The 230,686-nt window shown below is 40.6% G+C and carries 150 protein-coding genes, 1 tRNA gene and 43 pseudogenes (2 of these 194 cut by a window edge); 123 read left to right on the top strand and 71 right to left on the bottom strand.

Features of this window, described 5'->3' with window-relative positions; all coding sequences use genetic code 11:
- The 4 genes in view from IPO27_06625 to IPO27_06640 are tightly spaced (at most 27 nt apart) and all read right to left on the bottom strand, a layout consistent with a single transcriptional unit that may run on beyond the window.
- Positions 1-846, bottom strand: the 5' portion of a protein-coding gene (locus IPO27_06625) for an MBOAT family protein (GenBank protein ID MBK8846248.1). 636 nt of this gene lie to the left of the window's left edge; the window shows 846 of its 1,482 coding nt (coding positions 1-846); its start codon is at positions 844-846; its stop codon lies beyond the left edge, outside the window.
- Entirely contained in the window at positions 843-2,081 is a 1,239-nt protein-coding gene (locus IPO27_06630) for a hypothetical protein (protein MBK8846249.1), read from the bottom strand. Before IPO27_06630 ends, IPO27_06625 begins: the two co-directional genes overlap by 4 nt.
- Before the next feature lie 27 nt (positions 2,082-2,108).
- Positions 2,109-3,443, bottom strand: coding sequence for a hypothetical protein (locus IPO27_06635; GenBank protein ID MBK8846250.1), 1,335 nt, complete (start codon positions 3,441-3,443; stop codon positions 2,109-2,111).
- Between the two features lies 1 nt (position 3,444).
- Complete coding sequence (locus tag IPO27_06640) at positions 3,445-3,858, bottom strand: glucosaminidase domain-containing protein (protein MBK8846251.1); 414 nt, start codon at positions 3,856-3,858, stop codon at positions 3,445-3,447.
- A gap of 336 nt (positions 3,859-4,194) precedes the next feature.
- Between IPO27_06640 and IPO27_06645 the strand changes: the two genes are divergently transcribed.
- The 3 genes from IPO27_06645 (at position 4,195) to IPO27_06655 (ending at position 6,208) form a co-directional block, all read left to right on the top strand.
- The gene (locus tag IPO27_06645; GenBank protein ID MBK8846252.1) at positions 4,195-4,791 is read left to right on the top strand and encodes a ribonuclease III; all 597 of its coding nucleotides are present in this window, start codon (positions 4,195-4,197) and stop codon (positions 4,789-4,791) included.
- A gap of 67 nt (positions 4,792-4,858) precedes the next feature.
- Complete coding sequence (locus tag IPO27_06650) at positions 4,859-5,602, top strand: GIY-YIG nuclease family protein (protein ID MBK8846253.1); 744 nt, start codon at positions 4,859-4,861, stop codon at positions 5,600-5,602.
- A 24-nt stretch (positions 5,603-5,626) separates the two neighbouring features.
- Complete coding sequence (locus tag IPO27_06655; protein MBK8846254.1) at positions 5,627-6,208, top strand: hypothetical protein; 582 nt, start codon at positions 5,627-5,629, stop codon at positions 6,206-6,208.
- Between the two features lie 52 nt (positions 6,209-6,260).
- On the opposite strand, the gene IPO27_06660 is transcribed toward IPO27_06655, so the two are convergent.
- On the bottom strand, positions 6,261-7,598 hold the full coding sequence (locus IPO27_06660) for a T9SS type A sorting domain-containing protein (GenBank protein MBK8846255.1): 1,338 nt from the start codon (positions 7,596-7,598) through the stop codon (positions 6,261-6,263).
- Between the two features lie 332 nt (positions 7,599-7,930).
- Between IPO27_06660 and lepA the strand changes: the two genes are divergently transcribed.
- The 7 genes from lepA (at position 7,931) to IPO27_06695 (ending at position 17,475) form a co-directional block, all read left to right on the top strand.
- Entirely contained in the window at positions 7,931-9,718 is a 1,788-nt protein-coding gene (gene lepA, locus IPO27_06665) for an elongation factor 4 (GenBank protein MBK8846256.1), read from the top strand.
- Positions 9,719-9,826: 108 nt separating this feature from the next.
- Complete coding sequence (locus IPO27_06670) at positions 9,827-10,438, top strand: DUF1684 domain-containing protein (protein MBK8846257.1); 612 nt, start codon at positions 9,827-9,829, stop codon at positions 10,436-10,438.
- A 578-nt stretch (positions 10,439-11,016) separates the two neighbouring features.
- Positions 11,017-12,438, top strand: coding sequence for a hypothetical protein (locus IPO27_06675; protein MBK8846258.1), 1,422 nt, complete (start codon positions 11,017-11,019; stop codon positions 12,436-12,438).
- A 9-nt stretch (positions 12,439-12,447) separates the two neighbouring features.
- On the top strand, positions 12,448-12,861 hold the full coding sequence (locus tag IPO27_06680) for a VOC family protein (GenBank protein MBK8846259.1): 414 nt from the start codon (positions 12,448-12,450) through the stop codon (positions 12,859-12,861).
- Positions 12,862-13,013: 152 nt separating this feature from the next.
- Positions 13,014-14,015 carry a chorismate synthase gene (locus IPO27_06685; protein MBK8846260.1) on the top strand — a complete coding sequence of 334 codons (1,002 nt, stop codon included), beginning with the start codon at positions 13,014-13,016 and terminating at the stop codon, positions 14,013-14,015.
- A 347-nt stretch (positions 14,016-14,362) separates the two neighbouring features.
- A complete protein-coding gene (locus tag IPO27_06690; protein ID MBK8846261.1) occupies positions 14,363-16,531 on the top strand; it encodes a T9SS type A sorting domain-containing protein in 2,169 nt (722 codons plus the stop codon).
- 293 nt (positions 16,532-16,824) lie between these two features.
- A complete protein-coding gene (locus IPO27_06695) occupies positions 16,825-17,475 on the top strand; it encodes an MBL fold metallo-hydrolase (protein MBK8846262.1) in 651 nt (216 codons plus the stop codon).
- Between the two features lie 9 nt (positions 17,476-17,484).
- Here IPO27_06695 and IPO27_06700 read toward each other — a convergent pair whose 3' ends face one another.
- Complete coding sequence (locus IPO27_06700; protein ID MBK8846263.1) at positions 17,485-17,661, bottom strand: hypothetical protein; 177 nt, start codon at positions 17,659-17,661, stop codon at positions 17,485-17,487.
- Between the two features lie 101 nt (positions 17,662-17,762).
- Between IPO27_06700 and IPO27_06705 the strand changes: the two genes are divergently transcribed.
- Together IPO27_06705 and IPO27_06710 are read left to right on the top strand one after the other, a co-directional pair.
- Positions 17,763-20,135 (top strand): T9SS type A sorting domain-containing protein, encoded by a 2,373-nt coding sequence (locus IPO27_06705; GenBank protein MBK8846264.1) that lies wholly within the window; start codon positions 17,763-17,765, stop codon positions 20,133-20,135.
- A 127-nt stretch (positions 20,136-20,262) separates the two neighbouring features.
- Positions 20,263-22,722, top strand: a complete 2,460-nt coding sequence (locus tag IPO27_06710) for a T9SS type A sorting domain-containing protein (protein ID MBK8846265.1) — start codon at positions 20,263-20,265, stop codon at positions 22,720-22,722.
- 475 nt (positions 22,723-23,197) lie between these two features.
- On the opposite strand, the gene IPO27_06715 is transcribed toward IPO27_06710, so the two are convergent.
- On the bottom strand, positions 23,198-23,875 hold the full coding sequence (locus tag IPO27_06715; protein ID MBK8846266.1) for a peptidylprolyl isomerase: 678 nt from the start codon (positions 23,873-23,875) through the stop codon (positions 23,198-23,200).
- Between the two features lie 307 nt (positions 23,876-24,182).
- Between IPO27_06715 and IPO27_06720 the strand changes: the two genes are divergently transcribed.
- Positions 24,183-25,121 carry a hypothetical protein gene (locus IPO27_06720; protein ID MBK8846267.1) on the top strand — a complete coding sequence of 313 codons (939 nt, stop codon included), beginning with the start codon at positions 24,183-24,185 and terminating at the stop codon, positions 25,119-25,121.
- A gap of 134 nt (positions 25,122-25,255) precedes the next feature.
- On the opposite strand, the gene rnhA is transcribed toward IPO27_06720, so the two are convergent.
- The 7 genes from rnhA to IPO27_06755 all read right to left on the bottom strand — a co-directional run bounded on the left by rnhA (position 25,256) and on the right by IPO27_06755 (position 33,431).
- Positions 25,256-25,738: a ribonuclease HI gene (gene rnhA, locus IPO27_06725; GenBank protein ID MBK8846268.1), complete on the bottom strand. Its 483-nt coding sequence runs from the start codon at positions 25,736-25,738 to the stop codon at positions 25,256-25,258.
- Complete coding sequence (locus IPO27_06730) at positions 25,735-26,295, bottom strand: MarC family protein (GenBank protein MBK8846269.1); 561 nt, start codon at positions 26,293-26,295, stop codon at positions 25,735-25,737. Before IPO27_06730 ends, rnhA begins: the two co-directional genes overlap by 4 nt.
- Before the next feature lie 156 nt (positions 26,296-26,451).
- Complete coding sequence (gene deoC, locus IPO27_06735) at positions 26,452-27,351, bottom strand: deoxyribose-phosphate aldolase (GenBank protein MBK8846270.1); 900 nt, start codon at positions 27,349-27,351, stop codon at positions 26,452-26,454.
- Positions 27,352-27,476: 125 nt separating this feature from the next.
- Positions 27,477-29,939: a DEAD/DEAH box helicase gene (locus IPO27_06740; protein ID MBK8846271.1), complete on the bottom strand. Its 2,463-nt coding sequence runs from the start codon at positions 29,937-29,939 to the stop codon at positions 27,477-27,479.
- 147 nt (positions 29,940-30,086) lie between these two features.
- Entirely contained in the window at positions 30,087-31,529 is a 1,443-nt protein-coding gene (locus tag IPO27_06745; GenBank protein ID MBK8846272.1) for a hypothetical protein, read from the bottom strand.
- Between the two features lie 46 nt (positions 31,530-31,575).
- Complete coding sequence (locus IPO27_06750; GenBank protein ID MBK8846273.1) at positions 31,576-32,784, bottom strand: outer membrane protein transport protein; 1,209 nt, start codon at positions 32,782-32,784, stop codon at positions 31,576-31,578.
- Between the two features lie 266 nt (positions 32,785-33,050).
- Positions 33,051-33,431: a DUF3127 domain-containing protein gene (locus IPO27_06755; protein ID MBK8846274.1), complete on the bottom strand. Its 381-nt coding sequence runs from the start codon at positions 33,429-33,431 to the stop codon at positions 33,051-33,053.
- Between the two features lie 285 nt (positions 33,432-33,716).
- Between IPO27_06755 and dut the strand changes: the two genes are divergently transcribed.
- From dut to IPO27_06805, 10 genes and pseudogenes are all read left to right on the top strand, one after another.
- Complete coding sequence (dut, locus tag IPO27_06760; GenBank protein MBK8846275.1) at positions 33,717-34,151, top strand: dUTP diphosphatase; 435 nt, start codon at positions 33,717-33,719, stop codon at positions 34,149-34,151.
- 31 nt (positions 34,152-34,182) lie between these two features.
- The gene (locus IPO27_06765) at positions 34,183-35,184 is read left to right on the top strand and encodes an NTP transferase domain-containing protein (protein MBK8846276.1); all 1,002 of its coding nucleotides are present in this window, start codon (positions 34,183-34,185) and stop codon (positions 35,182-35,184) included.
- Positions 35,185-35,397: 213 nt separating this feature from the next.
- Positions 35,398-35,793: a hypothetical protein gene (locus tag IPO27_06770; protein MBK8846277.1), complete on the top strand. Its 396-nt coding sequence runs from the start codon at positions 35,398-35,400 to the stop codon at positions 35,791-35,793.
- Positions 35,794-36,001: 208 nt separating this feature from the next.
- Positions 36,002-36,949 (top strand): hypothetical protein, encoded by a 948-nt coding sequence (locus tag IPO27_06775; protein MBK8846278.1) that lies wholly within the window; start codon positions 36,002-36,004, stop codon positions 36,947-36,949.
- A gap of 47 nt (positions 36,950-36,996) precedes the next feature.
- The gene (locus IPO27_06780; GenBank protein ID MBK8846279.1) at positions 36,997-37,464 is read left to right on the top strand and encodes a DUF4231 domain-containing protein; all 468 of its coding nucleotides are present in this window, start codon (positions 36,997-36,999) and stop codon (positions 37,462-37,464) included.
- Between the two features lie 272 nt (positions 37,465-37,736).
- Positions 37,737-38,429 (top strand): SDR family oxidoreductase, encoded by a 693-nt coding sequence (locus tag IPO27_06785; protein MBK8846280.1) that lies wholly within the window; start codon positions 37,737-37,739, stop codon positions 38,427-38,429.
- Between the two features lie 6 nt (positions 38,430-38,435).
- Positions 38,436-38,897: an SRPBCC family protein gene (locus IPO27_06790; GenBank protein MBK8846281.1), complete on the top strand. Its 462-nt coding sequence runs from the start codon at positions 38,436-38,438 to the stop codon at positions 38,895-38,897.
- A 2,082-nt stretch (positions 38,898-40,979) separates the two neighbouring features.
- A pseudogene (locus IPO27_06795) lies at positions 40,980-41,165 on the top strand (hypothetical protein).
- Between the two features lie 236 nt (positions 41,166-41,401).
- Positions 41,402-42,139, top strand: coding sequence for a helix-turn-helix transcriptional regulator (locus tag IPO27_06800; protein MBK8846282.1), 738 nt, complete (start codon positions 41,402-41,404; stop codon positions 42,137-42,139).
- An 80-nt stretch (positions 42,140-42,219) separates the two neighbouring features.
- The gene (locus IPO27_06805) at positions 42,220-44,457 is read left to right on the top strand and encodes a TonB-dependent receptor (GenBank protein ID MBK8846283.1); all 2,238 of its coding nucleotides are present in this window, start codon (positions 42,220-42,222) and stop codon (positions 44,455-44,457) included.
- 134 nt (positions 44,458-44,591) lie between these two features.
- On the opposite strand, the gene IPO27_06810 is transcribed toward IPO27_06805, so the two are convergent.
- The 8 genes from IPO27_06810 to IPO27_06845 form a co-directional block, all read right to left on the bottom strand.
- Positions 44,592-45,359, bottom strand: coding sequence for an ABC transporter permease (locus IPO27_06810; GenBank protein ID MBK8846284.1), 768 nt, complete (start codon positions 45,357-45,359; stop codon positions 44,592-44,594).
- A gap of 2 nt (positions 45,360-45,361) precedes the next feature.
- Complete coding sequence (locus IPO27_06815; protein ID MBK8846285.1) at positions 45,362-46,069, bottom strand: ABC transporter ATP-binding protein; 708 nt, start codon at positions 46,067-46,069, stop codon at positions 45,362-45,364.
- On the bottom strand, positions 46,066-47,295 hold the full coding sequence (gene nosD, locus IPO27_06820; protein MBK8846286.1) for a nitrous oxide reductase family maturation protein NosD: 1,230 nt from the start codon (positions 47,293-47,295) through the stop codon (positions 46,066-46,068). The genes IPO27_06815 and nosD overlap by 4 nt, the downstream gene beginning before the upstream one ends.
- A gap of 3 nt (positions 47,296-47,298) precedes the next feature.
- Positions 47,299-47,733: a nitrous oxide reductase accessory protein NosL gene (locus IPO27_06825; GenBank protein ID MBK8846287.1), complete on the bottom strand. Its 435-nt coding sequence runs from the start codon at positions 47,731-47,733 to the stop codon at positions 47,299-47,301.
- Positions 47,730-48,302 (bottom strand): hypothetical protein, encoded by a 573-nt coding sequence (locus IPO27_06830; protein MBK8846288.1) that lies wholly within the window; start codon positions 48,300-48,302, stop codon positions 47,730-47,732. The genes IPO27_06825 and IPO27_06830 overlap by 4 nt, the downstream gene beginning before the upstream one ends.
- A gap of 15 nt (positions 48,303-48,317) precedes the next feature.
- A complete protein-coding gene (locus IPO27_06835; GenBank protein MBK8846289.1) occupies positions 48,318-48,890 on the bottom strand; it encodes a fasciclin domain-containing protein in 573 nt (190 codons plus the stop codon).
- 108 nt (positions 48,891-48,998) lie between these two features.
- Complete coding sequence (nosZ, locus tag IPO27_06840) at positions 48,999-50,987, bottom strand: Sec-dependent nitrous-oxide reductase (GenBank protein MBK8846290.1); 1,989 nt, start codon at positions 50,985-50,987, stop codon at positions 48,999-49,001.
- A gap of 44 nt (positions 50,988-51,031) precedes the next feature.
- A complete protein-coding gene (locus IPO27_06845; GenBank protein MBK8846291.1) occupies positions 51,032-51,538 on the bottom strand; it encodes a cytochrome c in 507 nt (168 codons plus the stop codon).
- Between the two features lie 187 nt (positions 51,539-51,725).
- On the opposite strand from IPO27_06845, the gene IPO27_06850 reads away from it, so the two are divergent.
- Together IPO27_06850 and IPO27_06855 are read left to right on the top strand one after the other, a co-directional pair.
- Positions 51,726-52,100, top strand: a complete 375-nt coding sequence (locus IPO27_06850) for an Rrf2 family transcriptional regulator (protein ID MBK8846292.1) — start codon at positions 51,726-51,728, stop codon at positions 52,098-52,100.
- A 45-nt stretch (positions 52,101-52,145) separates the two neighbouring features.
- Positions 52,146-52,616, top strand: coding sequence for a DUF1801 domain-containing protein (locus tag IPO27_06855; protein MBK8846293.1), 471 nt, complete (start codon positions 52,146-52,148; stop codon positions 52,614-52,616).
- A 345-nt stretch (positions 52,617-52,961) separates the two neighbouring features.
- On the opposite strand, the gene IPO27_06860 is transcribed toward IPO27_06855, so the two are convergent.
- The 5 genes from IPO27_06860 to IPO27_06880 form a co-directional block, all read right to left on the bottom strand.
- The gene (locus IPO27_06860) at positions 52,962-54,236 is read right to left on the bottom strand and encodes a hypothetical protein (protein ID MBK8846294.1); all 1,275 of its coding nucleotides are present in this window, start codon (positions 54,234-54,236) and stop codon (positions 52,962-52,964) included.
- Positions 54,237-54,791: 555 nt separating this feature from the next.
- On the bottom strand, positions 54,792-56,366 hold the full coding sequence (locus IPO27_06865; protein ID MBK8846295.1) for a T9SS type A sorting domain-containing protein: 1,575 nt from the start codon (positions 56,364-56,366) through the stop codon (positions 54,792-54,794).
- Entirely contained in the window at positions 56,318-57,184 is an 867-nt protein-coding gene (locus IPO27_06870; GenBank protein MBK8846296.1) for an SBBP repeat-containing protein, read from the bottom strand. Before IPO27_06870 ends, IPO27_06865 begins: the two co-directional genes overlap by 49 nt.
- A gap of 95 nt (positions 57,185-57,279) precedes the next feature.
- Complete coding sequence (locus IPO27_06875) at positions 57,280-57,981, bottom strand: T9SS type A sorting domain-containing protein (GenBank protein ID MBK8846297.1); 702 nt, start codon at positions 57,979-57,981, stop codon at positions 57,280-57,282.
- Positions 57,982-58,161: 180 nt separating this feature from the next.
- On the bottom strand, positions 58,162-59,577 hold the full coding sequence (locus tag IPO27_06880) for an SBBP repeat-containing protein (protein ID MBK8846298.1): 1,416 nt from the start codon (positions 59,575-59,577) through the stop codon (positions 58,162-58,164).
- A gap of 572 nt (positions 59,578-60,149) precedes the next feature.
- On the opposite strand from IPO27_06880, the gene IPO27_06885 reads away from it, so the two are divergent.
- Both IPO27_06885 and IPO27_06890 read left to right on the top strand, forming a co-directional pair.
- Positions 60,150-60,443, top strand: a complete 294-nt coding sequence (locus tag IPO27_06885; protein MBK8846299.1) for a rhodanese-like domain-containing protein — start codon at positions 60,150-60,152, stop codon at positions 60,441-60,443.
- Positions 60,444-60,865: 422 nt separating this feature from the next.
- Positions 60,866-61,345, top strand: a complete 480-nt coding sequence (locus IPO27_06890) for a hypothetical protein (GenBank protein ID MBK8846300.1) — start codon at positions 60,866-60,868, stop codon at positions 61,343-61,345.
- Between the two features lie 60 nt (positions 61,346-61,405).
- On the opposite strand, the gene IPO27_06895 is transcribed toward IPO27_06890, so the two are convergent.
- Positions 61,406-63,301 (bottom strand): ATP-binding cassette domain-containing protein, encoded by a 1,896-nt coding sequence (locus IPO27_06895; protein ID MBK8846301.1) that lies wholly within the window; start codon positions 63,299-63,301, stop codon positions 61,406-61,408.
- A gap of 411 nt (positions 63,302-63,712) precedes the next feature.
- Here IPO27_06895 and IPO27_06900 point away from each other — a divergent pair, with 411 nt between their 5' ends.
- The 6 genes from IPO27_06900 to IPO27_06925 all read left to right on the top strand — a co-directional run bounded on the left by IPO27_06900 (position 63,713) and on the right by IPO27_06925 (position 70,576).
- The gene (locus IPO27_06900; protein MBK8846302.1) at positions 63,713-65,392 is read left to right on the top strand and encodes a hypothetical protein; all 1,680 of its coding nucleotides are present in this window, start codon (positions 63,713-63,715) and stop codon (positions 65,390-65,392) included.
- Positions 65,393-65,525: 133 nt separating this feature from the next.
- Entirely contained in the window at positions 65,526-67,547 is a 2,022-nt protein-coding gene (locus tag IPO27_06905; protein ID MBK8846303.1) for an ATP-binding protein, read from the top strand.
- Positions 67,548-67,641: 94 nt separating this feature from the next.
- Positions 67,642-67,875: a hypothetical protein gene (locus IPO27_06910; protein ID MBK8846304.1), complete on the top strand. Its 234-nt coding sequence runs from the start codon at positions 67,642-67,644 to the stop codon at positions 67,873-67,875.
- Between the two features lie 35 nt (positions 67,876-67,910).
- Positions 67,911-68,423 carry a hypothetical protein gene (locus IPO27_06915; GenBank protein ID MBK8846305.1) on the top strand — a complete coding sequence of 171 codons (513 nt, stop codon included), beginning with the start codon at positions 67,911-67,913 and terminating at the stop codon, positions 68,421-68,423.
- A gap of 172 nt (positions 68,424-68,595) precedes the next feature.
- Positions 68,596-68,683: transfer RNA gene (locus IPO27_06920), tRNA-Ser, on the top strand.
- A 21-nt stretch (positions 68,684-68,704) separates the two neighbouring features.
- Positions 68,705-70,576, top strand: a complete 1,872-nt coding sequence (locus IPO27_06925; GenBank protein MBK8846306.1) for a hypothetical protein — start codon at positions 68,705-68,707, stop codon at positions 70,574-70,576.
- Positions 70,577-70,628: 52 nt separating this feature from the next.
- Here the strand turns inward: IPO27_06925 and IPO27_06930 are convergent, their stop codons facing one another.
- The gene (locus IPO27_06930) at positions 70,629-70,997 is read right to left on the bottom strand and encodes a T9SS type A sorting domain-containing protein (protein MBK8846307.1); all 369 of its coding nucleotides are present in this window, start codon (positions 70,995-70,997) and stop codon (positions 70,629-70,631) included.
- A gap of 184 nt (positions 70,998-71,181) precedes the next feature.
- A complete protein-coding gene (locus IPO27_06935) occupies positions 71,182-71,484 on the bottom strand; it encodes a helix-turn-helix transcriptional regulator (protein MBK8846308.1) in 303 nt (100 codons plus the stop codon).
- A 228-nt stretch (positions 71,485-71,712) separates the two neighbouring features.
- On the opposite strand from IPO27_06935, the gene IPO27_06940 reads away from it, so the two are divergent.
- Positions 71,713-72,345 (top strand): hypothetical protein, encoded by a 633-nt coding sequence (locus IPO27_06940; protein MBK8846309.1) that lies wholly within the window; start codon positions 71,713-71,715, stop codon positions 72,343-72,345.
- A 76-nt stretch (positions 72,346-72,421) separates the two neighbouring features.
- Positions 72,422-73,072, top strand: a complete 651-nt coding sequence (locus IPO27_06945) for a hypothetical protein (GenBank protein MBK8846310.1) — start codon at positions 72,422-72,424, stop codon at positions 73,070-73,072.
- Between the two features lie 279 nt (positions 73,073-73,351).
- On the opposite strand, the gene IPO27_06950 is transcribed toward IPO27_06945, so the two are convergent.
- The 3 genes and pseudogenes from IPO27_06950 to lysS form a co-directional block, all read right to left on the bottom strand.
- Complete coding sequence (locus tag IPO27_06950; protein ID MBK8846311.1) at positions 73,352-74,683, bottom strand: DUF937 domain-containing protein; 1,332 nt, start codon at positions 74,681-74,683, stop codon at positions 73,352-73,354.
- Between the two features lie 177 nt (positions 74,684-74,860).
- Positions 74,861-76,414, bottom strand: coding sequence for a bifunctional response regulator/alkaline phosphatase family protein (locus tag IPO27_06955; protein ID MBK8846312.1), 1,554 nt, complete (start codon positions 76,412-76,414; stop codon positions 74,861-74,863).
- A gap of 184 nt (positions 76,415-76,598) precedes the next feature.
- Positions 76,599-78,109 (bottom strand): annotated as a pseudogene (lysS, locus tag IPO27_06960) (lysine--tRNA ligase).
- A gap of 142 nt (positions 78,110-78,251) precedes the next feature.
- Here lysS and IPO27_06965 point away from each other — a divergent pair.
- Positions 78,252-78,854, top strand: a complete 603-nt coding sequence (locus IPO27_06965; protein MBK8846313.1) for a superoxide dismutase — start codon at positions 78,252-78,254, stop codon at positions 78,852-78,854.
- 141 nt (positions 78,855-78,995) lie between these two features.
- The gene (locus IPO27_06970) at positions 78,996-79,817 is read left to right on the top strand and encodes a hypothetical protein (GenBank protein ID MBK8846314.1); all 822 of its coding nucleotides are present in this window, start codon (positions 78,996-78,998) and stop codon (positions 79,815-79,817) included.
- A 288-nt stretch (positions 79,818-80,105) separates the two neighbouring features.
- Here the strand turns inward: IPO27_06970 and IPO27_06975 are convergent, their stop codons facing one another.
- A complete protein-coding gene (locus tag IPO27_06975; protein ID MBK8846315.1) occupies positions 80,106-81,359 on the bottom strand; it encodes an aminotransferase class V-fold PLP-dependent enzyme in 1,254 nt (417 codons plus the stop codon).
- A gap of 210 nt (positions 81,360-81,569) precedes the next feature.
- Between IPO27_06975 and IPO27_06980 the strand changes: the two genes are divergently transcribed.
- The 3 genes from IPO27_06980 to IPO27_06990 are packed head-to-tail and all read left to right on the top strand — an operon-like array spanning position 81,570 to position 84,240.
- Positions 81,570-81,953, top strand: a complete 384-nt coding sequence (locus IPO27_06980; GenBank protein MBK8846316.1) for a hypothetical protein — start codon at positions 81,570-81,572, stop codon at positions 81,951-81,953.
- Between the two features lie 60 nt (positions 81,954-82,013).
- The gene (locus IPO27_06985) at positions 82,014-83,057 is read left to right on the top strand and encodes a carboxypeptidase-like regulatory domain-containing protein (protein MBK8846317.1); all 1,044 of its coding nucleotides are present in this window, start codon (positions 82,014-82,016) and stop codon (positions 83,055-83,057) included.
- Entirely contained in the window at positions 83,020-84,240 is a 1,221-nt protein-coding gene (locus IPO27_06990) for a TonB-dependent receptor (protein MBK8846318.1), read from the top strand. Before IPO27_06985 ends, IPO27_06990 begins: the two co-directional genes overlap by 38 nt.
- Positions 84,241-84,342: 102 nt before the next feature.
- On the opposite strand, the gene IPO27_06995 is transcribed toward IPO27_06990, so the two are convergent.
- Entirely contained in the window at positions 84,343-84,843 is a 501-nt protein-coding gene (locus IPO27_06995) for a redoxin family protein (GenBank protein MBK8846319.1), read from the bottom strand.
- Between the two features lie 88 nt (positions 84,844-84,931).
- Positions 84,932-85,231 carry a heavy-metal-associated domain-containing protein gene (locus IPO27_07000; protein MBK8846320.1) on the bottom strand — a complete coding sequence of 100 codons (300 nt, stop codon included), beginning with the start codon at positions 85,229-85,231 and terminating at the stop codon, positions 84,932-84,934.
- Positions 85,232-85,368: 137 nt separating this feature from the next.
- On the opposite strand from IPO27_07000, the gene IPO27_07005 reads away from it, so the two are divergent.
- The gene (locus IPO27_07005; GenBank protein ID MBK8846321.1) at positions 85,369-86,304 is read left to right on the top strand and encodes an LD-carboxypeptidase; all 936 of its coding nucleotides are present in this window, start codon (positions 85,369-85,371) and stop codon (positions 86,302-86,304) included.
- On the opposite strand, the gene IPO27_07010 is transcribed toward IPO27_07005, so the two are convergent.
- From IPO27_07010 to IPO27_07040, 7 genes are all read right to left on the bottom strand, one after another.
- A complete protein-coding gene (locus tag IPO27_07010) occupies positions 86,301-87,731 on the bottom strand; it encodes an MBL fold metallo-hydrolase (protein ID MBK8846322.1) in 1,431 nt (476 codons plus the stop codon). The two genes, IPO27_07005 and IPO27_07010, sit on opposite strands and share 4 nt — an antisense overlap.
- 327 nt (positions 87,732-88,058) lie before the next feature.
- The gene (gene fdhF / locus IPO27_07015) at positions 88,059-90,791 is read right to left on the bottom strand and encodes a formate dehydrogenase subunit alpha (GenBank protein MBK8846323.1); all 2,733 of its coding nucleotides are present in this window, start codon (positions 90,789-90,791) and stop codon (positions 88,059-88,061) included.
- Between the two features lie 5 nt (positions 90,792-90,796).
- Positions 90,797-92,449 (bottom strand): NAD(P)H-dependent oxidoreductase subunit E, encoded by a 1,653-nt coding sequence (locus IPO27_07020; protein MBK8846324.1) that lies wholly within the window; start codon positions 92,447-92,449, stop codon positions 90,797-90,799.
- Positions 92,450-92,656: 207 nt separating this feature from the next.
- Complete coding sequence (locus IPO27_07025) at positions 92,657-93,319, bottom strand: DUF2490 domain-containing protein (protein ID MBK8846325.1); 663 nt, start codon at positions 93,317-93,319, stop codon at positions 92,657-92,659.
- Positions 93,319-93,879 carry a hypothetical protein gene (locus IPO27_07030; GenBank protein MBK8846326.1) on the bottom strand — a complete coding sequence of 187 codons (561 nt, stop codon included), beginning with the start codon at positions 93,877-93,879 and terminating at the stop codon, positions 93,319-93,321. Before IPO27_07030 ends, IPO27_07025 begins: the two co-directional genes overlap by 1 nt.
- Before the next feature lie 7 nt (positions 93,880-93,886).
- On the bottom strand, positions 93,887-94,294 hold the full coding sequence (locus tag IPO27_07035) for a hypothetical protein (protein MBK8846327.1): 408 nt from the start codon (positions 94,292-94,294) through the stop codon (positions 93,887-93,889).
- 6 nt (positions 94,295-94,300) lie between these two features.
- A complete protein-coding gene (locus tag IPO27_07040) occupies positions 94,301-97,198 on the bottom strand; it encodes an SBBP repeat-containing protein (GenBank protein ID MBK8846328.1) in 2,898 nt (965 codons plus the stop codon).
- A 138-nt stretch (positions 97,199-97,336) separates the two neighbouring features.
- Between IPO27_07040 and purQ the strand changes: the two genes are divergently transcribed.
- Together purQ and IPO27_07050 are read left to right on the top strand one after the other, a co-directional pair.
- Complete coding sequence (gene purQ, locus IPO27_07045) at positions 97,337-98,041, top strand: phosphoribosylformylglycinamidine synthase subunit PurQ (GenBank protein MBK8846329.1); 705 nt, start codon at positions 97,337-97,339, stop codon at positions 98,039-98,041.
- Between the two features lie 93 nt (positions 98,042-98,134).
- A complete protein-coding gene (locus tag IPO27_07050; GenBank protein MBK8846330.1) occupies positions 98,135-99,757 on the top strand; it encodes an Ig-like domain-containing protein in 1,623 nt (540 codons plus the stop codon).
- A gap of 121 nt (positions 99,758-99,878) precedes the next feature.
- Here IPO27_07050 and IPO27_07055 read toward each other — a convergent pair whose 3' ends face one another.
- From IPO27_07055 to eno, 3 genes are read right to left on the bottom strand one after another with little or no spacing between them, the layout of a single operon-like run.
- Positions 99,879-101,201: a citrate (Si)-synthase, eukaryotic gene (locus IPO27_07055; GenBank protein ID MBK8846331.1), complete on the bottom strand. Its 1,323-nt coding sequence runs from the start codon at positions 101,199-101,201 to the stop codon at positions 99,879-99,881.
- Between the two features lie 23 nt (positions 101,202-101,224).
- Complete coding sequence (locus IPO27_07060; protein ID MBK8846332.1) at positions 101,225-101,635, bottom strand: hypothetical protein; 411 nt, start codon at positions 101,633-101,635, stop codon at positions 101,225-101,227.
- A gap of 29 nt (positions 101,636-101,664) precedes the next feature.
- Entirely contained in the window at positions 101,665-102,954 is a 1,290-nt protein-coding gene (gene eno / locus IPO27_07065; GenBank protein ID MBK8846333.1) for a phosphopyruvate hydratase, read from the bottom strand.
- A 422-nt stretch (positions 102,955-103,376) separates the two neighbouring features.
- On the opposite strand from eno, the gene rnr reads away from it, so the two are divergent.
- On the top strand, positions 103,377-105,665 hold the full coding sequence (rnr, locus tag IPO27_07070; GenBank protein ID MBK8846334.1) for a ribonuclease R: 2,289 nt from the start codon (positions 103,377-103,379) through the stop codon (positions 105,663-105,665).
- A 140-nt stretch (positions 105,666-105,805) separates the two neighbouring features.
- Here rnr and IPO27_07075 read toward each other — a convergent pair whose 3' ends face one another.
- Positions 105,806-106,207 (bottom strand): hypothetical protein, encoded by a 402-nt coding sequence (locus IPO27_07075; GenBank protein MBK8846335.1) that lies wholly within the window; start codon positions 106,205-106,207, stop codon positions 105,806-105,808.
- 330 nt (positions 106,208-106,537) lie between these two features.
- A complete protein-coding gene (locus IPO27_07080; protein MBK8846336.1) occupies positions 106,538-107,584 on the bottom strand; it encodes a hypothetical protein in 1,047 nt (348 codons plus the stop codon).
- Positions 107,585-108,151: 567 nt separating this feature from the next.
- Between IPO27_07080 and mnmG the strand changes: the two genes are divergently transcribed.
- The 4 genes from mnmG to IPO27_07100 all read left to right on the top strand — a co-directional run bounded on the left by mnmG (position 108,152) and on the right by IPO27_07100 (position 113,248).
- Positions 108,152-110,038, top strand: a complete 1,887-nt coding sequence (mnmG, locus tag IPO27_07085) for a tRNA uridine-5-carboxymethylaminomethyl(34) synthesis enzyme MnmG (protein MBK8846337.1) — start codon at positions 108,152-108,154, stop codon at positions 110,036-110,038.
- On the top strand, positions 110,028-110,945 hold the full coding sequence (locus IPO27_07090; protein MBK8846338.1) for a class I SAM-dependent methyltransferase: 918 nt from the start codon (positions 110,028-110,030) through the stop codon (positions 110,943-110,945). The genes mnmG and IPO27_07090 overlap by 11 nt, the downstream gene beginning before the upstream one ends.
- A 112-nt stretch (positions 110,946-111,057) precedes the next feature.
- Positions 111,058-112,764 carry a hypothetical protein gene (locus tag IPO27_07095; GenBank protein ID MBK8846339.1) on the top strand — a complete coding sequence of 569 codons (1,707 nt, stop codon included), beginning with the start codon at positions 111,058-111,060 and terminating at the stop codon, positions 112,762-112,764.
- Positions 112,727-113,248, top strand: a complete 522-nt coding sequence (locus tag IPO27_07100) for a T9SS type A sorting domain-containing protein (protein ID MBK8846340.1) — start codon at positions 112,727-112,729, stop codon at positions 113,246-113,248. The genes IPO27_07095 and IPO27_07100 overlap by 38 nt, the downstream gene beginning before the upstream one ends.
- Before the next feature lie 73 nt (positions 113,249-113,321).
- Here IPO27_07100 and nadA read toward each other — a convergent pair whose 3' ends face one another.
- Together nadA and IPO27_07110 are read right to left on the bottom strand one after the other, a co-directional pair.
- Positions 113,322-114,287: a quinolinate synthase NadA gene (nadA, locus tag IPO27_07105; protein ID MBK8846341.1), complete on the bottom strand. Its 966-nt coding sequence runs from the start codon at positions 114,285-114,287 to the stop codon at positions 113,322-113,324.
- 580 nt (positions 114,288-114,867) lie between these two features.
- Positions 114,868-115,314 carry a nucleoside deaminase gene (locus tag IPO27_07110; GenBank protein ID MBK8846342.1) on the bottom strand — a complete coding sequence of 149 codons (447 nt, stop codon included), beginning with the start codon at positions 115,312-115,314 and terminating at the stop codon, positions 114,868-114,870.
- A 111-nt stretch (positions 115,315-115,425) separates the two neighbouring features.
- Between IPO27_07110 and IPO27_07115 the strand changes: the two genes are divergently transcribed.
- The 8 genes from IPO27_07115 to IPO27_07150 all read left to right on the top strand — a co-directional run bounded on the left by IPO27_07115 (position 115,426) and on the right by IPO27_07150 (position 126,078).
- Entirely contained in the window at positions 115,426-117,447 is a 2,022-nt protein-coding gene (locus IPO27_07115; protein ID MBK8846343.1) for an RNA-binding S4 domain-containing protein, read from the top strand.
- A gap of 100 nt (positions 117,448-117,547) precedes the next feature.
- Complete coding sequence (locus IPO27_07120) at positions 117,548-119,824, top strand: T9SS type A sorting domain-containing protein (GenBank protein ID MBK8846344.1); 2,277 nt, start codon at positions 117,548-117,550, stop codon at positions 119,822-119,824.
- 333 nt (positions 119,825-120,157) lie between these two features.
- Complete coding sequence (locus IPO27_07125; GenBank protein ID MBK8846345.1) at positions 120,158-120,742, top strand: sigma-70 family RNA polymerase sigma factor; 585 nt, start codon at positions 120,158-120,160, stop codon at positions 120,740-120,742.
- Positions 120,739-122,259: a PorT family protein gene (locus tag IPO27_07130; GenBank protein ID MBK8846346.1), complete on the top strand. Its 1,521-nt coding sequence runs from the start codon at positions 120,739-120,741 to the stop codon at positions 122,257-122,259. The genes IPO27_07125 and IPO27_07130 overlap by 4 nt, the downstream gene beginning before the upstream one ends.
- A 6-nt stretch (positions 122,260-122,265) precedes the next feature.
- The gene (locus IPO27_07135) at positions 122,266-123,384 is read left to right on the top strand and encodes a hypothetical protein (protein ID MBK8846347.1); all 1,119 of its coding nucleotides are present in this window, start codon (positions 122,266-122,268) and stop codon (positions 123,382-123,384) included.
- A gap of 21 nt (positions 123,385-123,405) precedes the next feature.
- Positions 123,406-123,657 (top strand): PKD domain-containing protein, encoded by a 252-nt coding sequence (locus tag IPO27_07140; protein MBK8846348.1) that lies wholly within the window; start codon positions 123,406-123,408, stop codon positions 123,655-123,657.
- The gene (locus IPO27_07145) at positions 123,654-124,967 is read left to right on the top strand and encodes a PKD domain-containing protein (protein ID MBK8846349.1); all 1,314 of its coding nucleotides are present in this window, start codon (positions 123,654-123,656) and stop codon (positions 124,965-124,967) included. Before IPO27_07140 ends, IPO27_07145 begins: the two co-directional genes overlap by 4 nt.
- A 181-nt stretch (positions 124,968-125,148) precedes the next feature.
- The gene (locus IPO27_07150) at positions 125,149-126,078 is read left to right on the top strand and encodes a glycosyltransferase family 2 protein (GenBank protein MBK8846350.1); all 930 of its coding nucleotides are present in this window, start codon (positions 125,149-125,151) and stop codon (positions 126,076-126,078) included.
- A 70-nt stretch (positions 126,079-126,148) separates the two neighbouring features.
- On the opposite strand, the gene IPO27_07155 is transcribed toward IPO27_07150, so the two are convergent.
- Positions 126,149-126,571 (bottom strand): hypothetical protein, encoded by a 423-nt coding sequence (locus IPO27_07155; protein ID MBK8846351.1) that lies wholly within the window; start codon positions 126,569-126,571, stop codon positions 126,149-126,151.
- Positions 126,572-126,797: 226 nt separating this feature from the next.
- On the opposite strand from IPO27_07155, the gene IPO27_07160 reads away from it, so the two are divergent.
- Positions 126,798-127,451, top strand: coding sequence for a T9SS type A sorting domain-containing protein (locus tag IPO27_07160; protein ID MBK8846352.1), 654 nt, complete (start codon positions 126,798-126,800; stop codon positions 127,449-127,451).
- On the opposite strand, the gene IPO27_07165 is transcribed toward IPO27_07160, so the two are convergent.
- The 3 genes from IPO27_07165 to IPO27_07175 form a co-directional block, all read right to left on the bottom strand.
- Entirely contained in the window at positions 127,448-128,572 is a 1,125-nt protein-coding gene (locus IPO27_07165) for a glycosyltransferase family 4 protein (GenBank protein ID MBK8846353.1), read from the bottom strand. The two genes, IPO27_07160 and IPO27_07165, sit on opposite strands and share 4 nt — an antisense overlap.
- A gap of 67 nt (positions 128,573-128,639) precedes the next feature.
- Positions 128,640-129,881, bottom strand: coding sequence for a hypothetical protein (locus IPO27_07170; protein MBK8846354.1), 1,242 nt, complete (start codon positions 129,879-129,881; stop codon positions 128,640-128,642).
- Positions 129,882-129,919: 38 nt separating this feature from the next.
- Positions 129,920-132,856, bottom strand: coding sequence for a glycosyl hydrolase (locus IPO27_07175; protein MBK8846355.1), 2,937 nt, complete (start codon positions 132,854-132,856; stop codon positions 129,920-129,922).
- A gap of 216 nt (positions 132,857-133,072) precedes the next feature.
- On the opposite strand from IPO27_07175, the gene IPO27_07180 reads away from it, so the two are divergent.
- Positions 133,073-133,900 (top strand): redoxin domain-containing protein, encoded by an 828-nt coding sequence (locus IPO27_07180; GenBank protein MBK8846356.1) that lies wholly within the window; start codon positions 133,073-133,075, stop codon positions 133,898-133,900.
- A 167-nt stretch (positions 133,901-134,067) separates the two neighbouring features.
- Here IPO27_07180 and IPO27_07185 read toward each other — a convergent pair whose 3' ends face one another.
- The 4 genes from IPO27_07185 to IPO27_07200 form a co-directional block, all read right to left on the bottom strand.
- On the bottom strand, positions 134,068-134,277 hold the full coding sequence (locus IPO27_07185) for an AtpZ/AtpI family protein (GenBank protein MBK8846357.1): 210 nt from the start codon (positions 134,275-134,277) through the stop codon (positions 134,068-134,070).
- Entirely contained in the window at positions 134,258-134,683 is a 426-nt protein-coding gene (locus IPO27_07190; protein ID MBK8846358.1) for a polymer-forming cytoskeletal protein, read from the bottom strand. The genes IPO27_07185 and IPO27_07190 overlap by 20 nt, the downstream gene beginning before the upstream one ends.
- Positions 134,684-134,808: 125 nt before the next feature.
- Positions 134,809-137,535, bottom strand: a complete 2,727-nt coding sequence (locus IPO27_07195) for a tetratricopeptide repeat protein (protein MBK8846359.1) — start codon at positions 137,533-137,535, stop codon at positions 134,809-134,811.
- A gap of 207 nt (positions 137,536-137,742) precedes the next feature.
- On the bottom strand, positions 137,743-139,752 hold the full coding sequence (locus IPO27_07200; protein MBK8846360.1) for a T9SS type A sorting domain-containing protein: 2,010 nt from the start codon (positions 139,750-139,752) through the stop codon (positions 137,743-137,745).
- 262 nt (positions 139,753-140,014) lie between these two features.
- Here IPO27_07200 and IPO27_07205 point away from each other — a divergent pair, with 262 nt between their 5' ends.
- The 5 genes and pseudogenes from IPO27_07205 to IPO27_07225 all read left to right on the top strand — a co-directional run bounded on the left by IPO27_07205 (position 140,015) and on the right by IPO27_07225 (position 148,797).
- Positions 140,015-143,830 carry a T9SS type A sorting domain-containing protein gene (locus tag IPO27_07205; protein ID MBK8846361.1) on the top strand — a complete coding sequence of 1,272 codons (3,816 nt, stop codon included), beginning with the start codon at positions 140,015-140,017 and terminating at the stop codon, positions 143,828-143,830.
- A 241-nt stretch (positions 143,831-144,071) separates the two neighbouring features.
- A complete protein-coding gene (locus tag IPO27_07210) occupies positions 144,072-145,256 on the top strand; it encodes a hypothetical protein (GenBank protein MBK8846362.1) in 1,185 nt (394 codons plus the stop codon).
- Positions 145,257-145,301: 45 nt separating this feature from the next.
- On the top strand, positions 145,302-146,294 hold the full coding sequence (locus IPO27_07215) for an SPASM domain-containing protein (GenBank protein ID MBK8846363.1): 993 nt from the start codon (positions 145,302-145,304) through the stop codon (positions 146,292-146,294).
- Between the two features lie 66 nt (positions 146,295-146,360).
- Positions 146,361-146,919, top strand: a pseudogene (frr, locus tag IPO27_07220) (ribosome recycling factor).
- 483 nt (positions 146,920-147,402) lie between these two features.
- Positions 147,403-148,797 carry a DUF2807 domain-containing protein gene (locus IPO27_07225; protein MBK8846364.1) on the top strand — a complete coding sequence of 465 codons (1,395 nt, stop codon included), beginning with the start codon at positions 147,403-147,405 and terminating at the stop codon, positions 148,795-148,797.
- Positions 148,798-149,402: 605 nt separating this feature from the next.
- On the opposite strand, the gene IPO27_07230 is transcribed toward IPO27_07225, so the two are convergent.
- The 4 genes from IPO27_07230 to pepT all read right to left on the bottom strand — a co-directional run bounded on the left by IPO27_07230 (position 149,403) and on the right by pepT (position 154,117).
- A complete protein-coding gene (locus IPO27_07230) occupies positions 149,403-150,968 on the bottom strand; it encodes an aldehyde dehydrogenase family protein (protein ID MBK8846365.1) in 1,566 nt (521 codons plus the stop codon).
- 355 nt (positions 150,969-151,323) lie between these two features.
- On the bottom strand, positions 151,324-152,142 hold the full coding sequence (locus tag IPO27_07235) for a universal stress protein (protein MBK8846366.1): 819 nt from the start codon (positions 152,140-152,142) through the stop codon (positions 151,324-151,326).
- 35 nt (positions 152,143-152,177) lie between these two features.
- Positions 152,178-152,804, bottom strand: coding sequence for an HD domain-containing protein (locus IPO27_07240; protein ID MBK8846367.1), 627 nt, complete (start codon positions 152,802-152,804; stop codon positions 152,178-152,180).
- A gap of 65 nt (positions 152,805-152,869) precedes the next feature.
- On the bottom strand, positions 152,870-154,117 hold the full coding sequence (gene pepT / locus IPO27_07245; GenBank protein ID MBK8846368.1) for a peptidase T: 1,248 nt from the start codon (positions 154,115-154,117) through the stop codon (positions 152,870-152,872).
- Positions 154,118-155,332: 1,215 nt separating this feature from the next.
- Between pepT and IPO27_07250 the strand changes: the two genes are divergently transcribed.
- The gene (locus tag IPO27_07250; protein ID MBK8846369.1) at positions 155,333-164,752 is read left to right on the top strand and encodes a DUF11 domain-containing protein; all 9,420 of its coding nucleotides are present in this window, start codon (positions 155,333-155,335) and stop codon (positions 164,750-164,752) included.
- Here IPO27_07250 and IPO27_07255 read toward each other — a convergent pair.
- Complete coding sequence (locus tag IPO27_07255; protein ID MBK8846370.1) at positions 164,723-164,917, bottom strand: hypothetical protein; 195 nt, start codon at positions 164,915-164,917, stop codon at positions 164,723-164,725. The two genes, IPO27_07250 and IPO27_07255, sit on opposite strands and share 30 nt — an antisense overlap.
- Here IPO27_07255 and IPO27_07260 point away from each other — a divergent pair.
- The 41 genes and pseudogenes from IPO27_07260 (at position 164,910) to metG (ending at position 192,030) form a co-directional block, all read left to right on the top strand.
- Positions 164,910-165,452 carry a DUF11 domain-containing protein gene (locus IPO27_07260; GenBank protein ID MBK8846371.1) on the top strand — a complete coding sequence of 181 codons (543 nt, stop codon included), beginning with the start codon at positions 164,910-164,912 and terminating at the stop codon, positions 165,450-165,452. The genes IPO27_07255 and IPO27_07260 overlap by 8 nt on opposite strands.
- Before the next feature lie 85 nt (positions 165,453-165,537).
- Positions 165,538-168,873, top strand: coding sequence for a DUF11 domain-containing protein (locus IPO27_07265; protein ID MBK8846372.1), 3,336 nt, complete (start codon positions 165,538-165,540; stop codon positions 168,871-168,873).
- A gap of 88 nt (positions 168,874-168,961) precedes the next feature.
- Complete coding sequence (locus IPO27_07270; protein MBK8846373.1) at positions 168,962-175,159, top strand: SprB repeat-containing protein; 6,198 nt, start codon at positions 168,962-168,964, stop codon at positions 175,157-175,159.
- Positions 175,160-175,175: 16 nt separating this feature from the next.
- Positions 175,176-176,321: a SprB repeat-containing protein gene (locus IPO27_07275; protein MBK8846374.1), complete on the top strand. Its 1,146-nt coding sequence runs from the start codon at positions 175,176-175,178 to the stop codon at positions 176,319-176,321.
- A 302-nt stretch (positions 176,322-176,623) separates the two neighbouring features.
- Positions 176,624-176,728, top strand: a pseudogene (locus tag IPO27_07280) (SprB repeat-containing protein).
- Between the two features lie 120 nt (positions 176,729-176,848).
- Positions 176,849-176,953 (top strand): annotated as a pseudogene (locus IPO27_07285) (SprB repeat-containing protein).
- Positions 176,954-177,073: 120 nt separating this feature from the next.
- Positions 177,074-177,178 (top strand): annotated as a pseudogene (locus IPO27_07290) (SprB repeat-containing protein).
- A gap of 120 nt (positions 177,179-177,298) precedes the next feature.
- Positions 177,299-177,403: pseudogene (locus tag IPO27_07295) on the top strand (SprB repeat-containing protein).
- Positions 177,404-177,520: 117 nt separating this feature from the next.
- Positions 177,521-177,625: pseudogene (locus IPO27_07300) on the top strand (SprB repeat-containing protein).
- 120 nt (positions 177,626-177,745) lie between these two features.
- A pseudogene (locus IPO27_07305) lies at positions 177,746-177,850 on the top strand (SprB repeat-containing protein).
- A 120-nt stretch (positions 177,851-177,970) separates the two neighbouring features.
- A pseudogene (locus IPO27_07310) lies at positions 177,971-178,075 on the top strand (SprB repeat-containing protein).
- A gap of 120 nt (positions 178,076-178,195) precedes the next feature.
- Positions 178,196-178,300: pseudogene (locus IPO27_07315) on the top strand (SprB repeat-containing protein).
- 120 nt (positions 178,301-178,420) lie between these two features.
- Positions 178,421-178,525: pseudogene (locus IPO27_07320) on the top strand (SprB repeat-containing protein).
- 120 nt (positions 178,526-178,645) lie between these two features.
- Positions 178,646-178,750, top strand: a pseudogene (locus tag IPO27_07325) (SprB repeat-containing protein).
- 120 nt (positions 178,751-178,870) lie between these two features.
- Positions 178,871-178,975 (top strand): annotated as a pseudogene (locus IPO27_07330) (hypothetical protein).
- A 120-nt stretch (positions 178,976-179,095) separates the two neighbouring features.
- A pseudogene (locus IPO27_07335) lies at positions 179,096-179,200 on the top strand (SprB repeat-containing protein).
- A gap of 120 nt (positions 179,201-179,320) precedes the next feature.
- A pseudogene (locus tag IPO27_07340) lies at positions 179,321-179,425 on the top strand (SprB repeat-containing protein).
- A gap of 120 nt (positions 179,426-179,545) precedes the next feature.
- Positions 179,546-179,650, top strand: a pseudogene (locus IPO27_07345) (SprB repeat-containing protein).
- 120 nt (positions 179,651-179,770) lie between these two features.
- Positions 179,771-179,875: pseudogene (locus IPO27_07350) on the top strand (SprB repeat-containing protein).
- Between the two features lie 120 nt (positions 179,876-179,995).
- Positions 179,996-180,100: pseudogene (locus tag IPO27_07355) on the top strand (SprB repeat-containing protein).
- A 120-nt stretch (positions 180,101-180,220) separates the two neighbouring features.
- Positions 180,221-180,325 (top strand): annotated as a pseudogene (locus tag IPO27_07360) (SprB repeat-containing protein).
- A gap of 120 nt (positions 180,326-180,445) precedes the next feature.
- Positions 180,446-180,550, top strand: a pseudogene (locus tag IPO27_07365) (SprB repeat-containing protein).
- A gap of 120 nt (positions 180,551-180,670) precedes the next feature.
- Positions 180,671-180,775, top strand: a pseudogene (locus IPO27_07370) (SprB repeat-containing protein).
- A 120-nt stretch (positions 180,776-180,895) separates the two neighbouring features.
- A pseudogene (locus IPO27_07375) lies at positions 180,896-181,000 on the top strand (SprB repeat-containing protein).
- A 129-nt stretch (positions 181,001-181,129) separates the two neighbouring features.
- Positions 181,130-181,723, top strand: a complete 594-nt coding sequence (locus IPO27_07380; protein ID MBK8846375.1) for a SprB repeat-containing protein — start codon at positions 181,130-181,132, stop codon at positions 181,721-181,723.
- Positions 181,719-181,895 (top strand): annotated as a pseudogene (locus IPO27_07385) (SprB repeat-containing protein). Before IPO27_07380 ends, IPO27_07385 begins: the two are co-directional and overlap by 5 nt.
- 120 nt (positions 181,896-182,015) lie before the next feature.
- A pseudogene (locus tag IPO27_07390) lies at positions 182,016-182,114 on the top strand (hypothetical protein).
- Positions 182,115-182,240: 126 nt separating this feature from the next.
- Positions 182,241-182,345 (top strand): annotated as a pseudogene (locus IPO27_07395) (SprB repeat-containing protein).
- Positions 182,346-182,465: 120 nt separating this feature from the next.
- A pseudogene (locus IPO27_07400) lies at positions 182,466-182,570 on the top strand (SprB repeat-containing protein).
- A gap of 120 nt (positions 182,571-182,690) precedes the next feature.
- Positions 182,691-182,795: pseudogene (locus IPO27_07405) on the top strand (SprB repeat-containing protein).
- A gap of 120 nt (positions 182,796-182,915) precedes the next feature.
- A pseudogene (locus IPO27_07410) lies at positions 182,916-183,020 on the top strand (SprB repeat-containing protein).
- Positions 183,021-183,140: 120 nt separating this feature from the next.
- Positions 183,141-183,245 (top strand): annotated as a pseudogene (locus IPO27_07415) (SprB repeat-containing protein).
- Between the two features lie 120 nt (positions 183,246-183,365).
- Positions 183,366-183,470, top strand: a pseudogene (locus IPO27_07420) (SprB repeat-containing protein).
- Positions 183,471-183,591: 121 nt separating this feature from the next.
- A pseudogene (locus IPO27_07425) lies at positions 183,592-183,696 on the top strand (SprB repeat-containing protein).
- 120 nt (positions 183,697-183,816) lie between these two features.
- Positions 183,817-183,921 (top strand): annotated as a pseudogene (locus IPO27_07430) (SprB repeat-containing protein).
- A gap of 120 nt (positions 183,922-184,041) precedes the next feature.
- A pseudogene (locus IPO27_07435) lies at positions 184,042-184,146 on the top strand (SprB repeat-containing protein).
- Between the two features lie 120 nt (positions 184,147-184,266).
- Positions 184,267-184,371 (top strand): annotated as a pseudogene (locus tag IPO27_07440) (SprB repeat-containing protein).
- 62 nt (positions 184,372-184,433) lie between these two features.
- Positions 184,434-188,357 (top strand): T9SS type A sorting domain-containing protein, encoded by a 3,924-nt coding sequence (locus tag IPO27_07445; protein MBK8846376.1) that lies wholly within the window; start codon positions 184,434-184,436, stop codon positions 188,355-188,357.
- A 157-nt stretch (positions 188,358-188,514) separates the two neighbouring features.
- Entirely contained in the window at positions 188,515-189,483 is a 969-nt protein-coding gene (locus tag IPO27_07450) for a helix-hairpin-helix domain-containing protein (GenBank protein ID MBK8846377.1), read from the top strand.
- A gap of 68 nt (positions 189,484-189,551) precedes the next feature.
- Complete coding sequence (locus tag IPO27_07455; GenBank protein MBK8846378.1) at positions 189,552-189,938, top strand: ACT domain-containing protein; 387 nt, start codon at positions 189,552-189,554, stop codon at positions 189,936-189,938.
- A 58-nt stretch (positions 189,939-189,996) separates the two neighbouring features.
- The gene (gene metG / locus IPO27_07460) at positions 189,997-192,030 is read left to right on the top strand and encodes a methionine--tRNA ligase (GenBank protein ID MBK8846379.1); all 2,034 of its coding nucleotides are present in this window, start codon (positions 189,997-189,999) and stop codon (positions 192,028-192,030) included.
- Between the two features lie 5 nt (positions 192,031-192,035).
- Here the strand turns inward: metG and IPO27_07465 are convergent, their stop codons facing one another.
- Positions 192,036-192,833 (bottom strand): nitrilase family protein, encoded by a 798-nt coding sequence (locus IPO27_07465; protein MBK8846380.1) that lies wholly within the window; start codon positions 192,831-192,833, stop codon positions 192,036-192,038.
- Between the two features lie 10 nt (positions 192,834-192,843).
- Positions 192,844-193,982, bottom strand: a pseudogene (locus tag IPO27_07470) (aminotransferase class I/II-fold pyridoxal phosphate-dependent enzyme).
- A gap of 101 nt (positions 193,983-194,083) precedes the next feature.
- Between IPO27_07470 and IPO27_07475 the strand changes: the two are divergent.
- Both IPO27_07475 and IPO27_07480 read left to right on the top strand, forming a co-directional pair.
- Positions 194,084-196,441 (top strand): TonB-dependent receptor, encoded by a 2,358-nt coding sequence (locus tag IPO27_07475; GenBank protein MBK8846381.1) that lies wholly within the window; start codon positions 194,084-194,086, stop codon positions 196,439-196,441.
- Between the two features lie 12 nt (positions 196,442-196,453).
- Positions 196,454-197,305 carry a DUF4249 domain-containing protein gene (locus tag IPO27_07480; GenBank protein MBK8846382.1) on the top strand — a complete coding sequence of 284 codons (852 nt, stop codon included), beginning with the start codon at positions 196,454-196,456 and terminating at the stop codon, positions 197,303-197,305.
- Here IPO27_07480 and IPO27_07485 read toward each other — a convergent pair whose 3' ends face one another.
- The 3 genes and pseudogenes from IPO27_07485 to trpS form a co-directional block, all read right to left on the bottom strand.
- Positions 197,306-198,637, bottom strand: coding sequence for a hypothetical protein (locus IPO27_07485; protein MBK8846383.1), 1,332 nt, complete (start codon positions 198,635-198,637; stop codon positions 197,306-197,308).
- Positions 198,618-200,452 (bottom strand): annotated as a pseudogene (locus tag IPO27_07490) (excinuclease ABC subunit C). Before IPO27_07490 ends, IPO27_07485 begins: the two are co-directional and overlap by 20 nt.
- 140 nt (positions 200,453-200,592) lie before the next feature.
- Complete coding sequence (trpS, locus tag IPO27_07495) at positions 200,593-201,588, bottom strand: tryptophan--tRNA ligase (protein ID MBK8846384.1); 996 nt, start codon at positions 201,586-201,588, stop codon at positions 200,593-200,595.
- Positions 201,589-201,791: 203 nt separating this feature from the next.
- On the opposite strand from trpS, the gene IPO27_07500 reads away from it, so the two are divergent.
- Together IPO27_07500 and IPO27_07505 are read left to right on the top strand one after the other, a co-directional pair.
- A complete protein-coding gene (locus IPO27_07500; protein ID MBK8846385.1) occupies positions 201,792-203,264 on the top strand; it encodes an aldehyde dehydrogenase family protein in 1,473 nt (490 codons plus the stop codon).
- 989 nt (positions 203,265-204,253) lie between these two features.
- Positions 204,254-210,214, top strand: coding sequence for a M36 family metallopeptidase (locus IPO27_07505; GenBank protein MBK8846386.1), 5,961 nt, complete (start codon positions 204,254-204,256; stop codon positions 210,212-210,214).
- Here the strand turns inward: IPO27_07505 and IPO27_07510 are convergent.
- Positions 210,169-210,408 carry a hypothetical protein gene (locus IPO27_07510; GenBank protein ID MBK8846387.1) on the bottom strand — a complete coding sequence of 80 codons (240 nt, stop codon included), beginning with the start codon at positions 210,406-210,408 and terminating at the stop codon, positions 210,169-210,171. The genes IPO27_07505 and IPO27_07510 overlap by 46 nt on opposite strands.
- Before the next feature lie 171 nt (positions 210,409-210,579).
- Between IPO27_07510 and IPO27_07515 the strand changes: the two genes are divergently transcribed.
- From IPO27_07515 to IPO27_07530, 4 genes are all read left to right on the top strand, one after another.
- Complete coding sequence (locus IPO27_07515) at positions 210,580-211,080, top strand: hypothetical protein (GenBank protein ID MBK8846388.1); 501 nt, start codon at positions 210,580-210,582, stop codon at positions 211,078-211,080.
- Entirely contained in the window at positions 211,043-211,414 is a 372-nt protein-coding gene (locus IPO27_07520) for a hypothetical protein (GenBank protein ID MBK8846389.1), read from the top strand. The genes IPO27_07515 and IPO27_07520 overlap by 38 nt, the downstream gene beginning before the upstream one ends.
- 100 nt (positions 211,415-211,514) lie before the next feature.
- On the top strand, positions 211,515-213,026 hold the full coding sequence (locus IPO27_07525; GenBank protein ID MBK8846390.1) for a T9SS type A sorting domain-containing protein: 1,512 nt from the start codon (positions 211,515-211,517) through the stop codon (positions 213,024-213,026).
- 97 nt (positions 213,027-213,123) lie between these two features.
- A complete protein-coding gene (locus IPO27_07530) occupies positions 213,124-213,342 on the top strand; it encodes a hypothetical protein (GenBank protein ID MBK8846391.1) in 219 nt (72 codons plus the stop codon).
- Between the two features lie 402 nt (positions 213,343-213,744).
- On the opposite strand, the gene IPO27_07535 is transcribed toward IPO27_07530, so the two are convergent.
- Together IPO27_07535 and IPO27_07540 are read right to left on the bottom strand one after the other, a co-directional pair.
- Positions 213,745-214,026: a PKD domain-containing protein gene (locus IPO27_07535; protein MBK8846392.1), complete on the bottom strand. Its 282-nt coding sequence runs from the start codon at positions 214,024-214,026 to the stop codon at positions 213,745-213,747.
- 2 nt (positions 214,027-214,028) lie between these two features.
- Entirely contained in the window at positions 214,029-214,226 is a 198-nt protein-coding gene (locus tag IPO27_07540) for a hypothetical protein (GenBank protein ID MBK8846393.1), read from the bottom strand.
- A 402-nt stretch (positions 214,227-214,628) separates the two neighbouring features.
- On the opposite strand from IPO27_07540, the gene IPO27_07545 reads away from it, so the two are divergent.
- The 10 genes and pseudogenes from IPO27_07545 to IPO27_07590 form a co-directional block, all read left to right on the top strand.
- Complete coding sequence (locus IPO27_07545) at positions 214,629-219,821, top strand: hypothetical protein (protein MBK8846394.1); 5,193 nt, start codon at positions 214,629-214,631, stop codon at positions 219,819-219,821.
- A gap of 63 nt (positions 219,822-219,884) precedes the next feature.
- Positions 219,885-221,624: a SprB repeat-containing protein gene (locus IPO27_07550; GenBank protein ID MBK8846395.1), complete on the top strand. Its 1,740-nt coding sequence runs from the start codon at positions 219,885-219,887 to the stop codon at positions 221,622-221,624.
- Positions 221,625-221,717: 93 nt separating this feature from the next.
- Positions 221,718-221,921, top strand: a pseudogene (locus tag IPO27_07555) (SprB repeat-containing protein).
- Between the two features lie 21 nt (positions 221,922-221,942).
- Positions 221,943-222,146 (top strand): annotated as a pseudogene (locus IPO27_07560) (SprB repeat-containing protein).
- 21 nt (positions 222,147-222,167) lie between these two features.
- Positions 222,168-222,371 (top strand): annotated as a pseudogene (locus IPO27_07565) (SprB repeat-containing protein).
- Between the two features lie 105 nt (positions 222,372-222,476).
- On the top strand, positions 222,477-226,898 hold the full coding sequence (locus tag IPO27_07570) for a SprB repeat-containing protein (GenBank protein MBK8846396.1): 4,422 nt from the start codon (positions 222,477-222,479) through the stop codon (positions 226,896-226,898).
- Positions 226,831-228,945 (top strand): hypothetical protein, encoded by a 2,115-nt coding sequence (locus IPO27_07575; protein MBK8846397.1) that lies wholly within the window; start codon positions 226,831-226,833, stop codon positions 228,943-228,945. The genes IPO27_07570 and IPO27_07575 overlap by 68 nt, the downstream gene beginning before the upstream one ends.
- 225 nt (positions 228,946-229,170) lie before the next feature.
- Positions 229,171-229,287, top strand: a pseudogene (locus tag IPO27_07580) (SprB repeat-containing protein).
- 135 nt (positions 229,288-229,422) lie between these two features.
- A pseudogene (locus tag IPO27_07585) lies at positions 229,423-229,965 on the top strand (SprB repeat-containing protein).
- Positions 229,966-230,127: 162 nt separating this feature from the next.
- Positions 230,128-230,686 (top strand): annotated as a pseudogene (locus tag IPO27_07590) (SprB repeat-containing protein) (it continues 200 nt past the right edge of the window).

Raw genomic sequence — 230,686 nt, forward strand, 5'->3', positions numbered from 1 at the left:
AATATTAATATCAAACCCCAGCCATTTGGCTATGCCAATGGCCATATCACTGTAGCCACTAAAGTCGCAATATATAATCAGAGCATAACCATAAACAGCAAACAAGCATTCCATTCCGGTATGCCGAAGTGGATCATCAAATACATAATTTACCAAATTGAGTAGGATGTAATCGCTGATTACAATTTTTTTAAATACACCTGTGCAAATCAAAAACAATCCTTTTGCTATATCATGTTGCGACAGGTTTATCTCTTTTCGCAATTGCGGTATAAAATCGCTTGCCCTTACAATGGGCCCCATCATCAGCTTAGGAAAATAACTGAGAAAAAAGAGGTAATCCATGAAGCGCTTAACAGGAGTAAATTTTTTGCGATAAACGTCAATGGTATAACTTAAGTTTTCGAATGTGTAAAACGATATTCCAACTGGGATACCTATATCGGGCACGGTGAGTGTGCCATTTAAAAAGTTATTATAAAAAGCAATAAAAGGTACGGTAAATTTAAACGCACACAACAAGCCAAGGTTAAGGATAATGCTTAATACTAACAGGAGTTTTCGCCTGGCATGATGCACACTTGCATGAATGGCATTACTCAGATAGAAATCAACAACGGCTGCTATGAGAATAAACACAACATAATGCCCGCATGCTTTATAAAAAAAATAAATCGAAAACAAGCATACAGTGATAATGCGAACTGTTCCAGTTTTAATTACCAACCTGTAGGCAACAAGAAATAAAAACAAAAAGCATAAAAAGAAAGTGCTGTTAAATAACAGGCGATCACTTTCATTGTAAACAAGTTGTTGTGCTATTTTATCCCAATCAAAAAAACTCACGGAGTATTTTCTATTAAATTTAAAATTTGATTGGCCAGCATAAATCCTTGAATTTCGTAGGCTTTTCGGGTGAAGTGTATACGCTTACTATCCATCATACCCACTAAGTACCAATTTGCATAACTACCGGCAGCAGTATACAAGTCGTAGCATGCAACATGTTTATCGCAAGCAGTATGTTTAATCACTTTAGCTACCTGTGCCACGTTGGTATGCGATTTATATTTCTTTCTGCGAACTTTTATCCCTGCATCGGGCGGAGTTGTAAGCAAGATAGCAGTATTTGGAAAAATGCTTCTGATTGAATCCACCATGCTGATTATTGCAGCCCGTAAAGCAGCGGTATCCAGTCGATATACATTGAATGCTTCGTTTGTGCCTAGAGAGATAATCACTAGTTGTGCATCGAGTTTACTCAGGTGATTAAAGAATAATGATTGCGAAGCAAAACTTTTGAAGGTAGCACCATTAACTCCCACACTGTGACAAAGCGACCCTCTGCTATCACTACAAACATTTACTCCTGAAATATTTATACGCTTTAGTGAATCCGCATCAATAATTATTTTAAAACTACTTACTTCGGTATCAAAATCAAACTGATGTATATATGGGCTTTGGTTGGTTCTCTTTGCAAGCATTAGTCCAGCACTATCTGTAACGGTCACCTTACACGAAGCGCAACTATCTGTAAACAATTGTAATCTTTTAAAAGCATATTGAAGGCCTTCGTTACTTCGCAATACAATACCAAACTGAACACTATCGCTAATAGAGCGCAGCGCAAAACCCATTATTCCGGTAGTGAAGGTGCTGTCGGCAAAAACATTTCTGCGATAATCCCACTCATCGGCACTAAACGAAACATAGTCATAAGGCCCGTTTGATTTAGCAAGTCGGTAAGGAAAAACGAGTCCCCTTCCGGCATTTCCAAACTTACGTTGCAGCTTTCTGCGCACCACACCAATGTTATATCCTGCCTGTAAATGCGAGTCGCCTATGTAAATAATGTTTAGTTGCTCATTGGTATCCTTACAACATTTTTTAGCCGCCATACAAAAAGAGTTCATTGCCTGTTTGTTAAGCATCAAGCTATCGTGCGTATTCAGAAAAGTATATTTCTTCATTTCGGCAACAAGAGCACTGTCTTCATTAGGCGCTATTGTCTGACCATAAGTTAATATACAACCATGTATCAGCAGAAAAAATATTGCAACTAATTTACTTCCCGGCATGTATCACACTATTTTTATTTGGCTCTATCAACTTATTATACTTGGCATATTCTGCTTCGAGGTAGGAATTAAATAATTCGGCAATTTTTTTGCACCATCAAAATTTGGGTGCGTATAATCATAATTGGCAAGTCGAGGCTTATCTTCTACCCAATGTTTCATGCTGTTGTAGCCGCCCATGGCTTCGTACAAATTCCAAAATCCAATACCCGCTTCTTTTGCCATCTTTTTTTGCAGTTCAACAAATATTGGGATGTCTGGCTCTGTTTCATACTCCCCTTGCTTGCGGTGGCTTTTATCACTTACGCTCATGAGCAAAATGGATGCTTCGGGAAATGCTTTTCGAATATGGGCAAGCGTTTTTATAAAACCACGTTCGTACCAATCATATTTTTTTATGTTATGCCCAACCACGTTCAAGCCATAGCTCATTATAATCAATTTGTAATTGAGTTGCTGCCCCGCTTGGTAAAGCAACGATTGGTCAATATCGCTTAAGGTGATTCCGCTATTGCCACGAAACGAGAAATTGTCAACATAAATGCCCGGGCCTCTATCTAACAATACCCCGTATAGAGGCACTTGTTTGTCTGCATCAAAAATAGAAATACTGCTGGCGTTACCTTGTCCAAAAGTAGTGGCGGTGCCAAACACATCGGTGCTATCTAAATATAGCGTTTGCTTATTGGTGTCGGCTTGTATGGTTATGGTTCCTCCATCTGTTTTTCCATATAGCAGGGTGGCATCGCCAAACAAATCATATTCTTTGCTGACTTTATACCGTGCAACTGCTGTTTTGTCGCCCAAAAAAGTATATCCTGCTATACCCAAGTGAACCGCTTTGGGTGGCTTGTCTCTAAAATGATACGTAGTCCATCCGCTATATGTATGATTAACTGACCCTCTGAATTTGGCAGTGGGCGAGGTTATACCAACAAAGCCTACGCCATTGCCGCCATATTTTTTTTGCAACAGTTTGCGAAAATCATTGGTAACCAAATCGCCTTCAATCATACTATCCCCCATCCAGGCAATACGAATTTTTCTTTTCTGTTTGGGTAGTTGATTCAATGCAGAAAAATAGTTGAACAAAGAGGTGTCGACATCTGCAGCTAATACCTTATTCATTGAATCGCGTTGATGCTTTTTTATGCCTGCGTTTTTTTTAAAAAATGCAATGCTGTCTTCCAGGGAATGATCCTGATAGCGAATGTCGGCAAATAGGTCGATGGGTTTGCCTACCTGAAAGGTGAGTCCGGTAAATGACAAATAGCTAAGTGCCGCCAATGCTGCACCAATTATGAGCAGGGGTTCGTTTTCACGTTGTGTAATAATTCTTTTAACCGAATCAAGGAGTCGCACTCTAAACCTTCACTTTTTTGAGGTGCGCAATATACACAGGGGAGCGTGCATATTTTATTCTCTCTAAAAATTTATAATAATCTTCGGTCGAATCAAGATAGTTTTTGTCTTGCCACTTTTTGTAATAATCTACACAGGCACGCCAACTCTTAAAGCGCATGTAAGATTTCGAATGTCTGAATCCAAAAATATTATTCTTCTGCATGCCCGCCTTATGTTTAAAGTAGCCTGTTTCGTATAATGCTTGCCGCAAGACAATATCGCTGTTTCTTATCCCAATGCTATCCATATATTGCTTAACCAGTACTTTATCTAACTGCGAAGTTTTATAAAAGGCCGATTGCGCTTTTTTTGTGGTTGTTTTTTTCTTTGGTGGCTGAGCGTAAACACCGGTGCACAAAAGAAAGAAACTCAAAATGATTACGATTGCTTTCAACTTTGATAGTGTTAGTATTTGATTGGTAAAAATAGACATGTTGTATTTAATATTCTTGAACGAATAGTGAATATGACCTGCATATTATGCACATTAAATTGTTTTTAACAATTGTTTTGAATAGATGTTTAATTATTCATGGGTAAATAAATTTTACTCAATAAAAAATTATTTACAATTGCAGGTAAAATTTTTCATCGGTGAATTGGTTACGACTACTTGGATTACGCAGTACAATAGATAATGAGTTTGCTACACAACTTAGTAATATACTCGGCTTTACCCCGGAAATATTTCGGTATATAAGCTTGCTTTTTGCATCGCTCTGTTTCGATTGAAAATCAGCAGGGTTTTAGAATGAATAACGAACGGCTCGAGTTTCTTGGCGATGCCATACTTGGAGCAGTAATTGCCGAATTACTTTTCAAAAAATTTCCTTACCGCGAAGAAGGGTTCCTTACCGAAATGCGCTCACGCATTGTAAGCCGCGAAAGCCTTAAGAAACTTGCCATACGCATGGGCATTGACCAGTTTATGGAAGAAAACGAGGGCACCTCCAAATCCATGTATGGAGATGCATTGGAAGCAGTAATAGGAGCCATATATATAGATAAGGGCTATCCAAAGGCACGTACTTTTGTGCTTAACAAACTGGTTGGCGTTTATCTCGACCTTGAAAAAGTTGAGCAAACCGACAACAACTACAAGAGCCGCATTTTAAATTTCATTCAAAAAGAAAAACATCATCTGGAGTTTGAAACTGTGAAAGAAGATCCGGTGACCAAAAAATTTACCATTCGGCTTATGTTTAATCATAAGGAAATTGCAAGGGCCAGCGACTTCAGTAAGAAGCGAGCCGAACAAAGTGCTGCTGAAATTGCATGTAACAAGTTGGGGTTAATAGAATCCTGAAATATTCTCTTGCATTGCTTGCCTGCTATTCTTAAGACCTATATTTTCGTATCTATTTTGTAACTGAGTGTACGCTATTGTAGATATCGAAACCACAGGTGGTCATGCTGCCGCAAACAGCATAACCGAAATTGCCATACGCCTACACGATGGTATTCGCATCCTCTCATCATATCAAACGCTCATAAATCCGTTACAACCTATTCCGCCTTTTATTCAAAGTTATACCGGCATTACAGATGAGATGGTGCATAATGCACCAACCTTTGATGAAGTAGCCGATGAGATTTTTGAAATGCTTAGTGGAAATATTTTTGTAGCCCATAGCGTAAATTTTGATTACAGTTTTATTAAGCAGAGTTTACTGCAAAGTGGATACACGCTTAATTGCAAAAAACTTTGTACGGTTCGCTTAAGTCGTAAAATATTTCCGGGTTATCCAAGCTATAGCTTGGGTAATTTATGTCAGCAATTAAATATTCCTATAGAAAACCGGCACCGTGCCGGTGGCGATGCTGATGCTACGTGCACGCTGTTCAGCATGCTCCATGCACATGATGCCAACAACGAAATAAGCAAGACTATAAAAAGCGTGGCCGAATTATACCTGCCTCCCAATATAGATAAGAAGGACTTTGAAGCGTTGCCACTATGCCCTGGAGTATATTATTTTCACAATCAGGCAGGGAAAATAATTTATGTAGGCAAAGCCAAAAATTTACGAAAACGGGTTGCCAGTCATTTTAGTAATAACTCTCCGGGCCTGCGAAAACAAGAATACATTAAAAAAATATTCCATATAAGTTTCTAAGCATTGCCTGACGAGATAACGGCCATGCTATTGGAAAGTGTTGAAATAAAAAAGTGGTGGCCGGAGTTAAACCGATCGCAAAAAAATCTGCAACGCATTTATGGTGCCTATGATTACACCGATCATAAGGGACGCTTACGAATTGGCATTGATATCGAGAAAAAAAATATTAAACCTATTTTAAAGGGATATAGTGTAAATGGGCTGCTGCAACAGCTAAACGACTGGCAACGAAAATATGAATTGTGTCCAAAGCTTGCCGGAATACTTGAAGGAGAAAGTTTGCAAACTCATACATGCGTTTATTGCACTGACGATATTGAGTTTCATAACCAAAAAATAAATGAGGCCATGGAGGCCATGATGAAAAAATGCGATTCGTTTGTTTTAGTTCGCAAGCATTATGATAAAGATGTACATAGCTGCATTATGGTTGATAACAATGTGTTCTATGGCATGGCTGTAGTTGACGAGTTGCCGACTTTCAACTCCAAAGAAGAAATAAAAAGCCTGCTAACGCATTATAAGAACAACTCCTTTGCCGATAGCCTGGTTTACCGGCTGCGCGATTCGGGCCACTACCAATGCATTGACTTGTCGACATAAAAAGAGCCGCATTAACTAATGCGGCTCTTTATTAACTGATAACTCGGGTGAATTATAACTTTACAATTCGGTGCGAAGTTTCAGCATTATTAGTTTTAACCTTTACCATATACGTTCCTTGTGCTAGTGTCGAAGCATTTATTTGGTAAGCAAAGTTATTCGTAACCGGAGTATAACTGGTACTGTATACTAAGTTACCTAACATATCAACAATTTCAATAGCAACTTCTTCGTTTTCGCTCTTTTGGATCATTACATTAATAACATCTAAAGCCGGATTAGGGAAAACTGCAGCATTAGTTGCGTTATCAATTTCGTTAAACCCAATAAGACCTGCCCACGAAGCAGCACCATTAGATTGAATATTCTGATCGATAACTCCACTCCATCCATTATCTTTAGAAATAAAGTTAACGTAAGTGCGTGCCATCAAATCAATATTAGTCCAACTTACACCTTCATCATTGGTATAAGCACTACCCATATCGCCATTGGATGCGGCAGTAACTACGTAAGAACCCGTAGTGCCGGGAACATAAGAAATAGATAAAGGTTGGAAAATTCCACCAATATCCGTTTGGCCATCAGAAACCATAGTCCAGGTAGCTCCGCCATCATTGGTTTTGTAAATACCCAGATAATTTCCCTGTGCATCATTGGCTAGATACATTCCATTTAAAGAATCACGAAATGCCAAACGAGAAATATAATCGGTATTCCCTTGCATGGTAGTCATCACACCCCAATTTAATCCTTTATCGTGTGAGTATAAGATACGGCCACCAGTAGTACCTGCCCAAATGCTATTACCAGAGGCGCAATAAGAATCGGTAAGGCCATATTCTCCAGACAATGGATCGGCAATGTTAGCACCTGGCACTAAGGTCCAAGTGGTACCACCATCCATGGTTGAAAAAATTTCATATTCATTATTTTTAGGGTCGCCTGAAGTGATTCCCTCATTAGCATTCCAGAAATAAGAGAAGTTAGCGAAGCTAGTAGAGGTGTAACCAACAGTTTGCTGCGTCCAGGTAAGTCCACCATCGGAAGTCTTGTAAACACGGCCATTGCTGCCGCTGCCGCTGTTATAAAAGGTAGCCCATGCGGTTAGTTCATCTAAACCAACAAGCGAAGACCAACCCCAGCCAGCTCCGGTTGATACATTGGATACGGTCCAGGTAAGGCCCATATCCTGGGTGTGCATAAACTCATTGCCGCTATTTGCACAAATCCAAACTGAGCTAGCACTGGTAGCAGAACAATACCATGGAACCCCTTGTGCGGTTGTCATTGTAAACGGATAGGTGGCGCTCCACGTACCATTTAACTGAGCATGCGAAAACTTAACGATAGCAACTGCCATCAAACATAAGAGTAACTTTTTCATCATTGATTTATTTGTTTAAAATTTTTAGGAGCGCGAATGTAGCAGATAATATTTGGTTGAACAAGCTAAATAATGTTAATTCCTAGTTCATTGACAATGGAATTAGAAATATGACAAGTCAATAGACCCCGCCTCCAATTATTTGCATCTTTATCGTATAGCAATAGGTCAGTATTTCAGAGCAATCTGGCAACTTACCCTGCACTGTTTTTTAATAACTAGAGCGAACAACAAGAAATTCATGTTGCAGTTGAGTTTAAGCCCGGAGGGCAACTAAACTTATGTACTATAACATCGCCCATTCTTTGGCTTATAATATTATCTTCGCGCCCTCAATGGAACAAATTCGAAATTTTTGCATCATAGCGCATATTGATCATGGTAAGAGTACCCTTGCCGACCGTCTACTTGAATATACTAAAACGATTGACAAGCGACAGTTACAGGCTCAGGTATTAGACGATATGGACCTGGAACGAGAACGTGGCATTACCATTAAAAGTCACGCTATTCAAATGGACTATACCTTTGAAGGCACCAAATATGTTTTAAACCTGATAGACACGCCCGGTCACGTAGATTTTAGCTACGAAGTATCGCGAAGCATTGCTGCCTGCGAAGGCGCCTTGCTCATTGTAGATGCGGCTCAAGGAATTCAGGCTCAAACCATTTCTAATTTATACTTAGCACTGGAGCACGATTTGGAAATAATTCCCATTCTTAATAAAATCGACTTAGAGAGTGCCAACCCAGAAGAAGTTAAGGACCAAATAGTAGATTTATTAGGTTGCAAGCGCGAAGAAATTATTCCTGCCAGTGGAAAAACAGGACTTGGCGTATTCGAAATTCTGGAAGCAATCATTAAACGAATTTCAGCACCAAAAGGCAATCCCACAGCACCTTTAAAAGCCTTAATCTTCGATTCGGTATTTAACTCATTTCGAGGAATAATTGCCTATTACCGTGTGATGGATGGACAGATAAAAAAGGGTGACCGGGTAAAATTCTTTGCAACCCGCAAAGAGTATATTGCCGATGAAATAGGTATTTTACGTTTAGAAAAAGAACCCCGTGATGTTGTTAGGGCAGGTGATGTGGGGTATATAATCAGCGGAATTAAAGAAGCCAAAGAAGTAAAAGTGGGCGATACCCTGACAACGATAGAGAACCCGTGCAAGGAAGCAATCAGCGGATTTGAGGATGTTAAACCTATGGTATTTGCGGGTATATATCCGGTTGATACCGATGATTACGAAGAGTTGCGCAATTCGATGGAAAAACTCCAATTGAACGATGCATCGCTCGTATTTGAACCTGAGTCAAGTGCGGCCTTGGGATTTGGGTTTCGTTGCGGATTTTTGGGTATGTTGCACATGGAGATTATTCAGGAGCGACTCGAGCGCGAGTTTAATATGACTGTAATAACTACAGTGCCAAACGTGTCATACAATGCGTTTCTTACCAATGGCGAATCGTTTGTAGTAAATAATCCTTCGGATATGCCCGACCCAGCCAAACTTGATCACATTGAAGAACCGTTTATTAAGGCTACAATCATTACCAAATCAGAATTTACTGGTTCAATTATGAGCCTATGCATCAATAAGCGTGGTCAGATTATTAATCAAACCTACCTCACCACCGACCGTGTGGAGTTAATATTCAATATGCCATTAGCTGAAATTGTATTTGATTTTTATGATAAATTAAAAACCATTTCAAAAGGATATGCCTCTTTCGACTATCATCCTATTGGATATCAAACATCCGAATTAGTGCGATTAGACATACGCTTAAATGGCGAGCCGGTAGATGCCTTGTCAGCACTTATACATCGTGACAATGCTTTCAACTTTGGCAAAAAAATATGCGAAAAACTTAAAGAGTTAATCACACGCCAGCAATTTGAAATTGCCATACAAGCCTCTATTGGTGCCAAAATTATTGCTCGCGAAACCGTAAAAGCTTTGCGCAAGGATGTTACTGCAAAGTGTTATGGTGGAGATATTTCGCGTAAACGCAAGTTACTCGAAAAGCAAAAAGAGGGTAAGAAACGGATGCGTCAGGTAGGTAGTGTCGAAATTCCTCAGCAAGCATTTCTTGCGGTACTAAAACTTGACTAAACCACTGCAACGTTACTAGGTTCAATTATGCTTAACTAAAGTTACAACTATTTAATTATAGCAATCATATCCACATAATAATATTAACTTTGAATCTTCTTCTAACTTATGAATAAGTTAATTATATTATTTCTTGTTGGCACATTGATGAGTAAGGCAATGTGTGCTCAGTCGGCCTATGAAGAGGAAGTAGAATTGTTTCGCAAAAAATATCTGAACGACTTACTTACCGAACCTCGACAACCGATAAAACCTGAACAGGCCGCAGCTTTGCGATTTTTTCTTCCAGATGAAAATTTTAAGATTTATGCTGAGATTTTGCTACTTGACAATACAGATACCATCTACTTTACTACTGTTACGGGAGTTTTAAAAACGTATACCAAATATGCCCTTGCTGAATTTTTTATTGATACCATAGCCTGTCAGTTGACCATTTACCAAAGTCCGGCTCTTAAAATAAAACAGGGACTTGAGAATTATTTATTTCTACCATTTAATGATTTGACCAATGGAAATGAAACCTATGAAGTAGGTCGCTATATTGATTTTACTATTGAAGAGTTGGCCGAGGAAATGCTGATTATTGATTTTAATAAAGCTTACAATCCCTATTGTGCTTATAGCGATGGATTTGCATGTCCCATTCCTCCAAAAGAAAATATGTTGAATGCAAGTATTAATGCAGGAGAAAAAAAACCCAACCTGAAGCGGCACTAACAGTTTCTATTTCAGAAAAAATTTCTTTCTCAAATTTGGTGATTCAAAAATGATGAACGCTTAAACCGATAGTCATAAAGCAATAGAGCCACAGGTTGTCTGTAACCGCAACTTATCTCAAAAAGGCAAAAAAAAATTGGGCGCAAGAAGATCACAAATGGTAAATCGCTGAAGGAGCGTTACTGTTTTCATTGAAAATCTGCATGGGGAAAAAATAAATCTAAGATCTCTTTTAATCTCATTTTACTATTGAGTGCTAATGTTAGCTGACTATGTATAAAGATGAGATTAACAGCAAAGCGAAAATAGTTTAACCGCAAAGAGCGCTGAGTTTTTCGCAAAATACACAAAGTTAATACGGAAGAAATCAAGACTATGCACTTTGTGTTCTTTGCATGTAACTGCTTTGAGGTAAAAAAGCAATCGTCATTTATCATCATTATGTTTTATGCCGTTGTGTGCTGCTATTGTCTGCAAAACATGACTTGCTAATCGCAATATTCGCTCCTAGTAAATTCAACTTATAATTCTTAAACAGGCTCTAAATATTAGTGTGTATATTAGCTGCATTACTTACTATGTTTGGTTACGAAATAAAAAATAAAAATTGGCAATGGCTTACCCTTTTGGTGTTTGGTTTGATAGCCATGTTTGCCGCCAGGGAGATAATTGCAATGGTTAACTCGTTGTTTGCGTGCAGCATTAGCGAAAACTTTTGGCAACACAGCATCATATACTGTGGTAGTTTTCTTATTGCCGGTGCTATATTTCTATTCGGATATAGACTCAGCAAAAACTTGTGGTGGGCAATTGCAGTTGTTATTGGCCACCATCTTATTTGGGTCATGGTGAATGCAGTAGATTTTCCACTTACCGATGATTATGGAATGTTGTTAAGTTTTGCCGTTGATTTTATTAGAAATGCAACTACCGAGAATCGCTTAAACCTGCTATCAGGAACATATAACGAAACCCGCCCGGTATTAAATCGTTTCCTGTTTTTAAGTTATTATCATCTAAGCAGTAGTCTCAATTTTGCAACATATACTATCCTGGTTAATGTTCTATTCATGGCTATTATTCCGGTTATGTATTTTTTGGTTGATCGCAGTTTGGCATGGTTGGCAATTTTTGCAATTTTAGTTTTTACTATTTCGAGTTACGATACCTACCTGTGGGCATCCACAGCCAATTACTTGTTTTGTGTCTTGTTTGCAACGATGGCCATCTTGTTCGCAACAAAAAATAAAACCATTCACTTTGTATTATCATTAGTTGCTGGTGCGGCATGTTTGTTATCATTTGGTAATGGTATTCTCCTGTTTCCATTATTAATTTTATTTTTTTTATTAAATAAAAAATATGTGCGTGCGGCAACAACTTTTCTTTTATGCGCAGTCCTTGTTGTTGCTTATTTATTCCAATATTCATACTGGCCTACACAAAATTTTTCGTTACCTACACTTTCGGGCTTCTTTTCGTATGCGGTTGTTTTTGCTGGATCTTCCTTTCAGTTTATGTATCAGTATTGGCTGCCGGCTATTGCCGGCAGCATTCTTTTAGCTGCATGCATTCATTTACTATATAAAAAAGCGTGGCTATATACGCCATTGTTTTACTTGCTTCTGTTTTTATGGGGCAGTGCATTTATTGCTGCCTTGTTCCGATCGAACATGGGATTGGCCCAGGCTTTTTCTAACAGATATATGTTTTATTCTGCCCTAATTATAGCAACTACATTGATGTGCTATCAGCATTTGTATCCATTATTATTTAAAAGGAATTTTAAAATTATTCTTATAGGCTGCATTGGCATACGCATGTTGGGTGGAATTTTTTTTTATCCCGAAGCAGCTCTACGTAAACAGCGCCTGATGGAATTGCAACGGCAATACTGCAACGGGCAACAACTACAACCCGATCAAATGATTGTACCTGGCGAAGCAACAATGATTTTAGATAAAGCGCGACAAAATAATATGTATGATTGCTGTAAATAAAAAAATAATATGAAACGAGTAACCGGCATAGGAGGCATCTTTTTTAAATGTGACGACCCTGAAAAAATTAAAGAATGGTATTCGAATCACCTTGGCATTAATTGCGATGCTTATGGTACATCGTTTGAATGGCGGCATAGTGATCAGCCTGAAACCAAAGGCTATACAGCCTGGAGCCCATTTAATAAATACAGCACGTACATGGAGCCTTCGAAAAAAGAATTTATGATTAACTACCGGGTTGAAAATCTGGAAGCGCTGGTGCAAGCATTGCGCAATGAAGGTGTAACCATTTGTGATGAAATTAAAAGTTTTGAATATGGAAAGTTTGTGCATATTCTTGATCCTGAAAACAATAAAATTGAACTTTGGGAGCCCGTTGATGAATCGTATGAAAAAATATTAAACGTAGTAACCAAGTAATTTTCGCTCCTCAGAGCGTTTGGTTGAAACGGTGTCTCTATACTTTCTAAATGCCTATCTTTTTAGAAATAAAAAAAGTTTCAGAAAACAACCTGATTCTGGTGTAAAATATTTATTAGATTTCTACCATTAAAATAATTTACTTTTGTTGCATGAATACATTCGGGCAACTGTTTAGAGTTTCGGTATTTGGCGAATCGCACGGTGCATGCGCAGGCATCACAGTTGATGGTGTGCCGGCCGGAATTCCCTTTACAACCGAGGATATGATAGCTGACCTGCAACGCAGGCAGGGCGGCAATATGCAGGGAACCACTCCACGAAAGGAAAGTGATATTCCAAAAATTATTTCCGGTGTATTCAACGACAAAACAACCGGAGCTCCGCTCACCATTATTTTTGAAAACAATAACATTGATAGCAGCGTTTATGAAAAGCAACGTGCCATTCCACGGCCTGGCCATGCCGATTTTGTAGCAGAGCAAAAATTTGGTGGACATCAAGATTACCGCGGAAGTGGACATTTTTCGGCACGATTAACCGTAGGCATAGTAGCGGCCGGAGTTTTAGCAAAAAAAATAATAGCCCCTGTAACGGTGTCTGTACACGTTACCGAAGTGGATGGCGAAAATGATATTGAAACGGGAATTAAAAAAGCTGTTGCTGAAAATGATTCGGTAGGCGCACTTGTTGAATGCAACGTGACCAATGTACCTGTTGGACTAGGCGAGCCCTTTTTTGATTCGATTGAAAGCGTATTGTCACATGCCATGTTTAGCATACCTGCTGTAAAAGGAGTTGAATTTGGTGCAGGCTTTGCTGCCGCGCGTATGCGCGGCAGCAAACATAATGATGCCATCATTTCGTCAGATGGGAAAACAAAAACCAATCATGCCGGTGGTATTACCGGTGGTATTACCAATGGTAACGATATTGTATTTCGTCTTGCTTTTAAGCCTGCCTCATCTACTCCCAAAGAACAAACGAGCATGAACATGCAAACACAACAGTTAGAAAGTTTTAGCCTTGATGGCCGCCATGATTTATGTGTGGCCCTGCGTGCTCCAGCTATTGTAGAGGCACTTACGGCTATCGTATTGACCGATGCCATGTTATTAGCACAGTTTAGCAAAAGAGTTGCAACTGATTTTTAATCCCCTGTTTTCTAACGTTGATAACAGCAATTATTTTTCGTCTTGCTTAAAAATAATATTTGCCTTTTACATGATTCATCATCTGCAATGACTTGCAGTATGCTTTAACAAAATTACGATCCAACCAATTCTAAATTTACAGTGCTTCGAAAATCATGTAGTAGTCTAAAAACAATAATGTGTGTTTAGCTTTGAATTACGCATCTAAAATATTTTTCAGTGCATCATTAACTGAGTTGTACCCGCTTCAATAAGAATGATTATTTTTTAAAATAAGTTGCGAAAGTATATATGCAAAAAGTCTAATTTAGCGCTGACAAAAAATGAACAATTTAATAAAAACGTTTATGAAAAGATTGAAGTTACTATTGCTGCAACTAATGGTATTAGTGAGCAGTTACACATTTGCACAGCCAAATGTAGCATTTATGAAAAACCTTGGTGGTACCAAAGATGATGTATGTACTGACATGGTAGAACTCAGCAATGGCGCAATACTGGCATGTGGCTACACGACATCGAATGATGTTATGGTTACCGGAAATCATGGAAGTAACGATGCTTGGATAGTAAAACTTTCATCGACCGGCACCGTGGTATGGAAAAAAATATTTGGCGGTACCCTTGACGATCGTTTTTATAGTGTATCAATAAATCCTGCAAACGGAAATATATTTTTAACAGGTTACACAAGCTCTAATGATGGTGATGTAACCGGCAATCATGGCAGCAATGATTTGTGGGTTGTAAAGCTAAGTTCGAGCGGAGTATTTTTACAACAGAAATGTTTTGGTGGCACGCTGTCTGACCGAGGCAATAGCATCGATTTCGAAAACACTGCTACTATTATGATAGCTGGCTATTGTGCCTCATCAAATGGTGATGTGACTGTAAATAATGGAGGTCGCGATTTTTGGATTTTGAAAATAGATCAGAACCTAAATCTAAATTGGCAAAAATCGTATGGGGGCTCGTTCGATGACGAAGCGCAGGAAGTAAGTTTTAAATTAACTGATTCAAATGAAAAAATAATTGTTGTAGCAGGTTGGACCAGTTCCAATGATGGTAATGTAACCGGCAATCATGGCAGCAAAGATGCATGGGTAATACGTGTAGACGATACCGGAAATTTATTATGGCAAAAAGCTATAGGAGGCACCTCAACAGATGAGGCCTTTGGTGTTGTAACCAGTTATAATGATATTTATTTAATAGGTGGCACCTTTTCTAATGATGGAGATTTTACCGGCAATCACGGTGGTCGCGATGGTTTTATTTCTCTAATAAGAATTGGCAACAGTACACCAACTTATTCAAAATTATTCGGTGGTACAGGGAACGAAACTTTATATGATTTAGAATATGCCGGCTATAATGCTAATAACGGTGATAATTTTATTATGAGTGGATCAACTACCAGCAACAATGGTGATGTATCGGGCAACCACTCTACACTTTCCAATGATATGTGGTTACTAAAAACCGATACAATGGGTGCTATTGCCTGGAATAAATGTATAGGCGGAGCTAATAATGATGATGGATACACCTGTTTGTATGCTAACAACTTTGGATACTTTGTAGGAGGGCGCTCATCATCTATCGATGGTGATATTACTGCACCGTTGGGCCTATCTGATTTTGCTATTGCAAAAACAACACCCGATCCTCCACCTGTTGTAATATATGCAAGCATTAATTTTACCGGAACGGTGTGCCCCAGCTTGAACATAGATGTGATTTGCAATGTAAACGGGACAGTAACCAATGGAAATATTTACCGTGCTTATTTATCTGATTCGTCAGGGAGTTTTACCACAGAAACTTTAATAGGTTCTTTAACAAGTAATTTATTGGCAACAACTATTCCTTGCGTAATACCTAAAACAGCCAAAGGCACAAATTATAAAATACGAATAAAAAGCAGCAACACCCCTTATACTGCAATTGCTACTAATACTCCATTTGCAGTTGCGTGCAAAGCGCCAAGTAATCTCGTTGCAGTGAATGTAACCGCAACCGATGCTTACCTTGAGTGGAATGATGCCACCTTGTGTACTACCCAATATCAAATTTACTATAGAGTTTTTGGTACAACTGTTTGGGGTTTTGCTAATATTCCTTTTAGCGATGTTGTGCTCTCCGGTTTAAGTAGTTCAACAAAATATCAATGGAAAGTACGGTCGAAGTGTGCCAGCGGCCCAAATGTTTTTTCTCCATTCACTACCATAAAAACTTTTACTACGTTAACACCTCGTCAGTCAAATGATGAGCTTATTGAAAGTGAAAACACAGAAATACTAAATGTATCGCACAATGTTTTTATGATAAATATTTTGAATAACTCCGAAACTGTAACTATTGATATTATAGATATGAATGGTCGAATTGCAATGCAAAAAACCACGAACGAAAATTCAACCGTATTGGATTTGAATAGTCTTACCAATGGTATGTACATTGTTCGCTGCTATTCGAATAATTATTCTTTCAATGGAAAAATATTAGTCAACTAATTTACCTTTGAATTAACGCCATCAAATGAGCCCTGCAAAATATTTTGCAGGGTTTTCTATTTACAGGGAACATTGGTCGCCTTTCGAAAAATGTTTTCTACCAAAATCATGAATACTTTCTGTTTCGAAACATTTGTAGATAAGGTATTACTGAACTTACTTTATATTTTCTAAAAAAATATAGTTGCTCAAGCTTAACGTTTGACACGACCAAACAACCAGAAACAAAACTTTTTGTAGGTCATGAATAATTGGTTGTACCTTTGACAAAAAATTATCAAGTAAAGACCAGTATGCTCACCATCAAAAAATTCACCTTCAATCTTTTTTCTCAAAACACATACATCGCTTATGACCAAACTAAACAATGTGCGCTGATAGATGCCGGGTGCCATTCAAAAGAAGAATGCATGGAGTTGAGTAAATATATTGAAGATAATAAGTTAACGGTTAGTAACATTCTGCTAACGCATTGCCATATTGATCATGTATTGGGATTAAACTATTTGCAGGAAAAATATAAACTACAAGGATTTATGCACCGTGATGAACTTGAACAACTAAATGCGGTGCCATTATATGCACCTATGTGGGGTGTTCATGATTTTCATATTGCAACATCTCCTACCGTTTTTATTCAAGATTACGAAACTGTGAAAGTGGGCGACACCACTTACCAATGTATACTGGCACCGGGACACAGCCCTGCCAGCATTTGTTTTTACAGCGAGCAGCATAAAATTTTGTTTGGTGGCGATGTATTGTTTCGCGAAAGTATAGGCCGCACCGATTTGCCAGGAGGAAATTATGCGCAATTAGAACATTCTATTAAAACAAGAATATACTCCTTGCCCGAGGATGTAACTGTATATGCCGGCCACATGGAAGAAACTACCATTGGTTATGAGAAAATGAATAACCCATTTGTGCAGGGAAACAGATAAACTTATTTTCTAAAAAATAATTTCGTCTTCACTGTGTAACTTTCCAAGTGCTTCTTTAGCATAAGGGAACTCTGCATCAAGAAAAATATTTCGCAAAGGCTGTTTCGCTTGTCCAAGGCCATATTTATTCACATAAAGTGCTTGCAAAATATTTATGATGTGCAGTTTAATACTTAAAATAAGCAAGAATTTTATTTTACCTTAGCCACTTGATTTTTTAGGTATATTTCGATACTGAAAATAAGATGGCAATTTTTAGAAGATTAATTTTTATTTCATTTCTTCTGTTGAGTGGAAACGTTTCTGCTCAGTATAATACTGCTATCATTAATTCAACTATTGATGCTAACGAGTATGGTACAGGCAATGTAAATGCCTACCCTAGCGGATTAGCATGGTGGTATGTAACCTGGGATGCCAACTACCTGTACATCAGCATTCAAAATGCCAACGAAGCCGAAGCAGGAATTGTATCTATCGATCTTAATCCCATTGTGCCTGTTAATGGTGGTACTAATGCAAATGGCAATCTCAACGGGCTTCCCGGCTATGATAACCTTACTCCAAATTTACCCTTCCGGGCCGATGCAGTAATTTACTTTAAAAACAATTGGCGAGCATTACATCGCGCCAATGGCACTGGTGCGTGGACATTGATAAGCGCAGGTAATGGTGGCCTCAGTGGCACAGCCGATGATTATGCCGATGGCAGCTATTCATCGAACGATAACGGCAATGGTGCAGGAAGCGATGATAGGCGAGAACTGCGGGTATCCTGGGCAAACCTTACCGGAGGTGGTGGCATACCACCAGCCTTCAACATGAATGGTTACCTTGCTTACACATGCGGTGGTGCATGTGGCGGCATGTACGCACAAATGCCACAAGAAAATCCTTCGGGCAGTTATGCTCCGGGTTCAACTCCTAACCTTGTGCGTTACTTTAATGTTGGCAGCACTACCAATGGTGCTTCGGTTCCTCCTTTTTCGCGCAATAGCTATACCTACATTAAAGGCGCTTCTTCTGCTATTACTAATTTTGGTTTTATTAACGTGTGGGATTTTACTATGAACACGCTAGGGGATACTATTGTGCGTAGCAACACTACCGGTGGCGATTGGTTCATTGCAGGGACCATTGTAGTAAATGCCGGGGCGGTTTATTATGGTCCTATTGCCGGCACCAACTATGGCAACACAAGCATGAACAATATTTTGGTAATGCGCCAAGGCCGATTGGATATGGACTATACCAACAAGCCCATGATTGTTTATGGCAATATTGATTTGTTTGATTATGGCCCAACTGATTCGTGCCTGCTCGAGATGAGTTCGGTTGCAGGTGGTGATATACAATTATATGGAAATTTTAAAGACAGCAGCAACGTGCTTGGCTTCAATGGAAAAACTTATCGGGGATTTGGACCCCGACAACGGCAAGTATGGTTTCGCGGAAGTGTACAACAGCAACTATACTCGTATAACAACGATCTCACTTTTGACTATGCACGCATCGAAAATTTTTGGGGTGTAAATCTTGTTACCGGAAAAATATCGCAGTACAATACTCTTGACCTTGCGCTTGGACATATCTATCTAAACAATAATAATTGGGTTACTGAAAATGCTGCAGCATTTATCAGCTATACTAATTTGAATTCTTACTTTGTTACGAATGGCACGGGATATCTGGTGCAAAAGGATTTGGGTCCCGGAGGTAAAACCGGAAACGTGATGTTTCCTATTGGCCACAGCAATACAAGTTTTCGTCCGGCATGGATAAATGCAAGCACAAGCGACAGCGTCAAAGTAAGGGTAATAGGAGCAGCATATACTAACGGCACAAGCGGCCCTGCCATTACTACAGATTATGTAAACCGCACCTGGTTGATAGAAAAAAGTACCAATGCATCAGTATCGCTAACATTGCAATATGAATCTACGGATGAACTTCCAGGATTTAACCGCCTTTTTTGTTCCATGATGAATCAGCAAAACGGCATGTATACTAACCTAGGCCCTTATGGTGCCAATGCCTTAGGAAGTAATCCTTATACCGTTACACAAACCGGAATTACTGTAACTGATACCTTCTCTATTGCGAGTACTACACCCCTGCCGGTACAGTGGCTTGACTTTACTGCAAAAAAAATAAATAAGGATGCCATTCTCAAATGGAGCGTAACTAATCAGGAAAATTGTCTGTATTACACCATTGAGCGAAGTGCCGATGGAAAAGCCTTTATTGTCATAGGAAATGTGATTGCACAAAACGGAATAGGAATAATTAATTATCAATATTATGACTTCGGTGTCTTCTACAATTCCAACCAAACTTTGTACTACCGAATAAAACAAGTGGATGTTAATGGCAATTCTTCTTACAGTGCCATTCGCTCATTGCAAGATAATGAGTTTGATGAAACCCCATTTTATTTCAATAATGTAAATGACAACCTGGTTATTAAATGGAACAAAAGTGAGCTTGTAACCCTAACCATATACGATGACAGAGGAAGAGCGCTTTTTGTTACTAGCCAAAAGTTGATTGAAGGAGATAATTCAATTAACATAACGGGATTATCCACTGGCATATACTTTATACAACTCAACAGCTATGCGAAAAATGTTACAAGCAGGGTGTTTATTTTGAATGATTAAGTAGCTAAATTATTTTGCTCTAATTGGTTTAGTGATAAAATAAAATCTGGAAACTTGGCTAACAATTCCCTCATCACAAACGTATTATGGTTAAAAGGTATTTAATACAAACCAAAAATATAAAACAATGAAAACGAAAAAATTCTTAGCACTTTTGTGCCTTACGCTTTTGACATTAATAAAAAACACGAATGCTCAGTCGCCCTGCGCTGCTGCATTTCAGTACATCACGCAACAAGGGACTTTTGTTGCGTTTAGCGATTCATCCTTTATTTCACAAAACGATTCTATTATATCCAGTTTTTGGAATTTTGGCGACCCCGGCTCAACTACCGATACAAGCACGCAGCCCAATCCCTTTTACAATTATTCAACACAGGGTACTTACACCGTATGTTATTCTATAATTACAGGAAGTGGATGCACCGATTCCATATGCTTAACCATTCAGGTTCCACAATGTCAATTAAATATTATTATTCAAGAGGATACCCTACAAAATGGTTTGATAGCTAATGTTACAGGCGGCTCTGCTCCCTACATGTATATTTGGACTAATGCGGGTACGAGTAATCCCATAACTAATCTTTCACCGGGTGTATATACCGTAACGGTTACAGATGCAAATGGATGCTCAGGATCTATTTCAGCTGCTTATCCTTTAAACGGTTGCGCAATATTTTTTTCGCATTACCCAAAGCCTAACTCAAATGACATTCAGATTTATGCATCAACAGGTGCCGATAGTGTTTATTGGGATATGGGAGATGGCACTTATTATAGTGACTCGCTAAACTTTTCGCATCCCTATGCCGCAAGTGGCACGTATACTATATGTTGTAACTCCTACGATAATGGTATCTTGTGTGATACAAAATGTGAAACCATTAATTTTGTGCTTAAAACATCCATTATCTGTGGTTATATTTTTATCGATACCAATGGAAACGGAATTATGGATAATAATGAACAAGGGTTGGCCAATCAAAGTGTTTCTTTATACGGTAATGGAGGCCAAGGATTTGTATATACAAATGTAAACGGATACTATTCCTTTTTAGTAAATGCAGGCACTTATTATTCCTACACATGGATTGATTCTATGTATACAGTAACATTCCCAGCTGGTCCTAACAGCATTTCTGATACCATAACCATTAACGATGGCGATACGCTTTGTGGATTTAACATTGCTTTGATGGTAAACTGCGTGCATATAATTGGGCAAGTATTTGGGGATATAAATGCTGATGGGGTGTATAATGGAGGTGACTTTTTGATTCCTTCCAATCCGGTGAATATCAATAACAAAACTTATTACACAAACGCTGCAGGAACATATGATGCTTTTGTGCCTTTTGGAAACTACAATGTAAGTTATGTAACGCTACCACAATACAACGGCTATGCATTAACAACACCCGCTACTTATGCGGTATCCGCTCTTGTTGCGGGCAGTTATGGTAATAATGATTTTGGCTTTGCCCCTCCTGCAGGCACAATTGATTTACAAGTGGATTTATCTTCTGGCCCGCTGCCACGTCCAGGCTTTCATTATTATCAATATGTAACAGTTACAAATATTAATTTTACTCCAGTAAGTTACGACCTTACCTTTAATTACGATAGCAAAATAAATTTTATAAGCGCCACACCTACACAATCAGCTCACAATGGCGTATTAAAAGAAATCACATGGAACGCAGGCACGCTGAACCCCATGCAATCAGAATCCTTTACAATTATCTTTTATGTCCCTACCAATGTTTCAGCAGGAAACGTTCTGGTAAACAGCGTGCATGTTGTACCCGTTAGTGGTACTGATGTTGACCTCAGCAATAATGATGATTCGCTTTCGCAAACAGTAGTTAACTCGTACGACCCTAATAATAAGTTAGTATTAAAAACAAATGCAAGTGACCCGTCATTTCAACTGGTATCAAGTTGGAATGCTGATCAGCAAATAAAATATTGTATCAATTTTCAGAATACAGGCACAGCCGAAGCAATCAATATTGTTGTTATAGATTCATTGGATAGTGATTTAGATGCTGCCACGTATCAGTTTGTTTCGTCATCGCATACATGTACCGTTACACGCAATGGCCACGAGGTTATTTACCAGTTTCCAAATATTTGGTTGCCCGATAGTACTTCCAATGAGCCCCTTAGTCATGGAAACATATTATTCAAAGTGGCGGCCTTGCCAAACTTAGCTGCCGGCACTTTGCTGCAAGACAATGCTGATATTTATTTTGATTTTAATGCGCCTATTATTACGAATAATACAAACATACTATTGGTGGTTCCACTCGGGCTTAACCAATTTGAAACTACACAGGATGGAATAGCAATACTGCCAAATCCAACCACAGAGGTAGCACACATTCAATTTACCAATAACAAAATAGAAGATGCTAGGCTTACCATAATTGATGCTGCAGGAAAAACCATTTATTCAACATCCATACAATTGACAAATGGAATAAATAGTTACACGCTGCCCTCTATAGCTATTAGCGGCACATACACCATTCAATTGAAAAACGCAGATGGCAGCCGCCATGGAAGGTTTGTAGTGAAGTAATAAAATTTAAGATAATTATTAAGCGATTACACGGAGCACCGGAACTTTGGTTTCGGTGTTTTTTTTATGAGAGATGCCTCTGCTGATTGGTAAGTAAATTAATAGGAATTAATAGTGGTTAATCCGATCATGCTTTTGTTAGAAATAAGCACAACAACAAACAACCTATTTTTTTACAATTAATTCATCTTTAAACTTACTGTTCATATGAATCCTCACTATTATCAATTATAGTGAATGAAAAATGTTTAGCTGTAAAAACATATCAAAACATATATAGTAATCGTTATCTGACTTTTTCGTTTGTCTGTGATTTTAAAAATAAAATATTACTATTTGCAAACGACTACCTACTCGTTTGTTTCTTTACAAACGCTGGCTTTTTATTTTATCTTGGTAAGTGCGCTTACAGAAGTTGAGGTTCAGGAATTATCTTACACGGAATAAATTGCAAACACGAACTTAAGAATGCTAATTACTTAATCACCCATACCCGCATTGGAACATCTTGTAATGGACGATCGTTTAATGCCTTGGTTGTTTTTTGGGAGCATATACTATCAATTATTTCAATGCCTTTAATTACTTCTCCATACACCGTATAATTTCCATCCAGATGCGGAGTACCTCCAACGGTGGTATATATTTTACGCTGGGCATCATTCAAAGTGAACTTTCTTCTTTTGGCATAGGCTTCGAGCGAATCGGGGAGAAAAATTTTTCCCTGCACGATATAAAACTCACCACCATGCGATCGTTTTTCGGGGTTGTCTTCGCGGGCTTGCGCCAACACCCCTTTCTTGTGATACAGGCCGGGTATTAGCTCGGCTGCTATGGTATAGGTTAACGTATCGTGCTCGCCACAGGCGCTATCGGGATGGGCATTGCGACTATCGCTGCTGCCTCCTTGCATCATAAATTGATTAATTACCCTGAAAAATGTGGTGCTATCATAATAGCCCTGACTTGCAAGTTTTAGAAAATTGTCGCGATGGATGGGTGTAGCATCATATAAACGAACTTCCATAACCCCAAAACGGGTTTCTATTCCTATAATATGCTTGCCCGAAGTAAGCCCCTTTTTTGAGACAGCGCACCTGTTAATAACTATTATGGCAAGTACAAAAATTGGTATCCAATAGTGTTTTTTCATAAGCGAATTGATATTTTCAAAAGACCGACAAGTTATTCACCCATTGTTAATAACTCTATACTTCGTTTAATTTTACCTCAGCCATATTTTGCAAAAAGGTAAAAATATTATTTCTATCGTTGCATGTGTTTGTATCTGATTCTTCTTAAAGAATCCATTTGCTAAGGACTATTCTAAATAATAAAACGGTAATTACGGGGAAAGAAATAAACAGCAAATGCAAGATTACTTAAAAAAAAGTAGGCTCTTGCACAAAATTTGATATTATTCATTCTGTATCCCTTTACTAAACTACCAACAATTAACTATGGCAGTAAAAGACGATGATTTTGATGACCAGGAGTACGAAAGCAGGGGCAATCCCAAGCGTACGGCATTCATCATAATTCTTACCATATTATTGGCTTGCAACGGATTGTTGCTATGGCAATTTTTTGATAAGAAAAAAGACCTGGAGATTGTACAGCAAAATCTGGACGAAACCATTGGTCAGAAAGATCAGCTGGGAGCAGAACTAACGCGCCTAAAAATAGAATATGAGAAAATAAGTCAGGATAATACCAACCTGCAAGCACAACTGCAGCAAAAAGAAGAGGTCATAAATGAAAAAATCAGTGAAATACAGCGATTAATAAACAGTGGTGACGCCACACAACTAAAGCGTGCCAAGCAGGAACTTGAGAATTTGCGCATGCTCAACCAAAACTATGTGGCAAAAATAGATTCGCTTAATACTGAAAACATTCAGCTTAGCGAACAGAATAAAAATCTGAACACGACCCTTACCATAGCCCAGGAAGAAGTAAAAACATTAGCCGAACAGAATAAAGGTTTGAGCGATCGTATTGCAAAAACCAATTTATTAAAAGCCAAGGAAATTCTGATAACGGGTGTAAAGTTTAAGAAAAGCGGAAAAGAACTTGATGTTGACGTTGCTGATGAAACCGAAAAACTCCGTATTGCATTTACCATCATGGAAAACGCCACTGCTGAGGCCGGCAAACGAGAGATATTTATTAGGGTTATAAGTCCCGATGGCGCTGTAATGGCTACCTCATCTAATACCTTTACATATAGGGGAGAAAACACACTTTATACATTGAAAGAAACTACAAACTATCAAAATCATGATACACCTCTTACTTACTATTGGACACGCAATACCTCCTATTCGAAAGGCAAATATGAAATAGAAATATTCTGCACCGACCATCTGATTGGTCGTGGTAGTGTAACACTGAAATAAGCTCGCATCAACCCAAGAGCAAGTGCCTGTGCTTCAATAAATATTTCTTGATACTTTATTTTCACAACCAATATTACACAACCTCTTATTATTAGCATTCGCTACAATCAAAAAAAATACGCATCACATTGGAATTAAAATAATCCCTCTTTAGCGCTTACCGTACTTTCGTATCCTTTATCTATGTGTAAGCGATGACCTTTGGCAGCTTCTACGGCAAGTTCATCGCAGCGGTTGTTATATGGATTTTGCGCATGGCCTTTTATCCATTTAAACTTTACCTGGTGCTGCCTGAATATTATTAAAAAACGTTTCCACAAGTCAGGATTTTTTGCCTTGGCAAATCTTTTTTGTTCCCAGCCAAATACCCATCCTTTTTCTACAGCATCTACTACATACTTCGAATCGCTGACTACAAGTACCAATGTGCCGGGCTTACGCAATTTTTCGAGGGCGGTAATAACGCCAAGCAACTCCATGCGGTTGTTGGTAGTATACCTATACCCTTCTGAAAATTCTTTGGCATAATTGCCGGCCAACATTACGATACCAAAGCCACCCGGACCGGGATTTCCACGTGCACTTCCATCTGTGTAAATTGTAACCTCGTTCACTATACGTTTATATTACTACGAAATAAATTTACTGCTATGGCAAGCAATATAAATCCAAACACTTTGCGGATGATGGCAATGCCGGTTTTACCAAGAAAATTTTCAAGAAAGCCAAGGTTTTTAAGGCACAGGTATACCAGAAGTAAATTAAGGGTTATGCCAATGAGTATGGTAGGAACATCGTATTTACTGCGCAACGAAAGTAAGGTGGTCATTGTACCCGCACCGGCAATTAACGGAAAAGCGATAGGAACGATGGAGGCCGTAGCAGAATTTTCATCTTTGTAAATCTTAACTCCCAATATCATTTCGAGTGCAATAAAAAAGAGTACCAAACCACCTGCTATGGCAAAGGAAGGGATATCGATGCCCATAAAACTAAGCAACGTTTCGCCCAGAAATAAAAATGCTACCATTATGATGAGTGATACGATGGTAACCTTTTCGGGATGAATGGTGCCAACCTTGCTTCGAATATCAAGAATTACGGGAACCGAACCAATAATGTCAATCACTGCAAACAGGATCATGGTAACAGTAATTATTTCTTTTAAATTCATGCTGCAAAGTATTTAGGCTGCAAAGGTAACAGAATAGAATTGGATTTTTTTTCGAATCACCAACATACTATAGAGAGAAACTCTCGTGCGTAATAATTGAATGAGGTACACCTTGATAACGATAACTATATACGTTTTATAGTTACAAGACCGATATTAGTCCTTCGAAAAGTAATCGGAGCCTTCGTAAATTCCTGTTTTTTGTTTAGAGAGTTGCATCAATAAGTCATTTACTAGGGCGCTGGCCCCAAAGCGAAACATATCGGGATTCATCCACGCCATACCAAGCGTTTCGCGCAGTACCACAAGGTAATTAATGGCAAGCTTGGCAGTAGCAATGCCACCCGCTGGCTTCATGCCTATCATCTTTTTTTCTTTATCATAAAAATCGCGGATAGCCTCAAGCATAACAAGAGTAACAGGCAAGGTTGCCGCAGGTTGTACCTTTCCGGTAGATGTTTTAATAAAATCGGCACCTGCATACATGGCAAGGTCGCTGGCTTTGCGCACATTATCGAGAGTGCTTAGCTCCCCTGTTTCTAATATCACTTTCAGATGTGCGTGGCCACAGGCCGCTTTAACAGCTGCAATTTCATCAAACACATAATTGTATTCGCCTTCAAAAAATTTTCCCCGACTAATAACCATGTCTATCTCATCAGCTCCTTCATTTACCGCATACTTGGTTTCGTCAATTTTAAATTTGCGATTGCTCATTCCGCTAGGGAATGCTGTTGCAACAGCGGCTACTTTCACGCTGCTGTTTTTAAGTCTTTGCTTGGCTACTGCCACCATATTAGGATAAACACAAACCGCAGCTACAGATGGAATATCATCCTCTTCGCTGGGGCGAATAGCTTTGTTACACAGCTGTATTACTTTACCCGGAGTATCGCGTGCCTCTAAAGTGGTAAGATCGCACATACTTAGTGCAAGTTTTAGGGCATCCACTTTGCTGGTGGTTTTTATGCTTCGTTTTCCAAAACGTGCAATGCGCTCTTCTACTCCCACCTGATCGATGGATGGCGATAAGGATATGATTTCTCTTGGTGACATTTTTTTTATTTCTTTTTCTTTTGTTGAAAGGCCTGACATCAAATTCGTTCTTGCGTGATTATTGGATACCGGCAAACAGTTAATATATCCCTCAATATTTTTTCTTTTGTAAAAGTATCAAATTTTTATTTGTTCATCATGGCAGCCAACATTTTTAAAAATCCGGCTACCGATTCCTCACTCTGCACAGGCAGGTTAAGGTAGGTTTGGCCTGTGGTTTCATCTCTTTTGGTTATAGATTTAACAAGCATTTGGAGCCCATTTTCTTTGTGTATTACCAGTTGCAACTTTTCAAAAAACGCAGCTCCTGCCTTTACAATTTCCTCAGGTTGAAAATCCGGAACCGAAACATCAGCAGGCGGATTGCCTTCGGCCGATTCAAACGGCAGCGCCATTTGTCTGTTTGTTGGGTTGTCAACTTTACTACTGGTAAACGTTTCTCTCTCGGTGGCAATTTCCTGAGCTACATCAGACTGTGTAACGGTAGCTGTATTAGTTGAGTCTTCAGACGATGGTGGAGGCATCGTACTTTCTACCAACTGCATAAATTTCGTAAACGAGCTTTCGTCCATAAATATTACATCCTGCCCTTTGTCAAGAATACCTTTGGCCATGGCTTGTTTAAACTCAAGTTTGGCAATCATCTGGCTCTCGATGGTATCCATCGATACCATGTTTATAATTTGCACTTTGCGTTGTTGCCCCATGCGATGCACACGTGCAATTCGCTGTTCAAGCACAGCAGGATTCCAGGGCAAATCAAGATTAACCAGCAACGAAGCCGATTGGAGATTTAATCCTACACCACCGGCATCGGTACTCAAAAAGATTTTACTCGATCTTTTATTTCTGAAATGTTCAAGTAAATCCTTTCTGTTTTTGCTGGCAATACCACCATGCAAGTATTCATACTCGATACCACGCGCATCCAGTTCTTGTGCTACTAACCGCGTCATTCGCTCCCACTGACTAAAGACTACAGCCTTTTGGTCGGTTTCGAAAATGGCTTCTTCTAGAATATTCATCAGCTCTTCCACCTTTGTATCATGGCGTGTTTCCTGATCGATAATATACGTACTATCACACACCATACGCATTTGCCCCATTAGTATCATTAGCTTTTGACGTTCCTCTTCGGTAAGAAAACCTTTCCGCTTCCACCTGTTAACGATTTGCGACACATCGGCCTGAAAAGAATTGTGTAAGTCTCTTTGTGCCTGTGTCATTGGAACAAAAAGTGTTTTAACCATGCGTTCAGGTAATTGATTACTTACAACACTTTTGTTTCTGCGTATGGTAAATTCACTTAGCAAGGTGCCAAGTTTATGGAGGTCTTTATACCCAACCACTTTATTGGTAGATTCGTCAATGTGCTGATGATTGTGTAACAAACGGTACAAGGGCCCAAGCCTAAATTGATCAATTACCTGTACAACACTGTACAACTCCTCAATGCGATTTTCGAGAGGAGTGCCGGTTAACACGATGATATGTTTGGATTGCAATTGTTTTATGCTGTAAGAAATTTTGGTGCGCCAGTTTTTTATTCGTTGCGCTTCGTCAAGAATAATTAAATCGAAACGTTCGTGATTAATCAATTTATGGTCATTGCCGGCAGCGTTGTAACTTGCAATTTTATAAAACGATTGATTGCGGTATTGGCCTGCACGCACATGCATTGGCCCTTCAATTACAGAGGCTTGGCTTTTTGTAAATTTTTCGATCTCCGAAAGCCACTGATATTTGAGCGAAGTTGGACATATAATCAAAACGGAATTTATTCCGTTTATGTGCCTTAGCAATTCGGCTGCTGCTAACGCCTGTATGGTTTTGCCAAGGCCCATTTCATCAGCTATTAAGGACCTGCCTGCACGGGCTGCAAACAAGGCGCCTTCCAACTGATAAGGGAACAGTGACACTTTGATTAATTTTTTAAAAATAGAATTCTGTGGTAAGGCTTCTATTTTCTTTTTTCGAAGCACATCATCTCTTTGCTGTAAAATAAATGCAAGGGCATCATCGTTGCATCTGAAGTTTTCATCTATCGTTTGTGCTTCTTTTATAATTGAATCAATGTTTTCAAAATGTTGCTCATCCAGTATCTGGTTGCGGTCGAAATATTTATTTTTCCATTGTATTAATTTTTCAGTATTGGTACTACCAATGCGCAACATAACTTGACGCGTGGCACCATACTTTATGTATAGGCTCGAATGTATTGGTACCGGCACATTTGCAATTTGCTTTACAGGAATTTTCTTTTCTTTTAAATAAACCCATACATATTCTATGTGCTTGCATGTGCCTAACTGATTAGTTTTAAAATCAAGGCAAGTGCAAAAGTTTAAGCCCGGGTTAGGATGGCGCAATGCAACACGGTGCCATTGTTTGCTTCCCTGTTGTTGCACATTATAATCGGCATATACCTGCTCGGGCGAAAGCTTGCGTATTTCGAATTTTTGGGTTTCGGCATATTGCTTTCGTAATAAAATTTGGTATTCGTCAATGCCCATATCCTTTGGCTTGCGGTAGTAACTTACCTTCGGAATGGTATCATTTACTTTACGCTTTGGCGATTTGCTTTTCATTGTTTTTGTATTGTTAGTCATTTAAAAAACGAACTGAAATTAATGGCAACTAATGTATGATATTGCTACACGTTAGAAGATGTTAATGAAAATAAAAACGCCTTAAGAAATCTTAAGGCGCATATTATTTATTGAAATAGCAGGTTACTATGGGAATCGTATTCCCGGATATTTATTGGCATCTATCTCGGGCAACGATGCGCCAAACTTTGCATTGATAGCGCGTATCCACTGATTAGCTATGTTTCCATAACCGCGCATGTTTGGATGCACACCATCGAGAGAGAAAGCACCGCCTTGTACAAATTCGGTTGTATAGGTTACCCCATTAAACAACAAACCATCTTTTACAAAGGTTTTGAAAAACGAATTCATATCCACAAAGGCAAGGCCGTTGTCATTTGCTGCTTTTACAATTGTAGCATTATACGCTGTGGTAGCTTGTTTAATATTGTTTAGCTCCGTAAAATCTAAAACATAGTTTCCGGGAATAGGTTTTTGACTACCCCAGTTAGCGCACCTTATCGAATCTTGCGGAACCGACAGGCAAATAAACTCACCTGCCTTAATCTGACGGATATTGCCCAGTTGCGGCAACGATAGGTCGGTAATTACAAAGGCATTGGCACCTTCTTTAAAAACCATTTGAGGTAAGCCAAGCGCTTGTGCTCCTTGATTGTAAGAGGTGTAAGCAAAATTGAGCGAGTCGGCTTGACCTTTAGATAAACTTAAAGCATTGTAAGGCACCGTATTAAAATATGGTATATCGGCAACATCCGGAATATTTGCAATGGCTCCCTTTACCTTACCGTTGTCGCTCATTTTAGCTACAATGGTATTAATGGCATTAGTAAAAGTATCTACCGGTGTAATATCATTCATGCTCATACCTCCATTGGAACCCACACCACCACTGGTAGCATATAACAATACATCATTGTTTCCTATCCACAATGTAAAGAAAGTTGGCTTGGCACGTAAGGCATCATCCACAACAGTTATTACACCCGGGTTTGAGCAGAAGCGGGCATAAAAAGGATTTCCTCCAAAAAATACGTTACCATATTTATTGTCTAATAATTGAAATGATTTGGCTCCGGGAACACCCAGGTTATTATATTTTTTTTGTCCGGAAGAATCTGCACGGCCCAGATAAAATTCAATATTATTATCTATAGGAGCTGCAGTAAGTGCAGGCCCAAGCGATTTAACACCAAGGCAATTAGCTATATCATTACGCAAAATTAATTTTGGCAGGGTACGAAATGGAAACTGCACCCCAAGTGGCGAAGGAGAAACCCCATTGGTAGCATTTACTCCGGTAAGGTATGGCACTTCGAAAATAGCTCCACCACCCGCTTTAACCATTACTTCGTGTAACATTGATGGATAAGCATTCTCTTGCCCTTGTTTGTATAAGGCATTGTCCTGAAAACCGGCCGTAAGCGAATTGCCCAAGGCAACATACGTGCCGAAGTTGGCAGTGCCTGATGTATATTGAGGTTGATCAAACTCGGTTTTACATGCCCCAAAAAATGTAACGGTAACTATATATGCTGCAAGCAGCTTATGGAAATTATTTTTTTTCATCCGGATGTGATTTTTAGTTATTAATAACATTGATAATGGTTGCATTTTATTTAAGCGAATAATTGATGCCAATTGCAAATGCATTGATAATGGTTTTGTAACTGCCACTAAAGTTGGCATCTTTATATGTACCCTGACGCTCCTTTAAGCTTTCGTATACATAAGCTAAATCCACACTAAGCTTGTCATTAATGCGGTATCCTGCTCCAAGCGAAATAGCACTTTTATCGGCATCAGGCAATTCGGGACTTACAAACCCATCCTGAACAGGTGATTTATCAGTACTGAATCCTGCACGGATATCAATTTTTTCTTTAAGTGTATACTGCGCCCCAATACGAATAGCTCCGGTACTTTTATAATTGCGTTCGTTACGCGAGTCAAGTTCCGGATGGTCAGGAAAAAGAAAGTTTAGCGAATCATATGAGTTCCATCCGGTAAAGTCATATCCTGCCGTTACCATGATGTTGCTTTTAATTTTATATGAAACACCAAAACTAATTACGGATGGCAAATCGAGTTCGCTGGTAAAGGTTGTTGAAGCAGGCAATGTGCTGCTTAATGAGGTTGGTATGCCAGTAAGTGTGGCATCGCCATCCTTTAGTTTTACATTAACCCCTGAGCGATAACAAAGGCCTACACTTATCTTATCATTTGGCTTTACAAATACACCAATGTTATAACCAACTCCGTTTCCACCACCTTCGAGCTTCACATTGATATCGTCATTAATTGGCTGAGCAGCCCTGCGCACGGTTGCATGGCCTGTGGCAAATACAAAGCCTGCACCTATCCCAATTTTGTCATTAAATTGATAACCTACAGAAGGCTGAATATAAAAAGTAGCAAGAGCTACTTCCTGCGAAACATAACGACCTTCCCAATCATCTGCCCATTTACTGCCAAGTCCATATGGATTATTAACGCTTAAACCAACCGATAGGTTGTTCAGTTTATAAACGCCATAAAGCTGAATGGGAGTGAAGGTCTGTTTCTCCATATCAATATTACCACTATAGGGGCTCAGATATGATGCCTTGGGCATAATGAAGGTAGTACCTGCAGTAAACATGCTTTTGCTTAGCAAACTCATGCCTCCTGGGTTGAAAAATACGGTAGAAGCATCATTGCCAACACCAACAAAGGTGCTACCCATTGCTAATGATTTTACTCCCTGAGTGTTGATTTGAAAACCACCTGCCGAGGCACTGATGGGAATCATGGCCATCAAGGCAAATTTTTTAAAATTAATCATCGTTACTTATTTAATATTAATCGTTTAGAATTTTTAGAATGAGAAGCGTGAGGAATCAAAAGGGCTTCAAATATAATAATCGGATTAATTATATCAACAAAAACTTAGGCAAATATTTCTAATACATTGGCAAAAAGGACATATTATATACAACGCCAACAAAATCGCGTTACAAAAAATCTAACTGGCTTATCATATAAATAGGGCGCAAAGGCTTTGCCTTTGCGTCCTATATGCGAAAACTAAATTAATTACCAGCGAATCTATTAAAAAGGTAAATCATCATCAGCACCTGAAGCAGGAAGCGGTGCGTTTATCGGTTGTGGTTGGCTATTATTTTCTTCAGGTGCCACATTGCTTGCACTTTCGCTGCTACCGGCTTGCACACGCCATGCGCGTAACTCGGTAAAATAACGACCATTGTATTCACGGCTTTCTGCATTGAATGATACAGTAACCTGATCTCCCGGATTTAATCGTTGTATGATGTCCGATTTGTCGCCCCATAGTGTGAATGCTACTTGTTTGGGATATTGCCCATCAATGTATTCGATAAGAAATTCTGCCTTTTTCCAGGGGCCGTTTTTGCCTTCGCCTGTAACTGTGCCAACATGTTTAATGTACTTGCCACTAACGTCTAATGCCATTGTTTTATTTATTTTAATTTTTTTCAAAAATATAAAATGAACCTGTTTGTTTATCATGTTTTTATAATTTGTTAAAAAAATTTCCGACTCACCTAAATGGTAGTATGTGCTGCTTAATAAATTCTAACAAACCACATAGTTTGGGGGTATATGAGGTATTATTTATATCAAATGGCTACGACTGTATAATAGAACTACAAATTAATATGAACATGACTCCCTTCAATATGATTGAAAGGCTTGTGTGTTAGAGTAAAAAACCTACTTTCGCGCGCTGAAAAAAAAATGACAGTAACTGTAGTAAATAAAAGCATGCATTCTTTACCGGGCTACGAGACAGCTCAATCGGCCGGTATGGATTTGCGGGCAAGCATAAGTGCTACTATCGTGCTGGCACCACTGCAACGGATACTGGTAGGTACAGGGTTATACATCCAATTGCCGGCAGGTACCGAAGCGCAGGTAAGACCGCGTAGCGGCCTGGCTTACAAAAACGGAATAACGGTGCTTAACGCGCCCGGCACCATAGATGCCGACTACCGTGGCGAAATTAAAGTGATGCTTATAAACCTTAGCACCGAGCCCTTCGAAATAAATAATGGTGACCGTATTGCACAACTGGTGGTTGCAAAGCACGAGCGTGTGCAATGGAATCTGACCGAATCGCTCGAAGAATCGGAACGTGGGGCTGGTGGTTTTGGAAGCACCGGTAAGAATTGAATTTTATCATAACTAATAATAGAGGATAGCAATGAAGATTATTGTACCAATGGCAGGCATGGGCAAGCGTATGCGCCCACACACGTTAACAGTTCCTAAACCCTTAATACCGGTGGCAGGCAAGCCCATAGTGCAACACCTGATGGAAGATATTGTAAAGGTATGCCCCGAAAAGGTGGATGAGATAGCCTATGTAATAGGACGCTTTGGCGATGAGGCAGAAAAAAATCTGGTGGCCATAGCCGAATCGTTGGATGCTAAGGGGACCATACATTATCAGGATACTCCTTTGGGAACCGCTCATGCGATATTGTGTGCCGAAAGCGCTCTTACCGGAAAGGTAATAATCGCCTTTGCCGATACCCTGTTTGCTACCGATGCCAATATAGATGCCAATAGCGATGGTACCATTTGGGTAAAACAAATAGAAGACCCTCGTCAGTTTGGTGTAGTAAAATTGAATAGTGAAGGAGTAATTACCGACTTTGTTGAGAAACCACCGACCTTTGTATCTGACCTAGCCATCATTGGTATATATTATTTTAAAGATGGAGACAATCTGAAAGCCGAATTAAAATACCTGATAGATAACGACATCAAAGACAAAGGCGAGTACCAAATAACCAATGCCATGGAAAACATGAAAAACAAAGGGCTTAAACTGGTTCCGGGTAAAGTAACCGAGTGGCTCGACTGTGGCAACAAAGATGCTACTGTATATACCAACAAGCGGGTGCTCGAAATAAAATATCCCAAAAATAATATTGCAGCAACGGTGCAAAGCGTAAACTCGGTAATCATACCACCATGCTTTATTGGCGAAAATGTTATACTTGAAAATTCTATCATAGGGCCACATGCCAGTTTAGGCGCAGGCTGCAAAATTTTCAATACCCAATTACGCAACAGCATCATTCAAACTAACACCAACCTTATAGATGCCCAAATAGACAATTCGATGGTAGGCAACTATTGTGAGTATAAAGGCAAATTGCAAGAGCTAAGCATGGGTGATTACAGCACAAAAGCGTAATTGCTTTTTATTTCACTGCCATTTTTCGAATTCGATATTAGTGATGGTATAAGGTGATAGTTAACAAACACCTTCATCAGGGCATTTTATTTTTATGCCCTTTACACTCGCCCCATATAATGGTATATAACTGATTTTTTTTGTGAAGTTCTGATTGAACTCATTTACAGGAATTTAAAATTGAGCTACATTTGTATAAAAACTCGAAGTAGCATGACAAAGAAAATAGTTATAAGAAATATTTCACTTGGTTTAATCTCCTGGCTAATTCCTTATTGCGCCTCGTTTCTATTTTTTAAGCCCGGTGGCGACTTGCTTGTGCCCTACAGCACTTTTAAAGCAAGCATTATGGTGATTGGTGTTGTATCAGGATGTTTTCTTTTATTTCAGTTTTTTAAAGTTGTATCTCATGATTATGTTCGAAATGGAATAATTGTAGGGATATCATGGTTTGTTATAAATATTCTGCTCGATGTTCTGTTTCTCCTACCAATAACCAAGACTACTTTTGGAGAGTACTTTATGTCTATTGGTCTGGGTTATTTCTCTATTCCTCCTATCAGCATGGTAATTGGATTTTTATTAAACAAGAAACTAACAGCCTCATAAGGATGATTGTTGTTGCCTTATAAGGTAATGGTTATTAGTAATTCTTAGGATAAAGCAACCACTATTCACTTATTAAACTGGTTACGAAACAAGATTTTTTTAAGCGAATGGTGTTTTTTTTTAGCAATGTGATTTCCAAAATTGCACTTACATTTGTGTAGCAAACTGCCCTCCTATACCTTTATATAAAACAAACCTCTTCAATTGAATGAATGATCAGCAAATAATAGCATGGCTACTCGAAGGTGATGTAGCAATTCAATATCAGGTGTGGCGCGACTTATTGGGTAAAGACAAAAAAAATCTACAATCACGAATAGAAACAGAAGGTTGGGGAAAAAAAATATTAGCACAGCGAAAACCCGAAGGTCATTGGGGCGACAGATTTTATCAGCCTAAATGGATAAGCACACATTATACATTGCTCGACTTGCGCAACTTAAATCTCCCCCCTGACAATGCAATGGTTAAAGATTCGATTGCCAATGTTTTACAAAACGATATAGCTTATGATGGAGGAATCAGACTAGGGCCATCAACCGATGAGCATAGTGATGTATGTGTAAATGCTATGTTCCTTAATTATGCCTCTTATTTTGAAACACCCGAAAAAAAACTGCACTCCATTGTTAACAGCATATTAAATGAGCTAATGCCGGACGGAGGTTTTAACTGCCGCACTGCACGATCAGGCTCAAAACACAGTTCGCTACATAGCACCATTTCGGTTCTTGAGGGATTTGCTGAATTTCAAAAAGCCGGTTATACTTACCGTAAAGAAAACATTAAAAGCGCAATCAGAAGTTCGATAGAATTCCTTTTATTGCATCAATTATTTATTTCAGATCATACGGGCGAAGTTATTAAAAAAGACTTTTTACGGTTTACTTATCCCTGCCGGTGGAAATATGACATCATGCGTGCACTTGATTTCTTTCAATACGCAGGTATTATTTGGGATAGCCGGATGGAAGCAAGTATGCAGGTGATTAAGGAAAAAAGAAACCGTGATAATACCTGGAATAATTCTGCTGCGCATGCCGGGCAAGTTCATGTTACTATGGAAAAAGCAGGTAACCCCGGTAGATGGAATACCTTGCGTGCCTTGCGAATACTAATAAAATATAACGGCAATGATATGCGAATACGCACCTAGTTGCTAAATAATAATTCCTAACCTAAAACATTATAGACTTTAAATCAATGAGCGAAGAAGAGTATTTTGAAAAACGCGTTAAAGACCAAATTGATTGGTATGGCAAAAAAAGTGCATGGAATAAGACATGGTTTATGCGCTTAAAAATTTCTGAAACTGTACTTGCCTTGCTTATTCCACTTTTAACGGGGTATATAGGCATAACTGAAAATCCTATTTCTATTAAATTTATTGTTGGTGCCATTGGAGTGGCCGTTGCTGCTATGGCCAATTTAATAACGTTATTTAAGTTTCAGGAAAACTGGATTGAATACCGCACAACAGTAGAATCATTGATACATGAAAAATTCCTTTATGTAACCAAAGCCGGTCCATATAAGGACGATTCAACTTTTCCAATGTTTGTGGAGCGCTTCGAAAGTTTTCTGGCAAAAGAAAATGCCAAGTGGGCCTCCTATATTAAAACCCAAAAAGAAGAAAAGCCTAAAACAGTTGCTGGTGCAGATAAAAAGTAATGGTGCGGGCCATTACCCTATTCGAAAGATTAACAACAGCGAGAATTACACTAGGTGTAAGTAGCAATTGTTGTATCGGGTCTGCAATTTCGAGAGTAGCTCTTAAGGGTATATATTACTTTCAAACGCGAAACATAAAGGCGTTTTTAACATCGTAATCATCCCTCCGAAACAGGCATTATCCCTGATACTTATCACTCAACATTGTTGCTCATGTTCCTATTATTCGCATAATTGTTTAAACTATTGGCAACAAAACTTGTTGTAGGAGTATGAAAAATTATTTGATTATAGGCCACAGCAGTGGCATAGGCGCTTCGCTTTCCGGCATGCTTGCAACACAACATCAAGTTTATGGCACCTATTTTTCTCATCCTGTTTCGAATAACAATAACCATATATCTTCTCATTACCTTACTGTACTTGATAAAGAACCTGATCTTTCATTTTTGCCTGATTGTCTGGATGGACTTGCCTATTGTGTAGGAGCCATTAACCTAAAGCCGTTTGCACGCATAAAGGAAGAAGACTTTATTAATGATTACAAGTTACAGGTTACAGGTGCAATTAAAGTTATTCAATCGTGTTTGCCAGCTCTTAAGAAAAGCGATACTGCATCCATCGTATTGTTTAGTACTGTGGCAGTAACCATGGGTTTTAATTTTCATAGCATGGTGAGCGCAAGTAAGGGCGCTGTAGAGGGGCTAACCAAAGCATTATCAGCAGAGTTGGCGCCATCCATACGAGTTAACTGCATAGCACCATCCATCACACAAACTCCGCTTGCCGCCAGTTTATTAAGCACACCTGAAAAAATAGAAGCCAATGCCCAACGACATCCGTTAAAGAAAATTGGAGCCCCTGCAGATATTGCAGGCATGGCCGCATTCTTACTAACTGAGGCAAGCAGCTGGATAACGGGTCAGGTGATTCATATTGATGGAGGAATAAGCAGCATTAAATAATATAGTATGTATTATCAAAAAATTCAAACGCAAAAAGTACCTGCAAGCATTGACACAGTATGGGAATTTATCAGCAATCCAAATAACCTCAAAGAAATAACACCTGATTATATGAGCTTTAAAGTGACAAGCAATACGGGCGGGGCTCACATGTATGCAGGAATGATTATCACCTACATTGTAAAGCCCCTGCTTGGCATACCTATGAAATGGATGACCGAAATTACCCACGTACACGACAAAGAATATTTTGTTGATGAACAACGAGTAGGCCCTTACAAAATGTGGCACCATCAACATAAGATTGAAGCAATAGAAAATGGAGTGCTTATGACCGACATTATTACGTACATACCCCCATTTGGTATTATTGGCAGAATTGCCAATAGCTTGTTCATTAAAAATCAGCTTGAACAAATTTTTAAATACAGGACAATTGCCGTTGAAAAAAAATTTGGCAAGTATTAGAGACCATTAACACCTCGTATTATGAATCTTTTAGGTTCGACTTTTTAGATAACCAGAGAGATTTTTGCAAATCCAATACAAGCACTGTTGTAAAAACCGAAGGATGATAATTTGAAAAGTCACCCTAAGAAAACAATTAGATAAATCTTAAACAGCACTTTCATCAATACCAACATGCAAAAACCATGGAACCTGATTAACTTACCTGTATATAGTTTAGCTACATCAACTAACGATAAAGCCAATTTTAATATCTGCACGTATGTTTCGGCAATAAGCATGACCCAAAAATTGTATGCGGTTGCTATATATTTAAATACACAAACACTTGCCAACGCTGACGCCTGCCCGGGTTTTTTTCTAAAAGGCCCGCGGAAAGGGTTTGTCAGCCGGGGGTTTTGGGGAAAGTTCTTTGGGGGGGGGGGCCCCCCCCCCGAAAAAAAGGGGGGGGGGGGTTTTTTTACCCGCCGGGGGGGGGGGCCCCCCCCCTTTTTTTTTTTGGGGGGCGCCCCCCCCCCCCCGTTTTGCCCCCCCCCCTTTTGGGCGATAAGGGAAAGGAAAAAAGGGGGGGGGGGGGGGCCGCGGTGGGGCCCCCCTTTTTTTTTTTTTTTTCTTTTAGGTTTGGTGTGGGTGGGGTTTAGGGGGGGGGTTTCGGGCGGGGGGGGGAGGGGGGGGTTTCCCCTCGTTTTCATTCCGCAATTTTTCATTTACATCTCCCAAATGTTTTTGGCCCCCGGCCCCGTGCGCCTTCGCTCGGGGGGTTTTTTCCTTCCCTTGGGGGGACGGGCCGGGGCGGGGGCCGGGGGGGGCTTGGGGGGGGGGGGGTTTTTTTCGTGCCCCCCTGTTTTGCGCGGGGGGGGGGGCGGCCCCGGGCCGCCCGGGCAACCCCCCGGGCGGGCGGGGGGATTTCTCCGGGGGGGGCGGCCCCTTTTTTGCGCGGCCCCCTTTTAGTGCGGCCCCGGGGGGGGGGGGGGGGGGGGGGGGGGGGGGGGGGTGGGAGGGGGATGGGGGGGCCCCCCCCCCCCCGGGCTTTTTTTTTTTCCGCGGGGTTTTTCGCTTTTTCCGCCGTTCTCTTCCCCCCCTGGCCCTTTTTTTTTATTTCCCGCCTTTGGGTTTGGGGGGCGGGGGGGTTTTTTGGTGGGGGGGGGGCCCGCCCGGTCCCTCCCCGCGGGGGGGGGGGCGGTCCCCAAAGGGGGCCCGGGGTGGCTTTGGCGGGCCGGGGGCCGGGGCTGTTGGAGGGGCCGGCCGCGCGCGGCGCCCCCCCCCGGCGGGGGGGGGGGGGGGGGGGGGGGGGGGCGGGGGGGGGGGGGGGGGGGAAGGTTAGGGGGGCCCCCCCCCCCCGGCCCCCCCCCCCCCCCTTTCCTCTCATTTTTTTGGGTCTTCCGGGATTTTTTTTTTGTTTTTTTAGGGGGTCTTTTTTTACGGTCCCGCGCGGGGCGGGGCGCTTTTGGGGGGGTTTTTGGCCGGGGGGAAAAGCGGGTATTATCGGGAATAAGGCGGTGTATTTTGGGGGGGGGGAAAGGGGGGGAGGGGCCGGCGACCACAGGGTTTCGTCCGTTTTTTCGCCCGGCGGGTGCCCTCCCTGTGCCCCCGGGGAAGGGCTGTGGCGGGGCGGGGCGGGCCGGGGGGAGGGGCCCGCCCCCCGGCCCCGCCCCGGCCCGCCCAAATTTTTTTTGTGAGATTTTTGGGATGGTTTTTTTGGTTTTTGCGGATTTCCCTTTTTTTTTCCGTTCGTTTTTTAAAAGTTTAAAGGGGGGGGGGGTTTTTTTGGTCGCGGGCCCGCGGGCTTCAGCCCCCCGCCCCCCCCCGGGCCCCCCGCCCCCCGGGGGGCCGCCCCGCCCCGGGGTTTTGCTGTCCCCCCCGGCGGGCTGCAAATTTTTGGTGGCCCCCGCGGGGGGTTTTTTGGGGTTTTTGGGGGGGGGGGGTTAAAGGGGGGGGTTTTGGTTTTGGGGGGTGGCCCGGCGCCCGGCCCCCCCCCCGCCCGGGCCCCATCGCGGGCTTGGCTCGGCGGGCGGGTTTGCCCAGGGCGGCGCGGGGTTCCCCTTTGGGCGGCCCGGGGTTCGGGGGTGTGGGGGCGCCCCGGGGGGGGGTGGGGGGCCTGGGGGGGGGGGGGGTGTGGGGTGGGGGGGGGATTTGGGGTGTGGGGGGGGGGGGGCGCGGGGGGGGGGGGGCGGGGCGGGCCCCCCCGGGGGGGGGGGGGGGGGGGGGGGGAGTGGGGGGAGGAAAGGGTTGGGGGGGGGGGGGGGGACAGGGGAGGGGCTTGGGACCCGCCTTTTGGGGCCCCCCCCCCGGGGGGTTTCCGGGATTTCTGGGGGGAGCCCTTTTTTTTTGGGGGGGGGGGGTTTTTTTTGCCCCCTGGGCCCGGGGGGGCGGGGGGGTTTTTTTTTTCCCCCCCCCCTTTATGACTCAATTTTCATACATTTGCCACCCCTAAAAAACAAAAATTGTTATATCAATTACCTATATGGTTTTTGCAATAATTTTTTTTGTTTGAGCAGCGCACTATGGAGCAGATTAATGAATACATGCATATATCGTTGAATCCGAATGCGGATATCAAAAGCTCATTTTGTAACACCACACAAAATGAGGCTTATGTTAATTTGGTTTTTGGCTTATTTGCAAACGATTGTTTATTTGATATTGCTAATAATAACTATGAGTTTCGAATACGAATAGCTAAAGGATACTTTGAAAAATACAACGAGTCCTTGGATATCAACATACATCATCAGAGTATATGTTGTAATACACAGTCAAAACTTTTAGACCTTGTAAATTGCTCCCTTACAGGATTGCCCCGCAAGATTTTTATCGAAAGTGCGATCTTGTTTTTGCTTTATCAGGCACACAAAAATAATCTACTCTTTCAATTCAATTGCGATAGTTGTGCGATGATGAATAAAGCAACTGATGTAGAAAAAATTCAGCTTGCAAAAAAGTATATTCTCGATAATCTTTCGAGTAATCTGACCATTCCAAAAATTGCATCAAACGTGGGCACCAATCAGTGTTATTTAAAAAAGGGGTTTAAAGATATTTACAATCAAACCATTTTCGATTTTGTTCAGGAGAACAGGATGCAAAAAGCTAAACATTTATTACAGGGGGTTAATCCAAATATTACTTCTATAGCCATGGATGTAGGTTATTCATCACTTAGTAGTTTTAGTCAGGCGTATAAAAATTATTTTGGCATTTCGCCTACCGACCATTTCCGTGTGATTATTTCCAAAAACTAAAACTCTTTTTCGTCTTACTAAAACTTGTCAATTCTATTTAGTTGACTTTTGCCTGCTCAATTATAATTTGAAGGCACAATATGAAAAATACAATAGCAACACTGCTGATATTACTAAGTCTTACCACGTATGCTCAATTATCGATAACAGATACCACCAAAAGCAAAGCCATAGAACCTATTACTATTGTTGGCGACAAAGCTCGCTCCATGCCGGGATCAGGAGAATATATCAAAACGCAGAAGCTTGAAAAACTAAATCAAACCAACATAAATAATGTATTGCGCATAATACCCGGAGTAAACATCAGGGATGAAGAAGGATTTGGCCTAAGGCCAAATATTGGATTACGAGGTACCCCTGTTAATCGTAGTGCCAAGATTACAGTAATGGAAGATGGCATACTGATAGCACCGGCCCCATACGCTGACCCATCAGCCTATTACTTCCCAACCTTTGCGCGCATGCAAGGAGTAGAGGTATTAAAAGGAAGTAGTCAAATTAAGTATGGCCCATACACTATTGGAGGGGCGCTGAATTTAATTTCGACTGCAATACCTGAAACATTTAGAGGACATGCACAGGTATCGCATGGAAGTTTTGGCACCAATCAACAGCGAGTATGGATTGGCGACAGTCACAAAAATTTTGATTATGTATTTGAAATAAACAGGCTGGCAAGCAACGGATTTAAAGAAATTGATAACGGAGGCAACACGGGATTTGACAGACGCGACTTTATGGGAAAGTTACGCTGGCACACCGCAAGTAATGCCAAAACACCTCAATTAGTAACGCTTAAATTTATCAACTCAAACGAAGCCGGTAATGAAACCTATTTAGGACTAACCTACCAGGATTATCGGGCTAACCCCTTACGAAGATATGCAGCCACACAAAAAGATAAACTTGATTTAAACCATAGTCATGTTTCGATTATGCATACCATTTTACCATGCCGTGGAATGACCATAAGCACCTCCGCATATTATGCTAATACCTTCAGAGACTGGGCAAGAGTAAACTCAGTAGAAGGACAAGGGTTAAATAACATAGTAAGCGATCCGAATGCATATCAAACTGCATACATGGTTATGACCGGCAATGCAAATGGAAACATAGAATTCCAAAGTGCTGCACGAACTTATTTTTCGCAAGGGGTGCAAACCAATGCGCAGTACCTTATCAACAAGAAAAACGTAACACACAAATTGCAGTTGGGGGCACGCTACCATATAGATAATGCCGACCGATATGCAACACGTTCCACCTATGCCATGAATAATGGAACTATGATTTTAACATCAGCAGGTATAAGAGGAAATGCCGAAAATCAAATTCGCAAGGCGCAAAGCGTAGCATCCTATTTTAACTATGATTTTTACTATAGAGGTTTGCGTGTTAGCCCGGGTGTGAGGCATGAGCGTATCAATTTTGCATTTGATAATTATGGTAATAACGATTATGCACGCCTGGGCACCACTTTAAAATCGGCAACTAATACCATGAATATTCTCTTACCCGGTGTTGGTGTTAATTATGATATCAATAAGCGGATGAATGTTTTTGGAGGAGCGCATAAAGGATTTTCGCCACCAGGTATGCCTTCGGTAACAACAAATACCGAACAGGCAAAAGTTGAAACCTCTATAAATTACGAACTTGGCTACCGCTTTGAAAATAAAGGACTGAATGCACAGGTAGTAGGATTTTACAACGACTACGATAATATACTTGGTTCAGATAATGTATCGGGTGGAGGTGCCGGTACGGGCAATATGTTTAATGCAGGTAAGGCAATTATTGAAGGCATGGAGGTTAACTTAACTTATAATGTGTTGCTAAAGAAAAAAGCAGCTTCTGAACTTAGACTACCTATTTGTATTGCATATACGTATACAGATGCAAAGTTTGGCGAGACGTATAAGAATGCCGGTGGCGACTGGGGTGCAGGTACTATCACCAAAGGAGACCTCATACCGTTTATCACTCCGCAATTACTAACTGCATCGGTGGGCATTGATCACCATAAATTTAATGTTACCCTAATTGGGCGCTATACAGGAACTACACGAATTAAACCGGGACAAAGCGAAGAAATTATTCCGGGGGAATTCATAAAATATAATGAGGTAACTGCAATTGCTGAATTTTTAATAATTGATGTGTCTGCCAATTTCACGTTGAGCGAATATTTTTCAGCATTTACAACAGTAAATAATATAACAAACAGTAATGCTATTGTTGCCAATTTACCTCAAGGCTACCGACCCAATATTCCTCTTAGTTATATACTGGGATTGAAAGCTAATTTCTAATTACCTTAATCCCTTCCGTGTTGTTAACTAACACCCTATACTACCTGAAACTCGGTTAGAAACTTTAAGCAACATCCCTAGATATATTCGTAAACTGAAAATTTGTGCAGGCAGGGTATATACTAACCGGATGGCTACAAATCTTTGCTATTGAATTTGCGCTTGGCAATAATCATAGGAACTATTACCCAGCATATTAAAATGACAAACGAAATAATCATTCCATAGGTGCTGCCAAAAAAGTCAACGAACAACGCTCCCGTTACACCCATTAGTGCAGCAATATCTAGTTGCATCAGAATAACTACCCGGGTCATATCAATGGGATTGATTGAGCAAAAAACAATCAACGCTTTTTCAATAGGATAATCACTAACCTGCAACATAAGCAACAACAATATAGCATCATACATCAGGGTGAAGTATAGCCATAGTATAATTGCAGCACCAATGCCTTTGGTTTTATCGCGCGTATAAACAGTAGCAAGCATAGCAAACGAAACAAATATTGCTGTGAGTATCATACCTGCTAATGAAAACACAACGGTTGTAGCCGAAGGATCAGAAATAATAACAGGAACAGCAACACCTGCCACAAAAGCAATTAATAAAGCGAAGGTAATTCCCAGATATAAGCTGGTAAAAAGTTTTTTGCGTTCAATGGGTTGGCTAAGCAAGAGTTCAATAAATTCTGAGGAGTTGTACATGTAAATAGTGCTATATACTAAGCTCATTAAAGGCACCAGGATAAGGGTAATATTAAGCAGGCTTAATATTCCTTTCGAGGTATTCTCATCAAAACTCAACATGCTGATGCTTACAATAAGCAACAGCAGCGTATAGGCCAGCGCAACCCTGCTACGCAAAATATCTACCAATACATATTTAATTATCTTTAACATGATTAATTCTGCCGTATGTAAGATGTTAGAGCCTTTGCAACTTTTTCTTCACCAGTAGCACTCATAATTTCGAGTAGCGTTTTATGGAAAACTATTTTCCCATCTTTAAAATAAACAATTCCTCCAACCAAATCATCCAGTTCACTCAACAGGTGCGAGGTAATCATGATTAACTTGCCTTTATTTTTTTCGTGAATAATTTTCTCTTTCAGGATTTCAGATGATACCGGGTCGAGGCCTGCAGTAGGTTCATCTAAAATGATAATAGATGGAGAAAATAAAAAGCATATACACGCACTTAATTTTTGGCGCGTACCTCCCGAAAGGGTTCCGGTGCGCTTATTATAAATCTCTTTAAGATTATACGCATTAACCAAATCGTTGTCAATGTTGCTTGCATTGCATTGCCTCAAATCCATAATCATTTCAACGACTTGCTGTATGGTCATGTTTTCGGGGTAGCGTCCAATTTGCGGCATGTAGCCTATTTGGCTGCGGTATTGCCACGAGTGCAGAATGCTTTGGTTGTTAATATGAATGGTGCCACGCTCAGGCTTTACCAGGCCTAGCAACGATTTTATAAAGGTTGTTTTACCTGAAGCATTAGGACCTATAATAGCTACCGCATCATGCGATTGTAAGGTAATCGAAACATCATCAAGTACTTTAAGTTTCCCAAATGTTTTACAAATATTCTTTGCTTCTATCATAAAGGATTGGGTTTCATTAATGGTGTATCGTCTTTAAAATTTTCAGGAATTAAAACCGGAATAGCTTTTTCGGTTTTATCCAAAATAGTGGTCATAAAGCTACGCATAAAGATAGATGCTACCGGGGCATTTTCAATTATTAGTGCATATACACTTACCGGTCTGTAGGGGATATCTCCTTTACCATCTTTATTCAAATCATACCCTTCGTATTTATCCCAAAAGTTTTCTTTCAGTGTATTAAGCATAAGCGAACCATTGGTGGCTACATCAAAAGTATTTGCAACAAAATTATTTCGTTCAACAACATTCTCGTTGCAGCTTGCCTGCATGCGCATGGCATAGCCATTTCTTATAAACTTGTTTTCTTTAATCACGAGCCTGTTGGCACCTTCCACAAACATACCAATGGTGTTACCCGAAAAATTATTTTTATAAATAGTTCCATCAGAAATTTCTTTTAGCAGCAATCCGTAAGCTGAGGCGCCAATATTTTTTACAAAATCATTGTGCGACATGGTTATGTTGCGTGAAAACATAACTGCTACCCCCGCACCATTATCCGAGAAATAATTATTGCTGTACACATCATCATTACTGAACATAAAATGCAGACCATAACGTATATTTCGTTGACTACTATTTTTAATGATGTGCGAATTTTTTACAAACTCAAAATAGATTCCATCTCGATGCCCTTGTATATCATTACCGGTAATGTTGGCCTTTTCACACTTCCACAAATGAATACCGTTACCAGTATTTTGCTCATCGCCCGGAACCCCTTTAATAATATTTTGTCTAATGATAAATGTATTTGAATTAGAAATGTGAATAGCAAAGTAGGAGTTAAGAATGGTGTTGTTTTCGATTATAAATCCCAACGCATCTATCACCTTGATTGAAGCAAAATCATTCATGGTAGATGCGCCCGAGTTGCGAAAAGTAAAACCCTTTATGCGCACTCCATTTGCCGATACTGTAAGAATTTCGAATTTTTTTTCTCCATCAAGTATGGCCTCTTCTCCAATAAGCGTTATGCGTTTGGTAATGACAATATTGCCTTCCTTATAAATTCCTTTTTTTACAAGTATGGTATCTTTGCTTTGAGCAGCGCTTACTGCTTTGATAATGGAAGTATAAGAAAAATCTTTTCCCACAACAAGCACCCGTGCACAGGCTATGTGGCATAGGCAGGAAGCAAAAACAGCAAGCAGTAGTTTCACGTATTACTCAATGGTCTTTATAACATCGCTCCACGTTAGTACAGATGTTTCGTTTGGAAATGTGCGCTTGAGGTCTTCGCTATTTTTAAAACAGGCAACCCTACTATTCATAGGCGAGCGAATTTTTTCGCTTAGGGCATAGCTGGCATTTTCTGCATCAATCAGATTTTTGCTATCAAGATAGTCAACTACAAGTTTGCGGCTTAGCTGAATCGATTTGTTATCAGCTTCATTCATCCAATTAATCATACAATTGATATCATCATAGGTATAGATGCGACCTTTTTCGGTTATTACTTCCGCTCCGAATTTAATATCGGCAATGGGCATTTTACAAAACATACATACATCCTTACCTGCTACCAATGGTACAGGTTTCGTATTGCACGACCCTAATATTAATGCGATCAGTATTAAAAACAAATTGGACTTATTCATTTTTTTTGAATTTTTTCTATTACCCATACCACCCCTATTATAAACACCACACTTATTATTATATATCCTCCTACATCAGGCATAGAGTATGCATCAAAATTAAGTAATTGCTTATGACCAAGTATAGGCGGTTGGTATATCAACCCCGGAATTTTAATTGGCGCCTCCGGATTAAGATTATGTCCATATTCATAGCCCCATTGATAGAAATCGTAAATAGCTAATACACCACCAATAGCCGATACGATTAAATAACTAAAATGCAGTTTGCGGTTACCGGTTATGGCAATAAGCAATCCATAAACTATAAATACGGCAAGAACGTATACAAGGTATGTAAACTCCGGAAACATTTCGGCACTTATTTTATTCATGCCTATGTAATGATTCAAGCCATTAATAATATCCACATCACCTGTAAGTTTGTTGAGCCATATTTTCATGACCAATCCCTCGGGATATTGTGGGGCAAATAAATCAATGCGCCACACCGCAAAGAAATAAGCAGGAATAAGGCAAAGCGATACTACTGCGATAATTACTCGCGAATGCATTTTTAGTTTAGTCATTTTTTTAAAATCTTTTTACTTTGCGGCAGGAGGTAACAAAACAGCATCGATAACATGAATGATGCCGTTGGATGCAGGTACCGAAGCAATGATGTTTGCAGAATTATTCACCATTACCTTACCGTCTTTTACTGATAGGGTGATGTCGTTTAGGTTTGCCTGATTAATGGTTTGTCCATCCTGCATCATTTCTGTTTTAAACACACCAACCGAAACATGGTATTCAAGAATATTTTGCAGCTGCGATTTATTCTCTGGTTTCATAAGGTTATCAAGTGTCTCCTTAGGTATCTTGGCAAAAGCTTCATTGGTTGGAGCAAAAACGGTAAATGGCCCTGCGTTACTCAGGTCATTTACATATTCCGCTTGCTGCAAAGCAGCAACCAGGGTAGTATGATCTTTGGAGCCTACAGCAATTTTTACGATATCTTTTTGTGATACATCATCAACTACAGCTTCCTGCCCTCCGGCTGTGGTTGCTTGACTTTCGGCAGCAGGAGCCGATGATGTGGAATCTGCTGCTTGCTCATTACAGGATATAAAGCCACCAAGTAATGTGGCAATTACTATTACTTTTATTGATTTCATTTTAATGTTGATTTTTTTTGCTGGCTGCCATCAGATTAAAATAATACCTGATGACAGCATTGCATTTAGTTTAACTTATAATAAGACTTGAATATTTTTATTACTTGATTATTTAGCTGCTTCGGGAGCTGGTGCAGCTTTTTTACCTGTGCTGAATGTGAGTGGTATGTTGGCTCCTGCCGGACTTACCCTTATGTAACCTTGCATTTCCTGATGCAAGGCCGAGCAGAAGTCGGTACAATACATTGGGAAAACACCTATTCTGTCAGGTCTCCAAGCTAATGTTTGTGTTTCGCCAGGCATAATTAGCAACTCTGCATTGTTAGCACCTTTAACTGCAAAACCATGCGGCACATCCCAATCTTGTTCAAGGTTGGTAACATGGAAGTAAACCACATCGCCCATTTTTACTCCTTCTATATTATCAGGTACAAAGTGCGAGCGGATTGATGTCATATAAACATGAACTTCGTTTCCTTTGCGCTCAACCTTTGCTTCTTTTTCGCCTTTAGCAACATATGGATGAGCATTTTCTTCAATCCTATAAATCTTGGTTGAGTTTTTTGATAACAGCTCAGCAGGAATTGCTTCGGCATAGTGTGGTTCACCTATGGTTGGAAAATCTAAAATGAGTTTCATTTTTTCTCCGCTAATATCGTATAACTGTGCACTTTGTGCTAACTCGGGACCTGTAGGCAAGTAGCGGTCTTTAGTTATTTTGTTATACGCTATCATATATTTGCCCCATGGCTTTTTGGTTGGTCCACCAGGAACACACAAGTGACCAACGGAGTAATATGTTGGAACACGATCAACCACAGACAAGTCACTCAACTTCCATTTTACAACCTCTGACGAAACAAAGAAAGACGTATAGGCATTTCCATCCGCATCGAATTCAGTATGAAGAGGTCCCAAACCTGGTTTCTTCACTTCGCCATGTAACACGGCATCGTATTTTAATACTGGAATTCCTTCATAGTCGCCATCAAAGTTTTTTGCAGCTATAGCAGCTTGAATTTTGGTAAAAGAAAATACCGGAATTATGGCGGCAAGTTTTCCGCTTCCAACTATGTATTCACCTGTTGGGTCAGTATCGCATCCATGTGGCGATTTTGGACATGGCATAAAGTAAACCATATCAGGGCAATCTTTGGGGTCAAGCATAATTACTTCCTTCTCCATAGTAGATGTTGCAGAATGTGTTTTTTCATCATACACATTATGAGCATAGGATACATCTTTCTTTACTCCTTTACCAGATTTTACATATTCCTCTGCTTTTTTCCAGTTTACAGCCATTACAAAGTCTTTGTCTTTTTGTGTAGAGTTAACCTCAAGTAAGGTATTAGCCCTTTCTGAATTGTAACAACTAAAGAAGAACCAGCCATGCGATTTTCCTTTACCCGCACGAGCTAAATCGAAATTTACACCGGGTAAAAGAATTTGAAAGGCAATACCCATGCGTCCACTTTCCTTATCTACATTTATGAAACTAACGGTACCTCTGAAGTTTTCTTTATACGTATCTATTGCTACATCTCTGTTATTATCCATAGGAACGCTAAAACGGGTGCCTGCAACCACATACTCTGTGTTTTCGGTAATAAATGGCGAAGAGTGATTTCCTCCGCTATTAGGTATTTCGATAATCTCAACTGTGCGAAACGTTTTTAAATCTATGCGCGCTACACGTGGTGTATTGTTGGCATTGCCAAATGCCCATTTGCCATCATGTATACCATCGGTAGTAGAAAGTGCCGGGTGATGCAAATCGTCCCAAGGCACAAAACCATGCGAGGTATTTAACATGGGCTTGGTTTCTTCGGTATAACCATACCCTTTTTCGGGGTCAACAGAAAATACAGGAATGGCTCTGAACAAGCGTCCCGATGGTATCCCATACACGGTCATTTGTCCGCTGAAACCGCCAGAAACAAAATTGTAAAACTCATCGTATTTGCCGGGGGCAACAAACGACTTTATAGCTGCATCGCCCGATGTTGCAGACGATACATTTTTTGGTTTGCACGAAGGCAAATAAATTGATGCCATCAACAAGACTATTGCCGACATCATTAATTTTGATTTAATCATCATTTTACAAGAACTTTTTTGTTATTAATTATTGAATTTAGAATTTACTTAACGCCATCATTTTCTCGCATATATTCATAAACGCTACGAGCATCATCATCTGTTAAGCTCTGATTAGGCATACGCACCAAGCACTCTTCAAGCATGCCTTTGGCTATCGCATCTTTATCGAGCATCTCATCAGGATTAGTGCTAAAGTTCATTACCCATTCGGCTGTTCTTCGTTGGGTAACATCTTTCCATCCGGGGCCTACCAACTTTTCATCGTTAAGCCTATGGCACGATGCGCATTTTACATCATATACTTCTTTTCCTATAGTAGCCATCTTAACATCAAGTGTTGGCGACAACTCAACTTTGGTAAACTTACCAATGCCCTTAGCATCTTTTGATTCGGTCGAAACCTCAGCCGGGGCGGCATTCTCTGTTGATGCTGTACCGGATGCCTCTTCATTTTTTTGCCTTATTGGTGTAGAACAACTGTAAATGGCAATACCAAGTACAATAAGCAAACTGGCCTTAGTGATTTTGTTTTTGATTTTGCGGGACATAGCTTTATTATTTTAGAGTTTAAGTGTTGGCAAAGTAACAGCGTTTTTCAATTCGGACATATATGTCCGATATGAGATTTATCAGTTCTTACTATGACATTTATTGTGTGTTTATTGCGAATACAACTCGGCCCTTATATACTTTTGCAGCATGTTTTCGAAGTCGTGTGAATATGCATTAAGAATAATGGTCTTTCTTATTAATGAAAGCAATAGTGCTAAGCAGTTGCCGGTAAGTGTTATTGCAAGGGCGGTAAAATCGCCTGCTGCTTATACTTCTAAAATATTACAGAAACTGAACCATGCCAAATTAATTTTGAGTACCAAAGGGCACTTAGGTGGTTACTACATATTGGATGAGCGTAAGAATGAAATATTCCTTCGCGATGTAATTAAAGTAATTGATGGTGAACAGATATTCAGTGTTTGTGTGCTGGGATTTCCGAAATGCTCCGATTCAAAACCTTGTGCATTGCATCATACATTTAAACACCTGCGCGATGATTTGAGAAACAAAATTGCTGTTACAAAAATTATTGATCTTATGTTAGAGAATCCTTAAAACAAACTCTTTAAAATCATACATTTGTTTTTAAAAAGTACTCGTATGAAACAAGAAGGCAAAACAGTAAATGAAATCTTATTAAACGTACCTCCCGATCGTATTGAGCCATTTAATATGCTGCACAAGGTAATTGTAAAAAATCTTCCTAAGGGATTTGAGCCAGGCATTAGCTATGGTGGACTCGGCTATGTTATCCCACACAAACTATATCCTGCTGGTTACCATTGTAAACCTGCAGAGCCATTGCCTTTTGCAGGTATAGCATCTCAAAAAGGATCTATCAATTTTTATCACATGGGGATATATGTCAATCGTGAATTACTAAATTGGTTTGTAAAAGAATTTCCAAAACACACCAGGCAAAAACTGGACATGGGCAAGAGCTGCATACGATTTAAAAAGTTGGACGATATACCATACAAACTGATTGGCGAATTAATGAAAAAGATGAGTGCCACAGAGTGGATTGATCTTTATGAAAAAAATCTTTTGCCCCAACCAAAGAAGAAGTAAGGGTTGCTTAAAATTTAATTTAAGTATCGTTGCAAAAAAAAATGTTGGTATTGACTTACAATAATTGCCACGAATACACGGATGGGCACGGATAATTTTTATTGCTATTTTTCTCATTCGTGTATATTAGTGCATCCGTGGCAACAAATACAATTGCCACTAATACACGAATGGGCACGGATAATTTTTGTTGCTCTTTTCCTCATTCGTGTTTAATGGTGCATCCGTGGCAAAAAATACTGTTGCCACTAATACACGAATGGGCACGAATAATTTTTGTTGCTCTTTTCCTCATTCGTGTTTATTAGTGCATCCGTGGCTGAAGAATAAAATGGAAATTCTAATTTACCCTACTCCAAGATTAGATAAAATGCTATCAATTTTTCCTTTTTGTTCTTCGTACGAACTTTCGGCAAAGGCATCACCAGTAGCTGTTGCAAATTCTTTGGCTTTTGCTTCATATGCATCTTGCTTTTGCTTATCACCTTTATAATTATATGCTTCGGCAATGGTGTATAAAATCCATACTGCATCATTACGTTCTTTAAAATTTTCTGAAGCTTCAAGCGCGAGCGATACTTTTAAAACTTTATTACGCATAGAGTCAGCATCTGTTTTAGCATCTTCCCATTCGTCATTGCCTTTACCCTTTAATACCGATGCTTTATTGTAGAGCATAAATGCAGCATTTATTCCATTATAATAATCCTGTACAAGACTAAACCCCCGGTCGTAATACCAGACAGATTCTTCAAGATATTTTAAGTCATTATTGATTTCAAAAATTCGTTTGTTGATGGCACCACTTAATCCAAGAATCTCGGCATCGGTAGTATCCTTAGGTCCAAGCGGATCAAGTATGGCCATGGCCTTAGCTAAGACAAACAGGTCGTTCGATTTAGATTTATAGGTACACAGGGCACGCCTGCATTCAATAAATGGAAGGTCGCTTTTGGGGGCAAGGTTTTTTTCGGTGTACTCTTTGGCTTTATCATATAGTGAAATGGCAAGCGCCCAATCCTTCTTTTTCTTAGCTTCTTCAGCTCTATTCATAATCGATGAAAAAGGTTCAAGAGGTGGCTCATTACTTTTTTTATCAAATAAATTTCCTGTCTCGGGAAACAGAATATCCTGCACGGGACTATCAGATGATAGCAAGTTATTTTCAAGATTCTCAACAAGTTTCTTAAGCTCTGCCTTGAAACGATCGGCTTCGGCATCCGTGATGCCTTCGGGGTTGTGTTCATATCCCAATATAACATGATGGCTTACATCAAATGGTGGGCTTGGCCTTAAGTGTGCCCAATCAGAAATTAGGATCGTGTGATTTTTGCGAAGGGCATGACGCACACCTAATTCCCACAACGCATTTGCGTTGAGGCATGTAATGTCACATATCACAATATCCGATTCATTTATTGCCTTTATCATAACCTGGTCTATACTCCCTGTTACATTCATATCGCAGGCACGCTGGCATTTAATTCCAAGCTCATCAAACACAGGCTTAATGAGTTTGGTATAGGTTTGATTTAAATCGAGCGATCGCACTACGCCCGTTGCATAACTTGGCTTTACTCCAAAACCAATTACAACAAAACAAAAATTATAGTCCTTCATTACTAAGAATTATTAATGGTGATGATTAAAATAATTATTCAAGGTTAGCATGAATCCATGATGGATTCAACTTTAAACGGTTCATTTTTTTTCAAATGTAATTTTTAATTTGAAAACAAACCGGATGCATCAAATATTTTGCTTAAGGCCCTTTTTTGCTGATAATGTCTTCGCATGATAATTCATGTCATTTTTGGTTTAAGACAAATGAAAATTAAAAGAGCGCATTTCAATGGAGGTAGATATGTTGCTCATCGCACAACAACTTATTGTGACTATTAAAAAAAGCTCAAACAAAAAAACATTCGATTTTGACTAATTAAATTATTGAACTGCTTGAACAAAATGATTGAGCCAAGGTATGCTTTTAGTTAGCTTGACAATAACAATCAAAACAGGGTAGTTAGCTTAGTCAAATAAATTAACCCTTCTTCTTTTTATGATATGATTTCTATCATCCTAATTAGTGATTCGACTGATTAGTTAAAAACCATCCTGCTGAAACTATCTTCAACAGGATGGTGTGTATTAATGCTTGCGTTAACATTGCACAGCTTACTCTTTTACAAAATTTTTGCGGCTTATACTATTAGCAGTTTCTACTAACAACAGATACATGCCATTGCTAAAGTTGGATACATCAAGTTGCTCTTCGTAAATTCCATCGGTAGCACTCAGCTGTTTTTGATATACAACTTGTCCCACTGTATTTACCACTTTCAAATTGGCCATTTCGTCTTCGGCTTCGAAGTTAACGGTGAGTGTATATGTTGCTGGGTTTGGAAATAGATTTAATGCAACTGCTTCATTCGTAAAGTTTGTTTCGGTAATAATTTCGCCAACTCGCAATGCCGTTGTTTTGAATGATGATTTGGGGGAGTAAGCAATGGTGTTTTGTGTGGTTGGCCAACCAGGACATTTAGTGCCCACTCTCCATTCGTAGGTAGTATTTGGTAGCAAACCGGTTATGCTTATGGTACCGGTGTTACCATTTGTATTCCTTGCATACCAGAAGGTTGTGCCCACCGGACGGAACTGAACACGATACCCTTCGGCACAATTAACTACATTCCATGTTAAATCTACACTTTGGGCAGCAACGTTTGATGCCTGAAAACCTGACGAGGGCGCACGGCATTTTATGTTTCTGAAGAAGGTAATTTGACAGCATAAACCATCAGATACTTTTACAGTATACTTGCCGGGTATAAGGTTAGAGAAAGTATATTCTAAAGTGCCGGGGCTCAAATCAATAAACGTTACAAGATTAGCATCTTTATATAATTCAATGTGTGGATAGAAGTTATAAACGCCATTGCCACGTTTTACTTTTATGGTTCCATTATTACAGCCAGCATTTGAAACATTGGTTGCAAATGCCCCCGGGTTGATGTTGCAGGTGATGTTGGCGCATGGATCAGTAATTGTGTCATTACTAAGCTTTGCAATGAATATGTCCGATGGACCTTTATTTGTAATGATTGTAGCACCAAATGTAATTGAAGCAGCCGAATATGGACTTATGAGATAAGCGTTCTTATTATCATCAACAGTAATGCCGCTGCCATAAAATCCGTAAGGCCCCGAGTTTCCATTTTTAATAGACTTCGCCCAAACAAAATTTCCTGAACTGTTTAACTTGGAAACAAAAATATCGTATCCGGAACTTACAGTTAGATTGAATACTCCAACACCGGGATCAAAATCAGCAGTGCCTTGAAAAACCCCACTAGTGTAAGCGTTTCCTGATGAATCAACATCAATGGAAAGTCCAATGTCTTGTCCCGAACTCCCTATTGATTTTGCCCAAACAAAATTTCCTAAAGCATCTAACTTTAAAACATAAATATCATCTGAACCTTTTGAAGTTAAATGGAACACACCTGTACCAGGATCAAAATCAAAAGTACCCCCAAATTGGCCGGTTGAGTAAACGTTTCCAGATTTATCAACAGCTATACCTATTCCATTTCCAGGAGATGGAGAACGTCCAATTGATTTAGCCCAAACCAAATTGCCGGAGCTATCAATTTTTAGTATAAAACAATCATAACTATACGCAGCTGTTAGATTAAATACTCCTACATTAGGATCAAAATCAACGGTGCCGTAAAACCACCTGTAATACAAATATTACCTGATCCATCGGATCTCATATCCAATGCCTGTTCATAATTTGTACTGCCAATATGTTTTGCCCAAACGAAATTGCCGGCATTATCTAATTTGGAAATAAAAATATCAAACCACACCCCTGACTGAGTTAAATTGTAAAGCCCAGGGCCGGGATCAAAATCTGATGTGCCAGCAAATCGCCCGCTTGTATAAACATTATTATTTGCATCCAAAGCAATTGAATTGGCTAGGTCCTGAGCAGTGCCACCCATTTTTCTTGCCCAAATAAAATTGCCTTGATTGCCAACCTTTGCAACATAAATATCTATACTTCCTGCTGATGTTAAATTATATACAGAAGGTGATGGGTCAAAGTCGGCTGTGCCACTAAAATAGCCTGTTGTGTAAATATTTCCTGATGCATCAAGGACAATACATCTCCCTGCAACCCAATCTGTACCATCATCTCCGGTTCCGCCCATTCTTATTGCCCAAACGAAATTGCCTAAACTGTCGAACTTTGAAATAAATATATCATAGCTTCCGGCTGATGTTAAATTGAACACCCCTACTCCCGGATCAAAATCAACGGTTCCGTTAAAATTACCTGTCGTATATATATTTCCAGAATCGTCAACAGCAATTGACCCGCCTCTGTCATCTCCTGTTCCTCCTATTCCTTTTGCCCATTGCCAATCGGGCGCTTGTGCATTTACTTTATCAGAAACAAAAAAGACTAATGAAATAAGTATAGCCAAGAAGCAAAGTATTGATTTTCCCAAATGCGTGGAAACTTTGCTTTTTGAATCTGCATCTGTAATTACGTTTAACATTTTTGTTTTGATTTAAATGTTTTGATTTAATATGATTTAATAAAGGGGCAGTTCTAAAAACTCATTTTAAGAACTGCCCTATTTTTATTTTGATTTTATTCCTTTACAAACTTCCCTCTGCTAACTCCATTCTCAGTTTCAACAACCAAAAAATAAATACCGTTGATGAATCTGCTTACATCAAGTTGCTCTTCGTAAATTCCGTCATCACCTATCAATTGTTTTTCAAAAACAGTTTGTCCCATTGTATTAATCACTTTCAAAACAGCAGTTGAATTTCCTGTTTCAAAGTTTACGGTGATTATTTTTGATGCCGGATTGGGTTTGATAATAATGTCAAACAATTCAGTAAAATAAGCATCCTGAAGTTGACCGGATTTTAAAGCTGCAGTTGCAAATAGTTGATTGACAGAAGGGCCATACACAGGGAATGATAAAGCACCAATGCACTTGGTGGCCACGTGCCACTCATAAGTGGTATTTGGCTGTAGTAGGTAGAGATTTTTTTTGCCAATGTTTGAATTTATGCTCGTAGTGGTCCAAGTAGTATCTCCCAGTTTGCGGTATTGCACCCGATAACCAATGGCACAATTTACTATATCCCAGTTAAGCCTTGCGCTTGTTGTTGTGATATTGGTGGTTACAAAGCCAGATGATGGAGGCGCGCATTTTACGTAAGCAACAAAAACCTTTTCACAGCAGTTATTATCAAACACCTTTACCGTATAGCTACCAGGCTTCAGATTAGAGAATGTGTGTTTTTTTGCATTTACGCCTAAGTCTACTGAACTTATCATAGAATTAGTTGAGTCGTATAATTCAAGATGAGGAAATGCCTGAAAAGTGCCATTAAAATCACTTTAATTGAACCGTCATTGCAATCAAAATTTGATACTCGGGTTGTAACAAGTACTGGGTTGAAATTACAAACAAAAGTACTGCAAGACTGCTCACTTAGCTTGGCAATAAAAACATCATTATTGCCCTGATTGGTTAAAGTAGTAGTTCCAAAAAATCAAATTGGGTGAACTAAAATAGCCAGTTATAAATACATCCCCACTTGTATTTGTACAAACACTATGACCTACATCAGAATCAATACCGCCAACACCTTTTGCCCAAAGCACATTTCCACTTGCACTGTATTTTGTAATAAATATATCATTACTTCCTGCATTAGATAAAGTAGTTGTTCCAAAGGTGATGGTTGGACTAGCAAAATAGCCGCTAACAAATGCATTCCCACTTGTATCAGTTGCAACACTATAGCCAATTTCGCCAGCTGTGCCCCCAGCACCCTTTGCCCAAAGCACATTTCCATTTGGATTATATTTTGTTATAAAAATATCAAGGCTATTTACGCCTGTCTTCGTTAAAGTCGTAGTTCCAAATTTGATTGTAGGACTACCGAAATACCCTGTCATAAAGACATTTCCGCTTGCATCGGTAGCAACACTGATGCCAATATCGTATTTAGTGCCGCCTGCGCGCTTAGCCCAAAGCACATTTCCGCTTGAATCATATTTAGCTATAAAAATATCAGTGATGCCTCCCTTTGTTAATGTCGTAGCGCCAAAGGTGATGGTAGGGCTATCAAAGGGGCCTGTAATAAATATATTCCCATTCGCATCGGTAGCAACACAATAACCTCGATCATCACCAGTGCCGCCTTCACTCTTGGCCCAAAGCACATTTCCGCTTGAATCATATTTTACAATAAAGATATCTAGATCTCCTGCACCAGTCAGAGGCGTAGTTCCAAAAGTGATTTGGTAAGAAAATAATCCAGTAATAAATACATTTCCACTTATATCTGTGCTAACACTTAAGCTCTGATCAGACCAATTACCTCCAGCGCTCTTAGCCCAAATCACATTTCCATTTGAATCATATTTTGTTAAAAAAATATCAAAACCGCTTGTGCCTACATTTGTTAAAGTAGTTGTACCAAACGTTATAGTAGGTCCCACAAATACGCCTGTAATAAATATATTTCCGCTAAAATCGGTTGCAACACTATTACTGTAGCTGTAACTGGAAGAAGTGCCGCCTGCGCTCTTAGCCCAAATGAAATTGCCTGAATTGTCGTACTTGGAAATAAAAATATCAGAACTCCCTGTTGACGTTAAATTAAATACACCAACACCCGGATCGAAATCAACGGTTCCGCTAAAAGTACCAGTCGTATATATATTTCCTGTTTTATCAACGGCAATGGAGTAGCTCAAGTCACCTCCTGTTCCTCCTATTCCCTTTGCCCATTGCCAGTCAGGCGCTTGTGCATTTGCACCTGCAAATGCTAATAGCACTAAGGCTATCGTAAATACGTAGCAGTATTTTACCACTCCCGGTAAAAAACGTGCCTCTCTGGTGTTTGACAGATTTAAATTCATTTGGTTAAGTTTTAAAATTATGCCGCAAAGGTCACTATACGCTGGTCCTTACACAATGATGCAACAGGCTTAACAATATGATTCATTTCATAGGAATTGTCCTTTTTATGTAGTACCTCTATAAGTTTATTACATGGGTAATTTGGTTGTTTTTATCTCCATGCAAGCAACTGTTTCAACCCTTGCAATTCATTTACTAATACTCGCAACTGGCTTTAAGTAAACTACTACCAACAAGTTGCTTTAGTCTTAATACTTTTTAAAAGTGTATGAATACTTGAGCGCCAAAAAGCTTCTCAACAAAATACTTTTTCCACCTGTTTCATCTTGACCTTTCCTTCATGTTTTAAAAAAAAGATTTGACTGACTGGACCTCGTTTTTTATGTAAAACATTTGTTGGTAATATGACCGCTATACTTAAACTAATAATTTACTTGCCTTCATAAAAACGATTTCTTGAAAGTAGCATCTTGAAAAAACTAAATGATATCTATCATATTTTGAAATTATTTCCATTAGCTTTACGGTTTCATTGGCCTTTTACTTTTGAAAAAATTAAAAAAAATATTTTATGCATATAGATGATATATTAAAAAGCGAAACGCATACTATACTAGATGTTCGCTCTAAGGAAGAGTTTGAACAAGGGCATGTTGAAGGAGCAATAAATATTCCGGTAGAAGAGGTAGTAAATGAAATAGAACGCATAAGCCAAATGCCTCACCCGATAGTGCTTTGCTGCGAATCGGGCAGGCGAAGCCGGCAAGCACATATCTATCTTTCGCAACACGGTATTGTCAATACATTTAATGGCCCCACCTGGCTCGAGATACACGATATAAAAATAAAAAATAATAAGGCGTAATACTTTTATACCCTTATGTAATAATGGTGGTAAGGGCTACTGCAGCTACATCTGTTTGCATCGGGCAACCACTTATGTATATCATGCGCAATCATTTTCTTTTTCTGTTAATAGGTTTAAGAAAAATATGGCTTTGCAGAGCCGGGCATTGTGAGTGGTTAAACTTGTGTGTTTCTTATACCATCTGCTTAAGATAAGAGGCGCGTTGAAATCAATATCTTTTTTATTTCATTAATGACATGGCTTTGCACATTAACTTTGCTACGATTAGTTTGCACTGATTATTTTTTATTATAAAGTAGAAAGTAATTTTAACGAACGTTAGAAAACCGTTACTCCCTAACTAATCATATTGCTCCAGATAAAAACCGAGCGCAATTTTACCACGGCCCAAAAAAATTTTTATGTAAACCGATAAAAGCATGTTACGCGATTTGCCCCCCGATCAGAAATTAAAATTTAAGTATAAACTAAAACAACATGGTATAGCCATGCTTGTGCAGCGGCTTGAAACGGCCTTGCTCGCCATGCAGAATGCGCAGGACTCTGCTAACAACGATACTAAGAGTACGGTTGGCGACAAGCATGAAACCACAAGGGCCATGGGCCATTTAGACAACGAGATGAACGCAAGGCAAATGGAAGAAGCCCAGCACGAATTGGCTTTTTTAAACTCGATTAATGTTTCGGAAATTTATAAGCAGGCAACAATTGGTGCAGTAGTGGTATGCCGGCATGCCATGTTCTTTATAGCCTCAGGTATAGGAACCCAACAAGTAGCTGAGGAAAAAATAATTTTCATTTCGCCTAAAGCACCCTTGTCAATGCAACTATTAAATAAAAGAAAAGGAGAAAGGTTTACATTCAACGGGGTTGACTTTATAATTGAAGAAGTGTTTTGAAAAAAAAGTATTTGCGAAAAAAAATGGAACCGATTTCTTTTTAAAAAATGTACGGTTATGCTATGCTCCATTCGGAGCATATTCAAACTGCATCTCGCTTAACTTACGATATAGACCTTTGGTATTGGCAAGCAACTCATCGTGCGTTCCTGTTTCAACAACAATGCCTCTGTCGAGCACCACAATTTTATTGGCATTGCGAATGGTAGATAATCGATGTGCTATAACAAACGAAGTGCGGTTTTTCATCAGTCGCTCAAGGGCATCTTGCACCAGTGCTTCGCTTTCACTGTCGAGCGAACTTGTGGCTTCGTCAAGAATTAGAATGGCCGGATTTTTTAAAATAGCTCTTGCAATAGCAATGCGTTGCCTTTGCCCTCCCGAAAGTTTTATTCCGCGTTCGCCAACAATGGTATCGTAACCTTCGGGAAAACGATTGATAAATTCATCGGCATTTGCTTTAGATGCTGCATCCATAATTTCTGCATCGGTAGCATCGGGTTTACCATAGGCGATGTTTTCCTTTATGCTTCCACCAAAAAGAATTACATCCTGTGGTACAAAGGCCGTCTGCTTTCGCAATTGCGAAAGCGGAAAGGTGGTGGCATTGCGCTCATCAAAAAATATGCTGCCGCTTTGTGGTTCGTAAAAGCGTAACAACAAAGAAGCAATGGTGCTTTTGCCTGCACCGCTTGGCCCTACCACAGCAATTTGTTCACCAGCACGTACGGTAAGGGTTACATCACGCAACACGGTTACATCGGGCCTCGAGGGATAACTGAAAGCGGCATGTTGAAAACGCACTTGGCCCTTTAATTTATATTCGGGCATTACCGGATCATTGTTCATGTCTACCTCTTCGCCTTGCATGCGCAGTATTTCGCGCACACTTTGTGTTGCGCCCAATGTTTTTTGCAACTGGCTAAACATGTCGGCAAAGCCGGCAAACGTTCCACCCACAAAAACAGAAAAAATAACAAACATGGTTAGCAAGCCCGGGGTAAGCTCTCCGGCTTTTATCATATTGGCACCGCACCACATTACAAAAGCAATGGTGCCAAACACGCTGAATATCATGAACGAAATAAAGGCACCACGGTAACGTGCATTACGTATGGCTGTTTCAACCACCGATAAAACACTTTTGCTGTAACGTGCAGTTTCAAAAAACTCGCTCGTAAATGCTTTTACTATGCTGATGCCCTGAAATGTTTCCTGCACAATGGTGCCACTTTCGGCAAGTTGATCCTGCGCCTTCTTACTCATCTTGCGTATGTACTTGCCAATAACCACAGCCAGTATGGCAATTACAGGAACTACCGATAGCATAATAAGCGCTAACTTAGCACTTATCCAGAAAATAAATGCCAGCCCTATGATCAAGGTAAATATGCCTCGCAAAAATTCGGCAAGTGTAAACGATATTGCATCCTGAATTTGCGAAAGGTCGGAGGATATGCGGCTACTTAATTCGCCTACTCTTTTTTCGGTGAAAAAACTCATCGGCATGCTTAGCAGTTTGCGGTACACATCTTTGCGCATATCGGCAAGTGCTTTTTCGCCAACCTCGGTAAGCAAATAAACGCGCATAAATGAAAAAAGCATTTGTATAGTGAGTTGTACAAATATTAAAATGACAAGCGTGTTTAAGCTCCATGAAATATGGCGAAGCCCGCTTGCCCCTGCAGGGGCAGCAATAGCAGTAAGCGATGGATTATTAATTACTGTAGCAGCACCCGGCACAGCAGCATCTATCATCTTGCCCAATAAAAAAGGGAATGCACTAGTGCTGAAGGCTGATAGTGCGATGCATATAAGCGCCCAAATAAATTTGGTGCGGTATGGTTTTAAATAAGTGAAAAGAAAAAGCGATTGCCTTAGGTTCTCCTGATTTATTTTTGCTTTTGTTGGTTCATCGGTTGATGCACCGTTACTATTATAGTTTGGACGAGCCATGTTTTGTTTTCGAAAATAAGATTGCTAAAGTAGAAGAATGTATTGAGAGGACGAATGAGAATGGAAAAGATTTTAATTAAGTGCCTTAACACAGAATACCTATCTGCTAATTCCTTATGTACATTCCATCTAATTAAGTGATTTAGGTTAAAATTTATTTTAAGAGGAACTAAACAAATATGTACTATTGTTGTGCGAATTTTAATTCATTAGCCAAAGCTATGATTTACGATTGCGCTGCTTGCCCTTAGTTAATGCATTACGATTAGACCACCTTGCTTCTATTCTGAATTTGTCCTGTTGCTTGTATGAGGCTGCTTGGGTAGTGTGTTACACAATAATTATAAACCTGTGAACGCGCATTTTGTTTTATGAGAAGATAATGACCATGTAAAAACCTATTGTTAATTTATGAATACCATAAAAATATTTGTTGCTTCCTCGTCCGAACTTAAGGATGACCGTAACCTGTTTCGCGATTTTATCAGTAAGGAAAATGATCGCCTGCATAAGCAGGGTATTTATCTCGAACTTGTTCAATGGGAAAATTTTCTGGATACCATTTCGGACACGCGTTTGCAGGATGAATATAATAATGCCATCAGGGAGTGTGATATAGTAGTATGTTTGTTTTTTACTAAAGTTGGAAAATATTCGGCCGAAGAGTTTGATACTGCTTACCAGATTTTTAAGGATAAAGGCAAACCAAAAATATGGACCTATTTTAAAAATGCCCAAATTAATACGGGTGCCATTACCGATGAAATTAATACGTTGCTGGCGTTTAAGAAAAAACTTGGAGAACTAAATCATTTCTATACCGAATATACAAACATTGATAACCTTATAAACAAATACAGAAGTCAGCTTGATTTGTTTCTGCCAAAATTTGTAAGTCAGCCAATTCTGAAAACACCAATTGAAGAGACGCCTGTAAAAAACACGTTCAATGAGATTTTTCCGGGGCGATTAATTGAAGCCATTAGACCATACAATAAAAAAGCAAACGAATTTTTAAACGCTAATAGCAACTGGCAAAATAATGCCGATTTGGTTACTCAGGTAAAACGAATTGTGATTTCGGGTTTTGTTGGTGCTATCGGAATCCAATTAAGAAAGTTAGGCGCAATAGGTGAAGAAAAATATTCGGAAAGCAAGATGAAACGATATCTTGAAAATTGTCTGCTTACTGCCAAAAGAGGAATGCAACTTATTTGTTTTTCGCTTATTTCAACATTGTGGGATAAGCAAAAGCAAAACCATTACAAATTATCGCAGGCACAAATTGGCACGCTAAATAAATTATTTAAAACGGCTGTTGAAGAATCGATTACTGATTATGCTGAACTACTAAGAACACTTACCGAAATTTTTTCGACAAATAATTTAGTGTTCCCTATTCCTCAACTAAGCGAACTGCAAACTAAACTCAATACAGACAGTTCCTTAATAAATGCATGTGTCAATCTAAATGCAATTACAGACCTTATAAAACAAGGAACCTACACCGTTGATGATTGCACTGCTGCTGAAAGTAATTTGGTAATTGTATTAGAAAATCTGAGTTTTTTGGCTGAGTATAAAATCATCTCTATTAAAGATATTGATTATGCCATACAAAGAAATGACAAGGAAGGTCTTTATTTACATAATTACACATTGCTAGATGGTGAAAGCCAGGCAAACAATAACAGTCAGGCCCGCGTAAAAAGAGAAAGCACACCGGTCATCTCCTATTCGGTTTTGTTATGTAAAGAAAACCTCCGTCAAAATATAAACCTTGATCCTTTTGTTATTGATTTCAATTCGCTTGGCTTAACCGGAGGTTCTAAGATTTGCTTCTTTTCTTTTTGTGATACGTATGGCGACCAAAGTTTAAATTACAGTTTTATTGAGGATACCAGTAAAATAACTATCAGGAAATCAAAAAATCAAAAACCTGATGAAAAAGATACAATAGCGCTTAATAAATGGTTAGCCAATAACGATAACAAAAAAGATATGAATTTTGATAATGTGATAAACTTGTTTGACGATGCAAAAAGAACGTTAACCGGGGCAGAAGAAACAATAACTGATGACGAATTATAACAACAGCTAAATACTATTTTAAAAAGCAATAATCATGACGGCTACGTATCCCTTTAAGTTTTTGAACTCCTACGACAAAGATGACAGCAACATCTTTTTTGGTCGCGATGAAGAAATAAATGAACTGTATGAAATGGTTTTTCAATCATCGGTTATTTTGGTTTACGGTGCTTCGGGTACAGGAAAAACAAGTCTTATAAACTGCGGATTAGCAAGCAAATTTCAACCCCACGATTGGCTGGCATTAATGATACGCAGAGGTGCCAATATAAATGACTCTTTAGAAAAAATACTTCATAGCGAAGGCGGGCAACTTTCAAGCATTGCAAGCGATGCTTCGTACCATGATGAATGGTCTGACGATTCGCCAAACTCTGCAAAAGAGTTAAGCAAAATATCGCAATCAATAAAAGCTGTATACCAAAAAACCTTCAGACCTATTTACTTAATATTTGATCAATTTGAAGAGCTTTTTATTCTTGGTACTGACAGTGAGATGCAAACGTTCATAAAAACGATTCAAGAAATATTAGCATCAGACCAGCCTGTAAAAATAATTTTTGCTATCCGTGAGGAATATCTTGGTTACCTGTTTGAATTTGAACGGGCGGTACCACAACTCATGAGAAAAAAGTTGCGTATCGAACCCATGAATTTTGAAAAAGTAAAACAAGTAATCTTAGGCGCCTCTACTTACGAAAATTCAAATGTAAGGCTCAAGCCGGGCGAAGAAGATCAGCTTGCAAGAGGAATATTTGAGAAGATAAAAGGTAAAGGAAAATCACTAACAATACAGTTACCATTTCTTCAGGTTTTTTTAGATAAATTTTATCTAAAAATAACGGGGGATGAAAGCCGCACTGCACAAGCAGTTTTTACCATGCAGGTATTAAATGAAATGGGAGAGATTGGCGATATCCTTATCAATTTTCTTGATGAGCAGGTAACTAGTATTTCTAAAAATCTCAAATCGCACTATCCTGATTTAACACAGGATATGATTTGGAGAATGTTGTCACCTTTTTCAACCATTGAGGGAACCAAAGAGCCCATTGGCAAACAAGGTTTATATGAAAGGCTTACAGGGGTAAACCCAAAACTTATAGATGAACTAATTACAGCCTTTACCAACAGCCGTATACTTCGTTACAATGATGCTACTGATATGTATGAGATTGCACATGATGCGCTGGCAAAGCCCATTTCAGAAAAGCGAAGCGTTGAAGAAAAAATGTTGCTTGAAGTGAAGCGATTGATAAAAAGCCAGGTGGCGGTTAAGGCAGAAGGAAGGGAGTATTTTACCGAAAGACAATTAATCTTTATAGAATCTTATTTGGACAAGATAAAAATCAGTAACGAGGAAACAGATTGGATTAGCAAGAGCAAAAATTATAATTTGGAGCAGAAAGAAGAACAGTTAAAAAAGCAGCAAGATGATTTGGCAAAACGAAAAATGCAACGTGTTTTAAGTTTAAGTTTAGTGTTTTTATTGCTTGTGATAGCTGGAACAATTACTGTGGCAATAAAAATTTCCAATCAAAGTGATGAAATTAGCAAACAAAAAACAGAAATAGAAGAGGCTCTTAATAAAGCCAAACAAGCGCTTGCATTAGAACGTCAAAATAAAATACTTACAGCTAAAGCTGCTAATGATTCTTTGGAGATTCAAAAAAAATCATTAGCGAGTTATGGAATTTCACAAAATAAAATAAACACGCTTACTGAATCTGAATTAGATATAATATCAGATCTTAATCAACAAATTTATTTGTTGACCAGTAAAATAGATAAATCCTTCACTATTCAGTATTTTCCAAAATTAGATGATGAGGACAAAGCCTTTCTGATTTTAAAAGAGCTTGGTTATAAATTGGAAATTAAAGAAGTAAAAGATAACATGAAAAATATTGCAACAAATTGTATTTGGATAGGTTCTAATGTAAACGATAACGTGGATAATGTAAAGTTAGTTGCCTTTTGCTTAATGAGAGCCGGTATTAAGTTAAAAGCTATTAAACTATTTGAAAGCCCTGATGGGCCCAAAGCAAATTTAATACAGGTAGGTGCAAGCGCTGGGAGTTTAGCAAATCCTGATATGTCTATAGAAATAATTAATAGTGCAAAAAAGTTTGATAGCAATGGCATAGCTAAGTAATTGAGTTTAATCAAAAAAATATAAGGCTTATAGAAACCCGCCCAAGCCGAAAAGCGGATTATAAACAGAGTAGGCAATTTAAAAAACAATATGAATGGCTACAGAAAGAATATTTAATTGTGTTGCTTCTCAAGATGTGCATCATGACTGGAATTTAGCAAAGGCACAAGCACTAGGTTATTTGCCAAAAAAAATTGCTCTTCCTAAAAATGTTGATTTGCGCAGGCCATGGTGGAATATAGGTAATCAGGGTGCCACCGGAAGTTGCGTTGGATGGGCAACTGCCAGCGCATTGCTTCGTTATCACTTTACTAAAGCGAAAAAATAAAAACCACAGATAAAATTTCGGTACGCTTTATTTGGATGGCCAGTAAAGAAATGGATGAGTACATATCCTATCCTACCACCTTTATTGAAGATGCCGGCACAAGTTTAAAAACTGCACTGAAAACTGCACGTAAATTTGGCGCATTAAAAGCCGACCTGCTTCCGTTTAAAGGAAAAATGGTTACCCTTCAAGAGTCAAAGTATTTGAAAACAGCAGGAAAATTAAAAGTGAAGGCATATTTTAATCTTGCAAAAACTAAAAAAAACAAACTGGAAATGTTTAAAGCATGGATCCACTATCGTGGCCCTATCTTGACGTTTCTCAATTGCGATGAATCTTGGTTTCAGATAAAAAAAGATGGGAAGCTGGAAAAATATATCAAGAATAATTATCAGCAAGGGCACGCTGTATCTATTGTAGGTTATACCCCCACCCATTTTATAATACGCAATAGTTGGGGAGAACGCTGGGGCGACAAAGGTTTTGCTTATGCTACCTATGCCTACACCGAAAAAGCATTTAACGAAGCTTATGGCATTGTTGTTTAATTCATGATTTTGCTCTTGCTTTTTTAAAATATAGAGAAGTTAATTTTACGGTTTACATAGTCCCATTTTTTTCGCGTCAGTCACTCTGCAAAAAAAAAGTATCGAATTCATGATGCTAAAAAAGATACCTTTTTTAGAAGTAAAAAACAATATACTTGCATCATTAAAAAAAGGAGACTTGTCCGAGTGGTTGAAGGAGCACGCCTGGAAAGTGTGTATACCCCAAAAGGGTATCGAGGGTTCGAATCCCTCAGTCTCCGCAAAGTTGCGCGTTACCGAGTATGAAGGCTAACCACAAAAAACATCTTGCCCAAGTAGCACCATCATTGCAAGCAAACCAATCAGCACATTTGCCCTGGTATTTGCAATCGCGTTTTCAATATATCATAATCGCTTTGGTTTGTTTTGCTATTTATGGTATTACGATTATGCACGAGTATGCATTGGATGATTTTATTGTAATCGGCAAAAATGCTTTTACGCAAAAAGGGTTTGCCGGAATAAAAGACATACTGCGCCTCGACACTTTTGCCGGAATGACCGAAGGCAATATACAGGTGCTAGCAGGCGGGCGCTACAGGCCGCTTTCGGTAGTTACCTTTGCTATGGAACATAGTCTGTTTGCCGGTAACCCTCACATTGCTCACTTTATAAATATCTTGTTGTATGCACTTACCTGTATCCTATTGCTTCAATTGCTTAAGCAATTGATTTTTCCGCAGCATCAACTTGTTGCTTTTGCCTCTGCTTTACTTTTTGCTGTGCATCCACTTCATACCGAATCAGTAGCCAACGTTAAAGGTCGCGATGATATACTGTGTTTGTTACTTTTTCTCGCCTCTGCCAATTTTCTCTTTAGCCATTTTGAAACTAGAAAAATCCTTCCTCTTATCTTTTCCGTTTTATTCTATTTCCTCTCCTGCATGAGCAAGGAGTTTGGAGTGGTGTTGCTTTTTGCCTTTCCGTTATTGTTTGGAATGTTCTATTTCAAGAATAATTTTTTTCATCCCGTGTATATCATTCACCTGTTGGCTATGCTTTGTTTTATTGTGATGCGGCAAGCAGCTATAGCAGGCAATGGAGGCACAGTAAGCAACGATGTTTTTAATAATCCGTTTTATGGTTTGTCTTTTTCTGAAAAATATGGAACACTTTTTTATACCTGGTTGTTATATTTCAAAAATCTCTTCCTTCCTCTTAACCTTAGCTACGATTATAATTATGCGCAAATACCTTATGTATCACTTACTAATTTGTTTAGCATTGTTTCCATACTTGCGCATATCTTGCTGGTAATAGCGGCTATCTATTTTTACAAAAAACAGAATGCATTTACTGCTGGCGTCATTTTCTATTTCCTCACTTTCGGAATTGTTTCCAATTTAGTATTCAATATTGGAGCGCCTTATGCTGATAGGTTTATGTTTATTCCCTCGGTTGGTTTTGTAATTGTTGTTGCTGCACTTTATCTGTTCTTAAAAGAGAAATTGCCCACCAGATTTTCACTAAGCAAGTATGCAATCGTTTTTGCCTTTTTAATAATGTTAACAGCTACTGTATATGCTGCTAACCGCTGCCGGGTATGGAAAGATAATGACACCTTGTTTTTGGCCGATTATCACAACGCGCCTAATAGCGTAAAGGTAGTATTGAACGCTGGTCTAGCTACCTTAAACAAACTAAACTCAACCACCGATAGCGCTGCGGTGCTCGAACAGGCAAAGTATTATTTTCAACAAGGGGCGGCCATGAAACCTGATTTTGCCGATGGAAATTTTAATATGGGCGTAATTTATAATTGGCAAAATAAAACCGATAGTGCCATTTACTGGTGGAAAAAAGTATTGCAACACCATCCCACGCATGCAAAATGCAACGAGTATTTGAATGCTTATGCATTGCCCATACTTAACAAAGGGTTGCAATTTGGCATTACTCAACAATATGATTCTTCCATTTATTATATCAACAAGAGCATTGATATTTATGATCGCAATGCAAATGCCTGGGCTAACTTAGGGGGAGCTTATTACACTATAAAAAATTACAAGGCGGCAGGAGATGCTTGGTCAAGAGCTATTCAACTTGATGCAAATAATAAAGATGCAAACGATGGGATAAGGTTTTTGAGAGCTAATAAATTGTTGGAGTAGTTGCATTATTATTTTTTGTAAAGCTTAAGTGAATTAATATAGAAAACAAACACTAATCAATTTTACAAAATTTTTCGTACGTAATTTGATTTTTATTGTTGAGTAACTTGAGTATATAAATTCCATTTTTTAGTTGTGCAGTATTCACCTTAATATGTTTATCACCTATTATCATGTTAGGTTTAAATTTTTCTCCAACCAAATTTGTAATTTCAATTGACACTAATTTATCTTTCGTATTTATATGCAACTCATCATTACAAGGATTGGGATAAATTATGTTCTTATCAACTGTAAACTCAGTGATGCCAATATTTGCATCGTAACTCAGGATAAAACTTAATGGAAAATGAGTTTGAGGTGACCACCAAAACCACGGAGCGTATGCTGATGTATCTATTAATACATTAAAAGCTTGCAATTGAAGCTCCCTGCCTCGTGCAAAACAGCATGTTTTATAGTTGGGATTAAACCATGCTTAACAACATTGTACTATGCCCCTATGCCAAGGTGTGGGGCTGGGGCGTGCTCGATGGTAATCATGATACCGTATGCCCAGCCGAGGGCTACATATTGGAAAACGAATGTAAATTGCGCAAGCCAAATTATCCTTTGCCTTCCATAGCCTTTACACGCATTTCTATTGACTCTATGCGGTGTTGATTGGCCACTAACATTTGCTTTATAAACTCAATATCATTTATTACACCACCGTAGTTAACTCCATTATTGCCTGATGTATTTGAATTATTAATATTGATTTGGGTATGCTCATCATAGTGCAGCAACTGCTCTAATGTAATGGAAAGAGCTTCGGCTATTTTGGTAAGCATGGATAGGTTTGGTTCTACATGTCCATGCTCAATTTTGCTTAATGTGGACGACTCCACATGAATTTTTTCCGCCAACTAATGTTGCTGTAATCCCTTGATGGTGCGCAAGCGTTGAATTTTTTGTCCTATTTGCATACGTTGAATTTTTTGTGTATTTAAGTTTTCAAGTTTCTTTCTTGTATGGCAAAAATCCTGCTTAATTTTCAATTTTATTGCAAAATATTCATTTTTATTTCCATATAGGAAATTTTTATGTCAGATTTTTTTTTGTTTTACAAAAGCAAATTCTTATAGCAAACTACAATGAATAACAAATTTTCTTTTATATACTTCTTACCTATAGTTTTACTATTTGGGGGTTGTAAAAAATTTCAACGCAATTGCATTGATGCCCACATAATTGTACGCGAAAAGGTGAAAGGCTTACCGGTTGCCAATGCCATGGTTATAATTAAAAAAGGGGCGCCATCTTCATTTACAGGCAACTTACCTGTGGATACTGTATATACTGATAATAATGGTTTTGCACATTACGAATTAAAGCAACGCGAAGAAGGATATATGTATTATGCATTTGCCTATCACGATGATTTTATACCGGAATATACACCCTACGGATTAAATGCATTGGAACACCAAAATGTCATTATGGAATACTACCAAAAGGGCTATGTAAAATTGCATGTTAAGAATGTGAATCCGTTTGGTGTTGGGGATCAATTTCATATTGCTGGGAATTGTGGAAGTTGGAATTTTATAGGTGCCACTATTGATACAACAATTTTGTTTTGTGATTATGGTATCAACAACTCTTTTTTTAGTTACATAGAATATAGATCAGGTGGTAAAAGCACTAAAAACAACATAGATTATGATGTGCCATTTAAATTTACTCCAATACCTCATGATACTATTACTATTGATGTAAATTACTAATATATCAAGATGATTTCCAATATTTAATTTATTGGCCTTTATTTAAGAATATTTTCATTCTATAAAAATTAATTCTATGAAAAAAGCAATTTTATCATGCTTAATGCTATTGGCATGTCAAAAAATTATAGCACAAGCAGACAGTACATTTTATATGCTTGACAAAAGCAGCATGCAAACCAATGTGCTTTATCCTTATATGGATAAAGAGGTTTACTGGGGCGCACATAGGGGCGTTGCCATTGATACGCCCGATTTTCAGTTTATACCTGCCATTGTTCGAGATATAGAAAAATTTGTGGTTGACACCATTAACCCTGAGTGGCGTTATGATAGTTTATTTTACGGTGCACGTCAGTTGATGGAAATGCCGTCTCATGTTATTCCCATAGCTATAATTAACATAAAGTACGATAGAGTAAAAGAATATGCGGTAGATAGTAACTTAATACTGTTTGATTCAATAACTCAACTTTTTGTTGATGTTAATCCTCGTACTAGCAGTCCTTTTGAAGAGGATTCGCTTTTTATTTTTAGTCCAATGAAAGAAAAATTTTTTACAGGTACCTTTCATTTTAAGCTAAGTCAACAATTTTTAGTTACCAATAGGCCGTTGCCGTCAAGTGTAGAAATTGACTTTGATGATGGGCTTGGATACAGACCTATGCAATGGGAAGAAATAGTGGCAGTAAATTATGTTAATGGTGAAAGTAAAAATTTTCGATAATATGCTGGTATACCGAAGCGGCATCTGTAATAGTCCAATATGCACGCTGCGCAATTGGCCTAAACAGCTATTCTATCGGCCTAATAGTATTTAGCAATAGACTCTTGTCTATATGCTAAGGGTATTACAATACTAAGTTCAAAATATCTTAGGGCTATTTTGAGCCACCTATAGGTATAAAAAACGCAAAGCGTTTTCACGTTTTTCAAAACTGAAGTTGAAATACCAAAAAAAAGCGAACCAAATGGTTCGCCTTTCATTTAGTTACGTGTATCAAAATTACTTTTTAGTTACCCTGCATGCAATCCTACGATTTTGTGCACGGCCTTCTTCTGTATCATTAGTAGCAACAGGGAATTGCTCTCCGTATCCTTCGGCAGCAAGACGAGATGCATCAACTCCAAGCTTTATCAATTCTGCCATCACCGTATTAGCTCGGTCAGTAGACAATTTCATGTTTGAATTATCATCACCTACATTATCGGTATAACCTCCAATTTTTAAATTTACATTAGGAAATGCTTTTAATATTTCGGCCATGTTTTTTAATTGCTCTTGCGACTCAGGCTTTAGTGTTGCCTTGCCTGTTTCAAATAATAAACGATCGAAATTAAACCAGGTAGTTTTGTCAACCGGCTTTGATGCATCTTCAATAAAGGTGATTAATTTATTTTCGATTCCATTTTCGGGAATGTTTAATTCAAAACCTGTGCTTAACTTACGTTTAAAAATATTTCCTAGGTCAGCCCACAGTCCCGATGCTTTTTCGGTCAAACTATCAGCAGCAGCTGTAATTGTTTCGGTGGCATTATCTACAGCTTGCTCTGCATGATTAACCGCATCATGCGTAGCTTCGGTTGCTGCATGCTCTGCATCATGTCCGGCTTTGCCACATCCTTTCCAAAAATATAATGCTGCAAGCCCAATAAATGCTGCCAACAACCAGGGCAAATATTTGCCTAAGCCACTCGATTTTTCTTCGGCTTGCTTATACATATTGGTTGCACTATGCGCTGCACTACCAGCCATTGATGCTGTTCCAGAAAATAATTTTCCACCTAAATCAGCAATGCTTCCTAATCCTAATAGTGAAGTAATTCCAGATGGAAGTATCGAACTTATTATTCCTTTTTGACTTCCTAATAAAGAGGTAAATGCTGAAAGGTCAAGACCCTTAGATGCCACTTCTTTGCCAAACAAATTCATGATAAAAGGAGCAAGCATTCCTAGTAATGAAGAGGAAGAGTTTTTTGATATACCGCTTGCAGAGGCAACTACATCAGCAATGCCATCTGACTTGCTTCCAAATAAACTTGACAATAGATTACTTCCGGTAGCTATCATGTTAGTTGTAGAATCGCCTCCGCTGAAGATACCCGACAGGTTTGATAACATGCTTCCATTATTATCACTACTCTTGAGTAAGTTAAACAAGGTGCTGACCCCATTGTTGTCATTTGCCTTGTTAAGCATACCTGCTACCAGTGTGGGTAGTGCTGTTGTTACTGCCTTGGCAGTATTGCTTTCGCTTTCGCCAAGGAAACTACTTGCCTTGCTTATTACCTCTTGTGTAAGGTAACCCTTTGCTACATCAATAATGTTAAATGCCATTTTTTCTTTGATTTTTTTAGAGTTAAGAATGCTTTTTTTTACGCAGCGGGCAGGGCTAAAAACATGCCAAACATTAACCACACGCATGATTAGTTGCATTTTTTTTCTAACATATACTAGAAAAAAATGTATCGTAAAAAAATACTCCCTTACACTAAAATAAAAACGACTGCAAGTTTACTTGCTGCTTAAGGCTATTACAGGCACTATCATCTCTTCGAGCGATACACCTCCATGCTGAAAAGTGTTTCTATAGTAAGTAGCATAATGATTATAATTATTGGGATATGCAAAGAAATCATCCTTACGTGCAAACACATAGGCACTGCTTACATGTTGCTTTGGCAACATGGCATCTATCGGGTTTCTTATTTCGAATACATCCCTTTTATCGTAAGACAACGTCTTTCCGTTTTTATAACGCAGGTTGGTATTCGTGTTTTTATCTCCCACAATTTTAACTGCCTGCTTCACGCGTATTGTTCCATGGTCGGTGCTGATTATTACTTTACACGGTTTCTCCGATATTTTTCGCATGGCTTCAAACAAGGGTGAATTCTCAAACCAGCTAAGGGTAATACTACGATATGCTTTTTCATCATCAGCTAACTCGCGTATCATTTCCATTTCGGTGCGGGCATGCGATAGCATGTCAACAAAGTTGTATACGATAACATTCAACTTGTTGCCTTGCATTTTATGTATATTATCTACCAGCTCTTTTCCGCTATTATAGTTTGTAACTTTGGTGTAGCTGAACTTGTAGTTTTTACGCAAGCGTTGCAGATGATCGGCAAGAAAATCACTTTCGTGTAAATTTTTACCTTCGTCTTCTTCGTCATTAAACCACATTTTGGGAAAACGTTTTTCAATATCGCTTGGCATCATTCCTGCAAAAATTGCATTGCGTGCATATTGTGTTGCTGTAGGTAATATGGCACAATAGGTTTCTTCCTCATTTATGCGAAAGTATTCTTCCAGAGCAGGTTGTATAGTTTTCCATTGGTCGTAACGCAAATTATCAATCAAAATAAAATATACATTCTCTTCGGTGGCATCTGCTATTGGAAACACTTTTTTGCGTAGCAGCTCATGCGAAAGTATGGGAGCCTTATCTGGAGTTTTAAGCCAGTTTACATAATTGTTTTCGATAAACTTGCCCCACAACATATTTGCTTCTTCCTTTTGACTAATAAGTATATCATACATGCTCTGATCAGGATTTTTAGCAAGCTCCAATTCCCAATAGACTAATTTTTTATATACATCAACCCAATCGTTGTAATCGAGGCGGTCGCTCAGGCGCATTCCAATATTGCGAAACTCCTGCATGTAATTAGAATTTGCTTTCTCACTTACCAGGCGTTTGTTGTCAAGATTTTTTTTGAGCGATAGCAAAATCTGATTCGGATTAACAGGCTTAATCAGGTAATCGGCAATTTTGTTACCAATGGCATCTTCCATAATGTATTCTTCTTCGCTTTTGGTAATCATTATTACCGGCAACGTAGATTTCAAGTTTTTAATTCTTGCCAAGGTTTCGAGGCCGCTCAATCCGGGCATATTTTCATCAAGCAATACAATGTCAAAATTCTTTAGTTGCACTTGCTCTAAGGCGTCATCACCATTGTTTACTGTACTTACGGCATATCCTTTATCTTCTAAAAAGAGAATGTGTGGTTTTAGTAAATCAATTTCATCATCGGCCCAAAGCACTTGTGGTTTTTCCATAATATTTTTTTTGTGAAGATAGTTTATTCTGTAATTAGGTAATTACGAAGAAAGCGAGAAAAAGTATTGATACCTTATTCATTAAGGGATTTTTAAGATATCGTTTATAATAAAAATAAACCATAACTCTCCACTAAGTAGATGTTACCCTTACAAAAGGTGCATCAATAAAAAATCTTCAGCTTTACTCTTGTTCCTTACGCATTTGAGGAAAAAACAACACATCCTGTATAGATGGCTGGTTAGTCATAATCATGGCTAAGCGATCAATACCTATGCCTAAGCCTGCGGTAGGAGGCATACCATATTCGATGGCGCGCAAAAAATCTTCGTCTAATTGCATGGCTTCGTCATCGCCACGTTTGCCTAATTCCAATTGCTCTTCAAAACGCATGCGCTGATCGATGGGATCATTTAACTCACTAAACGAATTGCAAATTTCTTTGCCATTGCATACTGCCTCAAACCGTTCGACCAGGCCGGGTTTGCTTCGGTGTTTTTTGGCAAGCGGGCTCATCTCTACCGGATAGTCGGTAATAAATGTTGGTTGTATTAATTTATGTTCTGCTACTTCTCCAAATATTTCGTCTATCAACTTTCCATAACCAAATTTGGGGTCAGCATGTATTTTTAATTTCATGCAAACTTCGCGCAATGCGGCTTCGTCCATTTTGCTTATATCAATGCCGGTAAAATGTTCAATGGCTTCAAACATAGTATATCGTTTCCATGGCCTTTTAAAGTCGATAAGATTTTCGCCCACCTGCACTTGGGTGGTTCCGTGCAAGTCAAGCGCAATTTTTCAACCATTTCTTCTACCAACTCCATCATCCAGTAATAATCTTTGTAGGCCACGTACAATTCTATTTGGGTAAATTCAGGATTGTGAAACCTGCTCATGCCCTCGTTTCTAAAATCTTTGCTAAACTCATATACCCCATCATAACCACCTACAATAAGTCGCTTCAAGTAAAGCTCATTGGCAATTCGTAAATACAAAGTCATGTCCAGGGTATTGTGATGTGTTTTAAACGGGCGTGCAGCAGCACCGCCATACAAAGGTTGCAGTATTGGCGTTTCTACCTCTAGGTATCCCAACGCATTTAGGTAATTGCGCATGACATTCATCAGTTGGGTACGCTTGCGAAACACTTCGCGCACCTGAGGATTAATAATTAAATCAACATAGCGCTGACGGTAACGCATTTCGCTGTCGGTTACCTCATCGTATTTTTCTCCATCTTTTTCTTTAACTATTGGCAAAGGCTTTAGCGATTTGCATAATAATTTCAAGGCGGTAACATGCACCGATATTTCGCCCATCTTGGTGCGGAAAACATATCCCTTTACTCCAATTATATCCCCAATATCAAGATGTTTTTTAAACAGATTATCGTACAAGGTCTTATCCTCGCCAGGACATAAATCATCGCGCTTAACATAAAGTTGAATGCGGCCGGCACGGTCTTGCAGCACCGCAAATGATGCTTTACCCATATCGCGTACACCCATGATGCGACCGGCAATACTCACCTCCGAAAATATTTCGGGAGTCGAATCAAATTCGTTTTTAATAATTTCGGAGCTGGTAGTTACTTCATAACTCTCGGCCGGGTATGGATTATACCCTTCTTGTATAATTGCTTCAAGCTTTTGCCTTCGCTGTATTTCGAGTTCGTTTAATTCGTGAGACATACTTATAGAATAAGATTTTTTTGGAGTGGCGAAGATATAAATTTGCTAAAGGGAATTGATAATTAACCAGTCTATAATTTTTCTTACCATTTATCTTTGTACTATTGCAATTGAAATTTTTAAAATTAAAAACAAACATATCATGGCATTTGAACTTCCCGCTCTTGGATATGCATTTAATGCATTAGAGCCACACATTGATGCACGTACCATGGAGATCCATCATGGCAAACATCACCAAGCATACGTAACTAACCTGAACAAGGCTACTGCCGGCACCGATGCCGAAAACATGGACATAGAAAGTATTTGCAAAAGTATTAGCAAATATCCTATGCCTGTTAGAAATAACGGAGGTGGACATTATAACCACTCCCTTTTTTGGCAATTGATGCAACCTGGCGGCAGCAACAAACCTGAAGGGGCTTTGGAACAAGCCATAATGAAGGCTTTTGGCAGTATGGACGAAATGAAAAGCAAATTTGAACAGGCTGCCACCACACGTTTCGGTAGTGGTTGGGCATGGTTGTTAAAGGATGATAGTGGCAACCTTGCTATTAGCAGCACTCCTAATCAGGACAATCCACTAATGGATGTAGCCGAAGTTAAAGGAACTCCGCTTCTTGGTATTGATGTGTGGGAACATGCATATTACCTGCATTACCAAAACCGCAGGCCCGATTATATTGCCGCCTGGTGGAACGTGGTTAACTGGGATGTAGTTGCTAAGCGATTTGGCGACTAACAGAATTTAATATTCGGAAATAGAATTTATAGAGTTGCATAGAAAACTGTGCAACTTTTTTTATGTGTATTGCAACCACGAAAACAATTTTATTTATCAAACACTTTTTTTGTGATGCATTCGTACTTACATTTACGCTTGATGAGTTTTGTAAAAGTTATAGTACGTATGGTTTTTATGTCATTGCTGATTTTATCAGCAATGTCTTCTAACCTGCATTCTCAAACCCCTTTGCTGGAGATTAAAGCCGGTTTTGATTTTTTTACTACTGATAGGCTCGGAAATATTTACTTAATTGATGGCAGCAAGATTTCGAAATACTCTGCCGAAGGCAAAGAACTTTATGTGTACGATGATTATCGCTATGGAAATATTACACAGGCTGATATGTATGATCCATTTAAGATTGCATTATTCTATAAATCGTTTATGCAACTACGTATTTTAAATGAACAACTTGCCCTTATTACAGAAACTGATCTGAGTACGCTTCCACACCTGGGTATAGTAAGTGCAATAGCGCGTACCAACGAGAATAATTATTGGATATTTGATGAGCGCAACCGGCAATTAAAAAAAATGGATGCCTCGGGGTTTGTTCTTACCATGGGTCCTGTATTAACTAAAGACAGCACACAAAAAATACTTACTCCGGTGTCGCTTTGCGAAACCGAAAACTATTTATTGTTACAAGATAACAAAAATCACATACTTGCATTTGACAAATTTGGAAATTTTTACCGAAGTATATACACCCCGTTACAACTTGCGCAAGTGCAGGGCTCTGCCGACCGGGTAGTTTACCATAACCGCGAAGGGAATCTGGTTTTTGAAAGTATACGTGATGCAGAGCTATCAAACAAGCCGCTCGAAGGATTGAATGACGCAACCCAAATTCGTGTTGAGAAAAACAAATTATTTATTGGCACACAAAATTCGTTGCGCGTTTATGCAATTGAATAGGGGGAATAAAGCTTGTTATTCTTAAATGCAATGGCGCACGGAGAAATTCTTTTTTTTGTGATCCAATGCAACGGGTGCAAGTCTCATTATCCTAATTTTTTGAAATTATTTTTTGAAATCACCACTTTATCTTCACACTGCAATTCGAATTAAACTTTCTCGTGCGACTCGTATTAAACATCCTCCGCATTACACGTATTTATATTCTCCGTGCCCTCCGTGGCTCCGTGCGATTCGTATTCATTCCACTGCGCGCGCCTCCCTTTCATTCCTCTCAATAAAAAAAATCTACTTATACGAATTTACCGCCTCCACCAATACATCAAGTTCGGAAAGCGATGTATAAACATGCGGAGTAACACGACAACCTTTAATACCTGCTATGTCGATTGGCGAAGTATGAATTTTGTACTTATTAAATAGATAATCAGCCAGCTCATTAACAGTTAATCCTTCTATTCCAAAATTACAGATAGCATTATTAATAGTGGGATTTTTTTCGGACAAAAAATACACACGTGGGTTGGTGATTTTTTCCATCCAATAATTTTTCAAATAACATAGCCTGTTGTATTTACGATTCAAACCCATTTCTAAATTGAAGTCTATAGCAGCGGAAATAGCATGTTCGGCAGCCATATTGCGAGTGCCCAGAATTTCAAATTTCCGAATATCATCAACCAGTGGTTTATTGTTTGGATGCAGCGGCCATATACCCCCTGCGTTGCCTTTTTTAACATACAAAATACCTGTGCCCAAAGGAGCGCAAGTCCACTTATGCAGGCTTGATGCAAAAAAATCGCAATTTAAATCGCTGATTTTAATCTCAAGGTGTGAAACTGTGTGAGCCCCATCAACCACCGTTTTTATTCCCTGTTCAGCAGCAGCCTTGCAAATTTTTTGTACCGGCATTACTTGACCCGTCCAATTAATAATATGCGTAATGCATATTAGCTTTGTTCGTGGTGTAATTTGCGAAATGTACTTTTTCGCTATAACATCTTCATTCTTTTCGGGTAAGTCAAGATGCACCCACTTAAGTACTATTTTATCACGAAGTTCACGTTGTTTCCATACCTGCACCACATTAGGATAGTCCTGCTCAGATAATATTACTTCGTCACCAGCTTGTAGCGGAAAACCGAGCGCAAGGGTATTTAACCCTTCGGTTGTATTTCGGTTTATTGCTAACTCTTCGGTATCACAGCCAACATAGTTTGCAAGTTTGGCCCTCAATACTTCTCGGTTAGCATCTATTTGCCTCCACATATAATAGCTGGGTCCCATGTTGGCTTGATCGTAGTATTTCTTAAAGGTATTCTGCACAATTTTGGGCTGTGGGCTTACACCTCCATTATTAAAATTAATAATGTCCTTCCCGGGAGTAAATTGCTGCCTTATGCTTTGCCAATAAGTGTCTTCGTCAGGATACTTATCCATTGAAATACTTCGTGATGAAGCTGCCAATAGTTCCGGAACAAATGCGCTTGCCCCGGCAAGTGCAGATAGAGCTGAAATAAATCTTCGCCTTGAATTTGCCATAATTGTGGTATTACTAATGCGCAAGATAAAGCATTATCTTCATTACATTTAATAAGGCAACAGCAACATTTTGATTAGTTTTCAAAATCCATTTTTTTTTACCCAATCGCATTTATGAATGTTGATTAATCAGATTAATGGCTTTGTTTTTTACCAAATACTAATGAAAAAACCATAATTATTCTACCGCAAAATTTATACTTTCGCGTTGTGAAACAAAAAATTGTACGATTACTTTCCATTTTCATTTGCCTGCTGCTGTTAGTAGCTACTACGGGCATTGTTCATGTTTCACACTTTTGTCAAATGGAAACCACTGCAGATGCTTGTTGCGAAGAGGGCGATAACTCCTGTGAAGATGGCTGTAACGATAATTGTTGCACCACACATATTTGTGTAACACAACTTTCCATAAATGGCTTATTAAGCGTCAAGGCATTTTCTATTTCTGAAAAAATAAAAATTTTGCCTGCTTCTGTTTTTTCATTTTATCGAATTACAAATACCATTGCCGCGTTGCAGGTATTTACAACCAATACAGTCCCAATTATTCTTACAGGATTTAAACCATTCTTGATTAGTTTAAGAATTTGAAAACAGGTAAACACGTTTTTACATGTTACCTTTTTTAATGTTTCAAATCTTTTGTTAATCATGCAGAAAATAATTGCACTACTATTGTGCTTAGGTGCGCTTACAAAACTTAATGCACAGAATTTTATTGATGGCCATATCTATGGCACAAGTGACGCCAAGTCGGAAATGCTTCCCGGTGCCAACGTTTTTGTGAAAGGAAATAAACTCATATTTCAAACCGATCAAAATGGATACTTTCAGTTAAAGAATATAACCTTGCCCGATACGCTTGTCATTAGCTACACAGGATATACGAGTAAAACGCTGGCTGTTAATGAACAAAGCAAGGGACTAAAAATTTATCTTCAAACGACCAATACATTAAACGCTGTAGAAGTAGAAGCGGTTCAAAGTGGCACACAAATAAGCACCATCAAAACGCGTAATACCGAAACGATAACACAAAAAGAAATTTTGCGTGCAGCGTGTTGTAATTTATCAGAAAGCTTTGAAACCAACCCAACTGTAAATGTAAACTATACCGATGCAGTTACAGGAGCAAAGGAAATTCAATTGCTTGGCTTGTCGGGAATATACTCACAACTCCTTACAGAAAACATTAATTCGTCTATTGGGCTAACACAGCCTTACGGACTTGCATTTATTCCAGGGCCGTGGATGGAGAGTATACAGATAAGCAAGGGCGCTGGTAGCGTAGTTAATGGCTACGAAGGGTTAAGCGGCTCTATTAATGTAGAATTTATTAAGCCCGAAGTTGTTGAAGAAAAGGCTTACATCAATCTCTTTGCTACCAGTATGAAAGAGACCGAAGCAAATTTTTATTCGGTACATCACCTTGATTCTGCACAACGATGGAACATGATCATGATGTTGCACGGTAATTTAATGCAAGATCCGTTTGATCATAACGATGATGGCTTTGCAGATGTTCCTTTGCGACAGCAAATTAATTTTTATAACCGTATTAGATATAGCAGCGGCAAAAAGATAGAAGGGCAATTTGGAATAAAGGCTTTGGCTGATGTGAGAGAATCGGGGCAGTTACAATACCTAAAAGCAAAAGATGCTAAAGCATCTTTTGGATCAGAAAATCAGAAATAACCGGATAGAGTTATATTCGAAAACAGGAATGGTATTTCCCGAAAAGCCGAATAAGTCCATGGGGCTTCAGCAAGACTTTGTTTATCATGAATTCAATTCATTTATTGGAAAAAAATCCTACGATGCAAAGCAGTATAGTTACCTGGCGAATTACATTTTTCAAAATGAAATTTTTAATTGCAGCCATTTATTTAAAACAGGTGCATCATTCCGCTATATGAACATACTTGATTTTTACACCGATCAATTGTCGGCCTTTTCTATTGCAAAGCCTGAAATTATTCCCGGAGCCTTTTTAGAATACCGTTATAATTCGGAAGAAAAATTTGCTGTAATAGCAGGAACACGATTCGATTATCACAATCAATTCAAAGAACTTTTTACAGGACGCTTAAATATAAAGTACAACTTTACCGAAAACCTTATTGTACGAGCTGCTGGTGGCAACAGCTACCGCACAGCAAATATTATTACCGACAACATAGGTTGGATGGCGCAAGGCAAAGCCCTGCGCATAGATGAAACTCCGCGTATAGAACATGGTATTAACTATGGTTTGAATGCCACTTATAAATTTTTGATTGGTCAGCAGGAAGCCACATTTAATCTTGATGCATACCGCTCTGAATTTATTAATCAGGTTATTGCTGATGCCTTTAGTAACAATGACTATATACGTTTTTACAACCTTGATGGAAGGTCGTATGCACAAAGTATTTCGGCCATACTCGATTTTTCCATTGTGCGCAACTTACAATTGCGCATGGCTTACAAATTTGACGATGTACACATCACCTTTAACCGGACCTTATATCAACGACCCTTACTATCGCGGCACAAAGGATTGTTTACTTTGGCTTATGAGACCATAAACAAAAAATGGCGTGCAGATTATACCGTGCAGCTTGATGGACCCAAATTATTACCTCTTGATGTGCATCATGCCGATTCGGAAATTCCTTTTAATCAATCGCCTGCCTATGCAGTTATGAATGCACAAGTCACTAAAGTATTTAAACGCTTTGAACTTTATCTGGGAATGGAAAACATTGGCAACTTTACTCAACATCATTTAATAATTGGAGCCGACAATCCCTTTAATACATCGTTTGATGCTACCCAAATATGGGGACCTATAATGGGCAGAAGGCTGTACGGGGGACTAAGACTAAAGATTTTTTAAGCCCCGGATTAATCCTCCCCAATCGAACTGAAAGCAGCAGCCAATTAAAAAGGGCACCTCAAAATGAGATGCCCTTTTTAACTTTATAGATTAATCTTATGATTACCCGGCTATTTTCCCCGTTTTAAGAAATTCTTCTATCATTTGCTTGTTCAAGTTCATCGGATGTCCACGCCATGCAACTTTGCCATCGGCACCAATGATTACAATATGAGGAATTCCAGAAATGCCATAATTGGAATTAGAAACGCGGTTGAAGTCGGTAACTACAAAACTCTCGAACGCTGTTTTTTGCATAAAGGGCACTACCTTTTCTTTTTCTTCTGCTGTTAGCGACAGAAAGTTCATTTTTGATTTATACTCTTTTGCCAGTTCGTTCATATGCGGAATAGCGGCACGGCAAGGGCCACACCATGTTGCCCAAAAATCAATAAGCAGAGGCTTGCCCTTTAAGTCAATGGCCTTATTCGAATTAAGCCATTCTTTAATTTTTACTTCAGGAGCCTGTTCGCCTACCTGTCCCGGAGGGCCACTACGTAATACCTGGGCTTGTAGTATGGTGGTACTAGCAATCAATAGTAACACTAAAAATATTTTTCGCATGATGTTATTTAATTAAAAATGAATGGCAAATATAACTATTCGGTTAAATGGTAATTATTAAAATTTGGTAAATTCTTTGGCTAACTAGTTACTCATTGTGCGGAGGTTTTTTGCAACAGGAGTGTAGTTTCTCGTACGACTCCTTATTAGCAGGCACGCTGTCGGCATCATAGCCTAGGGTACTTATGGCTATTCGGATTTTATCGGGGTTGGTTTTGGCAGTATTATACACCACTTTAACCGTTGCCGACTTTACTTCCAGAGTTGCTAATGACACCCCTTTTTCGAAACGAAGTGCATCTTCAATCTTTTTTTTGCACATGTCGCACTGGGCAGATGTTTTTATAATCACGGTGTCTTTTTGCCCAACCACCGGATTTATAACCATTAAGCCAAGCACTAACAGCATCAACAATATTCCTTTCATAGCTTTTTTTTAAAGCAAATATAACATCTGCTTCAGTATAAGAAATGATTCGAAGGTTAATTTTATAATTTCGCCCAATTAAAAATAACATAAGAAAAATGATAACACCACCTTATCTGAAACAGGGAGATAAAATTGGAATAATAGCACCAGCAAGAAGGGTAAGCCCTGAGGATATTACAGCCGGAATAGACGTATTACGCAATGCAGGGTTTGAAGTTGTTGAAGGAAAAAATTTGTATAACCAGATGAACATTTATGCTGGTACAGATAACGAACGTGCAGCCGACCTGCAAGATATGATAGACCGAAAGGATATAAGCGCAATTATAGCTGCACGCGGAGGATATGGTTGCGTGCGTGTAGTGGATGATGTTGATTTTGCGCCATTAATAAATAACCCAAAATGGTTAATTGGCTTTAGCGATATTACTGTTTTTCATTCGCACCTGCACCACAACTACGGCATCGAAACCTTGCATTCGCATGTGCTTACATGTTACAAAGATTATGCACCCAACAACCACACTATAGAGAGCCTGCTAGCAGCTTTGAAAGGAGAAACCTTACATTATACATGGCCAACCGATACCGACCATCAACACCTCAACAAGCATGGCGAAATTACAGCAGAAATTATAGGAGGAAATTTATCTATCCTGCATAACTTAACAGGCACAAACAGCGACTTAGATGTTGCCGGAAAAATTTTATTTATAGAAGATATAGACGAGCAACTTTATCATATTGACAGGATGATGGTTCACTTGAAACGCTGCGGAAAAATTGATTTGCTGGCAGGTTTAGTTGTAGGCGCCATGACGGATATGAAGGATAATGAAAAGGTAGCTTACGGTAAAAATGTATTTGAAATAATTCATGAGCACGTACATGAAATTGGATTCCCTGTAGTATTTGATTTTCCTGCGGGGCATCAACCTGAAAATGCTGCTTTAATTCTGGGAAGAGAAGTTACCCTTTCTGTAACTGAAGATGGTAATAGCCTGCTGTTTCACGAAGGCGATTTATCTTAGCTAACAACTTTGCTTTGACAAACAAAATCAGACGTGGGCACCGGAGTCTTTTTTATTGCATTAAAACCGCCCTCAACCTCTGAAAAGTTATGATATCCGCGTGCTTGTAAAATGCTTGCAGCAATAGCGCTGCGATAACCGCCTGCGCAATGCAGGTAAAAATGCTCATTCGGTTTTATATCTTTTATCCAATCGTTAATAGAGGCCAATGGCATATTGTAGGCTTCGTTAATATGCTCAGCAGCATATTCGCTGTTTTTGCGCACATCAATTACTTTGTGTTGTTCATGCTTAAACTCACCGGCAAATTGCTCCGGACTAATTCTGTTTACTCTATCTGTTTCTTTACCTGCCTCTATCCAGGCAGTTATTCCATTTTGCAAATAGCCCAACACATTATCAAAACCTACTCGAGATAAACGCATGATGCTCTCCTCTTCTTTACCATGTTCGGTTATGAGTAAAATTCGCTGAGCCACATCGCCAATCATAGCGCCTGCCCACGGTGCAAAATCTCCTCCAATACCAATATTAATTGATTGCGGAATAAATGCCTTACAAAATTCACTGCTGTTGCGTGTATCTAGTATTAATGCTCCGGTTTCCTCTGCTGCAGTTTCAAATTCAGTTGCAGTTAAAGCACGCATGCCTTGTTTTAGTATGCTTTCAAAATTTTGATAGCCGCTTTTGTTCATAGCTACATTTGCACCAAAATAAACCGGGGGCGGTAATAGCCCATCAGTAACCTCTTTAATAAATTCCTGTTCGGTCATGTCAGCACGCAGGGCATAGTTCAGTTGCTTTTGTAGTCCAATGGTACTAACTGTTTCCTTACTCATATTTTTTCCACAGGCACTTCCTGCTCCATGTGCAGGATATACAATTACTTCATCAGGCAAAGTCATTACTTTATTACGCAATGATTGAAACAGGGTAGAGGCCAACTGCTCCTGCGTCATGGATGCTGCCTTTTGTGCGAGGTCCGGCCTGCCAACATCTCCAATAAAAAGTGTATCGCCACTAAACAAGGAGTGCGGTTTTCCATGCTCATCAAGTAACAGGTAGCAAGTGCTTTCCATGGTATGCCCGGGCGTGTGCAATACCTTAATGCTAATGTTTCCCAACTTAAAAACTTGTTCGTCAGTTGCGCCAATGTAGTCAAAGGCTGGTGCAGCATTAGGTCCAAATACAATGGGTGCATTTGTTTGACGGTGTAGGTCAAGATGTCCACTTACAAAGTCTGCATGAAAATGCGTTTCGAAAATATACTTGAGCGTAACATGGTCACGCTTTAGCTTTTCAAGGTAAGGTTGTGTTTCACGCAGGGGATCAATAATAGCAGCTTCGCCATTACTTATAATGTAATATGCGCCTTGCGCGAGGCAGTTGGTGTAGAGTTGTTCAACATGGAAAGATGGATTCGTCATTCTCTGATTTTTTTTGGCAAAAGTATATAAAAACAAGATGTAGTTAGTTTATATAAACAATAGTCGCGGTATTCCGTTTCCATTATCTAGGTGTTTGGGTTCCAATAAAACAAGTAACCCTTTCTTCGGTAAAATTGTATCAGGCTAATTTAGGATGATGATGAATATGATTGATGCACCCTTTCATTATTCTTCATGTCAAAAGAACTTCCTTCTAAAAACGTAGTATGTAAAAAAATTCGTTTGCCTTTTGTAACTACCACCGTATACCATGCCTTAAATTTATTCGTTCTAATTTGGACTCGACACAAATTTAATTGGCTTAGCTTATCCTTTTGCCTCAGCAAGTATTTTATGTTGTCCCTTGCTTTTACGAATGTTTACTGCAACAACTTTATACTCCGGGCACATGGCTTCGCTATCGGCAACGCTGCTGGTAAGGTCATTCATATGTATATCAGGAAAATGAAAAGTACTTGATAATACTCCGGGGCGTACTTCATCACTAATGCGTGCTTTTACATCAATTTTTCCGCGAGCACTTATTACACATACATATTCTCCTTCGGCAATTTGATGTTTGGTTGCATCTTCAGGATGAATAATAAGCACATCATCTTTTAATATTTCAACATTCCCTGTTCTACGTGTCATAGTGCCACAGTTGTAATGCTCAAGCTCGCGATTGGTAGTCAGTATATAAGGAAACTCATCGGCATTTTTTACAATTTCTTCGGATTCGAGCCACGTGGCAGTCTGGAATTTTCCTTTGCCCCGTTTAAATGTATCGGTATGCAATATCTCTGTATCGCTACCATCAGGCAACACTGGCCATTGCTTGCCATTGTCGCCAAGCTCATCCCATTTTACTCCGGCAAAAAATGGTACTATCTGCGCTATTTCTTCGAGCAATGTTTTTGGATCATAATCCGCTTGAGCATAACCCATACGGTTCATCAGGTCTATCACAATTTGTCCATCGGGTTTGGTTCCCGGCAATGGTTTTACCACTTCCTGCACACGTTGTATCCTTCGTTCGCCATTCGTAAAAGTACCACTCTTTTCGAGGAACGATGAGGCAGGTAAAATGACATCGGCCATTTTGCTTGTTTCGGTCATAAATAATTCCTGCACAACCAGTAAGTCTAATTTACTCAGCGCATTTTTCACATGTGTTGTATTGGGATCGGTTTGCACATTATCCTCACCCATTATCCATAGCGCTTTGAGCTTGCCCGCCAATGCTGCATCATACATCTGCGGAATTTTATATCCTACATGTATAGGCAGTTTGGCTTTATAAAATTCTTCATAGCGGTGGTGATATTCGGTATTAGTAACATCCAGATAACCGGCACCCTGATGTGGTTGACAACCCATATCGGCAGCACCTTGCACATTGTTTTGTCCGCGTAATGGATTTACTCCTACACCACGCCTTCCAATATTTCCGGTTATCATAGCAAGGTCGGCAATAAGCATTACAGTATACGTTCCTTGCGAGTGCTCGGTAACACCCAGACCATGAAACGACATGGCATTAGGCGCACTGGCATACGCCATGGCGGCTTTGCGAGCAAGCTCCTTTTTTACACCGGTAATTTTTTCAAGCTCGTCCATATTCTGTTTCAGCATGTGCTGTCGAAATTCTTCGTACCCTTCGGTTCGATTTTCGATAAAGTTTTTGTCTTCGAGACCTTCGGCAACAATGTAATACAACAGCATATTTAGCATGGCCACGTTAGTGCCAGGGCGCAATTGTAAATGATAGGTGGCATACTCTGCAAGTTCAGTTCTGCGAGGGTCTATAACAATGCAGGTTTTTTTCATGGCCAACTGCTTAAGCTTGGCTCCAGTAACCGGATGTCCGCTTGTAGGATTGGCTCCAATTACCATGATGAGGTCAGTGTATTTAAGATCTTCGATGGAGTTAGTAGCTGCACCGGTACCAAAGGTGCGTTGCATTCCCAGTGCTGTTGGCGAGTGGCACACGCGTGCACAACTGTCAATGTTGTTAGTACCTATTACGGCTCTGAAAAATTTTTGCATCAAATAATTTTCCTCATTCGTACACCGTGCCGATGAAATGCCAGCCAACGCATCGGGTCCATGTGTATTCTTTATCTCCGAAAATTTTGTTGCAACAAAATCATACGCTTCGTCCCAGGTGGCGGGTTCAAATTTTCCATTACGCTTTATTAACGGTGTTTGTATACGCTCTGGATGTTTGTAAAATGAAAAAGCAAAACGCCCCTTGAGGCAGGTATGTCCCTGGTTTACTTCGGCATCATACGGTGCCTGTATCGACTTAACCTGTCCGTTATCTACGGCCACATCGAGGTTGCAACCAACACCACAATACGTGCATATGGTGCGTACTTTTTTATCTATGGCAATTGATTTTGATTCAAACACATCCGATATAGCAGAGGTGGGGCATGCCTGTGCGCAGGCGCCACAACTTACACATGCCGATTCGAAAAATGTTTTGTTATCGCCTTTAACAATGTGACTATCAAATCCACGACCGGCCATGCTGAGCACAAATTGGCCCTGCACTTCATCGCAAGCACGCACACAACGAAAACAATTTATGCATTTCGAAAAATCGCTGGTCATATAAGGATGACTCAAGTCCTTTTCGCGGTTGAGGTGATTTTTTCCTTCGGGATAGCGCACCTTGCGTATGCCCACACGCGCAGCTACGGTTTGTAACTCGCAATTATTGTTTACTTCACAGGTAAGGCAATCAAGAGGATGATCGGTAAGTACAAGTTCAATAATATTCTTGCGTAATCGTGTAATACGTTCGCTATCGGTGTAGATATACGAGTTTTCGATAACAGGCGTATGGCACGAGGCCATTGCCTTTGCCGGACCGTTTTGCACAAGTGCCACATCTACGCTACATACTCGGCAAGAACCAAAAGGTTCAAGGTTAGGCGCATCGCACAGTGTAGGAACAAAGTCCTTACCAAAATGCCTGCGTACCAGTTTCAAAATAGTATCGCCCGACTGTATGGGGAATTTTTTATCGTTTATAAAGACAAATTTTTCCATCGTATTTATTTTTTAAAATATGGAGAAAGTTCGTTACTAAAGTAGTTCAATGCATTTTTTACAGGCAATGGCAATCCACCGCCTAAGGCACACAAAGAACCTGTTTCTAATGTTTCGAGCAAGTCGGTAATGAGCTCGTAAGGAATTTTATAATCGCTGGTTTGTGCCTTATGCATAAGTTCGTAACCACGCGTGCTTCCAAGCCTGCACGGAAAACATTTGCCACAACTCTCATGCGCAGTAAACTGAAACAGGTGCTCAATGTATTTTATCAACGGAAAATTTTCGGGAATACAAACCACCGAAGCATGACCGAGCAGGAATCCTTCTTTTGCAAATGTTTCGAAATCGATTGATAAGCTATCTATTTTTGAAATCGGAACAAGTCCTCCTAAAGGTCCTCCAATGTGCATGGCCTTAACAGGAAGTCGAAAGCCTCCTCCCAAATCATTTATAACTATTGATAATGGGGTGCCGCAATCTACTTCGTAAATGCCGGGTCTATTAAAAAACCCATCGAGTGAGACCAACTTGGTTCCGCTCGATTTGGCGCTACCAATTGCTGCATATGCTTTGCCCCCATGCTGCATAATGTATGGCAGGTTGGCCAGGGTTTCTACATTATTGACTACGGTAGGCTTATTAAATAATCCTTGTTGTGTTGGGTACGGTGGGCGCACGCGCACCTCCGGACGTTGCCCTTCGATGGAGGAGAGCAAAGCCGTTTCTTCGCCACAAATATATGCCCCTTGTGCTTTTATTATTTTGAAATCGAAATTGAAGTTGGTGCCACAGATATTATTGCCAAGTAATTTTAATTCACGCAGATGATTGATGGCTTCATCAATAATTGCAATTGACTCCGGATACTCGGCACGAATATAAACCACCCCATATGCCGCACCGGTAATGTATCCGGCTATCATCATTCCCATAAGCAAAGCGTGTGGGCGCTGCTCCATGATGTAACGGTCACTGTATGCTCCGGGGTCGCCTTCATCAGCATTGCAAACGATAAACTTGGTTGGGTCAGTGGTATTTTTACATGACTCCAATTTAAAGGCCATGCTAAATCCTGCACCTCCACGCCCACGAATAGCGGAGTCTTTAAGTTGTGCTAATAACGCATCGGGAGATTGTGCCAGGCATTTTTTAAAAATATCATAATAGTCGCTTACCTCGCCATAAGGTGCAGTTAGTATTGCAGTACCATAGTTGCCTACATGATACTTTTCGGTGGTGCCGGTATCTTTTGTTCGTATAGTATCCAGGTTATCAATATCGCTACCCGAAAAATTATGCCCTGCATAATGAAAGGCTGCGTTTTGATGACAACGCCCCAGGCAGCACATTTCCCCAATTTCATCGGCTTTAAAAGCTGCGCCTAATTTTGTATGTACCTCCTGTTGTGTACCTGCCGTCATACATGCCGATCCATTGCAAACATATACTTTCTTGCCTTTGTTTTCGGGGCGCATAAAATCGTAAAAGGTAACAGTACCATAAACATTCGCCATGCCTACGAGGAATTCTTTGCGGAGTTGTTCCATTTTTTCGGCAGTTGGTGTTCCCTGTTGCGATGCTGCAATACCTAACTCTTCAAACAGATTATAGTTTAATCCTTTCCGTCCCGATAAGTCGCCCAAATTTTTTGACATAGCTATTTCTAATTTAAAGTTGTGGGTACTGTAAGTTGAATTCCTTTACCTTGATAATAGATGCTTCACATTCCGATAACGCATCAAGGTTTTTCAACTCCCCCCCCAATCAACCATTTCCCAAAAATAAAAAAATAAATCTATAGCCTACTAATTATTGCCGGGGGATGGATGAAATTAATAGGTATGTTGAAGAAATAGGACTATTTAAAACGTGAATCCATAACCTACCGAAAAAATAAAATCTGTATCGTTTGCTTTAAGATTAAGCTCTTGATGAACAAAATAGAGCAAATCAAGTTGATGATGTCGGGTTACATTGTAAGAGAAGGCGGCTGAGGTTCGCATACCTTGCAGGTTGTTTAGTTGTCCAAGGCGATAAAAAATTTCTTCGCGTAAAGCAACCGAGTACTTTTTACTTAACTTGTAACGTACTTGCACCCGAGCACGCAACAAATCGCGCGTTTGGTGCTGATATGCTTCGGTTATAGCAATGCCATTGATGGTACTTTGATAACGCATGCGAATGCCAACTTCTACTTTTCCAATTTTTTTTTGTGCCGATAACTCGCCAATAAATCGTTGCCTGTCGTCATAAAAATTATCAAGGTTTCGGTTTTGCATAAAACGATATTGCCCACCTATAGTGAGCCATTTATTTAATTTGTAACCGGCAGCTATGCCTGTAAAGGCGCTGCCACATTCTGTAATATTGTTGTTAAACGTTAGTCGGTTGATCAATGACACTGACAACCGCTTGGTTACCTTTTTTTCAATTTCAAGATTTAGGCGCAATCCGGCATCCTGCTGCTGACTGTAACATTCAGTGGCAACTAATACGGCTAGGGTTACATTTATGAGGAAGCGCATTATTTATACTGATAAACTACTTTTTTGGTTGACACTACATTGCCTTCGGCATTGTAGGTAATTCGCTCGGTTAGCAGGTTCTTGTTATTATAAACATAGGTAGCACGCTTTTTAAGTTCTCCCTTTGTATTATAGGTGCGCGCTTCATCTTTCAAACCAAAACCATTATAATGTAGGGTGGTGCGTTCTTTCAGCTCTCCGTTTTCATCGTATTCAAATTCTTCGGTTAAGTCGCCTAGATTATCAAACTGATAGTAGGTGTGTTTTTTTAACGAATTGTTTTTGCCATACTCCTTGTGTCTGATGATGTCATCCTGTTTGTTATACTCAAATATTTCTTTGCTAACCAAACTACTATCGGAATTATACTGCTCCTGACTTAGGATGTTTCCGTTAGTATCATATTCCGTAATCAAGGTTTTGCTTGTGTTTTTATCTTCCTTTTTTTCATAGGTCAGGGTTATTTCTTTTCGCACTCCGGCCTCGCGAATTACCTTTTTGGTTTGGGCGTACACGCTACCGCAAAACAACAGGCATACCATCCAACTAATTTTTTGCATCCTATTTCTATTTAAAAATTATCATTTCACCGGCATCTACTTCTTGCTTGCGCTCGCTTATGCTAATCTTTTTTACTACGGCAGAGTCTTCAGGCAAAACCTGCTGATTAACAATGGCAGCTGAATCTTTCGAATAAACATAAAGCGTATAATCTCCCTTATATAAATGCGGAAACTCAAACTCGCCATTATAGTTGGTTCGGATGCGTTCGCTATAGGTAAGGTCATCACCAAAAATAATATATACATCAGCATCGGGTACATACCCTTGCGATAGCAAGTTGGTAAATGTTGTATTATACTTGCGCGCATATACTTTACCCTTAATGCTTGCATCGCCTCCTATGCCTGGTTCCTTTTTACAGGATGTGGCCGCAAGGGCGACAATTACCATACACACAATAATTTTCTTCATGCTTATTTATCTTTGAATTAAAAATTTTGATTCCTTTTTTTCTCCGCTTTCGTTTGTAACGGTTATGGTATATGTTCCTTGTGCAAATGCGCTCACATTTATAGAAGGGGAAACATCGCCATCAAAATTTTTTTGAAAAATCAACTTCGCATTCGCATCATGTATGGTTACGGTAACAGCCTGTTGATAGTCGCCAGCAATCATTAACAGCGTAGTGGCAGGATTAGGGAAAATTTTAATGGCCTGCCTGTTGCCGGTTTCATTGTTAATATCAAGTTGTACCACATTAAAACATTGCGTAAGCATATCGCGTTGTGTATTTACGCCTCCGCTACCACCAGTTATATAAACAGCGTTGTTGTGTAACAGCAAGGCATTGGGCGAGTCGGTACTATCAGCCGAACCATTATACACGAGCTTACCTTTAACCTGCCCATTAGCATCGTAGTATATAGTTGCGTAGTCAAGATTGGGTATCGCATTGGTTGTGTTGTCCATGGTAGATGCAATAATAATATTTCCGGCCGCATCCATAGTAATATCACTTGCATCATCATTACCTATAGCGGCTCCATTATTTGCTTGTGCCCATATATAGTTTCCATTGCCATCGTATTTCAACACCACAACATCGTCATTGGAGGTAAGTGTATCATTGTCTATATCTATATTGCCTGCCACATACACATTGCCTGCACCATCGGCAGTAATGGCTTTGCCATTATCATTTGCTCCTCCCGGCCCACTGTAAGTTTTGTTCCATTGCAAGTTACCTGCATTGTCATATTTAAGTGTAACTATATCCTTATAGGTTCCTCCCGATGCAGTTGCAAAACCAGTTACATATACATTTTCATTATTGTCGAGGTACATGCCACGGGCTTCATCATTTCCATTGGCACCATCAAGAGTTTTAAGCCATTGCTGGTTTCCGGCATTATCAAATTTTGCAATTAATAGGTCTGTGTTAGAGCCGTTGTAGGTGTTACCTACGGCATATACATTACCGGCAGTTGTTACCTTGCATGTAATCCATTCATCATCACCATTACCGCTGCCATTTATACGCTTATCCCATTTTTTAGTACCATTGGTTTGATAGCAAATAATGAACGCATCGTTGTTAGATATTGCGTTTGGCGATTGATCGCTGCGCCCTGCCACATACACATTTTCGCTTGCATCAATTCCTACACTAAACGCTTTATCGCTACCATTTACGGCAGCATAATTATAAGAGCGGGTCCATACTGTATCGCCCAATAAATTTAATTTGAGCGTATAATAATCAAACGACTGATTGCTATTTCGTAAGTAACCGGCAACATAAATATGATTTGCACCCATAACCAAAGCATGCGCTTCGTCAGGGTTATAGGATGAGGTTCCGTTATATTGTTTACTCCATGCGGTGTTGCCGTTTGCATCAATTTTGACAATACACATATTGCGATCCTGTTGATACGTAGTGGTGTAACCGGCAAGAAAAACTTCTCCTGCTGTATTGGTCACCATAGCTAGTGCATTATCTAAATTATCGCCAGAGCCATTGTATGAGGCAAGGTGGGTATTATTGCCTGCCATGTCATACCATAATGCCAATGCATCCATATTAGGTGCGGTCTCGGTAAAACCTACCACAACTATATTCCCGTTTGGGTCGCGGGTTGCTGCCCCCACCTGGTCGTTGCTTGTACCGGTATGGTTATACGTTTGCGTCCACATTACATTACCCGCAGCATCATAACGCTGGGTAACCATATCGTTTACAATCGAGGCGGTTGGGTCGGTATCGGTATAGCCAGTTATTACACACTCTGCAAAGCCTGTAGGAACAATACCCATAGGCACTTCATCATTACCTGCAGCACCTGCATATGTTATATTCCATTGAAATACGCCAGTGTTATTATACACAACGGTAGTGATGTTGAAATTGATACCGGCCGATGGGTCGAAATCGCTTTGCCCGGTTACGAAGACATTGCCTTGCCCATCCAAGGCAACGTGGGTAGCGCGATCATCATCCAGGTAATCATGTATGGCCTGCCATTGCTGGGTTCCTAAGGTATTGTATTTTACTGTTCCATAATCAAAATTACTACCATTGTCGCTGCGGCCGGTAACTATTACATCGCCCCAGGTTTTGTCAACCACCATATCTGTAGCACGGTCGTTATCATTACGGTCAAATAACTTCACCCATTGTTCCTGCCCTGCATCGTTATATTTAATGGTCATGTAATCATCGTTTTGCCCATTATTGCTGCGGCCGGTTACGTACACATTATTGCTATTGTCGGTTAGTACTTTTACCGGACGGTCGGTGCCGTTGCCAAAACCATTTTTTCTTTTTTCCCATTGCTGTTGCCCTGCGCTATTATATTTGATGGTAACATAATCTTCATTGCTATTTACCGATGGGTCGATGTCGCTTTGACCTGTTATGTAAACATTGCCATTATTGTCAGTGGTTATAGAATTGCTTTGGTCAGACTCATTGGCTAGATAATTATACGCAACTGTCCACACAATGCTTCCATTCAAGTCATATTTAATGGTAATAAAATCGTTACCGGTACCTGCTCCCTTTTGATAACCGGTTATATAAACATTGCTGGCATCAATGGCTATGGCCAATGCTTCATCGGGGCCATTACCTGCACCATCATACACGTTTTTCCAAATCAGGCTTCCGTTTTGATCATACTTTACCAGCAAAATATCGCGATTGCTTGAAGGTGTAATCGAATATCCGGCAGCATAACTATTATTGCTATTGTCTGTAAGCACTGCATTGAACTTATCGCTAAAGTCGCCTTGCCCGTTGAAGCGGTTGTTGTACTGTGCCTTTAGGTGCAGCGCAGCTAAAATGGTCAGGAAAAGAAGAAATGTTTTTTTCATTTTAATATTCGTAAATTTTGTGCAGCAAGTTAATTGTCAAATTTGAGAACAATGGCCGAATAAAAAATTCAAAAACCATCTATCGAATGAGCACAAAATAAATAATAACTTTGTGTCGCAAAAAAAAAGTTTACCGAAATGAAATTTGGAGTAGTTGTATTCCCCGGCAGCAATTGCGATCAGGACATGATAGATGTACTTGAAAGCATGAAAGCCAAATATAAAAATGAGGTGGTGCGGTTATGGCACAAAGATCACGACCTGCAAGGCTGCGACTTTATTATCTTGCCTGGTGGCTTTAGTTATGGGGATTATCTGCGCTCGGGGGCTATAGCACGCTTTTCGCCTATCATGCAAGAGGTGTGCGAGTTTGCTGATAAGGGTGGCTTTGTGATGGGAGTATGCAATGGGTTCCAGATATTATGCGAAGCACATCTGTTGCCCGGGGCGCTGCTACACAATAATACCAGGAGGTTTGTTTGCAAAAATGTATTTATAAAAGCAATAAGCGATGAGTTTATTATTACCAGCAAACTTAGCACAACCAAAGCATTAAAAATTCCTATTGCTCATGGAGAAGGAAAATTTTATGCGGACGATAATGCCATGCGCGATATCTATCAACATAATCAAATCGTATTTAAGTATTGTGATGCCAATGCTGTGGTTACAAGTGATGCCAATCCCAATGGCAGCATGGATTGCATAGCGGGCATATCCAACCGAACCAAAAATGTTTTTGGTATGATGCCACACCCTGAGCGAGCAGCCGATGCCGCACTGGGCAATACAGATGGGTTGCTCATTTTTCAAAGCATCTTTAATTCGATAGAAGTAGTCTAATCTTGTTAATAGCATCGCTATTCTAAACTGAATTTTTTTATTCCTTTTTTACTCCCGATTTAATTTTTCAACTTGCGCTTTATAAGCAAACTTGTGCGCATACTTAAAAAAATATCATCACTAAGCATTCTAATTTATTTGCTTGCCTTGCTTACAAGCTGCGCCATTCGTGTTGTTCCCAGCGGTGGCACCAAGGATGCTGCACCACCTGCTTATGTCAAATCTTTGCCTGCAAACTATGCTACTAATTTTACCGGAAACGAAATTGAAATTGTATTTGATGAAAACATTGTACTCTCGCAAGCTGACAGGCAAGTAATTGTATCGCCAATCATGCAACCAAAGCCTGAAGTAAGCAGTCGCAGGAATCGTTTAAAATTAAAGTTACCAGAAAGTCTTACTCCCAATACAACGTATACCATTAACTTTGGAAATGCCATTACTGATTTGCATGAAGGCAATGCCTATGGAGGATTTCAGTTTGTTTTCAGCACGGGCAGTATAATTGATTCGTTAAAATTTTCGGGAACTATTTTGCATGCCTCCGACTTGCATGCAGAGAAAAGCGTATTGGCAATGTTGTATAGTGACACAGATGATAGTTGCATTTATAAACACGAGCCCGATTATTACAGCCTCACTGACGAATCTGGAAATTTCACTATAAAAAATATTCGCCCCGGAACTTACAAGCTTTTTGGAATGAAGGATGTTAGCAACAATCTAATGTTTGAAAAAGGGGCAGACATGATTGCTTTTAACACGCAATCATTGCAAATACCGCGTGATAGTATGGCAACGATGCTTATGTTTAATGAGCGCGATTATTTTCCAAAACTAAAATCAGCTAAAAAAGATTTGAAGGGCCGTATAAAAATTATCACCTCTGCAGCAGTGCCAGATTTTGATTTCGATGTCTTAAACAAATCTATCAGCAAAGAAAAATGTACCATCATAAAAAACCTGGGCAACGATACGTTATTCTTGTTTTATAATGATAGCATGGCTGATAGCCTCAACATGGTATTGCGCAACGGCAGCCTATTGCTCGATACCGTTTTTATAGAATTAAAATCGAAGCGCTCCGCTTCAGGTGGCCGTGGTGAAACCGCTTTAGGCGGCTCCATTATTTCTAATCTATCAGGCAATTTTCTCGACCTAGGAAAATTACTGCATTTGAATTTTCAATTTCCTGTTCAAACTATCGACAGCAGTAAAATAACTTTACGCATAGATAGTATTGCTACAAGTCCCATAGTATTAACCTTTGCTAACGAGCATCGTATGCAACTGGTGATGAACCACAACATGCTTCCCGGCAAACGATATGAGCTAAGTTTATTGCCCGGTGCATTTACCGATTTGCTAGGCAATAAAAACGATACCACTATCATTACCTGGAATACCCGCGAACCAAGATACTACGGAACGTTTACAGTAACCGTTAGTAATCTTGACATCAACAATAAAATTATTCAACTGGTAACTGAAAAAGATGAGGTGGTGGCAGCACAAAAATTGAATTCAACAAAAATTGAATTTAATAATCTGGAGCCAATGCTGTATCGTGTAAAATTAATTGATGATAATAATGGCAATGGCATATTTGATTCGGGTATGTATTATACTAAAAGACAACCTGAACGTGTGCATTATTTTCCTAAGACCATCAATATCCGGTCTAATTGGGATGTTAGTGAGGAGTGGAAATTTTAAATAAAATGAAGTGTGTGTTTAATTCCTTATTAATTGATTTCTTTTGTAGGATATGCAAAAAAAATCGCCCCGATTTTGCTTCAGCAAAATCGGGGCGATTACATTTATAACAGTTTATTAGTTAGTCTATCACCGGTACAATATTTTCTTCAATCTTTTTTTGAATCCATTGTGTGGTTACCGAACTTGGCCGTTCGATGGGCGAGCCAAGCGCTCTATCCCAAAGCAACGATGTAAGCACTCCAATAGCCCGCGATACTCCAAACAATACGGTATAAAAGTCATACTCTGTTAATCCATAATGCATAAGTAATATACCTGAATGCGCATCAACGTTAGGCCATGGGTTTTTAATCTTACCTGTTGACTTCAATATTTCGGGAGTAACTTCATATAGTAACTGTACAATTTTAAACAACTCATCATCGGCCATATTTTCTTTTGCAAAATCCTGTTGCGCTGTGTAGCGAGGATCTGTTTTTCGTAAAACGGCATGCCCGTATCCGGGCACAACGCGTCCTTCGGCAAGTGTGCTTTTAATGTATGCAGCAAGTTGTTCTTTACTAGGCATTCCTCTAAACTCTTCGCGCAATTCCAATATCCAACGTGCAACCTCTTGTGCAGCCAAGCCATGCAATGGGCCTGCCAATCCGTTCATTCCTGCTGCAAGCGATAGGTAGGCATCGCTCAAGGCACTACCAACCAGATGTGTAGTATGTGCTGATACATTTCCTCCTTCGTGATCAACATGTATGGTTAAATACAGGCGCATCAATTTGCGCATTCCGCGGCTGTCAAACCCAAGCATGTGGGCAAAGTTGGCAGCCCAATCCAATTTAGGATTTGGTTCAATATGTACTCCTCCTTTATACATGTTGCGATATATATAAGCCGCTATTCTGGGTAGTCGTGCTATCAGGGTAATTACATCTTCAAACATGGGATCCCAATACTCCTTCTTGTTCATTCCCTCGCGGTAGCGTTGTGCAAATTGACTTTCAGTTTGTAATGCCATTATAGCCATACTAAACTGCGTCATAGGATGTGTTTTGGCCGGCAACTTATCAAGCATATCAAATACATGCTTTGGCACGGTAGCGCGCTTCATCCACTCATTATTAATTTCCTTAACGTCCTGCTCGGTTGGCAAATCGCCTGTAAGCAATAGATAAAACATTCCTTCGGGCAAGGGTTCTGGTCCTTCACTGCTATGCGGCAATTTTTCGCGCAATTCCGGAATAGAATAACCACGAAAACGAATCCCCTCTTCGCTATCCAGTTTAGAGGTTTCGGTAATCATACCTATCATCCCTTTCATGCCACTATATACTTGCTCTACCGTATATTCGCCTAGCTTAAAGTTTCCATGCTGCTTAACAATGTCTTTGATTTGCGCTGCAACGGGTGTAGCTTTCTCAATAAATTTTTGCTTTATGCGTTCCATTTTATTTTAAAAAAAACAACTTTTTATATCAGATTTCCTTTATTTAATAACGTTAGTTCCTGAAGGCCTTTTACTTCATAATACGATTTCTTTTTACTCCGATACTTCTCATCCGAAATATCCATTTCTCTTATCATGATAGTAAGGGCAATAATAAACCCAATAATTACTACTATCCAAATTATGCGCTCAGCCAGTTTTTTAGTATTACGATTACTGCTTTTTTTCTTTACTTTAATTTTCCTTTTAACCTTGATGCGCCTTTTTACTCTGCGTCTTCCTGATGGTTCTTTAATTCCCCTTGTCCAATTGGGATACCCTTCGTCTCCTTCTATCGAAGTATCATCGCTAATTTCTCCATCAGTATCGAGTTCTTCGTGATCTTCCGGCAAATCCAGATTTTCAGGCTTAATATGTTCGTTTTCGTTTGGCATGGCTGGTCAAGGCAAAATTTACGTAGCAATTATCTTGCAAATTTAAATTCACGGCCACGATAAATGGCTGCACTTCCAAGTATTTCTTCTATTCGAAGTAGTTGGTTGTACTTTGCCATACGATCGCTACGCGACAGCGACCCTGTTTTTATTTGACCACAGTTTAGCGCTACTGCCAAATCGGCTATGGTACTATCTTCCGTTTCGCCACTACGGTGGCTCATAACGGTGGTATAGTTATTACGCTTGGCCAATTGCACGGCATCTATCGTTTCGGTTAATGAGCCTATTTGGTTTACCTTTATTAAAATCGAATTGGCAATACCCTTATTTATTCCATCCTGTAAACGTAAAGGGTTGGTAACAAACAAATCGTCACCTACCAGCTGTATCTTTTTCCCTAAAGCGTCTGTAAGTTTTTTCCAACCATCCCAATCATCTTCTGCCAATCCATCTTCGATGCTGATAATGGGATACTTCTTACACCAATCGCTCCAATAGTTAACCATCTCAGCACTTGAAAGTTTATCGCCTGTCGATTTTTTGAAAATGTACATTCCGCTAGCCTCGTCATAAAACTCGGTAGCAGCAGCATCCATAGCGATATATACATTTTCGCCCGGCTTATATCCGGCATTTTCTATGGCTTTAAGAACCATTTGTATTGCTTCTTCGTTCGATTTAATGTTAGGTGCAAAGCCACCTTCATCTCCCACATTGGTCGAAAGATTATTGTCTTTAAGTACTTTTTTTAAGCTATGAAAAATTTCGGCACCCATACGCAAAGCATCAGCAAAGGTATCGGCCCCAATAGGCATCACCATGAACTCTTGAAAATCGATAGAGTTGTCGGCATGTGCACCGCCATTCAATATATTCATCATTGGAATAGGCAACTCAGTGGCAGCTACACCGCCCAGGTAGCGAAACAAAGGCAGGCTAAGCTCTTGTGCAGCGGCATGTGCCACCGCAAGCGAAACTCCTAAAATAGCATTGGCACCAAGGTTTGCTTTGTTGGGTGTATTGTCCAACTGTAGCATGATGTTGTCAATATCCGCCTGTGCAAATACCGAAACTCCGTTGAGTTCTTCAGCAATGGCAGTATTGCAATTTTCAACTGCACGTAATACTCCTTTGCCCAGGTATCGGCTACTATCATTATCACGCAACTCTACCGCCTCGTGTTTTCCTGTACTAGCTCCGGAAGGAACCGCAGCGCGCCCCAAAATTCCATTCGTTGTAGTAACTTCTACCTCGATGGTTGGGTTGCCACGTGAATCTAAAATTTCTCTTGCATGTATGCCCAGTATTGTACTCATGATTGCCTGTTTATAACCATTTTTTATAAGCGTGCAAATGTAGTCAAATACCTTGTTAGTTTTTTAGATGGATAAATTTTATACTTTTTTTTTGATGGATAAATTCTGTCTGGGTATGTTTGGTAGCTTCAGCTACGAAATCGGCATGGTTAAAACCTGCCTAGCTTTGCTCGGCAATATGTTAGGGCATCATTGCCCAACTTCCTTGCTTGCGGTTTTCATCCTCCACGTGAATCTGCATTTTTTAAAAAGTAAATCTTACCGGTTTTCTGGCAAAACGTATATAGTTATGGTTACTAATTATTTTAGGTGTAATGGGCCTCCCTTTTGTGTTCACAACAAAGGCCCTTTTGTTTACCTTTTATTAAAATAAAAGATTCAATAATATACGTTACCTTTGCATCGGCTTTTACTATATAAATATGAAACTTAACAAACGTAAACTACCTGCCAACTTTACAACACTACTAAAGGCAGCTTTGCTAAAGGCTTTTAACAAGCACCCTTTCAAGCCTTTCAATTACAAACAATTAGCCAAGCTGATCAATCAGATGGATGAAGAGATGGCGATGATTCTGTTTGACGATCGTCCTGATGAAGATGTATTGCGCAATCATATACAGGCACAGTTAACAGAGCTGGTAAATGAAAAAACGATAGAGGAAGTAATTCGTGGAAAGTACCGCCTTGTGCCTAAAACGATTTACGTAGAAGGCCGCATTGAAATTACCAGCAATGGCAGTGCCTATGTAATGAACGAAGATTATGAAAAAGACATTTACATAGCTCCCCGCTACACGCTCAATGCGTTAAATAATGATACCGTAAAAGTATCCTTGTTTGCCAGAAGAAGTGGCCATCGCTCAGAAGGGGAAGTGATAGAAGTAATTAAGCGTGCCCGCACCGAATTTGCTGGTGTAGTACAAATAGTAAGTAAACATGCTTTCCTTGTTCCGGATGGGAATAAAGCCACGGTAGATATTTTTATTTTGCCTCATAAACTTAATGGTGCCAAACATGGCGACAAAGCGGTAGTGCGAATGACCGAGTGGCGCAAGGATATGCACAACCCTGCAGGAGAAATACTGCAGGTACTTGGCCGCCCTGGAGAAAACAATGCCGAAATGCAAGCCATTCTTGTCGAAAATGGGTTTCCACTTGCTTTTCCAGAAGAGGTAGAAGCGGAGGCAGAAAATATTCCTATTGAAATATCTAAAGAAGAAATTGCCCGCAGGCGCGATTTCCGTAAAATCACAACTTTCACTATTGACCCGGTTGATGCTAAAGATTTTGATGATGCGCTTTCCATTGAAAAGCTTGAAAACGGGAATTATTCTATCGGAATACATATAGCCGATGTTTCACATTATGTCATTAATGACAGTGCGCTCGACAAAGAAGCGTATGATCGTGCTACCTCTATATATTTAGTTGATCGTGTAATACCCATGCTGCCCGAAAAGCTCTCTAACAATGTTTGTTCGCTGCGGCCAAAAGAAGAGAAGCTGTGTTTTAGCGCAGTATTTGAAATGGATATACACGGCAAATTATTGAATGAATGGTTTGGGCGTACTATAATTTTCAGTGACCATCGTTTTACTTATGAGGATGCGCAGGTGATGCTCGAAAATAAAAAAGGACTTTTTGCCGATGAGTTAAAAACGCTTGATACCATTGCCAAGGCAATGCGTAAAGATAGGTTTGCACATGGTAGTATCAACTTTGACAAAACGGAAGTAAAATTTAAATTGGATGAGGTTGGTTATCCTATAGGTGTGTATTTAAAAGAGATGAAAGACAGTAACCACCTTATTGAAGAGTTTATGTTACTTGCCAATAAACGTGTTGCAACTTTTGTAGGGAAATTTGGTGCGAATTATTATTTAAATGATAAATCGGCCGATGCAAAACAACAACATCCACATACTAAAACTTTTGTTTACCGCATACATGATGTACCTGACCCTGATAAGATAAAGCAGTTTGCACAATTTGCTGCACGCTTTGGTTATAAATTAGATTTACAAACAGAAAAAAATCTGAGCAAGAGCATAAATAAACTGATGCAAGAAATTTCAGGAAAGCCGGAACAAAATATGCTCGAAACGCTTGCCATACGAAGTATGGCCAAGGCAAAGTACAGCACCGAAAACATCGGGCACTACGGACTTGGCTTCGAATTTTATTCTCACTTTACATCACCTATAAGGCGTTACCCCGATGTACTTGCACATAGGTTATTGCAGCATTACTTAGATAATGGCAAAAGTGAAAAAGCCAATTGGTATGAGCAGGCATGCAAGCATGCCTCGCTCAAAGAAGTAAATGCTACTGAGGCAGAGCGTACTTCAATTAAATACAAACAGGTACAATTTCTCGAAAACCACATTGGCGATACTTTTGATGGGGTAATATCCGGTGTAAGTGAGTGGGGAATGTTTATAGAACTTACCGAAAGTATGTGCGAAGGATTAATACGACTGCGTGATCTGGCCGATGATTATTACGAACTAGATGAAAAAAGTTATTGCATACGTGGAACACGGAAAGGCAAAAAATATAGACTTGGTGACAGCATAAAGGTGGTGGTTAAGAAAACAGATCTTGAACGAAGGCAAATTGAATTTGGATTGTACGATGAGTTTGAACAATCGGTTAGGATGCCAACATCTGCAAAACCACTTGCCACCAAGAAGTATAAAAAGAGGTGAGGGTTGTGTAACTAACACCATATACGTTTCTTTAGTTATTGCTCACAAATTTTAATTACCACTTTTTTATATTTCCTTATGTTTTACAAAAGATTTGTTTCTATTGTATATTTCAATAAACCTTATTCTCTAAAAAAATTTCAAAAACGATGTCCTATTCCGAAAGTTAAACTGTTATCGTTTGTAGTTGAATAAAATTTCTTGGATAATGAACTCCCATCAAAAAAATATATGGAGTAATTCATATATTGGAATGATGTGGTTTGTAGTCCTGCCACGCCATTAATAAATAAGGAAAGATTCCATTTTTCCTTATTAATAATTAGGTAACTTAAATTCATTTGTAACGAAACTGTGCCTCGTCTGGTATTATCAGTGAACAGGGTATATTTAACCGAATCAACAAAATTAGGATAATATTTAGTACCAGATAAGAATTCACTCGCTCCCAATCCACGTTCCGTCCCGTAAAAATTAAATAAATATCCTAATCCAAAGCTAATATTTATTTCCTTTTTGTGTAGATGTAATTTCTTCTGCATCTTTAATGAAGGATTAATTATGAATCGGTTAAACTGATAAATTGTTTTTTGAGAAATCCGAGGAATTATGCCAGCTTCTGACTTTAGACTATACTGTTGCGCATTATTATAAAAAGCGATTGAAACTATAATTGGATTTTTTTTTGCTATTCAACTCTTTGGAAAAGCCCAAATAAGGAGATTGAAATGAGTAGGTAGCCAAAGATGACCATACGGCATATCTATTTTCGTAAATGTGCAAGTGATAACCTAATTCTATTAATAAGTTCGCCTTTTGACAGAATAATGGATTACCAGACATAATAAAAAAGACAAATAATAACTTTGCCTTCATAAAGGCCAACTTTTTAAACTTATGTAAAAATCCGCACCACTACCCGAAATATAACTAGGGCCGGCAGGCGAATCAGTTAATATTAATGGATACCAGGTGGAGAACAGACCATATTGGTTTCTTCCTGTTTGACTGGTCAAATATGGATTTTGCTTGGAACAATACGTAAAATAAAACGGAAAGCAAGAAGCCCACAAAATTTGTTGTTCAAATTTGCGCCTTCTATCCTTTTCGTAAAACAAGATACAAAGCGTTTCGTCTGGTCTGAAAATGTCATTTTCAGCTGCTTCATTTGCAATTAAAAAATTAGGAAAATATACCATGTTTTGACTTAATTTTGCATCTGATATTCTATCAAAAATATCATCTCCAAATTTTGCCTTTTTAGTTTCATTTACTGAGGATACCGTTGGTTCTCCACAATATCTATATTTAAATGTAATATATGCAATGTCCGCTCTGCCATTTCCCCATCCTTCCTTTTTGTCGTAATAAACTGCACTATCCAAACTTACAATTAAATCCTCACCTGTTGCAGGTACTCCTGCAACATTAGTACCATAAGCGGTTGACTTAATTCCTTGAGTTTCACTTACCGATATTACCCATACATTACTATTAATTGCCATTTGTTCATCCACTTCTATTGGTTGAACAATCCCATTATTATCTATATAAAAACCAGGTAAAATGGAATCGTCATTTAAATTGTAACAAATAATAGGATCGTTATTTAAATTTGTATTCGGATAATTAGGTATATAAATTTGAATATATGCAGAATCATTAAAATATGTAAAGCCATTAATGCTTTCTGTTATTTCAGTTAGTGTAGTATAGACATCTAGGTTCAGGGTGCTTGCATATTTTAAGATAGTTGCATAAAAAGATTGAGGTAAGGCATTTTGAACATCTAAATTTATTGTTTTCAATAATGCATTATCATCGCCATCAAATTGTTTACTTACCTCCTTATTTACAATAGTTTTAAATTGCGTATTTTTAGATAAATCGAGTAAGCCTAATGCGGCAGTCCTAAGCATTTTATCGTATTTATCCTAGTCAGTAATTTTAGATAAGATTTGAAACGAATGTTCGTTATCTTGCTCAATATCTTCCTTTTTTTCCTTGTTACAACTTGACATTGAAACAAATGCAAGTAATATTAATGCGAGTTTTTTCATATTAGATTTTTCTAAAAATATTGTTTTTAAGAAGAATTGATTCTATTTTATTTTAGCAACCAAAAGCAGATATAGGATTTGCGCGAACAAGAAAATAAATTGTTAAAAAAAATAATTAAATTGTCTGAACTATGTACCCATTCAATTAGTGCGATTTTTAATATTTCGCTTTAGATCATAACAAAAACTCATTAAGTATTGAATTTTTTAATCATGCGCTATTGGTTATATTTGCACTTTGTAACCCTTACCATATACGTTCCATGCTTTTTGTATTCAACTTAATCTTTTCAATTTATACATTTTTACTATTACCTTTGTTTCGGTTGATGGGTTAAGTATTTTATATTTAGTTTAAATGAAAAAAATCAAAATAGAACTTAAATCCATGCTTAATCCATACATAATAATTTGATAATCAATTAAATGTATACAAATTACGATGTTATAGTTATAGGAGCAGGGCATGCCGGATGTGAGGCTGCTGCAGCTGCTGCCAATATGGGCAGTAAAGTATTGCTTATTACTATGAACATGCAAACCATTGCTCAGATGAGTTGCAATCCGGCTATGGGCGGTATAGCAAAAGGACAAATAGTGCGCGAAATTGATGCCATGGGAGGATACAGTGGAATTGTAAGTGATAGGAGTATGGTTCAGTTTCGTATGTTGAATAGAAGCAAGGGCCCTGCCATGTGGAGTCCTCGCAGCCAAAATGATAGATTGCTATTTGCTACCGAATGGCGAAGTATGCTCGAAAAAACACCCAATGTTGATTTTTGGCAAGACATGGGCAAAGAATTGATTATTGAAAATAATCGCGTTGCAGGTGTTGTAACAAGTATGGGCGTTAGGTTTCATGCCAAAGCTGTAGTTCTTACCAACGGTACTTTTTTGAATGGAATAATACATATTGGTGAAAAGCAGTTTGGTGGAGGTAGGTCGGGAGAGAAAGCAGCACACGGTTTGACAGAGCAGCTTATCTCACTTGGTTTTGAAGCAGGTAGAATGAAAACCGGAACACCTCCAAGATTGGATGGTCGAAGTTTAGATTATACCAAAATGGATGTTCAGGAAGGTGATTCGAACCCTGGCAAGTTTTCATACCTGAGCAATACATCTCCATTTAAAAGTGCTAACAACCAACAACTTTGTTGTTGGATAACCTATACAAATGATGCAGTTCACGAAACCTTAAGAACGGGCTTTGAACAAAGCCCCATGTTTGCTGGACGCATTCAAGGACTTGGTCCACGATACTGCCCAAGCATAGAAGATAAAATAAATCGGTTTGCTGACCGCGAGCGTCATCAGCTATTTGTGGAGCCCGAAGGTTGGAATACTTGCGAAATATATTTGAATGGATTCAGCACCTCCTTACCTGAAGATGTTCAATTGCATGCTTTGCATCAAATACCCGGATTAGAAAAAGCGAAGGTATTTAGACCGGGATACGCAATAGAATACGATTATTTTCCTCCAATGCAATTGAACCTAACCTTGGAAACCAAGGGAATTAAGAATCTTTATTTTGCAGGGCAAATAAATGGTACAACCGGATATGAAGAAGCCGCTTGTCAAGGTTTAATGGCTGGTATAAATGCACATTTAAAGATTAATGAAAATGAACCGCTAATTTTAAAGAGAAACGAAGCATACATAGGAGTTCTTATTGACGACTTGGTTACAAAAGGCACTGAGGAGCCATATCGAATGTTTACATCAAGGGCAGAGTTCAGGACTTTATTGCGCCAGGATAATGCGGACTTGAGACTAACGCCCTTGGCACATAGTATAGGGCTAGCAAGCAATGAGCGACTTGAGCAAGTTGTGGGTAAGACTGCTAAAACAAAAGAGATTATTGAGTTCTTTAAATCGGAAGGGGTGCAACCTGAAGAAGTTAATGAACTGCTTGTTTCACGTGAAACATCTGAAGCTACTCAAAAGCAAAAATTATTTCAACTATTGATGCGTCCACAAATAAGTATGAGCGATATAGTTGGCCATCTTTCAAAAGTACAAACCAAACTTGAAGAGATTTGTAATGCCGATTTGGAGATTGTAGAAGAAGCCGAAATTCAAATGAAGTATGAAAGCTACCTCGATAAGGAACAAGAAATGGTTGACAAGATGATAAAACTAGAAGGAATAAAGTTAGCAAATAAATTGGACTATTCCAAAATAAACTCTTTAAGCAACGAAGCGCGGCAAAAGTTGCTAAACATAAATCCTCTTACCCTTGGACAAGCTTCGCGTATTAGCGGTGTCAGCCCAGCAGATATTTCTATTTTAATAGCGCACCTTGGCAGATAAATCTACTATGATAACCATTACCACTTGCCCAATATGTAATTCAAATCATTTTAAGGCATTCATAAAGTGCGAAGATTTTACTGTTTCACGTGAAACATTCACAATTCAAGAATGCAGCAACTGCACGTTTAAGTTTACCAATCCACGACCTGCCGACAACGATTTAGGAAAATACTACCAAAGCACGGCCTATATATCACACTCTGGCACCAAAGAGGGTTTTGTAAATAAAGTATATCATCTAGTACGAAACTATACCCTTAAACAAAAAGTAAAATTGATTAATACATATGATCAATATAAAACGAGTAAGTATGTTCTAGATATTGGTTGCGGTAGCGGGCATTTGCTAAATGCTTTACAAAAGAACTCTATAAAGTGCTTTGGCCTTGAACCTGATGAACAAACCAGGCAAACCGCAATCAAAAATTTTCGGTTAGATATACATCCTTCAGAACATCTATTTTCTATAAACGCTGAATCTGTAACAACAGTTACCATGTTTCATGTTTTAGAACATGTTGGTAACCTTAATGAATACCTCAGTGCTATTCATTCTATTCTTAAACCCAACGGAACATTTATTGTTGCTGTACCCAATTATCAATCGAGCGATGCCCTTCACTATGATCAACTTTGGGCTGCATATGATGTGCCTCGACACCTAAACCACTTTAGTGCAGAGACTATTACCCAACTAGCTTCAAACAACAACTTTAAACTATCTAAAATTCTCCCTATGCATTTTGATGGCTTCTACGTTTCTATGCTTTCAGAAAAGTATAAGGGAAATAAAGGTCTGCTTGGTTTATTATTAGGGGCATTGCAAGGCTTGGTTACATTCTTAAAGTCTCTTGGCAGGGTAAAACAATCTTCCAGCTTAATATATATCTTTAAAAATATTTAATATATTGATTATCAATATACTAAGCCATTTTTTAAAAGCTTAGTATCTAATAAAAATATTGGGTTGTTGACCGCATACGATGCATTTCAATCGAAATAGAAAATACATAACGATGAAAAATAGAATTATTTTATTTCTAAGTTCCCTAGTTACCACTGTTGCGTTTTCACAAACCAATATGGTAACTTATGCTGGAAACAATGGTAAAGAAACCTTTTACGATGTAATGCAAATAACTGATGGAACCTTTCTTGTTTGCGGCTATGCTGATAATCTAAACTGGATTAGCGGAGCGGTTACTCAGATTCAACTAACCAACACAAGCGGAATTCCTAATTCACTTGGATCGAACCGTTATGGTTTTATTCTGCATTTGTCTGCAGACCTGCAGACCATTTTGCAATGCGTGCATTTTCCACAAGGTGCTGTAGAAGACATTAGGTTTATAAAAACCAACACGAAACCTTACACCCCTACAGGAGACCTATATATTAGTTGCAATACTGCTGACACTGACCCTAACAATGGAGGTTACGTCATAGCTAAACTTGATAATAATTTTATCAATGGCACTCCATCTTCACTGTTGTGGTTCAATGCCGTTTGGGCTAAATCAGGCCCAAAGGATTATCATCCATGGGATGTCGCGATCGATGGAAAGCTGTTTTATATTTCTGGTGAAGCGTATGGTTATGATTGGAGTGCTATCTATGCACTTAGTCAAAATGGTGAACGCACCATTGTAAACAACTGGAGAACACATTGGCTTAAAAATGGAACTGAGTGGAAAGGAACACCAGCTTCTGCCAATCCGCTTGGTAGCATTGATTCAGTTAATTTTAGTGGTATTGTTTTAAAAATTTGGGGAAGATGTGATTTGCGTTCATGGACAGCCAGTGATTACAATACCTATTTTGCTGATGAGAACGGAGGAACAAAAAAGGGGAAATGGCCTCTTGATATTTTGTTTGATGGGCCTTGCGACCCCCTTAACCCTACAGCTGTTAGCCCTGGCTATAATGGCTACGCTGCCTCGGCAACTCCTGTTTATGGCGGTGAATGCATAGCTATTGATAAACGCAACAATAACCTCTATATAGGAATGAATTTTAAAAGCGTTTTGCCGGGCGGCCTGCCCGATTTTGAACCCGCGGTAATTGCCATGGATTCAACAGGAATGCTGATGTGGTGGAGTCGCTTATATCACGAAATTACCCCGGCAGGCGATACAGTAAATTCTTCGCCCGATCAATATGTAGATGCATTGGCAATTGATTATACAAACGATAAACTAGTGGTAGGTGCAAGATGTCATGGAAATAATGTAGAAAATTTTTGGGAAGGCAACACCATTAATAGCAATACGGCTGCTTTCGGGTTTCAAAATAATTTTACAGGTAGCAGCGGAAATATTCATATCTCCTGGTTAGGAAAATTTCAATTGAATAACGGAACCCTAACTAACTCAACCTACCTGGCTGAATTGGCAGAAGGTACAGGTTTGCTAGGTACTCCACATACCGACCCTAACCTGGATGGATGGCCCGACCCAAATACAGGATGGCCAAATGTAAATACTACAAGGTTGGCTAAGAACAATATGAAAGTTTCGAGCAACGGTGATGTATGTGTGATAGCAAATGGCCGAAGAACTATTACAACTGCAAATGCTTATCAGAAAATGGTAAAACCTAACAATGGTGGTTTAAGTGCATGGAATAGTTTTGTTCGGGTGTACGATAATCAATTACACATCCCAAAGTATTCTTCTCTGGTAGTTGGTGTTTGGGATACCCCTAACACAAGCAGGCGGAGGTAACACTGATTTATATGGAGTTTATAAAACAAGCGAGGGAGTAGTGTGTGTGGGTCGCCAAACAGCCGATACAAACGGAGTTCCTTTTGGAAATAATTTACCAGTAATAAATGTAACACCGTGGGGAAACACATCTCCGCAAAATGAAAGTGCAGTTCTGGTTTATTACAAGGCATTAAACCTTTATAATCCCAACGATAGCACGATTATTTCAGGAACTAGTGAATCAAACTTTAATTTAAAAAACAATGAAATAACTATTTACCCCAACCCAACAAGCGACAAAATATTTATTTCATTCAACAAAAATATTTTAGATCATACTAAATGTAAATATAAACTCACTAATCTTTTCGGACAGACCATACGAGAGGGCACTTTACAAGACACTTTTATTGATTTTACTACAGCGTCAGTTGGAATGTATCAACTGCTATTGTTTGACGAACTAAATTTTTTCACTAAGAAGGTGCATATCTTAAGATAATTGGTTTATCTCTAAACTGAAAAAGTATTTATTGGCTTAGTCGTTCAATTTTCGATACAAGTTGAAAACCTTCCTATAACCCTGCCTTCTTACTAATCTCCAACATTCTTTTCAATGGTTTCAATGCATCATCAAAAATAAGTGGGTCAATATTTACTTCAGGCGTTTCATTTTTCATACAGAGATAAATTTTTTCCATTGTGTTTAATTTCATGTGTGGGCAATCGTTACATGCACAATTATTTTCAGGAGGTCCAGGAATAAATTGTTTGTCGGGCGAAGCCTTTTGCATTTGATGTAAGATACCTGATTCAGTAATTACTATAAACGAATCGTGTCCTGCCCTTTTTGTATAATTCAATAAACCTGTTGTACTACCTATGTAATTTGCATGTGCCAGCACATGCTCTTCGCACTCAGGATGAGCAATTACTTCAGCATGCGGATAGCGCTGCTTCAATTGTATTATTTTTTTTTCTGAAAATATTTCATGCACCATACAACTTCCATTCCATAAGACCATATCACGTCCGGTTTTCTTTATCAGGTATTTTCCTAAATTCTTATCAGGGGCAAAAATAATTTTCCTGTCTGCAGGAACGCTTTCAACAACAAATTGCGCATTACTTGAGGTGCAAATAATATCTGTTTGAGCTTTTATGGCTGCTGTACAATTTATATAGCTAATCACAACATGGTCAGGGTGTTCTTCCTTAAATCTTTTAAATTCATCAGGAGGGCAAGCATCGGCAAGCGAGCAACCGGCTTTCAGGTCTGGTATAACCACCTTCTTGGTTGGGTTTAGCAACTTAGCTGTTTCGGCCATAAAGTGCACTCCTGCAAAAACTATCATATCTGCTGTAGCCTTTTCTGCCTGCTGTGCCAAACCTAGACTATCGCCTATATAATCTGCAATATCCTGTATATCGCTATCCTGATAATAGTGAGCCAGCAGTATGGCATTCTTCTCGCGCTTCAATTTAGCAATCTCTTCAAACAAATCGAGCCCTGCATCAACTATGTTATTATTTGTATTCATTGTATTATATTATATAATAATTTTTTTTAAAAAGAAATGATAATATATATATGCTGTTAGTATGGTGTAAAAGTATTTTTTATTTGAATAGGATATAAAGGAATTAATAATTGAACACCGGTTATGCACAAGCTATTAACAAGCCAACTAAAATCATACAAGTCATATACAACAGGCTCTTTAATAGTAAAAAAGTGCCAAATACAATTACTATTCACATGCAGTGAATAACAATTTTCATGCAAAACTTTTAGTGTAAAACAACCAGTACATTGTTAGCATAGTGGTTAACTACTTGCTGCAACTTTTATACTTAATGAACATGCACGTAAACAAAATTGCTGCTTATTAAAATTGTGATACCGGCTTCAAACTATTTTCCAGTACTTATGCACACAAAAAAATCTTTTCAGCAACTAGACTGTTAAAAGCATGTTTTATTAGAACGTTGATATCACAAGGTTTGAAGTAGTAGAACATAAACTATGTTCATTGATGTTAATAAGCCATTTCGAAAAAGCATAAATAATAAAAACGAGAAAAATCGCTCTCAAAAAAGTTGATAAGTTGTTACTAAGATTTAAATACTTTTATTTCTTTTTTTAGAAAAGAAAGAAGTCAACAAGTTAGAAGACTCGTCCCGCAATAAACCATATTCAATTTTAGTTTTGGGATGTAACATATTGTTAGAAAAAGTAGTAAAACCACGTTTATCATCAGCTGCGGCAACTACGATACGATCAATTTGGGTCCAATAAGCTGCACCGGCACACATGCAGCATGGTTCAAGGGTTACATACAAGGTACAACCAGTAAGATATTTGGCATTCAAATAATTGCAGGCAGCAGTAAATGCCTGCATTTCGGCATGAGCTGTAGGATCGGTGAGTCGTTGTGTAAGATTATAGCCTTTACCAATTATCTTATTGTTGCTTACTACCACTGCACCAACTGGAACTTCATCTTCATCAAAAGCACGCTGTGCAAATAGAAGTGCCTGACGCATAAAATACTCATCATTGTACATATATATATGTATGATTAAGTGAACAAAGCTATAACAGTAAGGGATAATATAAAATTAAAACCCTAACTACCGCCTTTTTTCACCACCTTTGCATAAAATCCAACAGTAGGCATGCCACGTAAAAGAATCATAAAAGACGAAACACCTGAACGAATAAAAAAAGATCCTCAATTAGCAGCAAGTTCGCGCAATTTTGACAAAGGCGAAGGGGTGTATCAACAAGGGCAATTCAGGAAAAAGTTTATGGAAAAAAATGAAGATACTGAATATGAGACCAAGCGCAAATCGAAAGTTGAGAAAGCAGCTGGCCAAAAGATAAACGATGGGTTTGACGAAAAGGATTATACAAGAAAAGAAAGCGAAAGACCCGATAACAGTGGTCCCCAGTACGGGGGGGCAAGACCATATCAAGCGCGTGATACACGAGGTGGTGCAGGATATGGGAACAATGATAGAAGCGACCGTCCTGTAAGGAGAAAATATGATGACGGGACAAAAAGAGACGAAGGCAGCGATTCAAGAGGCAGCCGTGATGGTGGTTCAAGGCCATATCAATCGCGTGATACGCGGGGTGGTGCAGGATACGGGAGCAATGATAGAGGCGACCGTCCGGTAAGACGAAAATATGATGATGGGCCAAGAAGAGATGAAGGCCGTGATTCAAGAGGCAGCCGAGATGGAGGTTCAAGACCATATCAATCGCGTGATACAAGGGGTGGTGCAGGATATGGAAGCAATGATAGAGGCGACCGTCCGGTAAGACGAAAATATAATGATGGGCCAAGAAGAGATGAAGGCCATGATGCAAGAGGTAGCCGAGATGGAGGCTCAAGGCCTTATCAATCGCGAGATATAGGTGGTCGTGCAGGATATGGAAGCAATGATAGAAGCGACCGTCCGGTAAGACGAAAATATGATGATGGGCCAAGAAGCGATGAAGGCAGTGATTCGCGAAATAGCCGCACATGGAGTGGCGGTTACAAAGAAGAAAAATTTTCGAACAGGCGCACCGAGAGACCCAATTCAAGTGACCGGGGAAATAGTGGCAGAGGTAACGATAGACCGATGCATAGAGACCAGCTAAAGCCACCCATGGGCGTGCGAAAAAGCCATGGAACAGAAGGCGGTTTTGATAAGCCAGAAAAAACATTTTCGCGCGACAGAAGCGATTATAAAGGAAGAAGCGAAGGAAATACAGGTACAAGAAGCAGAGGCGAAGGCAGGGATACGGAAGCACCGCGATATAATCGCGATGACAAATATGACAATCGCAAAGGCAATTTTGATAGAGACAAAAAGTTTGGCAGCGATAGAAATTCAAATTACGGAGAACGTAGCAACCGTTATGAAAAAAAACCATTCAGATCAACGAAAGGAAAGGCTGCCGAGCGCCAAACTAATAAAACCGATGGTCCTATCAGGCTCAATAAGTATATTTCCAATGCAGGAATTTGCAGCAGACGCGAAGCTGATGAATACATTACAGCGGGCTTAATTACAGTAAATGGAGAGGTGATTACCGAACTAGGTAGCAAAGTTAATCCGGGTGATAAAGTAAAATACAACGGAGCGGCTGTGCGAAGCGAAGTGTTACGCTATGTGTTACTAAACAAACCGAAAGACTATTTATGTACCATGGATGATCCACAGGAACGCAGAACGGTAATGGAACTTGTACGCTCGGCATGCCGCGAGCGCATATACCCGGTAGGAAGATTAGATAGAAACACCACAGGACTGCTACTGCTAACAAACGATGGGTTGCTGGCCGATAAACTGATGCACCCACGCACCGAAATAAAAAAAATATATCAGGTAGAATTAGATAAGAACTTACGTGCCGAGCATTTAGAGCAATTGCGCAAGGGCATAGATCTCGAAGATGGATTTATAAAGCCCGATGAAATAGGATTTGACGAAGGTAGCGGAAGCAGACGAATTATTGGCATTGCGCTGCATAGCGGACGCAATCGAATAGTACGAAGAATGATGGAGCATTTTGGATATCAGGTTGTGAAACTTGACCGAACCTATTATGCCGGTCTTACAAAAAAAGATTTGCCAAGAGGCAAATGCCGTATGCTTACAGAGATGGAATTGAATATGCTCAAAATGGTGTCAGGGAAGAATTGATCTCCTTTACCAGCACTTAATTTTAATTGCTTGAGCTTCTTCTTATATTGAAAGTACCTGTATATATTTATTTGCTAATATTTTTCAATACCAATTTAGAATGAAAAAAATTATACTCTTCATTGTAATGTTAACCATGACCATATATGTTTGTGGTCAATCGAAAAAAGTAATGCAATGGCAGTTTCCAACCAATTGCGGTTTAGATTTTAATGGAGGTCAAACCGTGGCTATTACCACAGGGCAAATAACCACCACCGAAGGCAGCAGCAGCATGGCCGATGATAATGGAGACCTGCTATTTTATACAGATGGCATAAAGGTTTGGGATAAAAACCATAATACAATGCCAAATGGTACTGGACTACTGGGCAATTCCTCATCGAGCCAAGCGGCACTTATAGTGCAGCAGCCGGGAAGTGCAACCAACTATTATGTTTTTACAACCGATGAACAAGCAGGGCCTGATGGCTTTGCATATAGCATTGTTGATATTACTCTTAACGGAGGTCTTGGCGATGTGACATCCAAAAACAACTTACTTATAAGTCCGATATGCGAAAAAGTAACCGGTTGTCGCCATGCCAATGGAAGCGATTTTTGGATTGTCACCCATGAATATGGTAATGATAAATTTTATTCATATCTGCTTACTGCTGCCGGGTTAGTAACTACACCCGTTATTACTGCTGTAGGTAGTGCAAATGGTGGTACCAATACCAATTCCATCGGCTATATGAAAATATCGCCCAACGGAAAAAAACTTGCAAGTGCAGTTTCGCGTGACGACCTTTTTGAAGTTTTTGATTTTGACAATGCAACAGGAATACCATCAAACCCGCTTTCAATAGTTGTAGGTGACTGGACCTATGGTGTAGAGTTTTCCCCTAACAGCAATGTATTGTACGGTACATTATTTACCGGCCCCATTTATCAGTATGATTTAACCGCAGGTAGTAATGCTGCTATTCTTGCAAGTGAATATTTAGTGGCCATAAGTGCCAGTCCAGAACTAGGCGCAGTGCAACTTGCCCCCAACGGGAAAATATATGCGGCTCGAAAACAATTATCCTGGCTAGGAGTAATTAATGATCCTAATCAACTTGGTGCGGCATGCAATTATGTTGACAATGGACTATCGTTGTTGCCTTACACATGTTATTATGGCCTACCCAACATGCTACCATCGTATTTAAACACCTTTGGTTTTATCCATACCTGCTTTGGCGATACTACCCTTTTCAGTATTAGCGACTCTGCAGCTTATGCGGTATGTTCATGGGATTTTGATGATCCAAACTCAGGGCCTCTCAATTCTTCCAATTATTTTAGCGTAGGCCATGTATTTACAGCACCGGGCAACTATAATGTGCAGATTGTGTTGATTAATCAAGCGCTAAATATCGATACCATTTATCTGCCGATTACCATCGATACGTTGCCAGTAGTAACTTTACCTAATGACACCATCCTTTGCAATGGAAGTAACTACCAATTAAGCGCAGCAGCGCAGGGTGCAACGTCTTTCTTATGGAATAACGGCAGCACTGGCAGTTCATTAAATGTGTCAAGCCCCGGAACATATACATGCACGGTTAGAAATAATAGTTGCGAAGCAACCGATAGTATTGTTATATTATATCAACCATGTGCAATTCCAAATGTAAATTTTTCGTGTAACGATACTTCCTGGTGCGAAAAACAAGCGATAGATTATTTTGATATCTCTACTAATATTCCAACCTCATGGTTATGGACATTTAGCGGTGCCAACCCAGCGACATCTACCGATCAAAATCCAACGGGAATATTTTATCCCAGCTATGGATCATTTGATGTTAAGCTGATAGCATGCAATGCAGCAGGTTGCGATTCGCTCACCCTTACAAATTTTGTAACCGAGCACCAAAACCCTCCAGCCCCCGTTATTACTACAAGCAATGATACGTTATATTGTTCTCCAGCCATATCCTATCAATGGTTTAATACAATCAATTTAACACAGGTATTGTCAACCGACTCGTTTTATTTTCCATTAGTATATGGTAGTTATTTTGTACTCATCTATGATAGTAATGGTTGCAGTTCGCCTTCGCCAACTATCGTATTTAGCAGTATAGAGTCGCATCAGTTTGCCAATTACTTTTTAAATTGTAATTATAGCAGTCAACAATCGGATTTATTAATGATAAACACGAATTTAAAAAATGCAACGGTTACCATATATGATGAGCTTGGAAGAGTTGTAGTAATGGAGGAGAAAATGCAAAATGGTAATTCGGATTTCAATATAGGCTCCCTTAGCAATAGTATATATTTGGTGCAGGTAAGAGCCGAAGAAATTTTTCTTTCAAGGAAAATTGTAATAGCCAGATAGAAGTAAGCGTTTATTTTTATGGTTGCATAGTTAATTGATTTTGCTTTGCGCTGCAATCGCTAAACATTTCAATAGAATGCTTCATATTAATATTTGCAGACCATAGCACCTTTTGTCCAATTAAACTCCCTGCTAAGCATTTTATTCTTGGGATATCAATGGATTAAAAAGCTAGTTACCCAAACAGCAATAAGTCACATCCAGAGTAATTCTTCAAAAAACAGAGGATTCTCGGCCTATAAAGGGCAAATTCATAGGAAAAAAAACATTTTTTAACTTTACCGCTAACGATTAACCCTGATTTCTCGTATTGAAATTATAAACGAAACCCCGTTGGAGCTGATAATAACAAAAGAGATAGTTGAAGGTTGTAAACAAAACAACCGGATACAGCAAAACATGCTGTACAAGCTGACTTTTGGTTACATGATGAGTGTTTGCAGGCGCTACGCCAATAACAAGGAAGATGCATTGAGTCTGCTCAACATTGGGTTTGTAAAAATTGTGCAGAACATAGATAAATACGAACTGAACAAACCGGCTATACCGTGGATAAAAACCGTATTGATAAATACGATAATTGATGAGTTGCGTAAAAGCATGAAGCATAAAATGCACATTGTAACTACGGACCAAATTGAAAATACCACCATCTATGATTGGCACCATATTTTTAACGATGGAGAAGCTCGGCTTATGGCTCGCCATCTGGAACAGGCTATACAGTCCATCCCGGATCAAACAAGGCAGATTTTCAACCTGTTTGTAATGGAAGAATATAGCCACCGCGAGATAAGCGAAATTTTGGGAATAACTGAAGTAGCCAGTCGCTGGCACGTGCATAAGGCAAAAAAAATTCTACATGATAAATTGAAGGACATGTACCATGTTCCATCAAAAATAGCTAACGATCAATGAATACAGAAAACAAATTATTAAAGAAACAGATTGAAGACATATTTGACCATGAGATGGTTGAATATAATGAGGCCTATTGGGAAGCGGCCGAACAACTATTGCCACCTGTTGAAAAGAAAAGGCGACTGGGAGGATTATGGGTTGTTCCGTTGGCCTTAGCCTTGCTGAGTGCCGGTGTTATCACTTACCTGATGAGCAACCGTGACAGTGCTGTTACAAAAACCGACATTGCTGTTGACCAACGTGTTGAAGCCGAACAACAGCCTTTAGAAACAAACACGGCATCAATATCAAGTGCTACCACACCCGCCATAGAAAACGCAAGTACGAATGCAGCAGCAGTTGCATCGGCTGCCATATCTAAGCAAGAAGCCCCAAAGGTGGTTCAACAAGGTAGTATATTGGATGCATCTTTTACCAGCAAGACATCGCAAGTAAAATCAGGACTCGTTTCTCCCAAAACATCCCCGGTTAAGCCATCCAAAGGCAATAGCAATGCTAGTGTAAAAACGATATCACCTAAAGATTTGCAGGCAAGTAATGAACAAGCAAGTATATTTAAAGATAATGCAAAAAATAGCAGCACGCTACAGCGTAAAATAGACAATACTGATATCGGTTCATTAAACTCATCAACCGGAAGTGATAACCCTTCGAATAATAATAACAGCCAGAATACAAATGATGCTGCGAGCAAAAGCAAAAGAAATGCATCTGATGGCACAGATTCCGGTAATGCAAACGAGACAACATTGCAAGACAACATTGCTAATACAAACAGTGGGAATACCGAAACACAAAAGGATAATACAGAAGTGGTTGAAGGAAACACAAATGTAACACAAGAGGTTGCTAAAGAAACGGCAGTTGATAAGAAGGAAGAGGCACCTATTTCCAAAGAAATCAGTAAACCTGCAAAGCAGGTTTACAAAAGTGTATCACTTGGTTTATTGGCAGGCTTTGGCATGACCAACAAAATTTCGAGCAACGGGGTTTCAAAACAATTTGAGAATATTACGTATAAAGGTGGATTAATAATCAATCTGCGCAGAAACAATTTTTCGATTGAAACAGGAGCCTTATATCGTTCGCGCAAGGGATTCGATTATAAAATAATGAACGAAACTAAAACGTATTCTTTTGGTAGCACCAGCGGGCAAGATTATTACGACCCTATGCAAACCAATTATTTGGAGATACCGGTAATGATTAATTATCATTATAAAAAACACACCATAGGAGCAGGATTTAGTAATCAAATATTTATTAGTTCAAGAATAAGCCATCATAACCAAGTTACAGGCGAAACAAAACTTCTGCTGGGCAATTATAATTTATTCAATAGCGACATGGGCGTGTGTGCTCAATATAAGGCAGATATTAGCAGTCGTATTTCAATAGGAATACAAGGGTATATGGGTATAAAGGATATTATCAACAACGATGCGTCAAAAGTCAATTTTAATGACAGGGCAAATTACATTGAACCAATCTTTATTTACTATTTTCAAAAATAACAAAACATGAAACGGATTCTGATTTTTACAATCGTCTTTATTGCTGCATCATGCAAAAAAGAAAAAATTGATGCCACCATCGAAATTGGGGACCCCGTATTTTATATAGAGGGAACCATAAAGGGACAACCTTTTAAATACACAGCCGGTAACGATAATTATTATATGAATACCGGTTTCGTAGCAGACAATAATAATGTACTATGGCTTTCAGGAACATTTGGAAAGGAAGACTGCAATGGCTGTAATAATTCGCTCAAAATAGAACTTTCTGATTATAAGAATCGAAATGGTGGATTAATAGATGATATAGGTACAGTATTGCAAGCAGGCAATCTTCAATACTTCGATATTACGACTCAACCTTTTTTCAGATATAGTTTTGCAGTTGATTCAATATTAAAATTAATACCTAACTACACCTTTATCTGGAAAGAAGGAGGAGTGCAATTAGCATCAGGTAAGCAAACAAATATTGATTTTACGGTTGGATCAACCAAAGACATAACGCTCGAAACAGTAAATAATTTAAATGGTTGTGTTAGCACCGTTTCCAATGTAATAAATAGCGACTCTTTAATGTGCGAGGGTTTGTTTGACTATTCGTTTCTCGATTCAAATAAGGTGAAGTTTAACTTCAAAGGACAAACCAACAATACCCAATACTTTTGGTATATTAATAATTTCACAGCCGGAACCAATGCCTCCATGACAACAACCTTGTCTATGGATTCGCTTTATAATGTTTACCTTGAAACCGTCAATACAAATACTGCTTGCACTACGCAATTTAATAAACAACTTGTAATAGGAAATGGAACTATGTGCTTTGCAGGATACAACTATACACGTCAATATTTTAAAGATGATTTATTTTCAAAAATAAAATTAACATACACTAACGAAACCGGAACAACTTACGTATCATACAATACAAAGCAACCGGCTACCAGTTTTTTCAAATTGATTAAATCGGATGAATACGAAAATAATAAAAAAGGAGAAGCCACGATGAAGATTGAAGCAAATATAAAGTCGTGGTTATATAATATGCAAAACAGTAATGACTCTATAGAAATAGTCAGCAACGAGTGTGTATTCGGAATAGCATATCCTAAACAATAAATAAACAGGAAATTAATAAAAATGAAAATCAGAATTATCATATTGAGTTTACTCTTAGCCTCTGTTAGCATTACCCAAGCGCAGTTTTTTTGCCAGGCAGGCTTTACGTATTCCATAGGACAAAATGGTACTGTGACTTTTACAAATACAAGTTCAAGCAATTTTTTGAATGCGCAATATCTATGGAGTTTTGGCGATGGAGGTACTGATACAACTACGAATCCGATACATATATATAATGGAACTGGCCCTATGTGTGCTGTCTTACCATGATTGCAGGTAACTGTACTTCTTATTATTGTGATACAATTTATTTGGGTCAGGGAGGTTGCTTTGCAGCATTTTCATACACCGGTAATCAGAATACCATCACGTTTACAAACTTATCGAGCAACAATACAACTAACTGGTTGTGGGATTTTGGTGATAGTAACTCAAGCACTCAGTTCAGCCCGCAACACACGTATGCAAATTCAGGCACCTACACGGTATGTCTCATATCATCTGATAGCAACGGCTGTAGCGATACTGTTTGTATGCCAATTCAAGTAGGCAGTATGTTTGGGTGTCAGGCATCATTTACCTATACAGTAGGAATGAATGGTGTGGTTACGTTTACAAACACTTCGCAAACTAATAATCAACTGGTGACTTATCAGTGGAGCTTTGGTGATGGCACAAGTGATACTGCAACCAACCCAATACACCAATACAATAGCTTTGGACCATACATTGTCTGCCTTACCGTTATTGGGCCTAACTGTCAGTCTACTTATTGCGATTCAGTTGTTCTTAATAATGGTGGAGGCTGTTCGGCTAGTTTTTATGCAACTCCCGATACATCAGGAATGGGCTTTCAATTTACAAACACATCGCAAGGTGGTAATGCGCAATACTTATGGACTTTTGGGGATAATACCTCATCTACACTGATGAACCCTTCGCACACCTACGCGCAACCTGGAACTTACAACGTTTGTTTAACCATTGTTACTATTAATGGTTGCACCGATACCTATTGCCAAAATGTAGTAGCACTGCAGGCAGCCCCTTGCACTCCATCATTTACTTATGTGCAGGATAGTATTACGGGTGTCATCACTTTCGTTTTTGATACAACAAATTGCCCGGTCTCTATGATTATATGGTCATTTGGCGATTCTACCTTTTTTAGCGCATCAGGATCCGTTGTTCAATACACGTATGCAGACAGTGGAACGTATATTGTATGTGTTACATATGTAATAGGAAACAATACATATACCTATTGCGACACAATTTATGCAAACAAGCTGGGTGCTATGAGTATTACAGAAGTTACACTACAAGATGTTATTAAACTTTCACCTAACCCAAGCAGTAATGGAATGGTGAAGATAATTTCCTCACAACCCATTTCACAATTGAATATAAAAGTAACAGATATAACAGGAAAATTAATTCTTGAAAACAATAAGCAACTGACAGGTGCCGGCCATGAAAACTTCCTGGACTTGTCAGCCTATGAAAACGGCATGTATTATTTACTTTTCACCGCGGATGGAAAACAAACTTCTCAAACTCTCATCATCATGAAACGCTAAAAATCTGTAAGTAAAGGGGCAGGTTTTAATCCCGGGTAAGTCAACATGAAAGCTTATCCGGAATTTTTTTTTGTAACGGTTATCATATACTTTTTAATATCCTATTGTTGTTGCATAAATACCGGGTGGGTAAGATTGCGTTTATTTAAAATAATTATCTTCGCCACCGCAATTTTTACATATGTATCAATTATCGGTAATCATTCCTATTTATAACGAGGAAAAAAATATCCCCTCGCTTATTGGTCGTTTGCAAAATGTGTTGCAACCTCTCAACCTGGTATGTGAGTATGTTTTTATTAATGATGGTAGCCGCGATCGAAGTATCGAATTAATAAGAGGGCTTGCAACTAATAATACGGATATTAAATACATTGACTTTAGCAGAAACTTTGGACATCAGATAGCTGTAACAGCCGGTCTGGATTATTGCACCGGTGAAGCCGTAGTAATAATTGATGCCGACCTTCAAGACCCCCCTGAGCTAATTGCCGATTTGTATATTAAACTGCAGCAAGGATACGAGGTGGTTTATGCTAAACGCAAGTCGCGTAGTGGCGAAAGCTTTATGAAAAAGTTTACCGCGCGCATTTTTTACCGCATTTTGGCCGGCATGACTTCTATCGATATTCCCCTTGATACAGGCGACTTTCGTATCATACACCGCAAAGTGGTGGATGTGCTTAAGCGTATGCCCGAGCAACAAAAGTATCTGCGAGGGCAAATACCATGGATTGGGTTTAAGCAAACCTATGTAGAGTATAACCGCGAAGCCCGGTTAGCAGGCGAGACAGGATACTCTCTCAAAAAAATGTTTCGACTTGCCATGGATGGCCTTACTTCTTTTTCAAACTTCCCGTTGCGCTTTGCAACCATATCGGGTTTTGTGGTTAGCGCCTTTGGTTTCTTTTGGATATTACAGGCCTTGTATGCAAAATTTTTTACCGATGAAACCGTTCAAGGATGGACATCCATTCTTATTGCCGTTCTTTTTATGGGTGGTATTCAACTTTTATGCATTGGTATTATTGGAGAATACATTAGTCGCATGAGTGCCAACATACGCAACCGACCTTTGTATGTTGTAGGAGAGACAAATTTCCAAAATTGATTTATAATTATTGCACGTCAATAATTCGTAGTATCATATTTTTTCTTGAAAGCAACACCTCCATGAAGAGCTAATTGAAAATTCCCGATATCTTGGACATCATTTTTTTACTCCCTTTGTAAATTGATTTAAGGTTTTCATCCTGAATGGTAAACTGAACATTTTCGCTCAATTTGACAACAACCTCTTCTTCATGCGCAATGTTTTGTTTCGCAGCAGCCTCGGCCTTTACAGAATTTGTAAGTAACTGTTTTATAAATGCCTCATGTGTTGCCAGGTCAGCAGATGAAATAGTTGTTCCATCAATACTATAAAAAGTGGTTTTCGAAAATTGTTGCTCTACCTTATAAAGCTTGTTATTGTAATCGATGGTGTAAACATCAGTCTTTACTCCCTGCCGCATTTCGATTTTATGTATGTACACATTTTCCTGACTGTATGAGTGCAGGAATAACGTACAAAATACTAAAGTGATAAAGATTTTTTTAATCATAATGCAATTGCTGCAAAGATAAATCTTCTGACAATTATTTAATGAATGGTACAATGTAAGACGCCATTTTGTTACAGAATATTTTCAAAAAACTAAATTTTGTATGTACGATAGAAACCATTTCAACAATACTAACTATATTTGATACACACTTAATCAAAAACATGCAGCTATCAGGAAGGTAATAACGTCTTAAAAAATTATTAACCAAATAACAATTTAAAACATGAGAAAAGCATTTTTAACCATTTGTATTGGGTTGCTTAGTGCAGCCATGTATGGGCAAACAATTTTAAATATAAATCTTGTGCCGCCTAATCCGACCACGCAGGATTCGATTACTATAATTGCAGAAATGGCATACCCTTCGGGTGGTTGCGATACACGCGATCCGCTTATTTTTACACTTTCGGGTAATAGCGTTTATGCAATAACACACCATTGTATTGGTATGTTGGCGGTTATTTGTAATGATATAGATACCTTTTCGATAGGTAAGCTGCAAGCTGGTACATATACTTTTAACCTTACCTCCACAGCCGGAGCTTTGCCATGGCCATGCTCACCAGGAATTGTTCCAACACTATCTACTGTTTCGTTTGCGGTATCCAATGCCAACTCAATTAATGAGACTAGTCTAGGTGGAGCCACTATTTTTTATTCGGGCAATATGCTAACTATAGCAAGCCAATTGCCTTTGACAACCGGTTCGGTTATCAATATTTATAACATGACGGGACAAAGAATACACCGCGCCCAGCTCGAAGCAGTAAGTAAACAGCAGATTCCCATTTCGCTGACTAACGGAGCATATATGGTTGAGATTCAAAATGCAGAAGGGAAAAAACATGGTCAGCAAAAAATAGTGGTGGTCAATTAACGCATCGTTTTTTGTATCGACTCCCACAGCAACGTTGCTGTACGTTGCCATGTAAATAATGCTGCACGGGCGGCTCCTGCTTCTATTAATTTATTGCGTACAGTGCTATTGGAAGCCAACGTTTCCATGGCAACTGTAATTTCATTTGTATTGGTTGGGTCTACAAGTAAAGCAGCATCACCTGCTATCTCTGGCATGCTACTCACATTGCTTGTAATTACAGGAATATGGCATTGCATAGCTTCTACAATGGGGATTCCAAATCCTTCGAACAGCGATGCATATACAAGCGCATGTGCACTTGCCATAAGTTTGTAAAGCTCCTCATTGGTAACACGGTTGGTAAAAATCACATCCTGTTTATATTGTAGCGATTCGTATAAATCCTTAGTTTCATTACTCCACCAAATGGCGCGGCCTGCAATAACAAATTTTAGTGGATGTTTACTTTGCTTTTTGAATGCATCAAAAGCAAGTAACATGCGAGCAATATTTTTTCGTTCATACAGGCTGCCAATAAAGAAGAAATAATCTTCGCCCTGGCTATATTGTTGTTTAATTTTGGCTTTATCAGAATCGCTTATGGGAGCAAATCGTATATCGGCACCGTTATATACCACATCAATTTTTTGCAGCGAAATATTGTAAGCGCTTGCAATGTCGCTTTTGCTAAATTCAGAAACCGATGCCACGCGGGTAGCCTGATGGGCATATTCTTTAAACTTCCGATTATACCACGCTCCCCAGCCCCAACGTAGTTTTTGAGGGTAGTGATAAAAATTTATATCATGTATAACGGTTAGCGTTTTGCATATGGACTTGTTGGGTAGCCAACCATCGGGGCTTACAAATAAATCAATTTTATGCTTCGCCAGCCAGCGTCTTACCGAAAAATTTAACCACCATTGCAATAACCATGGATGTCGTGTTACAGGGTCAAGAAAAATGTGTGTCACATTTTTCGATTCAATTTTTTCAATTCCTGATTTGCGGTCGTAAAGAAAATAGAAGTGAACATCGGGATGTTGAGCTACCAATAGCCGGAAACTTTCATAGGTGAATTTACCTATGCCATCCATTTTCCCTGTAAGTAACAACCGGGTATTTACCGCTATTTTCATTATTCAATTAATGGCAAAGCACTTTTTATGCAAAGAAATTCAAAACAACCCAAGCGCAAAATTTGCATCAGTTCAATAAAATAATTTTTCCAGTTTGAACACTCCCAGCATTTTTAATCGCATAAAACAAAAGGACATCTGATGAAGGAATAGCCACCGGGGTGTTTGCACTAATTTGCTTATACAAAATCATTTGACCTAGCCGGTTATAAATTTCGATGGTAGCATTGGCATTAAGGCACGAGGCGTTTTCAAAATATAGTATATCTCCGGCCTGAGTAACTGTAATAGTACACGCAGGAGTTGGAGCCTGAATTACCTCACGAGTATAAACCGAGGGCAAATAGGGCTTAAGAGAATATCCATATAATCGTGGAGGTACATTAAAAATAAATTGGGTAAACCGTTCATTGGTTATATAGCCGGCCCCATTATCATTTATTTGCACTGCTTCTACCTGACCCATTGACAATGCATTGTCCACATTAAATTTGCGTTTATTTCCGTTAAAGAAAAAACCATTGCGAAAGTCGAAACACATCCACATGCTTACGGGTGCTATACCCGTGTTATCATAACCAATAAGCGTAAGCACAGATTTTGCACTTATATCGGCACCGGTAATCAGATAGCCAGCATTTAAAGTTTCGCGAATTTTGGCAACACGGTTACCGGGAATGGCACTAAGCACATAGTGTTTAGTCTGCTTGTCTACCCAGTTTTTCGAAAACAGATGCAGCGAATCGTTATAAAAAACCAAAGCTTCGCAGTCATAATTATTATTATCAGGCTTTGATGTAAAATCTGTTTGGTCTTCATACACATAGTTTATTATTGAAGCAGTAACTACCGTAGTAGTGTCTTTTATTTTGCTTAGAGGTATTTTATAAACCCTAAGGTTTGTTCTGCTTCCGTTATTATTTCCAATATCGCCAATATAAATGTGCTTGGTAGAAACAGCCATATCCTCCCAATCTACATTTGTAGCATTGGTTACAGTGATGGTTTGAACTACAGCCCCTGTAACGGTGTCGAGGCGATAGAGTTTATTGCCACCTCCTGAATCATTAAAAGTCCATATTTTGTTTTTTGCTTTTTCAATACCACTGCTTTCATCCAGCAAGGGCGTAGCAAGCGGAGTTTTGGTATAATAGGGCAGCGTTGTTGCGTTGTAAGTACACGAACCATCGTTGATAGTTGCCGCAGAATTATAATTGTTTGCCTGCGGGTCGGTGCAACCAGGTTGTGCAAGTCCATTAGTTACATGCAATAACCATGTTACAATCAAAACAAGAACTTTTGTATTCATTTTTTTTTTGGATTAAATAATTTCTAAATATAAAGTAGTTACTGGCCACGTTCTCTTTTTTCTTTTGCCTTTATTTCAAAATCCTTAACGTATGTGCTGCCATTGCGGGTGGCAAATTTCAATTTATATTTTCCGGGAAGCAAATATATATTGCCATCATCGGCTGGCTTGATAATAATTTTTTCATCGGTTTCTTTTTTATCTCGATTTAACCAGGTGCTATAGTTAGACTTTTGCGTGGTATCGGTTTGTAAATTAAAGTTTAAAAAATTAATACCGGCCTCAGAAGAATCTTTTAGGGTGCGTAATATTATTTTTTCGTCTTCCGTTAATAATGTAACGGTTACTATATATGTAGAAGAACAATAATAGGGAACCTGAAACGAAGGCACATTTGGTTCATCGTATATACTGAATCGTTTTCCCCAATAGTCGCTATGGCGAGGAGCCATGGCTTCAAACAAGTGAAATTCTTTTTTTAATAAAGAATCGAATAATTGCTGTACCAGGCTAACATCTGCCATATATACGCTGCGGCCATGTGTACCTGCCAGTATCTTTTTGTCGCGTGGATGCACAGCTATATCATGCACAGGCACAGCCGGTATATCTTTACTCCAGCGCATAAACGATTGTCCACCATTTAACGTAATGTACAGTCCATGATCGGTGCCTACGTACAAAATATTTTCGTTTGCAGGGTCTTCACGAATTACATTGATAGGTTCAAGAGGAAGGTCCTTGCCAAGCTGTATCCATGTTTGTCCGCCATCATTGCTTTTATACAGCAGCGCATCAAACTTATCCCATCGGTAACCAGAAAGAGCCAAATAAATGCGCTCCAACTTATGTTTGCTTGTCTGCACACGCGAAACCCACATTTTTTCTGGTAGTCCTCGCGAAATATTCTGCCAGCTTACACCTCCATCTTTGGATAGATGTACCAACCCATCATCGCTTCCGGCAACTAACCAGCCAAAACGCAAAATCGATTCGTCAATACTGGTAAGTGTTCCATAGGGCACATCGCCCGGCCGTGCACCATTGGTGAGGTCGCCACTTATACATTGCCAATCATCACCTTTATTCATGCTACGATATATTTTATTTGCTCCCATATAAATTATATCCTGATTATGTGGAGATATTAATATGGGCGATTGCCAATTCCATCGCAACGGTTTTTCGCCAAGTTCTATCTGAGGGGTAATATATTTTTCGTCCTCTTTATTCATGTCAATACGGTAGTAATTGCCAAATTGATATCCGGTATATACCGTGTTATTATCGCGCTTATCAATTTGCACTTGCATACCATCGCCTCCCATCAGGAATTTAGAAGGAATACCATTGTTATCCCTAATGGCATAGTTTCCTCCCGATTGTTTCCATTGCCAAACGCCATTATCCTGCAACCCTCCATATACATTGAAGGGTTGGGCATAATCAAAATTAACCGAATAGAATTGCCCAACCGCTGGGCTGTTGCAATGAGTAAATGTTTTACCACCATCGTACGAAATATTAATACCACCATCATTACCCAAAATTAAATGTCCACTACGTATAGGGTTACTGTAACAAACATGAAAATCGGCATGTACATTATCTGCAGCAATTCGTGTAAACGTCTTACCCCCGTCAGCAGAGTTAAGCACATTATAACCTGAAAGGTATAAGCTGCTATCATTAGAAGGATCAACAGATATTTGCCCGAAATAATACCCATAAGTGAAATAAAATTGCTCAAGGTCTTTAGTGTTTTGCTTTTTCCAGGTTGCGCCACCATCGGTACTCTTATAAACTTCGCCTCCTATTACCTCTGTATCAAAAAGGTTATTATTAGCATCTTCCAGAAAATCAACCAGGGCAACCGGGGTTATTTTTTTTTGCTCCACCAGTTTCTTTATCCCTGATGCTGAATACTTATTTGGGAAATCGTATTTATCTAAATATCGCGTAATGAGTTTATCATCTGCGGCAATAAATTGTGCATCGCTCATTTTGCGTAAATCGTCTTTGCTCAATATAGGTAGTGTGTCTTTAGCAGCATCTTTAGGTTTTCTGTTTTGATTATCGAGCAATGCATAGAGCAACTTGCTATTTTGCTTGCTAATGGCCAGACCTATTCTGCCAACGCCATCATTTTGTGGAAAGCCACTTGTTGCAGTGCTCAGCAGCGACCATGTATTGCCGCCATCTACCGATTTGTATATGCCCGAACCATTGCCAGATTCGGAAAAGTTCCATGCTTTGCGTGCTCGTTGCCATGCAGCAGCATACAATACCTCCGGGTTTGCAGGGTCTATACATGCATCTATTACACCGGTTTCATTATTTATAAAAAGAGTTTGCCTCCATGTTTTTCCACCATCGGTAGTTTTGTATAAACCACGTTCGTTATTGGAGGTGTATAAATGTCCAATAACGGCTACCCATAGTACTTCTGGATTTGAAGGATGCACTAACACCCTGCCTATATGTTGCGATTCGGCCAGACCCAGGTGTTGCCATGTTTTGCCTTTGTCACGGCTACTGTATACGCCCGTACCGGAATACGAAGAACGGGATGAATTACTTTCGCCCGTGGCTACATAAATTATTTCCTTATGTTTCCAGTCAACTGCAATATCGCCAATGGTCATTACTATTTCATTATCGAACAAAGGGGTGAAGCTATGACCGTTATTTTCGGTTTTCCAAAGTCCTCCGCTTGCATAAGCCACATAAAAAATAGTTGGATCTGAGGGGTTTACATCAATATCTACCACACGCCCACTCATAATGGTTGGTCCTATATTTTTAAATGGAATATTATTTAATAGCGAAGTGCTATCGAGTAACGTGCGCTGCTTGTGCGCTGCCATTCGGTTAGTGGCAGAGGTTGGCTCCGGAAATTTTTCGGGCTTTGTTTTTTGCGCAAAAATATTTTGCACAAATATGAAAAGTAAAAGCACTGGGAATAGTTTATTCATAAAGAAGTAGTTTAAGAAATGTAAATGTAGAAGTTTGATAACAATCAAAAATTTGTTTTGAAAAAATATGTGAATAATTCCCTATACCTGAAGGAAGCAAAAGTGCTCTATTTATAACCTAATTTATTTTTATGCGGTATGAAGAAAGTTAAAATTCAAAAGAGCGACTACCCTTGGCGATATAATTAGTATAATTGCATAAAACTTTAAAGGAATATGAAAAAATTTTTACTTATGATGGTGTGTGCAGGATTCTTGTTTAATGCCAATGCACAAATTCAAAATTTTCAGGTTGGCGATGTAGCGCCTAATTTTACAGCTACCGACAAAGATGGTAATGTACATGATTTGTACACTTACACCTCACAAGGCAAGTATGTAGTAGTTGATTTTTTTGCCTATTGGTGCGGCCCTTGTAAAGCTACTGCGCCTAAGATAGAGCAGTTTTATAAAAAGTACGGATGCAATATGGGCAATGTAACAGTACTAGGTAATGAGTGCGATGCTGCCGGAACATGGGCAACGCTCCTTTCATTTGATTTACAAGCCGGTCTCGATACTTCTAATACATACCCAGCTTGGCCCGGTTCATTAGGAGGTTCAACTATTGCCAACTTGTATAACCCCTCTGCTTATCCTACCATTTGTCTTATCGGTCCTGATACAACATTCCTAAACATTGATATTTGGCCCATCAGTACGATTGCTGATATAGAAAATAAATTTCCTGCTAATGCACTTACTCCTATGACGTGCGTTACTGCAATGGATGAGCAAGGTATAGTTACCTTAAACAATCTATATCCTAATCCGGCTAATACTGAAATTAACCTCAACCTCTCCCTTGCAAAAACCAAGGCATTGAGGTTAGAAATATCAGATGTAATGGGAAGGATTTTATATTCTGAATCACAAGGTAATATTGGAGCAGGCACTTCAGCCTTCACTGTAAATACAAGTTCGTTAGCACAGGGCCATTATTTTGTCCGTGTGATAGCGGATGGAAACGTTGCCCTAATTACTCGTTTCAACATTTTGCGATAAAATAATAGAGTTTAAAAAATGAAAAACCGGCTCAAAGGCCGGTTTTTTTATTTTGATTGTCATATAATTGATGATAAAGCGAACAGTTACCATCTAAGTAAGTTGGCAAAGGGCGTGTTTGATATTATTAGGGATATCATTGCTAACTATTACCATATACTATTCTTTCACTTTTTATCGATAGAACTCAGCTGCTTAATAAGCCAATACATTCCGCCAAAAACAGCAACGATAGAAAAAATTAAGGTAAAGACAGGCGAAGTATTGAGACGCTCATCTAATTTATAACCACCATAGGTAAGCAAAAAAATAGTAGCTGCTAATTGAAGACCAATGGCACTATAGCGAGTATAGTTATTAGCCGACTTTTTCGGCAAGTCGGTTTTGCTCGGTTTTGGTGTCGGCATAGTTTATTTCTTTTACCTGCCCCATATTGCAATTTCCGGTAAAGTTGGCGCCAACTTCTACAACTAATTTGCCGGTTACAATATCTCCGCTAATTCGAGCCGTAGCCTTTAAATAAATTGTATCTGAAACATGGCTTGTCCCCTTTACAATACCGCTAATATCGGCATTCTGACAGTGCACATCACCTTCTACAATTCCGGTAGGCCCTACCACAACTTTCGACTTGCTATAAACGGAGCCTGAAATTTTTCCATCTATACGTAAATCTCCATTACTACGCACTTCACCTTCAATAGAGGTGCCCGCACCAATAATATTAATACTGTTGCTTGGCGTTTCGGCCGGCTTGTTATTAGTTGATTTAGAATTGAACATATTATAAATCTTTAAAAAATTCAACTTAGGGATTAAGGGTGACAAAAGTATACATTAATTTGGGTTTATCAACAGTCAAATGTTAATCAAGTTTTTGCCCAACAAAAATTTCTACTTACCCTATATTATTGATTATAATTCTCATCAAAGAAGTTGATGTAGGCATCAAGCTCTTTGTTTACCACTAGTTTGTTGAAGTTGGCGGGGCTAATTATAAAAAGCTGATACTCATAGTTGCTGTTTTCATCAAATACTTCTTCGCTGCTCATAAGCGTATTCATATAATCCATGGCCTCCTGATTTTTTCCAAATTGACGGATGGTAACATATTGCTTATCGCTGTTAAACATAGCGCTGTTAATCTGAAGACTATTGATGGAATAATATTTACTATTAAAATTGGAAACCTTTATTTTAAACTCGTTGGAATTGAAACCACTGTTTTCAAAAACAAACATGGTATAATGCGTTGTATCTTCATTGAAGGAAAATAGTTTTTTCTTGGCTTCCAATTCTTCTTCCATCTTGCGCTGGGCCTCTTCTTCATTGTCACCTTCCGGAATTTTTCCATCGCTTTCCTTAACCTGTTGGGTGGTATCGGCTTCGGTCTTTTGAGTAGATTGTGACAGGCTGTTTTTGGTAATATAATCGAGAATTTCTTTTGCTTTACCACTAACCGAATCGGCAGGATATCGGGCAATAATATCGCGCAAGCTTAATTCGAAGTCGCGTACCGGGCGCAAGTGCCCAATCGACAGGGTTTTTAGAAAATCAAATTTCGGTGTTAAAGCACTTGGTGGGAACATGCTATCTGCCTCATTCTTACGCTCAATTACAGCTGCATATTGCTTATTTAAATAGGCTCGGTAAGTGTTTTCGTAATAAGTGCGTATGATATCTGCTTTTTGTTGCTTACTATTAAAATATTCCGGGTTTAAAATCATTTGAGCAAATTCAGAATCACCATGTTTGTTGAGCAAAAGATTCTTATAATACTCTGACTTTTCAGGATCGCCCAGTGCGGAATAAAGGCGATACAAATTATAATAGGTTGGTAATTTGTAGTTGCTTTCGGGAAAACGCACTAATAATTTTTCAAAATTATCGCGCGATTCAGGATATTCCTTTAATGACTCACGATAAATAATTCCGATGTTGTAATAAGCCTCATCTATTTTTGCGTCAGAGGCTTTCAATGCTTTTTCACCTTGTGGTATTTTTTTAAGATAGGCTTCTTTTTTAGCTTTATTTAATGAAGCCATATCCACTTTTGCAATAGTGTCGGTTTTTTCATCTTCATCTTCAACCTGAGTAATAGCAACACTCTCTTTATCTTTTCTGCGCCAATTATCCTCAAGCGGCCGGTTACCCCATTTTTTTACAAACTCATTAAATCCAAAAGAAATAGTGCTTTGATTATAAAAGTACCAGCTACCACCGCTTCCCGGCTGAATAAAGCCACTGTTCTGTTTCTGATTTTCTTCCATAAGGGCCATGTTGGCATTATTCTGCTCCTCTAGTTCTTTTACTTTTCTGGCTTCTTCTTCCTGCTTTTTACGCTCAGCTTCTTCGTTTTCTTTTTCGATTAGTTCTTCTACATATTTTTCAAGTTCTTCTTTGCTTAACTTGGCAAGAGCTTGCAAACTATCTTCCTGCTCAATCACCATAATGTTTTCTATCAGGCGCTTCAGCGTAAGTTGTTTGTTGGCTATTTGTTCGTAACCGGGAAAGTCTTTTGTAAGAAACTGTATGGTACTATCATAATAAGCCTGCGCATAACGGTAGTTTTTTTTGCTAAAATAAATCTCTCCTAATTCCAGATAAGAGATTGCCTTTTGGTTCACATTGGCCATGCTGGTCGAAACCGATTTTTTTAACAGGCTGATTTCTTCTTCTTCTTTATTTTCAGTTTTAGCAATACCTGCAAGGGCGTAGTAAATCTGATCAAGATATTCTTTATTCTTGGCATCCTTGGCCATTTTGAGCAATTGCTTTTTTACTTTACCGCTGCCTTCGCTACTGGCATCAAAGGATCGTGCACGATTTATTTTTGCATTAAAAGAAAATTCATAAGATGGGTTCATCTTTATTACTTTACCAAACAAATCATACGCCTTCTTGGTCTCCCCTTGTTTTTGATATAGTTGTGCAAGAATAAAACGATACCTCGCCTTTTCTTGTTTTTTGCGTGTATGTTTTAATGCTTCTTCAAGAAATTTTATAGTATTGGGAATATCATCTTTCTTGTAATTAAAATCAGCCTTAATAAGGTTCAACATCTGCAACTGTGCGCGAGTCATTTTGGTTTGGTTATTCAAAAAGTCTAGCACATATTCTGCATCAAGCATTTTACCCAATTGCATATAGGTAAGGGTAAGCCACATCATAGCCGTAAACCGAGAGTTGCTTTCTTTAAATTCAGAAGAGGTAAACTGAAAAGTTTCTATAGCCGACCAATAATCGTGTTTGTAAAACTGGGCACGGCCAACTTCGAGGTAGTTTTCGTCAATCCATTTGCAATGTTCTTTGCCTTTGATTTTAATAGAGTGTCGTTGAATAACCAGAGAGGTTTTTTTGATAGACTCATCCAAATCAGGAAAATTGGCTTTTGCACCATTGGCATCGCCAAATTTGTATATGTCAAGTACCCTTTCAAATTTATCTGCTTGTCCGTCAAAAACCCGCGTTGCAACTTCGTTGGTCCTTTCACGTGCATTAAAGTACCCGTTGTAATGTGCGGGAAGATTATGATACGTGCGGCTAACAACCGTGCTGCGCTTACGAGAGCAGCCCGCGCTTACTAGCAACAGGACTAAAAAAACAATTACGTAAGGTTTGCTATTGAGTTTCACACAAGATATCGTTTCAATAAGGTAAACAAATAAAACTATCAAAAGGCAAAAATAGTATAATTATGCAATAAAATTAACAAGCGGTTGATAAGCTTAGTATACAAACAAGCTTACTTGAAATCTTGCTAAACCCAACTATTTGGTCAATAATCCACCTTGCTTTAAGCAGAATGGATTTGATGGTTCAATTGCCGAAAAAACACCCAATTACCTTTTTGAAACAAGTTTGCGATAAGTTCCCTGTGCGGTTACCACGACTACAATATAGGTGCCAGTAGCAAGTTGACCGGCTTCAATGGTAGCCGTTGGTTGAAGCGGAATATACTCTTGCGAGAGCGTTTTTCCGGTGGCATCGGTAATTAAAACTTCGGTAATGGGATGCTCCGATTGTACTTTGAGTTCATCATCAATTGGGTTTGGAAATATATTCACATGCACTTCTGCATTGTTTTCATTTATGCTGGCAGCAAGGTTAGAAGCTACTACAGGTATACGTGCACTTTCACAAATGGGGTCAACAGGATCTACCTCCCAGTCGTAAAAGAAATAGTAAAAAACACTTCCATTAGATGAGCCTATAATATCTACCACATCGGCAATGCTGTAAGGGTATTGTACCCCGCTCACACTTCTGAAAAAGTTGGAACTCCCACCTGTGCCTAGCTTATACGAATTGCCTACATCAATTGTCATATTTAGGGTGATTCTGGTTTCTCCGGTATCCACCCAAACAGTAAGTGATTGCTTTATTATTCCTGCTGAATCGCGAAGTTGTATTATTCGGTTTCCGGCCAAGCTTGAATATACTTTTACTGATTTGAGTAATATTTTTTTATGGACATCAAAAATAAGGTAACGTGTTGGGTCTGAAGTAAAGCTTCCCATGCCTATATTTTTGTCATGAGGAGGCATATAGCTTATTGGCAATACAATAGGAGTAGAGTTTGCAACATGATAGGTTGCAGTATTGTTTAAAACAGGTGTTGTATAGCTTGGCCCAGTGTGAAGCAGTGTGCCACCAGTAGGCGCATTATACCAGCGCAAATCACCACTTCCGCTTGCATTTAAGGTAACAGTTGCCGGTGCCACAAACGAAACATTATTTGCGGCAGGCGCAGAAACACTTATCGCATTAATTGTGTATGGATTTGATGTAGATAAACCGCAATAGTTGTCAACGGTTACCATATATGATCCTGCAGAAGAAACGATAATGCTCTGAGTGGTTTCTCCATTGCTCCACAAATAGGTAAAGCCGGGACTTGCTGAAAGCAAGGTGGTTTCGCCATCACAAAGTGTTTGATTCCCCTTGTTAACAATAATGGCTTGTGTGCCTGATGTGGCCTGTTCGGTAAGGGTAATTGGCACTGCCATCACATTGTTGTTTTCGTTTTCTTCCTGAAAATTGTTGTTCGGATCAATTTGTGCCACTATCCAATAATCGCCATTGCAAGTGCCGGGAGGTATGTCAATATACATTCCATCAAGCGATTGATCGTACACATCTACATATCCGGAAGAGATGCCCTGCATACTAGGCGAACAATTATAATTGCCTCCACCAAGTCCAAAATTTGGGAAATCAGCATTAAAAAGGGTATCATTCAAATCACTAACGCAATTGCCATCATAAAAGTCGCAGGTGCCAAGATCCATAAGGCAAAAGGCAATTTTGCTGCCTTGGCCAACAATGGGCCAATTAAGCGGGTTGGGGTCCGGGGTTTGCAATCGAAGTGTAAATATTCCCCAGTCATCTACATGCATATGTAAGTGTGAATTGTGATAAGTCATTGAGCCAGCCATATCATCAGTATAAGTCATTACATTGCCATTTTTATGATAGATGCGCTGATTAATAATGTTTTTTGGATTTGTTCCATCGGGGCAAAATAGCGGAGGCGCACCGTTCCAAATGGTATCTGTACCACAAACATATACACCAGAGGCCATAACGGTTAAAGGCCCGCGTCCAATATTGGGCGTGGCTACTGTAATGCGCAACTGTCCATTATTTGAACCGTTTCCAGTTTGCGAGTATTCGGTATTCCACATAGGGTCGGATAATAGTTTCTCGCTAACTTTAATATCAGGCAACAAATCGCAATTGGATGTTCCATTAAGACAGTTACATGTAGTGGCATTGGTTGTGGTGCATTGGGCTTGTACCTTTAAGTTAAAAATTAAACAAAGTAAAATTACGTTTAGTAGTTTTTTCATTAAGATTAGATTTTGTTAGAATTATAAAAAATAGAACAACGTTACAGTTTTCAAAAACTATTACGAATTAACTCGAATTAATTACAAGTATTCTAAACTTGACCAAATTTTTTTTAAAAAGTTACAAAACCAGAACAAGCCGAAGACTTATTAATGGAATTGAAAGTTGTGAAAATATACATGGAATAATAATTGTACCTTTGAAATAGCCATTTATAATGCGCTTTCAATAAAACGCTATAACAAATATAAATTTCATAAGATGAAAAAAATCTCTTACATCCGATTATACACTTTAATATTAGGAGTGTATATTTCTTGTTGCAATGATATATTAATTGCGCAATCTCAAACTCCACCCGTAAGGCAATGGACAAGCACTTTTGCAAGTGACACAACATCGCTCGGCAATGCAGCCACATGCTTGTATGGAGTTACCCAAGCCAATGATGGGGGATATGTAGGAGTTGGTTATTCTTTTTTTATAAATGGTTCGTTACAACCCTATGCAGCAAAGGTTGATGCACAGGGTAAAAATTTATGGCGAATTGTAATAGATGATAATAACCTTAGTGCAGCAGGAATATTATACGATGTGCAACCAGTACCCGGTAGCAACGATGTGGTAGCTGTAGGGTTTAAAAATGGATTGGTAGTAATCAGAATAAAACAAGATGGAACTATTGCTGCTGGTTATCCCAAGTATTTTAATTCCGCTAATATGACCGGCCTTGGCACGTTTAACCCTATCGGTTTAAGTCTTAGGGTATTCAATTTGAATGATATTCCTGCAGGCTGGATCATTGGTGGCGACCTGTTTTCGTGTGGTACTTACAACGATCAATATCAGTCAGCGGGAGGGTTGGTAATAAAAACAGATTTGAATTTTAATATGGACCTTAATTTTAAAAGCCATTCAAATACAGCTGGCTGGGGCAAATATAATTTTATGAATGCCACCTTTGCTTATAGTGACGATCGTGTTGCTGTGCGTTGTGTGCGGCCCATAAATGATGCAGGAGGCAATATGCTGGGTATTTTGGCCACCGGCCAGGTGTTTGATACCGCATGTATTTGCGGAGCAACATCGTGTTGGCCATACACTCCCAACTTAAATGTTTTTAATGCACGAATTAATTTGACTGGCGGGGTGGTTTGGAAAACCAGTTTGGACGAAGCAGGACTATCAGGATACGTGGATAATGGTCCTGATTCCATTTGCTTATTAGCCGGAGCGCAACCAGAGAACTCTTCGCAAATAGGATTTGAAGCCGAACAAAAAGCCAATGGCAGCAACGAGATGATTATTCTGGCAGGTTTTGACTGGACCCAAACCACACGACCATATTGCAACAACATATCGATACCTTTTTTTGGACAGAATATAGCCGACCTCGCTATTTATTCAATCAATACAAACACGGGAGCCACAATGGCTAATAAAAAAATAAATGCAGGCAACTGCGAAGGGAATGAGTTTAAGCCAGCGTTGGTACTTGAACGTTGTTCAAATTCTGCTTACGTGCTTGGGAGCCAAAAAAATGCCAACCTTGTTATGAATCGTGTTTTTAAAATTGATGTTAGCACACCAACATATACAATAAGGTGGACAAAAGACGCTTTAGCAGACGAATATGGAACCTATGAGTTAAATAATCCCTTCGGAATGGTGCTATCTCATGACGGAGGACTTGTAATAGCAGGATGCAATGAAAGCAATCCGGTAGGAAATTTCATGTTGAAATTAGCTAACGATTGCCAGATGAATACCCTGTATGATATTAATGGACTTACAATTAATAGCGGCACCACAACGTGGAATACATCACGAAAGGTGCGTGGCACCATTCGTGTGAAAAGCGGAGCCAAACTTATTATAAATGCCAATGCTCAAATAGAATTTGCTGACACACGCCAAACTGTTGACTTTGCTGTTTTATCAAGCAATTCCGGTGAACTGCCAACAAAGATAATTGTTGAGCAAGGTGCAAGCCTAACCATAAGCGGCACTGCTGGCTCTCCTAAAACTACTTTAAAGGGCCTTGCCTCCTGTTACTTATGCAATAATGGAGATAATTTTAATAGTGCAATGTGGGAAGGTATAGAAGTATGGGGCAATGCTTCGCTTAAGCAAACCTTTAATAATGCTAATGCCAATCAGGGATACGCATACCTATCCGGTGGCGCAGTATTGCAGGACATGTTTAAAGGTGTTAGTGTTGACAAAACAACCTATGCTCCACATCCCGATTCACGTTTATTTGAAGGGTATCCAGCAAATGATGGCGGATTTGGAGGAGGTGTAATTGTAGTGGCCACAGCTAACGGAGCAAAATTTTTGAATAACTTGTATGGGGTAACCATATCAACGTATATGGGTACCAATACAAATTTTACAGCATTAAGTAATTGTAGCTTTACCAATGCCATTTTTCAAAACAATGCGTTTTTAAAAGATAAAGCTCTTGTGGATTCGGTAGGGGGTAAAATAGTATCGCAAAGACAATTGACCGTACACAATGCCAAGCAGATAAGTCTGGCCGATTGTAAATTTTTTGGCTTTTCGGGAACAAACATAAAAAAACGCGGTATCGGAATTTATACCAACGATGCCTCGTTAAAAATTATCAATTCCGGAACAACAGATAACTTTACAAATCTTACGAATGGAATTTTTATAAATCAAAGCAGCGCAGCCAATCAGGTTATATACATTAAAGGAAACAGGTTTGCCAATTGCTATAAGGCTCTGTTAACACGCGGCTCACGCTTTGATTATGTGGAAGGCAATAATATTAAAGTAAAAAATGATGCAAATTATAATTGTGCCGTGCATACCGTGGGTAGCAGCAACTATCACCTGCGTCAAAACAATTTTGTTGGTACCGGAGCAACCACTTCATCAACACATAGCCTTGGTAATATTGCAGAGAGCACCACTTCGATGCCTACCCAAGTAGAAGGCAATACTTACAGCAACTTGAATATTGGTACACAAGCGCAACGCAATTGTGGCACCACAGGCAACAACCGTGGGCTTCAAATAAATTGTAACACTTATTTATTACAGTTTGAGCATGCATGGAATATAGCACCTTTTAACCCGGGAACGTTGCCCAATCAGGGGCAAGCATGTGGTACTACCAATAGGCAGGCAGGCAATGTGTTTGCCGATTCGCACACGTGCAGTGGAGGTAACGAGCACCATATACGTTCGCAAGTTGCTTTTACTTACTACGATGCTAATTGCACCAATTGCTCACCCGATTGTAAAAGTGCTTTAGTATCAAATGCGGGTTGTGCTGCAAGCAATATTCAATCCTGCAATATTGATGACCTTCCAGCAACACAAGTAGAAGCTGATTCGCTTACCATAAAAATGAATGCAACAAGCAATGCTCAGAATAAGTCGCTCATGCGTAATACCTTAGCACAATACTATTTGTTGATCAATAACATGCTGCAAGCAGAAGTCATATTGCAAGGCGACAGCAGCAGCGATAATGGAAAGAAAATTTTGATAGCCTTCTATATCGGATACCGCAAATGGAGTAACGCCCAGTACTGGCTTAATAAACTTATCGGTGCTCAGGGTAGCGACAACCAAACCTATAAGACCTATTTCCAAGTAATTAAAGATGTATTAAGCTCAGGCCGAAACTTAAAGCAACTCAATGCGAGTGAACTTATTACTGTCCGCAGTGTTGCTATTACAAACACGCTTGCGGCATACAATGCCCAGGCATTGCTTGGTACATGGTACAATGAAAATAATCCCATTTTAATAGAAATAGGCAACGGAGTTATTGAGAGGCATTTGTCGGAAACCAATAATCAATCAGGACTGATTTTGTTTCCCAATCCTTCGGGTATCAATGTAACGGTTAATGCAAAATCACCAATGTTAACCATCACCGTATATGATGTAAGCGGACAACAGGTTGCAAACTACCAATTGCAGGAGTCGCCCAATCAATTCACGATGGATGTTACCCAGCTCAAACAAGGGGTATATATTGCCCGAGTGTTGTGTGAAAACGGAAATAGAATTAATGCACGAATAGTTGTTTTGCGATAACAAAAGAGCTGCAATGTAATAGGATTTGATCCGATACTTTCAATGAGATTGTTATAAGGCTGGCCAATGGCCAGCCTTGATGTTTTGTCACAGACGTGGTTCATAGTAAGCAACCATCTTCCCCATATATTGTCTCATGCAGTGATTTACAGTAAGCATATTTCACATTTTATTCATTGGTTTTTTTTCTGTTGGTTTACAATTTGAAATACCCATAGTGCAAACTCAAAAAAGAATACAAATGAAACAGTTAATTTACCTACTAATATCAACTCTTATCTTTGGTGCCCTTGTGTCGTGTAATGGTGCAAAAAGGGCATTGCGCAATGGCGACTACGAGCGTTCGGTGTACTTATCATGGAAAAAACTTCGCAAGCATCCTCAAAAGGAAAAATATATTTTGTTGCTTGAAGAAGGCTTTAAGAAAGCGCAGGAAAACGATATGCAGGAAATAAGTTTGCTAAAGCAAGAAAACCGAAGCGATAATTGGGATAGAATATATGTGATGTATAATGAAATACGGAGAAGGCAAAATAAAGTAAAGAGCCTTCCTGAGTTAAGAGTTAAATCGCAAGGCAATCGTATTGTAAAATTTCCTACAATAGATGTTGATGCACAGATGCTCGAAGCAAAGCAGGGTGCAGCTTCCGACTATTACAGTCGCGCTGAACGATTATTAAGCAAGGGCGATAAACAAAGTGCGCGCAATGCGTTTTACGAAATAGAGAAGATAAAGAAATATTATAAAGAATATAAAAGTAGCGATAGTCTTCAGCAGATTGCGCGCAACCGAGGTATTAATTACGCCATTATTAATGTAAACAATCAGAGCGGCATGCCTTTGCCTGCCGGTTACGAAGACGAATTGAGAAAGATTAATCTTAGAGATATTGAACGCACCTGGCTACTCTTTGAAACCCGCGAATCACCAAACAGGGCGTATGATTACATTGTAAAAGTTAATGTGAAGCAGATAAATATTGCCCCTGAGCGTTTGGCTTATAATAATTATACCGAAACTAAGCAGATACAGGACGGATGGCAATACGTGCTTGACAATAAGGGAAATGTAAAAAAAGATAGTTTAGGAAACGATATGAAGGAACCTAAATATAAAACCATTTCGTGTGTGATACACGAAACCATTATGCAAAAGGCAGCCATGGTTAATGGGGTAGTTGAATTCATCGATTTGCAAACAAAGCAGCTGGTTAGGTCGGTGCCAATTGCCGGAGAAAATCGATTTGAGCATGGCTATGCAATTGCCAATGGAGACTTGAATGCACTAAGCCAGGTATCTTTAGATAAGTTGAGAATACAGCCTGTACCTTTTCCGCCTACTTCTGGAATGATATCTGCTACTTTACCAATTGTAAAAAATATGGCAATTCAAGCCATTCAAAACAATTCGGGTTTATTGGATTGAGAATAAATTTTGATAATTCATGGTAACATAAGAGATGCTCTTAGTATGGTTGGTAAATATAATACCAGTCGTATGTTGAATTTTATAAAGAGCGAAGCAAGTTTTTATCGGGCACAAATGACAGGCAACATGCATCATCCTGCTATGCCGGTAAGCATTTCCATTGAACCAACTACCGCCTGTAATTTGCGATGTCCTGAGTGTCCAAGTGGCTTGCGCTCATTTACCCGACCAACCGGATTATTAAATATGGAATTGTTTGTTCGCATTATTGAGCAAATACACCGTCAGGTTGGATACCTGACCTTTTATTTTCAGGGGGAACCTTATTTGCATCAACAATTTTTGCAAATGGTGCAGTTTGCTTCACAACATGGCATGTACACGGCCACATCTACCAATGCTCATTTTCTTGACGATGCCTTAGCTGTGAAAACGGTTGAGGCAGGCCTCAACCGGCTTATTATTTCTATTGATGGCACATCGCAGGAAACCTATGAAAAATATCGGGTAGGTGGAAGCATCAACAAAGTGTTCAAAGCCATCGATACCATCTGCCGTATAAAAAAGGAATTGAAAAAGTATACACCCTATGTTATTCTTCAGTTTTTGGTGGTACGTCATAATGAACACCAAATACAGGAAATAATAAGAATAGCCCGAAGTAGCGGAGTAAATGAATTGCGTTTTAAAACAGCACAGGTGTACGACTATAAAAATGGAAACGACCTAATACCTACTATCGAAAAGTATTCCCGCTACCGTATAAACAATGATGGAACGTATTCCATTAAAAATGAAATGAAAAATAATTGCCGCAGGCTATGGAAGAGTTGTGTAATTACCTGGGATGGGAATGTTTTACCTTGTTGCTTTGATAAAGATGGAAAGTATGTAATGGGAAATATTGCGGAAAAAAATTTTTCGGAGATTTGGAACAATAGCAACTATGAATGGTTTCGAAAATCGCTTTTTACCAACCGCAAGGGTATCGACATTTGCACTAACTGTAGCGAGGGCACTTCGGTATGGAGCTAATACATACTATCACTTGTATATCATGCCCAATAGTTGCAAATTCGCACCTCTAAAAATGAAATAACTATGGAAGAGATTAAAAATATCATCAATCAGACAACGGATGGAATGAACAAGGCAATAGACCATCTTGAAAATGAATTGGCAAAAATTCGTGCAGGCAAAGCAAGTCCTCAAATGCTGGATGGAGTGCATGTAGATTACTACGGAACCAGCACACCGCTAAACCAGGTAGGCAACGTAAATACCACAGATGCACGTACACTCGTAGTTCAGCCATGGGAAAAAGCAATGCTTCAACCAATAGAAAAGGCCATTCAAGCAGCAAATTTAGGATTGAACCCGCAAAATGACGGAATAGTAATACGCATATCTGTACCTCCCTTACAGAAGAACGAAGAAAAGATCTTGTAAAAAAGGCAAAGGCCGAAGGAGAACACAGCAAGGTAACTATTCGTAACCTGCGCAGAGATGCAAACGAAACCCTAAAGAAAGCATTAAAAGCAGGTTTGCCCGAAGACATGGAAAAGAAGCTGAAACCAAGGTACAACAAATTACAGATAGCTATATTGTAAAAGTAGATAAGCATCTTGAAGCTAAAGAAAAAGATATTATGACCGTGTAATACTTAGATTGGTATAAAAGAAAAAGTCCCCGAAACCTTACAAACGGGGACAGTATATAAAAAAGCCTTTAGAAATGTCGTTGAATTATATAGTTGTTCACTAGAACAATGCAAATGTAATTGCACCTTGCTAACCAAGCGACACGGTAACCATATATTATCAACAAAATTATAAACAGAAGCGGACGTGTGCATAACGTGTTCATAAGCTATTCAAACATTGATGTATTAACAGTTCCGATTTTAACGTGGCGGAGGCTATTAACAAACGTTAATAATATAAACGTATCATTTTTCTCTCAACTAAGCCAAACAATAATCATATTGAGTGCAAAATGACAACAGCAAAAATATATGACTAAAAAATGATGCGCGAAATATGCAGCTATTAACGCATGACTGCAACAATTGCTGCAACCGCTGTAACTTATTAAATTCTACATTTGTCACAGTATATATCACAGAAAGTAAAAAAAACAGAATATGAAAAGAGGAATCTTAGTATTAATGATATGTGCCGCGGTGCTAAAAATATATGCACAAGGAAAAATTACCGTTGAGCCATTTAAAAAATTGGCGGTTAGTAGCACAGCTAACATTAGGTTGGTAAAATCCACTGACTATGGCGTAAGTATTAATGGCGATTATGGCAGTAATTTTTTTAGTATAAATAATCAACAGTTAACTATTACTGCACCTAAAGATTATCAGGTTACAGTGTACTTACCCACGGTAGAAGAAATTAAAGTTTCGGGTAATGCAGAAATTATTTCTGAAGACACATTAATGCTTGAAAATCTGGAAGTAAATATTTCGGGAAAACTAAAACTAGGTTTAGGAGTAAACGCTAAAACTATAAATATTAATACGAGCGGTATTGGAAGTGGGTCGCTAAGTGGTGTCGCTGAAAATCTCACACTGAATGTATCTGGCACACAAAAACTTGATGCAAGTAAATTGGTAGTAAATAAGGTTAGTGCCAATGTTAGTGGTGTGTGTAAAACTACGGTAGATGTGCGAAACGAATTAAATACATCAATCAGTGGCAGCGGTAGTATTTATTATATAAAGGCGCCACCGGTAATAAACAAAAACAACAGCGGAGCTGTCAAGATAGGAGAAGCAGGCGAGGCCGATACAAAGGATACCACCAAGGTACAGATAGGAGGATTTGATATTTCTATTTCGGAAAAAGATGGTGCTGATATGAATAAGGATACAAAGAAAAAATCCGGGAAATCGAAATCCGATTCGGAGCCGCATTGGGGAGGGCTAGAATTAGGGTTTAATGGATACCTTCCTGACATACAAAAAACAGCTGAGTTAAATGAAGGCCCTGCAGGATATAATTATCTTGACTTGAATTCAGGAAAATCAATAGTAGTAAATTTAAATCTTTGGGAAGTAAAAGCTAATATTGTTAAAAGGCTATTTTGGTTTAATACCGGACTGGGATTCACATGGAATAACTACCGTTTCAACAATAGTCGAGAAATATTGCTTGCCAATACAGACACTATGAAATCAATAATGTATGGTCGCGATTTAGCTAAAAACAAATTATTGGTAACGTATGCAACTGTACCACTTATGTTTGAAGTTAGCACCAATCGCAAAGAAAGTAAAGCCTTTCACATAGGTGCCGGTGTGGTAGCAGGTTATCGTATTGGAACTCATTTAAAACTCAAGACTTCTGACAACACCAATAAGGTGCGCGATGACTATAATGTTAACCCATTGCGCCTTGATGCCCGTGCCGTGATAGGTTATAGAAGCATTAATTTGTTTGCGCAATACGGTCTTACCGATTTATTCAGAGAAAACAGAGCTCCTGCGCTCAGACCATTCAGCATTGGTATTACAGTACTTGGCTGGTAATTAGAATACGATTTAGTATATAAAGATGAATGGCCGGCACCTTGGTGCCGGCTTTATTAATTAATATGCTTTTGCGGCATGCAGTTTTTTATTCATCCCCCTGCTCGTCCGCATTTGCAATGCGAATCCACCATTTTTATTCATCCTCCACCAATAATAATTATGCAACCAATAAATCATGCTCAATTGACAAAAGCAATCCTATTATTAATAAAGAGTAAATATTTTTTTCATTATTCTGTTTTAAACTTATAGTTCAGTAATATGGCTAAAGCCTAAATCGGTTTGCTATCAATTGCCACAGGCTTAAGCCTGTGGCAATTGAATATTATATAGTTGGCTTTAGCCAAATTAATTAACCCCCGTTCGCTCGTCCGCATTTGCAATGCGGATGCTTCATTTTTTATTCAACCTCCAACTATATTAATTAATATGAGTTTGTGGCATGCAGTTTTTTTATTCATCACCATTCAGCCTGCTAAGCTCCCATTAGGTCGAGTTTGCTGGTAAGGGCTAATTCGTGTAATTGTGTTATTTGTAGTTGTATAAAATAAAAAAGAGCGATAACTACGATCGCTCTTTTTAACTATAACTATATATGTTCCTTATATATCAAACTTTATTCCTTGAGCAAGAGGTAGTTCTTTGCCATAGTTGATGGTGTTCGTTTGTCTTCGCATATAATATTTCCATACATCGCTTCCTGATTCGCGACCACCACCGGTTTCCTTTTCGCCACCAAAGGCACCGCCAATTTCTGCTCCACTTGTTCCTATGTTTATGTTGGCTATGCCGCAATCGCTACCTTCGTGCGAAAGGAATTTTTCGGCTTCAAGCAAATCGCGGGTAAATAATGAAGAGCTTAATCCCTGAGGTACATCGTTATTTAAATGAATGGCTTCGTCAATGGTGTCATATTTCATGATATATAAAATAGGGGCAAAAGTTTCTTCCTGCACAATGTGATAATTGTTTTGGGCCTCTATAATAGTTGGGTGCACATAGCAGCCACTATCATAGTTTTCACCTGTGCAAACGGTGCCTCCTGCAAGCACCTTACCACCTTCGGCTTTAGCCTTTTCTATGGCACTAAGAAAATCTTTTACCGCACCTTTATCTATTAATGGACCAACCAGAGTTTTACTATCCAGTGGATGGCCAATAGTTACACTACTAATAGCCTTAACCAATTTCGTTGTAAATGTTTCATATACTGATTGATGTATAATAAGCCTTCGAGTGGTGGTGCATCGCTGTCCGGCAGTTCCAACAGCGCCAAACAATACGGCACGTAGAGCCAGGTCTAAGTCAGCGTTTTCGGTAATGATAATAGCATTGTTTCCTCCAAGTTCGAGTATGGTCTTACCCAATCGCTCTCCTACCAATGTAGCTACACGCTTACCAACACGTGTGCTGCCTGTAGCGCTTATCATGGGTATACGCTTATCAGCAAGCATATTGTCTCCAACATATTTGCTTCCTGCGGCCACAAGACACAAAACCCCTTCTGGAACCTGGTTATCTTTAAGTACTTTTTCAATTATGTTATGTACGGCAATTGCACATAGCATGGTTTTGCTCGATGGCTTCCATATTACTGTATCGCCACAAACCATGGCGAGCATGGCATTCCAACTCCATACGGCTACAGGAAAATTGAAGGCAGAAATAACACCTACAATTCCTAGCGGATGGTATTGTTCATACATTCGGTGACGAGGGCGCTCACTGTGCATGGTAAATCCATGTAACTGTCGTGATAATCCAACTGCAAAATCACATATATCAATCATTTCCTGAACCTCGCCAAGGCCTTCCTGGTAAACTTTACCCATTTCGTAAGAGACTAATTTGCCAAGAGGTTCTTTGTATTCGCGAAGCACATTGCCAATTTGACGAACCACCTCACCACGTTTTGGCGCAGGCCACATTTGCCATTGCTTAAAAGCCAGTTGCGATGTTTGTACAATACGCTCATAATCATTGGCTGTAGCCTGTTTTAGCGATGCTATTAGCTGACCATCGCTGCTCGAATAGGAATCAATTATATCGCCAGTGGTGTTATACCACTCGGTGCCGGTGCATGCTCCGTTATTGATTTTTTTTATCCCTAGTTGCGCTAATGTTTCAGAGATGTTATAATCCTGAAGCGTTAAAGTTTCTGCATTCATACTTTTTCTAATAATTTTTCTGCAAAAGTAGCCGTTATTAATGTGTATGCAATATGTGGCAATAAATTGACAATAAATAGGCAAGTAATATACGTGTCGTATAGAATTTATAGTATATTCGCACTCATCCCTATTCTAATTATTAAAAGTACTGGAAAATGACTGTATTAAAAAAAATAGTTAATTCGATTAATCAAGCATCTGATAGCTTGAATAATTGGTTTTGCCGGAAGTTCGATTGGTTTTTTACAAACGGTATAAAAGCGGAATATGTTAAAGGCTGGTATCAATCTCCTGAATAAAGTTCATTAGGTGTTTGCTTCCATTTAGAAATGGTTATTTAAGCATATTCCTACTAGAAAGTATATTCAAAAACATTTCCCGACTTACTTAAAATATTTTTCAAATTGATACACAGTACGGGTATTTCATACTCGTTGGCAATTATTTTTTGCTCTTCAACCCCCATTACATAATTGGCCATGTTGGTTTCAGGGTCAACAGTAGTTACAATCAAATCTATATTTAGCCTATTAGCTAACTTAGTAATGTCTTTATAAGCCGAAGAAGCGTTGTATTTAACATCAGCTAGCGAGTGTATTATGCCATTATCTTTTAAATAAGACTGCATATACTCAAAGTTGTTCTTAATTCGATTAGCCAAAAACTCATCTTTGGTTTGCTGTAGCATAAAGGTTATTTCAACTTTGAAGGTTTCGCTAAGAGATAAGATAAGAGGAAGCATTTGTTTTGCTTCTCGGGTAAAATCTACCGGCACAAGCATCCTTTTTATTGGAATAAACATTTTATGCTGAACAACTATATAAGGAGTTTGGCTGTGTGTTATAACTTTCATTGCATTGCTGCCTATAAAGTGTTGCATTCCTTTTATACCATGAGTACCCATGATGATAAAAGAAGCCTGTGCATCTGCAGCACATTGACCTATGTGCTCAAAAATATTTCCCACAAAGGTCATAAAATCAACCTTAGCCGAATGATTGTATTTGCCCGATAAAACCTCAAGTTTAGCTTCCGCTTCGGGCCTATCTTTTTCTTTATTCAATATATGGAGTAAGGTGATACTGGCGTTTAATTGTTCGCCTACAGAAACCGCATAACGCAAAGCGTTTTCGGTAACAGGAGTAAAGTCTATAGGAACTATTATTTTCATATGTTTTTCTTTATTTCTAAAATTGCTATGATTGTTTAATCGTTATTCTCTTCGTTTTGCAACATCGAATTCCTTTGGTTGATTAATTCTTCCAAATACTGCATTTTGCGCTCATTGCGCATTTCCTTTGCTGAATTTGTAAAAAATGTATGTGACTTAAAAAAAGTTATTTGAACTCGCAGCCAGTCTGATTCGGTTTTAATAATTCCAAAGTGCGAAAACTCATCTTTTAATTGGGAACTTATCGGATAATAATCTTCCCTACCTAAATAATCTAAATCCGCATCGCAAATTATCCTTTCTTGAATTGTTTGAGGATTTTGAGGTAGTTTGGTTGCAAGTATAAGTTTCGAAATTTCATCAAGATCTTCATTGGTATAGCCAAGTTCTGGCAAGTGCTTGCGAGCTACTGCACAGCCTGCCTCTTCGTGATCTTTGTATCCTCCAATTGTAAATCCAGTATCGTGGTATAGCGCTGCAGTAGCAATAAGCAACTCCAGCCGTGGATTATTTATTTTCTCCATCTTACACAAGCGCAATGAAGCATCAAACACATCTAATGAATGCTCAAGCGAATGGTAACTGAAATGCACATCAAGCTGATTTGACAGCAAATTAATTAGCTTATGCTTAGCGCCTAATATATCGGGAAGTATTTCCATCAGCAATGATTGGGCAAATTTATATTCTTTTGTAAACTAACAAAAAATAATGGAAATAACTTTAATTAATTATTTTCTTCTACTATGCAACAAAGGTGTACAATTGTCTCCACTGCTTTCTGCATATCCTGTATGCTCACCCACTCATGCGCACCATGAAAGGCATGTTCTCCTGCAAAAATATTGGGACACGGCAACCCCATAAATGATAGGCGGCTGCCATCTGTGCCTCCTCGTATACTTGAAAGACGTGGCTTTAATCCTGCTCGCTCAATTGCTTTTATTGCATAGTCTGTTACATGTGGGTGTTTATCAAGCACCTCCTTCATGTTTCTGTATTGCTCTTTAATTATAAATTCAAAAGTGGAATTTGGATAACCTGACATTACTTTCACTGTTAAAGCCCTAAGCGCTTCTTCAAGCTGATGCAACCCATTTACTTCGAAGTCTCTTATTATAAAATCAAGTACAGCGTGCTCCAATGATGAATCCACTTTGGTAGGATGAATAAATCCCTGCATACCATTGGTTGTTTCAGGAGAAATTGAAACTTTTGGCAACGCTGCAATGATTTCGGCAGCAATTTTAATAGCATTCTCCATAAGCCCTTTGGCATACCCGGGGTGTGATGCAACTCCTTTTATTTTAATGGTTACAGCATCGGCACTGAAGGTTTCATTTTCCAAATCTCCAGCAGTTTCTCCATCCATTGTATACCCAAAAGTTGCATTTAGTTTTTGCACATCAACCTTATCAGCACCACGCCCTATCTCTTCGTCCGGGGTAAACAAAATCCGTATGTCGCCATGTTTAACTTCGGGGTGTGTCATTAAGAAATTAGCAGCATCCATAATTTCGGCAACACCACTTTTATTATCAGCCCCTAGCAAGGTGTTACCACTTGCTGTTATAATGTCGTTTCCTATTTGATTTTTCAATTCAGGGTGCTTATCTATGGTTATTGGCTGGTTTGATTTAGGCAAATGTATATGGCTGCCATTATAGTTAGTATGTATAATTGGTTCAACATCAACTCCGCTGCAATCGGGTGAAGTATCAACATGGCTGCAGAAAAAAATTGCAGGGATATTCTCTTTTCTCGTATTCCCTAGAATGGTTGCATATACATAGCCATAATCATCCATTTCGGCATTATTAATTCCCAACTGATTAAGTTCGCTTACTAATATGCGAGATAGGTTTTTTTGTTTTTCAGTAGAAGGAATAGTTGTTGAACCTGGATCACTTTGAGTGTCGATTTTTACATAACGCAAAAATCGTTCGACCACTGTAAATTGATAATTTGTAAACATGTTTTTTAGGCGAAGATGAAACTATTTTTTTAATCAAATAGAAAGGGATCTTACATGCGATTTTTTACTCGAGTCATCAGGTCAATTTATTGCATGTTTGAAGCAAAGCTTTTTAGTTTATTGCCTTGAGTTTGACTTTTATGAACAATTTAGGTTTTGGAGCTTTTCTAGTTAGTGCAACTAATAGTTAATAATTATGTGTAAAACGATTAATAAGCATGGTAAACTGTAAAATAATTAGCGTATAATATACAACAAGTATTTGATTATCAAATATATAAATGGCTTTTTTTTGATGTTTTTCTGTTTTGAATCAGTTTATTCAATTTCCTTAATCACCAAAATGTGGCAGTAAGGCAATAAAAAAATACACTTAACCTAAATAATGTTGCTGTTCACCTAAATTCAAATCACGCTTATCATTATGTGTGGAAATCTTCTTAACATTGGCATTGAATTTGAATCCTCGAAAATCTTTCTAAATTAAGGTTGTAATTAATGGGTTATTAAGGGTGTTTTAGTAGTGCAAAACGTCCTTTGAATAAGTTTGGTAGTGCGAACTTGCCTGTAATATTTATTTCCTTATCATAATAAATTAAAAAAGCGGAGGAAACAGTAGTGCGTATTCCCTCCGGTAACAAAAGTTGGCTATCAATAAAGAAAAGTGTATTTTATTTTTAACATAGAACCTATCAGTATCAGCCTTTTCAGCTGGTTTAGTCAATTCATATTTGATTACATCAATTTACCCATATGCAACTCCATCAATCATTTTAATAACTATTCAACCACTTTAGACTTAAATTATCGTCATTTCATTTTATTATCAACCAATAAGCCAATCCAACTAAGCACTTCATTTCATGCTTTAATCTCACAGGAAGTTTTAATAAAATCGTTTGCACTACTTGATTTTACCTTTTTTGTATCACTTACTAACAAACTTAGCTACAAAGCGCTTCAGATTTCTCTACCTGCTATATTGTTTTTCACATGCAACTATTCAAAAGCTTCAAAATTTTTGTTGTCACTTTTTTTATCTAAAGGAATTCAAAAATTCAAATATAAGCACTTCTTATTAAATGGTAGTCAAGTTTACTGTCAAAATCACCAAATAAAAACATATTGTTCACCCTTGAATTTGGCTTATTACCCAATAGTGGGTGTTTGGCCTCTTCATCAAAATTGAAAAAAAGCATTAAATATTTCTTATATATGAAAAATAACATCTACCAAAACCTTACGAATTCCATTAATAGATTTCAACCAAATCTACGCGTTAATCAATTGCTTGCGTTTAGTCGTACTATTGTCTTCATGGGAATAATAATTGGTCTGGTGCAAACTGACAGTTTAGCACAGTGCACTTGCACAGGCAACCTTGTTACCAATCCAAGCTTTGAGAATGGGACAACCGGATGGAGTTGGCAAGGGGGTAATTTTAGTTCAGGTACAGGAGCCGTTCAATGCGGCACCAAATCAGGTGATTTTGAAATTACCAATGGCGGCTGGAACTGGGTCTCTCAAACAATTGGTCAGGGCACCATTCTTCCGGGCTCTACAATTAATTGTACTGTTTATGCAGGAACGCATAATCCTTCGCTCTACCATCAGGTATCAATCGACTTTTTTGATGCTAATTGGAATTGGATTAGCAACATATACCAAGAAGTAAATAAATTGTTGCCGGGGCCACAGCAATACACTTTAAATGGAGTGGTACCTGCCAATACCTATTATGTTAATGCTGCTTTCAGTGGTTCTGGTTCATGGATCAAAACCGATATGTGGTGTGTAACCGTTACTTCATCTTGTAACAATGTTGCAAGTGCCGGTTCAATAGGGTATGATCAAGCCCAGTGCGGTGGATATGACCCAGCACTAATTCAAAGCATTTCTCTTCCTTCGGGTGGAAGTGGTACATTAGAATATGTTTGGCTTAAATCAACCGATAATTTTGCAACCTATACAGTAATTCCAAATACAAATACCTCTACATACGACCCACCAGCCATTACACAAACAACTTGGTATCGCAGATGTGCACGCAGAAGTGGTTGTACAGATTATGTAGGTGAATCAAATATCATAAAAAAAGAGGTAGTATCATCAATAACCTTATGGCAAATGACCCAAAATGCAACTTGCGGAAATTGTGATGGTGCTGTATGGTTAGATTGGTCAGGTGGAAATGGCACCTATACTATCAATGTAGATGGCACTAATTATACAGGATATTGGTGGGATGGTAGCAATTGGCAAATTGATGTTTATAATTTATGTGCCGGTAATCACACAGCAACAGTAACAGATGGAGCCGGTTGCACAGCAACAATTAACTTCACTATTAGCACACCAGGATGTTGTAATGTTACCAGTGCTGGAAGCATTGGTTATGATCAAACTCAATGCGGAAGTTATGACCCAGCAAATATTGTAAGCATTAGTTTGCCAAGTGGAGGTTCTGGGACTATAGAATATGTTTGGCTCAAGTCAACGGACAATTTTGCAACATATACTGTAATACCAGGAGCTAATGGACCTTCATATGATCCACCTGCCATTACACAAACAACCTGGTATCGCAGATGTGCACGCAGAAGCGGCTGCACCGATTATGTAGGAGAATCTAACATAATTAAGAAGGAAGTTGGCGGAACACTAACCGTTTGGAAATCCACACAAAATGCCACATGCGGTAATTGTGATGGAATAGCCACATTAAATTGGACAGGCGGAAATGGTACCTACACCGTTAATGTTAATGGAACAAATTACACTGGATATTGGTGGAATGGAAGCAGCTGGCAAATCAATATCAGTAATTTATGTGCCGGCAATTTTACAGCGACAATTACCGATGGCGTTGGTTGTGTTGGAGGAATTACATTCACTATTGGAACTCCAGCCTGTTGCAATGTAACCGGTGCTGGAACCATTGGCTATGACCAAAGCAATTGTGGTGGATTTGACCCTTCCAATATTGTTAGTATATCATTGCCCTCAGGCGGCACAGGTACAATAGAATATGTATGGCTCAAGTCAACAGATAATTTTGCTACATATACAGTTATTCCGGGAGCGAATGGCCCATCGTATGACCCGCCTGCTATTACTGTTACAACCTGGTATCGCAGATGCGCTCGCAGAAGCGGATGTACAGATTATGTTGGAGAGTCCAATATAATTAAGAAAGAGGTTGTAGGTAACATTAGTATATCAAGTATGACACAAAATGCAGGCTGTGGACAATGTAATGGTGTAGTTTGGTTAATGTGGACAGGTGGCAATGGCACTTACACGATTAATGTAAATGGCACTAACTATAACGGTTATTGGTGGAATGGTAGCCAATGGCAAATTGATGTTTATAACCTATGTGCGGGTAACTACACGGCAACAATTACAGATGGTGTTGGTTGTGCTGGTACTTATAACTTTACTATTAGTGGACCTACATGTTGCAACATAACTGATGGAGGAACTATTGGTTATAACCAAAGTGTATGTGGAGGCTACGACCCTAATGACATTGTTAGTTTGACATTACCAACAGGAGGAACAGGAACTATTGAATACGTTTGGTTGATTTCATACGATAACTTTGCAACATATAGTACTATTCCGGGAGCCAATGGCCCCACGTATAATCCGGGTCCAATAACACAAACTACATGGTTCCGTAGATGTTCTCGCAGGTCCGGTTGTTCAAATTATGATGGCGAATCTAATATTATTAAAAAAGAGGTTAACCCGGTTCCAATCTGCTACATAAATACGACAGCAGTAAATTGTAATGGGGGAAGCACAGGTTCAGCAACGGTTGTTCCTAGCGGAGGCACCTCGCCATACACTTATGCATGGAGCAATGGGGGCAATACTTCAACTATAAACAATCTAGCTGCAGGAACATATACTGTTACCGTAACCGATTCAAAAGGTTGCACAACTACTTGTACCGGAGCGGTAAATGGATATACCCCAATGACATTAACTTGTAATGGAACCAACATTAATTGTAATGGACAAACTACAGGTACTGCAGTCGTTAATGCAACCGGTGGTCAGCAACCTTATACCTTTTTATGGAGCAATGGTGCACAAACAGCATCAATAACCAGCCTTTCACCCGGAACATATACAGTAACAGTTACCGATGGTAAAGGATGTACCAAGACATGTTCTTATACTGTAACGCAGCCTCCGGTATTTACCATTAACTGCACCAAAACAGATGTTTCTTGTTATGGAGGAAATAATGGAACAGCAACAGTTAATGCTAATGGAGGAACACCTCCTTACACTTACCTGTGGAATAACGGGTCAACCACATCAGCTATTTCTAATTTATTTGCCGGAACCTATTCTGTAACAGTTACAGATAGCAAAGGATGTACGAAACAGTGTATTATCAGTTCCGTCAATCAACCAGCCCAAATAACTGCTTCTTGCTGGGGAATCGATGTTCCTTGTGCTGAAGCATATATTGGTTCAGCTTCGGTTACCACTAGTGGTGGCACACAGCCGTATACTTACTTATGGAGCACGGGCGAAACGGACGATAATATTTACGGTCTTGGAGTAGGAGTATATACCGTTACGGTAACAGATAATAATGGATGTACAACAACTTGCGAGGTTACAATTAACATAAGCGGACCGCCACTTGTTGTAACATGCACTTCAACACAGGTTCCATGTTTTGGAGGAAATAATGGAACAGCTACTGCATCACCATCAGGTGGGCAGGCTCCGTATACATATTGGTGGAGCAACTCAAAAACATTACAAACAATTACCGGATGTACTGCCGGAACTTATACGGTTACTGTTACAGATGCAAATGGTTGCTCTGCAACATGTTCTGTTTTAATTACACAGCAATCACAAATAAACTTAGTTTGCAATGGCACGAATGTTTCTTGTATGGGCGGAAGCAATGGCTCGGCCAATGTAGTTGCTACAGGAGGAACAGGAGTATATACCTATTTGTGGAATACAGGCGCAGCTACTTCTGCCATTTCAAATCTGGTAGCGGGTACATATACTGTTACTGTAAACGATGCAAACAATTGCACAAAACAATGTATTTATGTTGTTACCCAACCAACTGAATTAACTATAACCTGCACTGGAGGCAATGTGGCTTGCTATGGTGGCAATAACGGATTTGCTTCGGTATTTGCTACAGGCGGAACTACCCCCTATGCTTACATGTGGAATAACGGAAGCACCAGTTCATCAGCATTAAACTTAACCGCAGGAACGTATACCGTAACAGTTACAGACGCTAAGGGATGTATCAAAACATGTTCTTACACAGTTTCACAGCCCAATGTACTGAATGTGCAAGGCACTATCACTAATGTAAATTGTTTTGGTGGTAATAATGGTTCGATCGTCTTGACAGTTTCGGGAGGTGTTCAGCCTTATTATTACCTGTGGAATAATGGTTCTACTAACTCAAACAGAAGCGGTTTGATGGCAGGAACATATACAGTTACAGTTACAGATGCAAACAATTGCACTAAAACTACCTCATTTACTGTTACTCAACCAACCGCACTTTCAATAACTTGCAGCCATACCAATGCAACTACTGTTGGCGGTACAGAGGGAACAGCAACTGCTAATCCAGCAGGCGGAACAACACCATATACTTACTTATGGAGCAATGGCCAAACCAGCCAGACAGCTACTGGTTTATCAGTTGGAACCTATACGGTAACGGTTACGGATGCAAATGGCTGCACTATAACTTGTTCACAATTTGTGGAAGAGCCCGTACACAATTATGATTTAGCTTTGAAAAAGGAATTGAGCAGCGCAGGACCATTTGTGCCTGGTAGTAATGTTACATTTACAATGACTATATACAATCAGGGGAATGTAAACGCATCTAATATTCAAATAACAGATTACATTCCAACAGGAATGGTATTAAATGATCCCAACTGGACAGCTAATGGCTTTGGAACAAAGGCAACGTTAAATGTACCTATTCCATTCCTTAGCTATGGAAATTCGACTACCATTAATATTACATTACAAATATCGAGCGATTACCAGGGTGCTACTCTTTTAAACTTTGCCGAGATTTCAGGATCAACAAACGCTTATGGCGATCCAGATGTTGATTCGCAAGCTGATAATACAAATGGTAATGATGCCGGTGGTGCCCCAAATTCTCCTGCCGATAATGCGGTAAATGGAAATGGAACCGGGGTTCCGGGCGGAACAAATGCTGCCACTGATGAAGATGATCACGATCCAGCTCAAATAAATGTTCAGCAGACTTACGATTTAGCCTTAACTAAAGTATTAGCAAGCGCTGGACCTTTTGTTCCTGGAAGTAATGTTGATTTTACAATAACAGTTTATAATCAGGGAACACTTGACGCTTCTAATATTCAAATTAGTGATTATATCCCAACGGGAATGAGCTTAAATGATGCTGACTGGTCAGTGTCAGGAAATATAGCCACACTAAATGTGCCTATAGCTTCTTTAGCTAAAGGAGCTAACACTAACGTAAGCATTACGTTAAGAGTAAACACCACTTATCAGGGAGCAACGTTGACTAATGTTGCCGAAATAAGTTCAAGTAACAATGCGCTTGGATTAAATGATATTGACTCACCACAAGACAACAATCCAAACAACGATGGAGGTGGAGCTCCAAACTCTCCTGCTGATAATGCAATCAATGGAGATGGTACCGGAGCACCGGGAAGTACAAGTGCAAGTACTGATGAAGATAATGCTGATCCGGCACAAATTAATGTTACTCAAACATTCGATCTAGCGTTAAAGAAAGTACTCTCAAGTGCTGGACCATTTGTTCCTGGAAGCAATGTGACATTTGCTATTACTGTTTATAATCAAGGAACACTTGATGCAACTAATATTCAGGTGGTTGATTATATTCCTGCTGGAATGACATTAAATGATGCTAATTGGACAGCAAGCGGAAGTTCGGCTTCATTAAATGGCGGCATAGCCTCTCTTGCAAAAGGGGCCAATACAACAGTAAATATCACTCTACAAATCGATCAAAATTATCAGGGCGCAAGCTTGGTTAATAGAGCCGAAATATCGGGCGCGACCAATGCGTTAGGCTTAAATGATATTGATTCGCCATATGATACTGATCCGAATAATGATGCAGGCGGAGCACCTAATAGTCCGGCTGACGATGCTATTAATGGTGATGGTTCTGGTACTCCTGGTGGCACCAATGCCTCTACAGATGAGGATGATTCAGACCCTGCTCAAATTGCAGTTACACAAACCTATGATCTGGCTCTTAAAAAAGAACTTAGCAGTGCAGGTCCATTTGTTCCTGGCAGTAATGTAAACTTCACCATTACTGTATACAATCAAGGTACACTGGATGCATCGAACATACAAATAAGCGATTATATACCGGCTGGCATGTCATTAAATGACCCTAGCTGGACCGTAACCGGAAATATTGCTACTTTGAACAATCCTATTGCAAGCCTTCTTAAGGGCGCAAATACAACTGTTAGTATTACATTAACTGTCAACAACTCTTTCCAAGGAGCAACATTGACTAATAAAGCAGAGATTAGCTCAAGCACAAATGCTTTGGGTTTATCAGATATCGATTCCCCTGAAGATAATAATCCAACTAACGATGCTGGCGGTGCTCCAAATTCACCAGCTGACAATGCCATCAATGGTGATGGTACCGGCACTCCCGGAGGAACCAATGCTGCTACAGATGAGGATAATGCTGATCCGGCACAGATTAATGTTACGCAAACATTCGATCTAGCGTTAAAGAAAGTACTTTCAAGTGCAGGACCATTTGTTCCGGGAAGTAATGTAACGTTTACACTTACCGTATACAATCAAGGAACTATAGATGCAACAAATATTCAACTTATAGATTATATCCCTACAGGAATGAGTTTGAATGATCCTGATTGGACTTCAGCTGGAAACACTGCAACGTTAAATGGAGGTATTGCATCTTTAGCTAAAGGTGCGAATACTTCAGTTGATATTACTTTGCAAATAAACAATTCCTATCAAGGAGCTTCATTAATAAATAAGGCAGAAATATCTGGAGGTTCTAATGCCTTAGGCTTAACAGATATTGATTCGCCATATGATACTGATCCAAATAATGATGCGGGCGGTGCTCCAAATAGTCCGGCCGATGATGCTATCAATGGAAATGGAACAGGCACTCCAGGAGATAATAATCCTGTAACAGATGAAGATGATGCTGACCCTGCACAAATTGAGGTAACTCAGACGTTTGATCTTGCCTTAAAGAAAGTATTGAGCAGCGCAGGTCCATTCATTCCAGGAAGCAATGTAACCTTTACAATAACAGTTTATAATCAGGGAACACTTGATGCTAGCAATATTCAAGTAACAGATTACATACCAACGGGTATGAGTTTGAACGATCCTAATTGGACACCAAGCGGAACCAATGCAATTCTAAATACTCCAATTGCTTCTTTGGCAAAAGGGGCTAACACGTCTATAAATATTACCTTACAAGTAAATATAGATTTTCAAGGGCCAACCTTAACCAATGTTGCAGAAATAAGTTCGAGTAGTAATGCGTTAGGATTGAACGATATTGATTCACCAGAAGATAATAATCCGAACAACGATGCAGGAGGGGCACCAAACTCACCGGCAGATAATGCGATCAATGGAGATGGTACGGGCACACCAGGTGGTACCAATGCAACAACGGATGAAGACAATGCTGACCCTGCACAGATAAATGTTACCCAAACATTCGACCTTGCTCTGAAGAAAGTTCTTTCATCAACCGGTCCTTTTATGCAAAATAGTAATGTTACTTTTAGCATTACCGTATATAATCAAGGAACACTTGATGCAATAAATATCGAGGTATCTGATTACATCCCAGCAGGGATGTCATTAAATGACCCCAATTGGACAGCTTCTGGAAATATTGCTACTTATAATGTAGGTATCCCCTCACTATTAAAAGGAGCCACTATTTCAATTGACATAACGCTTAGAATAAATCAAAACTACCAAGGCGCTACGTTAGTAAATCGTGCAGAAATTAGTGCAGGTAGCAATGCATTAGGCTTAACGGATATAGATTCACCTTTCGATAACATACCTGGCAATGATGCTGGTGGAGCTCCAAATTCACCTGCAGATGATGCCATCAATGGTGACGGTACCGGTACACCAGGGGGCACAAATGCATTAACTGACGAAGATGATGCAGATCCTGCTCTGATTAATGTTACGCAGATTTTTGATTTAGCATTAAAGAAACAGTTAACTAGTGCTGGCCCATTTGTTCCAGGCAGTAATGTAACCTTTACGTTGTCTGTTTATAATCAAGGAACTATTGATGCAACCAACATTCAACTAATCGACTACATTCCAACAGGCATGTCGTTGAATGATAATGATTGGACAGCTAGTGGTAATACTGCAACGTTTAATAGCGGCATAGGATCATTGTTAAAAGGAGACTCCACATCTGTTGATATCACACTGCGTATTAATTTATCATATCAAGGAGCATCATTAATAAATAGAGCAGAAATTACTGCGGGGTCAAATGCCCTTGGACTTACAGACATAGATAGTCCTTATGATAACGATCCAAACAATGATGCAGGTGGAAATCCGAATTCAGGCTCAGACGATGCAATATTTGGAGATGGAACTGGAAATCCGGGGGATAGCAATCCGGCCACAGATGAAGATGATGCTGACCCGGCACAAATAAATGTAACACAGACATACGACTTGGCCTTGACCAAAGTATTATCAAGTGCAGGCCCATTTGTACCAGGTAGTGATGTAACGTTTACACTCACGGTATACAACCAGGGCACACTAGATGCAAGCAACATTCAGATAACAGATTACATACCAACGGGTATGAGTTTGAATGATGCAGACTGGACCGCAAGCGGCAACACAGCCACCATGAATTCAGTAATTGCAAGTTTACCAAAAGGCGGCACTACTACCGTAGATATCACCCTACGCGTTAACAATTCATATCAAGGCGCCACGTTAACCAACGTAGCAGAAATTAGTTCAAGCACCAATGCGTTAGGATTAAGCGATATCGATTCACCAGAAGATAACGATCCGAACAACGATGCAGGAGGCGCACCAAACTCACCGGCAGATAATGCGATTAATGGAGATGGCACAGGCACACCAGGTGGCACCAATGCAACCACAGATGAAGACAATGCTGACCCGGCACAAATAAATGTAACACAGACATACGACTTGGCCTTGACCAAAGTATTATCAAGTGCAGGCCCATTTGTACCAGGTAGTGATGTAACGTTTACACTTACGGTATACAACCAGGGCACACTAGATGCAAGCAACATTCAGATAACAGATTACATACCAACGGGTATGAGTTTGAATGATGCAGACTGGACCGCAAGCGGCAACACAGCCACCATGAATTCAGTAATTGCAAGTTTACCAAAAGGCGGCACTACTACCGTAGATATCACCCTACGCGTTAACAATTCATATCAAGGCGCCACGTTAACCAACGTAGCAGAAATTAGTTCAAGCACCAATGCGTTAAGATTAAAGCGATATCGATTCACCAGAAGATAACGATCCGAACAACGATGCAGGAGGCGCACCAAACTCACCGGCAGATAATGCGATTAATGGAGATGGCACAGGCACACCAGGTGGCACCAATGCAACCACAGATGAAGACAATGCTGACCCGGCACAAATAAATGTAACACAGACATACGACTTGGCCTTGACCAAAGTATTATCAAGTGCAGGCCCATTTGTACCAGGTAGTGATGTAACGTTTACACTTACGGTATACAACCAGGGCACACTAGATGCAAGCAACATTCAGATAACAGATTACATACCAACGGGTATGAGTTTGAATGATGCAGACTGGACCGCAAGCGGCAACACAGCCACCATGAATTCAGTAATTGCAAGTTTACCAAAAGGCGGCACTACTACCGTAGATATCACCCTACGCGTTAACAATTCATATCAAGGCGCCACGTTAACCAACGTAGCAGAAATTAGTTCAAGCACCAATGCGTTAGGATTAAGCGATATCGATTCACCAGAAGATAACGATCCGAACAACGATGCAGGAGGCGCACCAAACTCACCGGCAGATAATGCGATTAATGGAGATGGCACAGGCACACCAGGTGGCACCAATGCAACCACAGATGAAGACAATGCTGACCCGGCACAAATAAATGTAACACAGACATACGACTTGGCCTTGACCAAAAGTATTATCAAGTGCAGGCCCATTTGTACCAGGTAGTGATGTAACGTTTACACTTACGGTATACAACCAGGGCACACTAGATGCAAGCAACATTCAGATAACAGATTACATACCAACGGGTATGAGTTTGAATGATGCAGACTGGACCGCAAGCGGCAACACAGCCACCATGAATTCAGTAATTGCAAGTTTACCAAAAGGCGGCACTACTACCGTAGATATCACCCTACGCGTTAACAATTCATATCAAGGCGCCACGTTAACCAACGTAGCAGAAATTAGTTCAAGCACCAATGCGTTAGGATTAAGCGATATCGATTCACCAGAAGATAACGATCCGAACAACGATGCAGGAGGCGCACCAAACTCACCGGCAGATAATGCGATTAATGGAGATGGCACAGGCACACCAGGTGGCACCAATGCAACCACAGATGAAGACAATGCTGACCCGGCACAAATAAATGTAACACAGACATACGACTTGGCCTTGACCAAAGTATTATCAAGTGCAGGCCCATTTGTACCAGGTAGTGATGTAACGTTTACACTTACGGTATACAACCAGGGCACACTAGATGCAAGCAACATTCAGATAACAGATTACATACCAACGGGTATGAGTTTGAATGATGCAGACTGGACCGCAAGCGGCAACACAGCCACCATGAATTCAGTAATTGCAAGTTTACCAAAAGGCGGCACTACTACCGTAGATATCACCCTACGCGTTAACAATTCATATCAAGGCGCCACGTTAACCAACGTAGCAGAAATTAGTTCAAGCACCAATGCGTTAGGATTAAGCGATATCGATTCACCAGAAGATAACGATCCGAACAACGATGCAGGAGGCGCACCAAACTCACCGGCAGATAATGCGATTAATGGAGATGGCACAGGCACACCAGGTGGCACCAATGCAACCACAGATGAAGACAATGCTGACCCGGCACAAATAAATGTAACACAGACATACGACTTGGCCTTGACCAAAGTATTATCAAGTGCAGGCCCATTTGTACCAGGTAGTGATGTAACGTTTACACTTACGGTATACAACCAGGGCACACTAGATGCAAGCAACATTCAGATAACAGATTACATACCAACGGGTATGAGTTTGAATGATGCAGACTGGACCGCAAGCGGCAACACAGCCACCATGAATTCAGTAATTGCAAGTTTACCAAAGGGCGGCACTACTACCGTAGATATCACCCTACGCGTTAACAATTCATATCAAGGCGCCACGTTAACCAACGTAGCAGAAATTAGTTCAAGCACCAATGCGTTAGGATTAAGCGATATCGATTCACCAGAAGATAACGATCCGAACAACGATGCAGGAGGCGCACCAAACTCACCGGCAGATAATGCGATTAATGGAGATGGCACAGGCACACCAGGTGGCACCAATGCAACCACAGATGAAGACAATGCTGACCCGGCACAAATAAATGTAACACAGACATACGACTTGGCATTAACCAAACAGTTAAATGGCACTGGTCCATTTTATCCTGGCGCGAATGTTACATTCACATTGACTGTTTATAATCAAGGAACATTAGATGCTTCTAATATACAGATTACAGATTATATTCCAACTGGAATGACATTAAATGATCCGGATTGGAATGTAACAGGTTCTAAAGCAACCCTTAATAGTCCAATTGCATCCTTACCTAAGGGCGCAACAACTACAGTTGACATCACCTTGAGTATTAATAGCAACTTTACAGGTAATTCGCTTGTGAATTATGCTGAAATTTCAGGATCAACAAATGCACTTGGTTTAACAGATATTGATTCTCCTACTGATGATAATCCTGGTAATGATGCTGGAGGTAATCCAAATTCAGGCTCAGATGATTCAATTAATGGAGATGGTTCTGGAAACCCGGGAGATTCAGATCCTAACACAGATGAAGATGATCATGACCCAGCACAAATTGATATTTGCTATATGGTATTATCCTTTACAAATGTAGATGTTGATTGTTTTGGAAATAGTACTGGAAACGCATCTGTAAGTGTTAGCTTCGGTTTTGCCCCTTATGCTTATTTGTGGAGCAATGGAGTAACTACTTCGAATAATGCTAATATTGTTTCAGGAACTTATATAGTTACAGTTACTGATTCTAAAGGATGTACAGAGACAGGAACGGTTCAGGTATCTCAACCAAATGCCCAATTGGTAGCAACGTGCAGTGGCACCCCGGTATCATGTAAGAATGGTAACGATGGCAGCAGCAGCGTAACAGCAACAGGCGGCACCAGTCCATACAGCTATGCATGGAGCAACGGAGCCAGCACGTCATCAAACAATAATGTACCAGCAGGAACCTATACGGCAACAGTAACCGATGCCAATGGATGTACTGCAACCTGCAGCTTCACAGTAACGGAGCCAACCCAATTGGTAGCAACGTGCAGTGGCACCCCGGTATCATGTAAGAATGGTAACGATGGCAGCAGCAGCGTAACAGCAACAGGCGGCACCAGTCCATACAGCTATGCATGGAGCAACGGAGCCAGCACGTCATCAAACAATAATGTACCAGCAGGAACCTATACGGCAACAGTAACCGATGCCAATGGATGTACTGCAACCTGCAGCTTCACAGTAACGGAGCCAACCCAATTGGTAGCAACGTGCAGTGGCACCCCGGTATCATGTAAGAATGGTAACGATGGCAGCAGCAGCGTAACAGCAACAGGCGGCACCAGTCCATACAGCTATGCATGGAGCAACGGAGCCAGCACGTCATCAAACAATAATGTACCAGCAGGAACCTATACGGCAACAGTAACCGATGCCAATGGATGTACTGCAACCTGCAGCTTCACAGTAACGGAGCCAACCCAATTGGTAGCAACGTGCAGTGGCACCCCGGTATCATGTAAGAATGGTAACGATGGCAGCAGCAGCGTAACAGCAACAGGCGGCACCAGTCCATACAGCTATGCATGGAGCAACGGAGCCAGCACGTCATCAAACAATAATGTACCAGCAGGAACCTATACGGCAACAGTAACCGATGCCAATGGATGTACTGCAACCTGCAGCTTCACAGTAACGGAGCCAACCCAATTGGTAGCAACGTGCAGTGGCACCCCGGTATCATGTAAGAATGGTAACGATGGCAGCAGCAGCGTAACAGCAACAGGCGGCACCAGTCCATACAGCTATGCATGGAGCAACGGAGCCAGCACGTCATCAAACAATAATGTACCAGCAGGAACCTATACGGCAACAGTAACCGATGCCAATGGATGTACTGCAACCTGCAGCTTCACAGTAACGGAGCCAACCCAATTGGTAGCAACGTGCAGTGGCACCCCGGTATCATGTAAGAATGGTAACGATGGCAGCAGCAGCGTAACAGCAACAGGCGGCACCAGTCCACAGCTATGCATGGAGCAACGGAGCCAGCACGTCATCAAACAATAATGTACCAGCAGGAACCTATACGGCAACAGTAACCGATGCCAATGGATGTACTGCAACCTGCAGCTTCACAGTAACGGAGCCAACCCAATTGGTAGCAACGTGCAGTGGCACCCCGGTATCATGTAAGAATGGTAACGATGGCAGCAGCAGCGTAACAGCAACAGGCGGCACCAGTCCATACAGCTATGCATGGAGCAACGGAGCCAGCACGTCATCAAACAATAATGTACCAGCAGGAACCTATACGGCAACAGTAACCGATGCCAATGGATGTACTGCAACCTGCAGCTTCACAGTAACGGAGCCAACCCAATTGGTAGCAACGTGCAGTGGCACCCCGGTATCATGTAAGAATGGTAACGATGGCAGCAGCAGCGTAACAGCAACAGGCGGCACCAGTCCATACAGCTATGCATGGAGCAACGGAGCCAGCACGTCATCAAACAATAATGTACCAGCAGGAACCTATACGGCAACAGTAACCGATGCCAATGGATGTACTGCAACCTGCAGCTTCACAGTAACGGAGCCAACCCAATTGGTAGCAACGTGCAGTGGCACCCCGGTATCATGTAAGAATGGTAACGATGGCAGCAGCAGCGTAACAGCAACAGGCGGCACCAGTCCATACAGCTATGCATGGAGCAACGGAGCCAGCACGTCATCAAACAATAATGTACCAGCAGGAACCTATACGGCAACAGTAACCGATGCCAATGGATGTACTGCAACCTGCAGCTTCACAGTAACGGAGCCAACCCAATTGGTAGCAACGTGCAGTGGCACCCCGGTATCATGTAAGAATGGTAACGATGGCAGCAGCAGCGTAACAGCAACAGGCGGCACCAGTCCATACAGCTATGCATGGAGCAACGGAGCCAGCACGTCATCAAACAATAATGTACCAGCAGGAACCTATACGGCAACAGTAACCGATGCCAATGGATGTACTGCAACCTGCAGCTTCACAGTAACGGAGCCAACCCAATTGGTAGCAACGTGCAGTGGCACCCCGGTATCATGTAAGAATGGTAACGATGGCAGCAGCAGCGTAACAGCAACAGGCGGCACCAGTCCATACAGCTATGCATGGAGCAACGGAGCCAGCACGTCATCAAACAATAATGTACCAGCAGGAACCTATACGGCAACAGTAACCGATGCCAATGGATGTACTGCAACCTGCAGCTTCACAGTAACGGAGCCAACCCAATTGGTAGCAACGTGCAGTGGCACCCCGGTATCATGTAAGAATGGTAACGATGGCAGCAGCAGCGTAACAGCAACAGGCGGCACCAGTCCATACAGCTATGCATGGAGCAACGGAGCCAGCACGTCATCAAACAATAATGTACCAGCAGGAACCTATACGGCAACAGTAACCGATGCCAATGGATGTACTGCAACCTGCAGCTTCACAGTAACGGAGCCAACCCAATTGGTAGCAACGTGCAGTGGCACCCCGGTATCATGTAAGAATGGTAACGATGGCAGCAGCAGCGTAACAGCAACAGGCGGCACCAGTCCATACAGCTATGCATGGAGCAACGGAGCCAGCACGTCATCAAACAATAATGTACCAGCAGGAACCTATACGGCAACAGTAACCGATGCCAATGGATGTACTGCAACCTGCAGCTTCACAGTAACGGAGCCAACCCAATTGGTAGCAACGTGCAGTGGCACCCCGGTATCATGTAAGAATGGTAACGATGGCAGCAGCAGCGTAACAGCAACAGGCGGCACCAGTCCATACAGCTATGCATGGAGCAACGGAGCCAGCACGTCATCAAACAATAATGTACCAGCAGGAACCTATACGGCAACAGTAACCGATGCCAATGGATGTACTGCAACCTGCAGCTTCACAGTAACGGAGCCAACCCAATTGGTAGCAACGTGCAGTGGCACCCCGGTATCATGTAAGAATGGTAACGATGGCAGCAGCAGCGTAACAGCAACAGGCGGCACCAGTCCATACAGCTATGCATGGAGCAACGGAGCCAGCACGTCATCAAACAATAATGTACCAGCAGGAACCTATACGGCAACAGTAACCGATGCCAATGGATGTACTGCAACCTGCAGCTTCACAGTAACGGAGCCAACCCAATTGGTAGCAACGTGCAGTGGCACCCCGGTATCATGTAAGAATGGTAACGATGGCAGCAGCAGCGTAACAGCAACAGGCGGCACCAGTCCATACAGCTATGCATGGAGCAACGGAGCCAGCACGTCATCAAACAATAATGTACCAGCAGGAACCTATACGGCAACAGTAACCGATGCCAATGGATGTACTGCAACCTGCAGCTTCACAGTAACGGAGCCAACCCAATTGGTAGCAACGTGCAGTGGCACCCCGGTATCATGTAAGAATGGTAACGATGGCAGCAGCAGCGTAACAGCAACAGGCGGCACCAGTCCATACAGCTATGCATGGAGCAACGGAGCCAGCACGTCATCAAACAATAATGTACCAGCAGGAACCTATACGGCAACAGTAACCGATGCCAATGGATGTACTGCAACCTGCAGCTTCACAGTAACGGAGCCAACCCAATTGGTAGCAACGTGCAGTGGCACCCCGGTATCATGTAAGAATGGTAACGATGGCAGCAGCAGCGTAACAGCAACAGGCGGCACCAGTCCATACAGCTATGCATGGAGCAACGGAGCCAGCACGTCATCAAACAATAATGTACCAGCAGGAACCTATACGGCAACAGTAACCGATGCCAATGGATGTACTGCAACCTGCAGCTTCACAGTAACGGAGCCAACCCAATTGGTAGCAACGTGCAGTGGCACCCCGGTATCATGTAAGAATGGTAACGATGGCAGCAGCAGCGTAACAGCAACAGGCGGCACCAGTCCATACAGCTATGCATGGAGCAACGGAGCCAGCACGTCATCAAACAATAATGTACCAGCAGGAACCTATACGGCAACAGTAACCGATGCCAATGGATGTACTGCAACCTGCAGCTTCACAGTAACGGAGCCAACCCAATTGGTAGCAACGTGCAGTGGCACCCCGGTATCATGTAAGAATGGTAACGATGGCAGCAGCAGCGTAACAGCAACAGGCGGCACCAGTCCATACAGCTATGCATGGAGCAACGGAGCCAGCACGTCATCAAACAATAATGTACCAGCAGGAACCTATACGGCAACAGTAACCGATGCCAATGGATGTACTGCAACCTGCAGCTTCACAGTAACGGAGCCAACCCAATTGGTAGCAACGTGCAGTGGCACCCCGGTATCATGTAAGAATGGTAACGATGGCAGCAGCAGCGTAACAGCAACAGGCGGCACCAGTCCATACAGCTATGCATGGAGCAACGGAGCCAGCACGTCATCAAACAATAATGTACCAGCAGGAACCTATACGGCAACAGTAACCGATGCCAATGGATGTACTGCAACCTGCAGCTTCACAGTAACGGAGCCAACCCAATTGGTAGCAACGTGCAGTGGCACCCCGGTATCATGTAAGAATGGTAACGATGGCAGCAGCAGCGTAACAGCAACAGGCGGCACCAGTCCATACAGCTATGCATGGAGCAACGGAGCCAGCACGTCATCAAACAATAATGTACCAGCAGGAACCTATACGGCAACAGTAACCGATGCCAATGGATGTACTGCAACCTGCAGCTTCACAGTAACGGAGCCAACCCAATTGGTAGCAACGTGCAGTGGCACCCCGGTATCATGTAAGAATGGTAACGATGGCAGCAGCAGCGTAACAGCAACAGGCGGCACCAGTCCATACAGCTATGCATGGAGCAACGGAGCCAGCACGTCATCAAACAATAATGTACCAGCAGGAACCTATACGGCAACAGTAACCGATGCCAATGGATGTACTGCAACCTGCAGCTTCACAGTAACGGAGCCAACCCAATTGGTAGCAACGTGCAGTGGCACCCCGGTATCATGTAAGAATGGTAACGATGGCAGCAGCAGCGTAACAGCAACAGGCGGCACCAGTCCATACAGCTATGCATGGAGCAACGGAGCCAGCACGTCATCAAACAATAATGTACCAGCAGGAACCTATACGGCAACAGTAACCGATGCCAATGGATGTACTGCAACCTGCAGCTTCACAGTAACGGAGCCAACCCAATTGGTAGCAACGTGCAGTGGCACCCCGGTATCATGTAAGAATGGTAACGATGGCAGCAGCAGCGTAACAGCAACAGGCGGCACCAGTCCATACAGCTATGCATGGAGCAACGGAGCCAGCACGTCATCAAACAATAATGTACCAGCAGGAACCTATACGGCAACAGTAACCGATGCCAATGGATGTACTGCAACCTGCAGCTTCACAGTAACGGAGCCAACAAAGTTGAATGTTACTTGTAATGGAAGTAACGTTCCATGTTTCGGAGGCAACAATGGAAGTGCAAGCGTGGCGGCAAGTGGCGGTACTACCCCATACAGTTATGTATGGTCAAACGGAAAGACCACCGCAGCAAACAATAACCTTGCAGCAGGAACCTACACCGTAACCGTAACTGATGCCAATGGATGCACGAAGACATGCAGCTATACGGTAACGCAACCAAGTGCATTAACAGCAACTTGCAGCGGCACGAACGTAAGTTGCAACGGAGGCACCAACGGATCAGCAAGCGTAACAGCAAGTGGCGGTACTACCCCATACAGTTATGTATGGTCAAACGGAAAGACTACCGCAGCCAACAATAACCTTGCAGCTGGAACCTATACCGTAACCGTAACTGATGCCAATGGATGTACGAAGACATGCAGCTATACGGTAACGCAACCAAGTGCATTAACAGCAACTTGCAGCGGCACGAACGTAAGTTGCAACGGAGGCACCAACGGATCAGCAAGCGTAACATCAAATGGCGGTACTACCCCATACAGCTATGTATGGTCCAACGGAAAGACTACCGCAGCAAACAATAACCTTGCAGCTGGAACCTACACCGTAACCGTAACCGATGCCAATGGATGTACGAAGACATGCAGCTATACGGTAACGCAACCAAGTGCATTAACAGCAACTTGCAGCGGCACGAACGTAAGCTGCAACGGAGGCACCAACGGATCAGCAAGCGTAACATCAAATGGCGGTACTACCCCATACAGCTATGTATGGTCAAACGGAAAGACTACCGCAGCAAACAATAACCTTGCAGCAGGAACCTATACCGTAACCGTAACTGATGCCAATGGATGTACGAAGACATGCAGCTATACGGTAACGCAACCAAGTGCATTAACAGCAACTTGCTCAGGAACAATGGTAACATGTAAAGGAACAGCAACTGGAAGTGCTAGTGTTGTTTCATCAGGAGGTACATCACCTTACACGTATCAATGGAGTAATGGTGTAACCATTAGCAACAATACTGGATTAATGGCCGGTACTTATACTGCAACCGTAATTGATGCGAATGGATGTACAGCTACCTGCAGCTTCACAGTAACGGAGCCAAGTGCATTAACAGCAACTTGCAGCGGCACGAACGTAAGTTGCAACGGAGGCACCAACGGATCAGCAAGCGTAACAGCAAGTGGCGGTACTACCCCATACAGTTATGTATGGTCAAACGGAAAGACTACCGCAGCAAACAATAACCTTGCAGCAGGAACCTACACCGTAACCGTAACTGATGCCAATGGATGCACGAAGACGTGCAGCTATACGGTAACGCAACCAAGTGCATTAACAGCAACTTGCAGCGGCACGAACGTAAGTTGCAACGGAGGCACCAACGGATCAGCAAGCGTAACATCAAATGGCGGTACTACCCCATACAGCTATGTATGGTCAAACGGAAAGACTACCGCAGCAAACAATAACCTTGCAGCAGGTAGTTACACCGTAACCGTAACCGATGCCAATGGATGTACGAAGACATGCAGCTATACGGTAACGCAACCAAGTGCATTAACAGCAACTTGCAGCGGCACGAACGTAAGTTGCAACGGAGGCACCAACGGATCAGCAAGCGTAACAGCAAGTGGCGGTACTACCCCATACAGTTATGTATGGTCAAACGGAAAGACTACCGCAGCAAACAATAACCTTGCAGCAGGAACCTATACCGTAACCGTAACTGATGCCAATGGATGTACGAAGACATGCAGCTATACGGTAACGCAACCAAGTGCATTAACAGCAACTTGCTCAGGAACAATGGTAACATGTAAAGGAACAGCAACTGGAAGTGCTAGTGTTGTTTCATCAGGAGGTACATCACCTTACACGTATCATGGAGTAATGGTGAACCATTAGCAACAATACTGGATTAATGGCCGGTACTTATACTGCAACCGTAATTGATGCGAATGGATGTACAGCTACCTGCAGCTTCACAGTAACGGAGCCAAGTGCATTAACAGCAACTTGCAGCGGCACGAACGTAAGTTGCAACGGAGGCACCAACGGATCAGCAAGCGTAACATCAAGTGGCGGTACTACCCCATACAGCTATGTATGGTCAAACGGAAAGACTACCGCAGCCAACAATAACCTTGCAGCAGGAACCTATACCGTAACCGTAACTGATGCCAATGGATGTACGAAGACATGCAGCTATACGGTAACGCAACCAAGTGCATTAACAGCAACTTGCAGCGGCACGAACGTAAGTTGCAACGGAGGCACCAACGGATCAGCAAGCGTAACATCAAATGGCGGTACTACCCCATTCAGTTATGTATGGTCAAACGGAAAGACTACCGCAGCTAACAATAACCTTGCAGCAGGAACCTACACCGTAACCGTAACCGATGCCAATGGATGTACGAAGACATGCAGCTATACGGTAACGCAACCAAGTGCATTAACAGCAACTTGCAGCGGCACGAACGTAAGTTGCAACGGAGGCACCAACGGATCAGCAAGCGTAACATCAAATGGCGGTACTACCCCATACAGCTATGTATGGTCAAACGGAAAGACTACCGCAGCAAACAATAACCTTGCAGCAGGAGCTTACACCGTAACCGTAACCGATGCCAATGGATGTACGAAGACATGCAGCTATACGGTAACGCAACCAAGTGCATTAACAGCAACTTGCTCAGGAACAATGGTAACATGTAAAGGAACAGCAACTGGAAGTGCTAGTGTTGTTTCATCAGGAGGTACATCACCTTACACGTATCAATGGAGTAATGGTGTAACCATTAGCAACAATACTGGATTAATGGCCGGTACTTATACCGCAACCGTAATTGATGCGAAGGGATGTACAGCTACCTGCAGCTTCACAGTAACGGAGCCAAGTGCATTAACAGCAACTTGCAGCGGCACGAACGTAAGTTGCAACGGAGGCACCAACGGATCAGCAAGCGTAACAGCAAGTGGCGGTACTACCCCTACAGTTATGTATGGTCAAACGGAAAGACTACCGCAGCAAACAATAACCTTGCAGCAGGAACTTACACCGTAACCGTAACTGATGCCAATGGATGTACGAAGACGTGCAGCTATACGGTAACGCAACCAAGTGCATTAACAGCAACTTGCAGCGGCACGAACGTAAGTTGCAACGGAGGCACCAACGGATCAGCAAGCGTAACAGCAAATGGCGGTACTACCCCATACAGTTATGTATGGTCAAACGGAAAGACTACCGCAGCAAACAATAACCTTGCAGCAGGAACCTATACCGTAACCGTAACTGATGCCAATGGATGCACGAAGACGTGCAGCTATACGGTAACGCAACCAAGTGCATTAACAGCAACTTGCAGCGGCACGAACGTAAGTTGCAACGGAGGCACCAACGGATCAGCAAGCGTAACATCAAATGGCGGTACTACCCCATACAGCTATGTATGGTCCAACGGAAAGACTACCGCAGCCAACAATAACCTTGCAGCTGGAACCTACACCGTAACCGTAACCGATGCCAATGGATGTACGAAGACGTGCAGCTATACGGTAACGCAACCAAGTGCATTAACAGCAACTTGCAGCGGCACGAACGTAAGTTGCAACGGAGGCACCAACGGATCAGCAAGCGTAACATCAAATGGCGGTACTACCCCATTCAGTTATGTATGGTCAAACGGAAAGACTACCGCAGCCAACAATAACCTTGCAGCAGGAACCTATACCGTAACAGTAACTGATGCCAATGGATGTACGAAGACATGCAGCTATACGGTAACGCAACCAAGTGCATTAACAGCAACTTGCAGCGGCACGAACGTAAGTTGCAACGGAGGCACCAACGGATCAGCAAGCGTAACATCAAATGGCGGTACTACCCCATACAGTTATGTATGGTCAAACGGAAAGACCACCGCAGCAAACAATAACCTTGCAGCAGGAACCTATACCGTAACAGTAACTGATGCCAATGGATGTACGAAGACATGCAGCTATACAGTAACGCAACCAAGTGCATTAACAGCAACTTGCAGCGGCACGAACGTAAGTTGCAACGGAGGCACCAACGGATCAGCAAGCGTAACAGCAAATGGCGGTACTACCCCATACAGTTATGTATGGTCAAACGGAAAGACTACCGCAGCCAACAATAACCTTGCAGGAACCTATACCGTAACCGTAACTGATGCCAATGGATGCACGAAGACGTGCAGCTATACGGTAACGCAACCAAGTGCATTAACAGCAACTTGCAGCGGCACGAACGTAAGTTGCAACGGAGGCACCAACGGATCAGCAAGCGTAACATCAAATGGCGGTACTACCCCATACAGCTATGTATGGTCCAACGGAAAGACTACCGCAGCCAACAATAACCTTGCAGCTGGAACCTACACCGTAACCGTAACCGATGCCAATGGATGTACGAAGACATGCAGCTATACGGTAACGCAACCAAGTGCATTAACAGCAACTTGCAGCGGCACGAACGTAAGTTGCAACGGAGGCACCAACGGATCAGCAAGCGTAACATCAAATGGCGGTACTACCCCATACAGCTATGTATGGTCCAACGGAAAGACTACCGCAGCAAACAATAACCTTGCAGCAGGAACCTATACCGTAACCGTAACTGATGCCAATGGATGTACGAAGACATGCAGCTATACGGTAACGCAACCAAGTGCATTAACAGCAACTTGCAGCGGCACGAACGTAAGTTGCAACGGAGGCACCAACGGATCAGCAAGCGTAACATCAAATGGCGGTACTACCCCATACAGTTATGTATGGTCAAACGGAAAGACTACCGCAGCCAACAATAACCTTGCAGCAGGAACCTATACCGTAACCGTAACTGATGCCAATGGATGTACGAAGACATGCAGCTATACGGTAACGCAACCAAGTGCATTAACAGCAACTTGCAGCGGCACGAACGTAAGTTGCAACGGAGGCACCAACGGATCAGCAAGCGTAACAGCAAATGGCGGTACTACCCCATACAGTTATGTATGGTCAAACGGAAAGACCACCGCAGCAAACAATAACCTTGCAGCAGGAACCTATACCGTAACAGTAACTGATGCCAATGGATGTACGAAGACATGCAGCTATACGGTAACGCAACCAAGTGCATTAACAGCAACTTGCAGCGGCACGAACGTAAGTTGCAACGGAGGCACCAACGGATCAGCAAGCGTAACAGCAAGTGGCGGTACTACCCCATACAGTTATGTATGGTCAAACGGAAAGACTACCGCAGCCAACAATAACCTTGCAGCAGGAACCTATACCGTAACAGTAACTGATGCCAATGGATGTACGAAGACGTGCAGCTATACGGTAACGCAACCAAGTTCATTAACAGCAACTTGCAGCGGCACGAACGTAAGTTGCAACGGAGGCACCAACGGATCAGCAAGCGTAACATCAAATGGCGGTACTACCCCATACAGTTATGTATGGTCAAACGGAAAGACTACCGCAGCAAACAATAACCTTGCAGCTGGAACCTACACCGTAACCGTAACCGATGCCAATGGATGTACGAAGACATGCAGCTATACGGTAACGCAACCAAGTGCATTAACAGCAACTTGCAGCGGCACGAACGTAAGTTGTAACGGAGGCACCAACAGATCAGCAAGCGTAACATCAAATGACGGTACTACCCCATACAGTTATGTATGGTCAAACGGAAAGACTACCGCAGCCAACAATAACCTTGCAGCAGGAACCTATACCGTAACCGTAACTGATGCCAATGGATGTACGAAGACATGCAGCTATACGGTAACGCAACCAAGTGCATTAACAGCAACTTGCAGCGGCACGAACGTAAGTTGCAACGGAGGCACCAACGGATCAGCAAGCGTAACATCAAATGGCGGTACTACCCCATACAGTTATGTATGGTCAAACGGAAAGACTACCGCAGCAAACAATAACCTTGCAGCTGGAACCTACACCGTAACCGTAACCGATGCCAATGGATGTACGAAGACATGCAGCTATACGGTAACGCAACCAAGTGCATTAACAGCTACTTGCAGCGGCACGAACGTAAGTTGCAACGGAGGCACCAACGGATCAGCAAGCGTAACAGCAAATGGCGGTACTACCCCATACAGTTATGTATGGTCCAACGGAAAGACTACCGCAGCTAACAATAACCTTGCAGCAGGAACCTATACCGTAACAGTAACTGATGCCAATGGATGTACGAAGACATGCAGCTATACGGTAACGCAACCAAGTGCATTAACAGCAACTTGCAGCGGCACGAACGTAAGTTGCAACGGAGGCACCAACGGATCAGCAAGCGTAACATCAAATGGCGGTACTACCCCATACAGTTATGTATGGTCAAACGGAAAGACTACCGCAGCAAACAATAACCTTGCAGCTGGAACCTACACCGTAACCGTAACCGATGCCAATGGATGTACGAAGACATGCAGCTATACGGTAACGCAACCAAGTGCATTAACAGCAACTTGCAGCGGCACGAACGTAAGTTGCAACGGAGGCACCAACGGATCAGCAAGCGTAACATCAAATGGCGGTACTACCCCATACAGTTATGTATGGTCAAACGGAAAGACTACCGCAGCTAACAATAACCTTGCAGCAGGAACCTATACCGTAACCGTAACTGATGCCAATGGATGCACGAAGACATGCAGCTATACGGTAACGCAACCAAGTGCATTAACAGCAACTTGCAGCGGCACGAACGTAAGTTGCAACGGAGGCACCAACGGATCAGCAAGCGTAACATCAAATGGCGGTACTACCCCATACAGTTATGTATGGTCAAACGGAAAGACTACCGCAGCCAACAATAACCTTGCAGCTGGAACCTACACCGTAACAGTAACTGATGCCAATGGATGTACGAAGACATGCAGCTATACGGTAACGCAACCAAGTTCATTAACAGCAACTTGCAGCGGCACGAACGTAAGTTGCAACGGAGGCACCAACGGATCAGCAAGCGTAACATCAAATGGCGGTACTACCCCATACAGTTATGTATGGTCAAACGGAAAGACTACCGCAGCAAACAATAACCTTGCAGCTGGAACCTACACCGTAACCGTAACTGATGCCAATGGATGCACGAAGACATGCAGCTATACGGTAACGCAACCAAGTGCATTAACAGCAACTTGCAGCGGCACGAACGTAAGTTGCAACGGAGGCACCAACGGATCAGCAAGCGTAACATCAAATGGCGGTACTACCCCATACAGCTATGTATGGTCAAACGGAAAGACTACCGCAGCCAACAATAACCTTGCAGCAGGAACCTATACCGTAACAGTAACTGATGCCAATGGATGTACGAAGACATGCAGCTATACGGTAACGCAACCAAGTGCATTAACAGCAACTTGCAGCGGCACGAACGTAAGTTGCAACGGAGGCACCAACGGATCAGCAAGCGTAACATCAAATGGCGGTACTACCCCATACAGTTATGTATGGTCAAACGGAAAGACTACCGCAGCCAACAATAACCTTGCAGCAGGAACCTACACCGTAACCGTAACTGATGCCAATGGATGTACGAAGACATGCAGCTATACGGTAACGCAACCAAGTGCATTAACAGCAACTTGCAGCGGCACGAACGTAAGTTGCAACGGAGGCACCAACGGATCAGCAAGCGTAACATCAAATGGCGGTACTACCCCATACAGCTATGTATGGTCAAACGGAAAGACTACCGCAGCCAACAATAACCTTGCAGCAGGAACCTATACCGTAACCGTAACTGATGCCAATGGATGTACGAAGACATGCAGCTATACGGTAACGCAACCAAGTGCATTAACAGCAACTTGCTCAGGCACAATGGTAACATGTAAAGGAACAGCAACTGGAAGTGCTAGTGTTGTTTCATCAGGAGGTACATCACCTTACACGTATCAATGGAGTAATGGTGTAACCATTAGCAACAATACTGGATTAATGGCCGGTACTTATACTGCAACCGTAACTGATGCCAATGGATGCACGAAGACGTGCAGCTATACGGTAACGCAACCAAGTGCATTAACAGCAACTTGCAGCGGCACGAACGTAAGTTGCAACGGAGGCACCAACGGATCAGCAAGCGTAACAGCAAGTGGCGGTACTACCCCATACAGTTATGTATGGTCAAACGGAAAGACTACCGCAGCCAACAATAACCTTGCAGCAGGAACCTATACCGTAACCGTAACTGATGCCAATGGATGTACGAAGACATGTAGCTATACGGTAACGCAACCAAGTGCATTAACAGCAACTTGCTCAGGCACAATGGTAACATGTAAAGGAACAGCAACGGAAGTGCTAGTGTTGTTTCATCAGGAGGTACATCACTACACGTATCAATGGGTAATGGAAGTATTACCCAACAATACTGGATTAATCGGCCGGTACTTATACTGCAACCGTAATTGATGCGAATGGATGTACAGCTACCTGCAGCTATACGGTAACGGAGCCAAGTGCATTAACAGCAACTTGCAGCGGCACGAACGTAAGTTGCAACGGAGGCACCAACGGATCAGCAAGCGTAACAGCAAGTGGCGGTACTACCCCATACAGTTATGTATGGTCAAACGGAAAGACTACCGCAGCCAACAATAACCTTGCAGCAGGAACCTATACCGTAACCGTAACTGATGCCAATGGATGCACGAAGACGTGCAGCTATACGGTAACGCAACCAAGTGCATTAACAGCAACTTGCAGCGGCACGAACGTAAGTTGCAACGGAGGCACCAACGGATCAGCAAGCGTAACATCAAATGGCGGTACTACCCCATACAGTTATGTATGGACATACGGAAAGACTACCGCAGCTAACAATAACCTTGCAGCAGGAACCTTTACCGTAACCGTAACCGATGCCAATGGATGTACGAAGACATGCAGCTATACGGTAACGCAACCAAGTGCATTAACAGCAACTTGCAGCGGCACGAACGTAAGTTGCAACGGAGGCACCAACGGATCAGCAAGCGTAACATCAAATGGCGGTACTACCCCATACAGTTATGTATGGTCAAACGGAAAGACTACCGCAGCCAACAATAACCTTGCAGCAGGAACCTATACCGTAACAGTAACTGATGCCAATGGATGTACGAAGACATGCAGCTATACGGTAACGCAACCAAGTGCATTAACAGCAACTTGCAGCGGCACGAACGTAAGTTGCAACGGAGGCACCAACGGATCAGCAAGCGTAACATCAAATGGCGGTACTACCCCATACAGCTATGTATGGTCAAACGGAAAGACTACCGCAGCCAACAATAACCTTGCAGCAGGAACCTATACCGTAACCGTAACTGATGCCAATGGATGTACGAAGACATGCAGCTATACGGTAACGCAACCAAGTGCATTAACAGCAACTTGCAGCGGCACGAACGTAAGTTGCAACGGAGGCACCAACGGATCAGCAAGCGTAACATCAAATGGCGGTACTACCCCATACAGCTATGTATGGTCAAACGGAAAGACTACCGCAGCCAACAATAACCTTGCAGCTGGAACCTACACCGTAACCGTAACCGATGCCAATGGATGTACGAAGACATGCAGCTATACGGTAACGCAACCAAGTGCATTAACAGCAACTTGCAGCGGCACGAACGTAAGTTGCAACGGAGGCACCAACGGATCAGCAAGCGTAACATCAAATGGCGGTACTACCCCATACAGTTATGTATGGTCAAACGGAAAGACTACCGCAGCAAACAATAACCTTGCAGCAGGAACCTATACCGTAACCGTAACCGATGCCAATGGATGTACGAAGACATGCAGCTATACGGTAACGCAACCAAGTGCATTAACAGCAACTTGCAGCGGCACGAACGTAAGTTGCAACGGAGGCACCAACGGATCAGCAAGCGTAACATCAAATGGCGGTACTACCCCATACAGTTATGTATGGTCAAACGGAAAGACTACCGCAGCTAACAATAACCTTGCAGCTGGAACCTACACCGTAACCGTAACCGATGCCAATGGATGTACGAAGACATGCAGCTATACGGTAACGCAACCAAGTGCATTAACAGCAACTTGCAGCGGCACGAACGTAAGTTGCAACGGAGGCACCAACGGATCAGCAAGCGTAACAGCAAGTGGCGGTACTACCCCATACAGTTATGTATGGTCAAACGGAAAGACTACCGCAGCCAACAATAACCTTGCAGCAGGAACCTATACCGTAACAGTAACTGATGCCAATGGATGCACGAAGACATGCAGCTATACGGTAACGCAAACCAAGTGCATTAACAGCAACTTGCAGCGGCACGAACGTAAGTTGCAACGGAGGCACCAACGGATCAGCAAGCGTAACATCAAATGGCGGTACTACCCCATACAGCTATGTATGGTCAAACGGAAAGACTACCGCAGCAAACAATAACCTTGCAGCTGGAACCTACACCGTAACCGTAACCGATGCCAATGGATGTACGAAGACATGCAGCTATACGGTAACGCAACCAAGTGCATTAACAGCAACTTGCAGCGGCACGAACGTAAGTTGCAACGGAGGCACCAACGGATCAGCAAGCGTAACATCAAATGGCGGTACTACCCCATACAGTTATGTATGGTCAAACGGAAAGACTACCGCAGCCAACAATAACCTTGCAGCAGGAACCTATACCGTAACAGTAACTGATGCCAATGGATGTACGAAGACATGCAGCTATACGGTAACGCAACCAAGTGCATTAACAGCAACTTGCAGCGGCACGAACGTAAGTTGCAACGGAGGCACCAACGGATCAGCAAGCGTAACAGCAAATGGCGGTACTACCCCATACAGTTATGTATGGTCAAACGGAAAGACTACCGCAGCCAACAATAACCTTGCAGCAGGAACCTATACCGTAACAGTAACTGATGCCAATGGATGTACGAAGACGTGCAGCTATACGGTAACGCAACCAAGTTCATTAACAGCAACTTGCAGCGGCACGAACGTAAGTTGCAACGGAGGCACCAACGGATCAGCAAGCGTAACATCAAATGGCGGTACTACCCCATACAGTTATGTATGGTCAAACGGAAAGACTACCGCAGCAAACAATAACCTTGCAGCTGGAACCTACACCGTAACCGTAACCGATGCCAATGGATGTACGAAGACATGCAGCTATACGGTAACGCAACCAAGTGCATTAACAGCAACTTGCAGCGGCACGAACGTAAGTTGCAACGGAGGCACCAACGGATCAGCAAGCGTAACATCAAATGGCGGTACTACCCCTACAGTTATGTATGGTCAAACGGAAAGACTACCGCAGCCAACAATAACCTTGCAGCAGGAACCTATACCGTAACAGTAACTGATGCCAATGGATGTACGAAGACATGCAGCTATACGGTAACGCAACCAAGTGCATTAACAGCAACTTGCAGCGGCACGAACGTAAGTTGCAACGGAGGCACCAACGGATCAGCAAGCGTAACATCAAATGGCGGTACTACCCCATACAGTTATGTATGGTCAAACGGAAAGACTACCGCAGCAAACAATAACCTTGCAGCAGGAACCTACACCGTAACCGTAACCGATGCCAATGGATGTACGAAGACATGCAGCTATACGGTAACGCAACCAAGTGCATTAACAGCAACTTGCAGCGGCACGAACGTAAGTTGCAACGGAGGCACCAACGGATCAGCAAGCGTAACAGCAAATGGCGGTACTACCCCATACAGTTATGTATGGTCAAACGGAAAGACTACCGCAGCTAACAATAACCTTGCAGCAGGAACCTATACCGTAACAGTAACTGATGCCAATGGATGTACGAAGACATGCAGCTATACGGTAACGCAACCAAGTGCATTAACAGCAACTTGCAGCGGCACGAACGTAAGTTGCAACGGAGGCACCAACGGATCAGCAAGCGTAACATCAAATGGCGGTACTACCCCATACAGCTATGTATGGTCAAACGGAAAGACTACCACAGCAAACAATAACCTTGCAGCTGGAACCTACACCGTAACCGTAACCGATGCCAATGGATGTACGAAGACATGCAGCTATACGGTAACGCAACCAAGTGCATTAACAGCAACTTGCAGCGGCACGAACGTAAGTTGCAACGGAGGCACCAACGGATCAGCAAGCGTAACATCAAATGGCGGTACTACCCCATACAGTTATGTATGGTCAAACGGAAAGACTACCGCAGCTAACAATAACCTTGCAGCAGGAACCTATACCGTAACCGTAACTGATGCCAATGGATGCACGAAGACGTGCAGCTATACGGTAACGCAACCAAGTGCATTAACAGCAACTTGCAGCGGCACGAACGTAAGTTGCAACGGAGGCACCAACGGATCAGCAAGCGTAACATCAAATGGCGGTACTACCCCATACAGTTATGTATGGTCAAACGGAAAGACTACCGCAGCCAACAATAACCTTGCAGCTGGAACCTACACCGTAACCGTAACCGATGCCAATGGATGTACGAAGACATGCAGCTATACGGTAACGCAACCAAGTGCATTAACAGCAACTTGCAGCGGCACGAACGTAAGTTGCAACGGAGGCACCAACGGATCAGCAAGCGTAACATCAAATGGCGGTACTACCCCATTCAGTTATGTATGGTCAAACGGAAAGACTACCGCAGCCAACAATAACCTTGCAGCAGGAACCTATACCGTAACAGTAACTGATGCCAATGGATGTACGAAGACATGTAGCTATACGGTAACGCAACCAAGTGCATTAACAGCAACTTGCAGCGGCACTTCTGTAGATTGTTATAATAAGGGCAATGGAACGGCTAGTGTAAATGCAACCGGTGGAACCTTGCCTTATACATATCTTTGGAGTAATGGTGCGACAGTTGCAAATCTAATAGGCTTGATACCTGGAACCTATACCGTAACTGTAACTGATGCTAATGGATGCACGAAGACATGCAGCTATTTAGTTACACAACCAGCGCAATTGGTTGCTGTATGTACGAAATCAATGGTTAATTGTTTTGGTGGAAGTAATGCTACGGCTACAATAATAGTTACCGGAGGAACCGCTCCATTTACATATCTATGGAATAATGGCGCTACCACGAGTTCATTAACTGGATTAGCTGCCGGAACCTATTCGGTTACAGTAACTGATTCTAAAAATTGCTCAACTGCCTGCACATTTATAATTGACCAGCCAAATCAACTAATTGCTACATGTAGTAAAACCGATATTTCTTGTAATGGGGGCTTAAATGGAAGTGTTATAGTTACAGCGGTTGGAGGAACAGGAACTTACAACTATCTATGGAGTAATGGAAATACCGCATCTAGTATTAATGGGTTAGCGGCTGGCACATATACAGTTACCGTAACTGATGTAAATGGTTGCACGAGTCAATGTAATGTTACAATTGTACAACCGAGTGCTTTGATTGTAAGTTGTACAGGAACGAATATAAGTTGTTCTAACGGTAATTCAGGAACTGCAAGTGTTAGTGCGTCAGGCGGAACAGCACCATATACTTACTTATGGAGTAATGGAGGAACGGTATCTTCTATAGCGAGTTTAGCAGCGGGAATGTATACGGTAACGGTAACAGATTCGAAGGGATGTACGAAGCAGTGTTCTTACAATGTTACCCAATCCAACGCATTAGCTATTACATGCAATGTATCTAACATCACCTGCTTTGGAGCAGTGAATGGCTCTATGTCAGTTTCTATAATTGGAGGTACAGCACCTTTCACATATTTATGGTCAAATGGAGCCACAACAACATCTATTAATTTCCTAATGGCAGGAACGTATTCAGTAACCGTAACAGATGCAAATGGTTGTTCAGCACAATGTTCAGGAACAGTGGTACAGCCAGCACAGTTAACTGCTAATTGCGCAGGAATTAATGAAACTTGTTCTGGAGCTATGAATGGTAGTGTTTCGGTTGCTGTAACCGGTGGAACATCTCCATACAGCTATGTTTGGAGTAATGGAAAGACTACTTCTGCATCATCAAATACTGGTGCAGGAACCTATACTGTTACCGTAACTGATGCGAATGGGTGTACAAAGACCTGTTCAGTAACAATAACATCACCAACACCTATTGTAATTACATTAACAGGAACATACCAAATTTGTCAAGGTAGTGCTACAGGCTATATTTCCTCATCAGTAACCGGAGGAACGATTCCTTACAGTTATTTATGGAATAATGGAGCTACAACTAGTTCAATCAGTAATTTGTTAAATGGTATTTATACTGTAACTGTTACTGATGGGGCAGGATGTACCAAGAGTGCAATGTTCCAAGTTAAAAAGTCATGGTTCAATGTATCTTTAACCAAAAGTAATGTTCAATGCTTTGGAAGCGCCAACGGTTCAATAGTCGCAACTGTTACAGGCAATTCGGGACCGTTTACTTATCTATGGAGTAATGGTGGCACGTCAAGCATGATACAAAATCTTGGGACTGGAATATATACAGTAACGGTAACAAATTCGCTCGGATGTACTAAAACAGTTTCTGTGATAATAACACAACCTACCTTGATAACGTGTGTTACCACAAGTACAACGACTTCGTCAAACTCTTGCACCGGAACGGCAACTACAACTCCTGCCGGAGGAATTGCGCCATACACGTACTTATGGAGTAATGGCCAAACTAATGCTACAGCAACCGGATTATGTGCAGGATTCTATGTAGTTACCATGACAGATGCTAATGGCTGCTCATGCAGTGCAATTGTAAAAGTAGACGTTGGAAATGCAATTCAGAAGGCAACAACCATCGAAGTTACTGAGCCCGAGTTATTGGTACAAGCATGGCCTAACCCAACAAGTGGTATTGTTTATATTGGATTTGATAAAGCAACGGAAGAAGGTTATGACATTATTGTAACGGATGTAAATGGAAAGGTTATTATGACTTCTTCTGGCAGCTCAATTGGTGGACGTAACGTAATTGAATATGACTTAAGTGGCTTGAGCAAGGGTGTATATACACTCAAACTTATGACTGGAACAAAATCAAACGCAATAAGAGTCGTGTTGCAATAGTATTAAGTTATGTCGAAAAGCTAGATTAAAGGGCCCCTGAATTTCAGGGGCCTTTGTATTAATTGAAAATACGATTTTGATTCGTTTGAATTAGAAAAATTGATATAATTGTATTGTGAATTTAATGTAAGAGCAATTAATTTGGGTAAAGGCTTATATGCAATACTTACGTCAGTTTATCAGACATTTACGACAGAATTTTATTTTTACACCAAGCGAACGCAAGGGAACAATAACTCTTGGCATCATAGGTTGCATCATGTGTATTGTAATTTTCGTAATGAATTTCATAGAGATAGATCCTATAACCAATGATTCAACTTTGCAGAGAGCCGTTGAAGAGTTTGAAGTAAAAAACGAGCTTTCTCCGAATCAGGAAGAAGAAAATTTATTTGATTCGACAGAGAATTTCCCAAAAGCCTGGCAAACAAAGGAATTGACAGAGGAGCGTTTAGTTTTAACACCTTTTGATCCCAATAAATTAACCGTTGAGGAATGGATAAAGATAGGACTAAGTGAAAAGCAAGCATCTGTCATGAGAAATTACATACAAAAAGGAGGACGTTTTAAAACAAAGGACGACTTTAAAAGATCATTTGTAATTACAGACAAGTTTTACAATAAGGTTGAGCCATATCTTATTTTTAATGAAGCATTTGTAAAGCAGCAAAATGCCGATAGTATGGTATACCGCAAAAGTGAAAGAAGAGATAAGCCCCATACTATTATTGATCTAAACACAGCAACGATGTATGAGCTTGAAGCGATGCCTGGCATTGGCCCTAAAATAGCGGGCGGGATAATCAATTATCGAGAAAAACTTGGCGGATATACAAATGTTGGTCAGTTAAAAGAGGTTTATTTTATGAAAGATTCGCTGTATGAACAGATTAAAGACCGGCTTACATGCAATTTAAATAATTTACATAAAATAAATATCAATACGAATGATGTTAAGGAGTTGAAACATCCATACATTGAGTATTATATAGCAAAGGTAATTATTGAATACAGAAAGGTGCATGGTGATTATAAAGATGTAAAAGAACTGATGCAAGTAAGGGTAATTGATCAGGAATGGATGAATAAGGTAGGGCCTTACCTGACAGCAACACCAACAAATTAAAGAATAAGCCTATTGTGCTGTAATTACTTTTTATATTTGCAACCAAAGAAACTCTAATTTTAATTAAAATGAATGTTCAAGATATCTTAAAAGAATGTAAAGTAAAAGTTTGGCAAGGCAATTATTCTATTGTAAAAGCAGTATTAATTAAGGGAACTTTCTTTGCTGCAATTAGCGACTTTAATGAATATACCTTGATTCAAAAACAAGAACATTTGGATGTAGACAATGTAATTCGCGAAGAGCGTGGTTGGAAAGTGCTTTCATTTGATACTACCTTACCATTTCAATTAGTTGGATTTATGGCGAGCGTTTCGCAAAAATTAGCAGATGCACATATTTCTATTTTTGCTTTGTCTGCTTTTAGCACAGAGCATATATTGGTAAAAGAAGCTGACCTTGCGAATACCATCGAAACCTTAGAAAAAATGGGTTGTGTAGTTGAGAATTTTTAGCACAATCTTTCTTGCTTGAATTTGCAACCAAAGTTTTGTCAAGCCCAATTTTTTTAAAATGAGTAAAACCTTTAACCGGACTTTAGTAACTGCAGCATTACCATATGCTAATGGACCGGTGCATATTGGACATTTGGCGGGGTGCTATTTACCAGCTGATATTTATGTGCGATTTATGCGATCTTGCGGAGAAGAAATATTGTTTATATGTGGAAGCGATGAGCATGGAGTGCCTATTACGATAAAAGCAAGAAACGAAAACATAACACCTAAGCAGGTGGTAGATAAGTATCATGAAATGATGAAAGAATCGTTTCGTGAATTTGGAATCTCCTTTGATCATTACTCAAGGACTTCGTCTATGTTACATCATCAAACGGCATCTGATTTTTTTAATACAATGTATGAAAAGGGTGAGTTTGTGGAAGAAACTACTCAGCAGTATTACGATGCGGAAGTAAACCAGTTTTTAGCCGACCGATATATTGAAGGGACATGTCCTAAATGTGGCAACGAAAAGGCATATGGTGATCAATGTGAAAAATGTGGCACCTCCCTGAACCCAATGGACTTGCTCAGTCCGGTATCAAAACTTAGTGGAAGTAAGCCGGTACTGAAAGAAACCAAAAATTGGTTTTTACCATTGGACAAATATCAAGAACGTTTACTGTCATGGATACAAAGCAAACAAGACCTCTGGAAGCCCAATGTATATGGTCAATGTATGAGTTGGTTGCAACAAGGATTGCAACCTCGTGCAATGACACGAGATTTAGATTGGGGTGTAAAAGTGCCGTTGCCCAACACTGATGGCAAAGTTTTATACGTATGGTTTGACGCTCCTATCGGATATATAAGTGCAACCAAAGAATTATTTAATGGTGGCGATGGGTGGCAAAAATTCTGGTGCCAGGAAGATTCGCGTCTTTTGCATTTTATTGGTAAGGATAATATTGTTTTTCATTGCATTATTTTCCCTGCGATGTTAATGGCTCATGGAAATTATATTTTACCTGAAAATGTTCCTGCTAATGAGTTTTTAAATTTAGAAGGCGAAAAAATTTCGACTTCAAGAAACTGGGCGGTATGGTTACATCAGTATTTGCAAGATTTTAAAGAAAAGCAGGATGTATTGCGTTATGTACTATGCAGTACTATGCCTGAGACAAAGGACAACGATTTTACCTGGAAAGATTTTCAGGCACGCAATAATAACGAGCTGGTTGCCATTTTCGGCAATTTTGTAAATAGAACGTTGGTGCTTACACAAAAGTTTTATAATGGCATGGTTCCAGAAGCGGGAGAGTTTAGTATTCAGGATAAAGAAATCATAAACGCTATTCTAAACACAAAAAAACAAATATCGACTTCGCTACATGCTTTTCGTTTTAGAGAAGCATTGCAGCACTTGATGGATTTGGCCCGAACAGGAAACAAATACCTGGCTGATAATGAGCCTTGGAAATTGATAAAAACGGATGAAGAGCGTGTAAAAACAATTATGTATGTGGCGCTTGAAATAACAGCATATTTAGCGGCACTTTCAGAGCCTTTTATGCCGCGTCAGTCATCTACCCTTTTTGCTATGCTTGCATTGCAGCCAATAAGTTATAAGGATGCTAATGGGCAGTTACTAAAGGCAGGACATCAGACTGGATACGTTGCTCTTTTGTTTGAAAAAATTGAAGATGATGTAATTGCAAGTCAAATTGAAAAATTGCAAGCTACGCAGATTAAAAATGCAGTTCAGGCAACACCTATTAAAGATACGATTGCTTTTGATGATTTTGCAAAAATGGATATTCGTGTAGCTACTATACTTGCCGCTGAGCGAGTACCCAAAACAGATAAGTTGTTAAAGCTTATTCTGGATGCTGGTGCAGATAAGCGAACCGTTGTAAGTGGGATAGCACAATTTTACGACCCTGAAAAAGTAATTGGACAACAAGTATTGTTGTTAGCTAATTTGGAGCCACGAAAAATAAAAGGCATTGAATCGCATGGAATGATATTAATGGCTGAAGATGCAGCCGGTCAACTTTGTTTTGCATCACCATTACAAACCATTGATAATGGAAGCACTGTGAAATAGAAAAGCTATTTCAGTTGAAAATGGGCTGCATCATTTAAGAACGCAAATTGCTTACGAAACTCATAAAGTTTTTTATACGAAAGAGTGACTGTTTCCATAGCTGACACTCCCGGCTTGAGCGATGAAATTTTTTCGCCCATATAATCGAAGCATGCACTATAACCTTTATAAGAAAGACCATTTGCATCCTTACCAACTCTGTTAACCATTACCGTATACGATTGATTTTCTATAGCCCTGGCCATACCAAGATTTACCCATGCCTTCCTTCGCCTATCAGGCCAATTGGCTACATAGATGGCGGCATCATATTCATAAATTCCATTTTGAAATGTATTAGCACTAAAAACACCAAAGCGCAAATCGTAACAAATTAATGGAAGTATTTTCCAACCATTTATTTCTAAGATTAATTTTGATTTTCCGGGGGTGTAGGTTTTTTCTTCTCCTGCTAAAGAAAAAAGATGTCGCTTATCATAATGCTGTATTACTTTATTAGGAGCAGCTATAAGCAGACGATTATAGAATTTGTTTTTTTCTTTAATTATTACGCTGCCCATAACATGGCAACTGCACGTGCTTGCCCAATGCAACATACGCTCTACTGTTTCACCTTGCATGGTGTCGTATTGTTCTTCAGCATTCATGGTAAAGCCGGTGGTAAACATCTCCGGTAATACAATCAGATCGGTTTTCTGTTTTTTTAAAATGCTAAGTTTTTGATTAAGCATATTCAAATTGGCAGCACGGTCTTGCCAATGAATGGTAGTTTGTACCAATGTTATTTTCAATTCTTTGGTCATGATCTTTAATTTATATTTTACACAAACGTTCGGCAGCTTGTTCTAAAACATGGTTGTCTTTTGCAAAGCAAAAACGCAATATTTTATAGTCATTTCCATTTGCATAAAATGATGATACTGGAATACTTGCCACTCCGTAGTCTTTGGTTAATCTGATAGCAAAGTCCTTATCATGTTCATCCGTTATGTTATGGTAGCTTAACAACTGAAAATAACTCCCGTTGCAAGGCAGAGCTTGGAAACGCGATGTAGCGAGCAGGTCTAAAAAGTAATCTCTTTTTTCTGCATAAAAATTTTCGATACCGGTATAGTTTTTTTCGGTACCTAAGTATTCTGTCAATGCATATTGTATGGGCGTGTTGGCACTAAATACATTAAACTGATGTACAGCCCTAAATTCGCGCATTAACATGGCAGAGCAAGTACATAGCCCATTTTCCATCCGGTTGCATGAAACGTTTTTCCAAAGGAATAAATCAGAAAGGCGCGTTTTTTTAATTCTTCAAATTGAGCAATGCAAATATGTTTATATGGAGGAAAGGCAATGTGCTCATACACTTCGTCACTAATAATTATAATATTTGTATCCTTTACTAATTCAATTAATGCTTCATAATCAGCTTGCATAAAAACTTTGGTAGAAGGATTACCCGGAGTATTAATAATGATGAGCTTAGTGCGTGCATTTATTTTTTTCTTTAGAAGACTCCAATCAATACTAAAATCGGGAGGAGCTAAGGTAATATGTATGGGTTCGCCTCCGGCCAACTTTACTGCCGGAGCATACGAATCGTAAGCGGGGTCAAAAATAATTGCTTCATCACCCTGATTGATGCAACACATAATGGCTGTAAACAAAGCCTGTGTAGCCCCTGAAGTAATTGTTATTTCTGATTCGGGATCATATGTGCAGCGATATAGGTTATTGATTTTTGCAGCAAGGGCTTCGCGTAAAAGAAGAATGCCGGGCATGGGTGCGTACTGATTAAAGCCCTGACGCATGTATTTATTAACAAGTCCGATTAGCTCTTCAGAAACCGCGAAGCCGGGAAAGCCTTGTGACAGGTTAATGGCATTGTATTCGTTTGCCAATGCAGACATGACAGAAAATATAGTAGTGCCTGTATTTGGCAGTTTGGATGAAATCATAGATTCTAAATTATGCATCACAATAATATGACTATTTTCTCAAATCACTCTGGCAATAAATCGATAATTTTGCGTTTAGCATTATTACTCAATTTTATTTTATGCTCATAAAAACTTTAACCGGAATACTGCTATGTTTATTGTTAACTATTACTATATATGCTCAATCGAAATTTACCATAAGCGGATATGTAACTGAAAAGGGTAGCAAAGAAACACTGCCGGGAGCAACACTATATTTTCCACAGCTTAAAACCGGCACCACCAGCAATAACTATGGGTTCTATAGTATAACGCTTGCTGCGCAGGATAGCCTGATGATGGTTTGTACTTTTATAGGGTTTAATGCCCAACAGTTTACACTGGCCCTCGACAAAAATATTTTTATAAACATTGAACTTTCCAGTGCAATCGATTTGCAAGAGGTGGTCGTATCTGAATCGCGTATCGAAAGGGTAAGCGAACAGGCGCAAATGAGTATGATTGAAATTCCCATTAAGCAGATAAAGGAAATTCCGGCATTGCTTGGGGAGAAGGATGTTTTAAAAGTGTTGCAATTAATGCCGGGTGTGCAAAAAGGAAGCGAGGGTAGCAGCGGAATTTATGTGCGTGGAGGTGGGGCAGACCAGAATTTGGTAATTCTTGACGATGCAATTGTGTATAATGTTAGTCACCTGTTTGGTTTTTTTTCATTGTTTAATGGCGATGCATTAAAAAGTGTTGACTTAATAAAAGGCGGATTTCCGGCCCGCTATGGTTCGAGACTGAGCAGCGTAATTGATATGACGATGAAAGATGGCGCAAAAGATAAGTTGCATGGGGAAGGCGGGATTGGCTTAATCTCATCAAGATTAACATTGGAAGGACCAATTCTAAAAGACAGGAGCTCGTTTCTCATTAGCGCCAGAAGAACCTATATTGATATTTTGCTTGCACCATTGCTTAATAGCAACGGACAATCTAACGGTTACTTTTTTTATGATTTAAATGCAAAGGCAAACTATGATTTTAATTACAACAACAAAGTTTACCTGAGTGGATACTTTGGCAGAGATAAGGCGTATGGAAAGTACAGCGATAGTTTTAGTAAAAATAATTTTGGATTAGGATGGGGCAATGCCACCGCCACGGCAAGATGGAATCACTTATTTAACCCAAAGATGTTTTCGAACACATCTGTTATTTATAGCCGGTATAAATTCTTAATAACACAAGATGATACGTACGGTAATCAAACATTTAAGCTGCGATATTTTTCGGGAATTCAAGACGCAACACTCAAATATGACATCGATTACCTGCCCAACGAGCATCATACGATAAAAGCCGGCATGATTAGCACTTACCATGCATTTACCCCCAGTGCTATTGTAATAAGGGATGTTGATCAAGACGCTGAATCAATAAAAAAAATAAATGCCAATGAAAATGCCATTTATCTGGAAGATCATATTCGCTATAAACAAAAATTACAGATTAATGCAGGGGTAAGGTTTTCACATTTTTACTCACAAAAGGAAAATTATATAAATCCTGAACCACGGCTCGCTATCGCCTATAAGTACAAACGTGGACTCACCTTTAAAACTTCGTATGCAAAAATGAATCAATATTTGCATCAGTTAAGTAATTCGGGAGTAGGCTTACCAACAGATTTATGGGTGCCCGCTACCGGGATTGTAAAGCCGCAATCATCTGAGCAAGTTGCTTTAGGTGCCGCCCATGATTTTAAAAAAGCACCCATAGCCATCACCATAGAAGGCTATTATAAATGGATGAATAATGTATTGCAGTATAAAGAGGGTGCAAGTTTTATTGAAATAGCTGATCCGGATGATGCCGGCAATACTGAGAATAATTGGGAGTCAAAAGTTACTAATGGTAAATCATGGAGCTATGGGGCAGAGTTATTAATACAAAAAAAAGAAGGCAAACTTACAGGGTGGATTGGTTACACACTTTCGTGGACACAAATGCAGTTTGATGAATTAAATTTTGGTAAAAAGTTTTATGCCCGTTTCGATAGAAGACATGATTTTTCGGCTGTAGGCATTTATCATTTAAGAAATCTTGAAAAGGACAAACAAGGCATAACCCTTAGTGCAACATGGGTATATGGTACCGGCAATGCCATCACATTACCTATTGGAACCTACCATGTAAATTCGCATAACATAACACCGAATGCTGTAGGTGATATTTATTCAAACTATGTTAGTGAATACACCTCGCGCAATGGATTCAGAATGGCACCCTACCATCGATTTGATATCGGAATACAATTTATAAAACAAATGAAAAGACATGTTAGAACCTGGGAGTTCAGTATTTACAATTTATATAACCGAAAAAATCCTTTCTTTTATTACATAAGCAACGACTATCTGGGCACTAGCAAACTGAAACAAATTACTTTGTTCCCATTAATTCCTAGTTTCAGTTACGGATTTAAATTTTAAAAACAGAACGACATGAAGAAAAATTTTGGAACATATATAGTAATGGTAACATTCATTGCGCTTAGCGCAATGATACTGTTGGGCTGCGAGCAGGATGCAGATATTGAGGTGCCACAGTCAACCCCAAAGTTGGTGGTAACATGTTTTATTAGCCCCGAAGATAGTTTGATTACGGTAAGGCTAGACAAGTCGCGAGCCTTGTTTAGCAATACAAACGAGCCCTTTGATCCGGCAAATGCCACGGTGGCCATAAGCAATGGAATTACCGAGGTAACGGTGCCTTATAATCAGGATCAGTTGCTTTTTGAGATTGATCAAGCAAGCGCATTTACCATAGTCCCCGGAGCCAATTACAAACTGAAGTGCTCCTATCCAGGGCTGCCGCTTTTGCTATCGCAATGCACCGTTCCTGCGGAAAGGCTAACTGAAATAAAATTAGCATTGGATTCATCCAATGCTTTTGAGTACTTATTAAAGATGAACTTTCAGGATTTGCCAGGCATAAAAAACTACTATCGCACCTTTGCATTTTACAATTATACGGATACCAATTATTTTGGTCTTGGCGACACCACCTACACTGAACCCATGGCAAGCGATGATAATAATTTGCTTAATGATGTAAATAATGATGGAGGGCAGTATAGCACCGTATTTACTTACTTGCCTAAAGGTAAAGGACCTGACACCTTACAGGCAGTAATTCTTACCTGCTCAGAGGAATATTATAAATTTCACTATTCGCTTTTTACTTACGGTTACGATAACCCGTTTTCCGAGGCTTCGCCCATCTACTCAAATATCGTAAATGGGTTAGGTGTGTTTGCTGCTTATCGAAAAGCAGAAAAAAAAATAGCGTATTAATTATAAATCAAAAACAAAACGACTCATTTCGTCTATGGCCACTTTGCTCACTTGCTTTTTCTGCATGTATTCGTCAGGGGTAGAGGGCTTGTCGTTCCAGTGCAGGTAGTAGTTTAGTTTATCGTAAAATTTAAAACTAGCATTTCCCTTATTACCCAGCGTTTGTTTCCATAGCTGTATATCACGCTCACTAATTTGAAAATTGCGCCCGCTATGAATAAAAAACCATTTTGTTTGAAGCTTGCGTGCTACCTCAAGTGGTTTATAATTATTCATGTATATCCAATAACTCATGGGCATGTCCATTGGCAATTCGTAAGGAGCAAGCTCAGAGGTACTGCTCACATTTTTTGCACTGTCCACTTTTTCTTTCAGGGTGCTCATATCCTGTTCTTCAATTGGTGACACACCATTTAATGAATGAATGTAACGCTCGGTATTAAAAAAAACATCTTCGTAAGGTTGTGCAGGAGCTTCAATCATAATAGCTCCCGATACACCGGTACGCGCTACAATGGCAGGAAGCGCATACGCCCCCAGTCCATGCCCGGCAAAAGCGATTCGGTTAGTATCAATGTTGGGTAATTTCTTTCCTTTATTAAATGCTTCTATTGCATCTTCAATAATATCTTCGAATAGGGTAAAACCATTTTGAGGAGCATCATTCATCGAAGCATATTGAAACGTGCGCTTATTAAAGCGTACCGAGGCTATCCCATTCATGGCAAAGCCGGTAGCAAGGTCTTTTAAAAATTTATTGCTGCCTTTGCTTTCATCCATATCGCAAGGCCCTTCGCCCGAAACAAGTATTACAAGGGGAAAGTTAGTGCCTGATAATGGATATGTAAACATGCCGGCTAATGATATGTCTTTGTGTTTTATAGCTACATCCATTTCGCTCATCATAGCTAAATCAACATAGGTTGGTACTTCGTAAATCACTTTGCTGCGCGCAGGCACAAAATAGAAGGCCGCAATCTTATCATCTTTATCAAATACCAGTTTTAATTGCTTATCCAAAACTTCGAATCTACACTCCTGGTAAATAATTATTTCATCGCCTACCACATCCGTATAGGCATTGTAACAACCCATGTAAGCACCATTTTGCTTTTGTACACTCTCCCAAATAACTTTAAGCCAATATTGATTAATAGTGCCTGCCAGTGTCCAGTTAAATTGTCTTAAACAATTAGGGAAGTCTTGCTTGGCTAAACTTCCAAGAAATTTTTGTGCAACAAACATTTTGGTACTGTCGGAATATTGCGCTTGTAGGGTGTGGCTTATAATTACAAAGCAAAGCACCCACATACTACGTTTCAATAGCATCATTCTTATCTTGTTCCTTTTCGTTAAAATAGTTTATAACAATGGCAGCTTTAGTTTTGCCAATTACTTTTTCTAGCTCATCGGTGTCGGCTTCTTTTATTTTTTTTACCGACTTAAAGTGGCGAAGTAACGTTTCAGAAATCGTTTTACCTATACCTTTTATTTGTTGTAATTCAGTTTTTATTAACCCCTTGCTGCGTTTATTACGGTGGTGTGTAATTCCAAACCGATGCACCTCGTCACGCAGCTGTTGAATTATTTTGAGGGTTTCGCCTTTCTTATCTAAATAAAGAGGAAGCGGGTCACCGGGAAAGTAAATTTCTTCGAGACGCTTAGCAATTCCAATAATCCCTACTTTACCTCGCAGGTCAAGTTTTTGTAAGCTGTTAAGCGCTGCGCTTAACTGACCTTTGCCACCATCAACTACGATCAATTGAGGCAGTTCCTGTTTCTCATCAAGCACACGTTTGTATCTTCTATAAATAACCTCTTCCATGCTTGCAAAGTCATCAGGGCCGGTTACGGTTTTTATGTTGAAATGCCGATAGTCGCGCTTACTTGGTTTTCCATCACGAAATACGCTCATGGCTGCTACGGCATCGGTACCTTGAAAATTACTATTGTCAAAACATTCTATCAATCGTGGTTGAGTGCTTAGTCGCAAATCTTTTTTCATTAGCTCCATCAGTCGTTCTATTTTATGCTCGGGGTTGAGCTTGTCGTACTGTGCTAATTTTTCGGTCATAAAAAAATTGGCATTCTTTTCACTCATCATAATCAACTGACGCTTATCTCCCTGCTTAGGTATGGTGTACGTAATGTTATCTTGCATAACATCGGGTTCAATATTTACAATTACTTCTTTCGAGGGACTTGAATAGCGCAGGCGCATTTCGGTAATAGCAATAGTCATAAGCTCTGCCGGAGTTTCGTCCAGTTTCTTTTTTATCTCAATAGTTTGAGCCTGAATTATACTGCCGTTTACTATATGCATATAGTTGGCAAACGAAGAGTTGCCCTCGCTAACTAACGTTACCACATCTGCATTGGTAATAGCAGGATTCACAATTACCGATTTGCTTTTAAACTTTTCAAGTATATCAAGTTGTTGTTTTAAATCGTGTGCCAGTTCAAATTGATAGTTGGTGGCAGCCCTGTTCATTTCTATTTCTAAATGCTGCATTACGGCAAACAGGTTGCCTTTTAATATGTCTTTTATGGTAAGTATAGTTTGGTGGTAGTCTTCCTCTTCTTGCTTGCCCTCGCAAGGGCCAAGACAATTACCAATATGATATTCCAGGCATACCTTAAATTTATTTTTTGCAATGTTTTCTTTCGTCAGGTTGAGGTTGCACGTGCGAAGCTTAAATAATTCCTTTATCAAATCAAGCATTACATGCATCATCCTTACCGAGGCATAAGGACCAAGGTAAGTGCTGCCATCATTTATTTTTTTGCGTGTGTAAAACACACGCGGAAAAGGCTCCCTTTTAATTATTATCCAGGGGTAAGTCTTATCATCCTTTAAGTTTACATTGTATCGGGGCTGATGTTTTTTATCAGATTATTTTCGAGAAGCAAGGCATCGTATTCAGTACCGGTGAGTATATACTTTATATCGTATATCTGCTTCACCATTACCTGCGTTTTGGCGTTTTCGTAAATATTTTTGTTGAAATAACTGGAAACACGTTTTTTTAAGCTCTTAGCCTTGCCAACATAAATGAGCAACCCTCCTTCATTGTAATACTGATACACACCTGGATTATCGGGTAGCGATTGTAACAACTGATTAATATGATCGGTGCGAGTTTTCAAGTACAAGAATAAATAATGATACCATGCAAATTAATAGAATTCCTGCCGTAAGTAAAATTCCAATTAAAATCAGCAGAGAAATAGGTTGAGATAATGGTTTGTACATCAAATGGAATAGCCTGCAAACAATCAACTTCCTGTTAGAAAACTTTAAATCCAATTACATCTCTAACAAAGCGGATAGTTTCATCAGCACTTGCAGCAGCCTTTTCTTTTCCAAGCTTTACAACACTACGTATATAGTCATGGTTACTTTCAATATCGGCAATACGCTCACGTATCGGAGCCAGAAAAACGGTCATATCTTCGGCAATCTGCTTTTTCATATCGCCATAGCGAATGCTGCAACTATTATACGCATCATTATAGAAAGCAATGGTATCTGCTGACGATACCAGTTCCATCAAAGCAAAAATATTTCTAATAGGCTCAGGCTTTTCCTGATTTGGTTCAGTAGGGCCGCTGTCGGTTACAGCTCGTTTCATTTTCTTCAAAATAATTTCTGGAGTATCACGCAGGTATAGCGCGTTGCCCTCGCCTTCGCTTTTACCCATTTTGCCCGAACCATCAAGGCCCGGAACTTTTACTAACTGCGTTCCAAAATTATAGGCCACCGGTTCGGGAAAGTAGTCAACCTCATACATCCTGTTAAAGCGATTGCCAAACGTGCGTGTCATTTCTAAATGCTGCTCTTGATCTTTACCCACCGGTACATAGTTGGCACGATGTAATAATATATCAGCGGCCATCAGCGTGGGATAGGTAAGTAAACCGGCATTTACATTATCGGGCTGCTTACGAATTTTTTCTTTAAATGATGTACAGCGCTCCAGCTCTCCTACATAAGCGTTCATATTCAGCAACAAGTACAACTCCGTTGTTTGCGGCAAATCGCTCTGCACATACAGCGTACACTTTTCCGGATCAATACCACAAGCAAGATATTCAACCAATACCGTACGCACACTTTTGTGCAAATCTTCGGGATGCGGGTGCGTAGTAAGCGAATGATAATCTGCTACAAAAAAATAGCATTCATGCGAGTCCTGCATCTTAATAAAATTCTTAATCGCCCCGAAGTAATTTCCCAAATGTAGATTCCCCGTGCTGCGTATCCCGCTTACAACTTTTTCCATAATGGCGCAAAAGTAACGAAAGCTATCACTAGTTCATAAACCATTATACAATGTTCCAGAGATAAAATAGATATATCTGTTACCAGCATTTTCTTGCAGTTATAGCGCACCTGCTTAACCTACTTAAGCCTCTTTGCATTTTTATCATCCATCAACTACACAACAAAAAATCCCGTACATTCGCTGCACATAAAAAAAATACCATGGCAAAAAAGAATTCTGCTGGCATTGATTTAGGATTCAATAGCGGATGGCAATATGCACCCGCACCAGAGTCGCCCGATCATATACGCTTACAACAGCGCTACCAATTATTTATTAATGGAAAATTTGTTGCTCCTGCCGAAGGCAAATATTTCGATACCATCAATCCTGCCACCGAAAGCAAAATTGCAAGCATTGCACTTGCCGGTGAAAAAGATGTACATGCAGCGGTGCTGGCAGCACGTGCCGCACACAATAAATATTGGAGCAAGATGCCTGGTGCCGAGCGCGGTAAATATATTTACCGCATAGCACGCATGATTCAAGAACGTGCCCGCGAACTTTCGATAATCGAAAGCATGGATGGAGGCAAGGCCATACGCGAATCACGCGATGTGGATGTGCCTCTGGCAGCTGCACACTTCTTTTACTATGCCGGTTGGGCCGACAAACTTAACTATGCCTTCCCGGGCAAGCAGCCTTCTGCCTTAGGAGTAGCAGGACAAATCATTCCCTGGAATTTCCCCTTACTCATGGCCGCCTGGAAAATTGCACCCGCACTTGCCTGTGGCAATACCGTAGTACTAAAACCTGCCGAAACCACATCGCTCACCGCTCTTAAACTTGCCGAAATTATTCAGGACTGCGACCTACCACCCGGTGTGGTAAACTTTGTAACTGGCGCAGGCGCAACCGGTGCAGCACTTGTAAATCATCCCGACATAAATAAAATTGCATTTACCGGCAGTACCGATGTTGGAAAAATTATACAACGCAGCCTTGCAGGCACAGGCAAAAAATATACACTCGAGCTGGGAGGCAAAGCAGCAAATATTGTTTTTGAAGATGCTGCCATCGATCAGGCTGTTGAAGGCATCATTAATGGAATATTCTTCAATCAGGGGCACGTATGTTGTGCAGGCTCGCGCTTATTGGTACAAGAGAGCATTAAGGATGTACTTATCAAAAAACTAAAACGCAGATTAGATACCCTCATCATTGGCAACCCACTTGATAAAAATACCGATATAGGCGCTATCAATAGCAAAGAGCAATTAAACAAAATAAAGTCCTATGTCAACATAGGAATTAACGAAGGAGGTACGTGCTATCAGCCATCATGCAGCATACCCGGCAAAGGCTACTTCTTCCGCCCGACATTATTCAGCGATGTGGCACAGTCTTCACGCATTGTGCAAGACGAAATATTTGGCCCGGTACTCGCCATACAAACCTTCCGCACTCCCGAAGAAGCTATTGATAAGGCAAACAACACACCCTACGGACTAAGTGGAGGTGTATGGACCGACAAAGGAGCCAAGATATTTAAGGTTACATCTAAAATGCGTGCAGGCGTTATTTGGGCCAACACATACAACAAATTCGACCCCACCTCGCCCTTTGGCGGATACAAAGAAAGTGGTGTAGGACGCGAAGGCGGTTTGCATGGCCTCGATGCATATCTTTATTAGGAAAAAAGATAAAGTACTTAATGCTTATCAAAAGCCTCAATCATATTAGCGTCTCCTGATTATTTCGATCAAAAATGGATAGGGCGCAACCCAGCAATAAGTAATCAGCAACTGCTTAACCGGCAGTTTTTGCTTACTTATTGCCGGGTCGGGCTATTATGGGCTCCGCTGCGCTCCGGCTTTTTGTTTTTTCTTTAGCATGCACTTTTATTTTGAGCAAAAGGAAAAAAAACAAAAAGAGCTAAACCCTCCATATCCCTTGCGCATCCCACATCAAAAAATGTAACTATAAGTATAAACGTTCTCCAAATTTGTTGCAGTATTCAAGCACGGGCGGCAGCAAAGCTGCCGCCCGTGCATTTGGCGTAGTCTCCGACTACGTCTTTCTGTAATTCAATCCTTCGCTCGTCCGCATTTGCAATGCGTAAATACCCGCGTTTAGCGTAGTCTCCGACTACGCCTTTCAGTAATACAATCTCCGATTGTGTTATACAAATTAATTTCTCGGTTTCGCTTTATCCTTTGATAGCCTTGACTCTTTTTTTTACCAATTATATAAATCAGAGATTTATTTACAATGTGGCTTATTCAGTGACTAAGCTAAACGGAGAATAGCAGTTTTTTCACAGTTGCGTGAAGATTCCAATTCAACATTGTTAACTATGCCACTTTCAAATTGAATAAAAAATCACATCACTCTGATTGCCAATAGTATAATATTTATTACACGAGGGGTATTAACTTCAATTGTTTATTGTTGCCTTTAAAAGAATGCACCAAACTCCATGGCAGAATTTGGTGCGGATTTAAATTCCAAATCCGGGTACTAAGTTCAAGTTGCTAAAGCCTGTTTTACATTACGTTTGCAAATTATAATTCAACTGAATAGTGCAAAAAAAATTCTATATTTCGTCCCCCTAGATTTCTTAAAATAGTAATTAATAAAGTAATAAAGTTGTCTCAAAAATAAATTATAAAATTTTATAGATATGATCAAAGTTTTTTCTTTCAAATGCATGTTGGCATTCACAATGGCGATGCTGTTTTTTTTAACAATCAGTGCGCAAAATAAAATTGCAATTGTTGATGCGCAACTTGCTACTGACCGGGGCAAAAATGGTTGGGCGAAAAGCGATATCGAAAACTATATTGTGTCGGACGATTACACCGATTCGCAAACTGGATTGCGGTATATTTATACGCAGCAATCTCATAAAGGCATTCCACTGTACAATGCCATTAGTGTTTTTGTAGCAAAAAATAACACGTTGTTGTATTCGCAACCTACTATCGTTGGTGATTTGGCAAGCAAAGTAAATGCCGACTTACCGGCTGTAACCCCTGAAGCTGCAATAGGATATGCGCTTATTAACATTGGAAGCAAGAATTTTGCAACCGTAAAACTTATAAATATTGATTCGCTCAATAATACTTACACGTATATATCGCCAGCTATTTCGGCCAGCCCAATAAAAGTAAAATTGGTTTATCGAATGATGGACAGTGGTGTTTTTCTTGCATGGGATGTTAGCATCGAACTTATAAATGAACCACATTATTGGGATGTGAGGGTAGACGCTTTAACAGGAGATTTTCTGGATAAAAATGATTGGACAGTAAGTTGTAATTTCGATGACCCAAATCATCATCAACATAATAATACCGAAAGTATTTGCAATGATAACATAAACACGTTACCTGCACCGCTTCCGTTACCCGCACCACCGCCACCTTTAGGTGAGTATAACGTTTATCCTTTTCCGATTGAAGCTCCTTCGTTTGGCGGACGCACCAACTTAATTAATCCCGAGGATTTAACAGCTTCTCCTTTTGGATGGCATGATGACAATGGTGTTACAGGCAATGAATACACCATAACCCGTGGTAATAATGTTCATGCTTATGAAGATGCAAACAATGATAACCTGCCCGGGTATTCGCCAAACAGCGCAACTTTACAATTTAATTATCCGGTTGATCTTACGCAGGCACCTCTGGTTAATCAGGATGCTTCTATAACCAATTTGTTCTATTTAAATAACAGAATTCATGATGTATTGCACTATGCCGGATTTACAGCACCTGCCGGAAATTTTCAGCAAAACAATTATGGTAATGGCGGATTAGGCAATGATTATGTGCAGGCTGAAGCCTTTGATGGAGGCGGTACCAACAATGCAAACTTTGGAACACCGGCCGATGGCTCAAGACCAAGAATGCAAATGTATTTATGGACAGCTCCAAACCCCGACCGAGATGGCTCTTTTGATAACGGTATTGTTGCGCATGAATATGGACATGGTGTATCCAACAGGTTAACCGGTGGCCCGTCACAAGCAGGCTGCCTTCAAAATGCCGAACAGGGTGGAGAAGGATGGAGTGATTGGTTGGCTTTAATAATGACCATTGAACCGGGTGATACTGTTGCAGGTGGAATGTTGACGCAAGCAAGAGGTATTGGAACTTATGCATTAAATCAGGCAACAACCGGACAAGGTATCAGACGGTTTCGTTATTCGGTTAATATGGCCATCAACCCGCAAACCTATGCAGACTTGGCTACCAGCGGTACAGGTCCGCATAACAAAGGCGAAATTTGGTGCGATGCCATTTGGGATATGACTTGTTTCCTGGTTAATGATTTAGGATTCAATTCCGATCCTTCTGTGGCAACTGCAGGAAATAATATTGCCATGCGTTTAGTATTAGAAGGTATGAAACTACAACCCTGCAGCCCCGGTTATCTTGATGCACGTGATGCTATATTGACTGCCGATGCCTTACTTTATGGCAATGCTCACCGCTGCCGCATTTGGGAAGCATTTGCACGCAGGGGTATGGGATTCAGTGCTATTCAGGGAAGCTCAAGCAGCTCTACAGATCAAACTGCAGCCTTTAATTTACCACCGTTCTGTTTAATTGCAACACAGCCACCGGTTGCCGCGTTTACTTCCAATCTAAGCACCATACCTTGTGCAGGTACTGTTCAATTTACCGATGCATCAACACAGGCATTTAATTGGGCATGGGATTTTGGCGATGGAGGAACCTCTATTCTTACTAACCCATCACATCAATACACATCGCCTGGTACCTACAATGTAAAACTTGTTGTTACCAATCCGCTGGGAAGTGACTCTGTTGTCCATCCAATAACTGTCTCACCTGCTTTTTCAGCAACTGTTACAGCATCTCCTAACCCGGTTGCTTGCGGTTCTCCAGTTCAATTAAATGCCGTTGGCTCAGGTAGTTCAAATTTTACTTACAATTTAGCAAGTATTCCATTTGCACCTGTTACTGGTACTCCAATTGCAGGACCTGCAGGCGATGATATTGTGAGTAGTTTTATCCCTATTGGATTTAATTTCCCATTTTATAACTCAGCTCAAACTCAGTTAAAAATTTCGACCAATGGGTTTATTTCTTTCAATTCCAACAGTGGTTCTGGTTGTTGTGCCGGAGGATTCCTTCCCAATAACAGTTCTACACTTAGCAACCTTATTGCCGTTTGTTGGACAGACTTGTTTGTAGGCGCTCCAAACTCCATTGATTATTTCAATCTTACTTCACCTAATCGCTTTGTAATAAGATGGAATGCAGTTGCGCATTGCTGTGCCACAACACCGGCTCAGGTTACTGTGCAAATTATTTTGTATGAAACCGGTGAAATTGAAATGCACAACACATCCATACTTACCAGTACAGATGTGATGACCATGGGTATTGAGAATGCAAATGGAACTGTTGCAACAGTTGTTCCAGGCAGAAATGCTTCAAACTTCGCAGCATCCAATGAAGCATGGAAATTTACACCTGCTATTAATTATACTTATAACTGGCAGCCAGGCAACCTTAATGGTGCATCTCAAACAGTTACCCCGGTTGCCAATACAACATATACTGTAAACGTTGCTGACGGCAGCGGGTGTGTACAGCCTTTCACAACACCATTAATCACAGTAACCCCTGTAACTGTTGCAATTGGAGGTAGTGTTACTTTCTGCTCAGGTGGCGCTACAACTTTAGATGCCGGCAGTTATGCAACTTATAACTGGTCAACCGGAGCCACTACACAAACTATAACTGTTAACACAGCAGGTACATATACCGTAAGTGTTACCAATGCAGGTGGATGTTCAGGCTCTGGTTCAATAACCACAAGTATAAGTACAAGCTTAACGCCTGTCATTTTAGGAGACTTATCTATTTGTTCGGGCAATACCAATGTTTTAGATGCCGGTGTTGGATATGCTACTTATAGCTGGTCAACAGGCGCAACAACGCAAACAATTCCGGTTAGCACTACCGGAACATTTACAGTAACGGTTAGTGATGGTGCCGGATGTTCTGGAACTGCATCGGCTACAACTACAATTGATGCGATACCTTCACCAATAATCAGCGGCAATCTCAGTTTTTGTCCGGGAACCTCAAGCGTGCTAAGTGTAGGATTGTTTGCAGGATATAACTGGTCAACAGGGGGAACGACACAAAGCATTTCAGTTAATACCGCAGGAACGTTCACAGTTACGGTTACCAATGTGGAAGGCTGTACATCTAGCGCCTCAGTTACAACATCAAACTATACACCTCCAACTCCGGTAATAACAGGTGCTACAGGATTCTGTACCGGTAGTTCAACTATTCTTGATGCAGGTGTTTATACTTCTTATGCATGGTCAACAGGAGCTACAACACAAACAATTACTGTAAATAGTGCTTTGATATTTACAGTAACGGTAACCGATGGCAATGGTTGCACAGCAAGCACTTCGGCAACAACTACATTATTTGCATTGCCTAATCCGGTTATAACAGGCGCTGCTACAATTTGCAATGGTTCTACCAATATTTTAGATGCCGGAACTTTTGCAAGTTACAATTGGTCAACAGGGTCCACTTTACAAACAACATCCATTACCCTACCAGGAACCTACACAGTTACAGTTACTGATGCTAACGGATGTACAAATTCGGCAACAAAAACGGTAGTTTCATTATTAGCGATAACTCCCGCTATTACGTTAAGTCCAAATACACCAGTTTGCCCTGGCAGCAGCGTAACACTTACTTTAGATAGCACCATTACATTTAGTCAAACAAATCCAATTACAATTCCAAACACATTGGTTAATGCAACACCTTATCCTGCACCACTTGTGGTTTCAGGGTTTCCTGTTTCAGGTGTTACGGTGAAATCGGTAAAGTTAAATGGTGTTTCACATACCTTTCCTGATGACTTAGACATTTTATTGCAATCTCCTACCGGTACCAATGTGATTTTAATGTCTGATGTTGGTGGCGGTACGGATATTGTAAGTCAGAATTTTACTTTCAAAGATGGGTTCCCTGCTTTGAGTAATAACGGTCCAATTACTGGTGGAACGTATGCTCCAACAAATGTTGGTTCACCAGACACCTGGTCGGCACCCGGTCCGGGTGCATTTACACAGGCAGCCCCTGCATTAAGCATGTTTAACGGGGATATGAATGGAACCTGGAATCTTTTGGTAGCTGATGGATTTGCGCAAGATGGTGGTACTATAAATTCATGGTCAATTACTTTTGAAAGCAGCAATACCAATATCACTTATGCATGGTCGCCTGCAACAGGGTTAAGTAATACTACCCAGTTAATTACAACAGCAACTCCTGCAACTACTACTACCTACACCGTAACAATCAATGATGGTATTAGTGGCTGCACAACATCGTTAAGTGCTACTGTAAATGTACACGTTGCACCAGCTCCATCTATTAGTGGTGCATTAACATTCTGTTCAGGTAGTTCAACAACATTGGATGCAGGCGTGTTTGCAAGTTACCTTTGGTCAACAAGTGAAACCACGCAAACCATTTCTGTAAATACAGCCGGAACATTTACCGTTACAGTTACTGATGGAAATGGTTGTGCAGGTTCTGCTTCTGTTACTACAACTGTAAATGCAAATCCAACACCATCGATAAGCGGGACAACAACATTCTGCGCAGGCAGCTCAACAACATTGGATGCCGGAGCAGGATATGCAGGTTACAGTTGGTCAACAGGTTCTACAATTCAAACTATAGCAGTTAACACAGCCGGAACGTTTACTGTGACTGTTACTGATGGTAATGGATGTACCGGAAGCGCATCAGCTACTACTACAGTTAATTCAAATCCAACTCCCGCTATTAGTGGTAGTTTGATATTCTGTGCAGGTGGTTCAACAACATTGGATGCGGGTTCTTTCTCCGGTTATAGTTGGTCGTCAGGCGAAACCACACAAACCATTTCTGTAAACACAGCAGGAACGTTTACAGTGACTGTTACTGACGGTAATGGATGTACTGGAAGTGCATCAGCTACTACTACAGTTAATTCAAATCCAACTCCCGTTATTAGTGGTAGTTTGATATTCTGTGCAGGTAGTTCAACAACATTAGATGCAGGTTCTTTCTCCGGTTACAGTTGGTCAACGGGGGCAAGCACGCAAACCATTTCAGTTAACTCAGCCGGTACGTTTACAGTAACCGTAACCGATCTGTCAACAGGTTGTACTGCATCTTCCTCAGCAACGGTAAATAGCAATACAAACAACCTAACTTGTGCTGCTACTGATAATATTAGCTGCACCACACCGAATGGCACAGTAACGGCTACCGCTGCGGGAGTTTCATTTATGTGGGACAATGGAAATACAAATGCCAGCCAAGGCGGCCTTGTGGCCGGAACATATACCGTAACGGTAACTGATCTTACAACAGGATGTACAGCAACTTGTTCTGCAACAGTAAATGGCATTACAAGCAACCCGACTGTAACTTGTGCTGCTACTGACAATACACTATGTATCGGAGCTAATGGAACTGTAAGTGCAGCATCTAGTGGCGTAACTTATTTATGGAGTAATGGATCTACGAGCTACCATTCACGAAACCGAACAGTAACCGACCACAACCGGCGATAACAACTACCACGTAAACACACTGTGGCAACGGTGTAACTTCCATGGAGTAATGGATCTACAGATGCTACCCAAAGCGGATTAGCAGCCGGAACATATACCGTAACAGTAACTGATCTGTCAACAGGTTGTACAGCCACTTGCTCCGCAACGGTAAATAACAATACAAGCAATCCGACAGTAACTTGTGCAGCCACTAACAATACGCTATGTGTTGGATCTAATGGAACTGTAAGTGCAACATCTAGTAGCGTAACTTATTTATGGAGTAATGGATCTACAGATGCAACCCAAAGCGGATTAGTAGCCGGAACATATACGTAACAGTCGACCAGTCAACAGGGTGCACAGCTACTTGTTCGGCAACGGTGCTTGATAACATTACTAATCCAACGGTAACTTGTGCAGCCACTGACAATACGCTATGTGTTGGATCTAATGGTACTGTAAGCGCAACATCCACGGGCGTAACTTATTTATGGAGCAATGGATCTACAGATGCTAGCCAAAGCGGATTAGCAGCCGGAACATATACCGTAACAGTAACCGACCAGTCAACCGGATGCACAGCTACTTGTTCGGCAACGGTGCTTGATAACATTACTAATCCAACGGTAACTTGTGCAGCCACTGACAATACACTATGTGTTGGATCTAATGGTACTGTAAGTGCAACATCTAGTGGTGTAACTTACCTATGGAGTAATGGATCGACTGATGCTACCCAAAGCGGATTAGTAGCCGGAACATATACCGTAACAGTAACCGACCAGTCAACAGGATGCACAGCCTTTCCGATAACCCGCGGGCCACCCAACACCTTTGGCAACGGTGATACCCACGACCACACCGACAAATGTTGGATCTAATGGAACTGTAAGTGCAACATCTAGTGGCGTAACTTATTTATGGAGTAATGGATCGACTGATGCTACCCAAAGCGGATTAGCAGCCGGAACATATACCGTAACAGTAACCGACCAGTCAACAGGATGCACAGCTACTTGTTCGGCAACGGTGCTTGATAACATTACTAATCCAACGGTAACTTGTGCAGCCACTGACAATACGCTATGTGTTGGATCTAATGGAACTGTAAGTGCAACATCTAGTGGCGTAACTTATTTATGGAGTAATGGATCGACTAGCTACCCAAAGCGGTTACAGAAAAGAACAGTAACCACCAGTAAGGACTTGGAGTAATGGATCGACTGATGCTACCCAAAGCGGAATAGTAGCCGGAACATATACTGTAACAGTAACCGACCAGTCAACAGGATGCACAGCTACTTGTTCGGCAACGGTGCTTGATAACATTACTAATCCAACGGTAACTTGTGCAGCCACTGACAATACACTATGTGTTGGATCTAATGGAACTGTAAGTGCAGCATCTAGTGGCGTAACTTATTTATGGAGTAATGGATCTACAGATGCTACCCAAAGCGGATTAGTATCCGGAACATATACCGTAACGGTATTTGACCAGTCAACCGGATGTACGGCAACTTGCTCAGCAACGGTGTTAGATAATATAATAGTGCCTTCCGTAGTTTGCTCTGCCATTAATAATACAGATTGCAGCCAACCAAATGGTAGTGTAAGCGCCACTGCCACTAATGTTTCATATATGTGGAATAATGGAAGTACAAATTCCTCGATAAGTGGAATATTTGCAGGAACATATACGGTGACTGTAACAGATTTGACAACAGGCTGTACCGCCTCCTGTTCGGCAACAGTAATAAATAATGGAACCAACATTCCTGCTACGCCAGCAGCTATTTCCGGACCTATAGTAGTATGCCGAAATTCTACCCAGACGTATGTAATTGCATTAGTACCCGGAGCAAATACGTATACATGGACAGTACCTACAGGTGCCACTGTTACTATTGGTCAGGGAACCAATACAGCAACGGTATTTTTTAGCAACACTTCAATATCGGGCAATGTAACGGTGGTGGCATCCAATTTATGTGGAAGTAGCGCCCCTAGAAATTTGTTCGTAACGGTTGTGCCTAATGTACCTGCAATGCCAACAATTACTGGTTTGCAGCGTGGTGTATGCGGCCGCAAGAATATTGTTTATACCTGCTCTACGGTTGCCGGTGCCACATCGTATACATGGACGGTGCCAACAGGAGCTACCTTAGCAAGCGGTCAGGGAACAACAAGTATCGTAGTGCACTTTGGTAATACATTTACCGGAAGCGGATTTATAACAGTAAAAGCAAATAATGTATGCGGCAGTAGCAATACTCGTTCATACCTTGTGCATGGAAAGCTTTCTACTCCAACAATTATCGGAGCTAATTTTACGTGCAAGTTTCAAACCGGTGTGGTTTATTCTTGTACCCCTGTTATCGGAGCAACCAGCTATACATGGACGGTGGTTCCCGGAAGTACCATAGTAAGCGGACAAGGAACCACATCTATCGTAGTAAATTGGGGAGCTATTAATGGAGTTATCAAGGTAAAAGCCAATTCGGTTTCGGTATGTTCAGAAAGCGTAAATTCAACACACCCTGTATCGTTCACTTGTCGCGCAGGAAACGAAGGACTGTCAGCTATAGACGTTTATCCTAATCCGGCTAATGATGTATTAAATGTTGAATACGATAGTTACCTGGGAGGGGTTGCTTCCATACAGTTATTCAATTTGCTTGGCGAAGAATTAATGATGCAACAGCACCTTAGCAATGAGGGGTTGAATAAAGTAACCTTCTCGATTGATAAACTACCAGCGGGTTGTTATATATTAAAAGTTAACAGTATGGGATATACTCAAGTGGTTAAGGTAATTAAGAACTAATACAAGGAAATTTAAAAGTGATTAAGCCGCGACTAAGAACAGACTATTGCGCTATAACATGGTAAACAGTTCATGAGAAGAAATCTTATCAGGTACTTTGAATGGATTAACCTGCACATGGGCTGCAATACTCAATGATTCGGTAACCGGAAATCCGGAGCCTCATTCAGGTCAGTCATTTAATGCCAATCTTACAACTGATACAAATTTTAATGTGGTGGTAACTGATGTTAACGGACGCAATTCAACAAGCAGTGTGCATATTGATGCACATTGCTTTATCGGCAATTTAGCTATTGTAAAAATTGAGATGTGACATCAGACTGGGAGTACAAATAATACTTATGTTACTATTTTGTGTTGCGCAAAGCGCAGTTGCTGAACTTCTTGCCTTGGGGGATTGCAGCAGAGCCTGCAATGCTTATATTAATCAAATCAATTGCACAGGTGTAAGGCATAGCGATATTAATGCCTTAGCACGTTTCGCTATTGCTTGGTATACTAGTCTGGCCTCCCCGCGTTTGGCGTAGTCTCCGACTACGTCTTTCAGTAATACAATCTCCGATTATGTTATACAAATTAATTTCACGGTTTCGCTTTATCCTTTGATAGCCTTGACTCTTTTTTTTACCAAATATATAAATCAGAGATTTATTTACAATGTGGCGTAGTCAGAGACTACGCCAAACGGGGTATCGCTTACACAGAGTTTGACATCTTATGTAACCGGGCCAACATTACCGGGCGAAAAGGTGTGAGATACCGTAGCACCTGAAGCAATGGCGCCATTATCATCAAAGTCCCAATCGTACGTAAGAGGACTGAATTCCGGGTCGAAGGAAGCAGTGCCATCAAAATTGATGGTAGTGCCGATGGTACAAGTATAACAACTTATATTATTTCCGTTAAAATAGTTTGAGATAGATGCACTAAGCTCAAGAGGAGCATACTGAGCAACGGTTTGTTCATCCCATCCTTCCACACCATTAGCATCGCGCACAATTAATTTATAATAACCAGCAGGTACATTTGCAATGCTTGATGTAGTTTGTTCATTGCTCCAACGGCAGGTGTTCGGAGCATAACCCCCTGTAATGTACTGAAAATGCTTGCACTTGACTCGCCAAAACAGTTAGCTGTATTGCCGTTGGCATAGCTTGCAGTAATTTGCACATTGATAGTTTGGCTATTGGCTTTCATAGTAATCAATAGCTTTGCAATTGCGCAACATAAGACACGTAACTTACACAGCCTTATTTTTGAGAATGGAGAATGGAGAAGGTGTCATGATATTAAGATTTAATAGTTTAATGTAAATATTTAAAAGAAGAGGAATAACTTCCAAATTTATTCTTAAAAGAAAATTCGTGCAAGCTGTTTTTAGGTAAGACAGTCTTAGATTTGCTTATATTCTTAGTAGCATAATACTGCAAGACATAAGGTTCTTAACTGCGATGTAAAATACTTTTTTTCACCCCAAAAGATATAAACATCCTATGACTTTCGATTGGTGATATATAAATCAATTTAATAACCTTAACTTAAAATTCTTAATCAAAATTAAGAGTACATTTGGACATAAAAATTTTTATAATTAGAAATATGACAAAATTTCTTACATTTTGTGCTGCCATGCTTTTTTGTGGGTATGGTTTTTCTCAAGTTTACATTAACGAAACAAGTGGCGATGCTACCAACAACGACTCCGAAAATGACGGTATCGTAGAACTCATTGGGCCTCCGGGTACCAATATTGGCTGTTGGGTTATTTCCAACAGCGAATGGGTAGTGGTTATTCCTCCCGGCACTACTATACCAAGCGATAGCGTTTTTGTTATCGCCTGTAGTCAGGCACAATCCAACAATCCCAATCCCGGATCGGGTATAGCGCGCAACGGTGGCGACTTTATGAGTCAGCTCCCCATCGATTTTGATGTGTGCCTGCCTGCCAACCAATATTATGTTGATTGGGCAGCTACAGGGTTTACAATCGATAATCAAGGCCCTGCCGATGGCGATCAGATTGTACTTTTTAAACCCGATGGTTCCGTTGCCGATGCCGTTCAATGGGGTGGGGGATCTACAGGTGCTGCCGATAACAATGCATTACAATCTGGCAACTACACGCTCATAGGCCCTCCGGGAAATCCCTCGCCTAATGGTTCGGGTGCACAAACGCGAGGTATATTGCCTCCGGCTCTCCGCCCGGGGGGCTCATGCTACAATGCGGCTTATTCCTATACAATGCCCGCCATTGCTACTGCCAATACCTATTGCAATCTTACCCCATTATCATCGCCTCATCCGCAAGTGGATGGCGATGTGCTGCAAGCATGTAATTCTACTTTTCAGCGCATAGCCTACCCGGGAGTAACGCAGGCACCCTATGCCACACGATGCAATGGTGCAAGTGGCTGGCGCAAAAGCGAACACCCAAATCCCGGAATGTCCAACTATGCTCCAATAGATTCTTTAATATTACCAACAATTACAACCATTACACAATGCACTGCGGCTGCTGTGCCGATTACGCTGGAAGTTTATAACTATGCACACGTAGAACCCACTAAATCAAGTACCGATAGTAAAATAGGAAGCTTTGTTTCTATAGATGGCGCTGCAGGTGTTAACTGGACAAGTGTGGTTGAAAATACAACCACCGGTGTTACTACTTTGACTTACAATGTGGGTGCTCTTTCAGTTGGTACACATACCGTTTCATTAATTTGGGACGACTTGTCAAATTCGCCCATTGCCAGCAGTAGTGTGGGTAGCAACTCCGAAGGTGCCGTACGCAACAATACAACTCCCAGCGATTGCTATCAGGTGCGCACTTTAACCATTACGGTAGTTGCACCTTTGGTATTATCAAAAACTTCGTTGTCGTGCCCTACCGATTTTCCTGTGGGAACTGTAAATATTTCTACACTGGTAACCGGTGGCTCCAATGTAAAATATGCATTTAAAAACAATGGCGTAAATGTAGATTCCAATGCCACAGGACTTTTTACCATAAGTACTATCCTCACGGGCCCATTAACGGTAGTAGTATACGATGGCAGCGGATGTACACCACCGCAAACCATTACCATCAATAATAACTGCCGACTGCTTCCACCGCCTTGCCCCGTATTTGCAAACGATGCCACCTGTAACACAGCCGCAGGCGCCAAGTGCCCGGGCGATGTTTTAAGCATGAGCATCAGCACATCGGCTTCTACAAATTTACCAAACGGCTCTACCATAGAATGGGTAAATGATGTAAACAACAGCGGTGGCGTATATGACGAAAGTAGTGCGGATGTGGTGGCGAGCCAGACCATATCAAGTGTACCAAGTGGGGCAGCTAAATTAAACGAGGTTTTATTCAATGCAGCAACTGAAACTTCCCCAAATTTCGGTGAGGGCTGGGAAGTGGCTGGAACGCCCGGAACTAATATTGGTTGTAGCTACTTTACTGATGGTGATTTTGTTGTTCAATTACCTTCTACAGCAGTTATTCCGGCAAGTGGCTTTTATGTTGTTGGTTCAAATTTTTCTGCATCTTCTTGGAATAGTAACATAAATTTACTTTTAACCTCCACAGCCACTACTCCTAATTTAACTAATGGAGGGGAGTATTTAGCATACTTTAGCTCAAGCAATTCTTTTATTAATGGAGCTTTTTGGGGACCATCAGGAACTACCAGTAATGTACCAGCTACAACTTCCGCTCCTACTGTCTCTGTAACAGGTGCGGGTTGTGCAGCACTGCCAAGTTTTGCAACAATACAAGCGAGTGTTATAAGTGCAGCGCCAAGTTTTCCTCCTGCCGTAACTGGGAGTTCTGCAGATGAACAAAGCATTGAATTAAGTATAGATTTAGGTACAACTTGGCAGTTGTCTGCCGCTCCCGGTTCTAACGTTAATACATTGGGTTCAACAAATGCTCTTAATCTCACCCCAGCCTGTGCCACCTACACAATCCCATCTACAGCGTGTGGTACTACATTGCGCATTATGCCACGTATCAATCCTGTTAATGCAAGTTGTACCGGCACATCGCAACCAACTTTGGCTGTTCGTAATTTTACGGTTACATGTCCTACAGCGGCTATCTCCGGTACTTCTACGGCATGTGCACCGGCATCGGGCAGCTTAACGATTAATTTTTCGGGGTACACAGGTACGCCTACTTTTACAATTAACTATACTATTAACGGAGTGGCACAAACGCCTATTGTTACTTCTGATAATCCTTATACGCTTACAAGTGCAACAGCCGGGCAGTTTGCTTTAACCTCGGTTACTGCTGACGGTGGTAACTGCACAGCAACTGTGTCGGGCAGTGGGGAGATTTTTATAAATGCCGCACCCTCGGTTACTATTTCGGGTGCCAATGTCAATATATGCGAAGGTTACACAGGGCAGATTCCGCTTACCCTTGCCGGTACTACACCTTTCACACTTACTTATAATATAGATGGTGGTGCAAATCAAACGGTGGCTGTTTCTTCCAACGTATTAAATATAAGCACAACAGGCCTAAGTGCCAGTGCACATGTTGTTAATCTCGTATCGGTAGTAGACGATAACGGCTGTACCGGAACTGTTTCGGGCACAGGTAATATTACAGTGTTAGCAGCACCTGCGCCAACTGTAACATCAAATTCACCGGTATGTATAAGCGTGCCATCTACTTCCAGCATCAATTTAAGCGCATCTGGCGCAGGCGCTATCGGCTATGCTTGGACTGGTCCTGGCTCATTCTCAAGTACCGCTCAAGCCCCTACAATCACTAATGTTACAGCAGTAAACGAAGGGCTGTATAACGTTACGGTTTCTTATGCCGGTGGTTGTACTAGCTTAGGTCAAACCTTTGTTGATGTAAATCATAATCCGGTAATTACTAGCGCTACGCCATCATGTGTAGCTGGCCCAGGTACAGGTGTTATTACTATTGCAGCAACCATTCCTTCCGGAACCATAGAATACTCAATTGACAATACTAATTGGTTTGGAACCAATGTATTTAATTCCGTTGCCAATAATACCTATACTGTTTATGCACGTAATGCTGCAAGTAATAATTGTGTTGTTTCGTTGGCAGGGGTAGTGGTGAATTGTTTAGTTGCTTGTAATGTAACCTGTACAACTACGGGCACATCTGCATTATGCTTTGGAGGAGCCACAGGCACAGCCACAAGCACCCCAGCAGGTGGCACTGGCCCATATACATATTTGTGGAACGATGGTGCAGCACAAACTACTGCCACCGCCACAGGCTTATCAGCAGGAACGTATACAGTAACAGTAACCGACAATAATGGATGTACTAGTACATGCAGTTATACAGTTACAGAACCTACAGCATTAACATGCGTAGGCAGCGGAACAAATGTATCGTGCAACGGAGGTAATAACGGCACAGCTACAAGCCCCCCTGCAGGAGGCACAAGCCCTTATACATACTTATGGAGCAATGGACAAACCAATGCAACAGCCACAGGCTTAATAGCTGGAACATATACAGCAACCGTTACAGATGCAAATGGATGTACTACATCATGCAGCTATCCAGTTACCGAGCCGGCAGTATTAACATGCGTAGGCAGCGGAACAAATGTATCGTGCAACGGAGGTAATAACGGCACAGCTACAAGCACCCCTGCAGGAGGCACAAGCCCTTATACATACTTATGGAGCAATGGACAAACCAATGCAACAGCCACAGGCTTAATAGCTGGAACATATACAGCAACCGTTACAGATGCAAATGGATGTACTACATCATGCAGCTATCCAGTTACCGAGCCAGCAGTATTAACATGCGTAGGCAGCGGAACAAATGTATCGTGCAACGGAGGTAATAACGGCACAGCTATAAGCACACCAACAGGAGGCACAAGCCCTTATACATACTTATGGAGCAATGGACAAACCAATGCAACAGCCACAGGCTTAATAGCTGGAACATATACATCAACCGTTACAGATGCAAATGGATGTACTACATCATGCAGCTATACAGTTGCAGAGCCAGCAGCATTAACATGCGTAGGCAGCGGAACAAATGTATCGTGCAACGGAGGTAATAACGGCACAGCTACAAGCACCCCAGCAGGAGGCACAAGCCCTTATACATACTTATGGAGCAATGGACAAACCGATGCAACAGCCACAGGCTTAATAGCTGGAACATATACAGCAACCGTTACAGATGCAAATGGATGTACTACATCATGCAGCTATCCAGTTACCGAGCCGGCAGCATTAACATGCGTAGGCAGCGGAACAAATGTATCGTGCAACGGAGGTAATAACGGCACAGCTACAAGCACCCCGGCAGGAGGCACAAGCCCTTATACATACTTATGGAGCAATGGACAAACCGATGCAACAGCCACAGGCTTAATAGCTGGAACATATACAGCAACCGTTACAGATGCAAATGGATGTACTACATCATGCAGCTCATCACCACATAAGGTCCCCTCCTCCCACTACCGTCAATGGAGCTACATCATGCAGCTATACAGTTGCAGAGCCAGCAGCATTAACATGCGTTGCAGGGAACAAATGTATCATGTAATGGAGGTTCAAACGGCACAGCTACAAGCACCCAACAGGAGGCACAAGCCCTTATACATACTTATGGAGCAATGGACAAACCGATGCAACAGCCACAGGCTTAATAGCTGGAACATATACAGCAACCGTTATCGATGCAAATGGATGTACTACATCATGCAGCTATACAGTTACAGAACCTACAGCATTAACATGTGTTGCTACAGGAACAAATGTATCATGTAATGGAGGTTCAAACGGCACAGCTACAAGCACACCAGCAGGAGGCACAAGCCCTTATACATACTTATGGAGCAATGGACAAACCGATGCAACAGCCACAGGCTTAATAGCTGGAACAATACGCAACCGTTACAGATGCAATGGATGTCTACATCATGCAGCTATACAGTTGCAGAGCCAGCAGCATTAACATGTGTTGCTACAGGAACAAATGTATCATGTAATGGAGGTTCAAACGGCACAGCTACAAGCACACCAACAGGAGGCACAAGCCCTTATACATACTTATGGAGCAATGGACAAACCGATGCAACAGCCACAGGCTTATTAGCAGGAACATATACCGCAACCGTTACAGATGCAAATGGATGTACTACATCATGCAGCTATACAGTTGCAGAGCCAGCAGCATTAACATGTGTTGCTACAGGAACAAATGTATCATGTAATGGAGGTTCAAACGGCACAGCTACAAGCACACCAACAGGAGGCACAAGCCCTTATACATACTTATGGAGCAATGGACAAACCGATGCAACAGCCACAGGCTTAATAGCTGGAACATATACAGCAACCGTTACAGATGCAAATGGATGTACTACATCATGCAGCTATACAGTTGCAGAGCCAGCAGCATTAACATGTGTTGCTACAGGAACAAATGTATCATGTAATGGAGGTTCAAACGGCACAGCTACAAGCACACCAACAGGAGGCACAAGCCCTTATACATACTTATGGAGCAATGGACAAACCAATGCAACAGCCACAGGCTTAATAGCTGGAACATATACAGCAACCGTTACAGATGCAAATGGATGTACTACATCATGCAGCTATCCAGTTACCGAGCCAGCAGTATTAACATGCGTAGGCAGCGGAACAAATGTATCGTGCAACGGAGGTAATAACGGCACAGCTACAAGCACCCCTGCAGGAGGCACAAGCCCTTATACATACTTATGGAGCAATGGACAAACCAATGCAACAGCCACAGGCTTAATAGCTGGAACATATACAGCAATCGTTACAGATGCAATTGGATGTACTACATCATGCAGCTATCCAGTTACCGAGCCAGCAGTATTAACATGCGTAGGCAGCGGAACAAATGTATCGTGCAACGGAGGTAATAACGGCACAGCCACAAGCACCCCTGCAGGAGGCACAAGCCCTTATACATACTTATGGAGCAATGGACAAACCAATGCAACAGCCACAGACTTAATAGCTGGAACATATACAGCAACCGTTATCGATGCAAATGGATGTACTACATCATGCAGCTATACAGTTGCAGAGCCGGCAGCATTAACATGCGTAGGCAGCGGAACAAATGTATCGTGCAACGGAGGTAATAACGGCACAGCTACAAGCACCCCTGCAGGAGGCACAAGCCCTTATACATACTTATGGAGCAATGGACAAACCAATGCAACAGCCACAGGCTTAATAGCTGGAACATATACAGCAACCGTTACAGATGCAATTGGATGTACTACATCATGCAGCTATCCAGTTACCGAGCCAGCAGTATTAACATGCGTAGGCAGCGGAACAAATGTATCGTGCAACGGAGGTAATAACGGCACAGCCACAAGCACCCCAACAGGAGGCACAAGCCCTTATACATACTTATGGAGCAATGGACAAACCAATGCAACAGCCACAGGCTTAATTAGCTGGAACATATACAGCAACCGTTACAGATGCAATTGGATGTACTACATCATGCAGCTATCCAGTTACCGAGCCAGCAGCATTAACATGCGTAGCACGGAACAAATGTATCTGCAACGGAGGTAATAACGGCACAGCTACAAGCACCCCTCAGGAGGCACAAGCCCTTATACATACTTATGGAGCAATGGACAAACCAATGCAACAGCCACAGGCTTAATAGCTGGAACATATACAGCAATCGTTACAGATGCAATTGGATGTACTACATCATGCAGCTATCCAGTTACCGAGCCAGCAGTATTAACATGCGTAGGCAGCGGAACAAATGTATCGTGCAACGGAGGTAATAACGGCACAGCTACAAGCACCCCAGCAGGAGGCACAAGCCCTTATACATACTTATGGAGCAATGGACAAACCAATGCAACAGCCACAGGCTTAATAGCTGGAACATATACAGCAACCGTTATCGATGCAAATGGATGTACTACATCATGCAGCTATACAGTTACAGAACCTACAGCATTAACATGTGCTGCTACAGGAACAAATGTAACATGCAACGGAGGTTCGAACGGCACAGCTGCAAGCACACCTTCAGGTGGCACAAGCCCTTACTCTTACTTATGGAGCAATGGACAAACCAATGCAACATCCACAGGCTTAATAGCGGGTACATATACGGCAACAGTTACTGATGCCAATGGATGTACTGCAACATGCGATTATACAGTAACAGAACCAACTGCATTAAATTGTACTGCAACCGGCACTAATGTATCATGCAATGGTGGAACAGATGGGTCGGCTACAAGCACACCCACGGGAGGTACTAGCCCATATGCATATCTGTGGAGTAATGGAGCAACGCTGGTTAATGCTGTCGGCCTTTCAGCAGGAACGTATACTGTAACTGTTACCGATGGTGCTGGATGCAGTACTACCTGTTCATATGAGGTTACCCAACCAATCGTGTTGTCTTGTTCTATTGTTGCTACCCAAGTATCATGTAACGGGCTAAATGATGGAACAGCTACCGTTACACCTCAAGGAGGAACTCCTGGTTCGGGCCCAGCCTTTACTTATTCCTGGAGCCACGCTGCCACACTCAATAGTGCTTCGGTTTCGGGTTTAGCACCAGGTACTTATACGGTTACAGTAACCGATGCTAATAGCTGCACTACTACCTGCGAGGTTGTAATTACAGAGCCTGCTACCTTGTCAGTTTCATGCTATTCGGAACCTGCATTCTGTTTTGGTGGCAATAGCTTTATCGATATTACAACAAGCGGAGGCACTCCCGGCTATATCTTTCAATGGAGCGATGGAACAACAGGAGAGGATATTCCGGCTATTGGCGCAGGCACATATACCGTTACCGTTACCGATAGTAATGGATGCACTGCCACCTGTTCAACTGAAATTACACAACCATCGGATATAGTGATTACCGCAGTAGCTGATTCAGCAACTTGTGCAGGAGATTTAAATGGAAGTATTCAAACCACCATAGCAGGCGGAACACCATGTGCTAATAATTCACGCGGGCTGATTATCTCAAAGTTTTTTGCAAATCCTCTCGGAAACGATTTAGCTCAGGAGTGGGTAGAACTAATAGCTACACGTAATATTGATTTTTCGGTTACACCATACACGGTAATAGTTGCTAATAATGGTACAGCAAATGCCCTAGGCTGGAAACGTGGAAGCACAGTGACCTATGCATTTCAAATAACCAGTGGCAATGCCGTTCAGGGTGGAGTTTATTATGTAGGTGGAAGCAGCTTAAGCACAAGTGGAATTACGTCAAATATTTTACGATCTATTAATGTCACTAATACTGGTGGCGATGGCTCTTTAGGTTCTTCTCAGGCAACTGCAGGGGTGTTTGGTAATGGCGGCACCTCCGCTGATGGAATAGCAGTATTTCAAGGTACGGTTGCAACTATAACCCCTGCCACAACCCCTATTGATGCCATATTTTATGGGTCTGCAGTTGGAGGAGCCTTTGTGGCTCCAGGTACATCCGGCTATGCATTGCCCAGCAATGATAAATATACCGGAGGCTTCCTTCAAACAGGCAGCTTTATTGCTCCTGATGCGGTAAGTGGACAGTATATGCAGGCAGCAGGTTCGTTTAATCCAATATTAGATGCCTTTGTTACTTCACGCGTATTCAGTAATTCGGCAACGTTTACTCCCGGCAATTCATTGGTTAGTATAGTAGGTGCATCGGACCCTTATACCTTTGTTTGGGAAAATGGGGCAACTACTCAGAACAGAACCAATCTCGATCCGGGAATGTATACTATTACCGTTACAGATTGTAATGGTTGCACAAAGGAGCAGACCATCACGGTTCATTCTAAACTACTTTTAAATGGAACAACGTTATCCACAAATTTATCTTGTAATAATAATGGTACAGGCACTATTGATTTAACCGTAACTAATGGCAATGCTCCGTTTACCTACAATTGGTCTAATGGCAGCACAACCGAAGATATTTCAAGTCTTTCAGCAGGAATATATACCGTTAACGTAACAGATGATGCTGGTTGCACACTTAGCCTTTCGACCTCTGTTAGTGAGCCTGCTGCCATAAGCATAGTTGCTCTTGCCGACAGTGTAAATTGTGCAGGTGAGAATACCGGAGCCATAGATATCAGTATATCCGGAGGAGCACCATGCGGTGAAAATGCTCCTGCAATGGTAATTTCAAAAGTATTTGCTAACCCGAATGGGAATGATTCTCCATTCGAATTCGTTGAGTTGTTTGCTATAAAAGACATCGATTTTAGTCTAACTCCATTCTCAGTAATCTTTGCTAATAATGGCAATGCCAATGCAAATGGATGGTTGCAAGGCGGAGGCATAACGTATGGCTTCGAAATTAATTCAGGAATGGCAACTGCAGGTACAACGTATTACGTTGGTGGCAGTTCTATGATACCTCTTACAAATATATTACGTGCAATTAATACCGGAACTACAACAGGGGATAATGGTTTAGGCGTTGCCAACCCAACAGGTATATTAGGAAATGGTGGTACTAATGCAGATGCGGTTGCTGTATTTAATGGAAGTTTGAGTTCATTAACATCATCAACGGTTCCTCAAGATGCATTATTCTTTGGCTCAGTAATAGGTGGTGCTGCCATGCCGGGCGGAACACAAGGATATGAATTGCCCATCAGTGATCATTATAGTGGAGGCAAACTGCAAAACACTTCTTTCCTTGCTTTAGATGTAAAAACCGATACCATCATTGTGGCAAATGGTGTTTATGATTTAACAACAAGTTCGTTTAATGCTCCACGTACATTTACTTATTTACCTGTTTTAGCATTTACAAATGCATCAGGTATATCTTTGATTGATGCTGACCCTTATCAGTTTTTATGGTCAAATGGTGAAACTACCGAAAATATTTCGGCATTATCGGCTGGAATATATACGGTGTTAGTTACAGATTGTAACGGATGCACAACAACTGCCGAATCAGAAGTCTTTGAACCAGTCTTACTTGAACTAGTTGAATCACATATTGACATAAACTGTTATAATGAAGCTACAGGATCAATTGATATAACAGTATTTGGAGGAACAGCTCCGTACACCTATGAATGGAGTGATGGTAATACCGATGAAGACATTGATTCCCTGGTAGCAGGAGTATATACAGTAACAGTAACAGATTATAACGGTTGTTCTTATATCCTCCCCATCGAAATTCTCCAAAACCCACCCTTTACCATTGGCAAAACAATCATCCCCAACATGTGCCATGGCGATAGTACAGCCCAAATATCCGTATATATAAATGGCGCTACGCCTCCTTATACGTATCAATGGAGCAATGGCGCCACCACCGCCATCAACAATTATTTGACTGCAGGCACATATACACTTACAGTAACAGATAGTTTAGGATGCGATACGATCATGACCTTCTACATATTCGAGCCTAACATGTTAGATAAGAATTTCACGATTACCCAACCATTATGTGCTGGCCAAACAGGTAGCATAAATATCACAGCCTTTGGCGGCACGCCATGGAGCGGTGCAGGCATACACGCAGCAGGCTACGACTATAGCCTTGATGGTGGAGCAGTTCAAAGCAGTGGCTTGTTTACAGGCATAAGCTCAGGTACTCACACGGTATTAATTACGGATAGCAACGGCTGTAATCTGGCAGTTGTATTTACCATCACAGCTCCGGCACCACTTATTTGTGGTGGCAGCGTAAGCAATACGATGTGCAACGGAGGCAGCGATGGAATGATAACGAGCAACATAACCGGAGGCACCGCCCCCTATACATACAGTTGGAGCACGGGTGCTACTACCCAAACAATAGGAGGCCTAGCGGCAGGTGCGTATACAGTAACGGTAACTGATGCCAATGGATGTACCATGAGTTGCACGTATAATATAGTAGAGCCACCTGCCATAACCTTTACCTTAGTTGTTTGCGATAATATCAAATGTTATGGTGGCAATGATGGCAAGGCATGTTTAAATAATGTAGTAGGAGGCACGGCCCCATATACCTACCAGTGGAATACGATTCCAGCACAGACTACCGCCAATGCAACCGGCCTAACGGCAGGAACATGGACGGTAACCATTACCGATGCCATGGGATGCATGACAACCGGTTCGGTAACAATTAGCCAACCATCGGCACCACTGGCATTAAGTGGCGTAGTAACCAATGTAGGATGTAACGGAGGCAACACCGGAGCTGTTAACCTGACCATATCAGGTGGCACAGCGGGCTATACAGTATTATGGAGCACCGGAGCCACAACCGAAGACATCAGTGGTTTATCAGCGGGAACCTATACGGTAACTGTTACTGATGCTAATGGATGTACGGTAAGCACCAATACGACCTACACCGTAGGACAGTCAGCCGCTATAGCCCTCAGCCTTGCAACCAACAATGTGAGTTGTAATGGAGGAGGCAATGGCAGTATAACCGCCACAGCTACCGGAGGTAGTGGAGCATATAGCTATAGTTGGAGCAATGGAGCTAGTACGGCCACCATCATCAATCTGGCAGCCGGTATTTATACAGTAACGGTAACAGATGGAAGTGGATGTACACAAAGTACAAGTGCCACCATCATAGAGCCAAGCGCCTTAAGTTGCATTTGCAATGCAAGTGTAACCAATGTAAGCTGCTTTGGTGGCAGCAATGGCAGTGTAACAGCACAACCCATAGGCGGTACCCCACCTTATGGATTTGTATGGAGCAATGGCGCATTAACACAAACGATCAACAATTTAACAGCAGGAACGTATACCGTAACCATAACGGATGCCAACGGCTGTACCAAAGGGCACGGCCACGGTAACGCAGCCATCACAATTATTTGTGTTTGTTAACGGTACCAATCCGGCATGTAACGGAGCTAACAGCGGATCGGCAACGGCCATCGCCATAGGAGGTGCAGCACCATACAGCTATAGCTGGAACACTGTACCAGTAAAGACCACAGCCATCGCAACCGGCTTAGGCGTAGGAACGTATACAGTTACCATAACGGATGCCAACGGATGTACGGCAACCGCGAGCGTGACTTTAACAGCGCCACCGTCCTTGAATGTAACGAGCAAGAAGACCAATGTAAGCTGCCATGGCGGTAGCAACGGAACCATAACGGTAGTACCAACAGGTGGAACAGCACCATATAGTTACTTATGGAGCAATGGAAAAACAACGAAGTTTGTAATAGGCCTTGCAGCAGGAACGTATACCGTAACAGTAACAGATGCAGGAGGATGTACCAAGACATTGAGCGTAGTAATTACCCAACCAAGTGCCTTGTTGGCTTTGTATACTGTAACCAATGTAAGTTGTAATGGTGGCAGCAATGGCGCCATCGACTTAAGCGTAACAGGAGGCACCCCGGGCTATACCTACTTATGGAGCACAGGAGCCACGACACAGGATATTACGGGAGTAATGGCAGGCATGTATAATGTGACCATAAAGGATAAGCGCGGATGTATAAGCAATGCGATGGTTGTAATAACCCAGGCCAATGCAATGATTGTAAGCATCACACCAAAGAATCCAAAATGTAATGGAGCGGCAAACGGACAGGCAACGGCAAGCGTTTCGGGAGGTGTAACACCATATAGCTATTCATGGAGCAGCGGTCAAACCACCGCCTCAGCTACTGGCCTAGCGGCAGGAACCTATACCGTAACCATAACTGATGCCAACGGATGTACCAAGACACAGAGTGTAACGTTAACACAGCCAGCAGTATTAAGTTGCAGTGCAAACGTATTGCAAACGATAACATGTAATGGAGGTCTTGGCAAGATAGGCGTAACTGTAACAGGCGGCACGCCAGGTTACACATATACCTGGAATACCGTACCGGTAGCCACTACCGCGATAGTAAACAATGTAGGAGCAGGCACGTATACGGTGATCGTAAAAGACAAGAACAACTGTACAACCAGTTGCAGTGTGACGTTAGGTCAGCCGGCAGCAATTACCTGCGATCCATTGACCATCACAGCGGTAAGTTGTAATGGAGGTAACGATGGAACAGCTACTGTTTCAGGAGTAACAGGAGGCACCGGCCCATATACTTACTTGTGGAATACCAGTGTTGCCCAAACTACAGCAACAGCTACAGGATTAAGTGCAGGTACTTATACCGTAACCATAACTGATGCCAATGGATGCACCAAGACCGCAAGTGTGGTTGTGACTCAGCCTACAGGAATAATGGCAGCGTTTACCACAACCCAACCTACGTGTCAAACGGGAATAGGCACCGCCACAGTAACAGCAAGCGGAGGCACCATGCCTTACAGCTATTTGTGGAGTGATGGTCAAACAACAGCCACCGCTGTTAACTTGCCAGCAGGTACCTACAGTGTAACAGTAACGGATGCCAATGGATGTACCGCACAACTTACAGGAATTATCATTAATCAGGGCAGCACGATAACAGCCAATCCATTAACAGGAGTAAATGTATTATGTAATGGAGGTAATAACGGCAGCGCAACTATTAGCGGCATTACCGGAGGTACAGCACCTTACAGCATCAGTTGGAATACGGTACCAGGCCAGGGCACGATGACCGCCACGGGCTTAACGGCTGGGACCTATACAGTAACCGTTACTGATGCACAAGGATGTATATATACGGCAAGTATAGAAATTACAGAACCACTAACCCCTGTAACTGCAAGTATCCCTACTGTTGTACCAATCACCTGTACAGGTGGTGGCACAGCAAGTGCTACGGCACAGGGAGCAGGAGGCACTCCGGCTTACACATACCTTTGGAGTGACGGACAAACAGGTGCAACCGCCACAGGACTTGTGCCTGGCGGATATATCGTAACAGTAACAGACGCTAATGGATGCACTGCCAGCCAGTTTAACCATAACAGCACCGGGTAGTCTGGTATTAAATATTAGTGGAACAAATGTATTATGTAATGAGGCACGAGTGGTACAGCCACGGTAGTAGCCACCGTAGCCCCATCGCCTTACACGTATTTATGGAGCAATGGACAAACTGATGCTACGGCCACCGGCCTTGCATCAGGCACCTATACGGTAACAGTAACAGACGCATCAGGCTGTGTTGATTCGATAGAAATAGAGATAGTAGAGCCAAGTGCGATGATCACCGGCACGAGCCAGGTGAATGTAAAATGTAATGGCGCCAGCACCGGCAGTGCAGCAATAAATGTAGTAGGCGGAACGCCCGGATATAGCTATGCATGGAGCAATGGCAGCAGCACGAAGAATGTGAGCGGTCTTGCAGCGGGCACGTTTACGGTAACGATTACTGATGCCAATGGATGTACCATCACTGCCAATGTAACGATTACCGAGCCTGCAGCCATCGTAATTACGCCCACCCAAACGGATGTGGCATGTAATGGCCAGAATACAGGCAGCGCCACGGCAAGCGTAAGCGGAGGCACAGCGCCTTACACGTATGCATGGAGCAACGGACAGAATAGTGCCACGATAAGCGGCCTAACAGCGGGCACCTATACAGTAACGGTAACTGACAACAACGGATGTACTGCAAGCAATGTATATGTACTTACTACTGCAAGCGCAATTGTAGTTAACCCTAGCCAAACGACTATCGCCTGCCACGGAGGCACGAGTGTATTGTTGGTTAGTCCAACAGGAGGCAGCGGCACGTATACGTATAGCTGGAGTCATGATGGTGGCAACACTACCAATACAGCTACCGTAACAGCAGGTGTATATTATGCAACGGTAACGGATAGTGCGGGTTGTAGTGTAACGTATTGCTTTGTAGTCAACCAGCCATCGGCCTTAGCATGTGGCATTACGCAAGTAAATGTAACGTGCAATGGATTAACTACCGGCAGCGCGACTGTAAATGGTACAGGCGGCACAGGACTATACACGTATGCATGGAGCAATGGTCAGACCATGCAAACTGCCACGGGCCTGGGCGCAGGAACGTATACTGCCACGGTAACCGATGGAGCAGGCTGTACGAGCACCTGCACAGTAACGATAACAGAACCTACGGCCTTATCGGTAGGTACGAGCAACACGAATGTAAGTTGTGTAAACCCAACCGGCACAGCCATGGCAGTAGTAGGCGGAGGTACCCCACCATATACCCATTTGTGGAGCAACGGAGCAACCACAAGTGCCATCAGCGGCCTTGCAGCAGGATCATATACAGTAACAGTAAACGATGCTAATGGATGCGGACCGATATCGGCCACGGCAGTTATAGGAGCACCAACTCCGGTAACATGTACGGCCAGCGTTACGCAGAGTGTAAGTTGCAGTGGCTATCAGAATGGCCAGGCCACAGTAGTACCCGGAGGCGGCAATGGAGTATATAATGTAATCTGGAACACAGCTCCGGCACAGACCACGCTGACAGCTACGGGCATGGGAGCAGGAACATATACAGTAACCGTATTTGATAGCGATGGCTGCAGCAGCCAGTGCACGGTAACGGTAACAGAGCCGGGTCCGCTCGTTTATAGCTTTAGCACCGGAGGAGCCGTATGTCAGGGTGGAAACAATGGAACAGCAACCATAACTCCGGTAGGAGGTACGCCATACACAGTTGGCAATGCATATGTTTATTTATGGAGCAATGGCCAAACTACACAGACAGCAACTGGCTTGA

This window comes from Bacteroidota bacterium, assembly GCA_016714535.1.
In the GTDB taxonomy this organism is placed as follows: Bacteria; Bacteroidota; Bacteroidia; order AKYH767-A; family OLB10; genus JADKFV01.

Coding starts and splice junctions, on each gene's coding strand:
- IPO27_06630 (MBK8846249.1), bottom strand. CDS start 2,081: ATGCCGGGAAGTAAATTAGTTGCAATATTTTTTCTGCTGATACATGGT.
- IPO27_06655 (MBK8846254.1), top strand. CDS start 5,627: ATGCTATTGGAAAGTGTTGAAATAAAAAAGTGGTGGCCGGAGTTAAAC.
- IPO27_06660 (MBK8846255.1), bottom strand. CDS start 7,598: ATGATGAAAAAGTTACTCTTATGTTTGATGGCAGTTGCTATCGTTAAG.
- lepA (MBK8846256.1), top strand. CDS start 7,931: ATGGAACAAATTCGAAATTTTTGCATCATAGCGCATATTGATCATGGT.
- IPO27_06670 (MBK8846257.1), top strand. CDS start 9,827: ATGAATAAGTTAATTATATTATTTCTTGTTGGCACATTGATGAGTAAG.
- IPO27_06675 (MBK8846258.1), top strand. CDS start 11,017: ATGTTTGGTTACGAAATAAAAAATAAAAATTGGCAATGGCTTACCCTT.
- IPO27_06680 (MBK8846259.1), top strand. CDS start 12,448: ATGAAACGAGTAACCGGCATAGGAGGCATCTTTTTTAAATGTGACGAC.
- IPO27_06685 (MBK8846260.1), top strand. CDS start 13,014: ATGAATACATTCGGGCAACTGTTTAGAGTTTCGGTATTTGGCGAATCG.
- IPO27_06690 (MBK8846261.1), top strand. CDS start 14,363: ATGAAAAGATTGAAGTTACTATTGCTGCAACTAATGGTATTAGTGAGC.
- IPO27_06695 (MBK8846262.1), top strand. CDS start 16,825: ATGCTCACCATCAAAAAATTCACCTTCAATCTTTTTTCTCAAAACACA.
- IPO27_06710 (MBK8846265.1), top strand. CDS start 20,263: ATGAAAACGAAAAAATTCTTAGCACTTTTGTGCCTTACGCTTTTGACA.
- IPO27_06715 (MBK8846266.1), bottom strand. CDS start 23,875: ATGAAAAAACACTATTGGATACCAATTTTTGTACTTGCCATAATAGTT.
- IPO27_06720 (MBK8846267.1), top strand. CDS start 24,183: ATGGCAGTAAAAGACGATGATTTTGATGACCAGGAGTACGAAAGCAGG.
- IPO27_06730 (MBK8846269.1), bottom strand. CDS start 26,295: ATGAATTTAAAAGAAATAATTACTGTTACCATGATCCTGTTTGCAGTG.
- deoC (MBK8846270.1), bottom strand. CDS start 27,351: ATGTCACCAAGAGAAATCATATCCTTATCGCCATCCATCGATCAGGTG.
- IPO27_06740 (MBK8846271.1), bottom strand. CDS start 29,939: ATGAAAAGCAAATCGCCAAAGCGTAAAGTAAATGATACCATTCCGAAG.
- IPO27_06745 (MBK8846272.1), bottom strand. CDS start 31,529: ATGAAAAAAAATAATTTCCATAAGCTGCTTGCAGCATATATAGTTACC.
- IPO27_06750 (MBK8846273.1), bottom strand. CDS start 32,784: ATGATTAATTTTAAAAAATTTGCCTTGATGGCCATGATTCCCATCAGT.
- IPO27_06755 (MBK8846274.1), bottom strand. CDS start 33,431: ATGGCATTAGACGTTAGTGGCAAGTACATTAAACATGTTGGCACAGTT.
- dut (MBK8846275.1), top strand. CDS start 33,717: ATGACAGTAACTGTAGTAAATAAAAGCATGCATTCTTTACCGGGCTAC.
- IPO27_06765 (MBK8846276.1), top strand. CDS start 34,183: ATGAAGATTATTGTACCAATGGCAGGCATGGGCAAGCGTATGCGCCCA.
- IPO27_06770 (MBK8846277.1), top strand. CDS start 35,398: ATGACAAAGAAAATAGTTATAAGAAATATTTCACTTGGTTTAATCTCC.
- IPO27_06775 (MBK8846278.1), top strand. CDS start 36,002: ATGAATGATCAGCAAATAATAGCATGGCTACTCGAAGGTGATGTAGCA.
- IPO27_06780 (MBK8846279.1), top strand. CDS start 36,997: ATGAGCGAAGAAGAGTATTTTGAAAAACGCGTTAAAGACCAAATTGAT.
- IPO27_06785 (MBK8846280.1), top strand. CDS start 37,737: ATGAAAAATTATTTGATTATAGGCCACAGCAGTGGCATAGGCGCTTCG.
- IPO27_06790 (MBK8846281.1), top strand. CDS start 38,436: ATGTATTATCAAAAAATTCAAACGCAAAAAGTACCTGCAAGCATTGAC.
- IPO27_06800 (MBK8846282.1), top strand. CDS start 41,402: ATGGAGCAGATTAATGAATACATGCATATATCGTTGAATCCGAATGCG.
- IPO27_06805 (MBK8846283.1), top strand. CDS start 42,220: ATGAAAAATACAATAGCAACACTGCTGATATTACTAAGTCTTACCACG.
- IPO27_06810 (MBK8846284.1), bottom strand. CDS start 45,359: ATGTTAAAGATAATTAAATATGTATTGGTAGATATTTTGCGTAGCAGG.
- IPO27_06815 (MBK8846285.1), bottom strand. CDS start 46,069: ATGATAGAAGCAAAGAATATTTGTAAAACATTTGGGAAACTTAAAGTA.
- IPO27_06825 (MBK8846287.1), bottom strand. CDS start 47,733: ATGAATAAGTCCAATTTGTTTTTAATACTGATCGCATTAATATTAGGG.
- IPO27_06830 (MBK8846288.1), bottom strand. CDS start 48,302: ATGACTAAACTAAAAATGCATTCGCGAGTAATTATCGCAGTAGTATCG.
- IPO27_06835 (MBK8846289.1), bottom strand. CDS start 48,890: ATGAAATCAATAAAAGTAATAGTAATTGCCACATTACTTGGTGGCTTT.
- nosZ (MBK8846290.1), bottom strand. CDS start 50,987: ATGATTAAATCAAAATTAATGATGTCGGCAATAGTCTTGTTGATGGCA.
- IPO27_06845 (MBK8846291.1), bottom strand. CDS start 51,538: ATGTCCCGCAAAATCAAAAACAAAATCACTAAGGCCAGTTTGCTTATT.
- IPO27_06850 (MBK8846292.1), top strand. CDS start 51,726: ATGGTCTTTCTTATTAATGAAAGCAATAGTGCTAAGCAGTTGCCGGTA.
- IPO27_06855 (MBK8846293.1), top strand. CDS start 52,146: ATGAAACAAGAAGGCAAAACAGTAAATGAAATCTTATTAAACGTACCT.
- IPO27_06860 (MBK8846294.1), bottom strand. CDS start 54,236: ATGAAGGACTATAATTTTTGTTTTGTTGTAATTGGTTTTGGAGTAAAG.
- IPO27_06870 (MBK8846296.1), bottom strand. CDS start 57,184: ATGTTAAACGTAATTACAGATGCAGATTCAAAAAGCAAAGTTTCCACG.
- IPO27_06875 (MBK8846297.1), bottom strand. CDS start 57,981: ATGATAAGTTCAGTAGACTTAGGCGTAAATGCAAAAAAACACACATTC.
- IPO27_06880 (MBK8846298.1), bottom strand. CDS start 59,577: ATGAATTTAAATCTGTCAAACACCAGAGAGGCACGTTTTTTACCGGGA.
- IPO27_06885 (MBK8846299.1), top strand. CDS start 60,150: ATGCATATAGATGATATATTAAAAAGCGAAACGCATACTATACTAGAT.
- IPO27_06890 (MBK8846300.1), top strand. CDS start 60,866: ATGTTACGCGATTTGCCCCCCGATCAGAAATTAAAATTTAAGTATAAA.
- IPO27_06895 (MBK8846301.1), bottom strand. CDS start 63,301: ATGGCTCGTCCAAACTATAATAGTAACGGTGCATCAACCGATGAACCA.
- IPO27_06900 (MBK8846302.1), top strand. CDS start 63,713: ATGAATACCATAAAAATATTTGTTGCTTCCTCGTCCGAACTTAAGGAT.
- IPO27_06905 (MBK8846303.1), top strand. CDS start 65,526: ATGGTTTTTCAATCATCGGTTATTTTGGTTTACGGTGCTTCGGGTACA.
- IPO27_06910 (MBK8846304.1), top strand. CDS start 67,642: ATGGCTACAGAAAGAATATTTAATTGTGTTGCTTCTCAAGATGTGCAT.
- IPO27_06915 (MBK8846305.1), top strand. CDS start 67,911: ATGGCCAGTAAAGAAATGGATGAGTACATATCCTATCCTACCACCTTT.
- IPO27_06925 (MBK8846306.1), top strand. CDS start 68,705: ATGAAGGCTAACCACAAAAAACATCTTGCCCAAGTAGCACCATCATTG.
- IPO27_06940 (MBK8846309.1), top strand. CDS start 71,713: ATGAATAACAAATTTTCTTTTATATACTTCTTACCTATAGTTTTACTA.
- IPO27_06945 (MBK8846310.1), top strand. CDS start 72,422: ATGAAAAAAGCAATTTTATCATGCTTAATGCTATTGGCATGTCAAAAA.
- IPO27_06950 (MBK8846311.1), bottom strand. CDS start 74,683: ATGGCATTTAACATTATTGATGTAGCAAAGGGTTACCTTACACAAGAG.
- IPO27_06955 (MBK8846312.1), bottom strand. CDS start 76,414: ATGGAAAAACCACAAGTGCTTTGGGCCGATGATGAAATTGATTTACTA.
- IPO27_06965 (MBK8846313.1), top strand. CDS start 78,252: ATGGCATTTGAACTTCCCGCTCTTGGATATGCATTTAATGCATTAGAG.
- IPO27_06970 (MBK8846314.1), top strand. CDS start 78,996: ATGAGTTTTGTAAAAGTTATAGTACGTATGGTTTTTATGTCATTGCTG.
- IPO27_06975 (MBK8846315.1), bottom strand. CDS start 81,359: ATGGCAAATTCAAGGCGAAGATTTATTTCAGCTCTATCTGCACTTGCC.
- IPO27_06985 (MBK8846317.1), top strand. CDS start 82,014: ATGCAGAAAATAATTGCACTACTATTGTGCTTAGGTGCGCTTACAAAA.
- IPO27_06990 (MBK8846318.1), top strand. CDS start 83,020: ATGCTAAAGCATCTTTTGGATCAGAAAATCAGAAATAACCGGATAGAG.
- IPO27_06995 (MBK8846319.1), bottom strand. CDS start 84,843: ATGCGAAAAATATTTTTAGTGTTACTATTGATTGCTAGTACCACCATA.
- IPO27_07000 (MBK8846320.1), bottom strand. CDS start 85,231: ATGGTTATAAATCCGGTGGTTGGGCAAAAAGACACCGTGATTATAAAA.
- IPO27_07005 (MBK8846321.1), top strand. CDS start 85,369: ATGATAACACCACCTTATCTGAAACAGGGAGATAAAATTGGAATAATA.
- IPO27_07010 (MBK8846322.1), bottom strand. CDS start 87,731: ATGACGAATCCATCTTTCCATGTTGAACAACTCTACACCAACTGCCTC.
- fdhF (MBK8846323.1), bottom strand. CDS start 90,791: ATGGAAAAATTTGTCTTTATAAACGATAAAAAATTCCCCATACAGTCG.
- IPO27_07020 (MBK8846324.1), bottom strand. CDS start 92,449: ATGTCAAAAAATTTGGGCGACTTATCGGGACGGAAAGGATTAAACTAT.
- IPO27_07025 (MBK8846325.1), bottom strand. CDS start 93,319: ATGCGCTTCCTCATAAATGTAACCCTAGCCGTATTAGTTGCCACTGAA.
- IPO27_07030 (MBK8846326.1), bottom strand. CDS start 93,879: ATGCAAAAAATTAGTTGGATGGTATGCCTGTTGTTTTGCGGTAGCGTG.
- IPO27_07035 (MBK8846327.1), bottom strand. CDS start 94,294: ATGAAGAAAATTATTGTGTGTATGGTAATTGTCGCCCTTGCGGCCACA.
- IPO27_07040 (MBK8846328.1), bottom strand. CDS start 97,198: ATGAAAAAAACATTTCTTCTTTTCCTGACCATTTTAGCTGCGCTGCAC.
- purQ (MBK8846329.1), top strand. CDS start 97,337: ATGAAATTTGGAGTAGTTGTATTCCCCGGCAGCAATTGCGATCAGGAC.
- IPO27_07055 (MBK8846331.1), bottom strand. CDS start 101,201: ATGGAACGCATAAAGCAAAAATTTATTGAGAAAGCTACACCCGTTGCA.
- IPO27_07060 (MBK8846332.1), bottom strand. CDS start 101,635: ATGCCAAACGAAAACGAACATATTAAGCCTGAAAATCTGGATTTGCCG.
- eno (MBK8846333.1), bottom strand. CDS start 102,954: ATGAGTACAATACTGGGCATACATGCAAGAGAAATTTTAGATTCACGT.
- rnr (MBK8846334.1), top strand. CDS start 103,377: ATGAAACTTAACAAACGTAAACTACCTGCCAACTTTACAACACTACTA.
- IPO27_07075 (MBK8846335.1), bottom strand. CDS start 106,207: ATGCAGAAGAAATTACATCTACACAAAAAGGAAATAAATATTAGCTTT.
- IPO27_07080 (MBK8846336.1), bottom strand. CDS start 107,584: ATGCTTAGGACTGCCGCATTAGGCTTACTCGATTTATCTAAAAATACG.
- mnmG (MBK8846337.1), top strand. CDS start 108,152: ATGTATACAAATTACGATGTTATAGTTATAGGAGCAGGGCATGCCGGA.
- IPO27_07095 (MBK8846339.1), top strand. CDS start 111,058: ATGAAAAATAGAATTATTTTATTTCTAAGTTCCCTAGTTACCACTGTT.
- nadA (MBK8846341.1), bottom strand. CDS start 114,287: ATGAATACAAATAATAACATAGTTGATGCAGGGCTCGATTTGTTTGAA.
- IPO27_07110 (MBK8846342.1), bottom strand. CDS start 115,314: ATGTACAATGATGAGTATTTTATGCGTCAGGCACTTCTATTTGCACAG.
- IPO27_07115 (MBK8846343.1), top strand. CDS start 115,426: ATGCCACGTAAAAGAATCATAAAAGACGAAACACCTGAACGAATAAAA.
- IPO27_07120 (MBK8846344.1), top strand. CDS start 117,548: ATGAAAAAAATTATACTCTTCATTGTAATGTTAACCATGACCATATAT.
- IPO27_07130 (MBK8846346.1), top strand. CDS start 120,739: ATGAATACAGAAAACAAATTATTAAAGAAACAGATTGAAGACATATTT.
- IPO27_07135 (MBK8846347.1), top strand. CDS start 122,266: ATGAAACGGATTCTGATTTTTACAATCGTCTTTATTGCTGCATCATGC.
- IPO27_07140 (MBK8846348.1), top strand. CDS start 123,406: ATGAAAATCAGAATTATCATATTGAGTTTACTCTTAGCCTCTGTTAGC.
- IPO27_07145 (MBK8846349.1), top strand. CDS start 123,654: ATGATTGCAGGTAACTGTACTTCTTATTATTGTGATACAATTTATTTG.
- IPO27_07150 (MBK8846350.1), top strand. CDS start 125,149: ATGTATCAATTATCGGTAATCATTCCTATTTATAACGAGGAAAAAAAT.
- IPO27_07155 (MBK8846351.1), bottom strand. CDS start 126,571: ATGATTAAAAAAATCTTTATCACTTTAGTATTTTGTACGTTATTCCTG.
- IPO27_07160 (MBK8846352.1), top strand. CDS start 126,798: ATGAGAAAAGCATTTTTAACCATTTGTATTGGGTTGCTTAGTGCAGCC.
- IPO27_07165 (MBK8846353.1), bottom strand. CDS start 128,572: ATGAAAATAGCGGTAAATACCCGGTTGTTACTTACAGGGAAAATGGAT.
- IPO27_07170 (MBK8846354.1), bottom strand. CDS start 129,881: ATGAATACAAAAGTTCTTGTTTTGATTGTAACATGGTTATTGCATGTA.
- IPO27_07175 (MBK8846355.1), bottom strand. CDS start 132,856: ATGAATAAACTATTCCCAGTGCTTTTACTTTTCATATTTGTGCAAAAT.
- IPO27_07180 (MBK8846356.1), top strand. CDS start 133,073: ATGAAAAAATTTTTACTTATGATGGTGTGTGCAGGATTCTTGTTTAAT.
- IPO27_07190 (MBK8846358.1), bottom strand. CDS start 134,683: ATGTTCAATTCTAAATCAACTAATAACAAGCCGGCCGAAACGCCAAGC.
- IPO27_07200 (MBK8846360.1), bottom strand. CDS start 139,752: ATGAAAAAACTACTAAACGTAATTTTACTTTGTTTAATTTTTAACTTA.
- IPO27_07205 (MBK8846361.1), top strand. CDS start 140,015: ATGAAAAAAATCTCTTACATCCGATTATACACTTTAATATTAGGAGTG.
- IPO27_07210 (MBK8846362.1), top strand. CDS start 144,072: ATGAAACAGTTAATTTACCTACTAATATCAACTCTTATCTTTGGTGCC.
- IPO27_07215 (MBK8846363.1), top strand. CDS start 145,302: ATGGTTGGTAAATATAATACCAGTCGTATGTTGAATTTTATAAAGAGC.
- IPO27_07225 (MBK8846364.1), top strand. CDS start 147,403: ATGAAAAGAGGAATCTTAGTATTAATGATATGTGCCGCGGTGCTAAAA.
- IPO27_07230 (MBK8846365.1), bottom strand. CDS start 150,968: ATGAATGCAGAAACTTTAACGCTTCAGGATTATAACATCTCTGAAACA.
- IPO27_07235 (MBK8846366.1), bottom strand. CDS start 152,142: ATGAAAATAATAGTTCCTATAGACTTTACTCCTGTTACCGAAAACGCT.
- IPO27_07240 (MBK8846367.1), bottom strand. CDS start 152,804: ATGGAAATACTTCCCGATATATTAGGCGCTAAGCATAAGCTAATTAAT.
- pepT (MBK8846368.1), bottom strand. CDS start 154,117: ATGTTTACAAATTATCAATTTACAGTGGTCGAACGATTTTTGCGTTAT.
- IPO27_07250 (MBK8846369.1), top strand. CDS start 155,333: ATGAAAAATAACATCTACCAAAACCTTACGAATTCCATTAATAGATTT.
- IPO27_07265 (MBK8846372.1), top strand. CDS start 165,538: ATGAGTTTGAATGATGCAGACTGGACCGCAAGCGGCAACACAGCCACC.
- IPO27_07275 (MBK8846374.1), top strand. CDS start 175,176: ATGGCCGGTACTTATACTGCAACCGTAATTGATGCGAATGGATGTACA.
- IPO27_07380 (MBK8846375.1), top strand. CDS start 181,130: ATGGTAACATGTAAAGGAACAGCAACTGGAAGTGCTAGTGTTGTTTCA.
- IPO27_07445 (MBK8846376.1), top strand. CDS start 184,434: ATGTACGAAGACATGCAGCTATACGGTAACGCAACCAAGTGCATTAAC.
- IPO27_07450 (MBK8846377.1), top strand. CDS start 188,515: ATGCAATACTTACGTCAGTTTATCAGACATTTACGACAGAATTTTATT.
- IPO27_07455 (MBK8846378.1), top strand. CDS start 189,552: ATGAATGTTCAAGATATCTTAAAAGAATGTAAAGTAAAAGTTTGGCAA.
- metG (MBK8846379.1), top strand. CDS start 189,997: ATGAGTAAAACCTTTAACCGGACTTTAGTAACTGCAGCATTACCATAT.
- IPO27_07465 (MBK8846380.1), bottom strand. CDS start 192,833: ATGACCAAAGAATTGAAAATAACATTGGTACAAACTACCATTCATTGG.
- IPO27_07475 (MBK8846381.1), top strand. CDS start 194,084: ATGCTCATAAAAACTTTAACCGGAATACTGCTATGTTTATTGTTAACT.
- IPO27_07480 (MBK8846382.1), top strand. CDS start 196,454: ATGAAGAAAAATTTTGGAACATATATAGTAATGGTAACATTCATTGCG.
- IPO27_07485 (MBK8846383.1), bottom strand. CDS start 198,637: ATGATGCTATTGAAACGTAGTATGTGGGTGCTTTGCTTTGTAATTATA.
- trpS (MBK8846384.1), bottom strand. CDS start 201,588: ATGGAAAAAGTTGTAAGCGGGATACGCAGCACGGGGAATCTACATTTG.
- IPO27_07500 (MBK8846385.1), top strand. CDS start 201,792: ATGGCAAAAAAGAATTCTGCTGGCATTGATTTAGGATTCAATAGCGGA.
- IPO27_07505 (MBK8846386.1), top strand. CDS start 204,254: ATGATCAAAGTTTTTTCTTTCAAATGCATGTTGGCATTCACAATGGCG.
- IPO27_07540 (MBK8846393.1), bottom strand. CDS start 214,226: ATGAAAGCCAATAGCCAAACTATCAATGTGCAAATTACTGCAAGCTAT.
- IPO27_07545 (MBK8846394.1), top strand. CDS start 214,629: ATGACAAAATTTCTTACATTTTGTGCTGCCATGCTTTTTTGTGGGTAT.
- IPO27_07550 (MBK8846395.1), top strand. CDS start 219,885: ATGGAGCAATGGACAAACCGATGCAACAGCCACAGGCTTAATAGCTGG.
- IPO27_07575 (MBK8846397.1), top strand. CDS start 226,831: ATGCCAACGGCTGTACCAAAGGGCACGGCCACGGTAACGCAGCCATCA.